Origin of the sequence: Pseudomonas nitroreducens (assembly GCF_014204515.1) — a bacterium.
In the GTDB taxonomy this organism is placed as follows: Bacteria; Pseudomonadota; Gammaproteobacteria; order Pseudomonadales; family Pseudomonadaceae; genus Pseudomonas; species Pseudomonas nitritireducens_A.
Genome location: NZ_JACHLI010000009.1, coordinates 1 through 221,146, shown reverse-complemented (window position 1 = coordinate 221,146; position 221,146 = coordinate 1). Strand labels below are relative to the sequence as shown.

Below are 221,146 nucleotides of genomic sequence, written 5' to 3'. Positions count from 1 at the left end.
CCGGCGCAAGCAGTCGGAGACTCAACTGCTGCCTGACGGCTTGAAACGCCTGCAGCAAGCCGCAAAACGCCATGGCGGCGAATGCCTATCACCGACGTATCAGGGCGCGGCAGCGAAGTACGCATTTCGCTGTGCCCAAGGACATGAATGGCAGGTGCGCGGCGCCTCTGTCCTGAACGCAAACCGGTGGTGTCCGCGCTGCAAGCATTGGCCTATCGACCGAGATGAGTGGCAAGCCGATGGACTCGCACGCCTACAGGAAGCGGCGGCCAATCACCGAGGAATTTGCCTGGCTGAGGCGTATACCGGTGCCAATGCGTATTATCGCTTTCGCTGCACGCTTGGGCATGAATGGAATGCCAAGGCCTCTCACATACTGGCAGGTACTTGGTGCAAGCGCTGCATGACGCTCTCTCAGCGACTGACCATTGAGGATGCGCATGCCATGGCAGCAGAGCGAGGCGGTCAGTGCCTGTCGACGCAGTACATCAACGTGAAGCAGAAGCTGCATTGGATTTGTCACCGTGGCCATAGCTGGCATAGCGCGTTCGCCAACATTCGCACAGGCCGCTGGTGTCCGACCTGTGGCCGCATGAATCGACTATCCAGTAGCAAATCGAAAGTTCGCCAGCGGTACGAAGCGTACGGTCGCTAGGTGACAGCAGTCGGCCTCAATACCCAACCCCAGGCCAGCACCTACCTGAAGCCCTTGGCAAACACTGAAAATGACTTCGCGAATCTGGTGAAATACGCCGATCCCGTAGCCCGAGCTTCCCGATGGCGCCAGCCTGCTGCTGGTGATGGGAGTCATCGACGGTAAGTTACCCCGAATGTAAACAGCAACGAATTTCTCGAAAGAATCGGCTTACGCAAGGCGGCTCTTTGTCGCCTTGACGAAAGACCCTCGGCACCGCAGCTTTCCTGAAACATTTCCCACAGGCGAGATCCGTTAGGATGCTCCTTTCCAAGTACTGCGCCATTACGCTGGTATTGATGCTGGCAAGTACCTCGGCGGCAGCCTTCATCAAGGTCCTTCCCGATTTCAAGAACGAGCCCATCATGGCGACGACCTTCTGGTCGGCGATGACCACCACCGGGCCTTTCATCTCCACCACGCTCTTCAGCCAGAAGATGAGCGGCGACCTACAAGACAAACTGCGAGCGGCGCAGGACGACGCAGCGGCCTTCATCGCATCCGACGGTGCGATACACGGGGTGTATCTGGAGTCAGCGCTGCACGCGCTTCACCAGGAGGACTCCTGGGCCTCCCACACCAATCCGGAGTTGGTACAGGCAATACTGGCGTGGTCGGGTGGCGCTACTCGAACTCCATCGGACTGAGATAGCCCAGCGTCGAGCGGAGGCGACGGTGATTGTAAAAACGGATGTAGTCGAACAGGTCGGTTTCGCCTCGTGGAAGCAGGCATAGCGCGTCAGGCACACCCGCTCAGCCTCCAGCGAGCGGAAGAAGCTCTCCAGCGCGGTACTGACTGGCCTGCTCCCCGCATCTGATCCAGTCGCTCTACTAATCCCGACTGTACCCACAGGCATGCTGGCCATTGCCATAGACCTTGCTTCTGGCCTTGCAGAGGTAGCTCATGCGGTAGAAGTATCCTGAGTAGCCCTCTGTCGTGATGCTGTAGCAGGCATTGGTCGGGATGTGTACCATCCCCATAGCCTGCCAGTCCTCTACGCCCAGAGCGCTCGCCCAGGCGCTCACTAAGCGGCTGTACAAGTTATCTCTCTCCAGATCAAACTTTCCCAAGGCGTTAAAGGCATCTCGGTTTAACAGCAGCAAGCAGTGGTAATGCGGATTAGCCCGGCTGCTATCATCGCCGTACTCCTTCACCCACATCCATCGTACAGTCGTCTTATGGGCCTTCTTGTTGTCCACAGCCGCTTTCTTTCGAGCATTCTGAATACGTTCTTCCAATGACTCGACAAAACGGCTGATGACTTCATTGGTCATCCAATGCCACGGTGTGAACTCCACCTCGGGGAATTGCAGGTCAAACCGTACTGCAAAGACTTCACGATGATCGGCTAGTGAGCGCTCTGTAATGCGCTGTAGTATTTGAAGATATTCCCGTATCAGTGGGGCGTGCTCTTGCATAACTGGCAGGCCGTTATATTTGGATTCGTAGTGAAGATGAAGGTTGGTGTTATCAGGGTGTCGTTTGAGCAAGCGAACTGATTGCATGTTGGATTCTCGCCATTGAATTGAGTGGTGATGCATGTGCAATCAGAGGTGCTGTGCGTGTGGAGTACGGAACAGCGCAATGCTTGCGTCCTATACGAATGCACTGATCAGTAATTGTTTACTGTTGGGGAGATTGCTTGGGTGGTTGTCTGAGATATGCAGATACGCATTAGGCGTATCTGGTTTTTTTGCAATGGGCGTGGCTTGTCGCCATCAAGTAATTGCTCATGCTGGGCATGGGCATTAGTGACTGGATGGTTGATGCCTATATCGGATCTCTTGTATTGCTGCGCTATCTAGATTTTGTGATCTAGATAGCTACTGATGTTGACTTGCAGGTGAGTGTTCTGTGTATGGACTATTTGGATGGTTGATATTGGTAGATTGAATGGAGAATGGATTTAATAGAGAGGACTGAGTAGGCTCTAATAGGTTTGGTGGAGAGTAGGTGGTAGAGAATAAATAATGAAAGGAATGGATATTAACAATGCTAATACCGAGGCCTGACCCATTGCGTTTGCTTGGCAATAAACAAGTGCAACCCATTAATATCTGGATGTTTATTTAATTGGCGCCAGGGAATTAGGTCCGGATAATCATCAATTTTTGCAGTATATATCAGTCCGCCACTAAGGCGGACTCTATGCCGGTATCTAGGCGGAACTGTTAGACCTTCTTCCCGACCACTCTCTCATCGCGCTCGCGAATACGTGAGGTAATCCACTCAAGTATCTCGGCCTCGACCCAGGCGACAGCGCGGCGGCCCAGTGCAACGGGACGAGGAAACAGTCCAAGAGCAATGTAGTTATACAGCGACGAGCGCTTGAGGCCGGTCATCTCAAGTACTTTCTTTTGGCGGAGCAGTTTCATGGTGGCGAGTCCTTTGGTTTGTCCAAAGGATGGGGAGGGGCGGTAGATTTTTACCGAGCGGGCAGGATCTCGCCCTAGTGACGAAGCCAGTCGGCATCCTTAGTCGCATGGGCGGATGGTAGGAAGCGTTCGAGCAGCAGGCGCCACTGCAGAGGGAGCGATGCAGCGGCTGAGGTGCAAACCTGGTTGAAGAATGCAAGAATTCAGGGGATGAAACAGCCTGTAAGCCCAGTTTTTTAGGGTTGTCATTACTAATTTAAACTCTGAAATAATTCTTCTATACCTCTAGAGTCATTCTCGGGTTGCTGCTTTTCTCTGCATGATGCATTCTAGATTCACCAAAACAGTCTTGCCCCAGGGTGTCTCATGGCCATCATTCGTAAGCAGCTCTCGTCCTCCTTCAAGGTGGATGATCAACTTTCAAAAATTCTTGGAGACAAGAACTACAGTCGCCGTAGAGACATATGGCTCTGGTGCTTCTTAGATGGCGACAAAATTTCTCGCTACGATAGAATGAAATTGAACTTTGCATATATGCGCGACGATATGGCGGATGCTATTTATGACGCTGGTGTGGAGCCCGGCTACATTCATGGCGCCCAGAATGATCTGATGCTTCCAGATGAGCAGCTTGCATGGATATCCTCGGAGCCTCGTCAACTTGCATGGTTAAAAGTGAGGATTAACTCTTACAGGGAATACTTGTTTAACTGCCCTCCCGCAGTAACTGGTCGAGATGAAGTGATCGCAATGGTTGACTGCTTAAGAGATCCAGATGTGAGCAAGGCAGGCTATGTACAGCAGCTCAAGAGAGCTTGGGATGAGCAGGTGCGCAAAGACAAAATCCTTGACTGGATAAAGAGTGAGAATGCAGAGGGTGAAGAGGAGGCTTGTGGGCAAGTATGGAGCCAGCTAAACAAGCATCACTCGATCCATCTGTTGATTGAGAGCAAGCCATCCGATCTGAATTCGCTATTGAGGGTCCTGGATGGCATTCCTGCGACCGATACTGAGAAGGCGTTCTATGTATCGGCAGCAAGAAAGGCGTGGGGGCAGGTCAAGCGCAGAAGAAAGAGCGACGGAAAAAGTCAATACAATTTCACTCTTACAGATCGAGCAAGGAAGCGTCTCGATGCTTTATGTGACAAATATGAAATTAAGCGCCCCCAGGTTATTGAGATACTTCTTCTGATGGAGGAGGAGAAAGGCCTTTATCTCGAAGAAAGGATGCGTATTCTACGGGGCATTGAGTCGTAAGGGTTTGATTCCGGAGTTGGTCGGTACCTCCGGAGTGTTAATTTTGGCTGTTTGCCAGAAAAGCAGTCCAATCTGCCATTAGTGTTCGGCGTTTCTCCAGGAAATTTGAGCGGGAATATGCGCTTTCAGTCTGTCCGCGCTCATCATGAGCCAAGGCAAGTTCACAGATTTCCCTGGGGTGGTCGGTGCACTCGCCAGCCCAGTCTCGAAAGCTGGAGCGGAATCCGTGGCAGGTTACGTCTGCATGTCCAAGTTCTATCTGTAGTAAATCTCTCATGGCGTTCCCATGCATAACGCCGGAGCGCCCCTGCCCTGGAAAGAGATATGGGCTGTCGTCAATATTTGGAATTTCTTGAAGTAGATGAATTACCGCGTCTGCCAACGGAATGACAAAGGCAGATCGAGCCTTCATACGCTCCGCTGACAGCGACCAGGTGCGTTGTTCGAAGTCAAACTCGCTCCATTGTGCAAATCTCACCATGTGTGTTCGAGCTCCTGTCATTATCAGTAGCTGCATGGCTTGAGCGTTGCGAGTGTTGAGCTGTTTTAATTGCTGCATCAGCTTCGGAGTGTTTTTCCAAGCTAGAGCAGCAAAGCTGGTTTGCTTTCTCGCCTTCTTTTTATCTGTACGGCTGAGTAAGTTGTCCAGGTGCCCACGCCAACGGGCCGGGTTCTCGCCAGAGCGTAACCCGCGAGCCTTGGCTGCATCCAGAATCTGCTCAATCTGAGAGCGCACCTCGTTGGCGGTGCGATTCTTTGTCGCCCAGATTGGCCGTAGGATCGCCAGCAGCTCATCGGTGGCCACCTTGGAAATGGCGAGCTTACCGATTCGATTGAAGACATAGATTTCCAGCTTGCGTATCCAGCCTTTGCGCCAGCTATCAGACCAGCCTGAGGAGTGGGCCTCAAAGTACTCCCGAGCGACATCCTCGAAGGTCAGTAGCTTTGCCTTACTGCTGCGTTGAGAGGCCTGTTGCGCTTCCCGCTCCGCATCACGTGCGGCCAGCGGGTCGATTCCATCAGCAAGCTGGCGGCGGCAATTGGCCGTCTTTACGCGCGCATCCTTGAGGCTGACTTGGGGGAAGCCGCCTAGCCCCATCTCCCTGCGTCGACCTGCTAGCTGGAAGCGCAGCACCCAGGATTTCCGTCCAGATGCCTGCACGACCAGGCGCAAGCCCTCGCCATCCTCGTAAGTGCCGGGGCTGTCGAGATTCTCGACCTGCTTGGCGTTCAACTTTCCCATGACTACTCAACTCCATCGGTGGGGGTAGGAGATCTATGCCCCCCCCCATTTATTCCCCCACTTTTTGCTGGATAGAGTCAAGTCGCTCTGAATAAATCTGGACGATACGTGGCTGGGAAAAAGACGGAGCGGCCAGTTTATTCGCGGATGCGAGATTAATGGCGATTTTCCTGGATAAAAACCAGTCCGACCAAGTGCCGGGCTTTTTCTTGGGCGGGATTTTCCCTATCCCCACTGACGACGGAGCCGACCTGTAGAAGCGCGCCATGCGCGCGATAGCGGGTAATGCCCATCTTTCTGCGCTCGGGCCAGCCCTCACCCTAACCCTCTCCCAGAGGGAGAGGGGACCGTACGGTGCAGAATGAAACCCTGGTATCAGCCGGCATAGACAGCTCTTTCCCCCTTCAGGAGCGGGGCGCGTAGCCAGGGCTTGAGTAACGGAAGCCGCAGTTGTAGCGCGCATAACGCCTCAAGCGTTATCCGCCAGCGCGGCGAATAACCCGGTGACGACCAAGTCGACCTGTAGGAGCGAGCTTGCTCGCGAATGGTGTTTGCCGGGCACTTCAAGGCTGGAACAGTTCGCGAGCAAGGACTGGGCGTCCCCCTCGGTCCTACGAAAGGCAGTTCGACCGTCGCGGACATGATCAATACGTAGGATGGGTGGAGAGCAGCGATACCCATCAGCGAGGGCGCCGGTGGCAGCGATGGGTATCGCTTCGCTCCACGCCATCCTACGAAGAGCCGTTCGGCAATCACTGGAACGATCAGGCGCTACGCGGCACCCGGTTAAGCTCGACGATGTTGTCCCGCCGCTGGGCAAGAAAGCGCGTGCAGCTCACTCGCAGGAAGGAGGCGAAGTTCACCACTTCGCCGCGGTAGTCCATCACCTCGTCGTAGAGCTTGGTGATCAGCTGGTTGGTGGTCATGCCGTCCACCTCGGCGATCTCGCGCAGGATGTCCCAGAACTGGTTCTCCAGGCGCAGCGTGGTGACCACGCCACGGATACGCAGCGAGCGGGAACGCGACTCGTAGAGAATCGGGTCGGCCTTTACATAGAGTTCGCACATGGACGGCTTCTCCAGCTTCGATGACGGGCCAGTCTACAGGCTGATCCTGGTGCCCAGCACCTCGAGGAACTTCGCCAGCCACGCCGGATGCGCCGGCCAGGCCGGGGCGGTGACCAGGTTGCCGTCGACATGGGCAGCGTCCACCGGGATGTCCACGTATTCACCGCCAGCCAGCGTCACTTCCGGGCCGCAGGCCGGGTAGGCGCTGCACGCGCGGCCCTTGAGCACGCCGGCCGCAGCCAGCAGCTGGGCGCCGTGGCAGACGGCGGCGATGGGCTTTTTCGCGGCGTCGAAGGCTTTCACCAGTTCGATCACCTTGGCGTTCAGGCGCAGGTATTCCGGGGCGCGGCCACCGGGGATCAGCAGCGCGTCGTAGTCTTCGGCGCGCACACCGGCGAAGTCGGCGTTGAGGGCGAAGTTATGCCCGGGCTTCTCGCTGTAGGTCTGATCGCCTTCGAAATCGTGGATGGCGGTGCGGATGCTCTGGCCGGCCTGCTTGTCCGGGCAGACGGCGTGGACGGTGTGACCGACCATCAGCAGTGCCTGGAACGGCACGATGGTTTCGTAGTCTTCGGCGTAGTCGCCGACCAGCATCAGGATCTTCTTCGCGGCCATCTGGGGCATCTCCCGGCAGGGCCCGGCCGTGGTGGCCGGGCATGCGGGAGAGCTTAGTCAGTGGCGCTGACGGCGGGGTAATACGCCGCTACTACACCGCCGCGCGCGAGGCAGGCTGGGCGGTCGGGCGCTGCTCGGCGACCTGGCGCGCGTCTTCTAGGATCAGGTCGGCGCCCTTCTCCGCCACCATCATCACCGCGGCGTTGGTGTTGCCGGAGGTGACGTTGGGGAAGATCGACGCATCGACCACGCGCAGGCCCTGCAGGCCATGCACGCGCAGGCGGTTGTCCACCACCGAGGTCTGCGGGTCGCTGCCCATGGCGCAGCTGCCGCACAGGTGGTAGATCGAGCCGCAGTTCTCGCGGAAGTACTGCAGCATCTGCTCGTCGGACTGGGTGGCCGGGCCCGGCAGGACTTCTTCCACGGTGATCTTCTTCAGCGCCGGGGCGTTCATGATCTTGCGGATCAGGTGGCTGCCCTGGATGGCCTCGTCGATGTCCTTCTGCGTGCTCAGGTAGTTCGGGTCGATCAGCGCGGCGTCGGCCGGGTTCTTCGAGGCGATGCGGATTTCGCCGCGGCTGGTCGGCCGGCACGGGTTGAAGCAGAGCAGGAAGCCCGAATACGGCTCAGGCTTGAGGCTGGCCTTGTTGCTCTTGGGAATCTGGTAGGACAGCGGGTTGAAGTACAGCTGCAGGTTCGGGTGCTCCAGCTCATCGTCGCTGCGGAAGAACCCGCCGCTCTGGTTCACGCTCATCGACAGCGGGCCCTTGCGGGTCAGCAGGTATTCCAGCCCCAGTTTCGCCTGGCCGAACAGCGAGCCGAAGTCGTCGTTCAGGGTGCGGATGTTGGCCTTGTAGTAGTAGCTGACGCACAGGTGGTCCTGCAGGTTCCTGCCCACCGCCGGCAGGTGATGCACCAGCGGGATCTGATGCTCGCTGAGCAGTTCGCGGCTGGCCACGCCGGACAGTTGCAGCAGCTTGGGCGAATCCACCGCACCGGCGGCGAGGATCACCTCGCGCTTGGCATAGAACTCCCGCTGCACGCCGCTCTGCATCACGCTGACGCCGATGGCGCGCTGGTTCTCGTCGAACAGCACGCGCTCCACCAGCGCGTTGCGCTCGATGCTCAGGTTGGCGCGGTTCTGCGCCGGGTGCAGGTAGGCGAAGCTGCTGGAGCAGCGCTGGCCGTTCTTGGTGTTGACGTCGTAGAGACCGGCGCCTTCGAAGTCCTTGCCGTTGAAGTCATCGCTCAGCGGGTAGCCCAGCTCCTGGCAGCCTTCGAGGAAGCTGTCGCAGATGGGGTGGGTGTGGCCTTTCATCGGCGTGATGCGGATCGGCCCGTTGCCGCCGTGGTACTCGGTGTTGCCCAGCGGGTGCGATTCCAGCTTGCGGAAGTACGGCAGTACGTCCTTGAACGACCAGCCGTCGTTGCCGTTGGCCGCCCAGTCATCGAAGTCGTGGGCCTGGCCGCGCACGTAGATCATCGCGTTGATCGAGCCCGAACCACCCTGGACCTTGCCGCGCGGCGCATACAGTTCGCGGTTGGCGAGCTGCTTCTGCGGCTGGCTGTAGTACATCCAGTTGAAGGTCGGGTTGTAGTAGAGCTTGGCGAAGCCCACCGGGATCCTGAACCAGTGCGAGCTGTCCTTGCCGCCGGCTTCCAGCAGCAGGACGCTGTGTTCACCCGATTCGCTCAGGCGGGCGGCGAGGATGCAGCCGGCGGAACCGGCGCCGACGATGATGTAGTCGTATTTCATGGAATGCGTACCGCGGTATTGGGTAAAACCCCGCGCGCCCTTTCCAGGGAGCGCGGGTCCGACATCAGCCTTTGGCCGGTGCGTTGTCTTTCACGTCGACGGGGTCCGGCCCCATCTGCAGGTGCAGGCGCTCGCCGGTGTACGGGCTGTGGGCGCGCACCACGTCCATGTTCAGCTCGACACCCAGGCCGGGCTCGCTGGACGGGATGATGTAACCGTCTTCCCACTGCAGCGGCTTTTTCAGGACTTCGGCGTGGAAGCCGTCCCAGGTGCCGATGCTTTCCTGGATCAGGAAGTTCGGCGTGCAGGCCGCCAGCTGGAAGCTCGCCGCTGCGCCGATCGGGCCGTTGTAGAGGTGCGGGGCGATCTGCGCGTAGAAGGCTTCGGCCATGGCGGCGATCTTCTTGCCTTCGAGCAGGCCGCCGCAGCGGCCGACGTTCATCTGCAGGATCGACGCGCCGCCGGCCTGCAGCAGCTTGAAGAATTCGTACTTGGTGGTCAGGCGCTCGCCGGTGGCGATCGGGATGCTGGTCTTGGCAGCGACCTGGCCCATGGCCTCTTCCTGGCCCGGCGGGATCGGCTCTTCGAACCACAGCGGGTCGTACTTCTCCAGACGCCTGGCCAGACGGATGGCGGAGGACGGCACCATCTGCCCGTGGGTGCCGAACAGCAGGTCGCACTTGTTGCCGACCGCTTCGCGGATCTTGCGGCAGAAGGTCTCGCAGCGATCGAGCACTTCCAGGGAAATCTGGTGGCCGGAGAAGGCGGTGTACGGGCCGGCCGGGTCGAACTTCAGCGCGGTGAAGCCCAGCTTCATGTTCTCGATGGCGCACTCGGCGGCCAGGTCCGGGTCGGAGTAGTCGTACTCGCCCTGGGCGTTCTTCGGATACAGGTAGGTGTAGGAGCGCAGGCGCTCGTGCACCTTGCCGCCGAGCAGCTCGTACACCGGCTTGTTCGCCGCCTTGCCGATGATGTCCCAGCAGGCCATTTCCAGGCCGCTGACGATGCCCATCATGGTCAGGTCCGGGCGCTGGGTGAAGCCGCTCGAATAGGCACGGCGGAAGAAGCGCTCGATGTGGTGCGGGTCCTGGTTTTCCAGGTAACGGCCGAACACGTCTTCGATGGCCGGCACCATCACCTTGGGATGGAAGGTGGCGGCGTAGATCTCGCCGACGCCTTCGATGCCGCAATCGGTCTTCAGTTTGACGAACAGCCAGTACATGCCGCCGACGTGGGGCGGCGGGACGGCCACCACATGGGTTTCGAGGGAGACGATCTTCATGCTTGTTTCGCTCTCTTCTGGATGCGCTTGTTCAGGATCAGGGTGGCGATCACGCCCAGCAGGCCCATCACCACGACGTAGGAGAAATAGATCTGGTAGCCGACGAAGCCGGGGAAGCGGTCGGTGATGTAGCCGTTGAGCAGCGGCAGGTAGGCGTCCGGCGCGTAGCCCAGCACCGAGATGATGCCGATGGCCAGACCGGTGACGCGCAGCGGGATGTGGCAGTCGTCGAGGATCGCCCAGTACAGGCCGCGGATGGCGTAGGTCATCAGGCCGATGAAGATCACCAGGAAGATCAGCACGCCGAGCACGTGCAGACTCGGCAGCACGATCAGGCCGATCATCCCCAGCGCTGCCAGGAGCATCGCCCAGGTCAGCACGCCGGTGCGGGTGAAGCGGTCGCCCAGCCAGCCGCCGCCGATGCCGCCCAGCGGGCGCATCCACAGCTTGATGGTGGTGATCAGCCCGGCCGCGGTGGCCGACAGGCCGAAGCCGCCTTCCTGCAGGTAGGCCGAGAAGCTGTAGGTGGCCCAGAAGAAGTGGTAGCCGCAGAACACGATGGCGGTTACCAGCCACAGCTCGGGAATGCGCAGCAGGGTCTTGAAGTCCTCCAGCAGGTTGCCCTTCTCGGCGCGGGCGTCCTGGCTGTTCTTCTGCGGATCACGTACCGCCATCAGCGCCACACCCAGCACGATGCAGAAGATCGCGTACATGTGGATGACCAGCTGCAGGCCCTGGGCGTTCTTCTCGCCACGGGTCTCGGTGACCCAGGCGAACAGCGCGATGGCGATGGTCGCCAGCAGCGCCTCGACCAGGCCACGGCCACCGTCGAGCACGCCGAAGAAGCGGCCCTGCTCGTCATCGCCGGCGAGCATCTTCACCCGCTTGATCAGCGCAGCCCAGAAGGTCAGGCCGGTGGTGATGCCGAAGCCGCAGAAGATCACCAGCAGCGTATCGAAGCCCGGCAGCATGGCGTACCACATGCCCAGCAGGCCGGTGCCGATCAGTGAGAAGCTGATCAGGAAGCGCGGCGACAGGCGATCGGCGAGCCAGCCGCTGGGCAGGTAGCTGAGCAGGAAGGCGGTGCCGAGGATCGAGTAGAGGTAGCCCAGCTCGCTGTTGCTGATCGCCAGCGCCTCGAGCATGGTGCTCTGGTAGACCTGGCGCAGGTACAGCATGGGATAGATCGCGCCAGCCGCGAGCACGAGCAGGGCCAGCTGGATGTAACGGGTGAGGTTCGCGTTGGCGGGCGCAGCCGTGGGCATTGCCTCTGCACTTATTGTTTTTTTCATCATGCATCTCGGCGCCGGCTCGGTCGCCGGCAACTGGTCGGAACAGCAGTGGGAAAACGGGGCCCTGGCAGCGGGCCCCCGGTGAAACGGAAAATCGGAGGATCAGAACTTGAGGACGACCAGGCGCGTCTGGGTGAACTCGAGCATGCCGTGCTTGCCGTCGTCGCCGCCCAGGCCGGAACGCTTCCAGCCGGCGTGGTAGCCCTGGTAGGGGTCGGCCGGGGTGCGGTTGATGTAGATCTCGCCGGCTTCGATGTGGTTGGCGACCTTCATGGCGTTGCGGTAATTCTCGGTGTAGAGCACCGAGGCCAGACCGAACTGGTGGTCGTTGGCCATGGCCAGCGCCTCGTCGAGGGTTTCGTAGGACAGTACCGGCAGCACCGGGCCGAAGATTTCCTCCTGGACGATCTCCATGTCCTGGCGACAGCCGCTGAGCAGGGTCGCCGGGTAGTAGTGGCCGGGACCTTCGGGCAGCACGCCGCCGCATTCCAGTACCGCGCCGTCGGCCAGCGCGCGCTGCACCTTGGCGTGTACATCCTGGCGAGCGCGGGCATGTTGCAACGGGCCCATCAGGCTCGCATCCTCGGCGCGGTTACCGATGCGCACGGCTGCCATCTTTTCACGCAGCAGGGCGAGGAAACGGTCATGCACGCTGGCTTGCACGTAGACGCGCTCCACGGCGGTGCAACGCTGTCCGCAGTGGGTAGTCTTGGCACCAACGATGGCTTCCGCCGCCTTCTCCAGGTCAGCATCGGCTTCGATGATCGCCGGAGTCTTGCCGCCCAGTTCCAGGGACGGCCTGGCGATGTTGGCCTTGCAGTAGTCGAGCACGATGCGCCCGGCGCCGACGCTGCCGGTCAGGGTGATCAGGCCGATCTGCGGCTGCTGGCAGAGCACGCCGGCGACGTCGTGGTTCATGGTCAGCACGTTCAGCACGCCGGCGGGCAGGCCGGCTTCCTCGGCGCAGCGGGCGATCTCGAAGGCCGAGGTCGGGGTGTTGTTGCTCGGCCGCACCACCACGGTGTTACCGGTGATCAGCGCCGGCGCGACCTTGCGCAGGAAGGTGTAGACCGGGTAGTTGAACGGGATCAGCGCGGCGACCACGCCGATCGGCTCGCGCTGCAGGAGGATGGTCTCGTCGGTGGAGTCGCTGGGGATCACTTCGCCTTCGATGCGGCGCGCCCATTCGGCGTGGTAGCGGGTGATCTGCCCGGCGTAGAAGGCCTCGCTGCTGGCGTCGGCCAGGCTCTTGCCGGACTCCGCGGCCAGGGCGGCGCCGATGCGTTCGGCGTTGCGCTCCAGGGCCTCGGCGAAGCGGCGCAGGTGCTCGCCACGCTCGATGGCCGGCAGGCGTGCCCAGCTGCGTTGCGCCACAGCGGCAGCTTCGACGGCGCGGCGTACATCGGCTTCGGTAGCGGCGGGAACCTGGGCGACCTGTTGCTCGGTCGCCGGGTCGAACACGGCGATGTGGGCCTGGGAAGCGTCGGCAAAGCGGCCGTCGATGAAGTTACGATCTGTACGCATGGTCATGTCCTGTCGTTCAAGCAAGGCTTCGGGCCGGTGGCGGCCCCACGGAACGACAAGGTCCAGGCTGGTGCATGCAGGTGTCGGGCAAGGCGGCACGGCGCAGGCAGGGGTGACTCTTGTCGTTATCGGTTGTCCGAAGTTTCGGTAGGCACCGGGAGAGCGACAAGCGATTAATAGAGCGCAGTAACCTGCGAAAAACGCAGGTTACTGCCGACAGGAAGGCTGTAGGAATGTCCCTCCCAGCCAGGGGAAATGAGCTCAGGTCGTTTTCAGGAAAGATTGATGACGGAACCCGATCCTGCCCGATTGCGCTCGGCGGTCCAGACTTCCTGCTGCAGCCACTCGTGGAAACGCTGCACATGGGGCGGCAGCTCCTGCTCCGGGCGGCTGACCCACCAGTAGGACTGGTGCCCCTGCACCTCGACGTCGAGCATCTGTACCAGCTGCCCCGCCGCCAGTTCGCGGGCGACCATCTGGCGGTCGGCGATGGTGATGCCCAGGCCGTCGATGGCCGCGCGGATGGCCATGTCCAGCAGGTCGAACTCGTAGCCGCCCTGCAGGTCGACGCCCTGGATTTTCGCGGCGTCCAGCCAGTGCCGCCAGGTCAGGAAGCGCTGGTCGTCGCGGGCCAGTACGTGCAGCAGGGTCATGCTGCGCAGGTCGATGTCCTGCTCCTCGCGCTGCGCCAGCAGGCTGGGCGAACACACGGCAATGTGCCGCTCGTGCATCAGCAGCGAACTGTCCAGGCCGTCCCACTCGCCGTTGCCGAAGCGGATCGCGCAGTCCAGAGTGCTGCTCTGCGCCAGAGTGTCCTGCAGATTCGTCGTCAGGCTCACTTCCAGGTCCGGGTGCGCCTCGCGCAGGCGGCCCAGGCGGGGCAGCAGCCAGCGCAGGGCGAAGGTCGGCGGCGCGTTGATCCGCAGGCGGTTGAGGTGATGGCGCTGCTGGATGCCGCGCACGGTCAGCTCGATGCGGTCGAACGACAGCTGTAGGGCGCGCAGCAGCACGCGCCCGGCCTCGGTCAGTTCCAGGTGGTGGTGACGGCGGATCAGCAGGTCCTCGCCGAGCTGTTCCTCCAGTTGGCGCACCTGGCGGCTGACCGCGCTCTGGGTCACGTTGAGCAGCTCGGCGGCACGGGTAAAGCTGCCCGTGCTGCCGGCCACCTCGAAGGCTTTGAGCGCATTGAGCGCCGGAATCTTGCGTTTCACCCACCCTTCCCTGCCCGCCGGCCGTCGCCGTGCGGGCTTCGTCTGCACGCTGCTCAGAAGTAATAGCCGATGTTGGCGTACAGCTGGTTTTCCCAGTGGTCGGTGCCACCTTCGGCCAGGCTCTGGGTGTAGTTGCTGCCGCCAATGTACGGATCGTTGCGACCGTTGAGCCATTCCACGGCGATGTACATCGACTTCACCGAGAAGGAGGTGCCAAGAATGAAGCGCTCGGAGGTCTTGAAGTCATCGGCGGACTTGTCGAAGGCGCTGTAGTTGCCATAGACCTTCACGCCGCTGACCCAGCCGTCGAGGAACGTTCCGGGAATGCTGTAGCTCAGGTCGCCGACATACAGGTTACCGCGACTGGCGACGTTGAATGTACCGTCGTAGCCACCGAAGGTGACGACCTCGTCGCTGCCCGGATTGCGGGGCGACATCTGCTGCCGCGCCGCCTGCAGCTGTACGCCCCACGGGCCGTTCTGCCCCAGGTAGTGCAACGCGTAGGCATTGCGTCGGCCGTCGGCGCCGCTGTCGCGGTTCTCCAGGCGCGAAGTCAGCGCCGAGACACCCACCTCGGACTTCCAGTCGCCCAGCTGCAGCGAGCGCGCCAGGCGGCCGACCAGGATCTGCCGCTCCTTGTTGCGGTTGCCGTCGGCGACATAGCCATCAGCGTCGGTGACCACCGTGGAGTAGCTGGCGCCCTTGCTGGTGCCGTTGCCAGCCAGGCCAGGCCGCGTGTACGCGCCCACCTGCAGGTTCCAGTCGCCCTGCTGCTGGATGTACTTCACACCCACATCGTTGACGTCTTCCAGGCCCACCACGTTGCCCAGGGTCTCGTAGAAGGTGCTGCCGAAGAACGGCTGCAGGCCGAAGGGAATCTGGTTCTGACCGACCTGGATCTGCCGGTCGGCATCGAAGCGGTAACCGATCCAGCCGTACTCGAGGAAGTTCACGTCACCGAAATGCTGGGCGTACTGGTAGGGATAGTCCTTGCCATACCAACGGTAACGCGCGGCGCCGATCCAGGTATCGGAGGTGTAGGTAACGCGCAGCATCGCGGTGTCGATGCCGAACTTCTCGATGTCGCGGTCCGGGTCATGATCCCAGCGCGCGCGCACGGCGCCGCCGATATCCAGGTTGTCCGTCACCGGGATGGCGAAGGCGGCGGAGCTGGCAACCAGCAGGGCGGGAAAGAGGAAATGGGCAGGACGAAAACGCAGGTGGGAAATGGCCACGTTGGAAAAGCCTCGGCAGGATTCTTGTCGTTATGAAAAGTCGCCGACGGTGGTGGGCACCCTTCCGTAGGCGCGGCCGAAGCTAGCCCTTGGGCGAGCCGCTCGACAAACGACTAAATCGCAGGCCGAACCCGAGAAAAACGCATATTCCGAAGGCAAAGCCACCGCTAGAATCGGCGAAAAAAACCCGCGCCCTGAGCGTACTGTCGGATGGCCCTGCCATGCGTAACCTGCCGCCCCTGAACATGCTCCGCGTCTTCGAAGAAGTGGCCCGCCATCGCAGCTTCAACCGCGCGGCCGATGCACTGAACGTCACCCAGGGGGCCGTCAGCCGGCAGATCAAGCAGCTGGAGGAATACCTTGGAATCAGCCTATTCCTACGCACGCCGCGCGGCCTGACGCTGACCGAAACCGGCAGCGCCCTCGCTCCGCACCTGAGCGATGCCTTCGACCAGATGGAGCGCGCCCTGCAGGCGGTGCGTGTGCCGAACCTGCGCCAACGCCTGCGCATCCTCGCACCGCCCACCTGGAGCGCACGCTGGCTGTCGCCGCGCCTGCGCACCTTCCTGCAGCGCTACCCGGACATCAGCCTGAGCGTCACCAATCACCTGGATGGCGACAACTCCGGCGAGCTGGATTGCCGCATCCGCTTCGGCCTGGAACAGGCCACGCACTGCTACAGCGAACTGCTGGTGATGGAACGGCACATTGCCGTGGCCAGCCCCGAGCTGTTCGACGGCGAGCGGGCGCCGGAGCTAGATGCCCATCCGCTGCTGCACATCCTCCACGAAGGCCGGCGCCTGAAGGTCTGGGAGAACTGGCTGGAGGCGATGGGGCGCACGGACGTCGATGCCAGCAGCGGCATCGAATTCAGCACCCTCGACCAGGTGATCCACACCGCCCTGGCTGGCGGCGGAGTCGCCGTGATCGACCGGCAGATGATCGAGCGCGAGCTGGCCGCCGGCAGCCTGCTGCCGATCACCCCGGTGGAGGTGATCGGCCCCTACGGCTACTGGCTGGACATCGCCAGCGACAAGTGCGGGTTGTCGAAGGTGCAGCGCTTCCAGGACTGGCTGGGCCTGGTGAGCAATCCCTGAGCGCCGGAGCGCCCAGGGAAGTGCGGATCAGGTCGCGGCGGCCACCTTGGCAGTTGCGCCGGCAGCCCCATCGTCCTGCTCCCCGCGCCCACAGTCGGTAAGGGTCAGGTACTTGGTCTCCGGCGCCCAGGCGATGGAGATGATCGCGCCCAGCAGCAGGATGCCGGCGAGGATCGCCATGGTCGGGTTGAGCCCGATGCCCGCCACGCTGACCGGCAGCAGGAAGGTACTCAGCGCCGAGCCCAGGCGGCTGGCAGCGGTGGCCAGGCCGATGCCGCCGGCGCGCACTTCGGTGGGGAAGCTCTCCGCCGGGTACACACCCACCAGGTTGCTCACCGCCGACAGCACCAGGGTGAACAGGCCGAAACACGCCACCATCAGCCAGGCCATGCTGCCGGGCAGCAGCACCAGCACGAACAGCGAGGCGGCGAGGATCAGGAAGGAGTTGATGAGGAAACCGCGGCGGCTGAACTTGATGGTGCACCAGATGCCCAGCAGCGCGCCGACGATCAGCAGTGCGTTGAGCATCATCTCGGTGCCGAAGCCTTCGGCCAGCCCCATCTTCTGCAGGATCGACGGCAGGAAGGTGTAGATGGCGAAGTACGGCATGACGATGCAGATGAAGAACAGGCAGTTGAACGCCGTGCGCTTGCGGTACTCGCGGCTGAACAGCGCCTTGTAGCCGCTGTGCTTGCGGTTGATGACTTCCTCGTCGATCTCCACGTTCGCACCCAGGTGTTTCTTCACGATGGCGCGCGCTTCTTCGATGCGTCCCTTGTACACCAGCCAGCGCGGCGACTCGGGCGTGCCGATACGGGCGATCAGGATCATCGCCGCGGGAATCGCCGAGGACGCCAGCATCCAGCGCCAGGCGTCGTCGCCCAGGGGCAGCATGGCCGTGCCGACGAAGGTTGCGGCCACATAGCCGAAGGTCCAGATCACGCTGAACGAGCCCAGCAGCACGCCGCGGTGCTTGCGCGGGGAAAACTCGGCGAGCATGGCGTGGCCGACGCTGAAGTCGCCGCCCAGGCCGATGCCGATCAGCACCCGGCAGAGGAACAGTTGCATCGCCGTCTCGACGTAGAACTGCAGGACCGAGGCGAGGGTGATCAGCACGAAGCTGATGAGGAAGATCTTCTGCCGGCCGAGGTGGTCGGAGATCCAGCCGAAGAACAGGCTGCCGAGGAACAGGCCGAGCAGCGCCGAGCTGCCGATCAGTCCCTGCCAGAACGGCGTCAGTGCCATCTGCGGGTTGATCAGGGTGAAGGCGATGCCGATCAGGCCGAGGATGTAGCCGTCGGTGAAGTGGGCGCCGAAGGTGAGGCCGGCGATCTTGATATGGAACCTGCCGATGGGCAGGTCATCGATTTTGACTGGTTGACCCGACATGATCGTCTCCGAGTTGTTGTTATAGGAAACACAGCGGTGCGGCCGCCGCGCCCTGGACGGCGCGGCGGCATGGGCAGAACTCCTTGGCCGGGCGTCAGGCGGACAGGCCGCCCATGAGCAGGTACTTGATCTCCACGTAGTCCTCGATGCCGTACTTCGAGCCTTCGCGGCCCAGGCCCGACTCCTTGATGCCGCCAAAAGGCGCCACCTCGGTGGAGATGATTCCTTCGTTGATGCCGACCATGCCGGCTTCCAGGCCCTCGGCCACGCGCCAGACGCGGCCGATGTCGCGGCTGTAGAAGTAGGCGGAGAGGCCGTAGGGCGTGTCGTTCGCCAGCTCCAGCACCTCGGCTTCGTCGCGGAAGCGGAAGCACGCGGCCACCGGGCCGAAGGTTTCCTCGCTGGCGATCAGCATCTGCGGGCTCGCCTCGGCCAGTACGGTGGGCTCGTAGAAGGTGCCGCCCAGGGCATGGCGACGGCCGCCGCACATCAGCTTCGCGCCCTTCTCCAGGGCATCGCCGACATGCTGCTCGACCTTGGCCAGCGCCGCCTCGTTGATCAGCGGGCCCTGTTCGGTCTCGCCTTCCAGGGCGTTGCCCACGCGCATTGCGCCGACCGCCTTGGTCAGGCGCGAGACGAACGCCTCGTAGACACGCTCCTGGATATAGAAGCGGTTGACGCACACGCAGGTCTGCCCGGTATTACGGAACTTCGAGGCCATGGCGCCACGCACGGCGGCGTCGATGTCGGCGTCGTCGAAGACAATGAACGGAGCGTTGCCGCCCAGCTCCAGCGAGACCTTCTTCAGCGTCTCCGCAGCCTGGCGCATCAGCAGCTTGCCGGTGCGGGTGGAGCCGGTGAAGGACAGCTTGCGGACCGCGTCGGACGCCTGGATCGCACCGCCGATGGCCGGCGCATCGCCGGAAACGATGTTGAACACGCCCGCCGGAATACCCGCCTGTTCTGCCAGCACCGCCAGGGCGAAGGCCGACAGCGGCGTCTCTTCCGAAGGCTTGAGGACCATGCTGCAGCCGGCGGCCAGCGCCGGGCCGACCTTGCGGGTGACCATCGCCAGGGGGAAGTTCCACGGCGTGATCGCCGCGACCACGCCGATGGCCTGCTTGATCACCACGATGCGCGCATCGCCCTTGTGCGAGGGGATCACGTCGCCGTAGACGCGCTTGGCTTCTTCGGCGAACCACTCGAGGAAGCTCGCCGCGTAGGCCACTTCACCCTTGGCCTCGGCCAGCGGCTTGCCCTGCTCGGTGCTCAGCAGCAGCGCCAGGTCGTCCTGGCGCTGCAGCATCAGCTCGCCCCAGCGGCGGATGCGCGCGGCACGCTCCTTGGCGGTCAACGCGCGCCAGGCTGGCAGCGCACGTTCGGCAGCGGCGATGGCGGCGTTGGTTTCCTCGGCGCCACCACGGGCAACCTCGGCAATCAGCGCGCCGGTGGCCGGGTTGCGTACCGGGTAGGTCGCTCCACCAGTCACCCATTGGCCGTCGATGTAGTGACCGGTCTTCAGCAGCTCGTTCATGCCACCGCCTCCGTCAGCGCGAAGGCTTCGCGCATGGGCCGGGCCACCCGCAGGATGCGCTTGCCGGCGGTGTAGTCGTTGATCACGTCGCAGGGCGTGTAGTTGCGCTCCAGCTCGTGGATCTCTTCGTCGTCCAGGCGGGTCTCCAGCGCAGCCAGGGCGCTGTCGAACTGCGCGGTGGTGTCGGCGCCGACCAGCATGCAGTCCACGCCGGAATGCTGCAGGACCCAGGCCTGGGCGATCTGCGCGTTGGACACGCCACGGCGCTGGGCCACGCGCTGCACGGAGCGGGCAATCTCGAAGGAGGCCTCGTCGGCGTACATCTGCTGGGTGAAGAAGTCGGTCTGGTTGCGCGTGGAGTTCACGTCACCGGTCAGCAGGCCGCGCGCCAGCGGGCTGAACACCGAGACGCCGAGACCCTGGTCGCGGCAGAACGGGATCATTTCGCGCTCTTCCTCGCGATAGGCGCAGTTGAGCTGCAGCTGCATGTTGATCGGCTTGACCCAGCCGTTGCGCTCGCAGGCCATGAGGATCTTCGCCAGCTGGCCGGTGAGCATGGTGGACACGCCGATATAGCGGGCCTTGCCGGCGCGGACGATGTCGTTCAGCGCGCCCATCACCTCTTCCACCGGGGTGTTCACGTCGTAGAAGTGCAGCATGTAGATATCGACGTAATCCATGCCCATGCGCTTCAGGGAGGCGTCGATGCCGTCCATGATGTGCTTGCGCGAATGGCCGCTGGCATTGATGCCGGGGCGGGTGCCGTAGCCGACCTTGGTGGTGATCACCACGTCCTCGCGGCGCACCAGGCGCTTGAGGATGCGGCAGACCACCTCCTCGCCGACGCCGGCGGAATAGAAGTCGGCGAGGTCGATGAAGTTCACCCCGGCGTCCAGCGCGTGCTTGACGATCGGCTCGCTTTTCGCCTCATCGAAGATCCACGGTTTCCAGTCCGGGGTGCCCATGTTCATGGTGCCCAGGCACAGCTTGGACACCTGCAGGCCGGAGTTGCCGAGACGGATGTATTGCATGCTGCGGACCTCAGGCCTTGGGGGTGTAGAAGGGGTTGGCGATGGCGTTGACCACGTCGGCCAGCTGCGCGCGCTCGGGCTTGCAGCTCAGCGCCGCGCGGATCGCGGTGCGGCAGGCGTTGTAGTTGTTGCGGTAGACGGCATCCAGGTCATCGCAGGACGGGTTGACCCAGTTGGCGGTGACGATGGCCCATTCGTCCTCGGCTTCCGGCGGCAGGGTGCCGTCCAGCAGCGCCTCGGTGACGGCCTTGGCGATGCCCGCCTGGGATGCGCCCCAGGTGGCGTTGGCGTGCAGGTCGCCGTTGATCTCGGCCTTGTTCACGTAGAGGGTCATGGGCTTGACCGGGATATTCGGCTGGGCGATCACCATGAACGGGCAATGGCCCTGGCTGGGCGAGGCGAGGCTGTTGGAGAAGGCCTGACCGGCCGGGCCGCTGCGCGGGCCGAGCAGGATATTGATGTGCGCGGCGTTGACGCCGGGGCCTTCGAAACCTTCACCGATGTACAGGTCGAGCTTTTTCATGGGGTACCTCATGGAACCGTGGGTGTAAGAAAGCCCGGGCCTGCTTGCGCGGCCCGAGGCAAAACCGGCGCAGGGACGCCGGGAGAAAGTCCTGGGAAGTCGGGAGGGATCAGGAATCGACGGGCGAGTCGGACGGCTGCGCGAAGGCAGCGGACAGGCCGGAACGAGGAGGACGGATCAGGGGCAGGCAGAACAGGATGGAGGTCATGTCGCGTCGCTCTTTGTTGTTGTCGATGAGCTGGGTGCGACGATTTTTAGCACCGGGCCCGAGCGGCCCGGTAACCACAAAAACTCAAGGAGTTATGACTTGCCCTCATACCTCCTGACGCCAGGAAAACTCACAGGCCGATGCGCTCGAAGAAGCCCGGACCCTCCACTTCCTTGCCACTGGCGGCAATGCTCACCGGTTCCTGCACCTGGCGTGTGGCGGGGATTTCCCGCGAACCCAGCTCCTTGCCCACCAGCTGCAGCGGACCGGCGCCCTGCCCGGCGGTGTGCTCGTACTTGGGCGGCGTGTGGGTCTCGTCGTAGCGCAGGTAGTAGACCTCGCCGGCGCGGGCCTCCAGGGTGAAGCCGGCGATCAGGGTGAAGTCCAGGGTGCCGCCGGCGAAGAAGGTCCAGAAGCTGCCCAGCAGCGGGCGGCGCATCTGCAGCGGATAGCTGCCGGGAGCGAAATGCAGGGCGAAGTAGCCGTTGCTCGGCAGGCTGCCGATCAGCGCGTTGTTGATGAACAGGCCGGGCGCTTCCAGCTCCTGGTCGGACCACTGGTTCTGCGGCCGGTAGATGTACACCGTGGCCTGCTGGGAATCCGCCGGCAGAGCGCCGAACGGCGGCCCGTCCACCGCACCGAAGAACGCGCCGGGTGTACTGCAGCCGGCCAGCATCAGGAGAAAGGCGCACAGGGCCAGTCGGAGCATGGAAAGTCCCTCTTATGGTTATCCCCGCAGGATAACCACCGCGCCCCGCCTTGCCACCCGTCGAAAGTCCGGGTCGATGGGTTCACAAGTTCGCGGACATGAAGCCCCACTCATCCCGGGCCGTTTGACACTGGGTGAGATCAGACGAAGTATTACCCAGTATTACCTATCAATACTGAGGTCTCGCCATGGCCACGTCCGTCAAGCTCGACGAGGAAATGCTCGCCCGAATCCGCGAGCTGGCCGAGCTGCGCCAGCGCTCGCCACACTGGATCATCCGTGAAGCCATTGGCCAATACGTCGTGCGCGAGGAGCAGCGCGAGAAGCTGAAAAAGGACACCGAGCAGGCCTGGGAGGAATTCCAGGCGACCGGCCAGCACGTTACGGCCGAAGCCGTGGAGAACTGGCTGAACAGCTGGGGCGCCGAGGATGAACAAGACGCGCCGAAATGCGAGTGATCTACGCGCCCGCCGCGCTGCGTGACCTCGAACGCCTGCGCCGCTTCCTGCGGGAAACCAATCCGACGGCTGCGCGCCGCGCCGGTCGGATCATCCTCGAAGCCACCCAGGCCCTGGGCGCCTACCCGCAGATGGGCCGGCTGATCGACGACCTGCCGGTGGAATTCCGCGAATGGCCCATCGACTTCGGCGACAGCGGCTACCTCGCCCGCTACCGCATCGAGGGTGAAAACGTGGTGATCCTCGCCGTCCGCCACCAGCGCGAAGCCGGCTACTGATCCAGCACCCGCAGCCGCCCCGGGGTGAACTGCTCCGGCCAGTCGCGACGGGTGAAGACCTGGCCTGCGCGGCGTACGCGGCGAACCTCGTCCAGGTCCAGGTCGTGCAGCAGCCACTGGCTTCTCGCCGGCATCAGCTCCTCGCTCAGCGCCAGCACACCATCGGCGGGCATACCGTAGTCCGGCGGGACGTAGAGCCCGGCTCGGCCAACGTTCTCGTCCAGCGCCGGTGACCAGGGCGCCAGGCCAACGGTGGGCGAATGCAGCACGGCGATCTGGTTTTCCAGCGCCCGGGCCTGGGCGCCGATGCGCACGCGGTGGTAGCCGGCTTCGGTATCGGTGCAGCTGGGCGCAAGAATCAGGTCCACCTCCTGCTCGGCCAGGATGCGGGCCAGCAGCGGGAACTCGTTGTCATAGCAGATCAGGATGCCCAGGCGGCCGAACTCGCTGTCGAACACCCGCAGCCCCTCGCCGCCGACGATGTTCCACTGCTCACGCTCGAAGCGCGTCATCAGCAGTTTGTCCTGGGTGCCGAGCAGACCTTGCGGGCCGAACAGCCAGGCGCGGTTGCGGTAGAAGCCATCCTCGTCCAGCACCGGCGCGGAGCCGGGCAGCAGGTAGAGATTCAGCCGGCGGGCAATGGATTCGCACAGCGCCAGCCAGTCCGGCAGCCAGGCCTGCAAGCCGGCGATGGAGCCGTGCAGATCGCTGCGCGCAGGCTCGGGCAGCAGGCCGCTGAGCACCAGCCCTGCGTATTCGGGCAGCACCAGCAGACGCGCGCCCTGCCCCGCCGCATCGGCGCAAAGGCTTTCCAGATGGCGGGCGTAGGCATCCCAGGTTTCGTGCAGTTCGATGGCGTACTGGCAGGCGGCGAGGCGCAGCATCAGCTCAGTTCCTTGATCCAGAAATTCATCGGCTTGGCGGTTTCCTCCTGCTCGCCCAGGTCACGCCAGCGGTATTGGGCCTGCAATTGCGGGCGCGGGGTGAAGCCGCGCTGCAGCCAGAAGCTGTCCAACGTGCGGTAGCTGGCGGGACGAGCGGGATGCTCCGGTGGCCGCTGCACCGCGCAGAAGGCGCACCAGTCGAAGCGCTCCAGGCTGCGGGCGTAGCGCTCGCGCTCCTCGAAGAAGCGCAGGCCCAGGCCGGCGTTGCGATAGGCCGGCAACACCACCGATTCACCGAAATAGAACACCCGCTCGGGGTTCCAGCCCTGTTCCAGGAAAGGCCGCTGAAATTCTTCGGTCTCGTCCTGCAATGGCAGGCCGGTGGAGGCGCCGATCACTTTCCCCTCGTCGAGCACCAGTACGCAGAGGCTCCAGGAGGAGCGCACATAGGTGCCCAGGTAGTTGGCCTCGTACTCGGGCGAGCCATCGTAGAGGTAGGGATACTCGCGGAACACGGTGATGCGCAGGCGCGCCAGGTCATCGATGAAGGGGCGGATGGCATCGCCGGTGAGCAGGCGGATTTCCGTGGGCATGGTCGTTTTCGTCCGCGAGATGCCGCAACCGGCAAAGTGGCGGCCGTGGCGACAACCTATCATGGGCGGCGAACAATCCCCGAGTCCCGTCCGCGACAGGAGCATACCCATGCACGCCAAGGCCCTGATCAGTGCCTACTACGCCGCGTTCAACGCCGGCGACATGCCCGCCTTCCTCGACCTGCTGCACGAGGAGGTGGTGCACGACATCAACCAGGGCGAGCGCCAGCAGGGCAAGGCAGCCTTCGCGGCATTCATGCAGCACATGAACCGCTGCTACCGCGAGCGTCTCGCGGACATCGTGGTGATGGCCAGCGACGATGGCCGGCGTGGCGCCGCCGAATTCGTCGTGCACGGGGAATACCTGAAGACCGACGAGGGCCTGCCAGCGGCCAATGGCCAGACCTATGTGCTGCCGGCCGGGGCGTTCTTCGAATTGCGCGAGGGCAAGGTGGCGCGGGTGACCAACTACTACAACCTCAACGACTGGCAGGCGCAGGTGGGTTGAGCCACTGTGCTGGCGCGGGACGATCGCGGACAAAGTCCGCTCCTACCTGAATACCGTGCCAGCGCGTTGCCTCTCCCCCCGCCTTGGCTGCGCGCCCCGCTCCGAAGGGAGAGGGAGCTGTCGGTGCCGGCTGACGCCAAGGTTTCAATCTGCACCGAACGGTCCCCTCTCCCTTCAGGGAGAGGGTTAGGGAGAGGGGAAATCCCAGGCACGGTCTGTCAGAGAAAGACAGTTGCTCCTACACGACCTGCCGTTTTCGTAGGAGCGGACTTCGTCCGCGATGATCCGCCGTGTCGAATACTGTCTCAGGACTCCGTCACCATCCGCCGTCTGGTCGGCGGTGAAGGCGGTGCCGGCAGCAGGTGGCGCACCAGCCACTTGCGCACCGGCACCACGCAGCGCTCCTGCACCAGCACGCAGCTGGTGACCATGAACAGCAGGAACAGCGGGTACAGCCATAGCGACAGTTGCTGATGGGTGGCGGATTCGACGCAGAAAGCCCAGTCGGCCAGGCAATCCCCCGGCGCGCGGATCAGCTTCTCGGTCCGCGAGAACAGCGTGAACAGCGGCACGTGCAGGGCGAACAGCGACAACGACGCAGCGCCCAGCCGTGGCGACCAGTGGCGGATGAAGCTGCTCCGCGGATCGCGTGGCAGCGCACTCATGAACACCAGCACCAGCTGCGCCGGCAGCAACAGGCCGTTGTGCAGCAGGAAGTACCAGTACTTCGCGCCGTGGGTGTAGAGGTAATCGGCGACCAGGAAACTGGCCAGCACGAAGGCGCCCATCGCCAGCAGCATGCCGCGGCCCGGCAGGCGCCCGGCATCCTTGTACTGGCGGAACAACCCGTAGGCGAGGATGCCGCTGAGGAATTCCGGCAGCCGCAGCAGCGGGTTGCGGTGCAGCAGCCCGGTCCAGGGCATGCCGTACTGCTCGCTGGCAACCACCAGGATCGGCGGGATCAGATAGAGCACCCACAACGCCAGCAGCCACTTCCACTTGTTCTGCAGGCGCGCCAGGCGCGGCGCGACGAAGGGGAAGCAGAGGTAGAAGAAGAACAGCGTCGACAACGACCAGAGCGGCGCGTTGAACGTCAGGTAATACGGGTTCCAGGCCTGCAGCATGGTGAGCTGCAGGATGCTGTTGAACAGCAGCTCGCGGTCGCTCATCCAGTGGCGGAACAGCTCGGGCTGCGTGCGTCCGATGGCCTCGTTGGTGTCGTAGACGACGAAACGTGGCGTTGCCTGATCGATGTCCGGGCCGATGCCCAGCTGGCTAACCAGCAGCAGTACGGCAATGGTCAGCAGGATCGAGAAGATGTGCAGCGGATAGAGGTTGGACAACCGCTTGGTGAAGAAGCTGCGCGGGCTCTCGCGCAGATGCCCATCGGTGACATAGACATGGCAGAGCAGGAAGCCGGACAGGACGAAGAAGGTGCTGGTGGCGAAGAAGCCCAGGCTGGTGAGGTCATCCAGCCCGGCGAACTTCTGCTCCGCGGGGTAACTGTGCAGGGTGTGATAGACCACCACGTACAGCCCCATCAGGAAGCGCAGCCACTCCAGGCCGATGAAACGCTCCTTGGTTTGCTTGTCCACGTCACTCTCCTTCTCGACGGACAACTACGACTTCAGCGGCGGCGGTCGAGGAAGTTCACCACCAGTCGGTCCAGCGATCCCCACAGACGCTCGCGCAGGCGTTTCCACCAGGGGCGCGCGCGCCAGAAACCCAGGTCGATCTCGCGGCTCTGGGCGAAGTCGGCGGCCAGGCAGTCGGCCACCGCCGCCGTGAATTGCGGATCGAACGCTTCTACATTGGCCTCCAGATTGAACCGAAGGTTCCAATGATCGAAGTTGCACGAACCGACACTGACCCAGTCGTCCACCAGCGCCATCTTCAGATGCAGGAAGCGCGGCTGGTACTCGAAGATCTTCACCCCGGCACGCAGCAGGCTCGGGTAATAGCGCTGACCAGCGTAGCGCACCGGCGCATGGTCGGTCAGCCGCCCGGTGAGCAGCAGGCGCACGTCGACACCGCGCTGGGCCGCCTTGCGCAACGCCCGGCGAACCTTCCAGGTCGGCAGGAAATACGGCGTCGCCAGCCATACCCGCTGATGCGCGCCGCGCAGCGAACGGACCAGCGCCTGGAGGATGTCGCGGTGCTGGCCGGCATCGGCATAGGCCACCCGCGCCAGCCCTTCGCCGTAGCTGGGGATCGGCGGCAGGCGGGTCAGCAGGACCTCCTCGCGCGGCTTCCAGGCGCGCACGCCGAGGCAGGCATTCCACTGCCGCTCGAACAGCCGCTGCCAGTCGGCGACGATGGCGCCGGTCATCTCCACCATGACTTCGTGCCAGTCGCTGCGGTTGTCCCGCGCGGACCAGAATTCGTCGGTGGCGCCAGTGCCGCCGACATAGGCGATGCGCTCATCCACCAGCAGCAGCTTGCGGTGATCGCGGTACAGGTTGCGGATGCCGGCCTTCCAGTTCAGCGGGTTGTAATGGCGCAGTTCACCGCCCGCCTCCAGCAACTGGCGCGTCCAGGCGCTGGAGAGTTTGAGGCTGCCGAAGGCGTCGAACAGGCAGCGCACCTTCACCCCGCGCGCACGGGCGGCCAGCAGGCGGTCCAGCAGCGCCTCGGCGCAGCTGCCGCTTTCCACCAGGTAGAGTTCCAGTTCGATCTGCCGCTCGGCGCTGTCGATGGCTGCGAACATGCGCGGGAAGAAGCGCTCGCCATCGCAGAGCAGGGCGAAACGGTTGCCCGTCCGCCAGGGGAAGATCGGGCCGCTCACCGCGAGGCGAAGATCAGCACGGCGCCCACCGGCACCGACAGGCCGATGCTCTTCAGCCCGGCCAGTTTGCGCAGCTGTGCCACGCCCGGCGCGAGGCCGAAGTCGGCGGCGTTGATCACCAGCGGCTGCAGGGTCACCACCTGGAAGCGGTGCTCGTCCAGGCGGGTGATCAGTACGTCGGTGCGGTAGTCCTTCGCCTGACCGTTCAGCTCCAGGCGCAGCGGCAGGCGCATTTCCAGCTGCACGCCGCTGGCCAGGTCGGTGATCGGACGCAGGTCGATGCGCGAGGTGACACGCGCTTCGGGGAATTTCTCGGTGTCGAACAACTTGTCGCGCAGACGCTCATCACGCAGCGGAATGCCGGTGTTCAGCGAGTCCATCTCGATACGCAGCTCCACCTGACCCTGTTCCTCGACCTTGCCGTGCATCACCAGGAAGCGGTTCACCTCGGCGATATCGGCATTCTTGGTGGTGACGAAGGTCAGCCGCGAGGACTCGTAATCGAGGTACCAGGCAGCCTGGGCGGAAGCGGCGAAGCAGGCCGCGAAGAGGAAGGCGAACAGCGAGCGCATGAAATCCCTTACATGGAAAACGGATCGATCAACGGCCAACGATAGCGGCCCGCCGTCGGCTTGCAAACCGGCCGTGCGGCGAGCCATTGGGCAGGCGCTGAGGCCAATGGTTCAGTCGGCCAGCAGTGCGGGAATCCCGGCCACCAGCGCATCGATGGCGCAACGGATCTTCGACGGCATGTAACGGGTCTTCGGCCACACCGCGTGGATGTCCAGCGGCGGCAGGTTGCAGCGGCCCTTCACCACCACCAGCTCACCCAGCTTCACGTGCCGCGCCAGCAGCCAGGACGGCAGGCGCGCCAGGCCGAAACCGGCCACGGCGGCGGCGGTGATGGCCTGCAGGTCGTCCATGCTCAGCTGCGGGTCGATATCGATGCGTTTCGCCTGGCCGTCATCGTCGCGCAGGTCCCAGGGCGAGGTGACGCCGGCCACCGAGTAACTGATGGCCGAGTGGCCGGCGAGATCGTCCAGTTCCTCGGGCATGCCATGCTCGGCGATGTACGAGGGTGCCGCGCCGATGCTGGTGTACTGCACACCCAACTTGCGTGCCGCGAGCGTGGCGCTGTCACTCAGCGGGCCGATGCGGATGGCGAGGTCGAAGCCCTCTTCCACCAGGTCGACGCGGCGGTCGGTGAAGGACAGGTCGATCTTCAGCGACGGGTACTGCCGCGCCAGCGCCAGCATCAGCGGCACCACGCAGAGGTGGCCGAAGGAGATCGGCACGCTGACCCGCAGGCGCCCGCGCGGCTCCAGGCGCCCGCCTTCCAGCGCGGTGTGCGCAGCATCCAGCTCGGCCAGCGCACGCACGCAGCTGTCGTAGAACACCTGGCCGTCGTCGGTGAGGTTCTGGCTGCGCGTGGTGCGCTGCAGCAGGCGTACGCCCAGGCGCGCCTCCAGCCGGGCGACGGCCTTGCCCACCGCCGAACGCGTAAGGTTCAGGCGCTCCGCCGCGAGGGCGAAACTGCCGGCATCCACCACCTGGACGAAGGTGGCGATGCCATCGAGTCGGTCATCCATCGGCCTGCCCATTTGAATCCTGGAAAGACCCAATGATGGGACCAAATTGAGCCAATGGGGAACCCTATTCTTTTCGACAATAGTGGCTCGCACTATGGAGCCGCCCCCATGACAGCCCTTCACAACCCCCGAAACCTCATCGCCCTGGCCGCGGTGTGCCTGTCCTCGATGATGTTCGGCCTGGAAATCTCCAGCGTCCCCGCCAGCCTGCCGGCCCTGGAGCGCGTGCTGCACGGCGACTTCCAGGACCTGCAATGGGTGATGAACGCCTACACCATCGCCGTCACCAGCGTGCTGATGGCCGCCGGCACCCTGGCCGACCGCTTCGGCCGCAAGCGCCTGTTCGTCATCAGCCTGGCGTTGTTCGGCCTGACCTCGCTGCTCTGCGGACTGGCGAGCGACATGCCGACCATGATCGCCGGCCGCTTCCTGCAGGGCGCCGCCGGCGGGGTCATGCTGATCTGCCAGGTGGCCGTGCTCACCAGCCAGTTCAGCGACCCGGCCGAGCGCGTGCGCGCCTTCGCCGCCTGGGGCGTGGTGTTCGGCGTCGGCCTGGGCTTCGGGCCGATCATCGGCAGCGCCATCGTCGCCCTGGCCAGCTGGCAGTGGGTGTTCCTGGTCCACGGGCCGCTCGCCCTGCTCACCCTGGCGCTGGCGCAGTACGGCGCGGTGGAGTCGCGCGATCCGGACGCCGAACGGCTGGACCTCGGCGGCATGCTGACGCTGTCGCTGGCGGTGCTCGGCACGGTGTTCTACATCACCCAGGGCGCGGACATGGGCTTCGCCAGCCCGGCAGCGCTGGCGATCCTGCTGCTCAGCGGCGCCAACCTGGCGGCCTTCGTGGTCATCGAGCGCCGCGTCGCCCATCCTCTGTTCGACTTCTCCGTGCTGCGCATCCGCGCCTTCTCCGGCGCGATGTTCGCCTCGGCGGGGATGAACGTGAGCTTCTGGCCGCTGATGATCTACCTGCCGGTCTACTACCACGGGGTGCTCGGCTACGACGACGTGAAGGCCGGCTGGTCGCTGCTCGCCTACACCCTGCCGACGCTGCTGGTACCGCCGATTGCCGAGCGCCTGGCGCATCGCTTCCAGCCGGGCTGGGTGATCCCCGGCGGGATGTTCGTGATCGGCGCGGGCTTCTTCCTGATGCTCTGGGGCAGCAGCGTCGACCACGCCAGCTGGCTGACCCTGCTGCCCGGCTGCGTACTGGCCGGCATCGGCCTGGGACTGACCAACACCACGGTGACCAACACCTCCACCGCCGCCGTGCCCACTACCCGCGCCGGCATGGCCTCGGGGATCGACATGAGTGCACGGATGATCTCCCTGGCGATCAATATCGCGGTGATGGGACTGATCCTGCTCTGGGGCGTGGCCGCTGCGCTGCACGGCGTAGAGGACAGCGAGAAACTGCAACTGGCCGCCCGCATCGCCAGCGGCCGCTTGGGCACGGACGATCCGGACACTGCCCGCGCAGCACTGGTGCAGGGTTTCGGCTGGGTGCTCGGCTATGGCGGAGTCAGCGCCTGGCTGTTTGCGGCGGGCAGCTTCCTGACCTTCGGCGCGCACCGGCGTGCGCGGCCTAGACTGGAGGCTGTCCGATCCTGAATGACAGGAGTACCGCCATGAAGATTCTCGTGCTGCTTACCTTCGTGCTTATCGGCGCATCCAGTTGCAGCGTTGGCTCGGGGTTTCGCTTCCAGCCTGACCTGCCGGCGCTCTCGACCCAGGCGTAGGACCGGACTCCGTCCGCGATTGACCCTGTGCCGTGCGGTTCGCGAGCAAGGGCTAGGCGCCCCCCTCGGTCCTACGAAGAGCCACACATCTCCGCATCGCTCTGGCTCTGGCTCTGGCTCTGGCTCTGGCTCTGGCTCTTGAAGACTTCCAGATGAACCTCAGCGCACTCCGAACGCCCCGTTCAGGAGGCCTCGTTGAAGTGGAGTTTCAGGGGTTGAGCGACATGGATGTCGCGAGAGCGGCGATGGGCCAGGGATGGCCCTTCGACGCGTGCCCCTGAAACTTCACTTCAACGAGGGAATTTTTCGCCTAAGCGAAAAACCGGATGTCCGGGGCAAGACCTTTGCCTACTTTGGGTCGTTTGCCAAAGTAGGTCGCCCGAGGGGGCGAAACAGAGAGTCCATGCGCACGCCGAAGCGGCGCAGGAAACCCAGCGCGAAGCGGGCACATCGCGGACGGAGTCCGCTCCTACGAAATCCAAGGCACCGGCGTTGCGCTGGATCGCGAGCAAGCTCGCTCCTACGAAAAGCCGGCGGAGACAGGCTCAGTCCTTCTTGCCCTTCTTCGCACTGGCATAGGCCGCCTCCAGCGCATCGTTGATGGTCTTGAGCACCTTCACCCGCGCGTAGCGCTTGTCATTGGCCTCCACCAGCGTCCAGGGCGCGATCTCGGTGCTGGTGCGGTCGACCATATCGCCCACCGCGTCGACATACGCGTCCCACTTGTCGCGGTTGCGCCAGTCTTCCTCGGTGATCTTGAAGCGCTTGAACGGGATCGACTCGCGCTCCTTGAAGCGCTCCAGCTGGGTCTGCGGATCGATGGACAACCAGAACTTCACCAGCACGATGCCGTAGTTCGCCAGCTGCTCCTCGAAGTCGTTGATCTCCCCATAGGCGCGCAGCCAGTCGGCGTCCGAGGCGAAACCCTCGACCCGCTCCACCAGCACGCGGCCATACCAGGAACGGTCGAAGATGGTGAACTGCCGGCGCGCCGGCAGGTGCCGCCAGAAGCGCCACAGGTAGGGCTGCGCGCGCTCCTCTTCGGTGGGGGCGGCAATCGGCACGATGCGGTACTGGCGCGGGTCCAGCGCATCGGTGACGCGGCGGATGGCGCCGCCCTTGCCGGCAGCGTCGTTGCCCTCGAACACGGCGATCAGCGAGTGGCTGCGGAAGCGCTTGTCGCGCATCAGCGTGGCCAGGCGCGCCTGCTCCCGGGCCAGTTGCTCCTTGTACTGGTCCTTGTCCAGTGACAGGCTCAGGTCCAGCGCATCCAGCAGCCCCTTGTTGTCCAGGCTGGCCACCAGCGGCGCCGCATGGGGCTGAGGAGTCGGGCGTTCCTTGCGCTTGAGGGCGGCCTGCAACCCTTCGAGCAGGGTGCGGCCGACCGTCAGGCTGCGGTAACGCTCATCGGAGCCTTCGACGATGTACCAGGGCGCATAGTCGCGGCTGGTGCGGCGCAGCACGCGCTCGCCATAGCGCACGAACTTGTCGTAGACCTCGCTCTGCTTCCAGTCGATCTCGCTCAACTGCCAGCTGCGGGTAGGGTCGTTCTCCAGCGCCTTGAGGCGCTCCTTGAGCTGCTTCTTGGAGAGGTGGAACCAGAACTTGAAGAGCAGCGCACCCTCGTCGGAATACATCCGCTCGAAGCGCTCGGCGTCGCTGATCAGGCTGTCCAGCTCACTGGTCTTCAGGTCACCGGAGACTCGCCCATAGAGCATCTGGCTGTACCAGTTGCCGAAGAAGATGCCGGTCGTGCCCTTGGGCGGCAGGCGGCGCCAGAAGCGCCACTGCGGCGGGCGCGAGAGTTCCTCGTCGGAGGGCAGCATGAAGCTCTCGACGCGGATCAGGCGCGGGTCCATCCACTCGTTGAGCAACTTCACCGTCTCGCCCTTGCCGGCGCCCTCGATGCCGTTGATCAGGATCAGCACCGGGAAGCGCGCCTGCTGCTTGAGCTCGTACTGCGCCTCCAGCAGGGCCTCACGCAGCACCGCGACTTCCTTCTCGTAGGTTTCCTTGTCGATGGAGTGACCGATTTCGGCGGATTCGAACATGCACCTCTCCTTGTCTCGAAGTGAGTAAAAGGTAGCGGATGTGACGCAGGCTGTCTGCGCGGCGGATCGGCTAAACTGCCGGCTTCGTTTCCGCCAGCGCCTCTTCTACATGCCCGACATCATCAGCGCCCAGATCGACTGGGACGAGAACGGCCAGCCCACCTCCCGCGTCTATGACGACGTGTATTTCTCCCGCGACTCGGGCATCGCCGAGACGCACCACGTGTTCATCGACGGCAACCGCCTGGGCGAACGCTTCGCCGCGCTGCCCGCCGGCGGGCGCCTGTGCATCGGCGAGACCGGCTTCGGCACCGGGTTGAACTTCCTCTGCGCCTGGCAGCTGTTCGAAGAGCGGGCGCCCGGCGATGCGCGGCTGCATTTCGTCACCACCGAAAAGTACCCGGTGACGCCGGACGACCTGCGCCGCGCCTTCGCCCTGTGGCCGGAGCTGGCGCATCTGTCGCAGCAGTTGCTGGAGCAGTACGTGGCGATCAATCCGGGCTTCCAGCGTTTCGTCTTCGCCGGCGGCCGCGTGGTGCTGACCCTGCTGGTGGGCGACGTGCTGGACACCCTGCCGGAACTGGACGCGCGTATCGACGCCTGGTTCCTCGACGGATTCTCCCCGGCGAAGAACCCGCAGATGTGGAACGACGAGCTGTACGCCCAGCTCGCCCGCCTCTCCGCGCCGGGCACCACGATCGCCACCTTCACCAGCGCCGGCTTCGTCCGTCGCGGGCTGGGCGCTGCGGGTTTCAAGATCCGTCGCACCCTGGGCTTCGGCAAGAAATGGGAAATGTCCCAGGGCGAATTCCTCGGCGTCGAACAACCGGCAGGCAAACCCTGGTACAGCCGACCAGCTCGACCGACTGGCCCGCGGGAAGCGCTGGTGATCGGCGGCGGCATGGCCGGTTGCGCCAGCGCCGCCAGCCTCGCCGCACGGGGCTGGCTGGTGACGCTGATCGAGCGCCATGCGGGACTTGCCGAAGAAGCCTCGGGCAATCCCCAGGGCGTGCTCTACCTCAAGCTCTCCGCCCACGGCACCGCGCTATCGCGCTTGATTGTCAGCGGCTTCGGCCACACGCGCCGGTTGATCCAGCGTCTGCAGAAAGGCGAGGAATGGTCCGATTGCGGCGTGCTGCAACTGGGCTTCGATGACGCCGAGGCGCAGCGCCAGGCCAAGCTGGCCGAGGCCTTCCCGGCGACCCTGCTGCGCCAGCTGGACCAGGCCGAGGCCGAGTCCATCGCCGGCATCGGCCTGCCCGCCGGCGGGCTGTTCTACCCCGAAGGCGGCTGGGTGCATCCGCCCGCGCTGTGCCGGCATCTGGCGCTGCATCCGAATATCCGCGTGGTCACCGGCGAGGAAGTCCGCCTGCAGCGCGAAGCCGATGGCTGGAGTGCCTGGAGCGCCGAAGAAAAGCTCGCCAGCGCGCCCGTCGCCATCCTCGCCACCGCCGCCGAAGTCCGCCGCTTCGCCGGCGCCGCAACGCTGCCGATGAAGCGCATCCGCGGGCAGATCACCCGCGTGCCGGCCACCGCCGAAAGCGCCGCGCTGAGCACCGTGGTCTGCGCCGAAGGCTACGTCGCCCCGCCGCGCCACGGCGAACACACCCTGGGCGCCAGCTTCGAGTTCAAGCGCGACGACACCGAACCCTCGCTGGAAGAACACCTGGGCAACCTCGACCTGCTGGCCGAGATATCCACAGACCTGAGCGAGCGGATGCACATCGCCCAGCTCGATCCGGCCACGCTGCAGGGTCGCGCCGCCTTCCGCTGTACTACTCCGGACTACCTGCCGCTGGTGGGCCCGCTGGCGGATCGCGAAGCCTTCGCCCAGGCTTACGCGGTGCTCGGCAAGGACGCGCGCCAGGTGCCGGAGACGCCCTGCCCCTGGCTCGACGGCCTGTACCTGAACAGCGCCCACGGCTCGCGCGGGCTGGTCACCGCGCCGCTGGCCGGCGAACTGCTGGCGGCGTGGATCGACGACGAAGCGCTGCCGGTGCCGCGCGCCGTGGCCGAAGCCTGCCACCCGAACCGTTTCTTCCTGCGCGACGTGGTGCGCGGAACGAAGAACGCCTGATCACCCTGCGGCCTGCCGAGCGGGCCGCACCAGCTTCCAGAGCGGACCACCGACATGGATGCACTGCTGCTTGAATCCTCCGCCATCGGCCTGATCCTCGGCCTGCTGCTGGGCCTGACCGGCGCCGGCGGCTCGCTGGTGGCGCTGCCGCTGCTGCTCAGCCTGCACCTGCCGCTGCACGATGCCATCGGCGTCAGCCTCGGCGCCGTGGCGCTGTCGGCGGCGATCGGTGCGGTGCCGCGCGCACGCCAGGGCCAGGTGGCGTGGAAGCCGCTGTTCTGGCTGGTGATCACCGGCTGGCCGGGCAACGCGGTGGGCCAGTGGCTGGGCAAGTTCATCCCCGATGGCTGGCTGATCGTCGGTTTCTGCGTGCTGGTGCTGTGGTCGGCGTGGCGCATGTGGAAGGGTTCGCAGCAGGAGCGCCTCACCGGGCAGGCGATGCGCAACGGCCCGCTGCTGGGCGTCGGACTGGCGGTGGGCCTGCTGTCCGGCCTGATGGGCGTGGGCGGCGGTTTCCTCATCGTGCCGGGTCTGTTGTGGTTCACGCCGTTGTCGATGATGGCGGCGACGGCGACCTCCATGGCGGTGATCGCGCTGGTGTCCGGCGGCGGCTTCCTGCTCTACCTCACCCATGCCCAGCCGCCGCTGCCGTTATTGGCCTGCCTGGCGGCAGGCGGTGCGCTCGGCGTGCTGCTGGGCAATCGCCTGGCGCTGCGCCTGGGCGGGGCGACGCTGCAGCGGCTGTTCGCGCTGATGCTGGTGGCGGTCAGCCTGTCGCTGGCCGCGCAGAAGCTGATGAGCTGAGGCCTAGAACTCCTCTTCTTCCTCTTCCTCGGCGCCAGCGCCCGGCGTCTCGAACAGCTCGGCGGCGCGCAGCAATCCGGCGAGGATCGCATGCTGCTCCCATTCCGGCAGGCCGGCGAAACGCTCCAGCGCATGCTCGGGCAACAGCGCCGGGCCGTGCTTGAGCGCCTTGCGCCCCTCGGCCTCCAGGCTCAGCCACTGCTTGCGGCGATCCTCGTCGTCGCGCCGACGCCCCAGCAGCCCCTTGCTTTCCAGGCGTGCCAGCGCGCTGGAGATGGACGACTGCGACAACGCCACCTGGCGCGCCAACTGACCAGCGGTAATCTCGCCCTCCAGCTCCACCACCTGCAGGATCAGCAGTTGCAGCGGCGTCAGCTCGCCATCGCGGCCCAGGCTCTTGGAGTGCACTTCCGCCGCCTGCTGCAGGCGCCTGAGGGCCTGCAGCATGGCGAGTGCGTGGGCGTTGCGCGTCGAAGTCTTGCTCTCGGCCATTTCAGTCCACCTGCTGCTCCGTCACTTTTCCTCAATGAAATCAAATAGAACTCTCGCCAGATCGACGGGTCATCCCCTAAGGCGTCCATGAGGCGCCACCCACTTCATCCCCAACGGAGTACCGGTAAGGACATGTGCGGACTAGCTGGAGAGTTACGTTTCGACAATCAGGCTGCGGACCTTGCCGCAGTCGAACGCATCACCCATCACCTCGCCCCGCGAGGCCCCGATGCCTGGGGCTTCCACAGCGAAGGGCCAGTGGCCCTGGGGCACCGGCGGCTGAAGATCATGGACCTGGCCGAAGCCTCCGGCCAGCCGATGATCGACACCTCGCTGGGCCTGTCGCTGGTGTTCAACGGTGCCATCTACAACTACCCGGAGTTGCGCCAGGAGCTCGAAGCCCTGGGTTACCGCTTCTTCTCGGGCGGCGACACCGAAGTGCTGCTCAAGGGATACCACGCCTGGGGCGAACAACTATTGCCCCGCCTCAATGGCATGTTCGCTTTCGCCATCTGGGAACGCGACAAGCGGCGCCTGTTCATCGCCCGCGACCGCCTCGGCATCAAGCCGCTGTACCTGTCGCAGACCGGCAAGCGCCTGCGCTTCGCCTCCAGCCTGCCGGCGCTGCTCAAGGGCGGCGACATCGACCCGGCGCTGGACCCGGTGGCGCTCAACCACTACCTGAACTTCCACGCCGTGGTCCCCGCGCCGCGCACCCTGCTGGCCGAGGTGCAGAAGCTGCCGCCGGCCACCTGGATGACCATCGACGCCGATGGCCACACCGAGCGCCAGCGCTGGTGGACCCTGGACTACGGCCCGCTGCCGGACGAGCGCGAGCTGACCCTGGACGACTGGGAAGACCGTCTGCTGAGCAGTCTGCGCGACGCGGTGAGCGTGCGTCAGCGCGCCGCCCGCGAAGTCGGCGTGCTGCTCTCCGGCGGGGTGGACTCCAGCCTGCTGGTCGGCCTGCTGCACGAGGCCGGCGTCGAGGACCTGCTGACCTTCTCCATCGGCTTCGAGGATGCCGGCGGCGAGCGTGGCGACGAGTTCCAGTACTCCGACCTGATCGCCAAGCGCTACGGCACCCGCCATCACCAGCTGCGCATCGACGAGAACGAAGTGATCTCGCAGCTGCCGGCGGCCTTCCGCGCCATGAGCGAGCCGATGGTCAGCCACGACTGCATCGCCTTCTACCTGCTCTCGCGGGAAGTCTCCAAGCACTGCAAGGTGGTGCAGAGCGGCCAGGGCGCCGACGAGCTGTTCGCCGGCTACCACTGGTACCCGAAAGTGGCCGGCGCCAGGGACCCGCTGCAGGCGTACCGCGCGGCCTTCTTCGACCGCAGCCACGGCGAATACCTGGACACCGTGCGCGAAGCCCTGCGGGTGGAGGACGTGGCCAGCGAGTTCGTCCGCGAGCACTTCGCCCAGCCCGGTGCCGAGGACCCGGTGGACAAGGCGCTGCGCCTGGACAGCACCATCATGCTGGTCGACGACCCGGTCAAGCGCGTGGACAACATGACCATGGCCTGGGGCCTGGAGGCCCGCGTGCCTTTCCTCGACTACCGCGTGGCGGAGCTGTCGGCGCGCATCCCATCGCGCTTCAAGCTCGGCGATGGCGGCAAGCAGGTGCTCAAGGCCGCCGCGCGCAAGGTCATCCCCAGCGAGGTGATCGACCGGCCCAAGGGCTACTTCCCGGTACCGGGCCTGAAACACCTGCAAGGCAATACCCGCGCCTGGGTCAGCGAGCTGCTGCTGGACCCGAGCCAGGACCGCGGCCTGTTCGAGACGGCGATGTTCGACCGCCTGCTCAGCGACCCGGCAAGCGACCTCACTCCGCTGCGCGGTTCCAAGTTGTGGCAGTTGGCGGCCCTCAATCTCTGGCTGACGGAACAAGGCCTGTAGAGCCGGCTGGCGTCGTTCGCGCGAGCGGCGCCGCCCCTTCCCGAAAGCCCAGGACAGAAGCCTTATCAGGGAGCGCAAGATGAAACCCCATTCCAACCTGCCCCACCCGCACAACCAGCGGTTGTTGCGAGGCCAGACGCCGACCTACGAACGCCTGCAGGCACGCTTCGCCGGTGATCATGCACAAAGCCACGGCCCGCTGATCCTGCAGTGCGGTTGGGGCCGGCTGCTGATCGGCCACACCTTTTCCAGCCCGGAGAAGCTCGCCACCGAGCTGCTCAACGAGCGTCCCGGCGAACGCGATATCGCCCTCTACGTGGCGGCGCCGCAGCAGGTCCTGGCCCAGGCCCCGCAGCAACTCTTCCTCGATCCTTCCGATGCGCTGCGTGTCTGGTTCACCGACTACCGCCCGGCGCGCCGGCCCTTCCGGGGCTTCCGCATCCGCCGTGTGCACAGCGACGAGGACTGGACGGCGATCAATCGCCTGTACCTGTCGCGCGGCATGCTGCCGGTCGATCCGGCCAACGTCACCCCGCGCCACCAGGGCGGCCCGGCCTACTGGCTGGCCGAGGACGCCGAGACCGGCACGGTGATCGGCACCGTCATGGGCATCAACCACGCCAAGGCCTTCCGCGACCCCGAAGGCGGCTCCAGCCTCTGGTGCCTGGCGGTGGACCCGCAGTCCAGCCGCCCCGGCGTCGGCGAGGCGCTGGTGCGCCACCTGATCGAACACTTCATGAGCCGTGGCCTGGCCTACCTGGACCTGTCGGTGCTGCATGGCAACCAGCAGGCCAAGTCGCTGTACCGCAAGCTGCGCTTCCGCGAGCTGCCGACCTTCGCGGTGAAGTGCAAGAACGGCATCAACCAGTCGCTGTTCCTCGGCCCCGGCCCGGAGGAAGGCCTCAATCCCTACGCGCGGATCATCGTCGACGAAGCCCATCGTCGCGGCATCGAAGTGCAGGTGCAGGACGCCGACGCTGGCCTGTTCACCCTGACCCAGGGCGGCCGGCGCATCCGCTGCCGCGAATCGCTGTGCGACCTCACCAGTGCGGTGAGCATGAGCCTGTGCCAGGACAAGACCCTCACCCACCGCGCCCTCGACCGCGCCGGCCTGCGCCAGCCGCAGCAACGCCTGGCCGGCAGCGCTGAAGAAAACGCCGCGTTCCTCGCCGAACACGGCGCACTGGTGGTCAAGCCGGTGGACGGCGAACAGGGCCAGGGCGTGGCCGTGGACCTGCGTACACCGGAAGAAGTCGAGAATGCCATCGCCCACGCGAAGCAGTTCGATACCCGCGTCATCCTGGAGAGCTACCACCCCGGCAACGATCTGCGCATCGTGGTGATCGGCTACGAAGTGGTGGCCGCCGCCATCCGCCGTCCCGCCGAGGTGATCGGCGATGGCCGGCACAGCATCCGCAAGCTGATCGAGGCGCAGAGCCGTCGGCGCCAGGCCGCCACCGGCGGCGAGAGCCGCATCCCGCTGGACGGCGAGACCGAGCGCACCCTGACGGCCGCCGGCTTCAGCTACGACGATGTACTGCCCAGCGGCCAGCGCCTGGCCGTGCGGCGCACCGCCAACCTGCACACCGGCGGCACCCTGGAAGACGTCACCGAGCGCCTGCACCCGGCCCTGGCCGACGCCGCCATCCGCGCCGCGCGGGCGCTGGAAATCGCGGTCACCGGCCTCGACCTGCTGGTCAGCGACGCCGACCAGGCGGACTACGTGATCATCGAGGCCAACGAGCGGCCGGGCCTGGCCAACCACGAGCCGCAGCCCACCGCCGAACGCTTCGTCGACCTGCTCTTCCCGCTCAGTCGCGAACTGCTGCACCGCGACAGCCGTGACCAGCCCCACCCCAACGAGGAGGCCCCGGCATGACCCCATTGCCCCAACCGGATCTGAACTACCTGCAGCGCGTGCTGCTGGAAATGCTCGCCATCCCCAGCCCCACCGGCTTCACCGACACCATCGTGCGCTACGTCGCCGAGCGCCTGGAAGAGATCGGCGTACCCTTCGAGATGACCCGCCGCGGGACCATCCGCGCGACCCTGCTGGGCCGGCGCAAGAGCCCGGACCGCGCGGTCTCGGCGCACCTGGACACGATTGGCGCGATCGTCCGCGAGATCAAGCCCAACGGCCGCCTGGCGCTGGCGCCGGTGGGCTGCTGGTCGAGCCGCTTCGCCGAGGGCAGCCGGGTCACGGTGTTCTGCGAGAACGGCGTATTCCGCGGCAGCGTGCTGCCACTGCTGGCCTCCGGGCACGCGTTCAACACCGCGGTGGATACCCTGCCGATCAGCTGGGACCACGTCGAACTGCGCCTGGACACCTACACAGCCAGCCGCGCCGACAGCGAATCCCTGGGCGTGGCCATCGGCGATTTCGTCGCCTTCGACCCGCTGCCGGAATTCACCGAGAGCGGCCACATCAGCGCCCGCCACCTCGACGACAAGGCCGGTGTTGCGGCCTTGCTGGCCTCGCTCAAGGCCATCGTGGAAAGCGGCCAGGTGCCGCCCATCGACTGCCACCCGCTGTTCACCATCACCGAGGAGATCGGCTCGGGCGCAGCCGGCGCGCTGCCCTGGGACGTCAGCGAATTCGTCGGCATCGACATCGCGCCGGTGGCCGAGGGGCAGAACTCCAGCGAGCACGCGGTGAGCGTGGCCCTGCAGGACTCCGGTGGGCCCTACGACTTCCACCTTTCCCGGCACCTGCTGCGCCTGGGCGAACGCCATGAAGTCGCCGTGCGGCGGGACCTGTTCCGCTATTACCACAGCGATGCGCAGTCGGCGATCACCGCCGGCCACGACATCCGCACCGCCCTGCTGGCCTTCGGCTGCGACGCCACCCACGGCTACGAGCGCACCCACATCGACAGCCTCGCCGCCCTGGCGAAACTGCTCACGGCCTACATGCTCAGCCCGCCGGTGTTCGACAGCGACGCGGAGCCCAGCGAAGGCGCCCTGGAGCGCTTCAGCAAGCAGCTGGAACATCCGGTACACATGGAGAGCACCACCCATGTGCCGCCGGTGGACCACCTGATCGACAGCGGCGACACCTCCGACAGGAGCAGCGACAAGGGCAAGTCGCCCGCCAAGGGCAAGTCCCGCAGCAAAGGCAAGCACTGAAGCTGCACTCGCCGCCGCGCGGGACTACAATCCCGCGCTGCGATTCACGAGTACGATTCACGAGTAGCCCGCCATGCTGATCCCCTTCGAGCTGATCGAAGCCGACACCCTGAACAATCTGCTGGAAGACTTCGTCACCCGCGAAGGCACCGACAATGGCGACGACACCCCGCTGGATGTGCGTGTGGAGCGCGCGCGCCATGCGCTCAAACGCGGCGAGGCGGTGATCGTCTTCGATCCGGAAAGCCAGCAGTGCCAGCTGATGCTCAAGGCCGAAGTGCCCAGGGAATGGCTGGAGGACTGACGCCCTCTTCAGGAACCCGCTTCCCCGTTTCGCCGGTTGAATGCCGCGTAGGATGGCGTGGAGCGCAGCGATACCCATCGATTGTGCGCGCCCACTGCATGGGTATCGCAAGCTCCCCCCATCCGACGACGCAGCTCAGCGGCTGGATCGAAGCTGTTTTTCGTAGGAGCGAGCTTGCTCGCGAACCCGGCGCTCGCCGGCCATGCCTGTGCAGCCGGTTACTCTGTTCGCGAGCAAGCTCGCTCCTACAGGTTTGGCGTGTGCTTCGGCGCCGCAGCAGGTAGGGCGGATAACGCCAACGGCGTTATCCGCCGGATGCTGGAGGCTCAGGGCGCGAAGCGCGGCCCGAGCAGCACCACGCTGGCGCCGATCACGCAAAGCGCCACGCCGACCCAGTCGCTCCAAAGCGGGCGGCTCTTCTCGACGAAGCCCAGCCAGAACAGCGAGGCGGCGACATAGATGCCGCCGTACGCGGCATAGGCACGCCCGGCGTAGCTGGCTTCGACGCGGGTGAGCAGCAGGGCGAAGACCGTCAGGCTGAGCAGGCCGGGAATTATCCAAAGGGCGCTTTTGTCCAGGCGCAGCCAGAGGTAGAAGGCGTAGCAGCCGGCGATCTCGCAGAACGCGGCGAGGATGAACCAGAGGTAGTTGATCATGGGGCTCTTTCCGTGACGGGAAGTACGCCGGTCAGCCGCGCAGGCCGCCCTCGCGCTCCCAGGCGCAGCGCACTTTCAGCTCGCCTTCGCGGGGGCTGTGGAAGCCGTTCTCGGACTCCCAGCGGAAGGTGTGGCTGCCGTTGACTTCGGTTTCCAGGTGGACCACCGCGCTGGCCCAGTAGAGGCGGCGCAGCAGGGCTTCGAACTGTTCGACCCAGAGCTTCCACTCGTACTCGATGGTCTGGTAGCTGGCGCCGAAGTGGATCACCTGGGACTGGTACAGGCCCGCGCCCTCGGTCTCGCAGCGGCTGAACATCTCGCGGCCGAGGAACGGCCAGGCCTCGCCCGTGGGCAGGCTGTCGAGCACCTTGCGGTTGGCGGCGCGGCGCAGGCGGCGCTCCATCGAGTCGCCGGGCCAGTCGCGGATGCAGCCATAGACGATGGATTCAGAGTGCAAGCGGGTTCTTCCTTCAATGACACCGGAGCCTTCTAACACAGGCCTGGCGAAGCGCAAAGCACGAATCCCGAGCGTTGGGCGATAGCCCGAAAAAGCAAAAGCCCCGCGAAATGAGCGGGGCTTTCACCGGGGTCCAACGTACATCAGCCAGGCAGGCCGGTGACTAAAACTAACCCTTTGCACCGGCCTGGGCAAGCCCCGTCTTTCACTGCACCGAAAGGGGGCGAAATCAGGAAAGACTGCGACGCTTGGCCTGCATCTTCTCGGCCATCTTCGCCATCTCGTCGTAGAGCGCCTGGGGGTTCTGCTGCTTGATCTGCCAGGCCATGCGGCCCTGTTCGTGGGGCAGGATCATGAACACGTCGCGGGCCACTTCCTGGTGGATGTAGTCGGCGATGTCGGCGGCGCTGATCGGCGAGCTTTCCAGCAGCTTGCCGACCTGGGTCTTCATCTCCGGGCTGGGGCCGCGGAAGGAGTCCAGCAGGTTGGTCTGGAAGAACGACGGGCAGACCACGTGGACCTTCACGTCCACCAGGCTGAGGTCGGCCAGCAGGCTTTCCGAGAGCGCCACCACGCCGGCCTTGGCCACGTTGTAGTTGCTCATTGCCGGGCCCTGCATCAGCGCGGCCATGGAGGCGATGTTGATGATGCGCCCCTTGCTCTTCTCCAGCAGCGGCAGGAAGGCCTTGCAGCCCTTGACCACGCCCATCAGGTTTATCGAGATCTGCCAGTCCCAGTCTTCCAGCGACAGCTCGCTGAAGAAGCCGCCGGAGGCGACACCGGCGTTGTTGACGATGATGTCGATGCCGCCGAATTTCTCTTCGCAGGACTGCGCCAGCTGGGTCAGCTGGCTGTAGTCGCGCACGTCGCAGCGCTGGGTGAAGCCGTCACCGCCGGCCGCGCGCACGAGTTTGAGGGTTTCCACAAGGCCCGCCTCGTTGACGTCGGCCAGTGCCAGCTGCCAGCCCTCGCGGGCCCAGCGCAGGGCGATTTCGCGTCCGAGGCCGGAACCGGCGCCGGTGATCATGATGCGATTTTGCATGGGGAGGTTTGCCTTTCTTGTTAGGACCTGGGCCGAAGTGTAACCAAGGCCCTGCCCTCCCAGCGGCGAAATCAGGGCGCTGAATGCCCCCGGCAAACCGCCGCCACAGCCCGCGGAAAATCGGCCCTCAGGCCTGGACGAGCACGCACAGCTTGCCCAGCACCAGGGCAATGCCGGCGCACACCAGCAGATGGGCGGCGCAGTTGATGCGCTCACGCTTGAAATGGGCGAATCCGTGGATGCGGTAACGCAGCAGGAAGATGCCCAGGGCCACCGGCAGGGCCGGGCCGAGGAAGGCGAACTGCCAATAGCGATCGGGATCGGCCACCGGGTCCAGGGTCATGGCTTCGGCCAGCGGCGGCAGGCCCAGCCCGCATTGGACCAACAGCCACATGACGCCCAGGACGACCAGTACAACACCCAGCATCCGCGCAACTCCCTGAAGGCAAAGGCTTAATGGTAGTACAGGGTGGGGCGGTGGGCTGTGCGACGAATCACCCTGCGGCGTATCGGCGCTGTGACGTGGGGGCAGGAGCGAGGGTGGAGCGATCGCGGACGGAGTCCGCTCCTACGTACCGGGATGCCGCGGTGCATGCGCGCGGTACATGCGTAGGAGCGGATTTATCCGCGATGCGTCGGACGCAACGCCTCCCCCTCACCCAACCCTCTCCTTCAGGGAAAGGGTTGGGCGACGGGGTTCGACGGATTGCGCAGAGGCGTCCGGTCAGATCCGCCCGAGCAACAGCAATATCAGCAGCACGACCAGCACCACGCCGATGATGCCCGACGGGCCATAGCCCCAGTTGCGCGAGTGGGGGAAGACCGGCAGGCCGCCAATCAGCATCAGGATCAGAATGATCAACAGGATGGTCCCGAGTCCCATATCGTCTCTCCTCTTTCAGTCGACGAGGGGCGGTGGCTCGCGGGGTGCGAGTGGCCAGCGCTTGTAGATTCCGACTGGCGATGCGCGCGGAAGATTCAAACAATCTGCGCGCGCTGCGAATCAGCTCAGGTCGCGCGGCAGCGAACCCTTGCGCAGGCGCAGGAACATCAGCGCGGCGGTGCGTGCATCGCCGATGGCGGTGTGGCGGCCTTCGATGGGGATTTCCAGGTTGCGCGCCAGGGTGTCGAAGCGCAGGTCCAGGTGCAGGTCGGGGAAGCGTCGGCTCATCTTGCGGTGGTAGATCTCGGAGACTTCCACGCGGGGGTTGTCCAGCCGCGCGTTGAATTGCTCGCGCAGATGCCGGCGCAGCACGGCAACATCGAAGGACAGGTAATAGCCCAGCAGCGGCCGCTCACCAATGAACGCCTGCACCCGGCGCAACGCTTCCACCAGCGGCAACTGGCCTTCGAGATCGGCGCGGCGCAGCTTGTGGATGCGGATCGACTCGCCGTCCAGCGACGGCGGCGGCTCCACCAGCAGTTCCAGGCGCTCGCCGAGGATCAGTTTGCCGTGGCGGATCACCACCGCGCCGATGCTGAGGATGTCGGCCTTGCGCGGGTCGAGGCTGGTGGTTTCCAGGTCCAGCGAGACCAGCTCTTCGGCCTCCGCCGGATCGTGCCGCCACCAGTAGAGACGGCGGCGCCAGGCGGACCATTGCGGATCGGGCGCAGTGACACAGGCGTTCATCGGGTCTCCAGGTGGAATTGACGGGACAGGCTCTGCTTGAACTTCTTCACGGTGTGCAAGCCGAAGCGCAGCAGGTCGCGCTCGTGGCGGCTGAGACGGGACACGTCGAGCCCCTGCTCGCGGCCATCGCGCTGGCCGTCCAGTTGCTGGCGCAGACGCAGTTGGAGGAACAATTCGAAGGCTTCCATCAGGTTGTCCGCCAGCGTTTCATCCAGCACGCCGAGCGCCTTCAGTGCAGCGAGGCGAGCGAGCGTGCCGCGCTCCTCCAGCCCTTCGCGCACGGCCAGCACGCGGGCGCCATGGACGATGGGGAAGAGGCCGCCACGCTTCACATCCAGTTGCGCGTCCTGGGTCTTGAGCTGGCCGAGGAAGGTCAGCGGCGTATCGAACTGCAGCGCCGGCAGAGCCAGGTCGCTCATCCAGCGGCTGCTGTCGCCGGCCAACTGGTACAGGCATTCGCGCAGGCTGTCGAACAGCCTTCGGCTGCCCGCCACCGGCCAGGCATCGGCGAGGATCGACAGGCGCATCAGCTGTTCCGGGCGGCCTTGCAGCGGCAGCTCGCGCAACTCGCGTTGCCACTCCGACAACGGCTTGCACCACTCCGGCCGGCTGGCCATCACGCCGCCTGGGCACGGCGGATAACCGAACTCCAGCAGCGCGGCGGAGAAGCGCTGCATCAGCAGCAGGCCCTGCTCCACCGGCAGGCCGTCGTCGAGGATCAGCGCATTGTCCTGGTCGGTCTTGAGCAATTGCTCCGCACGCCCTTCGCTGCCCATCACCAGCAGACAGCAGCGGCCGCGCAGCACCGGCGGCACCTGCAGTTCGAACAGGCGCTCGAGCAGCTGTTCGTTGAGCGCGCTGACCAGCTGCATGATGAAACGCAGGCGGATGCCATTGCCCGCCAGCGTGGCGATCAGCGTGTGCAGGGTCTCGGCGGCGGCGCGCAGCTCGGCCTCGCTCTCGGCACGGGCAATGCGCAGCGCCAGCACGTGGGAATGGGTGGAGAACAGGCTGAGCACCTGGGTCAGGTGCAGCAGGCCGACCACCCTGCCCCCCTCGCACACCGCCACGCGCTCGATGCGCTGGCGGGTCATGAGGATCATCGCGTCGAAGAGAAAATCGCCCAGCTCGACATGGCTCAGCGGCCGGTGCGCCAGCGGACCGATGGGTTGTGTCTCGCTGAAGCCATCGCGGAAGTGCGCAGTCATCAGGTCGGTGCGGGTGACGATGCCCAGCGCGCCGTCCTCGCGCACCAGTAACGCGTCCGCGCCGCGACTCAGTTGCAGACGTGCCGCGTCGCCGAGCGCTAGGGAAGGTTCGACTTCGATGGCCGGCAACAGGTGTTCGGGGGCGATACGGGTGAGGATGAATTCGGCCAGGTTCTGCCCGTCGCGGCGCTCCAGCTGGCGCTTGCTGGCCAGGTCCGCGCGGAAGAAGCGGGCGAACTGCGGGTTGTCCGTGCACAGCTGGTGGAACGTGCTCGCCGGCAGTTCGTAGACGATGCTCTCTTCCACCGCCTGGTAGCGGTGCTTGCTGCTGCCGGAGAACAGCCCGCGCACGTCGAACAGGTCTTCGGCGCCGTACTGGGCGAACAGCTTGCCGTCCTCGCCGCGCTCCTCGATCACGCCCTTCAGCAGCACGAACAGGCAGGGCACCGGCGCACCGGCTTCCAGCAGCACTTCGTCGACCGTGTAGTAACCCACGCTCAGCGCATCGCGCAGCTGCTCGCGTTCCAGCGGGCGGAGCTGGTCGAAGGGTGGTGAGGCGAAGTTGAAATCGTCGGACATCCCTTATTCATCCCAGTCAAAAAAGCGGGGCCGGAGGTGTTTCCACCTCCGGCCCCGGCAGGTTAGCTCAGGCGATCAGTGGGCGGCTGCGCCACTGGCCCCCAGGCCGGTCTGCGAACGGATGAACTGCGGGAAGAAGCGCGCGCGCTCTTCGTCGGCAGCAGTCGACTTGTCGGTGATGGAGAAGAACCAGATACCGATGAAGGCCACGGCCATGGAGAACAGCGCCGGGTATTCGTACGGGTAGATGGCTTTCTCGTGGCCGAGGATCTGCACCCAGATGGTCGGGCCGAGGATCATCAGGGTCACCGCGGTGATCAGGCCGAGCCAGCCGCCGATCTTCGCGCCACGGGTGGTCAGCTTCTTCCAGTACATGGAGAGCAGCAGCACCGGGAAGTTGCAGCTGGCGGCGATGGAGAAGGCCAGGCCGACCATGAAGGCGATGTTCTGCTTCTCGAACAGGATGCCGAGCACGATCGCGACCACACCCAGGCACACGGTGGTGATCTTCGAGACGCGCAGTTCATCCTTCTCGTTGGCCTTGCCGCCCTTGATCACGCTGGCGTACAGGTCGTGGGACACCGCCGAGGCACCGGCCAGGGTCAGGCCGGCAACCACCGCGAGGATGGTGGCGAAGGCCACGGCGGAGATGAAGCCGAGGAACAGGCTGCCGCCCACGGCATCGGCCAGGTGCACCGCGGCCATGTTGTTGCCGCCCAGCAGCGCGCCGGTGGCGTCCTTGAAGTCAGGATTGGTGCTGACCAGCAGGATCGCGCCGAAGCCGATGATGAAGGTCAGGATGTAGAAGTAGCCGATGAAGCCCGTGGCGAAGAACACCGACTTGCGGGCTTCCTTGGCGTCACTGACGGTGAAGAAGCGCATCAGGATGTGCGGCAGGCCAGCGGTGCCGAACATCAGCGCAAAGCCCAGGGAGAACGCCGAGATCGGGTCCTTCACCAGGCCGCCGGGGCTCATGATGGCCTCGCCCTTGGGGTGGACCTTGATGGCTTCGGAGAACAGCGTGCTGATGTCGAAGTTGACGTGCTTGAGCACCATGATCGCCATGAAGGTGGCGCCCGAGAGCAGCAGCACGGCCTTGATGATCTGTACCCAGGTGGTGGCAAGCATGCCGCCGAACAGCACGTAGAGCACCATCAGGATGCCGACCAGCACCACCGCGACGTGGTAGTTCAGGCCGAACAGCAGCTCGATCAGCTTGCCGGCGCCGACCATCTGCGCGATCAGGTAGAAGGCCACCACCACCAGCGAACCGCAGGCCGACAGGGTGCGGATGTCCTTCTGCTTGAGGCGGTAGGACGCCACGTCAGCGAAGGTGTACTTGCCCAGGTTGCGCAGGCGTTCGGCGATCAGGAAGAGGATGATCGGCCAGCCGACGAGGAAGCCGATGGAGTAGATCAGGCCGTCGTAGCCAGAGGTGAACACCAGCGCGGAAATGCCGAGGAAGGACGCGGCGGACATGTAGTCGCCAGCGATCGCCAGGCCGTTCTGGAAACCGGTGATGCTGCCGCCGGCGGTGTAGAAGTCAGCGGCGGACTTGCTGCGCTTGGAGGCCCAGTAGGTGATGCACAGGGTCAGGCCGACGAAGGCGACGAACATGACGATGGCGGAGACGTTCAGCGGCTGGCGCTGTACCTCGCCGGTGAGGGCGTCAGCCCAGAGTGATGGGGCCCAGAGCACTGGTAAAATGCCGGCCAGAGCGAGGGCAGAAATTCGGCCTTTCATTGCTGGGCCTCCTTGAGGATTTCCTGGTTGAGGCGGTCGAATTCACCGTTCGCCCGGCGCACGTAGATGCCGGTCAGCACGAAGGCCGAGAGGATCAGCCCGACGCCCATGGGGATGCCCCAGGTGACGGACGAGTCGGCGCTGATCTTCGCGCCCAGCAGCTGCGGCTGGAAGGCGATGAGCAGGATGAAGACCACGTACAGGCCCAACATGATCAGGGAGAGCAGCCAGGCGAATCGCTCGCGCTTGGCCACCAGCTCTTTGAAGCGCGGATTGGTATCAATCCGCTGGTAGATGCTGTCGTTCATTTTGTTCTTGTCCTCACAGCGGGGATGACGCGGATGTCGTCGATCCCTAATTTATTGGAGCGCTGCAAGCTCTCCAGACGACTTTAGTCGTAGCGATTGGCCTGCTGTTGCGAACAAGCCCGGAATAGACGCTTGCGCATAAAAAAATCCCCCGCGAACCGAAGGGTTCGCGGGGGATTTTTCTGTGTCGCGTGGGCGAGCGATCTAGCCGCTTACAGCCATTCCTTCACGCGATCCGGATGCGCCTCGACCCACTTCTTCGCGGCCACTTCCGGCTTCTCGCCGTTCTGCACGGCGAGCATGACTTCGCCGATTTCCTGGCCGTCCTTCCACTGGAATTTCTTCAGGAAGGCCCAGACTTCCGGGGCCTTCTTCTCCAGCGCCGGGTTGGCCACGCTGTCGACGTGCTCTTCTTCGCCGTAGACCTTTTTCGGGTCCTCGAGGAACTTCAGTTTCCACTTGGCGAACATCCAGTGCGGAATCCAGCCGGTCACCGCCACGGCCTTCTTGTCGTTCTCCGCGCGGGTCAGCTCGGAGATCATGCCGCTGCCGGAACTGGCCACCAGCTTGTAGTCCAGGCCGTAGTCCTTGATCGCCTGGTCGGTCTTGAGCATCACCCCGGCGCCGGCGTCGATGCCGACGATGCGGCCGCCGAAATCGTCCTTCTGTGCGTTGAGGTCCGCGATGCTGTTGGCTTTCACGTACTCGGGCACGATCAGGCCGATCTTCGCGCCCGGGTAGTTCACGCCCAGGTTGACCACCTTGTCCTTCATCTTCTCGTAGTAGGCGCCGTGGGTCACCGGCAGCCAGGCCGAGAGCATGGCATCGAGCTTGCCGCGCGCCACGCCCTGCCACATGATCCCGGCGGCGACCGGCATCAGCTTGACCTGGTAGCCGAGCTTCTCGCGCATGATCTCGGCGGCAACGTGGGTGGTCGCCACGCTGTCCGACCAGCCGTCCACGTAACCGATGGTGATTTCCGGCTTGGCCGCCGCACCGGCCAGCCCGGCAGCCGCCGACAGCACCAGCCCTGCGCCCAGGCCCAACAGGCGTCGCATCATTCGCATGGTTTTCTCCCCGTGATGTTATCGGCGCGCCTGGGCGAACCCGGCGCATTTCGCGGTCTTGGCCGCCCCTTCATGATCGGCGCCCGCTGCTGGCGAACTGCTCTGAGAGCGACGCCAAACGGTCCGATCCACGACAGAAACCGTCCATCCACGACCGCGCCATTCCATTCACGACGGCACTGGCGGCCTATCGCCTCCATACAGAGGCTCGATTACCCGCGGGGGTTCCCGCGCAGTAGTCTTTCAGCAACGGAGAATCATTCTCGATTGAGGATCGCCACCATGCTCAAGACCGTCACCTTCACCCTGATGCACTTCGTCATCGCCTTCAGCGTCGCCTATGCGCTGACCGGCAGCATCGCCGTGGGCGGCCTGGTGGCGGTGGTCGAGCCGCTGTGCAACGCGGTGGGCTTCCACTTCCACGAGAAGTTCTGGAAACGCATCGAGGGCAGCACGGCGAGCGAATCCGCACCGGCGCAGCCCTGGATTCATCGCCACGCCTGAGTGCTCGGCGAAGGCACTGACGGCGGCCGGCGGCGTTGCTAAGATGCGCGCCTCGCCCCGGCTTGCGTGCCACCATGCCCCAGTCCTCGCGCTTTCCGTTCCTGCCCTATTGCCTTGCCCTGATGCTTGCCCTGATCGCCCTCTGCGGGCTCTGGTACGGCCTGGGCAAGGCGGTGATCCTGCCTGACGCCGCCACCGCCACGCACAAGTTGCAGTGCGCGTCCTATAGCCCGTTCGCCAAGGACCAGTCGCCCTTCGACCAGCCCTTCGTGTTGCGCCCGCAGCAGATGGACGCCGACCTGGCCCTGCTGGCGACGCGTTTCGACTGTGTGCGCACCTATTCCATGACCGGCCTGGAAGGCATCCCGGAACTGGCCCGCAAGCACGGCCTGAAGCTGATGCTCGGCGCCTGGGTCAATGCCAACCCGGTGGATACCGAGCGCGAGGTCCAGGCTCTGATCAAGGCCGCCAACCAGTACCCCGACGTGGTGCAATCGGTGATCGTCGGCAACGAGACCCTGCTGCGCAAGGAAGTCACCGGACGCTACCTGGCCGGACTTATCCACAAGGTGAAGGCCCAGGTGCGCCAGCCGGTGACCTACGCCGATGTCTGGGAGTTCTGGCACCAGCACCCGGAAATCGCCCCGGCGGTGGACTTCGTCACCATCCACCTGCTGCCCTACTGGGAGGACCAGCCGCGCGACATCGACGCGGCGCTGGCCCATGTGGCCCAGGTGCGCGAGGACTTCGGCCGCGAATTCGCGCCCAAGGACGTCTTCATCGGCGAGACCGGCTGGCCCAGCGAAGGCCGCCAGCGCGAGACCGCGGTGCCCAGCCGGGTCAACGAGGCGCGTTTCCTCCGCGGCTTCGTCCACCTGGCCGAGGAAAAGGGCTGGCACTACAACCTGATCGAGGCCTTCGACCAGCCGTGGAAGCGCGAGAGCGAAGGTGCGGTGGGTGGTTACTGGGGGCTGTTCAGTGCCGACCGCGAGGAGAAGAACGTGCTCGCCGGGCCGGTCAGCAACCTGCCGGACTGGCCGCTGTGGCTGGGGCTTGGCGGCGTGATCCTGCTTGGCGGCCTGCTGCTGGGCGGTCGTCCCGGTTCCTCGCGCGCGGCCGTGCTGCTGCCGCTGGCCAGCGCGCTGGGTGCCGGCTGCATCGGCCTGTGGCTGGAGCTGTCGGTGATCACCAGCCGCTTCTGGGGCGAATGGCTGTGGGCAGCGGCGCTGGTGGGGCTCAACCTGCTGGTGCTGGCCCATGCCAGCCTGGCGTTGTCCGCCCGCTCGGGCTGGCGGGCGAAGGCCTTCGCCGCCCTGGAGCGGCATGCCGGCCTGTGGCTGGCGGCGGCGGGTTTCGCCGGCGCGGTGCTGATGCTCGGCCTGGTGTTCGATGCGCGCTACCGCAGCTTCCCCAGTGCGGCCCTGTTGTTCCCGGCGCTGGTCTATCTGTGCCGGCCGGTTGCCGCGCCACGCCGGGAAACCCTGCTGCTGGCCCTGATCATCGCCGGCGGGATTCCCGTCCAGCTGGCGCTCGAAGGTCTGAGCAACCTGCAGGCGCTGGGCTGGGCCGCGGTGAGCCTGCTGATGCTGGGTGCGCTGCTGCGCGGCGTGCGCTCGGTGGTCAGTCCGAGCCCTTCAGTGCGGCGAGCAGATAATCCCGCCGTTGCTGGTTGAGCCGCAGCAGGCAGCGGTAGAACACCTGCCCCGCCCCCGAAGCGGCGGCGCCGGAATAGCCCACTTCGAAATCGCACTGGCGCTCGCTGAACTTCGCGTAGCGCCGGGCGGCATCGCGCAACGAGGAAGCAGCCTGCTCATGGTGAGTGCGGGTGATCCGATCCTCCCGCAGGCGCTGCGCCGACTGCGCCACGAGGCGATCCTCCAGGCGACGCAGTTCGTGGTTGCTCTGGTCATACAGCTGCGTCAGGCATTGCACCGACTCCGCCCCGGAATTGGCCACGATGCATTCCTCACCCTCGGCGGGAAAGTCCCGCGCCGCGGCCAGCGCCGGCAGCGCTAGCAGCAGGAGCAGCAGGCGACGCACCGTCACCCAGCCTTCGGCGTGCGGACCAGGCGCAGCGCCGCCAGGACCACGGCGAATACCGCGAAGCCGGCGTTGTAAAGCGCCAGCGCCGGCAGCGTTACCAGCATCGCCAGCACCGCCAGCCACCAGCCCGCCTGGCGGGGTACGCAGAAAGCCAGCAGCGACAGCCCCAGCGCCAGCTTGCCGAACACACCGAAGTGGATCGCCCAACCCAGCTGCGAGCGCAGGCCGCACTCCCAGCGCGTGGCGTCGTCGGCGCAGAGGCCGACCCAGCGGCCATCCTCCATCAGCCCGAAGCGCACACCGTAGCTGGCGGCCAGCCACAGTCCCAGGGCGAGCAGAAGGACCATCAGGAGCAAACGACGGGGCATGGCGCCACCACCTCGCAGGGGAAATTCGGCGCCCAGCATAACCAGCGCAAAGGCCGATGCAAGGGGCGCCGCTTCCTGCGTAGAATTCGCTCATCCACGGAGCCTGCGATGAAGCGATCGACCCTGTTCCTGCTGGTCTGCACGGCGACCAGCTTCTGGTGGCTGTGGCCGACCGAGCGCCCGCACTCCCCCGCACAGCAGAGCCAGGCACTGCCTGATGGCGGCTTTCGCGTCGAGCGCTATGCCATCTACCCGCTGCAGGACTTCAGCATCGAGGCGCGGGTGCTGGGCCGCGAGGATTACCACCTGGGCCGCGAGGCCGAGCTGTCGCCCACCGATCTCGCCCTGGGCTGGGGGCCGATGGACGATCCGCGGGTGCTGGCCGGCATCCGGATCACCCAGGGCAACCGCTGGTACCACTGGAACGCCGACCCGATGCCGATCCCGCGCCGCGAGATCGAGACCCACAGCGCCAACATGCACATGATCCCGGCCAACGACAGCGTGGCGCGCACCCTGGCCCAGGTCAGCGCCGGCGAGCACGTCCGCCTGTCCGGCAAGCTGGTGCGCGTGCAGGCCGACGACGGCTGGCACTGGGTCAGCTCGCTGACCCGCGAGGACACCGGTGCCGGCGCCTGCGAACTGATCTGGGTGGAAAGCCTGGAGCATTACTGAGCGGCAAGGTTGCCAGCGACTCCGGCCTTTGGGCATGCTCGACGGGTTTCGCGCCACGAGGAACTGCCATGCCCCGCGTCACCCTGCGCCCCGCCGCCCCCGATGACATCCCGCTGATCCTCGAACTGATCCGCGAGCTGGCCGACTATGAAAAGCTGGTGCATGAGGTGCAGGCCGACGCCCAGCGCCTGCACGACCATCTGTTCGGCCCGCGCCCCTATGCAGAGGTGCTGATCGGCGAAGTCGACGGCCAGCCCCAGGGCTTCGCGCTGTTCTTCCACAACTATTCCACCTGGTTGAGCCAGCCGGGCATCTACCTCGAAGACCTCTACGTACGCCCCGCCGCCCGCGGCGCCGGCCTGGGCAAGGCGCTGCTCAGCGAACTGGCGCGGCTGGCGGTGGCGCGTGGTTGCGGTCGCCTGGAATGGTCGGTGCTGGACTGGAACGAGCCGGCGATCGGCTTCTACCGCCGCCTGGGCGCGCGCCCGCAGGACGAATGGAGCGTCTATCGTCTAACCGGCGACGCGCTGCGTGACCTCGCACGCAAGGATTGAACGCCGATCGCACTTGTCGGCAATGCGCTGGTCTTAATCGGCGGCCAGTCTAGAGTTGGCCTCCTCTTGAAAGGACTCCGAACCATGACATTTCTACGCCGCGTGGCCGTCCTGATCGGCGGCCTCGCCCTGGGGCTCGCCGGGCCCGCGTTCGCCCGCGATGTGGATCAGGCCAGCTATGGCTATCCGCTGCTCAACCCGTTCGAGGCGACCATCGCCACCACCCCGCCGGACCTGCGCCCGGAGTTGCCGTCCGATGACGACATCCGCCAGTCCGACTATGCACTCAAGCTGCGCCCGGAGCGCGAGTACGAGCTGCCGAGCAACTTCTGGCCGGTGAAGAAGCTGCACTACCGCCTCGCCTGGCAGAAGCACGCGGCGCCGCTGGTGTTCATCATCGCCGGCACCGGCGCGAACTACGCCAGCACCACGCCGGAATACCTGAAACGCCTGTTCTACGGGGCCGGCTACCACGTGGTGCAGATTTCCTCGCCCACCAGCTGGGACTTCATGGTCGGCGCCTCGCGCATCGCCACGCCGGGCTATACGCCGGACGACGCCGACGAGCTGTACCGGGTCATGCAGGCCATCCGCGCGCAGCATCCGGACCTGCCGGTGACCGACTACTACCTCACCGGCTACAGCCTGGGCGCGCTGCACGCCGCCTTCGTCAGCAAACTCGACGAGACCCGCCGCAGCTTCAACTTCAAGCGCGTGCTGCTGCTCAACCCGCCGGTGAACCTCTACACCTCGGTGAGCAACCTGGACAAGCTGGTGCAGACCGAGGTCAAGGGCATCACCGATTCCAAGACCTTCTACCAGGTGGTGCTGGCCAAGCTGACCCGCTACTTCAACCAGAAGGGCTACGTCGACATCAACGACGCCTTCCTCTTCGACCTGCAGCAGTCCAAGCAGCACCTGTCCAACGAAGAGATGGCCATGCTGATCGGCGCGGTGTTCCGCTTCTCCTCCGCCGACATCGCCTTCACCTCGGACCTGATCAACCGCCGCGGCCTGATCACCCCGCCCAAGTACCCGATCACCGAGGGCACCAGCCTCACGCCCTTCTTCAAACGCTCCATGCAGTGCGATTTCGAGTGCTACATGACCGACCAGCTGATGCCGCTGTGGCGCGCCAAGTACGACGGCGGCAGCCTGCCGCAGCTGATCGAGCAGGTCAGCCTCTACGCGCTCAAGGACTACCTGCACGACAGCCCGAAGATCGCCGTGATGCACAACGCCGACGACGTCATCCTCGGCCCGGGCGACATCGGCTTCCTGCGCAAGACCTTCGGCGACCGCCTGACGCTCTACCCGCGTGGCGGCCACTGCGGCAACCTCAACTACCGCGTGAACGCCCAGGACATGCTGGGCTTCTTCAAGGGACAGGGGGTCGCGGCCGACGGCCTGGCCACCGTGCAGACAGGGAACTGATTCCATGCCACTTCGCCATTCCTGGACCCTCGCCCTGCTGCTGGCCTGTGGCTTCGCCCAGGCCGCCGATCCGCAACCGGTGCGCACGCCGACCTCCACCGCCTTCGACATGGCCCCGGACGACGACGGCTTCAAGCACCCGCTGGACGCGCTGAAATTCAACCCCGGCCTCGACCAGCGCGAGTTCGAGCGCGCCACCCTCGATGCCCTCAACGTCTACGACCCCTGGGAGTCGTGGAACCGCCGGGTCTACCACTTCAACTACCGCTTCGACGAATGGGTGTTCCTGCCCGTGGTGCACGGCTACGAGTACGTCACCCCCAGCTTCGTGCGCACCGGCGTGAGCAACTTCTTCAGCAACCTGGGCGAGGTGCCGACCCTGCTCAACAGCGTCGCCCAGCTCAAGGGCGAACGTGCCGCCAACAGCACCGCGCGGCTGCTGTTCAACACCATCTTCGGCATCGCCGGCCTGTGGGACCCGGCCAGCGCCATGGGGCTGCCCAAGCTGCGCGAGGACTTCGGCCAGACGCTGGGCTACTGGGGCGTTCCGGACGGCCCCTACGTCATGCTGCCGATCCTCGGCCCCTCCAACCTGCGCGACACCGGCGGGCTGGTCACCGACTTCATCGCCGTGCGCGAGATCGACTTCCTCAACGTCGCCACCCTGGGCAACTCCTACTGGGAGCTGCCGGCCCTGGAAGTGGTCGACCGCCGCTACAGCAACAGCTTCCGCTACGGGCAGATGAACACGCCCTTCGAGTACGAGAAGCTGCGCTACTTCTACACCGAAGCCCGGCGCCTGCAGATTCAGGAGTGAATCCCAACCGCCGCCTTCGGGCGGCGGTTTTCTTTCCCGCCAACCATCGAATCCATCGATAGTTAACCTGAAAAAGTCGCAACCATTTATCCATCCATTGGGACTAGGATGATCGCCATCCACAGATCCAGGAGGTCCCCATGACCCGCTTGCGTACCGTGATCGACCAGCACATCGGCCACCCGGCCTCCGACGGCGCCGGCGTGCGCCTGACCCGCGTGATCGGCGGCGCCGGCATCGAGCGCTTCGATCCGTTCCTGATGCTCGACCAGTTCGACACGCAGTACCCCGACGACTACATCGCCGGCTTCCCGGCCCACCCGCATCGCGGTTTCGAGACCGTCACCTACATGCTCGAAGGGCGCATGCGCCACGAGGACCACCTGGGCAACACCGGCCTGCTCAAGCCCGGCGGTGTGCAATGGATGACCGCCGCCCACGGCATCATCCACAGCGAGATGCCCGAGCAGGTCGAAGGCGCCATGCGCGGCTTCCAGCTCTGGCTCAACCTTCCGGCGAAGGACAAGCTGGCTCCGGCCGGCTACCGCGACATCGAACCCGAGGACGTGCCGAAGCTGACCACCGCTCAGGGTGTAGGCGTGACCGTGATCGCCGGGCGCTTCGACGACGGTGAAACGGCCACCGATGGCGCCGTACAGCGCCCCGGCACCGAGCCGCACTACTACGACCTGGTTCTGCCGGCAGGCACTTCCGTGGCTCCGCGGATTCCGGCGGGGCACCGGGTGATGCTGTATGTCTACGAAGGCTCGCTGCAGGTGCCGGGCGAACGGGGTGACGAAACCGTCGCCACCAACCGCCTGGTACGCCTGGGCCAGGGCGACGAGATTCAGCTGTCCAGCGCCCAGGGCGCACGCGTCCTGCTGCTGGCCGGCAAGCCGCTGGGTGAACCGATCGTGCAGTACGGCCCGTTCGTGATGAACAGCCGCGAGGAAATCGAGCAGGCCCTGCGCGATTACCGCGATGGTGTGTTTGCCGTCTGAGCCGCGCGTACGTAGGCTGGCCGTGGGTAGGAGCGGACTCCGTCCGCGATTGGCCACCGACGCTGCGGGGATTCATCGCGGACAAAGTCCGCTCCTACGCCGGCGGGGGAATCCGTCGCTGGCCTGCCATGGCGCAGGGCGCATGACCCGGAACGGGTTATCCGCCACTGCGCCGTACGTACAAAGGCAGGCTTTGGGTAGGAGCGGACTCCGTCCGCGATTGGCCACCGACGCTGCGGGGATTCATCGCGGACGGAGTCCGCTCCTACGCCGGCGGGGGAATCCGTCGCTGGGCCTGCCATGGCGTAGGGCGCATAACCCGGAACGGGTTATCCGCCACCCAGGCGGATAACGCCTGAGGCGTTATTCGCCCTACGCCATTCCCGAGGTTCTTCGCATCGGAAAAGCGCTCGGTCAGAGCGACCAATCCTCCATCCCCAGAAAGCGCGCGATTTCCGCGCGCTTTTCCATGGCATCGCGGTACCCCAGGTCGATCAGCGCATTGCAGTAGCCCGGCTCGAACAGCAGGTAGCTGAGCACCCCCGCCCCGCTCGCCCTGGTCGCCCCCGGCCCGCGCAGGAACAGGCGCAACGCCCTGGGCAGCTCATGTCGGTATTGCGCGGCAATCTCGTCCAGCGGCCTGCTCGGTGAAATCAGCAGCACGTCCACCGGCGCCAGCCCCAGGGTCGCCCGGCGCGACTCCTCGGGCACCAGCGAGCTGAGGAAGTTGATCCGGTGCAGCAACTCGATATCGCCTTCCAGGCTGTCGATGAAGGTGCTGTTGAGCAGATGGATGCCCACCTGCGCCAGGCTTGGCGGCTGGCCCGTGCGCTCATTGGCGGGCGCCTCGCTGGCGCTGCCCGGCGCAGGATTGCCGCTGACCCCGATCACCAGCACGCGGTTGGCGCCCAGGTGCAGCGCCGGGCTGATCGGCGCCTGCTGGCGCACCGCGCCATCACCGAAGTACTCGCGCAGGATCTTCACCGGGCGGAACAGCAGCGGAATCGCCGAACTGGCCAGCAGGTGCTCGATCTGCAGGCGCGTCGGCACGCCGATACGGCGATGGCGCAGCCAGGGATCGATGGTGGCGCGGCCCTGGTAGAAGGTCACTGCCTGGCCGGATTCGTAGCCGAACGCAGTGACCGCCACCGCACGCAGGTTGCGCCGGCGCACGGCGGCGGCAATGCCGGAGAGGTCCAGTTCGCGCTCCAGCAGGTATTGCAGCGGCGAGCTGTCCAGCAGCGCCACCGGCTCGCGCTTGCCCAGCCCGAGCAGACTGTGGCCGAGGAACTTGAGGGCCTGGCTGAACACGCCCGGCCAGTCCGCGCGGTACACCTGGCCGGTGCGAAAACCCTTCCAGACCTGGGTCAGGCGCTCCACCGCGCCGGTAAAGGACAGCGCGCCGCAGGCCAGCCCGACGGCATTGATGGCGCCCGCCGAGGTGCCGACGATCACCGGAAACGGATTCTCCGCGCCCTCGGGCAGCAGCTCGGCGATGGCCGCCAGCACGCCGACCTGGTAGGCCGCCCGCGCACCGCCGCCGGAAAGGATCAGGCCGGTGACGGCCGGGCATTGCTGGGAGTTGGCGGAGTCGGTCACGGCAGAAGTCCTTGTCTCGTCGGTTCCAGCGTAGTCCGCGGCAGCGCTACTTCTTGTCGTAGAGCTTCGGCTCGCCTGCGGGGCGGCTCTTGAAGCGGCGGTGGGCCCACAGATACTGCTCGGGCTGGCGGCGGATCTCGCTCTCCACCCACTGGTTGATGCGGATGCAGTCGGCCTCTTCGCTCTCGCCGGGGAAATCCTCCAGCGGCGGATGGATGGTCAGGCGGTAGCCCGAACCATCGGCCAGACGCGACTGGGTAAACGGCAGCACCAGCGCGCGGCCCAGGCGGGCGAACTTGGTGGTGGCGGTGACGGTGGCCGCCTGGATGCCGAACAGCGGCACGAACAGGCTCTGCTTGGCGCCGTAGTCCTGGTCCGGGGCGTACCAGATGGCGCGGCCGGCGCGCAGCACCTTGAGCATCGCGCGCACGTCCTCGCGCTCGATGGCAGTGGCGTCGGCGTTATGCCGCTCGCGGCCGGTGCGCTGGACGAAATCGAACACCGGGTTGTCGTGCTCGCGGTACATGCCATCAATCGTCTGCACCTGGCCCAGCAGCGCCGCGCCGATCTCCAGGGTGGTGAAGTGCATGGCCATGAGGATCACGCCCTTGCCTTCGGCCTCGGCCTGCTTCAGGTGCTCGATGCCTTCGATATGGGCCAGCTTGGCCAGGCGCGCCTTGGGCCACCACCAGCTCATGGCCATCTCGAAGAAGGCGATGCCGGTGGAGGCGAAGTTCTCCTTGAGCAGGCGCTTGCGCTCGGCGGCCGAGAACTCCGGGAAGCACAGCTCCAGGTTGCGTGCGGCGATGGCGCGGCGGCTGCCGACCACGCGGTACATCAGCGCCCCCAGGGCACGGCCCAGGCCCAGCAGTGCCGGGTACGGCAACTGCACCACCAGCCACAGCACGCCAAGGCCGAGCCAGAGCGGCCAGTGGCGGGGATGGAGGAATTCTTGGCGAAAGCTGGGGCGGTCCATGGAACTTTCCGGTCACGATCAAAGCCCGACATTCTACCTTGCCGACACGTCCTGCGCCTCCCGCATGCCTAGCCATCCGCCACGCTTGCGGCTGCCGGGGCGGTCCGCTATAAGTCCAACCATTTTGACGACGCAGTCCGACCATGAGCCAAGCTGACCTTCTCGACCAAGATCCCGTATTCCAGCTCAAGGGCAGCATGCTGGCCGTCACCGTCCTGGAACTGGCCCACAACGACCTGCCGCGCCTGGATCGCCAGCTCGCCGACAAGGTCGCCCAGGCGCCCAACTTCTTCCGCGACACACCGCTGGTGCTGGCGCTGGACAAGTTGCCCGACGGCGAAGGCCAGCTCGACCTGCAGGGCGTGCTGGACATCTGCCGCCGCCACGGCCTGCGCACCCTGGCCATCCGCGCCAGCCGCGAGGAAGACATCCGCCTGGCCACCATGTTCGACATCCCCGTGCTGCCGCCGTCGGGCTCCTCCCGCGAGCGACCGGTGGAGCCCAGGGACGCCGTGCCGCAGGTGACCGGCGCCGCACCGGTACGCCGCCCACGGGGCGAGAAGCTCTCCGAGAAGGTGGTCGAGCAGGCCGCCGGCGCCGGCGCACCGGCCGAAAAACCGGCGGAGCAAGCCGCGCAGGCCCAGCCGGAGAAACCGGCGGACACAGCGGCCGAGGCCACTGCCGAAACGCCGCAGCCGGCCCCCGAGGCCACCCCGGAAAAACCCGCCGAACCGCCGGCACCGGTGGTCCGTCCGACCAAGCTGGTCACCTCCCCGGTCCGCGGCGGCGTGCAGATCTACGCCGCCGGTGGCGACCTGATCGTCCTCGCCCCCGTCAGCCCGGGTGCGGAACTTCTCGCCGACGGCAATATCCATGTGTACGGTCCGATGCGCGGACGTGCCCTGGCTGGCGTCAAGGGCGACACCAGCGCACGTATTTTCTGCCAGCAGCTGGCCGCCGAACTGGTGTCCATCGCCGGCAATTACAAGGTCGCCGAAGACCTTCGACGCAGTCCGCAATGGGGGCAGGCGGTGCACGTCAGCCTGTCGGGTGACGTGTTGAACATCACCCGCCTTTAACGGATACTGCCGCGACTTTCAGGGACCAGAATTCTTCGTTTTTTCTTTGGGGTGAATCACCTTGGCCAAGATCCTCGTAGTCACTTCCGGTAAGGGTGGCGTCGGTAAAACCACCACCAGCGCAGCCATCGGCACCGGCCTGGCCCTGCGCGGCCACAAGACCGTCATCGTCGACTTCGACGTGGGCCTGCGTAACCTCGACCTGATCATGGGCTGCGAACGCCGCGTGGTGTACGACTTCGTCAACGTCATCAACGGCGAAGCGACCCTGACCCAGGCCCTGATCAAGGACAAGCGCCTCGAAAACCTGTTCGTGCTGGCCGCCAGCCAGACCCGCGACAAGGACGCCCTCACCCAGGAAGGCGTCGGCAAGGTCATCGAAGAGCTCAAGCAGACCTTCGACTACGTGATCTGCGACTCCCCGGCCGGCATCGAGAAAGGTGCCCACCTGGCCATGTACTACGCCGACGAGGCGATCGTCGTGACCAACCCGGAAGTCTCCTCGGTCCGCGACTCCGACCGCATGCTCGGCCTGCTGGCGAGCAAGTCCGCCCGCGCCGAGAAAGGCGAGGACGCGATCAAGGAACACCTGCTGCTGACCCGCTACAACCCCGAGCGCGTCACCAAGGGCGAAATGCTCGGCGTCGAGGACGTCGAGGAAATCCTGGCCATCCGCCTGCTCGGCGTGATCCCCGAATCCCAGGCGGTGCTCAAGGCATCCAACCAGGGCGTGCCGGTGATCCTCGATGAAGAGAGCGACGCCGGCCAGGCGTACAGCGATGCCGTCGAGCGCCTGCTGGGCAAGGAAATGCCCCACCGGTTCCTCGATGTGCAGAAGAAAGGATTCCTGCAGAGACTGTTCGGAGGACGTGAATGAGCCTTTTAGATTTCTTCCGCAGCCGGAAGTCGCAAAACAGCGCCTCCATCGCGAAAGAAAGACTCCAGATCATCGTCGCCCATGAGCGCGGCAACCGTTCGCAACCGGACTACCTCCCGCAGCTGCAGAAAGACCTGCTGGAAGTGATCCGCAAATACGTGCCCATCGACCAGGAACAGGTTCAGGTCGAGCTGGCCAACCAAGGCAGCTGTTCGATCCTAGAACTCAACATCACCCTGCCGGAGCGTTGATCCGGCCTGGGTGAATCTGCGGCGGCCTCGGCCGCCGCAGTCGTTTCTGTCTCATTCATTATTCCCGTACGAGTTTCCATGCCGCTTTCCCAGATCGAATTCGTCCATGAGGACGCCGCCCTGCTGGTGGTGAACAAGCCCACCCTGCTGCTCTCCGTGCCTGGTCGCGCGGACGACAACAAGGATTGCCTGATCACCCGCCTGCAGGAGAACGGCTACCCGGAAGCGCGCATCGTCCATCGCCTGGACTGGGAAACCTCCGGCCTGATCGTGCTGGCCCGCGACGCCGACAGCCACCGCGAGTTGTCCCGCCAGTTCCACGACCGCGAGACCGAGAAGGCCTACACCGCGCTGTGCTGGGGCGAACCCGAACTGGACAGCGGCCGCATCGAAGCGCCGCTGCGCTACGACCCGCCGACCAAGCCGCGCCATGTGGTGGACTTCGAACAGGGTCGGCATGCGCTGACTTTCTGGCGCGTCCAGGAACGCCACGGCAACTGGAGCCGCGTCGAGCTCACGCCGATCACCGGCCGCTCGCACCAGCTGCGCGTGCACATGCTGAGCATCGGCCACCCGTTGCTGGGCGACCGGCTGTACGCCGAAGGCGAAGCCCTGGAACTGCGCGACCGCCTGTGCCTGCACGCCAGCATGCTGGCCCTGACCCACCCGCAGACCGGCGAGCGCCTGCGCTTCGAGTCGCCCGCGCCGTTCTGATGCTTCGAGCTTCTTATTAACGTAGGAGCGGACTCCGTCCGCGATCTGCCCCCGGCCTGCTCGCAGCAGCCGGAAATCGATCGCGGACGGAGTCCGCTCCTACGCGCGTCCTGGCTGAGGGCGCGCGGCCCCAGCCGCAGATTCGCGCATTTACGTTAAACTTCCGGCCATTCGCTGTCCGGAGTTACCCATGCGTGCAGAACTCAACCAGGGCCTGATCGATTTCCTCGCGGCCTCCCCTACCCCCTTCCATGCCACCCAGGCCCTCGCCCTTCGTCTCGAAGAAGCCGGTTACCAGCGCCTGGATGAGCGCGACGCCTGGCGCACCGAAGCCGGTGGTCGCTACTACGTCACCCGCAACGATTCCTCGCTGATCGCCTTCAAGCTGGGCACCGCGCCGCTGCTGGAGAACGGCCTGCGCCTGGTCGGCGCGCACACCGACAGCCCCTGCCTGCGCGTCAAACCCAACCCCGAACTGGTGCGCAACGGTTACTGGCAGCTGGGCGTCGAAGTCTACGGCGGCGCGCTGTTCGCCCCCTGGTTCGACCGCGACCTGTCTCTGGCCGGCCGCGTCACCTTCCGCCTGGCCGGCAAGGTCGAGAGCAAGCTGATCGATTTCCGGGCGCCCATCGCGGTGATCCCCAACCTGGCGATCCACCTCAACCGCGAAGCCAACCTCGGCTGGTCGATCAACGCGCAGACCGAACTGCCGCCGATCCTCGCCCAGGTTGCCGCTGGCGAGACCCGCGACTTCCGCGACCTGCTCGGCGAACAACTGCAGCTGGAGCACGGCATCACCGCCGACGCCATCCTCGACTACGAGCTGAGCTTCTACGACACCCAGCGCGCCGCCGTGATCGGCCTCGACCAGGCCTTCATCGCCGGCGCCCGGCTGGACAACCTGCTGTCCTGCTTCGCCGGCCTGCAGGCCCTGCTGGGCAGCAGCGACGAGCAGAGCGGCGTGCTGGTCTGCACCGACCACGAGGAAGTCGGCTCCTGCTCCGCCTGCGGCGCCGACGGCCCGTTCCTGGAACAGGTGCTGCGCCGCCTGCTGCCCGAAGGCGACGCCTTCACCCGTACCGTGCAGCGTTCGCTGCTGGTCTCCGCCGACAACGCCCACGGCGTGCACCCCAACTACGCCGACAAGCATGACGGCAACCACGGCCCGAAACTCAACGGCGGCCCGGTGATCAAGATCAACAGCAACCAGCGCTACGCCACCAACAGCGAGACCGCCGGTTTCTTCCGCCACCTGTGCCTGGAAAACGAAGTGCCGGTGCAGAGCTTCGTGACCCGCAGCGACATGGGCTGCGGCTCCACCATCGGCCCGATCACCGCCAGCCAGATCGGCGTGCGCACCGTCGACATCGGCCTGCCGACCTTCGCCATGCACTCCATCCGCGAGCTGGCCGGCAGCCAGGACCTGCACTACCTGGCCAAGGTGCTCAGAGCCTTCTACGACAGCGCCGACCTGCCCTGACCCGAACGCCCGGCGCCCGCCGGGCGTTTTTCTTTTTGTGAGGAGAACCCGCCATGTCCTTCAACGGAAGCTGCCTGTGCGGCGACATCGCCTATGAGATCGATGGCCTGGACATGCCCATCGGCCATTGCCACTGCCTGACCTGCCAGAAGGCCCACTCGGCGGCCTTCGCCAGCACCGCCGGGGTAATGCGCGAGCACTTCCGCTGGACCCGCGGCGAAGACCAGGTGGCGGCGTATGAATCCTCGCCCGGCAAGCTGCGCAAGTTCTGCCCACGCTGTGGAACGCAACTGATCGCCGAGCATGCCGGCCAACCCCACGTGATTGTCCGCGTGGCCAGCCTGGACGACGATCCCGGCACGCGGCCGGCACGGCATATCTGGGTGTCCCACGATCGCCCGTGGCTGGCGCAGGACGGGATTCCGGCTTATCCGGAGTGGAACCCGGATCGCTGAGTTTCCCTGCAGGGCAACTGTCTTTTCGGGCGTGCTTGTACCAGCGATTCCCCTCACCCCAACCCTCTCCCTGAGGGAGAGGGAGCTGTCCGTGCCGGCTGACGCGATGGTTTCATCCTGCACCGAACGTCCCCTTTCCCTCTGGCAGAGGACTGCCCCGCTGTAGGAGCGAGCTTGCTCGCGAACCCGCCCAGCGCCAGCGTCACCGGGAAATCCGTTCGCGAGCAAGCTCGCTCCTACAGGCCCACTCTCAGTCCGGCACTTCCACGCTCACATGGATGGCATCGTGCCGCCAGAACTCCAGGTCGCAGTCGATGATGCGCCCGTGCTGGTCGCGATTGATCCGGGTGATGCGCAGCGCCGGGCTGCCTTCGGCGACGCGCAGGACGCTGGCCGCCTCGCCGTGCAACGCCGTGGGCACCATGTCGAAACGCACGCGGCCATAACGGATGTCATAGCGGCTGGCGTACAGCTCGGTGAGCGAGCAGGTCAGGTCGCTGTCGAGGATGCCGGGGAAGTACGCCGGATTCAGGTAGTGCTCGACGTAGAGCACCAGCCGACCGTCCACCCGCCGCAGCCGACGGATCTGGTAGACGCTCGATAACGCCGGCAGCTCCAGCAGCTCGCAGATCGCCGCGCTGGCCGGCACCTGCCGCGCCGACAGCACCTCGGTCGCCGCGACCCGCCCCTGGCCTTCGACCATCGCGTGGTAGTGGCTGCGCACCAGCGGGTTGTACAGTAGACGCGGCGGCGAGACGAACCAGCCGCGGCGCTCCTCGCGGTAGATCAGGCCCTGCGCCTCCAGTTGCCCCAGCGCCTCGCGCAGGGTGATGCGCGTGGTGTCGAACAACTCGCTCAGCTTGCGTTCGGCCGGCAGCTTGCCGCCGGCGCTGAGCAGGCCGCTGTCGATCTGCTCGATCAGCGCGCGGCAGATCGCAGTCACCGTGGGTAGCGCCGTATCGCGCATTCCTTTCCCTCTTTTGGACTAGTCCAGCCCCAGAACAGGGCATTTCTTTCCCCTCACGGGGTGCGGTCATCCTAGGAAAGGCCGATGACCGTCCCGTGACAGCGGCTTGGCAAGCAGCGCCCATGCCAGATAACGACACCAGCGTAGCCCAGGCGGATCAGGGTATCTGCCATGGTCTACGCTTTTTCCCGACGACGCTGTGGACGCCAGAGGCAGACCCGGCGCGCTCGGGGGTTACATCAAACTGTCATCCGTCCCGCTTAGATTGGCCTGCGTCTTGCTGATCTAGACCACGTTGCTACATACCGAACCGAAGGAGCACCGAATGAAACGCTTGCTTGCTTCACTGCTGGGATCGGCCATTGCCATTGGCAGCGGCCTCGCCATGGCGGCCGACGCCGATCTGCAATCGCTGGAAGCCGCCGCCCGCAAGGAAGGCCAGGTCAACAGCGTGGGCATGCCCGACAGCTGGGCGAACTGGAAGGACACCTGGAAGGACCTGGAAAGCAAGTACGGCCTGAAGCACATGGACACCGACATGAGCTCGGCCCAGGAGCTGGCCAAGTTCAAGGCCGAGAAGGAAAACGCCAGCGCCGATATCGGTGACGTCGGCGCTGCCTTCGGCCCCATTGCCGTGCAGCAGGACGTCAGCCAGCCCTACAAGCCCAGCACCTGGGACCAGGTGCCGGACTGGGCCAAGGACAAGGACGGCCACTGGGCGCTCGCCTACACCGGCACCATCGCCTTCATCGTCAACAAGCAGCTGGTGAAGGACGTTCCGCACAGCTGGGCCGACCTGCTCAAGGGCAAGTATAAGGTCACCGTGGGTGACGTGAGCACCGCCGCCCAGGCAGTCAACGGCGTGCTGGCCGCTTCCATCGCCAATGGCGGCGACGAGAAGAACATCAAGCCGGGCCTGGAGTTCTTCGCCCAGTTGGCCAAGCAGGGTCGCCTGTCGCTGACCAACCCGGTGATCAACACCCTGGAGAAGGGTGAAGTGGAAGTCGGCATCGTCTGGGACTTCAACGGCCTGAGCTACCGCGACCAGATCGACCCGTCGCGCTTCGAAGTGCTGATCCCCTCCGACGGCTCGGTGATCTCCGGCTACACCACCATCATCAACAAGTACGCGAAGAACCCCAACGCCGCGAAGCTCGCCCGCGAGTACATCTTCAGCGACGCCGGGCAGATCAACCTGGCCAAGGGCAACGCGCGGCCGATCCGTGCCGAGCACCTGACCCTGCCGGCCGAGGTGAAGGCCAAGCTGCTGCCCAACGAGCAGTACGCCAAGGCCCAGCCGATCAAGGACGCCAAGGCCTGGGAAGAGACCTCCAAGCGTCTGCCGCGGATGTGGCAGGAAAGCGTCATCATCAACATGCAATGACCCCCGGCCGCCCCGGCCCGCGCCGGGGCGGCAGCGTTCGACAAAGGCCCCGTCCCATGCGCCACGACGTCATCCTGGTCGTCCTCGACGGCCTCAACTACAGCGTCGCCCACGACTGCATGGGCCACCTGCAGGCCCTGTGCAGTGCCGGCCGCGGCCAGCTCTACCGGCTCGAATGCGAGCTGCCCTCGCTGTCGCGCCCGCTCTACGAATGCATCCTCACCGGCGTGCGCCCGATCGACAGCGGCATCCTGCACAACGACGTGTCGCGCCTGTCCAACCAGCGCAGCCTGTTCCATTACGCCCGCGAGGCCGGTCTGACCACCGCCGCCGCGGCCTATCACTGGGTCAGCGAGCTGTACAACCGCACGCCCTTCGATCCGGCCCGCGACCGTCACACCGACGATGAATCCCTGGCGATCCAGCACGGCCACTTCTACTGGAGCGACCACTACCCCGACTCGCACCTGTTCACCGACGCCGAATCGCTGCGCCGCCGGCATGCGCCCAATTGCCTGCTGGTGCATCCGATGAACATCGACGACGCCGGGCACAAGCACGGCCTGGGCACGCCGCAGTACCGCAACAGCGCGCGGCACGCCGACATCATCCTCTCCGAATACCTGCACCAGTGGCTGACCGCCGGCTACCAGGTGATGGTCACCGCCGACCACGGCATGAACGACGACCGCAGCCACGGCGGCATCCTCCCCGAGGAGCGCGAAGTGCCACTGTTCGTCTTCGGCGAGGCGTTCAGCCTCGATGACCAGGCGCGTCCACGTCAGGTCGAACTGTGCGGCACGCTGTGCGAGATTCTCGGCGCGCCCCACGACAAACCGCTCTGCCGGGAGTTGCTCAAGGCATGAGATCGAATACCGGAAAGCTCTTCGCCCTGCTCTGCCTGCTGCCCTTCGCGCTGTTCTTCTTCGCCTTCCAGCTGGCACCGCTGCTGTGGGTGATGATCAACAGCGTGCGCACCGGCGACGGCTGGGGCCTGGGCAACTTCAGCGAGATCTTCGACTCGCCGTTCTACCTGCAGGCGATCCGCTACAGCCTGGAAATCTCGGTGTGGTCGAGCCTGATCGGGCTGCTCATCGCCGTGCTCGGCAGCTACTCGCTGCGCCAGGTGAACACCAGGCTGCGCGACTTCGTGATGGCCTTCGCCAACATGACCAGCAACTTCGCCGGGGTGCCGTTGGCCTTCGCCTTCATCATCATCCTGGGCTTCAACGGCGCCATCACGCTGCTGCTGAAACAGGCGGGTTGGATCGAGGATTTCAACCTCTATTCCAAGACCGGCCTGATCATCCTCTACACCTACTTCCAGATTCCCCTGGGGGTGATGCTGCTCTACCCGGCCTTCGACGCCCTGCGCGAGGACTGGCGCGAATCCGCCGCGCTGCTGGGCGCCAGCCACTGGGCGTTCTGGCGGCACATCGGCATCCCGGTGCTGACGCCGGCGCTGCTGGGCACCTTCGTCATCCTCCTGGCCAACGCGCTGGGCGCCTACGCCACGGTCTACTCGCTGACTACCGGCAACTTCAACGTGGTGCCGATCCGCATCGCCGGGCTGGTCTCGGGCGACGTGTTTCTCGACCCGAACATGGCCAGCGCCCTGGCCATGGTGCTGGTCGGCCTGATGACCATCATCACCCTGGCCCACCAGTGGCTGCTGCGCCGGAGCTACCATGTCCAGAAACGCTGACGCGCTGTACCACCGCGTGGTGGTCTACGCGCTGTTCCTGATCCTGCTGGTGCCGCTGGCCGCCACCCTGCTGTACTCGCTGGCCACCTCGTGGAGCGCCAGCGTGCTGCCCGACGGGCTGACCCTGAAGTGGTTCCTCACCCTGTGGAGCGACCCGCGCTTCCTCATCGCCTTCGGCCAGTCGCTGCTGGTGTGCTTCGGCGCGCTGGTGCTGAGCGTGGTGCTGGTGCTGCCGCTGATGTTCGTCATCCACTACTACTTCCCGCGCCTGGATGCGCTGATGAACGTGCTGATCCTGCTGCCCTTCGCGGTGCCGCCGGTGGTGTCCTCGGTGGGCCTGCTGCAGCTCTACGCCTCCGGCCCGCTGCCCATCGTCGGTACACCGTGGATCCTGATCGGCTGCTACTTCACCATCGCCCTGCCCTTCATGTACCGCGCGATCAGCAACAACCTGCAGGCGATCAACCTGCACGACCTGATGGACGCCGCCCACCTGCTCGGTGCCAGCACCTGGCAGGCCGCCCTGCTGGTGGTGCTGCCGAACCTGCGCAAGGGCCTGATGGTGGCGCTGTTCCTGTCGTTCTCCTTCCTCATCGGCGAGTTCGTCTTCGCCAACCTGCTGGTAGGTACGCGCTACGAGACGCTGCAGGTGTTCCTCAACAACATGCGCAACAGCAGCGGCCACTACACCAGCGCGGTGGTGGTCTCCTACTTCCTCTTCGTCCTGCTGCTCACCTGGGCGGCCAACCGTTTAAGCAAGGACAAGGCATGAGCTTCCTCAGCGTCGAGACACTGAACAAGAGCTACGGCAGCACCACGGTGTTCCAGGACATCGACTTCGCCGCCGAGCGCGGCGAGTTCGTCACCCTGCTCGGCCCCAGCGGCTGCGGCAAATCCACCCTGCTGCGCTGCATCGCCGGGCTGACACCGGTGGACAGCGGCAGGATCCACCTCGACGGCGAAGACATCGTGCCCAGGAGCCCGCAGAAGCGCGGCATCGCCATGGTGTTCCAGAGCTACGCGCTGTTCCCCAACATGACCGTGGAGCAGAACGTCGCCTTCGGCCTGCGCATGCAGAAGGTGCCAGCCGCGGAGTCCACCCAGCGGGTGAAGGAAGCGCTGGAGATGGTCGAACTAGGCCCGCTCGCGGCGCGCTATCCGCACCAGCTGTCCGGCGGCCAGTGCCAGCGCGTCGCCCTGGCCCGCTCACTGGTCACCCGCCCACGCCTGCTGCTGCTCGACGAACCGCTGTCGGCGCTCGACGCGCGCATCCGCAAGCACCTGCGCGAGCAGATCCGCCGCATCCAGCAGGAGCTGAAACTGACCACGGTCTTCGTCACCCACGACCAGGAGGAAGCGCTGACGCTGTCCGACCGTATCGTCCTGATGAACGCCGGACGCATCGTCCAGAGCGGCGATGCCGAGACCCTCTACACCGCGCCGGAAAACGCCTTCGCCGCCGGCTTCATCGGCAACTACAACCTGCTCGACGCGGCCCAGGCGACGAAGCTGCTGGACCGCCCGTTCCGCCAGCAGGTGGCGATCCGCCCCGAGTCCCTGCGCCTGAGCGTGGAGCCGGGCGAAGGCATCCCGGTTCGGGTACTCTCCCACAGCCTGCTGGGCAACGTGATCCGCTACCGGGTCGACGCCGCCGGCGTCGAGCTGACCGTGGACGTCCTCAACCGCAGCGCCGAGCGCCTGTACCCGGCGGGCACCCAGCTCGGCCTGCAAGTAGACATTGAAAGCATTCGGGAGGTGGCCTGATGGCCCTGGTGATATTCGACCTCGACGACACCCTGATCGACGGCGACTGCGCGAGCCTGTGGGCCCGGCGCATGGCCGATCTGGGCTGGGTGGACGCGGAGTCGTTCCTCAAGCGCGACGCCGAACTGATGGCGCAGTACGCGCAGGGCAAGCTGCCCATGGAGGACTACATGGCCTTCGCCCTTGAGCCGATGGCCGGGCGCAGCGTGGATGAAGTCGAGCGGGAAGTGGAAACCTTCGTCGAGGACGTGATCGAGCCGCTGATCCACAGCGACGCCTGCACCACCCTCGCCCGCCACCGCGAGGCCGGCGACCGCCCGCTGGTGATTTCCGCTTCCGGCGTGCACCTGGTGCAGCCCATCGCCGAACGCATCGGTATCGATGAAGTGCTGGCCATCGACCTGGAAGTGCTCAACGGCCACTACACCGGCCGCACCGTCGGCACCCTCACCTACCGCGAAGGCAAGGTGCTGCGCCTGCTCGACCTGCTCGAAGGCGACGACAGCCCACTGGCCGACGCGCACTTCTACTCCGACTCGCGCAACGACCTGCCGCTGCTCAAGCTCGTGGGCCATCCGCACGTGGTGAATGCCGACCCGGTGCTGCTGGAGCATGCGCAGAAGATGGGCTGGGATGTCCTCACCTGGAAATGAGTAGTCTGCCGAGAACGCAAAAGGGCCGCTGATGCGGCCCTTGTGCTTTTGCCTTGGCAGGAGCGAGCTTGCTCGCGAACCCTCGTCAGACCAGGCTTTCGTCGATCACCACCACCACCTTGCCCTGCACCTGGTTGCTCGCCAGCGCGTCGAACGCACTCTGCGCGTCGCTGATCGGGAAGGTGCGCTCCAGCTGAGGACTCAGTTTGGCGGTTTCGAACAACGGCCAGACTTTCTGCCCCAGCTCGGCGATCAGCTGTGCCTTGAAGTCGGCGTCGCGCGAGCGCAGGGTCGAGCCGATCAGCTGGATGCGCTTGCCCAGCAGCAAGGCGAGGTCCAGCTCGGCCTTGCGCCCGCCCATCAGGCCGATGACCACCCAGCGACCGTCGCGGCCGAGGATTTCCAGGTCGAGCCTGGCGTAGTTCGCCCCCACCGGATCGAGGATCACGTCGAACGGTGCGAAATCCCGCAGCGATTCGAGGTTCTCACCACGCAAGGCGCCGCCCTCGGCACCCAGCGCCTCGCAATAGGCCAGGCGCTCGGCGGAACCGACGCTGACCCAGCACGGGCTGTTGAAGGCCTTGCACAGCTGGATACCGGCCGAGCCGACACCGCTGGCACCGGCATGCAGCAGGACCTTTTCGCCCGGCTGCAGCGCGCCGAGCATGAACAGGTTGAGCCAGGCGGTGGCGTACACCTCCGGCAGTGCCGCGGCCTCGGCCAGACTCAGGCCGGCAGGTACGGGCAACGCGTGGCGCTGGTCCACCACCACTTCCTCGGCCATGCCGCCACCGGCCAGCAGCGCGCAGACCCGGTCACCCACCTGCCAGGTGCTGCCGGCGCCGACCTCGGTCACCACCCCGGAACATTCCAGGCCGATGATGTCGCTGGCCCCCGGCGGCGGCGGATAGAGACCCGCCACCTGCAACAGGTCGGCACGGTTGAGTCCCGCGGCGGCGACCTGGATGCGGATCTGTCCCTGTGCGCAAGTCGGGTTCGGCCGCTCGGCCCACTCCACTCGCCCTTCGATGCCTTGCAATGCGTTCACGCTGCCTCCATAGTGACTTCGCAGGGCCCGATCCGTAAGGTCGGGCCCTTTCTTCGCGCCGAATTCACCTGCGATTGAACCCGGCGCCGCCAATTAAGGCCTAATATGCGTCATAACTCCGCGATCAGTCGAATCAGCATGAAGCGATTTTTGCCCCGTACCGCCCTGTTGTTCATCCTCGGCGCAACCGCCTTTTCCTCGTTCGCGGCTACCACCAGCCCGAATGTCTGGGACGGCCTGCAGCCCGACCGGGATCAGGTGATCGCCAGCCTCAACATCGTTGAGCTGCTCAAGCGCCATCACTACAACAAGCCGCCGCTGAACGACGAGCGCTCGGCGAAAATCTACGACAGCTACCTGAAGACCCTCGATCCGGCGCGGATGTATTTCACCCAGGCCGACATCGACCAGTTCGCGCCCTGGCGCACCCAGTTCGACGACTTCCTCAAGAGTGGCGAGCTGGAACCCGGCTTCACCATCTACAAGCGTCACCTGGACCGCCTGAAAGAGCGCCTGGACTTCGCCCTGGCGACCCTGAACAAGGGCGTCGACAAGATGGACTTCACCAAGGACGAGTCGCTGGAAATCGACCGCGAGAAGTCGCCCTGGGCCAAGGACAGCGCCGCGCTGGACGACCTGTGGCGCAAGAAGGTGAAGGACGAGGTCCTGCGCCTGAAGATCGCCGGCAAGGACAACAAGGCCATCCAGGAACAGCTGACCAAGCGCTACAAGAATCAGCTGATGCGCCTGGAGCAGACCCGCAGCGAAGACATCTTCCAGGCCTACATCAACGCCTTCGCCCAGACCTACGATCCGCACACCCAGTACCTGTCGCCGGACAGCGCGGAAAACTTCGACATCAACATGAGCCTCTCGCTGGAAGGCATCGGCGCGGTGCTGCAGAGCGACAACGACTACGTCAAGGTCGTGCGCCTCGTTCCCGCCGGCCCCGCCGAGAAGAGCAAGCAGATCGCTACCTCCGACAAGATCATCGGCGTTGCCCAGGGCAAGGGCGAGATGGTCGACGTGGTCGGCTGGCGCCTGGATGAAGTGGTCAAGCTGATCCGCGGTCCGAAAGGCTCGCAGGTCCGCCTGGAAGTGATTCCGTCGACCAACGCGCCGAACGACCAGACCAGCAAGATCGTCACCATCACCCGCGAGGCGGTGAAGCTGGAAGACCAGGCGGCGAAGAAGTCGGAAATCACCATTGACCACGAAGGCAAGAACTACAAGCTGGGCATCATCGACGTGCCGGCGTTCTACCTCGACTTCAAGGCCTACCGCGCTGGCGATCCGGACTACAAGTCCACCACCCGCGACGTCAAGAAGCTGATCGGCGAGCTGCAGAAGGACAAGGTCGACGGCATCGTCATCGACCTGCGCAACAACGGCGGCGGCTCCCTGCAGGAAGCCACCGAGCTGACCGGCCTGTTCATCGACCAGGGTCCGACCGTGCTGGTGCGCAACAGCGACGGCCGCGTCGACGTGCTCAATGACGACGAGGGCAAGGCCTTCTACACCGGCCCGATGACCGTGCTGGTCAACCGCCTGTCCGCCTCGGCTTCGGAGATCTTCGCCGGCGCCATGCAGGACTACCACCGCGCACTGATCGTCGGCGGCCAGACCTTTGGCAAGGGCACCGTGCAGACCATCCAGCCGCTCAACCATGGCGAGCTGAAGCTGACCCTGGCCAAGTTCTACCGCGTCTCCGGCCAGAGCACCCAGCACCAGGGCGTGATCCCGGACATCGGCTATCCGTCCATCGTCGACGACAAGGAAATCGGCGAGAGCGCCCTGCCCGACTCCATGCCGTGGGACACCATCAAGCCGGTGCTCAAGGCCCAGGCCGATCCGTTCAAGCCGTTCCTCGACCAGCTGCGCAGCCGTCACGATGCACGCACCGAGCACAACGCCGACTTCGTCTACGCCCGCGAGCGCCTGGCGCTGGCCCAGGAGCTGATGAAGGAGAAGACCGTCAGCCTCAACGAAGCCAAGCGTCGTGCCCAGCAGACCAGCATCGAGAACCGCCAGCTGGCCATGGAGAATGCCCTGCGCAAATCCAAGGGCCAGGAGCCGCTCAAGGAGCTGAAGAAGGAAGACGAGAACGCCCTGCCGGAAGAGGACAAGACCAAGCCGGAGGACGACGCCTACCTGACCGAGTCCGGGCACATCCTGATCGATTTCCTGAATCTGGACTCCCAGGTCGCCAAACACTGAGCAGCTGTAATGAAACAGTCATGACGCTGTCGTGAAATGCAAAGGGCCGGTATACCGGCCTTTTGCTATTCCAGCCACCGAGAACCGTCATGACCGTCACCGAGCAGTTGAGCGCACTGGATCAGATCCTCGCTCACGGCGACCTGCACTGCCTGTTCCAGCCCATCCTGTCGCTCTCCGAAAGGCGCCTGGTGGGCTACGAAGCCCTCACCCGCGGCCCGTCCAACGGCCCCCTGCATTCTCCCCTGCCGCTGTTCAGCATCGCCCGCAGCAGCGGCCGCCTGAGCCAGCTGGAACTGCTCTGTCGACGCAAGGCCTGCGCGCGCTTTCGCGACCTGCGGCTGGCCGGCAAGCTGTTCCTCAACGTCTCGCCCGAGTCGCTGCTGGAGCCGACCCACCAGCCCGGCCGCACCCTGCAGCTGTTGCAGACCTTCGGCATCTCGCCCAGCGACGTGGTGATCGAGCTGACCGAGCAGACCCCCATCGAAGACTACAACCTGCTCGACACCGCGCTGCACCACTACCGCGCCATGGGCTTCTCTATCGCCCTGGACGACCTGGGCGCCGGCTACTCCAGCCTGCGCCTGTGGTCCGAACTGCGCCCGGACTACGTGAAGATCGACCGTCACTTCATCGAAGGCATCCACCTGGATGCGGTGAAGCGCGAGTTCGTCGGCTCGATCCTGAAGATGGCCCACGCCTCCCGCGCCCAGGTGATCGCCGAAGGCATCGAGATTCCCGAGGAACTGGCGGTGCTGTCGGAAATGGGCGTGGACCTGGTGCAGGGCTACCTGCTCGGCCGTCCCGCCGAGACTCCGCCGCGCGATGCGCGCAGCCTGCTGCCGGAAGTCGACAATGCCGGCTCGCTGCTTGCCGAAGATCAATCCGACCTCCAGCCGCTGCTCATGGAGCAGCCGGCGGTCCCTGACAGCACACCCATCGGCGATGTGCTGGAGGCCTTCCGCGCCCAGGCCAACCTGAACTCCCTGGCGGTGCTCGACCGCCACGACCAGCCGGTCGGCATCGTCCATCGCCATGCGCTGTCCGACGCCCTGCTCAAGCCGTTTGCGCCGGAGCTGTATGCGCGCAAACCGATCAGCCGACTGATGAGCAGCGACTTCCTCGCGGTGGAGCGCAGCCAGTCCCTGCAACAGGTCAGCCGCCTGCTCACCAGCCGCGCGCGGCAGCGTATCGAGGAAGATTTCATCATCACCCTGAACGGCCGCTACCTGGGCCTGGGACGGGTCATCGACGTGCTCAAGCTGATCACCGAGCTGAAGATCCGCCAGGCCCGCCATGCCAACCCGCTGACCCTGCTGCCGGGCAACGTGCCGATCCAGCAGTGCCTGACACGCGTACTGCAACAAGGGCGCGAAGCAGTGGTGTGCTACGTCGACATCGACAGCTTCAAGCCCTTCAACGACCTCTACGGCTACGCACGCGGCGACGAAGTGCTGCTGTGCCTGGCGCAGTGCCTGGGCGAGCGCGTCGACCCGACGCGGGACTTCGTCGGCCACATCGGCGGCGACGACTTCATGCTGGTGTTGGGGACGCCGGACTGGCGCGAGCGGCTCGATCACCTGCTGGAGGATTTCCAGGGCCAGTGCCGGCGCTTCTACAGCCGCGAACACCTGGAAGCAGGCTGCTTCGTCTCCCACAACCGCCAGGGGCGACGCGAGGAGTATCCGCTGCTGTCACTGTCGATCGGCGTGGTGCACGTGAAGAGTGGCGCCGGCCAGCGCCTGGATGCCAGCCAGCTGGCCGGCATGGCCTCGGAAGCCAAGCGGCACGCCAAGGAAATGCCCGGCTACAGCCTGCACGTGCTTACCGCGGAGTGATTCAGAGCCCGAGCTGGCGGGCGCGCGCCTCGTAGCGCTCGGCCTGGGCGCCATCCGGCTCAAGTCCGGGTCCGCCACTGCGGTACAGCTCGCCGAGCCTGCGTGCCGCCAGCGGGTGACCCGCTTCGGCGGCCTGACTCCAGAAGCGAGCAGCCTCCTGCGCATCACCGGCATGGCGGGTATCGCCCTTGAGCGATTGCACGCCGACCTGATAGGCCGCCTTGTGATCGCCCGCCGCGGCGGCCAGGCGGAGCAACCGCAGACCTTCCTCGCGGGCACCCAGGCCCTGGCCACGGAACAGCAGCAGGTGCCCGTAGAAACTCTGGGCGCCGACATCGCCCAGGGCGGCCATGCGCGAGAACTGCCCCTGCATCCAGGCCCAAGAGCGCGGCTGGCGCACCATCCACGGCCAGCCCATCAGGCGACGCGCCACGGCGTAACTCAAGCGCGCACGCAAACGCCAGAACAGCTCGCGGGGTGTCGCCACGTCAGAGCTCCTCGGGGTACTCGAACTCGAACACCCGCACCACTTCCGCCGCATGCCAGCCAGCCGCCGCCGGGCCATCCGGCGCGCCGGAAAAACGCCCCAGACGTTCGACGCACTCGAAGAATCCGGTGCGCGGCAGGCGACTGGCGCCCTGGCTGATCACCAGCGAACTGCGCAGCGGTCGGCCGGCGCGGGCATCCAGCGCCGCTAGGTGCTCCAGCGCGGCGGTCAGTACGGTCATCGCCGGAGTCGGCAATTGCAGGCGCTCGATCAGCGCCCGGTAGGTCAACAGATGGCGCTGGCGGCGGGCATCTTCCAGCTCGCCGAGCAGGCCTTCCCAATGCTTGCGACTGATCTGCACGCTCAAGAAGCCGACTCCCCAGTGCCCAGGGCACGACGCAGGCCATGCTGGATGGCGTCGCTGGCTTCGCGCTCGCCGCTCTCGATCATCTCCAGATAGGACGGGCTGACGCCCACCGAACGCGCCAGCGCCTCGAGGGACAGGCCGCGGGCTTCACGCAGTTTTTTCCAGTCCGGCTTCTCGTCAAACACTGGCGCGGCAGCCGGTTTGACCAATTGGGCGGAGCCTCGTCCGGCGGCGGCCAGCAATGCCTGATACTCGGCCCAGGGAACTACGGCGTACTCCGCTTCGCCGTCACGCATTATCACTTGCACGTTCATGACAACACTCCTTGCAGGCGGCCATCTTAACAGCCTGGCGGGCGCCTGTGCCGGCTATACTGCTGCGGCCGTCACACCCACCGACGCGGGGACCGACTTGCAGCGCATCCTTCCGATCTGCCTTTGCCTGGCCAGCGCCCTGTGCGGCGCCGAAGAACTGCGCTGGGGCTATTCGCCCAGCAACGGCATGCCCTACGCGGAAAGTATCGACCATGAATTGGCCCCTGGCTTCATCCGCGACCTGGGCGAGCGCGTCGGCCAGCGCCTGGGACTGGCGGTGCGCTTCGTCGAGACGCCGGACAAGCGGGTCGAGCCGGCCCTCGCACAGGGCTCCATCGACCTGCAGTGCATCAACAATCCGCAGTGGATGAAGGCCCCGCAGAAGCTGCACTGGTCGCCCAGCCTGTTCGAGGAAGAGGACGCCCTGGCGCAGCGCGCCGACCGCCCGCCGCTGCAGGACCTGCCGCAGATCAGCGGGGTCCGCGTCGGCACCAGCCTGGGCTATGTCTACCCCGCCGCGCTGATGCAGGCCTTCGCCGAAGGCCGGGCCAAGCGCGACGACGTGCGCGACCTCGACACCCGCCTGCACATGCTCGAAGCCGGGCGCCTGGACGCGCTGATCGACATGCGCCGGCCGCTGGAATTCCTCCTGGCAGAGCATGCCGCGCTACCGGTGGCGATCAACCGCAGCAGCCTGCAGCGCTACTCGATCCACTGCTCCTACGGGCCGTCCTTGCCGGTCCCTGCCGAGCGCCTGGACGCCCTGCTGCAGGCCATGGTGGATGACGGCTCGATCCAGCGCCTGCTCGGCGAGCAGAGTGCGCGACTGCGTCAGAGGCGCTGAAGCGTTTCGGGCGACGGCAGCCGCTTGAGCGCTTCGCGGGTTTCCACGCCCTGGCCGTCGCGCCAGACCTTGAACGCATCGATCTCCGACTGCCAGCGGCGCACTACCCAAGCCAGCACGGCGAGGTCGTCGAGGAAGCCGACACCGAACAGCCAGTCCGGCACCAGATCCACCGGCGAAAGGAAGTACAGCAAGGCCGCCACCACCGACAGCAGGGCCTGGGAACTGAGGCCGCGATAATCACCGCGCACCCAGGCCACCAGCAGTTCCTGGAGCAGCTTCAGATCGCTCCCCGCCAGTTTCATCCGGCCACTCTTGCGCGCCACCGCGAACAGCAGCGCAGGCACCCGGCCACCGGCGATAAAGCGGCTGGCCAGCTTCAGGAAGCGGTCGAATCCCGGAGGCTTTTTCATGGGTTCACCTCAAAAGGAAAATTCTTACAGGGCAGGTTCAGGTTATCCACCTTTCCTGTGGATAACTCTGTTGAAAGCCACCCTCGATATCGCCCAAACGCCCGCCCCATGAGGGCTGCAGACAGATCGGCGATTTTTTGTTCAGCCTTACAAATGCGTTAAAAATCATGCAGTTGCGGCTAAGCGATGGGCTCGTCAATGTCAAGGGGAGGACATTGTTTCAACTGCGTCATATATGTGCATAAGGGTAACACCAGGGCCCAGGTTACTCCCTTTCAGACCCGACGGTCAGCGCGCCGTTCCAGAGCCCTTCCTGCAAAAATGAAAACGCCCCGTGGGTAACGGGGCGTTTTCTCTGGTACGAAGGTACTCAGTTACTGCTTGGGCGCTTCCGCGGCCGGAGCAGGAGCTTCGGCTTCAGGCTGGTTCGGGTCCTTGATCGCCAGCAGCTCCAGGTCGAACACCAGGACCGAATTGGCCGGGATGGTCGGGCTCGGGCTCTGCGCGCCGTAGGCCAGCTCGCTGGGGATGAACAGCTTGATCTTCTCGCCGACGTGCATCAGTTGCAGGGCTTCGACCCAACCCGGGATCACGCCGCCGACCGGCAGGTCGATCGGGCTGCCACGCTGGATGGAGCTGTCGAACACGGTGCCATCGACCAGCTTGCCTTCATAGTGAACGGTGACCACGTCGGTGGCCTTGGGCTGCGCGCCGTCGGCTTTCTTCACGACTTCATACTGCAGGCCGGACTTGGTGGTGACCACGCCGTCACGCTTGCCGTTCTCGGCGAGGAATTTCTTGCCGGCTTCCAGCGCCTCGGAATTCTTCTTGGCGACCTGCTCTTCAGCGCGCTTCTGCAGGGCGGTGAAGGCCTCGGTCAGCTCTTCGTCGGTCAGCTTCTGCTTCTGCTTGCCGACGGCGTCTTCGATACCCAGGGCGACGGCTTTCGAATCCAGGTCATTCATGCCTTCCTGGGCGAGGCTCTTGCCCATGTTCAGGCCGATGCCGTAGGAGGCTTTCTGCGCAGGAGTCTTGAGTTCCACTTCGGCGGCCTGTTTGTCGCAGCCCGCGAGAACCAGGCCGACCAGCGCGATCGCTGCCGCCAACCGATGTTGTTTCATGCTGAATCCTTGTCTTTGCGCCGTCATGGCTGAAGTAATGAAGCCGCGAGCTTATCAGGCGCTCGTGGCCAGTGGCTATGGGCAATAGGAACCACTACCGCGGGAGAAGTTCCCACAGCAAACTTATAGGAAAATTAACAGGATAAGTCAGACGGCCAGCACGCAATCGCAGTGATCGAAGCGGGCAACTTTCGATGGGGGCTTTCGTAGGAAGGTATAAAAGGCAGGCAAAGAAAAAGCCCTCAGGTATTGCTACCTGAGGGCTTTTCGAATTGTGGCGCAGCGGACGGGACTCGAACCCGCGACCCCCGGCGTGACAGGCCGGTATTCTAACCGACTGAACTACCGCTGCGTCGGACCTCGAGTGGTGGGTGATGACGGGATCGAACCGCCGACCCTCTGCTTGTAAGGCAGATGCTCTCCCGGCTGAGCTAATCACCCTTCGTCTCGAAGTGGGGCGCATTCTACGGAGGACATTGAACCCTGGCAAGCCCCCGGATGAAAAAAATTTTCAGATGTTCCAAAGGCTTAGATGAACAGGGCGAATGACGAAACGGGGTTGGCCTGGACCGCGCCGAACGGAATAATGGGTCCTTTGTGTCCAGGAGTTAGCCCCTCATGTGGTTCCGCAACCTGCTCGTATACCGACTCACCCAGGATCTGCAGATCGACGCCGATGCCCTGGAGAAGGCCCTGGCCAGCAAGCCGGCGCGCCCCTGCGCCAGCCAGGAACTGACTACCTATGGTTTCTCCGCGCCGTTCGGCAAGGGCCCGGATGCACCGCTGGTGCACGCCAGCGAAGGCTTCTTCCTGGTCAGCGCGCGCAAGGAAGAGCGAATTCTCCCCGGCAGCGTCGTGCGTGACGCACTGAAGGAGAAGGTCGACGAGATCGAAGGCGCGCAGATGCGCAAGGTCTACAAGAAGGAACGCGACCAGCTGAAGGACGAGATCGTCCAGACCCTGCTGCCGCGCGCCTTCATCCGTCGTTCGGCAACCTTCGCCGCCATCGCCCCGAGCCTGGGCCTGATCCTGGTCGACACCTCCAGCGCGAAGAAGGCCGAAGACCTGCTCTCCACCCTGCGCGAAGCCCTGGGCTCGCTGCCGGTGCGCCCGCTGACCGTGAAGACCGCGCCGACCGCCACCCTGACCGACTGGGTGAAGACCCAGGAAGCCGCCGGCGACTTCTTCGTGCTGGATGAGTGCGAGCTGCGCGACACCCACGAAGACGGTGGGGTGGTGCGTTGCAAGCGCCAGGACCTGACCAGCGAGGAAATCCAGCTGCACCTGACCTCCGGCAAGCTGGTCACCCAGCTATCCCTGGCCTGGTCGGACAAGCTGTCCTTCGTCCTCGACGACAAGGTGGCGATCAAGCGCCTGCGCTTCGAGGACATGCTGCAGGAGAAGGCCGAGCAGGACGGCGGCGAAGACGCCCTCGGCCAGCTCGACGCCAGCTTCACCCTGATGATGCTGACCTTCGCCGAGTTCATCCCGGCGCTGATCGAAGCACTCGGTGGCGAGGCAATGCCCGAAGGCATCTGATGCCCCGGCAGGCGCCGCGTCCGCGCGGCGCCTCTGATTGGAAAAGGCCCCCATAAAAAGAAGGAAGGCCCATGCGTGCTCTCACCCTGCTCAGCCGCTTCATGGGCAACACCTTCGCCCTCTGGGTGCTGCTGTTCGCCATCCTGGCGTTCTTCGTTCCCTCTCTCTTCACGCCGCTCACGGCTGCCATCGTGCCGATGCTCGGCGTGGTGATGTTTGGCATGGGCCTGACGCTCAAGGTCGAGGATTTCGCCGAAGTCGCCCGGCATCCCTGGCGCGTCACCCTCGGCGTGATCGCCCACTTCGTCATCATGCCCGGCATGGCCTGGCTGCTCTGCCAGCTCATGCACCTGCCGCCGGAGATCGCCGTGGGCGTCATCCTGGTCGGCTGTTGCCCCAGCGGCACCGCGTCCAACGTGATGACCTGGCTGTCGCGCGGCGACCTGGCTTTGTCGGTGGCCATCGCCGGCGTCACCACCCTCCTCGCCCCGCTGCTCACTCCCGCGCTGATCTGGCTGCTGGCCTCGGCCTGGCTGCCGGTGTCCTTCGGTGCGCTGTTCTGGTCGATCCTGCAGGTGGTCGTGGTACCCATCGTCCTCGGCATCGTCGCCCAGCGCCTGCTCGGGGCGCGGGTCCGTCACGTGGTCGACGTGCTGCCGCTGATCTCGGTGGTGTCCATCGTGATCATCGTCGCCGCGGTGGTCGCCGCCAGCCAGGCGAAGATCGCCGAATCCGGCCTGCTGATCATGGCCGTGGTGATCCTGCACAACGGCTTCGGCTTCCTGCTCGGCTACTTCACCGCCAAAGTCTTCGGCCTGCCGCTGGCGCAGCGCAAGTCGCTGGCGCTGGAAGTCGGCATGCAGAACTCCGGCCTTGGCGCCGCCCTGGCCAGTGCGCACTTCTCGCCGCTGGCGGCGGTGCCCAGTGCGCTGTTCAGCGTGTGGCACAACATCTCCGGCGCTACGCTTTCCACCTGGTTCCGCCGCATGACCGACGAACCAGCGGTCCGCGAAAAGGCCCCGCAATAGGGCAGAAACCCGGCGCCGGGTTGCCCGGCGCCCGGATATTGTGCAAAATAATGCACATTGTGAGGACGACCTCACCACCTTCCGGTGCTCCAGCGGGGACGGCCCTTCGTATCCATCCACCGTCTGGAGAGCTCCATGTCCTGGATCATTCTGTTCGTCGCCGGCCTGTTCGAAGTCGGCTGGGCCGTTGGCCTGAAGTACACCGAAGGTTTCACCCGCCCGATACCCACCGCGCTGACCATCCTGGCGATCATCACCAGCATGGGCCTGCTCGGCCTGGCCATGCGCAACCTGCCGCTGGGCACCGCCTACGCCATCTGGACCGGCGTCGGCGCAGTGGGCACCGTGATCGTCGGTATCGTGCTGTTCGGCGAGTCCATGGCGCCGATGCGCATTATCAGTGTGTTGCTGATCCTGTGCGGACTGGTCGGCCTGAAATTGAGCCACTGACGCTGTATCGGTTCCCGATACCGGCGGGCTGTCGCTTTCCCGAAAATTTGTCGGTATGCTGCGGGCCACTGTGTTTGCTAGGGTCACTGTGGCTCGTGACCTGGTGGGGCCATACCCCGCCAACCGGCTTCGATTGCACCTTGCAACTCAGGACGAGCGCGGACCTTTTCCGCAAAACAATCTTCAATTGTTCAAGGTGTATCTCCATGTCCAATCGTCAGACCGGCACCGTCAAGTGGTTCAATGACGCTAAAGGCTTCGGCTTCATCACCCCGGAAAGCGGCAACGACGTATTCGTTCACTTCCGCTCCATCCAGGGCAATGGCTTCAAGTCGCTGCAGGAAGGCCAGAAGGTCTCCTTCATCGTTGTTGAAGGCCAGAAAGGCCTGCAGGCTGACGAAGTTCAGGTTATCTGATCCTCGTCCTGCGCCACGAAAAAGCCCCGGCATTGCCGGGGCTTTTTCTTTGCCGCTCTTTCCGTAATGGAAAATGTCAGCGCGCCGCGCCGCGCAGGACCGCGACCTGTTCCTGCAGCAGCAGGCGCTTGGCCTCTTCAGGGGCCACCGGCTGGCCGGCCACCAGGCAGACCCGCGACCACAGCCGGCGCAGGAAGCCCTTCTGCGGATCGCGACTGAAGAAGCTGCCCCACAGTCCCTGCAGCGCCATCGGAATCACCGGTACCGGAGTCTCCTCGATGATGCGCTCCACGCCACCGCGGAACTCGTTCATCTCGCCGTCCAGGGTCAGCATGCCCTCGGGGAAGATGCACACCAGCTCCCCTTCACGCAGGTATTCGGCAACCTTGGCGAAAGCCTTCTCGTAGGTCGCCGCGTCCTCGTTGCGCCCGGCGATGGGCACGGCGCCCGCGGTGCGGAAGATGAAGTTGAGCACCGGGATGCGGAAGATCTTGTAGTACATGACGAAGCGCACCGGGCGCCGCACGGAGCCGGCGATCAGCAGCGCATCGACGAAGGACACGTGGTTGCACACCAGTACTGCCGGGCCTTCATCGGGGATAACGTCCAGGTTACGGTGATCGACCCGGTACATCGAGTGGGTCAGCAGCCACACCAGGAAGCGCATGGTGAACTCGGGCACGATCTTGAAGATGTACACGTTCACCGCGACGTTCATCAGCGAGAGCACGAGGAACAGCTCGGGGATCGACAGCTTCGCCACCGACAGCAGCAGGATCGAGACGATCGCCGCAACCACCATGAACAGCGCGTTGAGGATGTTGTTCGCAGCGATCACCCGCGCGCGCTTGTCCTCCTCGGTGCGCGCCTGGATCAGCGCGTACAGCGGCACGATATAGAAGCCGCCGAAGACGCCGATGCCGAGGATGTCCGCCAGCACCGCCCAGGACTGCGAATGTTCCAGCACCGCCAGCCAGTTGTACGGCTGCTCGCCCTGCGGGAAGCCGCCCGAATGCCACCACAGCAGGATGCCGAACAGGCTCAGGCCGATGGAGCCGAAGGGCACCAGGCCGATCTCCACTTTCTTGCCGGAGAGCTTTTCGCAAAGCATCGAGCCCAGCGCGATCCCCACCGAGAACACCGTGAGGATCAGCGTCACCACGCTCTCGTCACCGTGCAGCAGTTCCTTGGCGTAGGTCGGGATCTGCGTCAGGTAGACCGCGCCGAGGAACCAGAACCACGAGTTGCCCACCAGCGAGCGCGACACCGCCGGGCGCTGGCGCAGGCCGAGCAGGAGGATGCTCCAGGACTGGCGGAAGATGTTCCAGTCGACCTTCAGCTCCGGCAGCGCGGCGGCGGCGCGGGGAATCCTGCGGCTGGCAAGGAAGCCGCAGACGGCCACCAGCACCACGGCGGCGCCGACGCCTGCCGCATAGTCCTGCCGCGACATCAGCACGCCTGCACCGATGGTGCCGCAGAGGATGGCGAGGAAGGTGCCCATTTCCACCAGGGCGTTGCCGCCCACCAGTTCGTCCTCGCGCAGGTGCTGCGGCAGGATCGAGTACTTCACCGGTCCGAACAGCGCCGAGTGGGTGCCCATGGCGAACAGCGCCAGGAACAGCAACGGCAGGCTGCCGAACACGAAGCCCGCAGCGCCCACCGCCATGATGACGATCTCGGCCAGCTTCAGCGCACGCATCAGCGCGTCCTTGTTGTACTTCTCGCCGAACTGTCCACCCAGGGCGGAGAACAGGAAGAACGGCAGGATGAACAACAGCGCGCAGAGGTTGACCAGCAGGTTGCGGTCACCGCCGACGGTGAGGTGGTAGAGGATCGCCAGGATCAGCGACTGCTTGAAGATGTTGTCGTTGAAGGCACCCAGCAGCTGGGTGATGAAGAAGGGCAGGAATCGCTTGGTGCCCAGCAGGGCGAATTGCGAATGTTGAGACATCGTCCTTGTTTACCTGCGTAGCGGCCTCGGGCCGGGATGACAGCACGGATATGACGGCAACGGCGTGGAGCGAAGCCACATTATTCACACAAATCCGGGAAAACGCGCGCTTCCCCTGGGCGCCGATCAGGCCAGACGCTGCGACCTTGCGCAAGCCTGGCGGTACTCGCCGGGGCCGACGCCGTAGGCCTGCTTGAACTGCCGGCTGAGGTGGCTCTGGTCGGCGAAGCCCAGCTGCATGGCCACATTCACCGGCATGCAGCCCTGCTTGAGCAGCGCCCGCGCCTGTTCCAGCCGGCGCTGCTTGAGCCAGGCATGGGGCGGCAGGCCGGTAGCCTTGCGGAACACCCGGGCGAAGTGGAAGGGCGACAGGCCGACGGCGACGGCCAGTTCCTCCAGCGACGGCGGCTCCATCAGCCGCGAGCCGAGCAGCTCGCGGGCGCGCGCCACGGCCAGGGGTTCGTTGCCCGCAGGCGGTGCCTCGGGAATCCGCGCGTGACGCTGGAACAGCAACAGCAGCGCCTCGCGCCAGCAGGTCTGGCGCTGCAGCACGCTGGCGTCGGAGTCCAGCAGGCGGTGGGCGGCAAACAGCGCCTGCACCAGTTGCGGATCGAACACCACGCTGGCATCGAAGGACGGCGTACCGCTTCCGCCCAGCTCCAGTTCCTGCAGCACGCCGGCGACCTGCGCCAGCTCCGGGTAGAAACCACGGTAGCGCCAGCCGGCCTCATCGGCCTTGGAGCCGGTATGCACCTCATCGGGGTTGATCAGCACCACGCTGCCGGCCGGGGCGAAATGCTCGGCGCCGCGATGGTGGAAGCGCTGCGCGCCCTGCTCGATCATGACGAAGGCGAAGCCTTCATGGACGTGGGGCGAGAACACCTGCTCGATGTAGCGCGCATGCAGCAGCTCGACGCCGCCCAGCTCCTGGGCGCGCCAGAAGCGGGTGCGTTCGCCGCTTGCGTCGTGTTCTGCCATGCGCTACTCCGCCCTGGAATGATCTAAACGCCGAGCCATTACCTGCACTCTGTGCCTGTGCTTGCCCTCACCCCAGCCCTCTCCCAAGGGGAGAGGGGGCAATCCGTGCCGGCTGACATAACGGCTTCATCCTGCGCCAATCGGTCCCCTCTCCCATGGGGAGAGGGTTAGGGTGAGGGGTTTTGAAGCCGCGAACAGAGTACCACTCAGCCGTTGAAACCGGCTTCCAGCGCGGCCTTCACCTGCGGCCATTCCTGATCGGTGATGCTGTAGAGGATGGTGTCGTCCAGCCGCCCGCCGGCCAGGCGCCGGTGGTTGCGCAGCACGCCTTCGCGCACCGCGCCGAGCTTCTCGATGGCGCGCTGGGAGCGTTCGTTGCTGGCGGCGGTCTTGAACTGCACGCGCACCATCTTCCAGCTGTCGAAGGCGTGGCGCAGCATCAGGTACTTCATGGTGGCGTTGAGGCCGCTGCCGTGCTGGCCCTGGTCCAGCCAGGTGGCGCCGATCTCGCAGGCCGGCAGCGCCGGGAGAAAGTCCATGAAGCGCGTGGTGCCGACGATCTGGTTGCCCAGGCGTACCACCAGCGGCAGCGCACGGCCCTCGCGCTGGTCGGCCAGGCCCTGGCGGTACCAGTCAGGGCGTCCCGGCGCGCTCATGAACTGCAGGACGTCGCGGTTCTGCTCCGCCAGCGTCACCAGGTCCGGCACGTCGGCCTCCACCATCGGCTCCAGGCGCAGGGCCCCGCGCTGCAAGGTGATGGGTAACGGTCTGAACATGGCGCCCTCCTCGACACACGACGCGAAATCATCGCTCCTATCAGAGCGTAGCGGCCCGTTGAAGTGCCGCGCGCCGGAGCGCTGACGACGGACGGACCGCGAAAAGGCCGGCAAGCTACCAGTCCGGCGCCCCGCCCTCAAGTGTGAGGCGCGACACGGCGCCACTGAGACATTGGTAGCAGGTGTCTGACAGTTCCGGACTTTGGTGCGAAACTGCTGCCAGTGCTCCTGCGGGGGAGCCCGTTCACTTCCGGAGTCAGCATGTCGTTGTCCAGTGGGCTGATCGCAACGGTCGCCCTGCTCTACATGGCGGTCCTGTTCGCCATCGCGTTCTATGGCGACCGCCGGCGCGCCCCTCTTTCGCCACGTGTCCGCGCCTGGGTCTACAGCCTGTCCCTGGCAGTCTACTGCACCAGCTGGACCTTCTTCGGCGCCGTCGGCCAGGCCGCCGACCAGCTCTGGTCGTTCCTGCCGATCTATGTCGGCCCCGTGTTGCTGATGCTCTTCGCGCCCTGGGTGCTGCAGAAGATGATCATGATCAGCAAGCAGGAGAACATCACCTCCATCGCCGACTTCATCGCCGCACGCTACGGCAAGTCCCAGGCGCTGGCAGTTGTGGTGGCGCTGATCTGCGTGGTCTGCGTGCTGCCCTACATCGCCCTGCAGCTCAAAGGCATCGTCCTCGGGGTGAACCTGCTGATCGGCGCCGGCCCCGACTCCACCGGTATCCGTGCCCAGGACACGGCGCTGATCGTGTCGCTGATCCTCGCCCTGTTCACCATCGTCTTCGGCACCCGCAACCTGGACGTCACCGAGCACCACCGCGGCATGGTGCTGGCGATTGCCTTCGAGTCGCTGGTCAAGCTCACGGCCTTCCTCGCCGTGGGCATCTTCGTCACCTACGGCCTCTATGACGGCTTCGGCGATCTGGTGGACAAGGCCCGCGTCGCCCCGCAACTCACCGAGTACTGGAAGGAGACCGTGCACTGGCCGGCCATGCTGCTGCAGACCGGCGTGGCGATGACCGCGATCATGTGCCTGCCGCGGCAGTTCCACGTGCTGGTGGTGGAGAACATCGAGCCGCGTGACCTCAATCTCGCGCGCTGGGTGTTCCCGATCTACCTGGTGCTGGCCGCGCTGTTCGTGGTGCCCATCGCCCTCGCCGGGCAGATGCACCTGCCGTCCGGGGTGATGCCCGACTCCTTCGTCATCAGCCTGCCGCTGGCCGAGGCGCATCCGGCGCTGGCCCTGCTGGCCTTCATCGGTGGCGCTTCGGCGGCCACCGGCATGGTGATCGTGGCCAGCGTGGCGCTGTCCACCATGGTTTCCAACGACATGCTGCTGCCCTGGCTGCTGCGCCGCAAAGGCGAGGCCGAGCAGCCCTTCGAGGTGTTCCGCCACTGGCTGCTGACCGTGCGCCGGGTGAGCATCGCGCTGATCCTCCTGCTGGCCTACGTCAGCTACCGCCTGCTGGGCTCCACCGCGAGCCTCGCCACCATCGGCCAGATCGCCTTCGCCGCCATCGCCCAGCTCGGCCCGGCGATGATCGGCGCGCTGTACTGGAAGCAGGCCAACCGCCGCGGCGTGTTCGCCGGCCTCGCCGCCGGTTCCTTCCTCTGGGCCTATACCCTGGTGTTGCCGGTGGTCGCCAAGGGCCTGGGTTGGCCACTGGAAACCTTCCCCGGGCTGGCCTGGCTCGCCGGCCGTCCGTTCGGCCTGTCCATCGAGCCGCTGACCCTCGGCGTGCTGCTCTCGCTGATCGGCAACTTCGCGCTGTTCGGGCTGGTCTCGGTGTTCTCCCGCACCCGCGTCTCCGAGCACTGGCAGGCCAGCCGCTTCATCGGCCAGGAAATCTCGCAGAAGCTCAGCTCGCGCTCGATGCTTGCGGTGCAGCTGGAAGACCTGCTGATGCTTGCCGCCCGCTTCGTCGGCGAGGAGCGCGCACGGCAGAGCTTCATTCGCTTCGCCTACCGCCAGGGCAAGGGCTTCACCCCCAGCCAGAATGCCAACGACGAGTGGATCGCCCACACCGAACGCCTGCTCGCCGGCGTGCTCGGCGCCTCCTCCGCTCGCGCTGTGGTGAAGGCCGCCATCGAAGGCCGCGAGATGCAGGTGGAGGACGTGGTGAAGATCGCCGACGAAGCCTCCGAGGTGCTGCAGTTCAACCGCGCGCTGCTGCAGGGCGCCATCGAGAACATCACCCAGGGCATCAGCGTGGTCGACCAGTCGCTGCGCCTGGTGGCCTGGAACCATCGCTACATCGAGCTGTTCGAGTATCCGGATGGCCTGATCTACGTCGGCCGGCCGATTGCCGACATCATCCGCTACAACGCCGAGCGCAATCTCTGCGGGCCGGGCGACCCCGACCTGCACGTCGCCAAGCGCCTGTACTGGATGCGCCAGGGCACGCCACACACCTCCGAGCGGCTGTTCCCCAACGGCCGGGTGATCGAGCTGATCGGCAACCCGATGCCCGGCGGCGGCTTCGTCATGAGCTTCACCGACATCACCAACTACCGCGACGCCGAGCAGGGCCTGAAGGACGCCAACGAAGGCCTGGAGCAGCGCGTGCAGGAGCGCACCTTCGAGCTGTCCCAGCTCAACCAGGCGCTCACCGAAGCCAAGGGCACGGCCGAGGCGGCGAACCAGTCGAAATCGCGCTTCCTCGCCGCCGTCAGCCACGACCTGATGCAGCCGCTGAACGCCGCACGGCTGTTCTCCGCCGCCCTCGCCCACCAGGAAAAACTGCCCGAGGAAGCCACCGAACTGGTGCGCCACCTGGACTCGTCTCTGCGCTCTGCCGAAGACCTGATCACCGACCTGCTGGACATCTCGCGCCTTGAGGGCGGCCGCGTCAGCGCCGATGTGGCGGCCTTCCCGCTGAGCAACCTGTACGACACCCTCGGCGTGGAGTTCCGCGTGCTGGCCCAGGAGCACGGCATCGACTTCCATGTGCGCGGCAGCAAGCTGCGCGTGGAAAGCGACATCAAGCTGCTGCGCCGCGTGCTGCAGAACTTCCTCACCAACGCCTTCCGCTACGCCAAGGGCCACGTGCTGCTGGGCGTGCGCCGCGAGGCCGGACACCTGCGCCTGGAAGTCTGGGACCACGGCCCAGGCATCCCGCCGGACAAGCTGCAGGTGATCTTCGAGGAATTCAAACGCCTGGACAGCCACCAGACCCGCGCGGAAAAGGGCCTGGGCCTGGGCCTGGCGATCGCCGATCGGCTGTGCAAGGTGCTCGGCCATCGCCTGGAAGTCCGCTCCTGGCCGGGCAAGGGCAGCGTGTTCAGCGTCAGCGTGCCGCTGGCGCGCCAGCCGGCCCCGGCGCCGCTGAACGGGCACAAGGTGGAAACTCCGGAACAGCTCAATGGCGCCCAGGTGCTCTGCGTCGACAACGAGGACAGCATCCTCACCGGCATGAACAGCCTGCTGACCCGCTGGGGCTGCCGCGTGCTCACCGCCCGCAGCCGCGAGGAATGCCAGGCGCTGCTGGAAGGCGATGCGCGGCCGCAGCTGGCATTGATCGACTACCACCTGGACGACGGCGAACTGGGCACCGACCTGATGGCCTGGCTGCGCACCCGCCTGGGCGAACCGGTACCCGGCGTGGTGATCAGCGCGGACGCCCGCCCCGAACTGGTGGCACAGATCCACGCGGCGGGGCTGGAGTTCCTGCCCAAGCCGGTGAAGCCGGCGGCGTTGCGGGCGTTGTTGAGTCGGCATTTGAGTTTGCGGTGATGGTCCTCAGTGGTGGCTCGGCACCCTCTCCCTAACCCTGGCTGCGCGCCCCGCTCCGAAGGGAGAGGGCTGGGGAGAGGGTCTCCCAGACCTGCTCCGCGCCCACCTCAAACCACCCTCCCCCGCCACTGCAGCAACACCACCCCGGCAATGATCAACCCGACCGCCAACAGCCCCTCCACAGACAATCTCCGCACCGGAAAACCAGCCCAACCGAACTGGTCGCAAAGCGCCGACATCAGCATCTGCCCCGCCACCACGCAGGCCAGGAAGGTCGCCGCGCCCAGCTGCGGCGCCAGCATCACCGCCACCGTCAGGTAGGCCGCGCCGAACAACCCGCCGAGCCAGCCCCACCAGGGCGTGGTGGCGATGCCGGCCGCGGCGGGAAGCGGCACGCGAAAGGCCAGCAGCGCGATGATCACCGCCGCCAGGCTCACCCCCAGGGACGTCAGGCTGGCACTCAGCGGATGGCCCAGCTGGCGGCCGAGCAAGGAGTTGCTGCCGGCCTGCAAAGCAACCAGCGCACCCACGCCAATGGCGGGCAACAGCAGAAGCAGTTTCGACATTGAAAAGTCTCCATGGCTTGTCGATAGGCCTCAGCTTCTGCTATCCACCCCACTCATGGAAATGAAAGATCGGTACACCCTGAATGCATCCAGTTCATGACCTTCGCCGCATCGACCTCAATCTGCTGGTGATCCTCGATGCACTACTGGACGAGCGCCACGTCTCCCGCGCCGCCGAGCGGCTGGCCATGACCCAACCAGCAGTGAGCCATGCGCTCAACCGCCTGCGCGACCTGCTCGACGACCCGCTGCTGATCCGTGCCGGCAACCAGATGCAGCTAACCCGCCGCGCCTTCGAACTGGCCGGTCCGCTGCGCGAAATCCTCGGCGGCGTACGCCGGCTGGTGCTGGGCGATGACTTCGATCCGGCCAGCGCCGAGCTGGAGCTGCGCCTGGGCATGTCCGACTACGGCAGCTGGGTGGTGCTGCCGGCGCTGCTGCCGATCCTGCGTCGCGAGGCGCCGGGCATTCACCTGGACGTGCGCCAGGCTTCGCGGGTGGGCATGGCCGAACAGGTAGCGAGCGGCGAGCTGGATGGCGCCGTGGGCGTCTTCCCGATGCTGCCCGAGGGGCTGCGCGTGCAGCGGCTGTTCGAGGAACGCTTCGCCTGCCTGTGTTCCCGCGAAACCCTCGGCGACAGAAAGCGCCTGGACCTGGACGACTACCTCGCCGCTCCGCACCTGCGCGTGGCCCTGCAGCAGAGCCCCGCGGAAGAAATCGACAGCCACCTGGAGAAACTCGGCCGGCGCCGCCAGGTGGCCGCCACCGTGCCGCATTTCAGCGTGGCGCCAAGCCTGCTGGCGGGCACCGATCTGGTGCTGACCATTGCCGCGCGCATGCTGCCGGACGATCTCGACGCCCAGGGTCTGGCCAGCTTCGAGCCGCCGCTGAAACTGGCACCCTTCGACTTCGTGCAGATCTGGTCGGAGAGCAGCGAGGACGATCCGGCGCGACGCTGGCTGCGCGGCAAGCTGGCTCAGGCAGCCAGCTGATCCCCTATTCCGGGGTCTCCAGGCGCCGGAGGATTTCCCCGACGCGCTCGCCGAGCATCTCGTTGGCCGAACGCTTCAGACCGCGCGCCAGTTCCACCAGCACCACCTGCTCGGCCACCGGGCGCAGGCGCTGGAAGACTTCGGCGAGGCGCTCGAGGTCCGCCGCGCCAGGCAGCAGGTCGGCACCGGGCTTGTCCACCAGATGGGTCACCACCAGGCGCACGATGCCAGCGGCGAGGTGTTCGGTGTCGCTGCGCAGCACCGCCAGGTGATCCAGCAGCGATGCCAGCGGGATACCGGCGCAGTACAGCTCGACGCCAGCATTGAACAGGCGCGGACTGGGAATGCTGATGCGCTCGCCGTCGAAGGCCAGCAGGCCCTGCGCCAGCGCCTGGTCGATCACCGCGTCATTGAGCTCATCGCCGAACAGCGCCTGCAGGTCACTGAACTCGATGTTGCCGGGAGACTCCAGGTTCCACGGGCCGACGATGGCTTCGTCGAGGCCGAGCACGTGGTCCAGGTCGTGGCCGCTCTCCCAGCTCTCCAGCAGCTCCTTGATGTTGGCGATGTTGTAGCCGCGCTCCAGCAGGCGATTGATCAGCCGCAGACGACGCAGATGGCTGGCGAAATACACCCCGGCGCGGCCACGGCGCTCGGGCGGCGGCAGCAGGCCGCGATCCTGATAGGCGCGCAGGTTGCGCACCGTGGTGCCACCCTCGCGGGCCAGCTCATCCACCGTGTACTCGCGCTCTTCCTCCGCCGTGGAGGGCGCGTCGTCCGGGCGTTGCAGCAGGCGCTGCAGGAGGTTCAGGGGTGTGCTCATGGGGGCGGATGATAATCACCGTTGCGCCTTCAGAACAATCCAAAGCAACCGCTCCAGGGTGATCCACAACACAGCCGCCAAGCCCAACCAAAGACGGGAACTGCGCCCCGCGAATTTCCCATCCCCTCCCACAACCCGCGCCGCCAGAGGCTCCGGGCGCCGGTAACACTCCAGGCCCGGCACGCACGGCATGGCGCAACGCTTGCTGATGGGTCAGCATCGATCGTGACATCAACCGATGTCACGATCGATGCAACGATAACAACAATCAGCCTGGAGAAAGTCATGTCCCAAGGCGCCTGGGTGCCCACCCCCGAAGACCTGCGGCAGTTCCGCGCGACACAGCAACTGGCCTACCGCTGCTGCGAAACCATTGCCGGCGAACTGCGCCCGGGCATCAGCGAGCGCGAGACCGCCGCCCTGATGAAGACCTGGCTGCTCGATCACGGCGTGCGCGACTGGTTCCACCAACCCTTCGCCTGGTTCGGTCCGCGCACCTCGTTCAATGGCTTCGACGGCCTGCGCCACCTGGGCGGCTTCAACCTGGCCTTCTACCCCGGCAAGCAGCGCCTGGAGGAAGGCATGCCCTTCATCCTCGACTGCGCGCCGACCCTGGGCGCCTACACCGCCGACGTCGGCTACTCCGGCGCGCTGGGCCACAACCTGCTGGTGGAACGGCTGATGGACGACCTGCTGGCGCACCGCAACCTGATCGTCGAACAGGTGCGCCAGCGCCTGCCGCTGGCCCAGGTCAGCCAGTCGGTGGACCGCCTCTGCCAGCGCCAGGGCACCCTGCCGCGGCACAAGGCCTACCCCTTCGAAGTGCTGGCGCATCGCGTGGAAAAACTCGGCGCGCGGGACAGCGGCCCCTCACTGGCGCGCTTCGGCGTGCGCAACATCGCCACGCTGATGAAGAACGCCCTGATCACCGGCAAGCGCGAAGGCTGGTCGCCGCTGTGGTCGAGCAACGAGCGCTCGCAGCACGCGCCGACTCCCGGCCTCTGGGCGGTCGAACCGCACCTGGGCCTACGCGGCGTGGGCGCCAAGTTCGAGGAGCTGCTGGTGGTCACCGAGGACGATGCCTACTGGCTGGACGACGACCTGCCCCACGTGCGCCGCTGGATTTCCCGTGGCCTGATCAGCGCCCCGGCGCGGCGGGAGGTGGCATGAACGCGATGCTGGAGAAGAGCCTGCCGACGCCGGAACGCCTCGACGTGCAATCGGGCAACGTGCGCCTGGCCGTCTGGCGTTGGGGTGAATCGCACCTGCCGATGGTGCTGTTCGTCCACGGCTATCCGGACAACCATGAAGTCTGGCTGCCGCTGATCCGCCAGCTGTCCGGACGTTATCAACTGGTGGCCTACGACGTGCGCGGCGCCGGCGAATCGGACAAGCCGCGCAAGACCCGCGACTACCGCCTGGAGCTGCTCAGCCAGGATCTGAAGGCCGTGCTCGATGCCGTCAGCCCGCAGCGCGCGGTGCATCTGGTGGCCCACGACTGGGGCTCGATCCAGACCTGGGAAAGCGTCACCGATCCGCAACTGCGCGCGCGCATCGCCTCCTACACCAGCGTCTCCGGCCCGTGCCTGGACCACGTCGGCTTCTGGATGCGTGACCGCCTGCGCCGCAAGACGCCGCGCGCGCTGCTGCAGATGGCCAGCCAGCTGGTGAGCTCCTGGTACATCTACTACTTCCACCTGCCGCTGCTGCCGTCGCTGTCCTGGCGCTTCGGCGCGGCCAGGGCCTGGCCGCAGTACCTGCGCAAGGTCGAGGGCATCCGCAATCCGTCGCGCAACCCGCACCAGGCCAGCGACGGCGAACACGGCGTGAAGCTCTACCGCGCCAACTTCATCACCTCGATCTTCAAGCCGCGCAAGCGCCACACCGAGGTGCCGGTGCAACTCATCGTGCCGACCCGCGACCGCTACGTCGGCCAACAATTGTTCCAGCAACTCTCTCTGTGGGCGCCGCGCCTGTGGCGCCGCGACGTCACCGCCGGGCACTGGCAGTTGCTGGCTGATCCCGCGCAACTGGGCCGCTGGATAGACGAGTTCGTCAGCCACATCGAAGGCGGCGAAGCCACCCCGGAACTGCAGCGCGCCGCGCTGAAACCCGGCGCCGGCCCCTTCGCCGGCAAACTGGTGGTGGTCACCGGAGCCGGCGGCGGCATCGGCCGTTCGACCCTGCTCAGCTTCGCCGAACGCGGCGCCAGCGTGCTGGCCGCGGACATCGACCCGGCCGCCGCCGAACGCAGCGCCGAACTGGCCCGCGCGGTGGGTGCCAGCGCCCACAGCTACTGCGTGGACGTGGGTGACAGCGCGGCCATGGAACGCTTCGCCCAGTGGGTGAAGAGCAGCCTCGGCGTACCCGACATCGTGGTCAGCAATGCCGGCATCGGCATGGCCGGGCCGATGCTCAAGACCACCCCGCAGGAATGGGAGCGCCTGCTGCGCATCAACCTGTGGAGCGTGATCGACGGCTGTCGGCTGTTCGGCAAACAGATGGTCGACAGCGGCAAACGCGGGCACCTGGTCAACGTCGCTTCCGGCGTGGCTTTCGCGCCGTCGCGCAACTACCCGGCCTACGCCACCAGCAAGGCGGCGGTGCTGATGCTCAGCGAATGCCTGCGCGCCGAGCTGGCGGGCAATGGCATCGGCGTCAGCGCGGCGTGCCCCGGCTTCGTCGACACCGGCATCGTCCAGGCCACGCGCTTCGCCGGCCTGGACGACGAACAACAGACGAAACACCGCGCCAGGGTGCAGCGCTTCTACCGTCGGCGCCGGCTCAGCCCGGACACCGTCGGCGAACGCATCACCCGCGCCGTGGAACGCAACCAGCCGGTGGTCAAGGTCGGCAGCGAAGTGCACCTGGGCGCCCTGCAATGGCGCTTCATGCCCTGGCTGTCGCGCCTGTTCGCCCGCCTCAACCTGACCGCCTGAGACCGACCATGAACGATCATCATCACAAGCTGGTACAGCGCAAGGTGCAGTTCGACTACAGCGACTCGCCGCTGCACTGGATTCCCGGCGAGCCCGAGGCTTCGCACGTGGTCAACGTCATCCACATGATGCTGCCGGCCGGAGAGCTGTGGTTCTGCCGCCTGTACAACAAGGCCCTGCCCTTCGTGAAGGAAGGCCGCCTGCGCGACGACGTGCAGGGTTTCATCCGCCAGGAGGCGATGCACGCCCGCGCCCACAACGGCGCGCTGGAACGCTACCTGAGCCACCACGGCATCGACTCGACGCGCTACCTGAAGGTCATGGACTACCTGTTCGAACAGTTGCTCAGCGATACACCACTGGGGCTCACGCTGTTCAACCGCACCGCCTGGCTCAAGCGCTGGTGGATCGGCCAGCGCTGCGCCATCGTCGCGGCGGTGGAACACTTCACCTGCGTGCTGGGCAAGTGGATCCTGGAGGCTGACGCGCTGGACCGCGCCCAGGCCGACCCGGTGCTGCTCGACCTGTTCCGCTGGCACGGCGCCGAAGAGGTGGAGCACCGCAACGTCGCCCACGACCTGCACGTGCACCTGGGCGGCACCTTCATCAGCCGTCAGCTGTGGATGTTCGTGGTCTGGCCGCTGATCATCTACCTGTTCGCCTTCGGCACCCGCACCCTGTCGCGGCAGGACCCGAGCCTGGCCAGGCCACGCTCTTTCGCCGCCATCTGGCGCGATGGCTCGCGCAGCGGCGTGCTGCCGAAGATCAGCTCGGTGGCCACCAGCTTCCTGCGCTACTTCAAGCCCTGGTACCACCCCGACCACGAGGCCAACACCCAGGAAGCGCTGGATTACCTGGCCCGCTCGCCGGCCGCCAGCCGGGCCGCGCGCGCCTCCTAGAGCCTCTCGGCGCGCCCGCGCAGTGGATGCGCGAGGCACGCCGAACGCATACTGCGGCATCCGTTTATCGATTCTGGGATGCCGCTTTATGCCGATGGGAACCTACCCGCTTCACCCCGCCCTTTCCGCTCGCGTGGATCGCCTGCCGGAGCAGGTGGACGTGGTCATTGCCGGCAGCGGCATCATGGGCTGCGCCACCGCGTGGCAGCTCGCGGGTCTGGGCCTGAGCGTGCTGGTGCTGGACAAGGCCGGCCTCGCCAGCCAGCAATCCACCCGCGCCTGGGGCTTCGTCCGCCAGCAGGCGCGCGACCCGGCGGAAGTGCCGCTGATGATGGCCGCCATCCCGCTGTGGGAACGTCTGGAAAAGGAATTGCAACTGCCGCTGGAATGGCGCCAGGGCGGCTGCCTGTACCTGGCCGAAACGCCGGAGCAGCAACACAAGTACGAGGACTGGCTGAAGGTTGCCGGCAACTTCGGACTCGGCACTCGGCTGCTCGGCCGCGCGGAAGTCGCGCAGCTGATGCCGGCGCTGAGCGATCCGGCACTGGGCGCGCTGTACACCGCCAACGATGGCCAGGCCGAGCCGCGCCGGGTCGCTCCGGGTTACGCCCTGCGCGCCATCGAACGCGGCGCCGTGTTCGTCGAAGGCTGCGGCGTCACCGGCATCGACCGCGCTGCCGGCGCCATCTGCGGCGTGCAGACCGAACGCGGCTACGTGAAGACGCGGCAACTGCTGGTCTGCGCCGGCGCCAGCAGTTGGCTTCTGCTGCAGAGCCTCGGGCTGGACCTGCCGCAGCAGGCCGTGCGCTGCACCGTCTCGCGCACCAGCCCCGGCCCGGACGTCGGTGCGCAGAGCTTCATCGGTCATGGCATCGGCTTCCGCCAGCGCGCCGACGGCAGCATCAACCTGGCCGACGAAACCCAGGCCGATATCGACCTCAACCTCGATTACCTGCGTGGCGCGAAACATTACCTGCCGCACCTGCCGGAGCACCGTGCGGGCTTCTCCTTCAAGCTCAACGGCGCGCTGTTCCACGACCTGCGCCAGCGCCTGCCCGGCTCGGAACGCCGCATGAACGGCCCGGTACTCGGCGAGCGCGATCCGCAGGTAAAGGCAAATACCTCACGCGTCTTCCAGGCGCAGACCAACCTCGCACGGGCCTTCCCGGCGCTGCGTGATGTGAGGGTGGTGGAAAGCTGGGCCGGCCTGATCGACGTGCTGCCCGACGGCATCCCGGTGCTCGACGCGCCGCCTGAAGTGCCCGGCCTGCTGATTGCCACCGGCTTCTGCGGGCATGGCTTCGCCATGGGGCCGATCGTCGGGCAACTGATGAGTCAGTGGATTGTCGATGGACAGCCGGGGATGGACTTGCACGCCTTCCGCCTCCGGCGCTTCGCCGATGGGACAGCGGGCAAGCCTTACTCGCTGTTCTGACCAAGGTCGTCCATCTCGCGAAACGCTCTTCGTAGGATGGCGTGAAGCGCAGCGATACCCATCAGTTGCAGCACGGGTATCGCAAGCTCCACCCATCCTACGCACCTCAGGCTACGGCGCCTTGCCGATGGCACGGCGGGCAAGCCGTATCCGCTGTTCTGACTCTTCGTAGGAGCGAGCTTGCTCGCGAAGAGAACTAACCGGCTATCTGGGCAATTCCGGGAAACACTGGTTCGCGAGCAAGCTCGCTCCTACAAGGGGATTCCCCGGACTTGCGCTACTCACCTTCTTCCACCAAAGGCGAATCATCGCTCAGCGCCCGCTCCAGCCATTCGGTCGGCAGGTTCTTGCTGGCCCGCGCGCCCAGGAGCTTGACCTGCTCGGCGCGGCTGATCAGGTTGCCGCGTCCTTCGCAGAGCTTGTTGCGTGCGGCCGCGTAGGTCTTGTCCAGCTGTTGCAGGCGCGTGCCCATCTCATCCAGGTCCTGCACGAACAGCACGAACTTGTCGTACAGCGCCCCGGCGCGTTCGGCGATCTCGCGGGCGTTCTGGTTCTGCCGCTCCTGCCGCCAGAGGCTGTCGATCACCCGCAAAGTCGCCAGCAGGGTGGTCGGGCTGACGATCACGATGTTGCGCTCGAAGGCCTCCTGGAACAGGTTCGGCTCGGCCTGCAGCGCCGCCGAAAAGGCCGCTTCGATCGGCATGAACAACAGCACGAAATCGAGGCTGTGCAGCCCCTCAAGGCGTCGGTAGTCCTTGTCGGAAAGCCCCTTCACGTGACTGCGCAGGGATAGCACGTGAGCCTTGAGCGCCTGCTGGCGGATCACCTCGTCGTCGGCGGCGATGAACTGCTGGTAGGCGGTCAGGCTGACCTTGGCGTCCACCACCACCTGCTTGTCGCCGGGCAGGCGGATCAGCACGTCGGGCTGGAAGCGCTCGCCGTCCGGCGCGCGCAGGCTGACCTGGGTTTCGTATTCGCGGCCCTTCTCCAGGCCGGCGTGCTCCAGCACCCGCTCCAGCACCAGTTCGCCCCAGTTGCCCTGGGTCTTCTGGCCCTTCAGGGCGCGGGTCAGGTTGGTGGCCTCCTCGCCCAGGCGCAGGTTCAACTGCTGCAGGCGCTCCAGTTCCCTGGTCAGGGAGAAACGCTCGCGGGCCTCGGCCTGGTAGCTCTCCTCCACCCGCTTCTCGAAGGACTGGATGCGTTCCTTCAACGGATCGAGCAATTGCCCCAGGCGCTGCTGACTCGACTCGGCAAAGCGCTGCTCGCGCTCGTCGAAGATTTTCCCGGCCAGCTCGGCGAACTGCGCGCGCAGGTCGTCCTTCGCCGCTTGCAGATCACCCAGGCGCTGCTGGTGATTGTCCTGCTGCTCGCGCAGCTCGGCGGACAACGCCGCGTGCTCGGCAGAAAGCCGGCGCAACTCGACTTCCTTGTCGGCGCGTTCGGCCTGCCAGTCCTGCTCGGCGTTGCCCAGGCGCGCGCGCTCCTGCTTGCCCAGTTCGACTTCGCGGCGCAGGGCGGCTGCTTCGGCGGAAAGCTCGCCGTGCCGCCCGCTCAGGTGCTGGAAGGCTTCGCGATCGGCCTCGGCGCGAGCGGACAAGCCGTCCTGCGCCAATTGCGCGGTGGCCAGACGTTCGCGCAGCAAGGTCGCCTCCTGCTCCACCTGCACCCGCCGCGCCTGCAGATGCCAGGCGAGCGCCGCCATGGGCAGCAATCCGGCGAGCGCGCCCAGCAACAGGGCGGAAACATCAAGGGGCATGCGGGACTCCGAGCTCTGCAAGTGAATCGCGACATACTACCAGCGGCTCACGTTGAGACGCTTTGTCACTTGCAAAGGCCCTGGATCAAGGCTGCAGAGCAAGCGCTCGGGACAATCCACAGAAGCTGTGGATAACTCAGTGGAGAACTTGCTGAAAACACTCCCTACCCCCAGTGATCTGGGGCCGCATGACAGATTGGTGATTTTTTCACCAATGAAAATTTCCCTTATTTTTCAATAAGTTAAAAAACGCAAGGAATTTTGGAGGGTGGCTAAATGCAATGTTGCAGGGACTTGACAGGTCGCGTCAGCATTGTGCACAACTGCGCGCCGGGTAGCAGCCGACCGCCCCGTTTCAGGGCAGTGGATAAGAAGAGTTCTCAGCAGTGAGGGTCGCGAGCGCGGCTCAGGCGATCTGAACCCGCCGCCGCTCGATGCGCAGCGGCCGAACGATTCGCGGAGGACTGTGCAGGGCTGCAGCTTCCTGCTCGGCAGCACAGACCCGCGCATAAACGCGTTCGGCAGCGCTGCGGCTGCTGCAGTCGTAGAAGAACTGGTTGAGGTACACGCGCCAGCGACGATCGTCGCTGGGATGGACGGCTATCCGTATCTCCATGGTCTGGCGCTCCCTGCTTGGCCATCACGCAACATACACCGCCCACCGTGGCAGGTTGATGACGAAACGATGAACGGTCAGGCCGGATAAGGCAGCCTGCCCTCCTGCAGGTACTGCTCGCGGCGGTACAGACGCGGACTGTCGGGCACCTGGGCATGCTTGAAGGCGACATAGTCCGAGGTGGTCTCGCATAACCAGGGCATCAGGTTGCGCGGACGCTTCTCGGTAAAGGCCGAAGGCGCCAACAGCGCGACATTGATACCACCCTGTGGGCACCGCGCCGAGCGGTACTCGAAGGCCTCGATGCCAGCCTCGCGCATGGCGCTGCCCAGCCCCTGGCAGACGCTGTAGTCCGCAGGATCGCAGAGCTCCTGCTCATGCTCGCGGAACGGCGGCAACTGCAGGCGCACCCCCTTCTGCACCTGGAAGCGCGCCTCGAACGAGGCGTGCTCGGAGAGGATTCTCCCGCTGGGCGGCGGCTCACTCATGCCCTCCCACAGCACGAAGCGGTAGAAGGCCGACTCGGCCATGGCGGTTTCCAGCTTCAGTGCGCCGTAGAACAGGCTCGGCTCATGGCGCCGGCCAAAGCGCGAACCCCAGCGCAGCGGCGGATAGCGGAACGGCGTCTTCAACAGGTAGTGCAGCGCCTCGGCCGGCGGCGGCATGCGCGGCTTGCTGGTTTCCAGCAATTCCTCCAGCAGCGCCTGCTCCTCCAGGGTATCCACCAGTTGCAGCGTCGCCACCTGGCCCTGGCTTTCCACCAGTCGTACCAGGCGCCCACGGATCGGGGCGATGACGACATCCTGGTACTTCGCCCACAGTCGGGCGCCGGCCGCGAAGGACATTCAGACCTTGCCCCGGATGGCGTCGAGATACTCGACCACCGCGACCAGCCCCTGCACCTGCTCCATCATCTGCAGCGGCACGCCGCCCAGGTGACGGTTCTCGGTGCGCAGGAAATGCCGCATGTCCTCCAGGTTGCCGCCGAACAGCGCGAACAGTGCCCGGTAGACGCGCACCAGCAGCAGGGCGAGCTCGCCCGTCTTGCTGTCCACACGCAGGCCGTTCTGCTTCCAGCGGCTCACGGCACTGCGGTCCACGCCGACGATGGCGGCCAGTTCCTGCTGGGTCATCGCCAGGTGTTCACGGGCATTCAGCACGGCCTTGGCGAGTACTGCGTCGGCCGCGGGATTTTCCTTCAGCAGCGCGCTCATGGCGAAACTCCTGTCAGTGCATTTTCTGCAAACATAGCATCAAATGCTGCAAGCGCACAAAGGCTTGCAGTCTCTCGACGCCGCCGGAAGGCGATGTATCGGGATGCTGACAAAACAGAAAAACTCTTTACCAGACCTTTACTTAGCCTTGGCACTGATTGACGCGCGGTTGCGGTCTCATGCAGTACCCGGATCGCCCGGGAGATGAAAGCAGGAAATCCGCACCGGCGAGGCCGGATGCGCAGGAGAACACCATGAAGAAGTCCGTCGCTCTGCTCTGTGCCGCCCTGATGCTTGGCAGCCCCCTGGCCAGTTTCGCCCAGCCCGGCCCCGGTCCGGACAACGGCCCGAACCGCCAGGACAACCGCGGCCCGCAACAACAGCAGCAACGGCAACAGCCACAGCAGTACCAGCAACGTGGCCCCCAGAGCGGCCATCAGGAAAGGGGCCACCCGGGGCATGCCGACCCGCGCTACTACCGCGACCCGCACTTCCGCCCACAGGCGGGCATGCCGGTACCTCATCGCGACTGGCGTCGTGGCGTGATGGTGGAGCCGGCCTACCGTGGCGACCGCTACTGGGTCACCGACTGGCAGGCACGCCATCTCTACGCGCCGCCCCGTGATCATCGCTGGCTGTACGTCAACGGCGACTACATCCTGGTCGCCATTGCCAGCGGCCTGATCGTCAATATCCTCGCCGGCTACTGACCGGTTCAGGCAGTGGCGCTGACCATGGAGCCGCTGCCACTGCCACCGGCCTTGCGGATCGCCGCGGCCAACGCCGCGGCGGTCTGCTGCATCGCTGCACTGGTCGTGCCGATGCGGCTCTGGATGGCCATCAGGGTCGCAGTCCTCTCGGTGTCCGAGGAATAGCGGCGCTGCTGCGCCTCGGCCAGCTCGCGCTGCTCCTCCTGCAACTGCTTCTGCAGCTCCTGCAGACGCTTCTGCAATTGATCCACCGTCGTGTTGCCGGAGCCGCCCGAGCTCTTGGTCTTGCCACTGGACGCGGTATCACCGGCCTGCAGACGAGGGCTGCCGGTGCTGCTGGCGCTTTCATCGGCGCCTTCGGACTGGGTGCTGGAAGTGCTGCCGGCGTCGCTGGCGACACGCAACTGGCTGGCGAACGCCTGGTTCGCCGAGGTAATGGAAAGGCTCATGCCCGAGGTCCTTGTTCCGGGAATTCAGCCTTTCTATCGGCCGCCTGAGGAAAATCTTGAAAGCCCTTCGCAGTCCCAGGCAAAGGCCCTAGGATAGGCGCCTTTCCTACCAGCCCTGTCGCCATGGACAAGCAACGCGCCCACCAGTTGATCCTCAGCCGCCTCGCCGAAGACCTCGAGGTCGCCGTGCGAGCCGCCAGGACGGCCCACGAAACCGCAACCCACGAAGAGAACGTCGCCGAGAACAAGTACGACACTCTCGGCCTGGAAGCGGCGTACCTTGCCGCCGGCCAATCGCGCCGCGTGGAGGAGATCCGTCAGGCACTGACGCTGTTCGAGAACCTGCAACTGCGCGACTTCGACGAGGAGCAAGGCATCCAGACCAGCGCCCTGGTGCAACTGGTCAACGACCAGGGGCTGCAGCGCTGGGTCTTCCTCGGCCCGGACGGCGCCGGCCTCAAGGTGCGCTACGACGACATCGAAATCCTCGTGATCACCCGTCGCGCCCCACTGGGCGGCGCGCTTCTTCAGCGCCAGCCCGGCGACGAAGTGGAAGTCGGTAACGGCAGCGCCCGTCAGCGCTACGAAATCCTCGCCGTTTACTGAACCCCCGTGACGCCGAGGTCGAGCGCATCGATGAAAAACCTGAGCGGAACAGACAATACCCGACACGCCGACTGACGCAGACTAAGCTCCAAGGCCACACACCACCCAACCCGGCCTCAAGGAGAAACATCATGCTGTTCAACTGGTCTGAATACGTTCCCGCCGTGAAGAAAGCCTTCGGTGCCCTGGGCAAGAAGCACCCGAAGATGATCGCCGCCTACCAGGCCCTGGAAGCCGCCGCCGCTGACGGCGACGCCCTGGACGCGAAGACCCGCGAGCTGATCGCCATCGCCGTGGCCATCACCACCCGCTGCGACGGCTGCATCGGCGTCCACGCCGAAGCCGCACGCAAGGCCGGCGCCAGCGAAGCCGAGATCGCCCAGACCCTGGCCACCGCCATCTCCCTCAATGCCGGCGCCGCCTACATCTATTCCCTGCGCGCCCTGGAAGCCTACGAGTCCGCCGCTGCGCCGAAGTGAGCCGTTGCCCGCGGCGCCCAGGCGCCGCGGGCCTGCCTCTTTCCATCGAGGGCTTCGATGGGGTATCAGTGGCACTCAATCCGCCAAAGCCTGCGCCCATGTCCCAGCCCCTGAACTTCTGGAAACTCACCTTCGCCATCGCCGCCGGCATCTGGCTCGGCAGCCTGGCTGTCGCAGTTACTGCCTGGCTGGTATGGCCTGATATGCCCACCGCCTTAACCACGCGTCACTCTTCAATGCCGGCGACAACCCCTGCCCCGCCACCTGGCAGCAACGAAGAGATGTTCCAGCAATACCTCCAGCGCCGGCAGGCCACGCAGGAACAGCAGAACCGCCAGATCGAAAAGTCGGAGCAGGAAAAACGCTTCAACAGCGCGCCGTGCCAGTTCTGGCGACAGCAGTACCAGGCCAATCCCACGCAGGGGAATCAGCAGAAGATGGATGGGTACTGCGGGTGATGCCTGCGCTTCAGACTTGCGCTCCAGAAGCGAACGCCATTCGGTTCATCCAGCCAACTAAGCGGCGCGGGAGGGCTTCTGACCTGTTTTGCGCCTACACCAGTACCTGCCGCGTACTGGCGATCAGTTGATGGACCTGGCTGACCACCCGCTCATCAGTGGGCGTCTCAGGTCCCCTGCCCTCTGGGCAGGGCATACGAGGCGTGGTCCCAAATAGCCTGCAGATAAGTGGGCGTTGTTCATACGCCTCGCATCCATTCGGGCCCAGGTGGACACAGTTCCACTCCGCCAAAGCTGCCTCGTGCTCAGCCGCACTCCTGACGGGCAGTCGAGACAGTTCTTCCGATGTCGCCGTGACCGGTCCGCAGCAATCGTGGCAACCAGGCTTGCAATCGAAACTCCGGATCTTCCGACGCAGCTGATCAACCTTTCGACTAACACGGTCCATTTGCTACCTCCGCTTTTAGGGGCGCGGATTGTACAGCTCGCAATCAGCCCGCGCTCAACCCCATCAGCAGCACGGACGAAACCACGATCGCGGCTGAGAGCAATGACAGCGCGCCAAGCGCAACAACTGCATCACCCCTGTTGATCAGACCGATGAGTACTGACAGCGCTTTCATCTTCAAGCCCTCCAGTCAGAGCTGATTGAACCTGATTCGATTCTGCTCCGCCCTGTTCGGGCACCGGCTGATTGACATCAACGTCCCGTCCGTCCGCACCCAATTCAAATAGGACATCCAACCGTCGGCGCCACACGGGCACAACGATGGTGCGAAAGCCCTATGGGCGATGGATTCCGGTCGATACCAAAAGCATGGCGGCGATCGTGTCGCAGATGATGGGATTCAGAGAGCAGGCCTAGGAGGGTGCGGAAGGGCCTGCAAGTGCGGGAATCTGTCTTAAATCTGTCCTAAATGGCAGACCCAGAAAAGACAAAGCCCCTGAAACTCTAAGAATTTCAGGGGCTTCGGCCATTTGTAATGGCGGAGAGATAGGGATTTGAACCCTAGGAGCCATCGCTGACTCAACGGATTTCGAATCCGTCCCGTTCGGCCACTCCGGCATCTCTCCGTGCGGCGCGCATGATACCAGCTTGTGTTCCGAACGCGAAGCTTTGTTTTCGGATTTTTTTGCGTGGTATCAGGCGCTTGCGTGCACTCGTCGGATCAGAGCGGCACGCCGAGACGGTGGGCCACTTCTTCGTAGGCTTCGATGACGTCGCCCAGACCCTGGCGGAAGCGGTCCTTGTCCATCTTCTTGCGAGTCTCTTTATCCCACAGGCGGCAGCCGTCCGGGCTGAATTCGTCGCCCAGGACAATCTTGCCGTGGAACAGGCCGAACTCGAGCTTGAAGTCCACCAGCAGCAGGCCGGCGTCGTCGAACAGTTTGTTCAGCACTTCGTTGACCTTGAAGGAATAGGCCTTCATTTCGGCCAGTTGCTCCAGGGTCGCCCAGCCGAAGGCCTGGACGTGGGATTCGTTGATGAACGGGTCGCCCAGGGCGTCGTTCTTCAGGAACAGCTCGAAAGTCGGCGGAGTGAGCTGCAGGCCCTCTTCCACGCCCAGGCGGCGCACCAGGCTGCCGGCGGCGTAGTTACGCACGACGCACTCGACCGGAATCATGGCGAGCTTCTTGACCAGCACTTCGTTGTCCGACAGCAGGGCGTCGAACTGGGTCGGGATACCGGCGGCTTCGAGCTTCTGCATGATGAAGGCGTTGAACTTGTTGTTCACCATGCCCTTGCGATCGAGCTGCTCAATGCGCTTGCCGTCGAACGCCGAGGTGTCGTTGCGGAACAGCAGGACGAGGCGGTCGGCGTCGTCGGTGGTGTAAACCGACTTGGCCTTGCCGCGATAGAGTTCTTCGCGTTTTTCCATGATGGGCTCCGCTTGCTTAGGGGGTGGGCTCAGGCGATGGTGCGCCAGTCGAGTCCAGAATGCTGATCGGCTACCTGCAGCCAGTCCGGGTCGCACCCGAGGGTGTCGACGAAGCTTTGCCGGGCCAGCTGCGGCGAGTTGTTCTTTTCGCTGAGATGCGCCAGCACCAGGTGCTGCAGGCTTTCCCAGCCCAGCTGGGCCACGATCTCGGCGGCCTGCCGGTTGTTCAAATGTCCCCACTGGCCGCCTACGCGAACCTTGAGTGGGTAGGGATACGGACCGCGGGCCAGCATGTCGGTATCGTGATTCGCCTCGATGATCAGGGCATCGAGGCCACGATAGCATTCCAGCACCTGCGCCGTGGCGGCCCCCAGATCGGTGAGCTGGCCAAAGCGCTTCCGGCCATCGGAAAACACGTACTGCAGGGGCTCCCGCGCATCGTGGGAGACGCTCACCGCAGTGACTTCCAGGTCTTTCAGTTCCAGGCGGTCGCCGCATTTGAGCAGCCCCGCCGGATTCACCGGCTTGCGCATTCCCTGCAGGGTGCCGGCGCTGAGGTACACGGGTATCCGATGGTGCCGGGCCAGCAGTTCGACGCCGTTGATGTGATCGGAGTGCTCGTGCGTGACCAGCACCGCGTCCAGCTGCCCGGGCTCTACGCCCAGGCGCGCCAGACGGCGGATGGTTTCACGCAGCGGGAAGCCGCAATCGATCAGTATCCGGGTGTCAGAACTGCTCACCAAGGCCGAATTGCCCCGGCTTCCGCTCCCCAGGACCGCGAAGTGCATTCCGCATACTCTCCTGGAGTTTCTCCAACACGGTCTGCGCCACGTCAGCCGGTGCGGAGGTGTTGATGTCTTTGTCGACGGTGATCTGGACGGTGTTGCTCACGCTGGTCAGGCGAACCTGGTAGCGCTGGGCCTTGGCGTCCTCTTCTTCCTTGGTCTTCTCGCCACCGCCGAACAGGCGGCTGAAGAAGCCAGGCTTGTCTTCGTCCTTCTTCTTCGCGCCTTCGGCGATGTTGACGTAATACACGCCCAGGCTGCGGTTGAGGTCGTCGACGCGGATGTCGGCACGGTCCAGGGCGCGGCCGACGCTGACCCAGGCACGGTCGAAGTCGGAATCCACGGTGAGTACCGGGTTGCCGCTGCCGTCCTTGTTCAACTGCACGGCACCGGGGGTGTCGTAGTCCGAGTGCGCAGCAAGCAGGGAGACGGAGCCGCCCTTCTCGGCGCTGGTCGCCATGTTCGCGAGCATCTCGTCGAGCAGCGCGGCGTCCAGGCTCGGCACGACCGGCTTGGTCGGCCAGTCGCTGCTGGCAGTGCTGCCCGCCGGGCGGGTTTCGCTGAGCACGTAGACTTCACTGGTGTTGGTCTGCACGCCCGGCTCGATGCGCACGCGAACGCGCGCTTCGCTGTCCGGCTCGACGCCCGACACGCGGCTGCTCAGGCGGCGCGCGAGCGGCGCGGAAAGCTGCGACAACGGCTGCCAGTTGGTGCTGAATTCGCCAGTCTGCGGACGCTGGTCGGCGATGGAGAAGCCGTTGTCCTGGAAGAACTGGTGGGCGACCGGCCAGACTTCCGCCGGCGGGCGCTGGGCCACCAGCCAGCGGCTGTCGCCGCTCTTCTGCAGGCTGAAGTCGCTGACTTCGCCGGCGCCGGTCAGGGGTTGTGGACGCGGTACCTCGAACTCGCCTTCCTTTTCGGTGCTGGTGGCGACGTTCATCGGGATCGGCAGCAGCGGATCGAGCGGCTTGCTCTGCAGACCTTCGGGCACCTTCATCGGTGCGGTTTCGCGGGCGTTCAGGTAATCGTCGCCACGGTCACGGAAATAGCCTTCCGGGCCCCACAGCCAGCCGCAGCCGGAGGTGTTGCCGATAACCAGGGCGAGCGCAGTCAGTCCTGCCAGTCGCTTCATGCGAGGGGTTCCTTAAGCCAGGACGCCGGTCTGGCGCATGGCCTGACGCAGCGGTTCGTGGCAACGCGGGCTGAGCCAGGTCAGGGGCAGGCGGATGCCTTCGGGAATCAGCCCCATTTCGTGCAGGGCGAACTTGACCGGGATGGGATTGGATTCGATGAACAGGGTCTTGTGCAGCGGCATCAGGCGATCGTTGATCGCGCGGGCGGCAGCGGCATCGCCACGCATGGCGGCGGCGCAGAGGTCGCTCATGGCGCGCGGAGCGACGTTGGCGGTCACCGAGATGTTGCCCTTGCCACCCATCAGCATCAGCTCGACGGCGGTGGCGTCGTCACCGGAGTAGACGAGGAAGTCCTTGCCGACGCGGTCGAGGACTTCCTTGCCGCGCTGCAGGTCGCCGGTGGCTTCCTTGATACCGATGATGTTCGGCACCTTGGACAGGCGCTCGACGGTCTCCGGCAGCATGTCGCAGGCGGTGCGGCCCGGCACGTTGTAGAGGATCTGCGGGATGGCCACAGCTTCGGCGATGTGGCGGAAGTGCTGGTACAGGCCTTCCTGGGTCGGCTTGTTGTAGTACGGGGTCACCAGCAGGCAGGCGTCGGCGCCGCCGGACTTGGCGGCCTCGGTCAGCTCGACCGCTTCGCGGGTGGAGTTGGCGCCGGTGCCGGCGATGACCGGGATGCGGCCGTTGACCTGGTCGACTACGCGACGGATCACGTCCAGGTGTTCGCTGACATCCAGAGTGGCCGATTCACCTGTGGTGCCGACCGCTACGATGGCGTTGGTGCCTTCCTGCAGGTGGAAGTCCACCAGCTTCGCGAGGCTGTCCCAATCCAGTCGACCCTGAGCATCGAAGGGGGTGACCAGCGCCACCATACTGCCCGCAATCATGCAACCGCTCCTGCCGGAAAAAGAAAGCCGTAATGGTACTGTCGCCACCGGCCACGCACAAGGTGACGCAACGACCCGCGAGCGGTCAGACATTCCCCTCATCGGCGCTTTTCGCTACCCTTTCCCCTTTGTCGAGCGGCCCGCTTGGCCGCCCCTCCCAGGAAAGCTGCATGTCCACCTCTCACCCTCGCGAACAATTCCTCCTGATCAGTGCTCTGGGCCCGAACCCGATGGAGTTGACCAGCGTGCTGTGCCGCACCTGCATCGACAACCGTTGCTCGGTGGTCAGCAGCCGCCTGACCCGCCACGGCGAGTTCAGCGCACTGATCCTGCAGGTCTCCGGCAGCTGGGATGCCCTGGCGCGCCTCGAAGGGGGCCTGTCGCCGCTGGCCAAGCGCCACGGCTTCACCCTCAGCGTCACCCGCAGCAATGTCCACGTCACCCGCGCCCAGGCCCTGCCCTACGTCGCCTACGTCAGTGCCGTCTATCGGCCGGACATCCTCAATGAGCTGTGCCAGTTCTTCATCGACCACAACATCGAGCTGGAGAACCTCACCTGCGACACCTACCAGGCGCCGCACACCAACACCAGCATGCTCAACGCCACCCTCACCGTGACCCTGCCGGCCGGCACCCAGATCAGCTGGCTGCGCGATCAGTTCCTCGACTTCGCCGACGCACTGAACCTGGACGCGCTGATCGAACCCTGGCGCCCGCAGCACCCTTAAGGAGAAAGCCCCGTGGCAGTCGAACTGAACAAGCCCGTCGCCGATTTCCAGGCCCCGGCCACCAGCGGCGTCGAATTCCGCCTGTCCCAGCTCAAGGGCAAGCAGGTCGTCCTGTACTTCTACCCCAAGGACAGCACCCCCGGCTGCACCACCGAAGGCCAGGGCTTCCGCGACAGGATCGAGGACTTCGCCCAGGCCAACACCCTGGTGTTCGGCGTGTCCCGCGATGGCATCAAGTCCCACGAGAACTTCAAGGCCAAGCAGTGCTTCCCCTTCGAGCTGATCAGCGACAAGGACGAGGCCGTCTGCCAGCTGTTCGACGTGATCAAGCTGAAGAAGCTCTACGGCAAGGAGTACCTGGGCGTGGACCGCAGCACCTTCCTGATCGACGCCAAGGGCGTGCTGCGCCAGGAATGGCGCGGGGTGAAAGTGCCCGGCCACGTGGACGCCGTGCTGGCTGCCGCCCAGGAACTGAACCGCTGAGCCGCACTGCGTTCATGAAAAAGGCCGCTGATCAGCGGCCTTTTTCTTTTCCCGGCATCACATCATCGGACTGACTTGCGGGACTGACGGCGGCTGGCGCGGCCAGGCATCCAGCACCGCCTTCACCAGCGTTGCCAGCGGGATGGCGAAGAACACGCCCCAGAAGCCCCACAGCCCGCCGAACAGCAGCACCGCGCAGATGATCGCCACCGGGTGCAGGTTCACTGCCTCGGAGAACAGCAGCGGCACCAGCACGTTGCCATCCAGCGCCTGGATGATCGCGTGGGCGCACATCAGGTAGATGAACTGGTCGCTCCAGCCCCACTGGAACAGCGCGATCATCGCCACCGGCACGGTGACCACCACGGCGCCGATGTAGGGCACCACTACCGACAGGCCGACCAGCAGCGCGAGCAGCGCCGCATAGTTCAGACCGAGCACCGCGAAGGCGATGTAAGTCGCCACGCCGGTAATGAATATCTCGATGACCTTGCCGCGAATGTAGTTGGCGATCTGCTGGTTCATCTCGTTCCACACCTGCTTCATCAGCCCGCGCTCGCGCGGCAGGTAGCGGCGGAACCAGTGGTAGAAGCGACGGCGGTCCTTGAGGAAGAAGAACACCAGGATCGGCACCAGCACCAGGTAGATCATGATGTTGACCACCACCGGTAGCCCCGACAGGGAGAAGGTCAGTGCCCACTGGCCGAGCTGGCCCAGCTCGCTGCGCGCGGCCTCGACGGTGTGCAGCACCTGTTCCTCGGTGACCATGTCCGGGTAGCGCTCGGGCAGCATCAGCAGCGTCGCCTGCCACTCGCCGAGCATGCCGGGCAGCTCGTTGAACAGGGTGAACAGCTGCTTCCACAACAGCGGCACCAGCACCAGCAGGAACACCGCGAGCAGGCCGAGGAACAGCGAATACACCAGCCACACGGCGAACAGGTGCGGCATGCGCAGGCGCTCCAGCACCCCGACCATGCCCTGGATCAGGAAGGCGATGACCATCGCCGCCAGCACCGGCGCGAGCATCCCGCCGAAGGCCAGGATGACGGTGAATCCCAGCCCGAGAATGACCGCCAGCACTATCGCCTCCTCATCGGAGAAATAGCGCTGCATCCAGTCCTGCAAAACCTTGAGCATCAATGAACCTGCGAAACGAAAGGGGCGACGTCGCGGTCACCCGGAATCAGGGGCTACTTCTTGCGCAGCCAGTAGCGATAGACGCCGCCTTCGACCTCTTCATGCAGCAGCGAGTGCCCGGCGAGATCGGCGAAGGCGCGGAAGTCGCGCTGCGAGCCGGCGTCGGTGGCGATCACCTTGAGCACCGCGCCGCTGGGCAGGCGATTGAGCTCCAGCTTGGCCTTGAGCAGCGGCAGCGGACAATTGAGACCGCTGGCGTCCACCTCCGCGTCACAGGCGGGGACGGACGGCATGGAATCGGACATCGAAACGAACTCCGGGAAGGGCGCCCAAGAATACCGAAAGCGCCGGAAAAGTAACCAGGCCCGCGGCAGACCGGGTTCATTAATCCAGCCTTCAGCCGGCGGGGATAGAAAAGCCCTCGACCGCGCTGATACCCGATTCGAATTGCGCCGCACTTCTTGCCCGCAAACTAGGCATAGGCAATTACGTGCGGCTAAAGTAGAGCCTTTCTCGGAACGAGCCTCCTGTACATGAAAGTACTCCGCCCCGCCCTGCTGTCGCTCGCTGTCGCCCTCGCCGCTCCGGCCCTGGCGGACGACTTGCCGTCCCTGGGCGATGCCAGCTCGTCCATCGTCTCCCCGGAGCAGGAGTTCCAGCTGGGCCGCGCCTGGCTGAGCATGCTGCGCAACCAGGTCGACACGCTCAACGATCCGCAGCTCAAGGACTACGTCGAGTCCAGCGTCTACCGCCTGGCCGAGTCCAGCGAACTGCAGGACCACCGCCTGGCCTTCATCCTGATTCGCGACAAGCAAATCAACGCCTTCGCCGCCCCCGGCGGCGTGGTCGGCGTCAACGGCGGCCTGTTCATCTACGCGCAGACCGAAGGCGAATACATCGCCGTACTGGCCCACGAACTGGGTCACCTGAGCCAACGCCACTTCGCCCGCGGCATCGAGGCACAGCAACGCATGCAATTGCCGGTGATGGCCGCCATGCTCGCCGGCATCGTCGCCGCCGCAGCGGGTGCCGGCGATGCCGGTATCGCCGCGATCGCCGGCACCCAGGCCGCGGCGATCCAGAACCAGCTGCGTTTCTCCCGGCAGAACGAGCAGGAAGCCGACCGCGTCGGCGTCGCCACCATGGTCCGCGCCGGCTACGACCCGCGCTCCATGCCCAACATGTTCGAGCGCCTGGCCCGCCAGTACCGCTACGAGGGCAAGCCGCCGGAATTCCTGCTGACCCACCCGGTCACCGAATCGCGTATCGCCGACACCCGCAACCGCGCCGAGCAGTATCCCCAGGGTGGCAAGGAAGATTCGCTGCGCTACGAACTGATGCGCGCGCGCGTCCAACAGATGTTCGAAGACACCCCGGGCATGGCCAGCAAGCAGTTCCGCGCGCAACTCGACGAAGACCCGAAGAACGACGCTGCACGCTACGGGTTGGTCCTGTCGCAGACCAAGATCGGCCAGCTCAACGACGCCCGCAGCAACCTCCAGCAGTTGCTCGCCAAGGCGCCCAACGACATCAGCTACAACCTGGCGATGGTCGATCTGGACATCACCGCCAACAAGCTGCCCGACGCCCAGGCGCGGGTGCAGAAGATGCTTGGCCAGTACCCCGACAGCTATCCGCTGATCCAGGCCCAGGCCGACCTGATGATGAAGACCAACCACGCCGCCGACGCCGAGAAGACCCTGTTCAAGCTGTCCCAGCGCCGCCCGCTGGACCCGGACGTGTGGAACCGCCTGGCCGACGCCTGCACCCTGAGCGGCAACGCCATCGGTGTGTACCAGGCTCGCGCCGAGTACGACGCCCTCACCGGCGACTACAAGCACGCCATCGAGCAGCTGGACTTCGCCAAGCGCCGCGCCGGTGGCAACTTCACCCTGGCTGCACGCCTGGACGCCCGCCAGCAGGAGTTCCGCGACCAGGAACGCATCCTCAAGGAAATGATGGGCCGCTGAGCCAGCGCCCTAGCCAACCTGTAGGAGCGAGCCCCAAAAGAAAAGGCCCGGTGCGATACCGGGCCTTTTTCGTTTCAACGCACGCTGTCAGGCATTGCCTGCCAGCTTGAGCTTCGCCGCCTGGGTGAAGTCGAGCATGCGCTTGAGCGGCTTGATCGCCTTGGGAATCAGTGCCGGGTCGACGAAGATTTCCCCCGAACCTTCCTTCAGGCACGCCAGGGTGCGCTCCAGGGTATTCATGGCCATCCACGGGCAATGCGCGCAACTACGGCAGGCCGCGCCGTTACCGGCGGTGGGCGCCTCGATGAACTCCTTGTCCGGGCACAGCTGCTGCATCTTGTAGAAGATGCCGCGATCGGTGGCGACGATGAAGCGCTGGTTCGGCAGCGTCTGCGCGGCCTTGATCAGCTGGCTGGTGGAACCCACGGCATCGGCCAGTTCGACCACGGCCTCCGGCGACTCCGGGTGCACCAGGATCGCGGCATCCGGGTAGACCGCCTTGAGGTCCTCCAGCTGCTTGGCCTTGAACTCCTCGTGGACGATGCAGGCGCCGTCCCAGAGCAGCATGTCGGCACCGGTCTCGCGCTGGATGTAGCGGCCCAGGTGCTGGTCCGGCGCCCAGAGGATCGGCTCGCCGTTGTCCATCAGGTGCTCGACGATCTCCACCGCGCAGCTGGAGGTCACCACCCAGTCGGCGCGCGCCTTCACGGCCGCCGAGGTATTCGCGTAGACCACCACGGTGCGCTCGGGATGCTGGTCGCAGAAGGCGGAGAATTCCTCCACCGGGCAGCCCAGGTCCAGCGAGCAGGTCGCTTCCAGGGTCGGCATCAGCACGCGCTTTTCCGGATTGAGGATCTTCGCCGTCTCGCCCATGAAGCGCACCCCGGCCACCACCACGGTCTGCGCCGCATGCTGGTTGCCGAAGCGGGCCATTTCCAGCGAGTCGGACACGCAGCCGCCGGTTTCCTCGGCCAGCGCCTGGATCACCGGGTCGCAGTAATAGTGCGCGACGAGCACGGCGTTCTGCGCCTTCAGCTCGGCGGCGATGGCCGCACGGTAGTCGGCCTCTTCCTGCGCGCTCAGCACCCGCGGCTGCTTCGCCGCCAGATGGGCCTGGACCAGCAGGCGTTCGGAAATCTGGGACATCGTGTGGAAACCTCAACAGGCACGGTCTGATTATGCCGGCGATCTTATCACCACCGTCCCTCAGCCGACGCAGCGTCGAGCGCCGTACGGCGGACTTTTTTCGGCACATGGCAAAAGCCCCGTGACCTTTCGATCACGGGGCTTTTGTCTTACATGTTGGTGGGTCGTGTGGGATTCGAACCTACGACCAATTGGTTAAAAGCCAACTGCTCTACCGACTGAGCTAACGACCCAACGTGGGGCGTATAATACTGATTTCTAACGCAAAAACAACACCCCGCGAAAACTTTTTTCAGAAATATCGCGTCGGGTCAGGAATTCCGGCGGCGGAAAAGCCCTCGGAACGCAGTCGGCAGCTGTCGCATTTACCGCACGCGCGCCCGTCATCATCGGCCTGATAGCAGGAAACGGTGAGGCTGTAATCCACGCCTTGGGCGATGCCGGCCTCGATGATCTGCGCCTTGGAAAGGAACTGCAGCGGCGCCTGGATACGGAAGCCCTCGCCCTCCACGCCAGCCTTGGTCGCCAGGTTGGCCATGCGCTCGAATGCCTCGACGAACTCGGGGCGGCAATCCGGGTAGCCGGAGTAATCCACCGCGTTGACGCCAATGAAGATGTCCCGCGCCCCCAGCACCTCTGCCCAGCCCAGGGCGAGGGACAGGAACACGGTGTTGCGCGCAGGCACGTAGGTCACCGGGATGCCTTCACTGGGCGTCTCCGGCACGTCGATGCTGCTATCGGTCAGGGCCGAGCCGCCGATACCGTTCAGGTTCAGGCCAATCACCTTGTGCTCGATCACGCCCTGCTGGCGTGCCACGCGCTCGGCAGCCTGCAACTCGGCACGGTGGCGCTGGCCATAGTCGAAGCTCATGGTGTAGCAGTCATAGCCCTCGGCCTTGGCCATGGCGACCACGGTCGCGGAGTCGAGGCCGCCGGAGAGCAGGATCACGGCTTTCTTGCCGTTCATGGATGGTTTGGTGGACATGAGAAGGTCTCCTCCGCGCTCAGTGGCCCGGCTCGTCGTTCCAGAGAATCTTGTGCAACTGCAATTGCAGGCGCACCGGCAGGTTGTCGCTGACGATCCAGTCGGCCAGCGTACGTGCGCTCACCTCGCGATGGCTGGGCGAGAACAGCACCTCGCCAGCTCGCTGCTCCAGGCGGTACTCGATCAGCTTGGAGACTGCCCAGTCATAGTCTTCGCGGGAGCAGATGACGAACTTCACCTGATCATTGGCCGTCAGCTCGCCGATGTTCTCGTAGCGATTGCGCGCAACCTCTCCGGAGCCCGGCGTCTTCAGATCGAGGATGCGGCTGACGCGGCGGTCGCTGGTGGCAATGTCCAGTGCACCACTGGTTTCCAGCGAGACTTCGTAGCCGGCATCGCAAAGGCGCTGCAGCAACGGGATGCAGTTGGGCTGGGCCAGCGGTTCGCCGCCGGTCACGCAGACGTAGCGCGGGCGATAGCGGGCAACCTGGTCGAGGATCGCGTCGAGGGTGTGGATCTCGCCGCCACTGAAGGCATAGGCGGTATCGCAATAGTTGCAGCGCAGGGGACAGCCGGTCAGGCGAACGAACACAGTCGGCAAGCCGGCGGTGCGCGTTTCCCCCTGCAACGAGTAGAAAATCTCGGTAATGCGCAGGGTCTGTTGCATATCAGCCACGGGCGTGACGGCTATACAGGCCATCCGCCTCCGTTGCGTTGGAGTCGTGGGCAGGCTCGAAGCGCGCCCGGAATGCCTCGGAGCACAGCAGACATCAGCCGAGCTGAAACCACTGGCGCCTTCCGAGGGGCGGCAATTCTAACGAAAAAACCCGCGCCAGGCGCGGGTTTTCGGAGTGCTGCGGGCGGGCCTTACTTGAGGTTCTTCAGGTCGCGCTGGGACAGCTGGGCAGCGGAAGTGCCGGGATACTGGGCCACGACCTGCTGCAGGATGCCGCGGGCCTTGTCGTTGTTGCCCAGGCGACGCTCGACGTCGGCGAGCTTGTACAGCGAGTCCGGCACCTTGGCGCTGCTCGGATAGGCCTGGCTGACGCGGGCGAACGCCTGGCCGGCGCCCTGCAGGTCGCCCTTGGCGAGATTCACCTCACCCAGCCAGTACTGCGCATTGCCAGCGTATTGGCTGTTCGGGTATTTGCGCAGGAAAGCGCCGAAGGCCTGGCTGGCCTTGTCGAAATCCTTGGCCTTGACCAGGTCGAAGGAGGCGTCGTAGTACAGCTTCTCTTTCGCCGGGTCACCCGGTTCGTTGCTGGCGGCGGGCTGCTGTTGCTGGGCGGCGGCGGCGCCTGCTCCTGCGGCAGCTCCGGCACTGGTGCCGGCAGCGGGGGAATTGGGTTGAACAGCAGCACCGGCCGCCCCCGCACCTGCACCGCTGGAAAGGCGGCTGTCGATGTCCTGGAAGCGTTCCTGGTTCTCCTGCTTCATCTGCTGGAGCTGGTTCTGCTGCTCTTCGAGCATACCGCGCAGACGGGACATCTCGTCCTGCATCTGCTGCAGCTGCATGAACAGCTGAGCCTGACCGGAGACGGGAGTTGTCATCCCGCCTCCGGCGTAGGCGCCATCAGCGCCTGCGGTGCCATAACCCGAGGGCGGTGTGCTGGCATAGCCACCATTACCGTCCTGTACCGGAACCGCGGCTGCCGCCATGAGGGGCAGTCCGCATGCGATCAAGGTCAGAAAACGCAGGCGCATCGGCATCAGGTCTTACTTCTTCAGCTCAACGCGACGGTTCTGGGCCCAGGACTGCTCGTCGTGGCCAGTGGCAACCGGACGCTCTTTGCCGTAGGAAACCAGTTCCAGCTGAGCCGGGGAAACGCCCTGCAGTACCAGGTAGCGCTGAACGGCCTTGGCACGACGCTCGCCCAGAGCCATGTTGTACTCGCGGGTGCCGCGCTCGTCAGTGTGACCTTCCAGGACTACGCGCTGGCCGGAACCTTTCAGGTCCTTGGCGTGTACGTCCAGGGCACGCATGGCTTCCGGCTTCAGGTCGGAGCTGTCGTACTCGAAGTAGAAGGTGGTGATAGCGCGCAGAGCGGCTTCGTCGCTCAGGGAGCCGTCAACGGCACCGCTGTTGGCGCCGTAGCCAGCGTTCGGATCAACGCCGCCATTGGCGCCTTCACCGGCAGCATCGCCTTTCTTGGACGAACAGCCAACGGCAACGGCCATGGCGAGGGCGATAACGGCAAATTTGCCGAATTTCAGCATTTCCATCATGTAACTCCTAATGAACCCCAGTGTATAAGTTTGGAACAGTTGGCAACCGTCAGTTCAGGTAAGGGGACCAGGAAGGCTCTCGCACGTCGCCTTGAGCGGTGGGTAGCGGTAACCGAACACGTCCGTTGATGCTCACGAGCATCAACACGCCCCGGTCCTGCTGGCGGGTGGCGTATATTAGCATCGTGCCATTTGGCGCAACAGTGGGCGAATCATCCAGGTTGGTGTTGGAAAGTACCCGGAGATTACCGCGCTGAAGGTCCTGCGCCGCGATCTGGAAGTTGGTGAAACCGTCCTGACGGTGAACCATGACCAGGGTCTTCTCATCCGCGGAAAGTTTCGGGTTGGCGTTGTAGTTGCCGATGAAGGTCACGCGGTCGGTAGCGCCCGAGTTCACGTTCATCTTGTAGATCTGCGGTTTGCCGCCACGGTCCGAGGTGAAGTACAGGGTCGAGCCATCCGCGCCCCAGAAGGGCTCGGTGTCGATCGCCGAGTTGTTGGTCAGGCGACGCAGCTGGCGGCTGCCCAGGTCCATCACGTAGATCTCCGGGTTGCCATCGCGCGACAGCACGAAGGCCAGGCGGTTGCCGTCCGGCGAGAACGCCGGGGCGCCGTTGAGGCCTTCGAAGTTGGAGATCTGCTCGCGGCGACCGGTGTCGACGTACTGCATGAAGATGCGCGGACGCTTCTGCTCGAAGGACACGTAGGCAATGCGACGGCCATCGGGCGAGAAGCGCGGCGAGAGGATCGGCTCGCGCGACTGCAGCAGGGTCACCGGGCGGGCGCCGTCATAGTCGGAGCGCTGCAGGGTGTAGCGGGTGTTGTCCACCGAGAAGCGCTCCGCGGTCACGTAGAGCAGCTTGGTGGAGAACGCGCCCTTGATGCCGGTGAGCTTCTCGAACGACTGATCGGCGATGTAGTGCGACATGTCGCGCAGCTGGTCGGTGGTGCCGCCCACGCTGCCGGTCAGGACCTGCTCCTGGGTCGCCACGTTGAGCAGGGCGTACTGGATCTGCAGACGGCCGCCACTGGGCACGATGCTGCCGACCAGCACGTACTGCGCGCCGAGGGCCTGCCAGTCGCGGTAGATCACTTCGCTGGCCTGGGCCGGCTGGCTGATCATGTTCTGGCGCGGGATCGGCTCGAAGTAACCGGAGTTGCGCAGGTCGCTGCCGATGATGTTCGACATGTCTTCAGGCAGGACGTTGCCGCCCTGCCAGCCGAACGGAACCACGGCAATCGGGACGGCCGAGTCGCGACCGCTGGAGATCACCAGCGGGTCGGCGGCCTGCGCGGCGCCGGCCACCAGGGCCAGGGCGAAGAGCGCAAAGCGAATCAGGGTACTCACAGATCTAAATCCTCCGGTTTGAAGACCATTCGGCGCTGACGATACAGGCTATCGAAAGTGGCGCGATCCAGTTTTTGCAGTTCGGGAACACGGCCCACGTTTTTGACCGCTGCCACCGCCGAATCGTCGAACGGCTTGTCACCACTGGAGCGAGTCACGCTTACACCGGTGATGGCTCCGCTCGGCAGCATCTGAATCAGCACTTCTACGCTCATTCCGTTACGAGCTGAAGGAGGACGGCTCCACTGCTGGCTCACCAGGCTGACGATCAGATCGTCGAAGTTGCCCGCCACCTCATCACCCTGCTCGTCGGCCAGGGCCTGTTGCCGTTGCGTGTCGTTGGACAGCAGATCGGCCAGCGCCTGGGCCTTCTTGTCTTCCGTTGCCTTGCGGGCTGCTGCGGCGGCTGCAGCGGCAGCCTTCTTCTTCGCAGCCTCGACCGCGGCCGCCTTCTTCTTGGCATCGTCCGCGGCGGCTTTTTTCTTCGCGTCCTCGGCGGCCTTCTTCTTGGCCTCCTCGGCAGCTTTCTTCTTCGCCTCTTCAGCAGCCTCTTTCTTGGCCTCTTCCTCGGCTTTCTTCTTGGCTATATCCGCCTGCTGTTTCTGCTCGGCAGCCTTGGCCTCGGCAGCCTTCTTGGCCGCCGCGGCGGCATCGGCCGCTTTCTTGGCGTCATCCGCCTTCTTCGCTTCGTCAGCCTTCTTGGCTTCCGCGGCTTTCTCAGCGGCATCAGCAGCCTTTTGAGCGGCGTCGGCCTTCTTTTGTTCCTCGGCTTTCGCAGCAGCCAATGCCTGCTGCTCAGCCTTCTTCTGCTCGAGCTGCTCCTGCTCGTATTGCTTGGCCGCAGTCTTCTTGGCCTCGCCGGCTATCTTCTGGTTGGTCTGCTGGGTCGCCTGGCTCTTGGACTTCAGCTGATACAGCGTGGCCTGGACGATCGGCCGCGAAGGCGGCAGTTCAGGCGTGCTGGCCCAGCTGACGAACAGCATGGCGAAAATCAGGACATGCAGGGCCACGGCCAGGACCGTTGGCCAGAAGTAGCCTTCCGATTGAGAGCGTTCGAGCTGGTGCATCAACTACCTGGTGCCTCGGTAATCAGACCGACGTTGCCGACCCCGGCTTTCTGCAGGCCGCCCATGACGGCCATGACCGAACCGTAGTCGACTGCCTTGTCTCCGCGGACGAAGACCTGGACTTTCTTACCCTGGCTGCTGTTCTGCGCCATGATGGCGGTGGCCGCGGTCACCAGCTGATCGAGGTCCACGGCAGTCTGGCTGGCCTTGCCCTGATCCGGGTCGACTTCCGAGCCCATGTTCCAGTAGTAGGTCTTGTCGGCCTTGATGGAGATGGTGAGCACGCGGGAATCGTTATCCTGCGGCAGCGCTTCGCTGGAAACCTTCGGCAGGTCGACCTTGACCCCCTGGTTGAGCATGGGCGCGGTCACCATGAAAATGACCAGCAGCACCAACATCACGTCGATGTAGGGCACCACGTTCATTTCCGCGACCGGCTTGCGCTTGTGACGAACTCTTGCCATGACGGCTTACCTCTTGGTCGTCTTCAATCAATCGTCGCTGGTGTGCACTTTGCGGTGCAGGATCGCCTGGAACTCGTCGGCGAAGGTGTAGTAACGGCCGATGAGCATTTCCGAGCGGGCGGCGAAACGGTTGTAGGCGATGACCGCGGGAATGGCCGCGAACAGGCCGATGGCGGTGGCGATCAGCGCTTCGGCGATGCCCGGCGCCACGGTGGCGAGGGTAGCCTGCTGCACGGTGGCCAGGCCACGGAAGGAGTTCATGATGCCCCACACGGTGCCGAACAGGCCGATGTACGGGCTGGTCGAGCCGACGGTGGCGAGGAACGGCAGGCTGGTTTCCAGCTTCTCTTCCTCGCGGGAAATGGCGACGCGCATGGCGCGGGAAACGCCTTCCATCACCGCATCCGGGTCAACGCCGGCCTGCTGGCGCAGACGGGAGAATTCCTTGAAGCCGGCACGGAAGATCTGCTCGACCCCCGAATCCGGATCGGGGTTGCTGCCCGCCTGACGATAGAGCTTGGACAGGTCGATACCCGACCAGAAGCGCTCCTCGAAGGTTTCCAGGGCCTTCTTCGCCGAGCGCATCATGTTGCTGCGCTGGAAAATCATGATCCAGGAAGTGACCGATGCGGCCACCAGGGTCAGCATTACCAGCTGTACCACGACGCTGGCGTTACTGATCAAGCTCCACATGGAAGTATGGTCGACGACGTTCGGTTCCACGTTAATCTCCTGCTGAAAGGGTGTCCGGACTGCCGGCAAATGCCGCACGCAACACATCTGGGATAGCGCGGGGTTTCAGGTTGTCCGCCCGCACGCACGCCACCAGGAATCGCCCCTCGCAGAGCAAGGTCGAATCCGACGCCCGTCGAACCTGTTGACGAAACTTCAGGCTCGCACGGTTCAACTCCTCCACCTCGGCGCTGACGAGCAGCTCGTCGTCCAGTCGGGCTGGTGCGTGGTAACGCGCCTCGGCCGAGTGAACGACAAAAAGCAGGTTCTCTTCCGCCAGCTGCGACTGGGCGAAGCCCAGATCACGCAGCCGCTCGGTACGAGCCCGCTCCATGAACTTGAGGTAGTTGACGTAGTAGACGATGCCGCCGGCGTCGGTGTCCTCGAAATAGACCCGATACCGTTGCTGGAACGGCTGACCCCCGTGTTGCGCGCGCATACTCTAAAACCAAGTCCTGGCTTTGCCAATCGGCAATCGCCTACAAATGCAATTAATTACCATCTTCAGGGGCGAACAGATCCGGTGTCGCCGCCTCCCCCATCCGCTTCGGCACATTCAGGCCGAAATGCAGGTACGCGTGCCGGGTCACGACACGGCCGCGCGGTGTGCGCATGATATAGCCTTGCTGGATCAGATAGGGCTCCAGCACATCCTCAATCGTGTGTCTTTCTTCGCTGATGGCCGCCGCCAGGTTGTCGATGCCCACCGGGCCACCGTCGAACTTGTCGATCATGGTCAGCAGCAGGCGGCGATCCTGGTGATCGAAGCCCCTTTCATCCACGTCCAGCAGGTTCAGCGCCTTATCGGCGATGTCGCTGCTGATGTGCCCGGTGCCACGCACCTCGGCGAAATCCCGCACCCGGCGCAGCAGGCGGTTGGCGATCCGCGGCGTACCGCGGGCGCGCCGGGCGATCTCGTAGGCGCCCGCCTGCTCGATCTCCAGCCCGAGAATGCCCGCCGAACGGGCGACGATGGTGGACAGGTCGTCCACCCCGTAGAACTCCAGACGCTGGACGATCCCGAAGCGGTCGCGCAGCGGGTTGGTCAGCATGCCGGCGCGGGTGGTTGCCCCCACCAGCGTAAAGGGCGGCAGGTCGAGCTTGATCGAGCGCGCGGCCGGGCCTTCGCCGATCATGATGTCCAGCTGGAAGTCTTCCATGGCCGGATACAGCACTTCCTCGACGATGGGCGACAGGCGATGGATCTCATCGATGAACAGCACATCGTTGGGTTCGAGGTTGGTCAGTAGCGCCGCCAGATCGCCAGGCCGCTCCAGCACGGGGCCGGAGGTACTCTTGAGCGATACGCCCATCTCCTGGGCGATGATGTTCGCCAGGGTGGTCTTGCCCAGCCCGGGCGGACCGAAGATCAGCGTGTGATCCAGCGCCTCCTGACGTCCGCGGGCCGCCTGGATGAACAGCTCCATCTGCTCGCGCACGATCGGCTGGCCGATGTACTCGGCCAGCTTCAACGGCCGGATGGCGCGGTCGAACTGCTCTTCGCGGTCGCGACTGGTCGCAGAGGAAATCAGGCGATCGGCTTCGATCATCTATGGCTACCTAGACCATGCCCTTGAGGGAACGGCGGATGAGTTCTTCGCTGGACAAGCCTTCCTCCTGCACGGCGGCCACGGCGCGGCTCGCCTCCTGGGGTTTGAAGCCCAGGGCGATCAGCGCGCTGACCGCATCGGACTCGGCGCTTGAGACTGCGGCAACCAGCTTGGGTTCCACCACCAACGGCGCGATGGAAGGAATATTCTCCCATGCCTTAAAGCGATCCTTGAGCTCCACCAGCAGGCGCTCGGCGGTCTTCTTGCCGACGCCGGGAATCTTCACCAAGGTGGAAGTATCCTGCGCCTGCACGCAACGCACCAGCTCATCCACTTCCAGCCCCGACATCAGCGCCAATGCCAGCTTCGGACCCACGCCATTGAGGCGGATCAGCTCGCGGAACAGCTCGCGCTCGCGCTTCTCGGCAAAGCCGTAGAGCAGGTGGGCATCCTCGCGCACCACCAGGTGGGTGTGCAGGGTCACCGGCTCGCCCAGACTCGGCAGGCGGTACAGGGTGGTCATCGGCACTTCCAGCTCGTAGCCCACGCCATTGACGTCGACGATCAGGTGCGGCGGCTGTTTTTCCGCCAGGGTGCCACGCAGGCGTCCAATCACGGGTATTTATCCTTGCTCAAACTATGTCCGGATATCACAGGCGCAGACGTCCGCCACGCCGGCGCGCACCCACCAGCCCGTGTGGCACCAGGCTTTGCCGGGTGTGCGCGTGGCACAGGGCGATGGCCAGGGCGTCGGAGGCGTCGATCTGCGGCTTCTGTACCAGCTTGAGCAGATGCATGACCATCATCTGCACCTGCTGCTTGTCCGCACCGCCGGTGCCGGCAATCGCCTGCTTCACCTGGCTGGCGGTGTACTCGGCGATCTGCAGCCCCTCTTCCGCCGCCGCCACGATGGCCGCGCCGCGCGCCTGCCCCAGCTTCAGCGCCGAATCGGCGTTGCGCGCCATGAACACCTGCTCGATGCCCATCATGGTCGGCTGATACGTCTGTATGACCTCACGCACACCGCGAAAGACGATCTGCAGGCGCTCGAACAGCTCGCCATTGCCGGTGCGGATACAGCCCGAGGCGACGTATTCGCAACCACGGCCGGTATCGCGTACCACGCCGAAGCCGGTAATCCGCGAACCTGGGTCGATGCCGAGAATCAGGGTCATGTCCGTCCGATCAAACCTTGTCCGTAAACCTGCACATCAGATAACAAAAGCCGGAAGCCGGAGGCGCCGCTGACGACCACTCCCGCTTCCGGCTTCGCCCATCGCCGGCGGTGGGATCAGCCCAGCTGGGCCATCACCTCGTCCGGGATGTCCGCATTGGAGTAGACGTTCTGCACGTCGTCCAGGTCTTCGAGCATGTCGATCAGCTTGAGGACCTTCTGCGCGGTGTCCAGGTCCAAGGTCGCCACGGTCGACGGGATCATGGTGATCTCCGCGTCCTCGCCCTTGAATCCGGCTTCGGTCAGCGCTTCGTTGACCGAGATGAAGTCGGCGAAGGTGGTGAAGACGTCGATGGAGCCGTCATCGTTCACCACCACGTCATCGGCGCCGGCTTCCAGCGCGGCATCCATCAGGGCTTCTTCGTTCACGCCCGGCGCGTAGCTGATCTGGCCCTTGCGCTCGAACATGTAGGCCACCGAACCATCGGTACCCAGGTTGCCGCCGCACTTGCTGAAGGCGTGACGCACTTCGGCCGCGGTGCGGTTGCGGTTGTCGGTCATGGCCTCGACGATGATCGCCACGCCGCTGGGCGCGTAACCTTCGTAGGTCAGCTCGGCCATGTTGTCGGCTTCGCTGGAGCCCACGCCGCGCTGGATGGCGCGGTCGATGGTGTCGCGGGTCATGTTGGCGGTCAGCGCCTTGTCCACGGCCAGGCGCAGACGCGGGTTGTCCGCCGGGATCCCCCCGCCCTGCTTGGCAGCGACGGTCAGCTCACGGATGAGCTTGGTGAAGATCTTGCCCTTCTTGGCGTCCTGACGTTCCTTGCGGTGCTTGATGTTGGCCCATTTGGAATGACCAGCCATAACTCACTCCGTATCGCTTGTTTGCTTCGCAGGCGGCGCCCGCTGTGCGGACGCCACTGCAATCTGGATCGACTTACTCGGCGGCCTTCTGCTGCTCGCGCAGGCGGATGTTCAGCTCGCGCAGAGCCTTGGCATCCACGGTGCCCGGCGCCTGGGTCATGACGTCGCCAGCGCTCTGGGTTTTCGGGAAGGCGATGACTTCGCGGATCGAGGCCGCGCCGGTCATCAGCATCACCAGACGGTCCAGGCCGAAGGCCAGGCCACCGTGCGGCGGCGCACCGTACTTGAGGGCGTCCAGCAGGAAGCCGAACTTCTCTTCCTGCTCCGCATCATCGATGCCCAGCACGCGGAATACCGCCTGCTGCATGGCCTTGTCGTGGATACGGATGGAACCACCGCCCAGCTCGGTGCCGTTGAGCACCATGTCGTACGCGCGGGACAGCTTGCCGGCCGGGTTGGCCTCCAGCTCTTCCGGGGTGCACTTGGGTGCAGTGAACGGGTGGTGCAGGGAAGTCAGGCTGCCGTCGTCGTTCTCTTCGAACATCGGGAAGTCGACGACCCACATCGGCGCCCACTCCTTGGTGAGCAGGTTCAGGTCATGGCCGACCTTGATACGCAGCGCGCCCAGGGCGTCGCAGACGACCTTGGCCTTGTCCGCGCCGAAGAACACGATGTCGCCATCGACTGCGCCCACGCGATCGAGGATCTCGTTCAGGTTCGGCTCGGCGATGTTCTTCACGATCGGCGACTGCAGGCCTTCCACGCCCTTGGCACGCTCGTTGACCTTGATGTAGGCCAGGCCCTTGGCGCCGTAGATGCCGACGAACTTGGTGTAGTCGTCGATCTGCTTGCGCGGCATGCTCGCCCCGCCCGGAACGCGCAGGGCAGCAACGCGGCCCTTCGGATCGTTGGCCGGACCGGAGAACACCTTGAACTCGACGTCCTTCAGCTGATCGGCCACGTCGACCAGTTCCAGCGGAATGCGCAGGTCAGGCTTGTCCGAACCGTAGCGGCGCATGGCCTCTTCGAACGGCATGTGCGGGAATTCGTCGAACTCGACGTCCAGCACTTCCTTGAACAGCTGGCGCACCATCTTCTCGGTGATCTCGATGATGTCGCTTTCTTCCAGGAAGCTGGTCTCGATGTCGATCTGGGTGAATTCCGGCTGGCGGTCGGCACGCAGGTCTTCGTCACGGAAGCACTTGGCGATCTGGTAGTAACGGTCGAAGCCGGCCACCATCAGCAGCTGCTTGAACAGCTGGGGCGACTGCGGCAGGGCGAAGAAGTGACCCGGGTAGGTGCGGCTCGGCACCAGGTAGTCACGCGCGCCTTCCGGAGTCGGGCGACCGAGGATCGGGGTTTCCACGTCGAGGAAGCCGTTGTCGTCCAGGTAGCGGCGGATGCTGCTGGTGATGCGCGCGCGCAGCTTCAGCTTGGCGGCCATCTCCGGGCGACGCAGGTCGATGAAGCGATAGCGCAGGCGGGTTTCCTCGCCCACGTCGGAGTATTCGTCCAGCGGGAACGGCGGAGTCTCGGCCTGGTTCAGCACTTCCAGCTCGTGGCCCAGCACTTCGATGGCGCCGGAAGCCATGTTCGAGTTGCGCGCGCCTTCGGGGCGCAGGCGCACCTTGCCGGTGATCTTCACCACGTATTCGCTGCGCACGCGGTCGGCCTTGGCGAAGGTCTCGACGCGATCCGGGTCGAACACCACCTGGGCCAGGCCCTCGCGATCACGCACGTCGAGGAAGATCACCCCGCCGTGGTCGCGGCGACGGTGTACCCAACCGCAAAGAGTGACTACCTGGCCGTCCAGGCTCTCGTTCAACTGGCCGCAATAGTGGCTGCGCATCATGGTGTGTTTCGCTTCTCGAAAGTCTTGAATTCTAGGGAACCGCTCATTCGCTGGCGGAGCAGCCGCCACCGCTGACGGTGGACGAAGAGGCTGCAGAGGCATCGCCGGAGGCCAGGTTCTTCTTCGCCCCGGTCTTGAAGTCGGTCTCGTACCAACCGCTGCCGCCCAGGCGGAAACCCGGAGCCGACAACATCTTCTTCAATTCGGGAGCCTTGCAGGCCGGACAATCGACCAACGGCGCATCGCTGACCTTCTGCAGCGATTCCAGCTGATGCGCGCAGGACTGACACTGGTACTCGTAAATCGGCATGGAACACCTTGGCTGAATCGACGCCACGGGTCCGCATCCCGCGGCAAAGAGACCGATTATAGCCTGAAAAATCCGCAGGTTGCAGCCACGCCGCGGGAGACGTCAGGACCGCTCGAATGCATCGCCTCCTGATAGAAAGGCTCAATCGATTACCTTGACATAGACCAAGAGCTTCGCACCTGGCCCGGTGATAGCCTCGACTCCAATCCTTTCCAAATCGCCCTGCCCACATCGAGGAGATCGCCATGGACATCAACATCGGAATCGCCAAAGAAGATCGCGCCGCCATCGCCGAAGGCCTGTCCCGACTGCTGGCCGACACCTACACGCTGTACCTGAAGACCCACAACTTCCACTGGAACGTCACCGGGCCGATGTTCAACACCCTGCACCTGATGTTCGAAGGGCAGTACACCGAACTGGCGCTGGCGGTGGACAGCATCGCCGAGCGCATCCGCGCCCTGGGCTTCCCGGCGCCGGGCACTTACGCCGCCTACGCCCGTCTGTCCTCCATCGATGAAGAGGAAGGCGTACCGGATGCCCAGCAGATGATCCGCCTGCTGATCCAGGGCCAGGAGGCCGTGGTGCGCACCGCCCGCAGCATCTTCCCGCTGGCGGACAAGGTTGCCGACGAACCCACCGCCGACCTGTTGACCCAGCGCATGCAGGTCCACGAGAAGACCGCGTGGATGCTGCGCAGCCTGCTCGCCGAGTAACGCCCTCCCTGAACAGTCCCTTCCTTATATAGGCAGCCCTTCCGCGAGGGGCTGCCTCCCCCTACGAATGGCCTAAGCGGTTGATTTGAGAAGGCAAGTGGTTTGCGGTTAAATAACCGCCGTGCGTTTCGCGCATAGGCCGTCCGGTACGCTTTCATTTTCTTATCCGGCGTCGCACTCAAGGACGGCTGCTTCTTTTCTCGTTACCCGCTCAAGGTGAATCCGTAGCCATGCTGAAGATCGTCCATCTCGTGACGGGCGTCGCCGCACTCGTTCTATCCCTGATCCCGAGCCTGCGTAGTGATGCCCTGCCTTACCTGCAACAGAGCGATGCCATCTACCTGGCACTGCTCGGTCTGACCAGCCTCCTGCTCGCCCCGAGCAGCAACCTGAAACACGCCTCCGCCCTGCAGGGGCTCGCCACCGCCCTGGTGGTGCTTGCCGTCGTCCTGCAAATCCTCGTGCTGCTGGCACCGCTGCCCTTTATTGGCGACCAGCCGGCCATCGTCCTGCCGCTGCTGAGCCTGGCCGGCGCCGTGGTCCTGCAATGGATCGCCAGCCTGGGCAATGCCAGCCCCGCCTACGCCCCCTCCGGCGAAAGCTTCGGCGGCGAGAACCGTGAAACCGGCACCGTGAAGTGGTTCAACACCTCCAAGGGCTTCGGCTTCATCTCCCGCGATTCGGGCGAGGACATCTTCGTCCACTTCCGCGCCATCCGCGGCGAAGGCCACCGCATCCTCATCGAAGGTCAGCGCGTGGAGTTCTCCGTCGTCCAGCGCGACAAGGGCCTGCAAGCGGAAGACGTGATCGCCGCCCTGCCCAACCGTCGTTAAGCGTTACCCCATCAAAAAGCCCGCCGATTGGCGGGCTTTTTCATTCTGCGGCTATTAATAGTGCGGTGGCGGCGCTTCGTCGTCGGCGATGCCGACCTGCCCCTGCACCTCCTCCAGGCGCTTGAGCAAAGCCTGCATCTGCAGGCGCAGGCGCTCGATCACTCGCTCCTGCTCATAGACCACGTCGCTCAGCGTCTGCAGAGCGTCATCCTGGAAGGCCAGGCGGCTTTCCAGGTCCATCACCCGATTTTCCAGGTCCATCGTTCACTCCTGAATGAAGCGGAAGCCGTCGCCCAGCGCCATTCGCAGCTTCTCCCGCACCCGCGCAAGCTTCTCGGCGCTATAAGGCACCGCCGGATGCCGCCCCCAGACCGGGCCCGGCCAGGCCACGTCATCCGTCTTGCGGACGATGACATGCACATGCAGCTGGCTGACCACGTTGCCCAGGTTGGCCACATTCATCTTGTCGGCGTCGAAGGTGTCCTTGAGCACCTCGGCCAACTGGGTCGCTTCGCGCCACAGCTGCTGCTGGTCGGCGGAGTCCAGCTGGAAGATTTCGCTGACATCCTCGCGACGCGGCACGAGGATGAACCAGGGATACTGCGAGTCGTTCATCAGCAGCAGGGTGCTCAACGGGAAATCACCCACTGCCACGGTGTCCTGCTTCAGACGGGAATCCAGGGCGAACATCAGACCTCTCCTGTTCGAACAAACGCCTTTTCAAGCCTAGCTCCACGGCGGAGCCCAAGGGCGCGAAGAATACTGGAACGCCCCATCGACGAACACGCCCGATCGACGCCCCGCGGTGGTGCGACCCCTTTCCACCACCGCACCAGCATCGCGCATGGCGCGTATTGGCATATCCCGACAACAGGCGCGTGCAGGAATCTGCACGACAACCCCGGCCATCGGCGGAGAAAAATCGTTTAAACAGCCGCAACTACGGGATGCCAGAAAACGACATGCGTGCGCTTTCATGTTGCAAATCCCCAACAGAAGCCGTGAAATGCGTCAACACGTCGCAAGGCGGACACTGTGAATGGCGATTCCGAGCTTTTGTGCACGGATGTTGCTAGTAGCATGGACATCGCACCGACGCCCACCCTGCAGCAGAAGAAGTGGGCGAGGAGCGGGAGAATAAAGAAGTGGTCGATGGAAGTGAGAACCACGGGGACTGAAGCATCTATGAAGCAATCAGGGGGCAATCTCTTTTTGCAACATGAGAACTGCTTGAATGCGACATGCGTCATGCAGCTTTGCGACAGTCCCGTAACGTTTTTGTGTGTTTATTGGGGCAACTATCGCCAACTGAACACGCGTGCTATAAGTTAGCGCCGACAAAAAGAAAGAGCCGTCACGCGGCACTGTGATGGCAGATAATTTCAAAACCAAAGGAGCAATCACAATGAAAGTGATGAAGTGGAGCGCCATCGCCCTGGCGGTTTCTGCAGGCAGCACACAACTGGCAATGGCCGAACCCTTCGTAGGTAATCAGGCTGACGCTAAAGGCTTTGTCGAAGACAGCAGCCTGAACTTCCTGGTTCGCAACTACTACTTCAATCGCAACAAGAAAGACGGTGCTACTGACGCCCGTGACTGGACCCAGGGCTTCTGGGCCAATTACAGCTCCGGTTTCACCCAAGGCACTGTAGGCTTTGGCGTTGACGCCTTCGGCTACCTGGGCCTGAAACTCGATGGCGGCCGTGGCTACGGCGGCACCGGCAACCTGCCGGTCCATGACGATGGCCGCAAAGCCGACGACTTCGGCAAAGCCGGCGCAGCCGTCAAGATCCGCGTCTCCAAGACCGAGCTGAAATTCGGTGACATGCAGCCGACCGCTCCGGTATTCGCCGTCGGCGGTACCCGCCTGCTGCCGCAAACTGCCAGCGGCTTCAGCCTGATGAGCAGTGAAATCGCAGGTCTGGATCTGGAAGGCGGTCACTTCTATTCCGGTACCGGCCAGGACACCACCAACCGCGATGGTGAGATCTGGTCCCAGTACGGCGGCGTCACCGCCAATACTGCCGACTTCCTGGGTGGCAAATACGCCATCAACGATCAGTTCTCCGCTTCGCTGTACGGCGCCAAGGTCGAAGACCTGTGGAACCAGTACTACGTGAACCTGAACTACACCCTGCCGATCGCTGACAATCAGTCCCTCGGCCTGGACTTCAACTACTACCGCACCACCGACGAAGGTTCCGCCAAACTCGGCGACATCAGCAACAACACCTTCTCGCTGGCCGCCGCTTACACCCTGAGCGCGCACACCTTCACCCTGGCCTTCCAGAAAGTGAACGGCAACACTCCGTTCGACTACATCGGTATCGGCGACAACAACGCCGGCGGCGACTCGATCTTCCTCGCCAACTCCGTTCAGTACTCCGACTTCAACGGCCCGGGTGAAAAATCCTGGCAGGCTCGTTACGACCTGAACATGGCCGAGTACGGCGTACCGGGTCTGACCTTCATGACCCGTTACATCCACGGTGACAACATCGACGGCGGCAAGATCGATCCGACCAGCCCGTACGCCAACTACGGCTACGGCGACGATGGCAAGCATCGCGAGACCAACGTCGAGGCCAAGTACGTGATCCAGAGCGGCCCGGCCAAAGACCTGTCCTTCCGCGCTCGTCAGGCCTGGCACCGCGCCAACGCCGACCAGGCCGAAGGCAACGTCGACGAGTTCCGCCTGATCGTCGACTATCCGCTGTCCGTTCTGTAATACCAGAGCGAACTAACGGTAATAAAAAGCCCGGCATCCGCCGGGCTTTTTTATTGCAACTTACCTACAACTTCGAACGTATGTGTTACATCGGCAATACATAAGTACCCGTGACATGGGCAACCAACTCCTGCGGATTGCTGACCGAGTAGACAGCCACTTCGCAAACCACTTGCCGGCGCCCCAGCTTCAATATCTTCGCCTCCGCGAGCAGGTCTTCCGGCTTGGGCTTGCTCAAGAAATTGATATTGAGATTGGAAGTAACGGCCATCTCGACGTTGTCCAGTTGCGCCAGGATCACCGCATACATCGCCGCATCCGCCAGCGCCATGATGGTCGGCCCGGACACGGTGCCGCCCGGCCGCACCAGCTTGCCGTGGAACGGCACACGGGCGAAGGCGCTGCGCCCTTCCAGTGCATCGATACGGAAATCCATGTCGTCCGCCATGGGCAATCCCGCGCGGATGAACGCCTGTACCTGGGCTGCATTCAAACGACTCACGCCACTCCTCCCTCTCCGCCCGCCGCGCCCTGTACGCAGCCAGACCTGCACCGTACAATGCCCAGCCTATATTCCCCTTCGCAACCGACAAAACGGCCAAAGATGCGTACCAGTCAGTACCTGCTGTCCACCCTGAAAGAAACCCCTTCCGATGCGGTCGTCATCAGCCATCAGTTGATGCTGCGCGCCGGCATGATCCGCAAGCTGGCGTCCGGTCTCTACACCTGGCTGCCAATGGGTCTGCGGGTACTGCGCAAGGTGGAGACCATCGTTCGCGAAGAGATGAACGCCGCCGGCGCCCTGGAAGTGCTGATGCCCGCCATCCAACCCGCCGAGCTGTGGCAGGAATCCGGTCGCTGGCAGCAGTACGGCCCCGAGCTGCTGCGCCTGAAGGATCGCCATGACCGCGACTTCTGCGTTGGCCCGACCCACGAGGAAGTGATCACCGATCTGGCGCGCAACGAGCTGAACAGCTACAAGCAGCTGCCGATCAACATGTACCAGATCCAGACCAAGTTCCGTGACGAGATCCGTCCGCGCTTCGGCCTGATGCGTGGCCGCGAGTTCATCATGAAGGATGCCTACTCCTTCCACGCCAGCCAGGATTCGCTGCAGGCCACCTACGACGTCATGTACGGCGCCTACAGCAAGATATTCACCCGCCTGGGCCTGGATTTCCGCGCCGTGCAGGCGGACAACGGCTCCATCGGCGGCAGCGGCTCCCACGAGTTCCACGTGCTGGCCGGCTCCGGTGAGGACGACATCGTCTTCGGCGAATCCACCGACTACGCCGCCAACATCGAGAAGGCCGAGGCCCTGCCCCGCGAAACCGCTCGCGGCGCCGCCAGCGAAGAGCTGCGCCTGGTCGATACTCCCGAGACCAAGACCATCGCCGCATTGGTCGAGAAGTTCGGCCTGCCGATCGAGAAGACCATCAAGACCCTGGTGGTGCACGCCGCCGAGGAAGGCAAGCTGATCGCCCTGATCGTCCGTGGCGACCACGAGCTCAACGAGATCAAGGCCGGCAACCACCCGCTGGTGGCCAGCCCCCTGCAGATGGCCAGCGAAGCGGACATCAAGGCCGCCATCGGCGCCGCCCCCGGCTCCCTCGGCCCGCTGAACCTGCCGCTGCCGTGCATCATCGACCGTTCCGTCGCGCTGATGAGCGACTTCGCCGCCGGCGCCAATGTCGACGACAAGCACTACTTCGGCGTGAACTGGGAACGCGACCTGGCGGTGCCGGAAATCGCCGACCTGCGCAACGTCGTCGAAGGCGACCCGAGCCCGGACGGCAAGGGCACCCTGATCATCCGTCGCGGCATCGAAGTCGGCCACATCTTCCAGCTCGGCACCAAGTACAGCGAAGCCATGAAGCTTTCCGTACTGGGCGAGAGCGGCAAGCCGGTCACCCTGATCATGGGCTGCTACGGCATCGGCGTTTCCCGCGTGGTTGCCGCTGCCATCGAGCAGAACTACGACGACCGCGGCATCCTCTGGCCGGCCGCCCTCGCGCCGTTCCAGATCGCCATCGTGCCGATGAAGTACGAGAACGAAGCCGTGCGCGCCGCTACCGACAAGCTGTACGCGGACCTCACCGCCGCCGGCTTCGAAGTGCTGCTGGATGACCGCGACAAGAAGACCAGCCCCGGCGTGAAGTTCGCCGACATGGAACTGATCGGCATCCCGCACCGCATCGTGGTCAGCGAGCGTGGCCTGGACGAAGGCAGCCTGGAGTACAAGGGCCGCCGTGACGCCGAGTCGCAGCCTGTCGCCCTGTCCGACCTGCAAGCCTTCATCACGGCCAAGATCCGCAACTGAGCAGAGCGATGTCCACCCGAAGTACCACCAGCCTCGCGGCTGCCGCCCTGTGCGGCAGCCTTCTGCTGAGCGGCTGCGCCAACCAGTTGCCGCAACGCAGCGAGCATGAAGAGCGGGTCGAGCGCAAACTGCTCGACCACAGCCTGCAGATCGACGTCGGCACTCCGAGCGTGCTCGAACTGCCGCAGCGGCGCATCCGCGTGCAGGAACAGAAGACCTTCGAAGTCACCGAGTTCGAGGTCACCCGCCGCTACGACCGCTACACGCCGTACCAAGGCTGGCGCAAGGTGTACGAGATGCCGCTGGGCGTCGTCGCCTTCGTCGGCGGCATCGGCGCCAACGTGGTCAACGTGTTCGCCCTCGGCAACCTGCCCGAGAGCGTCACCCGCGGCTGGATCCGCTACGGCATCGATGGCATGAATCCGTTCATGAACGTCGAGTCCAACGGCCGTGCCGAGCAGAACCTGGCATCGATCGACGAGAAGCAGCGCGACAAGCGCACCGAATACTCCAGCCTGCCCTGGTCGGAGCGCCCGGTGACCGTCACCGCCGGCAAGAACTCCCAGGAGCTGCTCACCGATCGCCACGGCGTGCTGCGCCTGAACCTGCTGGAAGGCCCTTTCAGCGACGACGAAGTCAGCCGCATCGGCCGCCTGCAGTTCAGCGTCCAGGACCCTTCCGACGACACCCGCGCCGACGCCAGCCTGATGGTCAGCCGCTCGCTGCGTGGCAAGCTGCAGGAAGCCCACGCGCTGATCTACGACGACCTGGAAGGTGACGACGTGCACCACTGGGTACACCGGGTAAAGCGACTCTCCGACCTGGGCCTGGAAGAAGAAGCCAGCGAACTGGAACAGAGCCTGATCGAGCTGACCCGCAATGATCCGGAGCTGCAGAAGGAATTCCTCCACAGCCTGATGACCGACGCCGGCCGCCTGGCCGCGGACCCCGGCGCCAGCGACTGAGCGCTAGCGGCGCACGATGAAGCCGGTGATGCCCTGGGGTGTCATCGGCTGCAGCTCCACCGCTGTCACCCTGGCCTTCACCGGCCCGCGGGCCAGCCACTTCTCCAGCTCGCGCACCGCTTCCTCCTCGCCCTCGATCAGCAGCTCGACGCGACCGTCATCGAGGTTGCGTACCCAGCCATCGATCTCCAGGCTGTCGGCCTGCTCCTGGGTACTCTGCCGGTAGTAGACGCCCTGCACCTTGCCGCTGATGTAGCCGTGCAGACAGATCCTGGCCATCTATCGTTTCTCCTCGCGCAATGCGCTCAGGCGCGCCTGCAGGCCGGCGGCGGTCTGCTCGCCGAGCAGTTGCTCGCGCATCTTGCCCGCAGGATCGATGATGTAGGTGACAGGCAAGGCTTCGCTGCGCGGCAACTGGTAGCGCGGCGCAGGGTCGTCCGCCAGCACGGTGTACTGCACGCCCAGCGCCTGGGACGCCTTGGCCAGCTCGGTGTCGCGCAGTCCATCGAAGTTCACCCCCAGCACGCGGAAGCCCTGGGACTTGCCCTGTTCGGCCAGCCCGTTCAGCTCGGGGATTTCCTTGCGGCAGGGCGCGCACCACTCCGCCCAGTAATTAATGACTAGCCACTGGCCATCCACGCTGGCAGCGGGTACTTTCTGTCCATGCTGATCGGTGCCATAGTCCGCCGAGCAGCCGGCCAGGATCAGGCCGGCGATCAAGCCCATCACAATACGGAGCCGCACTCCCATGCCTTCAGTCCTCGTGTATGCGGGGTGGTCATGATGCTCGATGCCTTGCGCCTGGAGGTGCCGGACATCCTCGAAGAGGACGCGCAGGCCATGAGCAACCTGGCGGCCGGGCTCCTGGAATCGCGTCAGCAGCCGCTGCAGGAAGCCTTGCAGAAGGCCCTCGGTACGCTGTTCCGCCTCAACCGCTGCGCGCTGACCTTACTGGAAAGGCAGCGCGCCCTGCAAAGCCTGAGCGAAGAATACCGGCATTACGAGCGCCTGGTGCGCCTGGAAAGGACACCACCGGCGATCTTCGTGCACTTCTGCGCCGAACTGGCCGCCGGCTTCAAGCGCCTGCTGCTGCAGATACTGCATGGACACAAGCCCTCGCGCCCGCACATGGCCTGGTGCCTGTACATGGCCCAGCACTTTCTCGCCCAGGCCCTGCTGCGCCACTACCAGCAATACCATCAGCCGCCGGGCAGCCTGTGGCGCGACAGCCACCTGCTGTACTGGATCGGTGAACACCAGGAGTGCCTGGACGAACCCGTGGCCGCGGCCTTCGACCCGGTACCGGCCGGCACGCTGCGTGGCCTCTACCAGCAGGTCCTGCTGCTGGCCCTGAGCAACCCGTTCCACCTCACCGAGGGCGAGGCGCCACACCTGTTCAGCGCCCTCGCGCCGCTGGCCGCCCTCGGCCGGCTGTTGCCTTGGGACGAGGAGGAGCAGGACGGCTTCGTCGTCGACCTGGGCTCTGACCAACCCTGCCTGGCCGTCGACCAGTCCGCCGAGGCGCCTGCCGATCAGCTGCGGCGCCTGGAGCTGGGCGCACTGCTGATCGCCCTGCACGACCCAGCGCCATTGCGCCGACTGGAGCAGGGCGCGCTGCTGGAGCGCGTCCGCCACCACTGGCTGGGCCACCAGCCGCGCCGCCACGAACGCTCCGAGCAGAACGGCACGTGCCGCGTGGTGGTCGGGCTGGCCGCGATCCAGCGCCACCTGCTCGACAGCAACAGTGGTCCCTGCCTGGAGGCTTCGCTGATGGATGCCAGCGCCGGTGGCGCGCGCATTCTCTGCGCCGGCCAGCAGGGCGGGAGCTTCCCTGTGGGCCAGTTGCTGCTGATCCCCGGCAACGGCACCACCGCCACCCTGGCGGTGGTGCGCTGGCGTCACCTCAACGCCGACGGCCTGCACCTGGGCCTGCGCTACCTCAAGGGACTGCCGCGGCCGGTCTGGCTGCGCCGCGCCCCTGACGCCCAGCGTCACCCCGGCGTCCTGCAGAGCACGCCGGAGCCCGGCAATGGCTGGTACCACGGCCTCTGGGTGCCCCAGGGGCAGTTCGTCGAGGGCGAGAATCTCTGGCTGCAACTGGCCAGCTTCGACAACCAGACCATCCTGCCGTTACCCGCCGCCAACCTGGGGACTCCCCTGGTCGCTCGTCATCCGCTTCGCCTGGCCTGATTAGCGGAATTGGGAGAGGGTTCACAGGCAAGATCGGCAGTAAGCACGGAATCGTCCTACTTCATCTTTCTATAATTCGAACGTTCGTTCTGACTTTCCGGACGACTTCCGCTCGCCTCTACCCAGCGACCTTCAGAACGCGGCCGGCGCCACGTACGCCGCCCTTCATCGACAGGACATCCCGATGCAGCCTACAGACCAGCTTGTCAGCAAGGTTCCCAGCCATATTGTCGCCAGCGCACGGCCGGCCAATGCAGCGGGCGGTGGGCGCCTGGCGGATTTCAACGTGGCGGCCTGGCTGCACCTGCCCGGCGTGGCGGAGCTGCCGGTGACGCTATTGGTCAGCTATCGCGATGGCGAGCGCCTGCGCGAGGTGGTCATCGACCATGGCACGGTGAACAAGCAGAACCGCATCCTGCTGTCAGGCGTCGTACGGCTGCCCTTTTCGCAGCGGATCGAGGATGCGCAGGTCAAGCTGCGCGCGGCGGTCGCGCTGTCGCGCGTGATCGCCGAGGAAGTCTTCATGCAGGCGGTGGAACAGCAGGCAGGCGCCCGCCCGGTGGCTACCAGCCTCTGAAACGTCAGCCCAGCTGGCGCACCGGAGCGATATCGATCTGAGCGACAGCAGCCGCTTCGGCGACCTCTGGTGCGACCGAAGGCAGCAGCGATTCGGGCCAGCTGCTGAATTGCAGACCAGTGATTCTATTCAGCCGCTCCAGGGCGCTCGTCAGATCGCGCTGATGCAGGTGTACTACGTTGTTCTGGTCGTTTTTCATGGAATCTACTGGCCTTGAGGGGAACTTCCGAAGGACATCTATGTCCTGTTTCCCCTATAGCCAGAAGCATGCCAATTCTGAAATAGCGGAGAATGACGCATCCGCGCACTCCGCCAGCCTTTCGCTGGCATCAGAAACGCCGAAAACTGACGTTTTACGTCACTCGGAATGTGACGGCTTCAACCATTTCGCCAGGCTGTCGCCAAACAGCGCTTGCCGATCGGATTGATAGCGCTCCAGCGTGCTCCGCAATTCCGCGTACCAGGGTTCGTCCAGATGCTCCGGCAGCGCGTCCAGGCAGGGCAGCGGCCAGGGACTGCGGTTGAGCAGGTGATGCAGGCTATAGCTGCCCAGGTCGCGGCACAGCACCCAGGACGCCGTGGTCGAGCCGGCGCGGCAGACCAGTTGCTCGCCTTCCAGGAAGTCCAGCACCTCCTCCCACTCATCCTCCGGCAGCAGCCATCCCGCGCGGTGCAGATGCACCAGGCGCGTCGGCAAGCCGTGGCGCTGGCGGTCGAAGAACACCCGCAGCACGCCGAGGATCACCAGCAGGCGCGGCATCGCCCGGCGCCGCCAGAGGCGCGTCGAGGACAGGTTGCAGACCAGCTCGGCGCCGAACAGCACGATCAGCCAGGACAGGTAGATCCACAGCAGGAACAGCGGCACGGTGGCGAAGGCGCCGTAGATCAGCTTGTAGCCGGGGAAGAAGCTGACATAGAAGCCGAACAGCTCCTTCGCCGCCTCGAACAGGATCGCAGTAAAGGCACCGCCGGCCAGGGCGTGGAGGAATGGCACGCGGGCGTTGGGCACCGCGGCATAGATCAGAGTGAAAGCGGCGACGCTGGCCAGCAGCGGCATGAACTTCAGCAGCATCGCAGCACCCGGCAAGGCATGGGGACCGGAAAGCATCGACAGCGAAGTGATGTAGGTGGACACGGCAAAGCCGGTACCCAGCAACAGCGGTCCCAGGCTGAGGATTGCCCAGTACAGCAGGAAGCGGGTCACCCCACGGCGCGGCTGGCGCACCCGCCAGATGGCGTTGAAGGCCTTCTCGATGGTCACCAGCATGGTGAACGCGGTGACCGCCAGGAAAGCCACGCCCAGCCACGTCAGGTGCCGCGCCTGCACGGTGAAGTTGCGCAGGTAGGCCTCCACCGCCTCGCCGGTGGACGGCACGAAGTTGCGGAACACGAACAGCTGGATGCGCTCGCCCATGCCTTCGAAGGCCGGCACCGCCGAGAGCATGGCGAAGGTCACGGTCATCATCGGCACGACCGCGAACAGCGTGGTGTAAGTCAGGGCCGCGGCGCTGTTGGGCGCCTTGTCGGCCAGGAAGCGCTGGACCAGATAGCGGCCGAACTCGACCAGGCCCCGCAAGCGTTCGTGCATGAAATGTCCTTTGGCTGCACTGAAAAAACCGTCCTCATGGATCACGGCGAACGACAGCGGTTCAGTCCGGTCCGAGGAGGCGGTTAGAATAGCCGCCACTTCATCGGCCTTGCGAGTCCCGGCACATGAGCCAGATTTCACTTTTCCACAATCCGCGCTGCTCGAAATCCCGCGGCGCGCTCGAACTGCTCGAAACGCGCGGCATCCAGCCCGAGATCATCCGCTACCTGGAAACCCCGCCCAGCGCCGCCGAACTGAAGGTGTTGCTCGGCAAGCTGGGCATCGGCGCGCGCCAGCTGCTGCGCACCGGCGAGGATGAGTACAAGGAACTGGGCCTGGCTGACCCGGCGCTGGGCGATGAGCAGATCATCGCCGCCATGGCCAGCCATCCCAAGCTGATCGAACGACCGATCCTGGTGGTCGGCGACAAGGCGGTGGTTGGCCGGCCGCCGGAGAAGGTGCTGGAGATCCTGCCTTGAGCGCGCCCTACGTCCTGGTCCTGTACTACAGCCGCCACGGTGCCACCACCGAAATGGCCCGGCAGATCGCCCGCGGCGTCGAGCAGGGTGGCCTGGAAGCTCGCGTACGCACGGTGCCCCCGGTTTCTACCGAGTGCGAAGCCGTCGCTCCGGATATCCCGGCCGAAGGCGCGCTCTACGCGACCCTGGATGATCTGAAGGACTGCTCCGGCCTCGTCCTCGGCAGCCCGACGCGCTTCGGCAACATGGCTGCGCCGCTCAAGTACTTCCTCGACGGCACCAGCAGCCTGTGGCTGACCGGTGGCCTGGTGGGCAAGCCGGCGGCGGTGTTCACCTCCACCGCCAGCCTGCACGGCGGCCAGGAGACCACCCAACTGTCGATGATGCTGCCGCTGCTGCACCACGGCATGCTCATCACCGGCATCCCCTACAGCGAGCCGGCCCTGCTGGAAACCCGCGGCGGCGGCACGCCCTATGGCGCCAGCCACTTCGCCACCGCTGACGGCAAGCGCAGCCTGGACGAACACGAAATCACCCTGTGCCGCGCGCTCGGCAAGCGCCTGGCCGAAGTCGCCCGCAAACTGGAGAGCTGAATGGCCCGCAAGAACAAACCGCTGCCGTCCATGGAATGGCTCAAACCCCGGCTGGGCGCCAGCCGCGCGGTCGCCCTCGGCAGCTTCATCGGGCTGATCCTGCTCATCCTCATCTGGGACCTGCTGTTCGCTGATGCCCACGGCGGTGCGCGCTGGGTGCCCTGGGTGTTCCTCGGCTTCAAGCTGCTGCCGCTGCTGGTGGTGGCGCCGGGCATCCTGATCGGCAGCGCCCGCGGCCATGCCTGGGCGTGCTACGTGATCAACCTGTACTTCATCCTCGGCGTGCTCAACGCCTTCGATCCCAACCACGCCATCTTCGGCTGGGCGGAGATCATCCTCAGCGTGTCGCTGTTCTGCTCGGCGCTGATGTACACGCGCTGGCGCTTCCAGTACGACCGCAAGCTCGCGGGCGAGAGCTGATCGGTGCGGTTGCTGCTCCTGCCAGGCCTGAACGGCAGCAACCGACTCTTCGCTCCACTGCTGGCCTGCCTTCCCAGCGACCTGCCAGTGGAGTGTCTGGAACTGCCCGGACACGGCGCGCAGGACTATCCCAGCCTGGCAAACGCGCTCCAGTCCAGGCTCGGAACCGAACCTTTCGTGCTGCTGGGCGAGTCGTTTTCCGGCCCACTGGCACGGGAGCTGGCGCAACGCTCCCCGGCGGGGCTGAAGGGCGTTGTCTTCGCCGCCACCTTCGCCAGCCGGCCCAACCCGCTGCTCGCACTGCTCAGGCTGACCCCATTGCCGCCGCCGGCGCTCCTTGCTCGCTCTGCGTTGATCCGCCAATTCTGTGTGGACGCAGAGGCATCGCCGGAGCTGGTGGCATTGATCGCCGATGAAATCAGGCGCATGCCCGCTGCACTGGTGCGTGCTCGCCTGAAGGTGCTGTCCGAGTTAAGTGAGTCGGGCGCCGCACTGTCGAGCCCCTGCCTGAGCCTGATCCCGACAAAGGATCGCCTGGTGAGCAGAAGCGCACGCACTGGCATCGCTCACGGCTGCACAAACATCAGGACAAGAGACATTGCCGGCCCGCACTTCCTCCTGCAAAGCCGCGCAGAACCATGCGCCAGGGCCATCGTGGCGTTTCTGAACGAAGTGCGCTGAAACCGGGACTGGCTTACCAGCCCATGGTTTCCTTGAGGAAGGGAATGGTCAGCTTGCGCTGGGCCTGCAGCGAGGCCTTGTCCAGTTCGTCCAGCAGGTCGAAGAGGAACTGCATGCTGCGTGCGCCGCGGGTGAGGATGAAGCGTCCCACTTCGTCGGTCAGGTGCAGGCCACGGCGCGAAGCGCGCAGCTGAAGGGCGCGCAGCTTCTCGTCGTCGGTCAGCGGGTGCAGCTGGAAGATCAGCGAGAGGGTCAGGCGGGACTTCAGGTCCGGCAGCTTCACCCCCAGCTCGCGCGGCGATACCGACGCCGACAGCAGCAGCTTGCGGCCGGAATCACGCAGGCGGTTGAACAGGTGGAACAGCGCCTCTTCCCACTCGCGCTTGCCGGCCAGGGCGTCGAGGTCGTCCAGGCAGACCAGCTCGCGCTGCTCGAGGTTGTCGAAGATTTCCGGACCGTAGGCCACCAGGTCCGCCATCGGCAGGTAGACCGACGGCTCGCCCAGCTGTTCGGAACGAATGCAGGCGGCCTGCAGCAGGTGACTGCGGCCCACGCCTTCGGCGCCCCAGAGATAGATCAGGCTTTCCGTCCACCCCGCCTCGGGCTCGCACAGACGCTCGACATAGCCGAGCGCCGCCGCGTTGGCGCCGGGGTAGTAGTTGGCGAACGTTGCGTCATCGCGCAGACGTACGCTGAGTGGGAGCTGCATAGGAGTCATGCCGGGCCGGGCGTTTCTTCAATCGCTTGGGGTGGGCCTTGGTGACTGAAAGTTTATCCAAATCAGAAGGATAACGCAGCTACCACGTGCGACTCAGAGCCGCCGGGGCCTGGAAGCGGGCGTCTGCCCGCAACCCGGCCGGTCGGGAGCCGCTGATTACCAGTGGAAGCGCAGGGTGTTCTGCTTCGGCACGGCAGCGTTGGGCACCGGCTGGCCGTTGGCATCCACCGCCGGCTGGGCGGGCTCGGCCGGCGCTTCCTGCAGGCGTGCCAGGGCCAATTGCGCACGCAGCTGCTCGGGGCTGGCAGTCACGCGGTAGAGCAGGTTGCTGCCCTGTACCTCGACCAGCTTGGCGCCCATCGGCTCCAGCAGGCGCGACACTTCGGCGTAGCGAGCCAGGTCGGCGCCCTCGATCTGCAGGACCTGGGCCGAAGCCGAGCTGGCCGAACCGACGAAGCGCTGCGACAGGCGCTGGGACACGCCCAGCATCACCGCATCGGCCAGCGCGTCGGGGGTGTCGCCCTGGGCCTGGCCCTGTTCGCGGTTGTCGCCCATCCACACGCGCCAGGTGGCGGTCCACTTGCCGTCGGCTTCCTTGGCGTCCACCGCCAGCAGGGCGTCGGCGCCATAGCGCTCGGAGGCGGATTTCAGGGCGTCGGGCTGGGCGGCGTTGAGGTTCTCGGGAGTGCCGACCTGCTGTTCGCTCAGATCAGCGATCGGCAGGCGCAGCGGCAGGCCGCGGCGCTGGGCGGCGCGGTTCAGCGGAGCAGAGGCTTCCTGGCTGTCGCCCACCAGGCTGCTGCCGTTGGCGCTTTCATTGAGCCACCAGGCCAGCACGCTCGGGCGGCTGGCGCCCCAGACCGGCAGGCCGGCCTGGCGCAGGGCGTTGTCGGTGGCGGTGGGGTCGAAGTCCACCACCAGCGCCATGGGCGGGCCATTCTCGTAGCCGTACTGGCTGATCAGCTGTTGCGGGTCCTTGAAGTAACCGGCCAGGGCCGGGTTCTGCGCAGCGCCGGCGTTGCCGGTCAGGCGCAGCACCAGGGTCTGCAGGGCACGGGTCAGGCCTGCGTTGCGCTCGTCCGGCTGCTGGGAGGCGACCGGTTCGTGCACCTGGTACAGGTTGCCCAGCGTTTCAGCGAAGGTCGGCAGGCTGAGCAGCGACAGGCAGAGGATCAACAGGCGGGCGGTCAGGCGCATGGCGGGCTCTCGCGGAGAAAACGAAGATGCCGGCAAGCAGGGCGAGCCGACAGGAAGGCCTATACCTTAAACAGCCGTCCGGCCAGCGGCAACAGCGCGAGATGGCCGCTGCCGGGCAAGCCTGATAAAATCCCGCGCCTCCCGCGCAGGCCGGGAAGCGCGAACGGCGCGCCCGGCGGCAAGACGAATCATCCCTTCTATAGGCCTGGATTTATGAGCAACAAGCAACCCTCGTTGAGCTACAAGGACGCCGGTGTGGACATCGACGCCGGCGAAGCCCTGGTCGAACGCATCAAAGGCGTCGCCAAGCGCACCGCGCGTCCGGAAGTCATGGGCGGCCTGGGTGGCTTTGGCGCTCTGTGCGAAATCCCGGCCGGTTACAAGCAGCCCGTACTGGTCTCCGGTACCGACGGCGTCGGCACCAAGCTGCGCCTGGCGCTGAACCTGAACAAGCACGACAGCATCGGCCAGGACCTGGTCGCCATGTGCGTCAACGACCTGGTCGTGTGCGGCGCCGAGCCGCTGTTCTTCCTCGACTACTACGCCACCGGCAAGCTCAACGTCGACGTGGCTGCCACCGTAGTCACCGGCATCGGCGCCGGTTGCGAGCTGGCGGGTTGCTCCCTGGTCGGTGGTGAAACCGCCGAGATGCCGGGCATGTACGAAGGCGAAGACTACGACCTGGCCGGCTTCTGCGTCGGCGTGGTGGAGAAGGCCGAGATCATCGACGGCTCGAAAGTGGTCGCCGGCGACGCCCTGATCGCCCTGCCCTCCTCCGGCCCGCACTCCAACGGCTACTCGCTGATCCGCAAGATCATCGAAGTCTCCGGCGCCGACATCGAGTCCACCCAGCTGAACGGCCAACCCCTGGCCGACCTGCTGATGGCGCCGACGCGCATCTACGTCAAGCCGCTGCTGCAGCTGATCAAACAGACCGGCGCGGTCAAGGCCATGGCCCACATCACCGGTGGCGGCCTGCTGGACAACATCCCACGCGTCCTGCCGGACAACGCCCAGGCCGTGGTCGACGTGGCCAGCTGGCAGCGCCCGGCGGTCTTCGACTGGCTGCAGGAAAAAGGCAACGTCGACGAGACCGAGATGCACCGCGTGCTGAACTGCGGCGTGGGCATGGTCATCTGCGTCGCCCAGGATCAGATCGAGGCTTCCCTGAAAGCCCTGCGTGACGCCGGCGAGCAGCCGTGGGTCATAGGCCGCATCGACGCTTGCGCCGCCGACGCCGAGCGCGTGGTCCTGAACAACCTGAAAGGCCACTGATGTCCACACCTTGCAATGTCGTGGTGCTGATTTCCGGCTCCGGCAGCAACCTGCAAGCCCTGATCGACAGTCTCGCCGGCGCTGACACGCCGGCGGTGATCCGCGCGGTGATTTCCAACCGCGCGGACGCCTACGGCCTGGAGCGTGCGCGCCAGGCCGGCATCGAGACCCGCTTCCTCGACCACAAGTCCTACGCCGACCGCGAGAGCTTCGACGCCGCGCTGGTCCAGGCCATCGACGGCTTCGACGCCGATCTGGTGCTGCTCGCCGGCTTCATGCGCATCCTCAGCGCCGACTTCGTGCGCCACTACCAGGGCCGTCTGCTGAACATCCATCCGTCCCTGCTGCCCAAGTACAAGGGCCTGCATACCCACCAGCGCGCGCTGGAGGCTGGCGACGCCGAGCACGGCTGCAGCGTGCACTTCGTCACCGAGGAACTTGATGGAGGTCCTCTGGTCGTACAGGCGGCAATCCCGGTAGAGTCTGACGACACGCCGGAAACGCTGGCCCAACGCGTTCACGTGCAGGAACATGTGATCTATCCGCTGGCCATGCGCTGGTTCGCCGAAGGCCGAGTGAGGCTGGGCGAACAAGGCGCCATGCTGGATGACGAGCTTCTGCCCGCCTCCGGCCATTCGTACCGAACCTAGGAGATTCGTGATGCGTAGAGCCCTGCTGTTCCTGATGGCTGTACTGACCCTGCCGGCCCAGGCTTTCGACCTGAAGCCGTTCGAGGCCAGCTACACCGCCGACTGGAAACAGATGCCGATCAGCGGGACCGCCTCCCGCAGCCTCAAGCAAGGCGACGGCGGCCGCTGGGAACTGGATTTCAAGGCGTCCATGCTGCTTGCCAGCCTGTCCGAAAGCAGCACCTTCAAGGTCGAGAACGACACCTACCTGCCGCTGACCTACCGCTGGGCCCGCGAAGGCCTGGGCAAGAACAAGCAGACCGAACTCGACTTCGACTGGGCCGAGAAGCAGGTGCTGGGCAGCGACCGCGGCGACCAGGTACGCCAGCCGCTGAACAAGGGCCAGCTGGACAAGTCCACCTACCAGCTCGCGCTGCAGCATGACGTGGCCGTCGGCAAGAAGGCCATGAGCTACCAGGTGATCGAGGGTACCGATACCGATACCTACGATTTCCGCGTGCTCGGCGAAGAGAAGGTGCGCACTCAGGCCGGCCTGATCACCGCCATCAAGGTGGAGCGCGTGCGCGACCCCACCAAGAGCAACCGCAAGACCATCCTCTGGTTCGCCAAGGATTGGGACTTCCTCCTCGTGCGCCTGTATCAGCAGGAGTCCGACGGCAAGGAGTACCAGATCATGCTCAAGGACGGCACCGTGGGCGGCAAGGCCGTTCAGGGCGAGAAAGGCTGACCTTCAGCAGCACCAGAAAAAGCCGGGCCATTGCCCGGCTTTTTCATGCCCGCCCCAATGCAATGCCAGGGCACGACTTCCGTAGGAGCGGACCTTGTCCGCGAAGTCCCCCCGCCACTGGGTGGTGAGGGAATAATGCCCAGGTAAGCGCGCGCGATACAGCAGTTTGCGCCGGTGAACAGGAAGTCCGCCGCTGCGGATTTCGCGGACAAGGTCCGCTCCTACGAAGATCCAGAGCGCAGAGCAAAAAGCCAGGCATTGCCCGGCTTTTTCATGCCTGCCCCAATGCAACGCCAGGGCGCAACTTCCGTAGGAGCGGACCTTGTCCGCGATGTCCCACCGCCACTGGGTGGTGAAGGAATAATGCCCAGGTGAGCGCGCGCGATACAGCAGTTTGCGCCGGTGAACAGGAAGTCCGCCGCAGCGGATTTCGCGGACAAGGGTCCGCTCCTACGAAGATCCAGAGCGCAGAGCAAAAGCCGGGTAATTGCCCGGCTTTTTCATGCCTGCCCCGATGCAACGCCAGGGCGCAACTTCCGCAGGAGCGGACCTTGTCCGCGAAGTCCCACCGCCACTGGGTGGTGAAGGGTGAATGACCAGGTGAACGAGCGCGATACAGCAGTTTGCGCCGGTTAACAGGAAGTCCGCCGCTGCGGATTTCGCGGACAAGGTCCGCTCCTACGAAGATCCAGAGCGCAGAGCAAAAAGCCGGGCATTGCCCGGCCTTTCTTTTCCGGCGGTGAGCGAATCAGGCTTTGCGCTTGAAGCGGCGGGCGATCCAGCCGAAGGCCAGGGCCGGCACGATCCACAGCTTCTTCAGCAGGATCAGCAGGGTGGCGAACAGACCCGCCTTGGCCGCAACCTTGCCGGCGATCAACGCGCCCAGGCCATAGGCGGCGACCTTGTCCATGCTCGGGTTGAAGTCGACGTAGCGGCTGCCCGGATTGAACTCGGTCATCGCCAGTACCTTGCCGACGTTCTGCTCGATCTCCGGCAGCTGCTCCATGCCGGCGACGAAGTTCAGCACCAGCACGCCTTTGCGCCCCAGCACGCGGATGTTGTAGTTCAGCGTGTATTCCTTGGCATCACCGAACTGCAGCTCCTTGGCCCAGTAGAGCTTCTTCTCCGCAGCATCGTAATGCGGCGGCGCGGCCCAGCCGATCAGCTGGATCTTCTCGAAGCCCTGCTGCTCGCGCTGCGGGTTAGCCTCCTTCAGGTCGTCCTGCATGTCCTTGAGCATCTCGGCGTAGTCGATCTTCGCCGCGTCCTCGTCGGACACGTAACCGCTCTCCTCGTACTGCACGGTGACTGCCCAGGAGGCCGCCTCGAAGGGCGAGACGCCCGCCGGCATCAGCATGCCCAGCGGCGGCTCGGAGCTGGGCGGGTTGCCCCAGGCTTCCAGCACGCGCTCGGCATCCTGGCCATCGAGGAAGACGAAGTTGCTCGGCAGGTCGAAGGTGGCGAGGTTGTCGCCGACCACCACCTTGCCCTTCTGGAAGTGCAGGCTGGCGACGAAGGCTTCGGGCGACATTTCCTCGTCCGACTCGGCGGCGGGAGCGGTGGCAGCAGCCGCAGGGGCTTCGCTGGAATTGGAAGTAGCGGGCGCGGCAAATGCCGGGGCGACGGCGGCCTGCGCAAGCAGCGCGGCGAGGAAGAGGGCTTTGCCATCCATAGGGTCGATCTCCTGAAATCGGGTCCATGATTTCGGCGGCCATCTGCTGAGCCGCCGGGCGCGAATTGTCGCACTCCGTCAGCGAACCTGTAACAGGAAATTTCACTTCCGACCGGTAAAAGGAAAAACCTGCAGGAGCGAGCCTGCTCGCGAATCCCATGGCACTGACACGGCCCGAAGCTCCCTCCTACGAAGAGCACCCGGCTCAGGGCTGGCTGGCGATGGCCTTCTCGATCGCCGCCTTCAACTCGGGATCATCCGGCTTGGTCAGGCTGGAGAACTGCGCGACCACCTTGCCCTGGCGGTCCACCACGTACTTGAAGAAATTCCAGCGCGGCGCCTGGTCGGCCTGTTGCGCCAGGTCCTTGAACAACGGAATGGCGTCGTCGCCCCGCACGGGCTGCACCGAGGTCATGTTGAAGGTCACGCCGTAGTTGCCGTAGCAGATCTTCGCCGTCTCGGCGGCGTCGGCGTCCTCCTGCTTGAAGTCGTCCGAAGGTACGCCCAACACCTCCAGGCCCTGTCCCTTGTACTGCTGGTAGATCGCTTCGAGCCCCTTGAACTGCGGAGTGAAGCCGCAGTGGCTGGCGGTGTTCACCACCACCAGCGGCTTGCCGGCGTAGAGCGCGCAGAGGTCGAGCATGTCCTTGGAGCGCAGCTTGGGCAGTTCGCCCTGGGTCTTGAGCAGCGCAGGGCAATCGGCGGCCTGGACGGCGAAGGGCAACAGCAGGGTCAGGGCGAACAGGGAAAGGCGCATGGCAGTGATCCTCGGATTATTCCGCCACGCTACCCCGCGCGCCGGACCTCAGCAACTGCCCATTCCCAGTTGCATCAACGCCAGGCCGCCACGCTGCCAGCCCCACCAGGCGAGGCCGGCCAGCACCAGGCCGAGGCCCAGCACCAGCGCGATCACCACGGGACGCTTCACGCCGCCCCCAGCGCCGGGCGCTCGACCGGGCGTTCGCGCACCGGCCAGTTGAGCAGGCCGGCCAACAGGCTGAGGAGGATGGCGAGCTGCCAGACCAGGTCGTAGTTGCCGGTGTGGTCATACACGTAGCCGCCCAGCCAGCCGCCGAGGAAAGCGCCGATCTGGTGGAACAGGAAGGTGATGCCGCCGAGCATCGACAGGTTGCGCACGCCGAACAGCGTGGCGACGGTGCCGTTGGTGAGCGGCACCGTGGACAGCCACAGCAGGCCCATGGCGATGCCGAAGGCGTAGGCGCTCCACACGCTCAGCGGCGCCCAGATGAAGGCGACGATCACCACCGCGCGCAGCAGGTAGAGGCCGGTCAGCAACCGCGGCTTGCTCATCCGCCCGCCGAGCCAGCCGGCGAAGTAGGTGCCGAACACGTTGAACAGCCCCACCAGCGCCAGCACCGTGGTGCCAACGGTGGCCGGCAGGTGGCGATCGACCAGATAGGCCGGCAGGTGCACGCCGATGAACACCACCTGGAAGCCGCAGACGAAGAAGCCCAGCGACAGCAGCCAGAAGCCGGAATGCCCGGCGGCCTCGCGCAGCGCCTCACCCAGGGTCTGCTCATGGCCTTGGACCGGCAGCGGCTTGTCGCGCATCAGCACCGCCAGCGGCACGATCAGCGCGACCAGCAGACCCAGCGCCAGCAGCGCGGCGGACCAGCCCAACCAGCCGATCAGCCCGAGGGTGCCCGGCAGCATGGCGAACTGGCCGAAGGAGCCGGCGGCAGCGGAGATGCCCATGGCCATGCTGCGCCGCTCCAGCGGCACCGCGCGGCCGACCGCGCCGAGGATCACCGAGAAGGAGGTGCCGGACAGGCCGATCCCGATCAGCAGGCCCGCACTCATCGACAGGCTGAAGGCCGAGTCGGAATAGCCCATCAGCACCAGGCCGACGGCATAGAGAATGCCGCCCACCAACACGGTGCGCATGGCGCCGAAGCGGTCGGCGATGACCCCGGTGAACGGCTGGGCGATGCCCCAGATGAGGTTCTGCAGGGCGATGGCGAAGGCGAAGGTCTCACGCCCCCACCCGAACTCCGCGCTCATCGGCGCGAGGAACAGGCCGAAGCCATGGCGGATGCCCAGGGACAGGGCGAGGATCAGGGCGCCGGATAGCAGTATCCAGAACCCTGTGCGCGACAGCTTCGACATCGGTTGCTCCTGCGCGGGTATATACCCGCTTTTATTCGTTATTCCACAAGGCACGCAGGCCGCCGCTAGCTCTCCAGCGCGGCCAGTTCATCCAGCAAGGCTTCCAGCTGACGACGCTTGTCATCGCCCAGATGCGCCGCCACATCACTCTGCGCCGCATCCCAGGCATCGCGTCCGCGGACGATTCGCTCCAGCCCGGCCGGTGTCAGCGCGACGATGCGATTGCGCAGGTCGTCGCCCTCCTCCAGCTTCACCAACCCATCGGCTTCCAATGGCTTGAGATTGCGCCCCAGCGTACTGCGGTCCAGGCCCATGGCCTCGGCCAGCTCGGAGATGCTCGGCTGCTCCAGCCGCGACAGGTGCCGCAGCAGGGAGAATTGCGCAGTGGTCAGCCCGACGCCCTTCAGGGCATCGTCATAGACGCGGGTCACGGCACGGGCCGAGCGGCGCAGTTTGGTGCAGAGGCATTGGGTCGTCAGCATGGATACGTGTATATACCCGTAACTTCAGATCGGTCAATGGCCGGCGCGACCGACTGTTCCATCAGGCCGATTGCGCCATCTGACCGATTGTCCCAACTGACCGATTGTCCCAACTGCCAGTGCCTGCCGTTGGCGCAGCCAAGGGCACCAGCGAGCGCCGGCCGTATAACTGCGGCCATCCAGCCCCACGCTTTCGACGGGGCGCATCACGCTCCGAGGTCCCCGATGCCCGTCTACAAAGCTCCGCTGCGCGACACCCGCTTCCTGCTCAACGAAGTCTTCGACTTCCCCAGCCACTACCAGAATCTGGTCAACGGCGGCGAAGCCACCCCGGACATGGTCGACGCCATCCTCGGCGAATGCGCGAAGCTCTGCGAGGAAGTCATCGCCCCGCTCTACCACAGCGGCGACGAGGAAGGCTGCCACCTGGAAAACGGCGAAGTGCGCACGCCCAAGGGCTTCAAGGAGGCCTACGACGCCTACGTGGCCGGCGGCTGGCAGGGCCTGTCGCACCCGGTGGAGTACGGCGGCCAGGGCCTGCCGATGAGCCTGGGCGCGCTCAAGCAGGAGATGCTCGGCACCGCCAACTGGCCGTTCTCCATGTATCCGGGGCTGTCGCTGGGCGCGATGAACACGGTGATGCAGCACGGCAACGAGGAACAGAAGCAGACCTACCTCACGCCGCTCACCGAAGGCCGCTGGGGCGGCACCATGTGCCTCACCGAGCCGCAGTGCGGCACCGACCTGGGCCAGGTGAAGACCCGCGCGGAAACCAACGCCGATGGCAGCTACGCAATCACCGGCACGAAGATCTTCATCTCCTCCGGCGAGCACGACCTCACCGAGAACATCGTGCACATCGTCCTCGCCCGCCTGCCGGATGCACCCAAGGGCACGCGCGGTATCTCGCTGTTCATCGTGCCGAAATTCCTCGCAGGGGAAGCCGGTGCCCTCGGCCCACGCAACGGCGTGACCTGTGGCGCGCTGGAAAAGAAGATGGGCATCAAGGCCTCGGCCACCTGCGTGATGAACTTCGACGGCGCCACCGGCTACCTGATCGGCGAGCCGAACAAGGGCCTGGAGTGCATGTTCACCTTCATGAACAGCGCGCGCATCGGCACCGCCATCCAGGGCGTGGCCACCGCCGAACTGGCATACCAGGGCGCCCTCGCCTACGCCCGTGAGCGCCGCTCGATGCGCGCCCTCTCAGGCACCAAGGAGCCGGGCGAGATCGCCGACAGCCTGATGCACCACGGTGACGTGCGCCGCATGCTGCTGACCCAGAAAGCCGTGGCCGAGGGCGGCCGCGCGCTGATCTACCTGGCCACCCAGTACGCGGACAAGATGATCCAGGGCCTGCTGACCAACGACAACGCCGAGTACGACCGCTGGGACGACAAGCTCGGCTTCCTCACCCCGATCCTCAAGGGCTGCCTGACCGAACTGGGCCTGGAGAGCGCCAACCTAGGCATGCAGGTGTTCGGTGGCCACGGCTACATCAAGGAACATGGCATGGAGCAGATCGTCCGCGACGCGCGGATCGCCACGCTCTACGAAGGCACCACCGGCATCCAGGCGCTGGACCTGCTCGGCCGCAAGGTGCTGCTGATGACCCAGGGCAAGGCCGTGCGCGACTTCACCCGGCAGGTGGCGAAGTTCGCCGTCGACCTGCTCAAGCAGGAACCGGCCATGCGTGGCCGCGCGCTCACCCTGCTCAAGCTCTGCGCACAGTGGAACCTGCTGACGCTGCGCATCGCCCTCACCGCCCGCAAGCAGCGCGACCTGGTCAGCACCGCCAGCCACGACTACCTGATGTTCTCCGGCTACGCCGCGCTGGCCTACTCCTGGGCGCTGCAGGAAGCCGCCGCGCGCAAGCGCCTGCGCCAGGGCGGCAGCGAGTCGAGTGACTTCTACAAGGCCAAGATCGCCACCAGCGACTTCTACTTCGCCCGTTTGCTACCGCGTGCCAAAGGGCATGCGGCGGCGATGGCGAAGCCGGTGCGGTCGATCATGGGGTTGAAGACGGAGCATTTCGCCTTCGATTGACAGTTCCGCGCCAAGGGAAGCCCCCTCTCCCCCGCCCTCTCCCTGAAGGGAGAGGGAGCCGTCCGTACCGGCTGATACCACCGTTTCAACCTGCACCGAACGGTCCCCTCTCCCTTCAGGGAGAGGGTTAGGGAGAGGCGCCTCTACAGAGAAATACCTACGATCGATCAGAGCGCCAACGCCACCAGCACGGCGCACTCGATGATTTCCAGCATCGCCCCGGCGGTGTCGCCGGTGGTGCCGCCCAGGCGGGCGATGAAGCGGCTGCGCAGCCAGACGAAGACCACCAGCGCGACCACCAGCGCCAGCATGCCGGTCAGCCCCACCAGCACCATCAGCGCAGCGTTGGCCGCCAGCATCCACGGCATCGCCGTGCGTGGCAGGTGGTCGGCCAGGGCCTGGCCCAGGCCGCCCTGGCGGGCATAGTCGGTGGTGAAGAACAGCAGTGGCAGCGCGCAGCGCCCCAGCCACGGCGCCAGCAGCAGACCCCAGTGCTGGTGGTTGCCGAGGATCGCCGTGATCGCCGCGAACTTCAGCAGCAGCAACAGCACCAGCGCGACCACGGCTGCCGGGCCACAGCGCGGGTCCTTCATGATCGCCAGGGTGCGTTCGCGGTCACCCAGCCCGCCGATCCAGGCGTCCGCCGTATCAGCCAGTCCGTCGAGGTGCAGGGCTCCAGTGAAAGCCACCCACACCAGCAGGATCAGCGCCGCCTGCAACAGCATGTGCACGCCACTGAGCAGCTCGCCCATGGCGAACAGCACGGCGCCGATCAGCAGGCCTACCAGCGGGTAGAACAGCGTGGCGCGACCGAACTGCTGTGGTGTCGGCATATGCCTCAGCCGCACCGGCAGGCGGGTGAGGAACTGCAGCGCCACCAGCGGCAGCAGCCAGTTGCTCAGGTGGGCGACGCGCGCGTCCGCGCCGGCCTCTTCGGCAGGCTGCTCGGGTGCTGGCGGTTCGCGTTCCGGGTTGCTCATCAACGGTTCGACTCAGAATTGCGCCTTGTGGATGCGCCAGCCGCCACCCTCGCGGGTCACGTCCAGCGCCATGCATTCGCCGTGGGCCACCACCACTTCCAGCAGGCGTCGGGCCGGCAGCCCGTTGGCCAGGGCGCCGAACAGGCGCATCACGCCGCCATGGGTGACGACCAGCACGGACGATCCGGCATGTGCCTGGTAGAGGCGCTCCAGCGCGGCGAAAACGCGCGCCTCGAAGTCGCCCATGGCCTCGCCGCCGGGCGGCGGAAAGGCGTAGGGATCGTTCCAGAAGCGCTCCAGCGCCGCGGGTTCGCTTTCAAACAGCGTAGCTGGCGAAAGGCCTTCCCACTGGCCGAAATCCAGCTCCTGCAGACCCGGCTCGAAGCCCAGCGGCAGGCCGTGGCGCGCCGCCAGTTCTTCGGCGAAAGCCGCGCAACGCCGCAGGGGCGAACTGACCAGCGCCGACCAGCGGCACTCGTCGCCCAGTGCGCCGCGCATCTGTGCCCAACCGGTATCGGTCAGCGCATCGTCCAGGCGTCCGCGAAAGCCGCCGCCAAGCTCGGTCTCACCATGGCGCAGCAGCTCCAGGCGCAGCGTCATGCCGGGCGGTCCGATACCGCGGCTTCGGCGAAGGTCGCCATACCACTGTGCAACCGGCAGGCCTGACGCAGCAACGGCACCGCCAGCGCCGCGCCGCTGCCCTCGCCCAGGCGCAGCCCCAGGTCCAGCAGCGGCTGCGCATCGAGTGCGGCGAGCACCCGGTTGTGCCCCGGCTCCGCGCCGGCATGGGCGAACAGCAACCAGTCACGGCAGCCAGGATTCAGATGCGTCGCGCACAGCGCAGCGGTGGTGCAGATGAAGCCGTCCACCAGCGCCGGGATGCCCTTCTGCGCGCAGGCGAGATAGGCGCCCACCAGCGCGGCGATCTCGAAGCCGCCGAGGCGGCACAGCGCTTCGAAAGGCTCGTCGCAATGGGCGCGGTGCAGCGCCAGTGCACGGTCGATCACTTCAACTTTGCGCGCCACGCCCTGGGCATCCAGCCCGGTGCCGGGGCCGACCAGCGCCTGCGCCGGCTCGTCCAGCAGCGCGCAGGCCAGGGCCGCCGCCGAGCTGGTGTTGCCGATGCCCATCTCGCCGCCGATGAACAGTTCGCTGCCGGCCTGCAGCGCGCGGCGCACGGCTTCGCGGCCGGCCTCCAGGGCGATCAGGCACTGGGCGGCGGTCATCGCCGGCTCTTTCGCAAAGTTCGCGGTGCCAGCGCCAACCATCACATGCAGCACACCGGGCAGTGGTTCCAGCGGCGTGGCGGTGCCCAGGTCGATCACCTCCAGGCGCGCATCAAGGTCGCGGGCCAGAACACTGATCGCTGCACCGCCACGCACGAAGTTGCGCAGCATCTCCACGGTCACCGCCTGCGGATAGGCCGACACGCCTTCGGTCACCACGCCGTGGTCACCGGCGAACAGGGCGATCCAGATGTGCTCCAGCCCCGGCCGCTCGCGGCCCTGCAGGCCGGCCAGGCGGATGGTCTCCTCTTCCAGCCGGCCCAGCGCGCCGCGCGGCTTGGTCAGCTGGTCCTGGCGCGCAGCGGCTTTGCCCTGCGCCACGCGGTCGATCGGCTGGGTGCCTTGCAGCCACCATTGCAGACTCATAATGCTTCCCCCTTCAACACCATGGGCAGGCCGGCGACGGTGAACACCACGCGTTCGCTGACCTCGGCCAGGGACTGGTGCAACCAGCCGGCCTCGTCGACATATCGGCGGCTGAGCTCGCCCATCGGCACCACGCCCAGCCCGGTTTCATTGCTGACCAGAAGGATGCGCCCGGGCAGTTGCGGCAGCGTTTCCAGCAGCGCGTCGATCTCGCCGCGCAGGCGCCAGCCGTCTTCGTGGAGCAGCAGGTTGGTGACCCACAGGGTCAGGCAGTCCACCAGCACGCAGTGCTGTGGCGCGGCCAGGCGCTCCAGCGCGTCGGCCAGGGCCAGCGGTTCCTCCACCAGGCCCCAGTGCTCGGGGCGGCGCTCGCGGTGCTGCAGGATACGCGTGGACATCTCGCCGTCGCCGGCCTGGGCCGTGGCGACGTAGGTGACCGGCAGGCCGCTTTCCAGCGCCAGCCGCTCGGCCAGGCGGCTCTTGCCCGAACGGGCGCCGCCGAGGATCAGTTCAAGCATGGTCTCTCCGTGCCGACGGGCAATTTGTAGGATGGGTGGAGCCTGCGATACCCATCACGACACAACGCCGAATTGATGGGTATCGCTTCGCTCCACCCATCCTACGTATAGGCTCAGTGCCGAGCGGTTTCGTAGGGCGCATAACGCCCCAGACGTTATCCGCCGAAATCACGCCGCAACAAAACGGCGGATAACCGCGAACGGTTATCCGCCCTACAGTCCGCACAGCGCTCTCAGTTTGTCGGTATCCAGATGCGCCTCGACCTGATCGGCCAGGCGCTCGATATCGCGTTCGCGCAAGGCGTGGTAATCGATGCTCTGCACTTCGCGCAGCCCGGCCCAGCGCAGCAACGCGGAGCTGGACGCGGCGGACTCGAACAGCCCGTGCAGGTAGGTGCCCATCACCTGCCCGTCGGCGCTGATCGCGCCATCGTTGCGTCCGTCGTTCAGGCGCACGGCGGGGTTTTCCAGCGCCGGCCCTTCGGTGACGCCGGCATGAATCTCGTAACCGCTCACCGTCGCCTCTTCCAGCGCCAACTGGCCGCTGACATTGCGCAACTGCTTCTCCGGCTCCAGCACGGTGCGGAAATCCAGCAGGCCGAGGCCCTCGCTCTCCCCCGCGGCGCCTTCCAGGCCGTGCGGGTCGGCGAGGGTGCGGCCGAGCATCTGCAAGCCGCCACAGATGCCCAGCAGCTTGCCGCCGTAGCGCAGGTGACGGCGGATCGCCTCCTCCCAGCCCTGGGCGCGGAGGAAGGCCAGGTCCGGCCGCACGCTCTTGGAGCCGGGCAGGATGATCAGGTCCGCCGGCGGGATCGGCTGGCCGGGGCCGACGAAGGTCAGCTCCACCTGCGGGTGCAGGCGCAGCGGATCGAAGTCGGTGTGGTTGCTGATGCGCGGCAGCACCGGCACCACCACGCGCAGGCGCTCGCCGGTCTTGGCGGCCTGGCGGGTGTCGATGGCGTCCTCGGCTTCCAGGTGGAAGTCCATCAGGTACGGCAGCACGCCGAGCACCGGCACGCCGGTACGCTCTTCCAGCCAGTCGAGGCCGTTCTGCAGCAATGCGATGTCGCCGCGGAAGCGGTTGATGACAAAGCCTTTCACCCGCGCCCGCTCGCTTTCGCTGAGCAGCTCCAGGGTGCCGACCAGATGGGCGAACACACCGCCGCGGTCGATGTCGGCGATCAGGATCACCGGACAGTCCACCGCCTCGGCAAAACCCATGTTGGCGATGTCGTTGGCGCGCAGGTTGATCTCCGCCGGCGAGCCCGCGCCCTCCACCACCACCACCGGGTACTGCGCGCTGAGGCGCTGGTGGGATTCGAGCACCGCCTGCAGCGCCACGCGTTTGTAGTCGTGGTAGGCCACGGCGTTCATGCTGGTCACCGCGCGACCGTGGATGATCACCTGGGCGCCGGTGTCGCTGTTGGGCTTGAGCAGCACCGGGTTCATGTCGGTGTGCGGCGCCAGGTGGCAGGCCTGGGCCTGCACTGCCTGGGCGCGACCGATCTCGCCGCCGTCGGCGGTCACCGCGCTGTTCAGCGCCATGTTCTGCGGCTTGAACGGCACCACGGCCACACCTTGCCGGCGCAACCAGCGGCACAGCGCCGTCACCAAGGTGCTCTTGCCGGCATCCGAAGTGGTGCCCTGCACCATCAGCGTTGCGCCTCGCGCCATCGGGGTGGTCACCGCAGGCTCTCCATCTGGTTGAAGGTGCGCAGGCCGTGCTCCAGGCGCTCCCAGCCCCGCTCGTCCGCCGGCAGGCCGAAGCGCAGGCTGGCGGGCGTTTCGAACAGGCGCACGAGGATGCCCTGGCGCGCCAGATGATCGCGCAGCGCATGGGCGCGCATCGATACCGCCCACTGGAACAGCGCTGTGCCGCCCTGGGGCGCGAAGCCGTGCTCACCGAGCAGCCCGGCCAGGCGCCGGCTGGCGTCATGCAGATCACGGCGGCGCTGGATCTGCTCCTGGAACTCGCCCAGCACGGTCTGCGCGACCCAGCGCGTGGGGCCATTCACCGCCCAGGGGCCGAGCAGTTTCGCCAGGCTTTCCAGCAGCCGCGGCTCGGCGAAGGCGAAGCCCAGGCGCGCGCCGGCCAGGCCGAAGAACTTGCCGAAGGAGCGCAGCACGATCAGCCCCGGACGGCTCGCGCAACTGGGCGCCAGGCTGTGTTCGGGCGTGCAGTCCATGAAGGCTTCGTCCACCACCAACCAGCCGCCGCGCTCCTGCAGGCGCGCATGCCATTCCAGCAGCACGCCGGCCTCGATGCGTCGGCCGGTGGGGTTGTTCGGGTTGACCACCACCAATACGTCGAAACGCTCGAGGTGATGGGGCACTTCCTGGTCGCTGACCTCGCGCAGGATATGCCCGGCGGCGCGCCAGGACTCGGCGTGCTCGGCGTAACAGGGCGAGACCACGCCGACCTTGCCCGGCCGGCGCAGCCGCGGCAGCAGCTGGATCGCCGCCTGGCTGCCGGGCAGCGGCAGCAGCTTCTCGGCGCCGTAGTAGCGGCGCGCGGCGGCTTCCAGGCCGTCGCTGTCTTCGGGCAGGCGCATCCAGGCCGCCGCCGGCACATTGGGCAGCGCCCAGGGCCAGGGCGAAATGCCGGTGGACAGGTCGAGCCACTCGGAAAGCGGAATGCCGTACTGCTGCGCCGCTTTGCGCAACCGGCCGCCATGTTCGAGCATCAGAGCACTCCCAGGATGAGGATGACCGCCAGCCACAGCAGCACGCCCTGGCGCACCAGGGCCAGCGCGCGCCAGATGTCCGTGGCGGTCGGTGCCGGGCCTTCGCCCAGCTGCGGGCGTTCGTGGAGTTCGCCGTGGTAGCGGGCGGAGCCGCCGAGCGAAACGCCCAGCGCTCCCGCGCCGGTGGCCATCACCGGACCGGCGTTGGGACTGTCCCACTGCGGCGCTTGCGTGCGCCAGCAACGCAGGGCAAGTCGGGTGTGGCCGAGCAGCGCGTAGGTGAAAGCCACCAGGCGCGCCGGGATGTAGTTGAGCACATCGTCGATCTTCGCCGCGGCCCAGCCGAAGCGTTCGAAGCGCGCGTTGCGATAGCCCCACATGGCGTCGAGGGTGTTGCTCAGGCGATAGAGCACCACGCCCGGCGCACCGGCGATGGCGAACCAGAACAGCGCGGCGTACACCGCATCGCTGCCATTCTCCAGCACCGATTCGGTGGTGGCGCGGGCCACGGCAGTGGCGTCCAGTTCGGCGGTTTCGCGGCTGACCATATAGCCCACGCGCAGCCGGGCTTCGTTCAGGTCACCGGCGCGCAAGGCCAGCGCCACCGGTTCAGCATGTTCGCCCAGGCTGCGCAGGCCCAGCGCGGCGTAAAGCGCCAGCACCTGTACGACCCAACCGACGTAGGGCAGCAGGCTGAGCAGCAGCGCGAGCAGCGTCAGCGGGATGACGGCGATGATCCAGGCGGTGACGCCATGGCTGCGCCAGCCGAGGCCGGGGGTGTCGTTCCCCGAGGATGCGGTGCTGGCTGATACACCCTCTCCCCCGCCCTCTCCCTGAAGGGAGAGGGGGTTGTCCGTGCCGGCTGACACCGTTGCTTCCCCCGGCACCGTACGGTCCCCTCTCCCTTCAGGGAGAGGGTTAGGGAGAGGGAGCTCTTCAGCGCGATCTGCGACTCGCGAGCGATTGAACCGCCGCTCCAACCGATCCGCCAGCTTCCCGAAAGCCACCAGCGGATGCCAGCTTTTCGGCTCGCCGAACAGGGCATCCAGCGCCACGCCGAGGACACTCAGCAGGGCCAGGATCATGGCTGTTCTCCCCAGTGGTTCTCGTACAGCAGTTCGCTGAGCGCGCGCGGTTGGCGCCAGCCTTCCAGGACCAGCATCGGCGCCGGGTAGAACTCGCTGACCGGGCCGAGGCAGATCACCGCCACCGCCTCGGCGCCTTCCGGCAGGCCGAGCAGCTCACCCAGCGCGGCCGGATCGAACAGCGAGACCCAGCCCATCCCCAGCCCTTCGGCGCGCGAGGCCAGCCAGAGGTTCTGGATGGCGCAGGATAACGAGGCCAGGTCCATGTTTGGCAGTGTACGGCGGCCGAAGACGTGCGCCTCGCGGCCCTCCATCAGCGCCGCCACCAGCACCTCGGCACAGTCGAGCACGCCCTCGACCTTGAGCCGCATGAACTCGTCGGAACGCTCGCCCAGCGCTTCGGCGGTGCGCACGCGCTCCTCTTCCACCAGACCATGAATCGACTGGCGCAGCTCGGTCGAGGTAACGCGGATGAACCGCCACGGCTGCATCAACCCGACGCTGGGCGCCTGGTGCGCCGCTTCCAGCAGGCGCGCGAGCAGCTCGGGCGCCACCTCGCCACCGCTGAAGTGGCGCATGTCGCGGCGTTCGGCGATGGCGCGGTAGAGCGCGGCGCGTTCTTCGGGGCTGTAGGCGTGTTCGGTCATGGTCTCAGCAGGGATGCGGCGGCGTCCGGGTCGGACGGCAGGTAGAAGTGGATATAGGACGCGGTGAGCCGGCCGCGGCGGAACACCGCTTCGGCCACCGGCTTGTCGTTGGGGCAGATGCCACGTGCCAGCGGCTCCTCGCTGCTGTCCAGCAACGAGTGGTGGAAGGTGTGCCCTCGCAAGGTGCCTTCGGGCAGCGTCACGGCCTGCAGCGCCAGCGCGGCGAGGCGCTTCTGCATGCGCGCTTCGCCTGGCAGCAGGCCGAGCAGTTCCGCGCGCTCGCCGGCCACATCGGTCAGCGCATCGAGCAGATAGAGCATGCCGCCGCACTCGGCGAGGATCGGTTTGCACATCTCGTGGTGCGCGTGGATGGCCTTGGCCATGGCGCGATTGCCACCCAGCGCCTGCAGGTGCAGCTCCGGGTAGCCGCCGGGCAGATAGAGGCTGTCCACCTCGGGCAGCGCTTCGTCACGTAGGGGCGAGAAGAACACCAGCTCGGCGCCCAGCTCGCGCAGAAGGTCGAGGTTGGCCTGGTAGAGGAAGGCGAAGGCATTGTCCCGCGCCACGCCGATGCGCACGCCATCCAGGCGCGAAGACGTGCGGCGCGACTCGGGCGCGGCGAAGCTTACCGGCAGCGGCAAGTCGGTGCTGGCGCTAGCCGCCAGGGCATCGGCGGCAGCGTCCAGGCGGGCATCGAGATCAGCCAGTTCGTCGGCCTGCACCAGCCCCAGGTGGCGGCTGGGCAGTTCCACTTCGGTATCGCGCGGCAGCGCGCCATACCAGCGAATCCACTCCGGCAGGCTGTCGCGCACCAGGTCGCGGTGGCGCTGGCTGCCGATACGGTTGGCGAGTACGCCGGAGAATGGCAGGTCCGGCTGATAGGTGGCCATGCCGACCGCCATGGCGCCGAAGGTCTGCGCCATGGACTGGCCGTTGATCACCGCCATCACCGGCACGTTGAAGCGGCGCGCCAGGTCGGCCGCTGACGGCGAGCCGTCGAACAGGCCCATGACGCCCTCGATGAGGATCAGGTCGGCCTCGCCAGCCGCCTCCCAGAGCAGGCGGCGGCTTTCTTCCTCGCCGACCATCCACAGGTCCAGCTGGTAGACCGGCGCAGCACTGGCGCGGGCGAGGATCATCGGGTCGAGGAAATCCGGGCCACACTTGAACACCCGCACCTTGCGCCCGAGGCGCGTGTGCAGGCGCGCCAGGGCGGCGGTCACGGTGGTCTTGCCCTGGCCGGAGGCGGGGGCGGCGATCAGCAAGGCGGGGCATTGGCGCGAGGTCATCGGGCGCACTCCCAATATTGGCAAGAAAGCACCCTCACCCCAGCCCTCTCCCGGAGGGACAGGGAGCAGTCAGATGCTCCATGCAGCGCAGGCATGGATCGATCGGCCCTCGCGCGACCAGGTCGTCCGCTGAGAGTGCCGGCCGGCGAGCGCTGGTCTCCAGGTACACGCCGAACGGCCCCCTCTCCCCTTGGGAGAGGGCTGGGGTGAGGGCAAGCCACGAGCATCAGAACTCGACCCCTTTCTGCGCCTTGATGCCGGCCTTGAAGGCGTGCTTCACCAGGCCCATCTCGGTGACGGTGTCGGCGGCTTCGAGCATCGCCGGCTGCGCACCGCGGCCAGTGGCGACCACGTGCTGCATCGGCGGGCGCGCGGCGATGTCGGCCAGCACGGTGTCCAGCTCCAGATAGCCGTGCTTGAGGGCGATGTTCACCTCGTCCAGCACCACCAGGCCGACTTCGGGGTCGGCCAGCAGTTGACGGGCCATGTCCCAGGCGAACTGCGCCTTGGCGATGTCGCGCTGGCGGTCCTGGGTTTCCCAGGTGAAGCCCTCGCCCATCACGTGGAAGCTGACCTCCTCGGGGAAGCGGCGGAAGAAGGCTTCCTCGCCGGTGGTCGCGGCGCCCTTGATGAACTGCACCACACCCACCTTCATGCCGTGGCCCAGCGCGCGGGCGACCATGCCGAAGGCCGAGCTGCTCTTGCCCTTGCCGTTGCCGCTGTTGACCAGGAACACACCGCGCTCACCCTGAGCCTGGGCGATCTTCTCGTCGATCACCGCCTTCTTGCGCTGCATGCGCGAGCGATGGCGCTCGTCCTTTTCTGGGGATTCAGTCATGGCGTATTCCTCCTGAAAGGCAATGCACAGGCGTCAGGCTGCCGACCGTGCGGCAGCAGGCGAGCAATGGGATGGGCAGGGGCGATCCGCCGGCACGCAGAAGCGCCAGGCGGTAAAGGCCGTCCAGCGCGGAGGCTGTCGACCTGGGGAATTGGGGATGTCACCTGAAGGATTCTCCGCCGCTCTCACCCGCGCGGCACTGACCAGTCGGGGCAGGCGGAGGACGGCGAACGCGCGGCGCGTGCGGCCGGCGTCGGCAGCGCCTCCCGCGATGCCATGCGATGCAGCAGGCCGGTCTCCGGGCTTGCGAGGGGAAACGCCTGGCGTCTCCGATGAACCGCGCCTTCCCATGCCGGTGGCACAGTGGCGGTTGCGGTTCTGAACTCGCTTACCGTTGCGGGGGCAGCGCCGGAATGCTCGATTGCATATCGATTTCACCGGCTTCCCTGTTTCACCCTGGGCTTGCGCCGCGGGCACCTGAAGCAGGCGCGCAGCTTAGTGGCTGGCGGGCTGGGGCGTCAATTGAAGAGGATGTCGCCGGGCAGGCCCCGGCACCTTGCAACCGCTCTGAAAAGCGACACACCCGTTCAATCATGGCACTGTGTAACTCCGCTAGAATGCGAACCATGACGATGACCGCCCAGCCCGGCCAGCTTCAGCTCGACACCTCTACCAGCCCACCGCTGATGCACGTCAGCGGCGACTGGACCCTCGCGCATTTCTCCGCGCTGGAAGCCCAGGTGGCGGCCCAGCGCCATGCCCAATCCCCGGCGGCACTGGACTTCGCCGGCCTCGGCGCACTGGATACCGCCGGCGCCGCGCTGCTCGCCGAGATCATCGGCGGCGCCCGCATGAGCCAACTGGGCCAGATCGCCCACAACCTGCCCGCTGAACGCCAGGCCCTGCTACGCACCGTCGGCAGTGCCATCACCCAGTGCCGGATGGATGAAAAGCCGCCGGCGCCGGGCAACGCGCTGGTCGATGTGCTGGAACGCATCGGCATCGCCACCCTGACCTTCCGCGAACACCTGGTCGGCCTGCTCGGTTTCATCGGCCTGACCCTGCAGACGCTGGTGCGCAACCTGCTGCGGCCACGCCGCTGGCGCCTCACCTCGCTGGCCGCGCACATGGAGGAAACCGGGCTCGACGCGGTGCCCATCGTCGCCCTGCTGACCTTCATGGTCGGCGCGGTGGTGGCCTTCCTCGGCGCCACGGTGCTGCAGAAGTTCGGCGCGCAGATCTACACCGTCGATCTGGTCGGCTTCTCCTTCCTGCGTGAATTCGGCGTGCTGCTCACCGCCATCCTGCTTGCCGGCCGCACCGCCAGCGCCTTCACCGCGCAGATCGGCTCGATGAAGGCCAACCAGGAGATCGACGCGATCCAGGCCCTGGGCCTGGACCCGGTGGAACTGCTGGTGCTGCCGCGGGTGCTGGCGCTGCTGCTGACCCTGCCGATGCTGACCTTCCTGGCGATGCTCTCGGGCATCTTCGGCGGCGGCGTGGTCTGCGCCCTGAGCCTGGACATCTCGCCACGCATGTTCCTCTACATGCTGCAGAACGATATCGCCGTGCAGCACTTCCTGGTGGGCATCGTCAAAGCCCCGGTGTTCGCCTTCATCATCGCCGTGATCGGCTGCCTGGAAGGCTTCCGCGTCAGCGGCAGCGCGCAGTCGGTGGGCGAGCACACCACCTCCAGCGTGGTCCAGTCGATCTTCGTGGTGATCCTGCTGGATGCCATGTTCGCGCTGTTCTTCATGGAGATGGGCTGGTGAGCGAACCGATCATCGTCGTCCGCGACCTGGCCAACCGCTTCGGCACCCACGCCGTGCACGAGCACCTGGACCTCGACGTGATGAAGGGCGAGATCCTCGGCGTGGTCGGCGGCTCGGGCACCGGCAAGTCGGTGCTGCTGCGCAGCATCATCGGCCTGCGCCAGCCCAGCGAAGGCAGCGTCCACGTGTTCGGGCAGAACCTGCCGGCGCTGCCGCCGCTGGAACGCTCGAAGCTGGAACGACGCTTCGGCGTGCTGTTCCAGAACGGCGCGCTGTTCTCCTCGCTGACCGTCAGCGAGAACATCTGCCTGCCGCTGATCGAGCACGCCAGGCTGTCACGCAGCGATGCCGAGTTCATCGCCAAGGTGAAGATATCCCTCGCCGGCCTGCCACCGGACGCCGGCGCCAAGTACCCGGCCGAGCTGTCCGGCGGCATGGTCAAGCGCGCCGCGCTGGCCCGCGCCTTGGCGCTGGACCCGGACATCCTGTTCCTCGACGAACCCACCGCCGGCCTCGACCCCATCGGCGCGGCGGCCTTCGACCAACTCATCCTGACCCTGCGCGACGCCTTCGGCCTCACGGTGTTCCTGGTCACCCACGACCTGGACACCCTCTACACCATCTGCGACCGCGTCGCCGTGCTCTCGCAGAAGCGCGTGCTGGTGGTCGGGCCGCTGGACCAGGTCGCCCAGACCGACGACGCCTGGGTGCAGGACTATTTCCACGGCCCGCGCGGCCGTGCCGCGCTGCAGGCCACCGAACACCTGCGGGAGGAAAACTGAATGGAAACCCGTGCCCATCACGTGCTGATCGGCCTGTTCACTTTGGTCGTGTCGATCGGCGCGCTGCTCTTCGCCCTGTGGCTGGCGCAGTCGAGTAACGACCAGAAGTACAAGGTCTACGACGTGATCTTCAACGAGGCGGTGACCGGCCTGTCCGAAGGCGGCACCGTGCAGTACAGCGGCATCCGCGTGGGCGACGTGGTGTCCCTGCGCCTGGACCCGAACGACCCGCGCAAGGTCCGCGCGCGCATCCGCGTCTACGACAGCACGCCGATCCGTGAAGACACACGCGCCAAGCTGGCGCTGACCGGCGTCACCGGCCAGGCCATCATCCAGCTCTCCAGCGCCGCCCAGGACAGCCCGCCGCTGACCAGCAAGGACGGCGAGGTGCCGGTGATCAAGACCATCCCCTCGCCCTTCGCCAAGCTGCTGGCCAACGGCGAGGACATCGCCACCAACATCAACAACCTGATCAACAACGTGAACCGCATGTTCTCCCAGGAGAACGTCGACCGCATCAGCCGCACCCTGGACCACATTGACCAGGCCACCGGAGTGGTCGCCGAACAGCGCGACGACATCCGCAAGACCGTGCAGGAACTGGCCGCCGCCAGCGAGCAGGCGCGGCTGACCTTCGCCAATGCCAGCACCATGCTCGAACAGGCCAACCGCACCCTGGGCAGCCGCGGGCCAGCGCTGCTGGACGACACGCAGAAAACCCTCACCGCCCTGCGCAACAGCAGCGAACGCGTGGAAAAGCTGCTCGACAGCAACTACGACTCGGTAAACGGCGGCCTCAATGGCCTGGGCGAGATCGGCCCGGCGATCCGCGAACTGCGCTCCACCCTGGAAGACCTGCGCGGCGTCACCCGCCGCCTGCAGGAAAACCCCACCGGCTACCTGCTCGGCCGCGAACGCAACAAGGAGTTCCAGCCATGACCGCCCTTCCCCGCCTGCTCGGTGTCGCCGCCCTGGTCAGTCTGCTGGGCGCCTGCTCGATCCTCCCGGAAGCGGAGAGCCCGGACTTCTACCTGCTGCCGGCCGCGCAGCAACCCGCGCGCAGCAATACAGCGGTGAACTGGTCGCTGCGAGTCAGCGCGCCCACAGCCAGCCTGGCGCTGGACAGCAACCGCATCGCCGTGGTCCCGCAAGGCAACCAGCTGAGCAGCTACCAGGGCGCGCGCTGGAGCAACCGGGCACCGGGTCTGCTACGTGACCGCCTGCTCGACGCCTTCACCGCCAACGGCAGCATCCGCGCCCTGAGCAGCGACGAAGCCAGCCTGCAGGCCGACCTCGACCTGACCGGCGAACTGCGTGCCTTCCAGAGCGAATACCAGAACGGCAAGCCGGTGATCCACCTGCGCTACGACGCGCGCCTGGTGCGCACCCTCGGCCAGCGCATCGTCGCCTCGCGCACCTTCGAAGTCCGCCAGCCGGTGGACGGCAAACAGGTGCCCGAAGTGGTCAGTGCCTTCGGCAAGGCGGCCGATCAGCTTTCCGCGCAGGTGGTGGAGTGGACGTTGCAGCAGGGGCAGGCACAGAAACTCCCCTCCAGCACCGGCAACTGATCGGCTGCAGACCGTGGGCCGAGGCGGCCCGCGGAGTCCGCTTTCGCACACTCTCTACACAATTTGAACAAATTTCATACAACGCCAGTCGGAAGATTCGCGGGCTGTTGATGGCAATCGTGTATCGGTGACGATACATTGCGCCGCCCCATTCGGGGCAACTCCCGTTTCTCGTGTGGCACCGCCCTGTTGCGCGGGTGCCCATTCTGTAGTCCGAGGATCGACTCTTGCGCAGTTCTGGCGATTTCCGCCGCGACATCAATGGCCTGCGGGCCTGGGCCGTGGTCGCGGTGGTGCTGTATCACTTCGGTATCAGCGGCTTTACCGGTGGCTTCGTCGGCGTGGACGTGTTCTTCGTCATCTCCGGCTACCTGATGACCGGCATCGTCCTGGGGGCCCTGGCCGCACCATCCGGCTTCTCCTTCCTGACCTTCTACCTGGCCCGCGCCCGTCGCATCCTGCCGGCCTTGCTGGTGTTGTGCGCCGTGCTGCTGGCGCTGGGCTGGTTCTTCCTGCTGCCGTCGGACTACCAGCGGCTGGGCAAGCATGTCTGGGGCAGCGTGCTGTTCACCTCCAACCGCATGTTCATGAAGGAAGCCGGCTATTTCGATGTGGCTTCCCATGACAAGTGGCTGCTGCATACCTGGTCGTTGTCGGTGGAATGGCAGTTCTACCTGCTGTTCCCACTGGTGCTGGTTGCCGCCTGGCGCTGGCTCGGCGGCCGCCGCTGGCTGCTGCCGCTGCTGGGCCTGCTGGCTCTCGGGTCGCTGGGCTACTGCGTGGCGCTGGCGGCGAAGGAGCCTTCGACGGCCTTCTACTTCTTCCCGGCGCGCGCCTGGGAACTGCTGGCCGGCGGCGTGATCCACCTGGCGCAGAGCCGTTGGCAACCCGGCGAGCGCCTGGGCGTCTGGATCGAACGCGCGGGCATGGCGCTGATCGTCGCATCGCTGCTGTTCATCACACCCGAGATGCACTGGCCGGGGCTGCTCGGCCTGATTCCGGTCGGTGGCGCCGCGCTGGTCCTGCTGGCGCGCCGCAATGACTCGCACTTCACCGCCAACGCCGTGGCGCAATGGCTCGGGACCCGCTCCTACTCGATCTATCTATGGCATTGGCCAGTGGTGGTGGCACTGGCTTACCTGGAGCTTTCCAGCCTGCCGCAGGCCATCATGGCGGGGCTGCTGCTGACGCTGGTCCTCGGCCACCTTTCCTACCACCTGGTGGAGCAGCCCAGCGGCCGCCGGATGGGCCGCCTGAGGCCGCTGGCGCAGGGCGCTGTGGTGCTGGCGGCGGTGGTCCTGGTGATCGGCCCGGCCAAGGTGGTGCGCAAGGCGGACTTCGAACAGCGCTTGCCCGAGGCGGTGCAGCGCGTGGACGAGGAGCGCGACAATCGCAATCCACGCCTGGACGAGTGCGACGAGAAGACCCAGTGCCAGTATGGCGGCCCGAATACCCGCGCCATCGTGCTCGGCGACAGCCATGCCCAGGCCACGGTCAACGCCATCGTCGCCAGCCTGCCGCACCGCGAGGACGGCGTGCTGTTCATCGGCACCAGCGGCTGCCCGACCATCTTCGGAGCGCAACTCGACGGTCCGAAACAGGAGGTCTGCCAGAAGATTCTCAGTCGCCTGGAACAGCGCCAGGCGCAGCTGCTGCCGGGCACCCCGGTGATCGTGATCAACCGCGCGTCGTACTACCTGTTCGGCGGCCTCGCCGGGGAGCCGGACGAAACCCCGAATCGACCCGAACTGTATTTCACCGAGCCTCAACAGTCGCCGAATGCGGCGCTGCTCGCACAGTACCGAACACACTACGTGGCTACCGCCTGTGCGCTGGCGGCCAACCATCCGCTGTACCTGGTGCGACCGACGCCGGAGATGGGGGTGCGCGTCCCCGAAGCGATGGGCCGCGCCATGCTGCTCAAACGCGAGCGCAAGCTATCGATGAGCCGCAGCGCCTACCGCCAGCGCAATGCCTTCGTCAGCCAGATGCAGGATCTGGCCGGCCAGCAGTGCGGTGCCCGGGTGCTCGATCCGTTGCCCTACCTGTGCGATGAGCAGAAGTGCGCCGCCAGCCGCCACGGCCGGCCGATGTACTACGACGACGATCACTTGAGCGAATTCGGCAACCGCCTGCTGGTGCCGCTGTTCCAGCCGATCTTCGCCGAACGCGTGGCTGGCGAGGACCACGTCAGCGCGCAGCACCGCAGCAAAGAGCAGGCGCCCCTCTGAAGCGTCGCGGTCAGCCTGTCACCTCGCGGCGCCGGCAACCGGCGCCGCTACGCAATCAGCGGCACTGATAAGGGCTTTCGCCCTCCAGTTCCTGCTCCGACTCCACGTCCTTGATGGTGACGATGGCCTTCGGATACACCGAGCAGAGCGAGTTGCGCACCGTGTAAATGCCGCTGCCATGGGCGAGGAACTTGCCCTTGCTCAACTCCTTGCCCGACTCGTCATGGGCCGTGACCTCGTAGTTGCCGGTCATGGTGATGCAGCCGGCGAGTGCCAGCAGGGAAAGGAAGGGGACGAGGACTTTCATGAATTCTCCTTTAGACGCGAGGCGCTCGCCTGGGAGCGCGGCTGTCGATCCTTGACGTGTTCGCGAGAGCGGGAAGTTGCCAGCCGACCTGGCCCGGCAGATGCGCATACGACCCAGGCGGGTCGTCGCAGTTCAGCCAGCGCCCCCGCAAGGACGCCGGCTGACGGGGTTTCGGACGAGAGGTCGCCTCAGCGCTTGCCCATGGAGCGACGCGAACCACGCGGGTGCGGCGGGCGGTACTCGGCCTTGTCGTGGGTCTTGCGGTGCTGGTAGGCGCCGGCGGCCTGCTTCTGCGCAGCAAGCGCGGCCTTGGCGAGTTCCGTCAGGGACAGCGTGGGCTGCTCCTGGGAAGACTGCTCCTGGGAGGATTGTTCCTGGGAGTTTTCCGCGCTGTCGTCACGCGGCGGCTGGGAGGACGTCATGGGTGAACCGGATAAGTAGGAGTTTGACCGGCGCCCATGATAGCCGAAGAGGTACCTTCCCCGCTGCTGTCCGCTCGGAGGAATCTCACGAGCGGTGTGGTGTCAGCCTTCGCAGCAATCCGTCAGGTCGGCGGGAAAATGGTGTCGGGACGGGTAACGTATTCGGTGGCTTCCTTCTCGGTCAGCACCCAGATCTGGCTGATGCGGCTGTCCAGGCCGACCTTGATGCCGACGAACTTGCCGGTGATCTGCGGCAGCAGGCCGTAGACCAGGAAACGGTTGTTCTCGTCGCGGATACGCACCGACACCGACAGCGGGTAACTCACCGTCTTGTTGTAGAGCCCCAGGGTCATCACCTGACGCAGCAGGCTCGGCCTGGGGCGCTTGAGGGTGATCACCGGGTACAGCGCGCTGTCGACGAAACCGACCATCATCCCCGAGGGAATCACCCGGTCGGCCAGCGCCGGTGAGCTCAACCCCAGCAGCAGGGCAAGGGCGCCCACCAATTGAAGCGTCCAGCGATGCAGCGAAGTGCGTGAAGGTACTGCTGAAGTCATCGGATTTCCCCGCCCTGGTTTTCCTGTTTTCGTCATCTGCCCGGTTATCTTTCCGGATCTGGGCCTGGAGCGTAGCGGTTCGCCGCGCCGCTGTCCGCACATTGATTCACAGCCTCTGGAGTTTCCCGCCGCGAGCGGGCGCATCGTCGCGCGACATTCCCGTGCGGAGCCGCGTCACGCGTCCGCCGGCCACATTGCAGCGGACCTTCGCGCGCTCTATGGTGACGCATCCCGCCGCCACCCCGAGTATCCGCCATGAGCCCCCTGCGCGCAGCCCTCGCCCGCTTCCCCCGCCTCGACCTCGCCGGCGGCCCGACGCCGCTGGAGAAGCTGGAACGGCTCGGTGCACAACTGGGTCGGGAGCTGTGGGTGAAGCGTGACGACACCACGCCCTTCGCCCTGGGTGGCAACAAGGTGCGCAAGCTGGAATTCCTCGCCGCCGACGCCCTCAAGGCAGGCGCCGACACCCTGGTCACCGCCGGCGCCATCCAGTCCAACCACGTACGCCAGACCGCCGCTGTTGCGGCGAAGCTCGGCCTGCGCTGCGTGGCGCTGCTGGAAAACCCCATCGGCACCGCTGACCGCAATTACCTGAGCAACGGTAACCGCCTGCTGCTGGACCTGTTCGGCACTGAGGTCGAACTCGTGCCCAACCTCGACACCGCGGACGAACTGCTGGCGCAGACCGGAGAACGTCTGCGTCGGCAAGGCCGCAAGCCCTATATCGTCCCCATCGGCGGTTCCAACGCCCTGGGCGCCCTGGGCTATGTGCGCGCCGGACTGGAACTGGCGGAGCAGATCCACAGCAGCGGCCAGGACTTTTCCGCCGTGGTCCTCGCCTCCGGCAGCGCCGGTACCCATGCGGGCTTGGCGGTTGCCTTGGCCGATGTACTGCCGGAACTGGACGTCATCGGCGTGACCGTTTCGCGCACCGACGCGGCGCAGCGACCGAAAGTGGAGAGCCTGATCGAGCGCACGCTGGAACTGCTCGGCCAAGCCGCTCCCGCGCTTCCGAAGGTCCAGCTGTGGGATGAATATTTCGGCCCGCGCTACGGCGAAGCCAATGCCGGCACGCTGGAAGCGGTTCGTCTGCTGGCGAGCCAGGAAGGCCTGCTGCTGGACCCGGTGTATACCGGCAAGGCCATGGCCGGATTGCTCGATGGCATCCGTCGTGAACGCTTCGTGAAAACCGGGCCTATCCTGTTCCTGCACACCGGTGGTTCGCCGGCCTTGTTCGCCTATCAGCCGGCGACTTGATGGATCGAATCACGAACTAAGCATGTAATTTTTTATTATTTTATTGCATAACGATTCTGACCATATAGTCGCCACGCGTTGACTAACCTGCTTAAAACACCAAAAACGGTGACCACCATGACCTTCTCCGCACTGCGACGTCATTTCCTGCTTGCCAGCCTGACCCTCTCCCTCGGCGCCAGCCTCTTCGGCCAGGCCCAGGCCGCCGACGACCTGCTCGCCCAGATCAAGTCCAAGGGCGAAGTCCGCGTCGGCCTGGAGGGTACCTACCCGCCCTTCAGCTTCCAGGACGAAAACGGCAAGCTGGCCGGTTTCGAAGTGGACTTCTCCGAGCTGATCGCCAAGGAGCTGGGCGTCACCGCCAAGCTGCAGCCGACCAAGTGGGACGGCATCCTCGCCGCGCTGGAATCCAAGCGCCTGGACCTGGTGATCAACCAGGTGACCATCTCCGAGGAGCGCAAGAAAAAGTACGACTTCTCTGACGCCTACACCGTGTCCGGTATCCAGGCACTGGTGCGCAAGGGCGACGAAGGCAAGTACGACACCCCGGAAAAACTCGCCGGCGTGAAGGTCGGCGTGGGTCTGGGCACCAACTACGAGCAATGGCTGCGCGAACATGTTCCGCAAGCCGACGTGCGTACCTACGAAGACGACCCCACCAAGTTCCAGGACCTGCGCAGCGGTCGCATCGACGTGATCCTGGTGGACCGCCTGGCCGCCTTCGACATGGTCAACAAGACCAAGGGCGCCATGGCCCTGACCGGCGCGCCGTTCGCCCGCCAGGAAGCCGGCATCGCCGTGCGCAAGGGCAACCCCGAACTGCTCGCGGCGCTGAACAAGGCCATCGAGAAATTCAGGGCCGATGGCACGTTGAAGAAACTCTCGGAGAAATGGTTCCAGGCTGACGTCACCCAATGATCGACGAAAGCCTGCAGCTTGCGCTGGATTCCGCGCCCTTCCTGCTCAAGGGTGCGGTCTTCACGGTAGTCCTCAGCGTAGGCGGCATGTTCTTCGGACTGCTGCTGGGATTCGTACTGGCGCTGATGCGCCTGTACGGATTCACCCCCGTGCGCTGGATTGCGCGCATCTACGTGTCGTTCTTCCGGGGCACGCCGTTGCTGGTCCAGCTGTTCATGATCTATTACGGCCTGCCCCAGGCCGGTATCGAACTGGATCCCTTGCCCGCCGCGCTGATCGGCTTCTCGCTGAACATGGCCGCCTACGTCTGCGAAATCCTCCGCGCCGCCATCGGCTCCATCGACAAGGGCCAATGGGAAGCCGCCGCCAGCATCGGCATGACCCGCGCCGAGACCCTGCGCCGGGTGATCCTGCCGCAGGCCGCGCGCACCGCGCTGCCGCCGCTGGGCAACAGCTTCATCTCGCTGGTCAAGGACACCGCCCTGGCCGCTACCATCCAGGTGCCGGAACTGTTCCGTCAGGCCCAGCTGATCACCGCGCGCACCTTCGAGGTCTTCACCATGTACCTCGCCGCGGCGCTGATCTACTGGATCCTCGCCAGCATCCTGTCGCACCTGCAGAACCGCCTGGAAGACCGGGTCAACCTCCATGACCGGGAGCAAGACGCATGATCGAAGTCCGCCAGCTGACCAAGCAGTTCCGCGGCCAGGAGGTGCTCAAGGGCATCGACCTGACCGTCCAGCCCGGCGAAGTGGTCGCGATCATCGGCCCCAGCGGCTCAGGCAAGACCACTCTGCTGCGCTGCCTGAACCTGCTGGAAGTCCCCAACAGCGGCACCATCCAGGTCGGCGACATCCGCATCGACGCCTCGCGGCCGCTGAGCAGCCAGCAGGGCCTGATCCGCAAGCTGCGCCAGCACGTGGGCTTCGTCTTCCAGAACTTCAACCTGTTCCCCCACCGCACCGCGCTGGAGAACGTGGTGGAAGGCCCGATCATCGTGAAGAAGGAGCCGCGCGCCCAGGCCACCGAGCGTGCCCGCCAGTTGCTGGCGAAGGTCGGGCTGGCTGGCAAGGAGGACTCCTATCCCAAGCGCCTCTCCGGCGGCCAGCAGCAACGCGTTGCCATTGCCCGCGCATTGGCCATGCAGCCGGACGTGATCCTGTTCGACGAGCCGACCTCGGCGCTGGACCCGGAACTGGTCGGCGAGGTCCTGGCGACCATCCGCGGCCTGGCCCAGGAAAAGCGCACCATGGTCATCGTCACCCATGAGATGAGCTTCGCCCGTGATGTCGCCAACCGGGCGATCTTCATCGACAAGGGCGTGATCGTTGAACAGGGCGATGCCAAGGCGTTGTTCGCCCATCCCAGGGAAGAGCGTACACGGCAGTTCCTCAGCAAATTCCTCGATCAAGGCGAAAAGCGCACGACAGAATAGAATCGATTTTATCGATTAATATCTGCCGATATTTGCGCTTTTTTATCGATCATCTGCGCGAGAAGATAGTCCCATGAACCGCGCGGACTGGCCCACCGGCCAGCCGCGCCCCACGAGGACTTAGTCATGATCGAACGCAGACCCTTCCAGCAACTCGGCGGCGCCAACCACGGCTGGCTCAACGCCAAGCACCACTTCTCCTTCGCCGAGTACTACGACGCCGAGCGTATGGACTGGGGCAACCTCCGCGTCTGGAACGATGACGAAATCGCCGCCGGCACCGGCTTCCCGCCGCACCCGCACCGCGAGATGGAAATCATCACCTACGTGCGCCAAGGGGCGATCACCCACCAGGACAGCCTGGGCAACAAGGGCCGTACCGAAGCGGGCGACGTGCAGGTGATGAGCGCAGGCTCGGGCATCGTGCACTCCGAGTACAACCTGGAGAAGGATGTCACCAAGATCTTCCAGATCTGGATCATCCCCTCGGTACGCGGCGGTACGCCGTCCTGGGGCGCCAAACCCTTCCCGAAGGGCGACCGCGCCGGACGCTTCGTGACCCTGGCCAGCGGCTATGAGAACGACGCCGACGCCCTGCGCATCCGTGCCGAAGGCCGCATGGTCGCCGCCACCCTGAAGGCCGGCCAGACTGCCGAGTACGAACTGGGCAGCAACCGCCACGCCTACCTGGTGCCAGCCACCGGCAAGGTCGAGGTCAACGGCGTGGAGCTGCTGGCCCGCGACGGCGCCGCCATTGCCGACGAAGCGGTGGTGCGGGTCACGGCGCTGGAGGACAGCGAGGTGATTCTGGTGGATGTCGCTTAACACCGCTGCTAAAAGACAAAGGGCGCATCTTCCGATGCGCCCTTTCGTTTCATCTAAATAAAATGTTACGCCTCATCATTTGTCGACTCATCCATTCAAGTTACTCAATTGGCATTTGAAGGCGGCATGACTTCAATACCGTATAGAGCGACGCCAAGCAGTCGAGTATCTTTGGAGTTTCCGACGCTTGACGGCGATATCGGGTGATCAATTTGCAGCGTGATCTGCATGGGAGCACCATCCGGGCCTTTCGGCTTTATTGCGACCGTTGCCTTTGCAGCCGTCGCGCTGAACTTGGTCACTCCCTGCTCGATACCGTCAGCGAAAACCGTCACTTGCTGCAGGGAATCCGGTTGTGGCAGAAAAGCTCCCAGCTCAAGCAACACTTGGCTTCCGGCCGGTATTGGCGGCAACTGAATCACTGCTCGCGCCCCTAGCGACCAAGTAAACATCTCATCCGGCACGGTCCAACCACTCCCCAGCAGGTAGTCGGTGAACAAGTCCCTGTCATTCTTGATCGTGAGGACACCGGAAACCAAGGAGGCCGGGGGTGAATATTCAAAGAAGGATATTCCTCCGAGGTCAATATTCGGAGCTCTTGCACCGCCATCGAAAGACCTACGGACCACGAAGCGCTTGTTACTCGCAACCTCCTCGCTGGTGCATTTCAACTTCTTGCTGAACGAAATGTACCAGTTCGTGTTTACACAAAAGACATCTTCGGATTGGCGCTTGGCATAGGCGCCAGTTCCCACGATCACCATCCACACGTGCGGCCAATCTCTCGAGTCGTCAAGGTTCAGGACAAGGCGACCGCCATTTCCCTTTTCCTTGAGCAAGGCCTGTTCAAGTTCAACGATCTGCAACCCCTGATACTGATCAAGATAAAAGGGCGGCTTGCTGGCCATGAAAAAGCTCAAGCCCAGTGCAGCAGCTGACATTACTACGCTGACGGGAAGTGCATATCGTGTACTCTTGAAGAGCTGCGCTGCATAGGTCACCAGCGCGACGGCGAAAATGGAGGGGACTGAAAAATAGAACAATCCGATATAGGTCTGCTCCAGATAGTCAACTCCGTAGCGCGCGTAAAACAACATCGCAAGCGTCGCCGCCAGCAGCACCACCAACAGTGAACGGGTCACCCGTGTAGTGCGATCGGCTGTTCTAGCCCGCCAGAGCAAGGCGGATACAACAATTGCAGCCAGAAATACGCTCTTACCTCCCCAATATAGGCTCACGAAACCAATGGCATTTTTCAGTTTGTTGGGCTTATGTCCCCCGCCGAAGGCTAGATAATCGCCCAGAGGGCCGGGAAACTCTTTGACAGTGAGAATAATCAAGGGAACGAAGAACAGTACCAACAGCACGACTGCCACAAACAATGGAAGTGCGTTTTTCTTCAAGAATTCCGGCCGGAGAACACCCCCGCGCTGAGCGCCGAAAAAGAAGCTGTAGATAAGGACTATAACAAGCATTAATCCCAGGATGGCGATAAAAGATGCATGACCATTGATAAGGAAGCCTGCACTAATTGCCAGCATCCACAGAGAGTCCGCCTTTTCCTGAATCAATCGCGCCAGCGACAACAGCAAAACAGCGAATGGGAAGAAGTAAAGATGTGGAAACCAGATACCATTGAAGAAACTGTGATCCTCAATTGCAGTTGCCAGGCAAAAAGCTGAAACAGCGGCCAACACCACGTGCCGCGCCAACCCCATTCGATGAAGCAAAACAGCAATCAGCGTCAGCCAGAATGCATTATAGAGAACTACCGAAATCAACTGGCCGGCGAAAGCATAATTCACCCAGCCTAATTTATCGAAAAACACATATTCCCCAGCCGCCAACACATAGAGGATTGCCGGCCCCGGATGATTGAATCCGACTCGTGAGTAATTACCCACCAACAGACTGAACGACTTGGCATCCTGGATCAGTAAAGAGTTTGCAGCAAAATCTCCCATTTCATTGGTAGCCACTTTCATGGCATCCCATCCTGAAATCATGAGAACTATTGCAATTGCAAAATAGATTAACAGCCAGAAAATCAGTGATCTTGAATCCAGTTTCTTTAACACCGCGATACCTAATCTACAGTCCATGTTGGGAGCTTAAAATCGGCGTCCAGCATGCCAGAATGCCTGTACCAGAAACAACCGTGTGGACAATCACAAATACAGCTAGCGCTTGCGACAAAGGCTCATCCCATCACCAATCGGCACCAGCGAATAATCCACCCGCTCGTCTGCCTTCAATGCCTGGTTGAGTCGCTGAATAGCGCGGGTGTCCGCGCTGTCCGGGTTGGCCTCGAGCACCCGGCCGCTCCACAGCACATTGTCGAACACCGCCAGGCCGCCTTCGCGCAGCAAGGTCAAAGAGCGCTCCAGGTAAGTGGGATAGTTGGCCTTGTCGGCATCGATGAACACCAGATCGAAACTGCCCTGCTGGTCGCCGGCCACCAGGGCATCGAGCGTGGCCAGCGCCGGCCCCAGGCGCAGTTCGATGCGTGAGTCGACACCCGCGTCTCGCCAGTAGCTGCGGGCGATGTCGTTCTACTCGCCGGGCAGGTCGCAACAGAGGATGTGGCCGCCTTCGGGCAGGGCTTCTGCCATACACAGCGCACTGTAGCCGGTGAAGGTGCCGATCTCGAGAATGCGTTTCGCGCCCATCAGCCTGACCAGCAAGGCGAGGAACTGCCCCTGTTCCGGAGCGACCTGCCAGCGCGCCGTGGGCAGACTCGCCGTCTCGGCGCGCAGGCGAGCCTTGACCGGAGAATCACGCAGGGAGACGTCGAGCAGGTACTGGTAGAGCGAATCGTCGAGGTTCAGCGTGCGGGTGGTCATGGGCCCTCCTGAGGATCAGGGGTGGAGGGCGAGACTCTGCACGGCGAGGACGCGCTTGGCTTCCAGGAAGGCTTTCTGCCAATAGGCGCTGTCGAGGCTGTCCAGGCGAACTGTCCCACCCGTTCTGGGCGCATGAACGAAGCGCCCCTCCCCGACATAGATACCCGCATGGCTGACACCGCGTCCACCGCTGGTGGCGAAGAACACCAGATCGCCGCTCTGCAGGGATTCGCGGCCGACCGTGGGCGCGCGCATGGAGATCATCTCGCGGGTCGAGCGCGGCAGCGCAAGGCCGGTGGCATCGCGGTAGACGTAGCCGATCAGGCCACTGCAGTCGAAGCCGCCATCTGGAGTGTTGCCACCCCAACGATAGGGCGTGCCAACCAAGCCAATGGCACGGATCAGGACATCGTCAGCAGCTTGGGTGTTATAGACGGGAGCGGGGGCCGAACGCACTACGGGAGGCGGAGACGGCGGAGTGCGACTGGCACAGGCAGCCAGCGAGGCGAGAACAGCGAGGAAGATGAAGCGCTGAGGAACGAGCATGTGATGGCATCCCGTCAAGGAATGCCATCACTTTGTACCAACAGTGAGTTAAGCGCAATACTTAAAGTAAAACTTTAAGTTCAGCGGCTCACCGTCTTCGGCTCGTAGCCCGGTTCGAGTACGCGCTTGGCTTCCATGAAGCTCAGGCGCCAGTAGCTCTCGTCCAGGCGATCCACCCGCACACCACCGCCGCGGCGGCTGGCGGAATGGATGAACTGGCCATCGCCGATATAAATGCCGGCGTGGCTGACCCGACCGCGACCACGGTTATTGAAGAAGATCAGGTCGCCCGGCTGCAGGTCTTCTTTGGAGACCAGCGGGACGTCCATGTTGATCATCTCACGCGTGGAGCGCGGCAGGCTGATGCCCGCTTCTTCGCGGAACAGATAGCCCACGAAGCCGCTGCAATCGAAGCCGGTCCGCTCGGATTTTCCGCCAAAGCGGTACGGCGTACCGATCAGCGAGAAAGCGCGGTCCAGAATGTCGGATACATGGGCAGTCGAACTGCCGTTATCGTTTTTGGCCCCCTCGTCCTGCGACTCATTCACCAGCGCTATGTTGTGCTGGTTGACCTGGAGTGCGGCTCGAGTGGCAGGCGCTGAAGCGACCTGGTTCGGCTGCGATTCCGGCGAATGGCTGGCGCAAGCTGCCAGCAGCAGAACGAAACTCATGGGCACGAGGGGTGCTAAGCGTTTAAGCATGGGCACGACCGTGTCTCATTAGTTCCATTTAGTAGCGGGCTAATTTGCCCTCTCAATGGAGGCAATGCAAGTTTTTTATCGCGGAATGTGACTCAGCAGGCGCGGCATAATGTCTAAGGCTCGACCCACCATTCTTTCTTCGACCACTGAACTGAGGTCGGTCAGCCCCGGATTCACCTCGGCGGTGAAGCCTCCGGCATCGCGAGTACGCAGTACCGGCTCGATGATGTAGGGGAAGCTCGCGGTGGTCCCCACCAGCAGTACAGCATCGAATCCTTTGCGCAATTGCGCGTAGAGCGAGTCGATAGCCTCTTCGGGCAGCCTCTCCTCGAACAGCACCACCGGCGGACGCAGTACGCCGGCGCAGCGTGCGCATTTGGGCGGTAGCGGCGGAAGCAGGTGCCCAGCCAGTTCAGTACTTTCCAGCCCGCACGACTGGCAGTACAGCGGCGCCAGCTCGCCATGGATCTCGATCAGGCGTTCTGCAGGCGAGCCGGCCCGGCGATGGAAACCGTCGATGTTCTGCGTCAGCACCCAGCACTCAGGTTTGCGTCGCTGCAACTCGGCGATAGCCGCATGACCTGCATTGGGCTGAGCATTCAGGCAGGCCTTGCCCAACTCGGCCAGGTACTTCCAGCACAGCGCCGGGTCCTTCCGCAGCATCGGGCCGGAAATCGCCACTTCGATGGGGATGCCTTCCGCTGTCTGGCCGTTGTAGAGCCCACCGAGGCCGCGATAGGTGGGCATGCCGGAGTCGGCAGACAGGCCTGCGCCGGTGATGACCAAGATTCGTTCGGCGCGGGCCAGTGCCGCTCCGGTACGTTCAATGGCCGAGTCCATGCGCCCTCCTCCGCTCAGGTCAATGGTTGACGGTCAACGCCAGCATCATCGAAATATGGCACAGCGGACGGCCGCTTTGTTCCTGCCATTGATTGAACGCCGCCTGCACCTGGGCCAAGTCTTTCTGGCTGGTGGGCGCTTTGTCGACGATCTCCTGGGCCTTGAGTGCCGCGACCACGTCATCGCCAAGAACGAACGTGTCCTTGCCTGCCATGCGCAGGAAACGCGGCGCGGACATCCCGCCCATCTGGTTGCCACGCTTGGCCAGCAGCTTCCACAGGCCGACGATATCGCTGGACGGCCAGCCCGCCAGCAGCTTGCCGAAGCTGCCGTATTCACGGGCGATGTCCAGGACCATCTGCGCGTTGCGCGGCACACTCTTGAGCTTGCCCAGGTGACGGATCAGTCGGGCATCCTGCATCAGGTTTTCCAGGCGCTCGCCGCCCATCAGCACGACCTTCTCCGGATCGAAACCGAAGAAGACTTCCTCGAAGGCCGGCCATTTGGCGTCCACCAGGCTGTGTTTCAAACCCGCGCGAAAGACTCGCAGGCTGAGCAAAGACAGGTAGCGATCGTCGCCAACCGCCATCAGCTCAGCCGCCGACCTGGCCTGCGGCAGGCGAGCCTCCAGCGCTTGGACCGAGCCGAAACGGTTCAGGCAGTATTCGTACAGCCACTGGTAATCGCGCATCGGGCGTCCTTGCGAGGTCTTACAGATTCATCACGTCGAGGAAGCGCGGAGTCGCGGTCTCATCGATGCGCAGGCTGTTGAAGTCGAACAGGTTGCGGTCCGCCAGTTGCGATGGCACCACGTTCTGCAGCGCGCGGAACATGATCTCGGTACGGCCGGGCGACTTGCGTTCCCAGTCCAGCAGCATCTCCTTGACCACCTGGCGCTGCAGGTTCTCCTGCGAGCCGCATAGGTTGCACGGGATGATCGGGAATTCCTTGAGCACCGAATAGGCCTCGATGTCCTTCTCGTTGCAGTACGCCAGCGGGCGGATCACCACGTTGCGGCCGTCGTCCGACAGCAGCTTGGGCGGCATGGCCTTGAGCGTGCCGCCGTAGAACATATTAAGGAAGAAGGTTTCCAGGATGTCATCACGGTGGTGTCCCAGCGCCATCTTGGTTGCACCGATCTCGTCGGCGTAGGTATAGAGGGTGCCACGGCGCAGGCGCGAACACAGCGAGCAAGTGGTCTTGCCCTCCGGGATCTTCTCCTTCACCACCGAGTAGGTGTCCTTCTCGATGATGTGGTACTGCACGCCAATGGACTCCAGGTACGCCGGCAGCACGTGCTCGGGGAAGCCCGGCTGCTTCTGGTCCATGTTCACAGCGACGATCTCGAACTGGATCGGCGCCACCTTCTGCAGGTACAGCAGGATGTCCAGCAGGGTGTAGCTGTCCTTGCCGCCGGACAGGCAGACCATCACCTTGTCGCCGTCCTCGATCATGTTGAAGTCGGTGACCGCTTCGCCAACCTGGCGGCGCAGGCGTTTCTGCAGTTTGTTCTGGTTGACCGAAAGGGTGCTGGCCATGGTGCTCTGGAATCCGAAGGGCAAGACGAAAAGCCGGTCATTTTACGCGCAAAGCGACGCATACCCCAGCCCCTCTATCGGCCTACTGCTAATCTGACAGCATGACGCCCGACCTCGATCCTTCCCTCGACCTTGCCGGCCAGCTCCTGCAGCTGCTGCAGGAAGCATCTGAAGGAATCTCTGAATTCCAGCTGATCCAGCAGCTCAAGGCGCGGCATTCCACCCACGTGCCCAACCTGCCGCTGACTGACAAGCTGGTGCTGTTTCGCACCCATTTTCTGGTCTTCAACGCACTGTACCGCCTGCGGGACAGGCTCTGGGAGGAGAACTCGGCGCACCTGGAGATCGGCCCGCTGCAGATCCGGCTCTCTCCTTATATGAGCGGCGTGCAGGCACTCGGCGAACAGGATGCCCTGCGCAGCTACTATCTGGACGAGAAGAACCTGAAGGAAACCACCGAGCGCGACGTGGAGAAGCTGCTGGAAAGCTTCTGGACGCGTATGCAGGGCAACGAGGAAAAGGCCGCGGCGCTGGCCCTGTTCGAGCTGGAGGATGGCCCGGTGGACTACGCGCTGATCAAGCTGCGCTACCGCCAGCTGGTGAGCCAGCACCATCCGGATCGGGGCGGCAGCACCACGCGGCTGCAGTCGATCAACAAGGCCATGGAAATTCTGGAGCGCTATTACAGCCGCCCGTGAAACTTCCATTTGCTCTAAACCCACGGACGACGTGGCATGCAGCCATTCCTATACTGCGACTTAAGGTCGCATTAGTCGGCCAGGCACCGGATGACGCTGGCTACGCGTATTCGGCGCCTTGCTGGGGGGCGACCTTCTATAAGAAGAGGAGAATGCTGACATGATCCATCATGTGTGGGGGCTCTTCACCCATCCCGATCAGGAATGGCAGGACATCCGTGGCGAGGAAGAATCCATCAGCCACATGTACCTGACCCACGTCCTGATCCTCGCTGCCATCCCGGTCATTTCCGCCTACATCGGCACTACGCAGGTCGGCTGGGTATTGGGCAATGCGGGACCGGTCAAGCTGACGGCCGCCAGTGCGATCCAGCTGACCATCATGACCTACATCGCCATGCTCGCCGGCGTCGCCGTGATGGGCGCCTTCATCCACTGGATGGCCCGCACCTACGACGCGTCGCCATCGCTGACCCAATGCATCGTGTTCGCCGCATATACCGCCACCCCGCTGTTCATCGGCGGCCTGGCGGCGCTCTACCCGCACCTGTGGCTGGGCATGATCATCGGCACCGCCGCGATCTGCTACACGGTCTACCTGCTCTACGTCGGCATCCCGACCTTCATGAACATTCCCAGGGATGAAGGCTTCCTGTTCTCCAGCTCGGTGCTGGCGGTAGGACTGGTGGTGCTGGTGGCGATGATGGCCCTGTCGGTCATCCTCTGGGGCAGCGGCGTCGGCCCGGAATACACCTGATAGCGCTAGATGAACGAAAAACCGGGCCCCAGCGGCCCGGTTTTCTTTTGCGCGCTTGCCTGAAACTCGCCCGGCTTGCCTGAAGCTGCGCCCCGGACGAGCGGCCGCGAGAAATCCTCCACCCGCGCTTCGACTGCGGCATAATCTGCCCCCGTCGGAGAACCACTGTATGCCTGAACAGCTCAACGCTCGCGTCGAAGCCTGCTACCAGCAGGCCGAAGCCTTCTTCCAGCGGCACTTTCCCCGCCCGGAAGTGAGCTTCCGGCTACGCGGCCAGAAGGCCGGCGTCGCCCACCTGGATGAAAACCTGCTGCGCTTCAACCCGCAGCTGTACCGGGAAAACCACGAACACTTCCTGCAGCAGACCGTGGCACACGAAGTGGCCCACCTGATTGCCCACCAGATGTTTGGCCCACGCATCCGCCCCCACGGCGAGGAGTGGCAGCTGATCATGCGCGGCATCTACGGCCTGCCGCCGGATCGCTGCCACACCTATGAGATCAAGCGCCGCCGCGCCACCCGCTACCTGTATCGCTGCCACTGCGGCGAGGGCAATGAATTCCCCTTCTCCGCCCAGCGCCACAACCTGGTCGCCCAGGGCCGCCGCTACTACTGCCGGCGTTGCCGCGCGACGCTGATCTTCACCGGCGAAACCCGCCGCGAGTGATGCCGCTCAGGCAATGACCTTCGCCGCTTTCAGCGCTGCGACCTGCTCATCGGAATAACCCAGTTCTGCCATTACTTCCGCCGTGTGCGCACCCAGCGCAGCGCCGATATGGCGCGGCTCGGGCAGGCCGGCGGAGAAGCGGATCGGGCAGGCCATCTGCCGCTGCTCGCCGCCCTTGCCGTTAGGTACCTGGGTGACGACGCCACGCTCGCGCAATTGCGGATGCTCGACGGCCTCGGCCAGCGACAGCATCGGCTCGACGCAGGCATCGAGCGCGGCGAAACGCTCCTGCCACTCGCTGAAATCGTGCCTCTCGAACTCGATGGCGATCTCGCGCTTGAGCGCCTGCTGATCTTCCGGCCTGGGTGAAAGCCCACGCGCGGCCAGTTCGGGCCGGCCGATGGCGGCGCAGAACTGCTGCATGAACTGCGGTTCCAGGCTGCCCACCGAGAACCAGCGACCATCGCGGGTGCGGTAATAGTCGTAGAAGCTGCCGCCATTGAGCGCGAGACCTTCCATCTCCGGCTCGACACCCGCAGCGAGATAGCCCGCGCCGGCCATGCCGTGCAGGCTGAAGGCGCAGTCGGTCATGCTCACGTCGACCTGCTGCCCCTCCCCCGTCTGCTGCCGATGGATGACCGCGGCCAGCAGGCCCATCACGCCATGCAGCGAGCCGCCGCCGATATCCGCCAGTTGCACGCCCAACGGCAGCGGACCGCTCTCACGGCGACCGGTGTAGCTGGCAACGCCGGCCAGGGCCAGGTAGTTGATGTCATGCCCGGCGCGGTCGCGCAGCGGCCCGGTCTGGCCGTAGCCGGTGATCGACACATAGATCAGCTTCGGGTTGATCGCCTTGAGCTCCTCGTAGCCCACGCCCAGCTTGTCCATCACGCCTGGGCGGAACTGCTCCAGGACGATGTCGTATTCCTGCACCAGTTGCTTCACCACCTCCACTGCCTCGGCCTGCTTCAGGTCCAGCGCGATGCAGCGTTTGTTGCGGTTGAGGTAGGCGTGGCTGGCGGAGGTGCCGTCCACGTGCGGCGGCAGTACGCGCACCAGGTCCATGCGCGTGGGCGATTCCACGCGCAGCACCTGGGCGCCCATGTCGGCCAATAACAGCGAGGCGAACGGCCCCGGCAGCAGGGTGGAGAAATCGAGGATCTTCAGGGAGGCGAGCGGGCCGTTCATGGGCACTCCTGTTTCGCTCAATCGATACGTGGGCGCCGCGCCTTCAGAGTTTCATGCCGCGGCTGATGATCTCTTTCATGATCTCCGAGGTCCCGGCGAAGATGCGCTGGATGCGCGCGTTCGCGTACATCTTGCAGATCGGATACTCCCACATGTAACCCCAGCCGCCGTGCAGTTGCACGCCTTCATCGACCACCTTGCAGAGCAGCTCGGTGGTGAACAGCTTGGCTTCGGCAGCCACCTCCGGGGTGAGTTTCTTCTGGTTGTGGTCCATCACGCAGTGGTCGGTGAAGACCTGGGCCACGTCGATCTGCGTACGCATCTCGGCGAGCTTGAAGCGTGTGTTCTGGAAGTGCGCCACCGGACGGTCGAAGGCCTTGCGTTCCTTCACGTAGTCGATGGTCGCGTTCAGCGCGGCCTCGGCGCCGGCCACCGCGCCGCAGGCGTTGGTCAGACGTTCCTGGGCGAGCATGTTCATCAGGTAGAAGAAGCCGCCCTTGGCGTCGCCCAGCAGGTTTTCCTTCGGCACTTTGACGTTGTTGAAGAACAGCTCGGCGGTGTCCTGGCTTTTCATGCCCAGCTTCTTCAGGTTGCGTCCGCGCTCGAAGCCCTCCATGCCGCGCTCGACCACGAACAGGCCCATGGCATGCTTGTTGTTCGGATCGGTCTTGGCCGCGACTATCACCAGGTCCGCCAGCAGGCCGTTGGAAATGAATACCTTGGAGCCGTTGAGGACGAAGTGGTCGCCCTTGTCCACCGCCGTGGTGCGCATGCCGGCGAGGTCGGAGCCGGCAGAAGGCTCGGTCATCGCCACCGCCAGGATGCTCTCGCCACGGATGATCCCCGGCAGCCAGCGGGCCTTCTGCTCGGCGTTGCCGTATTCGGCGATGTAGGGGCCGCACAGCGCCGAGTGCAGCGGGATCATGAAGCCCGGCTCGTTGATGGCGGCCAGTTCCTCGCACATGATCTGTTCGTAGCGGAAATCCTTCAGCGCGGTTCCGCCGTACTCCTCTTCCGCCCAGGGCAACAGGAAGCCCATCTCCCCGGCCTTGCGCCAGACACTGCGGTCCACCACGCCGGCTTCTTCCCATTCTTCCTGGTGAGGCACCACTTCCCGGTCGAGGAAGGTTCGGAACGCATCGCGGAACAGGTTGTGCTCGGTCTCGAAGTGATTGCGCAGCATGGTCGACTCCCGGTGGGTTGAGTGCCCGCAGGGTAGGTGCTGGCGGCGCGCGGCCTCAATGACGCGAGCGCTCAGGGTCGATTGACGCAATCGCCCAGCAGATGCGAGTGTGAAACTTCCCAAAGCTCCATCGGAGAGCGCCCGCATGCAGATTCGACCTTTCCAGGTAGAAGACTTCCTGCCGTACCAAAGCTGGTTTGCCGATCCGCTGCTCGACGCTCATCTGGGGCCGATCGACCGTGACGGTGTGGAGCAGGTGCTCAATGACTCCGACAGGGCTCTGTACAGCGTGCTGCGGGGCGACCTGCTGGTCGCGGTGGTGGGTATCCGCTTGCCGGACGAGGCCCATCCCTTCTACTTCGTCACCGATCTGGCGGTACGTCCGCAACTGCGCGGCTCCGGCGTAGGACGCCGGGTGATGGCGCTGATGATGAACCGCCCGGAGCTGCAGCGCAGCCCTCTCTGGCGGGCCAGCGTGCGGCCGGACAATCCGGGGGCACTGGCCTTTCTCCTCAAGCTGGGCTGGACACGCCTGGCCATGGGCAACCCGTTCGACGAGTTGCTGGAATTCGAATTCCAGCGGCGGCCGGCGGGGCCCTTGCTGCGTTGATCCAGCACGATGCGTAGGAGCGGACTCCGTCCGCGATGATCCGCCCCCGGCGCCAGATCCAGCCGATCGCGGATGAATCCGCTCCTACAGGAGCTGGCTACACCACGGGCCAGCAAAAAGCTCCTTCCGACTCCCATAAAAAAACCCCCGCCGAGGCGGGGGTTCACACAAAGGAGTCAAACGGTATCGCTGTCTTTCTTAGAACACGTACTGCAGACGGGTGACGATGCCGTTGCCGTCGTCGTCGCCGTTGGCATTGCGGATGCCATCGGTCTTGACGTGGACGTAGTCCAGGGAGACCTTCACGGCTTCGTTGGCGTACCAGTTCACACCGATGGTGTTGGTGCTGGCCTTGGTGTCGCCCACGTCGCGGGTGGCGGTAGCCACGACCACGTTCGGGTCGTCGACCTTGATGTGGTCGTAGCGGTAGAAGACTTCCCAGGCACCGATTTCCTTGTTGGACGGCTTGATGGTGTCGAACTTGGCGCCATCGAGCTTGTACACACGGGATTCACCGGTGATGGTGTAGGCCAGCTGGCCGTAGTAGCCGTCAGCCTTGATGTCTTCGTACGCGTCGGCGTCAGCCTTCAGCTTGCGCTTCAGGTATTCGGCCTGAGCGGAGAACGGGCCGATGGCGTAGGCGAATTCAGCACCCCAGGTGGAGTCGTCCTTGTAGGAACCGGCCGGGCTCAGGGTGGCGCCGCCGAAGGTGGCGCGGTTGCCGTTGTCGCCAGCATCGTTACCGCCGTTGGTGGCGATACCACGCATGCCCAGACGCGGACGGATGCGGGAGTCGAAGGCGGTGTCGTCCAGGTCACGGTAGGCGTAGTCCACGCCAACATGCAGGACGTTGCCGTCGGTGTTCAGCGGAGCGAACACACCACGGAAGTTGAACTGCTTGACGCTGTCGCCGTCGGTGTCGTCGGCATCCTTGGAGAACACGCCGGCGTCGACGTAGGCCATGTTGGCGATGACGCCGCCAACCTGGGCGCCCAGGCCGTCCTGGTGGGTGTTGATCCAGTCAGCCAGTTCGTAGGCAGCGGTACGCTCGGTAGCGGTCACCCACTTGGAGCTGGTGGCTTTTTCCAGGCCGAAGTCCGGGTCGAAGCGGCCGAATTTCAGGGTGACCGGGCTGAAGCCGGTGTAGCTGAAGGAAGCCTCGTCGAAGTAGCCGTTATCAGCGTTACCCGAGTTGTGGGACATGTCGTAGTTGATCTGGTATTTCCAGTCTTTGTAGACAGTGCCGCCCAGCTCGATGTAGGCGCGGCGGAAGTAGGCGCCGTCACCGTCGTTGCCGTTCTTGGTGTAGAAACCATCGAAGCGGCTGTAATCCGCTTGCAGACGGCCACCCAGCTTGAAGCTGAATTCCTTGTCGGTTGTGCCGACTTCAAGACCGCCTTTGGTCTTGATCACGATATCGGCGCCATCGGTGGTGACTGTGCCTGCGAAAGCCTGGGCGGAAACGGCCAGTGCCAGGGCAGTGGCGGCGTAACCGGCGAAGTGCTTACGGATCATCGAAGATTCCCCTTAATGGTATTTGCGTTGAACACGCCGAGTGCCTGGCTGCTGCGCGCCCCCCAAGGACTCGCACAGGCCGTTCTGGCGGCCCCCGTTTGTGTTGCTGGGAATCTTGGCGAGGGGTTATTTCAGATCAGTTGCTCCTAGATAAAACTTTTATTACAGCGGAACTTTTGATTTCTTTGAGTCATAAAGGACCCAAGCCAGATCCCGCCTGGCCTGGAGCCCTTTTTCGCAAGCGCTTTGGCGGTATGCTTGCCGCCTTCTTCTGAAAGACCTTTCCTCAGGCTTTTCCATGAATGAACTGCAACCCCTGATCCAGCAGCACGGCCTCAGCCTGCTGTTCCTCAACGTCCTGCTGGAGCAACTGGGACTGCCGATCCCGGCTTATCCGGCGCTGATCGTCGCCGGCGCGCTCGCCCTGCAGGGCAGCGGCGTGCCGCTGGGCCAGGCGCTGGCAGTCGCGGTATTCGCCTGCCTGATCGCCGACCTGATCTGGTTCTTCGCCGGCAGGCGCTATGGCGGCTTCATGCTGCGCAGCGTGTGCAAGGTCTCGCTGTCGCCGGACAGCTGCATCCGCCAGAGCCAGAGCCTGTACCTGCGTGTCGGCCCGCGCGCGCTGCTGATCTCGCGCTTCCTGCCCGGCGCCAGCGCGCTGACCACCACCATGGCCGGCATGACGCGCACGCCGCTGCCGCGCTTCCTCGCCTACGACTGCGCCGGGGCTGCGCTCTGGGCCGGTTCTGCGCTGCTGCTGGGGAGCATTTTCAGCAACGCGGTGGACCGCATTCTCGCCTTGCTCACCGAGTACGCCAGCGTGGGTGTCGGCGTGCTGCTGGGCAGCTTCGCGCTGTTCATCGCCTGGAAGCTCTGGCAGCGCTTCAGCCTGCTCAAGCGCACCGCGCGCATTCCACGCATCAGCGTCGACGAACTGCGGGCACGCCTGGACGCGGGCGAGCCGCCGCTGATCCTCGACGTGCGTGCGCAGTTCGATGACGAGGCGATCCCCGGTTCCATCGCCTTCAGCCTGGACGGTGCGCTGGACGAGCTGCGCGGCAGCCTCGAAGACAAGGACGTGGTGATCTACTGCGCCTGCCCCCACGAGCTTTCCGCGGCGATGCTGGCGGAGCGCCTGCAAGCGTTCGGACACCCACGGACGTGGGCGCTGTCAGGTGGGCTGGATGCGTGGCGGGCGCAAGCACCTGCGCCGGTCTTGCATGCGACGTAGGAGCGGACTTTGTCCGCGATGGGCATCCACCGTGAAGATATCGCGGATGAATCCGCCCTGGCTCTGCTGCGATCTGACATTCAGGGAGCCCCGCTGGGTCTTCGCGGACAGAGTCCGCTCCTACGCAGAGCCTCGGCGCTCCTAGCGCCGAGCGTTGTCCCGGCGCAGTTCGGCGAGGTGGTCGGCCAGGCGTTCCGCATCGGCACCTGGCGGCTCGGGCAACAGGCGCAGGGTCGCCTGGGTCAGGCGCATCTGCCGCAGGTAGCGCCGGCAGTTGCGGCACAGCAGCAGGTGCCGACGCAGGGCAAGCTTCTCGCGCCAGCCCAATTGTTCGTCCAGCAGGTCGCTGGAGCGGGCTACCAGTTCCTTGCAGGTCAGCATTCCCCGGTCTCCTCGAAGTGCTCCACGGTGGCGAACACCTTCAGCCGCGCACGGTGCAGCAGCACCCTGACATTGGAGAGCGAAACCTCCAGGAGATTACAGATCTCTTCCAACTCCAGCCCCTGGCGCTCGCGCAACAGCAGCACGCTGCGCTGCAGTTCGGAGAGGCTCAGCAAGGTCTTTTCCAGGCACTGGCGCAGCTCGTCCTCGGCCAGCAGGGCTTCGGGCGAGTCCTCATGCCAGGCCAGCGGCGCCGTGCTCCAGTGGCCGTCGGCGGCAAAGCGGGAGTCGTCGAGGCTGCCATGGGGCGCGGGCAGGTCGTCCAGCGATACGTCGCGGCGAACCTTGCGCAGGCGGGTCTTGGCGGTATTGGCGGTGATGGTCAGCAGCCAGGTCTTGAGGCTGGAGCGGCCCTGGAAGCCGTCGAGGTTACGCACCGCAGCGAGCCAGGCGTCCTGCACCACTTCATCGGCATGGGCGGCGCCGACGATGGCGATGGCCACGGCGCGCATCGCGCCCTGGTAGGTGGCTACCAGGGTGCGGAAGGCCTGCTGGTCACCGGCCAGCAGGCGCGACAACAGCTCGCTGTCGTCGGCGGGCACGATCAGCGCTTGCGCAGGATCACGCTGCCGATGGAGTAGCCGGCGCCGAAGGAGCTCAGCACGCCGATGGAGCCGGCGGGCAGGTCATCCTGGTACTTGTGGAAGGCGATCACCGAACCGGCCGAACTGGTGTTGGCGTAGGTATCGAGGATCACCGGCGCCTCGTGGGCCTCGGCATCGCGGCCGATCAGCTTGCGGGTGATCAGCAGGTTCATGTTCAGGTTGGCCTGGTGCAGCCAGTAGCGCTTCACGTCGCTGACCGGGATGTCGTTCTGCGCCAGGTGCTCGCCGATCAGCTCGGCCACCATCGGGCAGACGTCCTTGAACACCTTGCGGCCTTCCTGCACGAACAGCTTGTCGCGGCTGCCAATGCCTTCTTCCGCGGCGCGGTTGAGGAAGCCGAAGTTGTTGCGGATGTTGTTGGAGAACTGGGTCAGCAGCTTGGTGCTGACCACGTCGAACTGGTGCTGGCTGGTGGCCTGGTCGGCGCGCTCGATGACCACGGCAGTGGCGGCGTCGCCGAAGATGAAGTGGCTGTCGCGGTCGCGGAAGTTCAGGTGGCCGGTGCAGATTTCCGGGTTGACCATGAGGATCGCGCGGGCCTGGCCCAGTTGCACGCTGTTCACTGCGGCCTGGATGCCGAAGGTGGCCGAGGAGCAGGCGACGTTCATGTCATAGCCGAAACCCTGGATGCCGAGAGCGGCCTGGACTTCGATGGCGACGGCCGGGTAGGCGCGCTGCAGGTTGGAGCAGGCGACGATCACCCCGTCGATGTCTTCGGGCTTGCGGCCGGCGCGCTCCAGGGCCTGCCTGGCGGCAGCGGTGGCCATTTCGCAGAGGATGCCCCAGTCTTCGTTGGAACGCTCTGGAATGCGCGGCGCCATGCGCTGCGGATCGAGGATACCTTCCTTGTTCACCACGAAGCGGCTCTTGATGCCGGAAGCCTTTTCGATGAAGGCCGAGCTGGACTCGGACAGCGCCTCGACTTCGCCCTTGGCGATGGCTTCGGCATTCTGCTCGTTGTGACTGCGGACGTAGCTGTTGAAGGATTCCACCAGTTCATCGTTGGAGATGCTGAACGGCGGGGTATACAGGCCGGTTCCGCTGATCACGACTTTATGCACGGTCAATCCTCTTCTCAATCTGCGCCGCCGGGCCGGGCGGCAAGGTTAGGCATCAAGGTGCCCGCTCGCTGGCCGGCACTGGATATTCGTCGCTCCGCGTCCTGGCGCGAAGGCTTCGGGATGGCGATCCCCGCAACCGGGCAGTGTGCCACTCCCACCGGCGGTGGGCACCTTTGCCCGCCCGGCGGTTCGCGGTTTCACCTGGGTGCAACCGCTGGTCGCCGATTATGCGGCAATTTTCGCCGAAATGCCGCCGTGCAGGGGCGGCATTTGCGCAAGATGATGGACGTCAATCACGCCCGGCCTGTCCTGGAGCAACGGATTGAAATTTTCCACCGGCACCATAGGCACAGTGTTGGCGCGCCAGAGCGCGCCAGTCCTTATCCTTCAGTGCATTCCCGACCTTGCCAAGGAGACTTCAGGATGAGTGCCGAAACCCGCCCGGACATGGATGAACAGACCCTCGAATTCGCCAACCAGGTGATCGACCTGGCCCGCCAGGGCGACACCCCGCGCCTGACCGAACTGCTGCACCAGGGCCTGCCGGCCAACCTGCGCAACCACAAGGGCGACAGCCTGCTGATGCTGGCCAGCTACTACGGCCACCACGACACCGTCGGCATGCTGCTCGACCACGGCGCCGACCCGGACCTGCGCAACAACGCCGGGCAGACGCCCCTGGCCGGTGCCGCCTTCAAGGGCGACCTGGAGATGGTGCGCCTGCTGCTCGGTCGTGGCGCCCAGGTGGAAGGCGCATCCCCCGATGGCAAGACCGCGCTGATGATGGCGGCGATGTTCAATCGCCCGGACATCGTCCGCTGCCTGCTGGAACACGGCGCCGACCGCGAGGCCCGCGATGCCAGCGGGCTGACGGCGCTGGCCGCGGCGAAGATGATGGGCGCCGGCGACACCCTGGCGCTGCTCGAAGCCGCCTGAGTCAGTCGATGCGCACGTGCTCGGCGAGGAAGTCGAGCAGCGCACGCACCCGCGCCGGCAGGTGCCCCGGCTTGCCCAGATAGAGCGCGTGCATGGGCTTGCGGTCGCCGGGGTTGAAGTCTTCCAGCAGCGCCACCAGCCGCCCCGCGGCGATATCCTCGCGCACCTGGAATTCCGCCAGCCGCGCCACTCCCAAACCCGCCAGCGCCAGGTGGCGCACGCTGTCGCCATCACTGGCCTGCAGGTTGCCGCTGGGTTCCGGATCGCCCGCCTGCCTGCCGAGGAAGGGCCAGTCGGGCTCGCTGCGTCGGTAGCTGAAGCCCAGGCAATTGTGCGTGGGCAACTCGCGCGGATGCCGCGGCGTACCGCAGCGCGCCAGGTAGTCCGGCGCGGCGACGATGCGATGTCCCGACTCGCCCAGCGAACGCGCCACCAGGCGCGAGTCCCGCAGCGGACCACTGCGCACGGCGACATCGGCGCGCACCTCCAGCAGGTCCACCACCTCATCGGTGAGCTGCAGATCGAGGCTGACGCCCGGATAGCGCGCGAAGAACAGTGGCAACGCCGGGATCAGGAACTGCCGGCCCAGCGGCAGGTTGCAGCTGATTCGCACCCGCCCCTGCGGCTCGGCGCTGGCCGAGGCCTCACGCTCGGCTTCGTCCAGGTCGGCGAGGATACGCAAGCTGCGTTCGTGGAAGGCCACCCCTTCAGCCGTGAGCTGCTGGCGCCGGGTGGAGCGGTTGAACAAGCGCGCGCCGAGGCGATCCTCCAGGCGCGCCACCAGCTTGCTGACGGCCGAGGGCGTCATCCCGCACTGCTGGGCGGCGGCGGTGAAACCACCGGTTTCCACCACGCGGATGAACACTTCCATTTCGCCGAAGCGGTTGACGTCAGGGCGGGCCATATTGAATTCAATTCACAGGTGATTTGCTCGAAGGCAGTCTATATCAGCAATCCGCTCAGCGATAACGTGGCGACCATTCTTCAAATCCATTTGGGAGAGCCCACGTGCCCATCGCCTTGTACGCCTTGACCGCCGGTGCCTTTGGCATCGGTGTAACCGAATTCGTGATCATGGGATTGCTGCTGGAGGTCGGCCAGGACTTCGGCGTGTCGATCTCTGCCGCCGGCCTGCTGATCTCCGGCTACGCCCTGGGCGTGGTGCTCGGCGCGCCGCTGCTCACCGCCCTCACCGCGCGCTGGCCGCAGCGCCGCACCCTGCTGGGGCTGATGGTGATCTTCACCCTCGGCAACCTGGCCTGCGCCCTGGCGCCGGACTACACCACGCTGATGGCGGCGCGGGTGCTGACGTCCTTTGCCCACGGCACCTTCTTCGGCGTCGGCTCGGTGGTCGCCACCAGCCTGGTGCCGGCCGAACGCCGCGCCTCGGCCATCGCCCTGATGTTCACCGGCCTCACCGTCGCCACCATCCTCGGTGTACCGCTGGGCACCTGGCTCGGCCAGTTGTACGGCTGGCGCGCGGCCTTCTGGGTGGTGACCGGCATCGGCGTGCTGGCACTGGCGATCCTCGCGCTCTACCTGCCGCGCAACAGCGCCCCGCCGGCCGCCGGCAACCTGCGCGACGACTTCCGCGTGCTCAAGCGCCCGGCCGTGCTGCTCGGCCTGCTGACCACCGTGCTCGGCTTCGGCGGCGTGTTCACCGTGTTCAGCTATGTGTCGCCGCTGCTGACCCGACTGGCCGGATTTTCCGAGAGCGCCGTGTCACCGGTGCTGCTGGTGTTCGGCGGCGGCCTGGTGCTGGGCAACCTGCTGGGCGGCAAGCTGGCCGACCGCCGGCTGGTGCCTGCCCTGCTCGGCAGCCTGGTGGCGCTGGCGGTGGTGATGGGCCTGATGAGCTTCGCCCTGCACGACCAGGTCGCGGTGGTCATCTTCATCGCCCTGCTTGGCGCCGCCGGTTTCGCCACGGTGCCGCCACTGCAGATGTGGGTGCTGGAAAAGGCCCACGGCGCCGGCCAGAGCGTGGCGGCCAGCTTCAACATCGCCGCGTTCAACCTGGGCAACGCCCTGGGCGCCTGGCTCGGCGGCATGACCATCGACCACGGCCCCGGCCTCGCCGCGCTGCCGTGGGTCGGCGCCCTGCTGCCGGTCGCGGCCATCGTCACGGCGCTGCTCTGCCTGCGCCTGGAGCGCGAACCGCAGCCGCTGACAGGAACCGTCCAGCAGGCCCGGTGAACGATCGGCGAATCGGCACTGTCGAGGAAAGGGGCGCGCACTGTCGCGCCTTTTTCTTTTCACGCACAGACGGAGGGCTCGCCCACCCATGCTGGTTTCGCTTCAGGCACTGCGGGCACTGGCCGCCTGGCTGGTGGTGTTCCATCACTTCATGCAGGTGTTCTTCGATTTCCGCGCCGACAGCCTCGGCGGCAAGCTTCTCTCCACCCGCGGCCAGGTCGGGGTGGACATCTTCTTCGTCCTCAGCGGCTTCGTGATCCACCTGTCCAGCGCCGGCCGGCCGATGTCGCCGCTGACCTTCCTGGTCCAGCGCCTGGCCCGCGTCGCCCCGGCCTATTGGCTGTACACGGCGATCACCGCGCTGATCATCTATGCCTTCGCCGACGTGATGCCGGTCTACGGCGTCGGCGGCAAATCCCTGCTGCTGTCGCTGTTGTTCATCCCCAGCGAAAACCCCGGCGGCTTCGGCCTCTATCCGGTGCTGCCGGTGGGCTGGACGCTGAACTTCGAGATGCTCTTCTACGGCCTGTTCGCCCTGTCCTTCCTGGTCGCCGAGCGCTGGCGCCCGTGGCTGGTGACGGCGTTGGTGCTGCTGGTGGCCCAGGTGCTGGCGCGCGAGCCGTGGCTGAGCAATTTCTACCGCAACCCGATCATCTTCGAGTTCCTTCTCGGCCTGGGCCTGGCGGCACTGTACCGGCGCGGCTGGCTCAACTGGCCGCGCCCGCTGGCGCTGGCCATGGCGACTGCGGCGGTGACCACCATCGCGCTGTTCCCCGCCGACCATCCCTGGCGCCTGCTGACCTGGGGCCTGCCCGCCGCCGCGTTGCTGGCGGCGTGCGTGGCGCTGGAGCCGCTGTTCGAGCGCAACAAGGTGCTGCATGCGCTGGGCGACTGGTCCTACTCGGTGTACCTGCTGCACGTCATCGTGCTGTGGCTGGCGGCCTACTGGCTGCACGAACGGCTGGGCCTGACGCCCTACCAGACGCTGGGCCTCAGCGTGCCGGCGATCCTGCTGCTGTCCTGGCTGAGCTACGAGTGGGTGGAACGGAAGATGGCGCGCCAGGTACGCAGCGCCTATGCGCGGATTGCCGAGCCGCTGGCAGCCAGGCGCGCTCAGGCCGGGTCGCTGTAGACCAGGCGGTTGCGCCCCTCGGCCTTGCCACGGTACAGGCGGCGGTCGGTGCAGCGGTAGAGCTCGTCCGCGTCCAGGCCGTCGCCCGGCCATTCGGCGAGGCCGAAGGTGGCGGAGATGCGGATGCGCTGGCCGTGGTACATCAGCGACGCTTCGTCAATTTCGCGGCGCAGGGATTCCACCAGCGGCTTGGCGTCGAAGCGGTCGGTGAACGGCAGCAGCAGGCCGAACTCCTCGCCGCCCAGCCGGCCGATCAGGTCGGTGGCGCGCAGCCGGTGGCGCAGGCGGGCGCACAGGTGCTGCAGGGCCTTGTCGCCGGCGTCATGGCCGTACTGGTCGTTGATGCCCTTGAAGTGGTCGACGTCCAGCACCACCAGCACCAGGCGCGTCTCGAAGTGCGCCGCCTCCTGGATGCAGCGACGCAGCGCGCGCTGGAAGCTCTCGCGACTGGCCACGCCGGTCAGCGCGTCGGTCAGCGCCAGCTGCCGCAACTGTTTATAAGCGGCGGCACGGCGCTCCTCGTAGACATGCATGAAGGCGATCACCAGCACGCCGCAGAAGATGCCGTTGCCGATGTCGATCAGCCCCGGTGCGTCCAGGCGCAGGTGATTGGCGTGCAGGTACATGACCGTGGCGACCAGCATGAACGGCACGGCGAGCAGAAAGCCACGCCACTTTCCCAGCAGCAGGTAGGCCATCACCGGCATCAGGTAGACCCAGACGAAGGCCGAGGCCGAGGCCTGGGGCATGACGATGATGTAGAGGATGAAGCAGAAGGTCGGTAGCAGGTAGGCAATGATCCACGGCACCAGGCGCCTGACCCGCTTGAGCCGGTGCGCGGCCCACAGCAGCAGTCCGCAGGTGACCAGTTCGGCGGCGGACAGCCAGAGATTGCCGGCGAGGAACTGCAGGATCGAGAACAGCCCCAGGGTCGCCCCGGTGCAACCGAAGATCAGCCGCATCAGCAGGCGATGGTCCGCCTCTTCCAGGCCGGTGGGTCCGGCACTGGAATCGAACAGGTGGTCGGGGTCGCTGTTGCGGTGCATCGCCCTGCTCCTTGGCTCGACCGCCCGGCGGTTCGGCCGAATTGGCGGCATCCGGGCACTCCAGCCCGATTCAGGTCTTCTGAAGACTACTCCAATTTCCTACGCCGCGTAGCCAACCCGACGGAATCCGATCCGATGCGCTAGCCTAGGCTGCATTGTCCATGGAGGAAGTCTATGCGTTCGATCCTTGCCGTCCTGTCCGTGCTCGCCGTGTCCACCGGGGTGTTGTCCGGCTGCGCCTCGTACCAGAGCGATGAAGTCCACCCCGTCCCCGCCGACCGCCTGCTGGGCTACCAGCAACCGGGCAAGGACAGCGTCAAGGTCGACGTCACCCGCGACGTCGGCTACATCGGCGGCGGCTGCTACGTCGCTCTCACCATCGACCACGAGATCGCCGCGCGCATCGGCAAGGGCGAAGTGGCCAGCTTCCACGTACCGGCCGGCAAGCACGTGGTCGGCATCATCGGCGACAAGGACGGCGACGGCCTGTGCAGCAAGGCCATGCTGCGCCGCGAACTGCTGGTGCCGCTGGAGCCGGGCGGCAACAACGCCTTCCGCATCGTCAGCGACAACCGCACCGGTTTCGACATCAAGCCGGCAGTCGAGTAACCGCCGCAGCGGGCGCGCCTCAGCCGTTCAGGCGGGCAACCAGGCGCGCCTGCAGCTTCTCCAGCTCCCCCGCATCGGCCTTGTTCGCCGCATGGATGCCCAGGCCTTCGCCGGCATAGCGCGGGACAATGTGCACGTGGAGGTGGAACACCGTCTGCCCGGCCGGCGCGCCGTTGAACTGGGCGACCTGCACGCCATCGGGGTTGAGCTCCTCGACGATTACCCCGGTCAGACGCTGCACCACGCGCATCACCTTGGCCAGGGCATCAGGGTCGACTTCAAGGATATTGCGCGCCGGGGAGTTCTTCGGGATCACCAGCGCGTGGCCGTAGGACTGCGGGAACAGGTCGAGGAAGGCGAGCACGTCGTCGTCCTCGTACAGCTTGTAGCAGGGGGCTTCGCCACGAATGATCTGGGCGAAGATGTTCTGCGGATCGTAGGTGCCTTGCAGGCTCATGCCGGGTTCCTTGTCTGTTGACCGTGTGGGGGTCCAATGGCTTGGCTATGGGCCCGCACCATACCGGTTTGTCGCACGCGGGTCATGACCATCGGCACGCGTAGGACTATCCTGAGGGCCGACTCACGATCCCGCTCACCTGACCGGAGTATGCATGTCAGACCTTTCCGCGTTCCCCATCACCCGCAAATGGCCCGCCGAACACCCTGACTGCCTGCAGCTGTACTCGCTGCCCACGCCCAACGGCGTCAAGGTATCGATCATGCTCGAAGAGCTCGGCCTGCCCTACGAGCCGCACCTGGTCAGCTTCGAACGCAACGACCAGCTGTCCCCCGAATTCCTCTCGCTGAACCCGAACAACAAGATCCCGGCGATCCTCGATCCCAACGGCCCGGACGGCCAGCCGCTGGCGCTGTTCGAGTCCGGCGCGATCCTGGTCTACCTCGCCGACAAGACCGACTCGCTGATCGCTCCCGGCGCCAGCGGCCGCTACGAAACCCTGCAGTGGCTGATGTTCCAGATGGGCGGGATCGGCCCGATGTTCGGCCAGATCGGCTTCTTCAACAAATTCGCCGGCAAGGACTACGAGGACAAGCGCCCGCTGCAGCGCTACGTCGACGAGTCCAAACGCCTGCTGAGCGTGCTCGACCGTCATCTGGAAGGCCGCGACTGGATCCTGGGCGAGCGCTACACCATCGCCGATATCGCCACCTTCCCGTGGATCCGCAGCCTGGTCGGCTTCTATGAGGCGGGCGACCTGGTGGGCTTCGACAACTTCCACAACGTCAAGCGCGTGCTGGAGCGCTTCCTGGCGCGGCCGGCGGTGCAACGCGGGCTGAACATCCCCAAGCGCGACTAAGGCTGCCAGTCCAGCGCGCGGAGCACCTGCTCCGTGCGCTGCTCCAGCGTCCCGTTCAGCACCTGGTAGTCGATCCCGCGCCGTTGCAGCTCGGCGACATACCAGGCCTGCTGCCAGCGGCGGAAGTCTTCTTCGCGACGGGTGCCGTCCTGCACGAAGGGGAAATCGTCGGCGCAGAGGAAGACATGCGCGTAGGGCCGCTCGGCCAACTGCTGCAATTCATCCTCGGCGCGGCCGAACATCGACTGGCAGTAGAGCAGCGTGGTCAGCGGCGAGGTATCGCAGAACAGGTAGCGCTCCGCTTTTGCGCACGCCTGCGTTTCACGCGCAACCTGGGTCCGCGCGATGTGCAGCAGGTCGTCGAAGACCAGCGCCCCGCCCTTCTCTTCCCACAATTCACGACCGTATTCGGCCGCGTAGCGCGTGCCGCAAAGTTGCGCCAGATGTCGGCTAAGGGTGGACTTGCCGGTGGACTCGCCGCCAAGGAACACCACGCGCTCGACGAAATCCGCGTAGACCGAGGGCGCAAGAAAATCGCGCAGGGCGTGCACGTCGCCGCGTAGCGCCGTACCCGAGACCGGCACCGTGGTACGCAACCGGTCCACGCTGACATGCCGTACCGGATGGCCGAAGCTCGCTGCCAGATGGGCCGCGAAGCCATCGCCGTAGTCCTCGCTGGTGAACACCGCCTGCACGGTCTCGCCGATTACCTCGCGACAGAAGTCGGCGACGAACTGCCGGTGCAGGCCTTCCGCCGCCTCGTTCGCCGGCAGCTCGGGCAGCGCCTTGCCCGCCGAACGCCAGGCCGCCACTCGTTCGGGGGTAACGACCCAGCTGGGCAGCTCGGCAAAACGCTCATGCAGCCACCTCTCCCGCAGCGACGCCGGGCAGCCGGGCATTTCCGGCAGCGAATAGCACAGCAGGTAGAGGCGCCGGCAGTGCTGCTGCGCCTGGCGGATCAAGTGTTCATGGCCCAGGTGCAGGGGCGAGAACTTGCCGACGATCAGCCCGGCCTCGACCATCAGGCCGGCACTCCCGCCGGCGCCACGGGCTGGCCCTGCAGGCGCAGCTCGGAGCGCCAGCGGTACAGGCCGTACCAGGCGTTGAACCAGAACAGCAGATAGAGCGCCGCCGTCAGGTACAGGCCGCGCGAGGCATAGAGCGGCACCGCCAGGGTGTTCACCAGCAGCCAGATCAACCAATTCTCCAGGCGCCGGCGCATCAGCAGGAACTGCGCCAGCACGCTGAAGGCCAGCACCAGCGAATCGACCCACGGAGCATAGGCATTGGTGAAATGGTGCAGCAGCAACGCATAACCCGAGGCCACCAGAATTGCCAGCGCCGCCATCGCCAGCAGGTCGCGGGTGGCGGTGCGGCTGATCGGCAGTGCCGCGCCGGCATCACCACGCAACCAGGCCCAGCAGCCCATCAGGCTGGTGACGATGAAGAAGCCCTGCAGCAGTACATCGGCGTACAACTGCACGGTGTAGAACATCCAGCCGAACAGCAGGCAACCGACCACGCCCAGCGTCCAGGTGTGGACGCTGTTGCGCGCCGCCAGCAGCACCGCCAGCAGGTTGAGCAGGTTCGCGGCTATCTCCAGATTCGACGGCATGGCTTCATCCTTGTGCCAGGGCGACGGGCCTCAGGCCTCGACCTGGCTCCATTGTTTCGTCAGGCGCTTGTCCGACACCGGCAGCTTGGTCCCCAGTTGCTGGGCGAACAACGAAACGCGGTACTCCTCCAGCATCCAGCGATACAGCGCCAGCTCCGGGTCGCGCTTGCCTTCCTGGGCGTGCTTGGCCAGGCGCGCCGAATACTGTTCCCAGTAGCCGGCCATCTCGCCGCTCCACACGCGGTCGCGCTGGACCTGCCCGGCGACTTTGTCCAGGCGCTGCTCGACCGCCTTCAGGTAGCGCGGGTACTCCTTCAGCCATTCCAGCGGCGTGTCGCGAACGAAACCGGGGTAGACCAGCTTGGCCAACTGCCCCTTTACGTCGTTGAGCGGCACCGTCATGGCCAGGTCGACCTTGCCCTTGAAGCGCTTCTGCAGGCCGTGCCAGAGCTTGAGGATTTCCAGGGTCAGGCGGGCGATACGCTCGGCGTGTTCGGTCCAGGCGCCGCGCTTCTTCTCCGCCAGTGAGGCGAGCCCGGCGCCATCGCGCGGCAGGTTGCTTTCGCCGTCGAGAATGGCGCTGTCCAGGCTGGCCAGCAGGATGTCTTCCACCAGTGATTCGACGCGGCCCAGCTCGCGGTAGAGCAGGCCCATGTCGGTCTGCCCCGGCAGCTTGCTGCGCAGGAACTTGGCCGGCTCCGCCAGCTGTTGCAGCAGCAGGCGCTGCAGGGCGCGGCGGTGCTGGTAGTCGGCCTCGGCCTGGGTCGGGAAGCGGTTTTCCTTGACCACCCCGGCCTCTTCCACCAGCGCCGGGTAGACCGTCATCGACAGCCCGGCGACCTTCTGCTGGACCTTCTCGGCGACGCCGGCGAAGCCCTTGGCTTCCACCGGTTTCTGCGGCTTGTCGGCCTGCGGGATGGCCAGTGCAGTCTGGCTGGCCTCGGCAAAGCGTGCGGTGAGTTCGGCCAGGTCACGGCCTTCGCCGAGGAACTTGCCGCGGGCGTCGACCACTTCGATGTTCATCCGCAGGTGACTTTCCACCTGGGTTTCGGCTTCCGCCCAGGCCTCTTGCGGCACACGGCTGCCGGTCATGCGCTGCAGCTCGCGGCCGAGGGACTCGGACAGCGACCCCTCGGCGAAGACCATCTTGCCCAGCGCGGCGCGAACGAAGTCCGGCACCGGCACGAAGTTCTTGCGGATCGCCTTGGGCAGGCTGCGCACCAGCTCGATGCACTTGGCTTCCAGCAGGCCCGGCACCAGCCACTCCAAACGTTCGGCGGGCAGTTGCGGCAGCAGCGGCGCCGGTACACGCACGGTCACGCCGTCACGCACATGGCCCGGCTCGAAGTGATAGGTCAGCGGCAGCTGCAGGTCGCCCAGGCGCAGGCGGTCAGGGTAGAGGCCGGCAGTGACTTCGCTGGCATCGCGGGCGAGGACATCTTCCTCGCGCATGATCAGCAGGTCCGGCTGGTTCTTGTGCTCGCGCTCGTACCACTTCTCGAAGCTGGCCGACTGATAGATGTCCGCCGGCAGGCGTTCGTCGTAGTAGGCGAACAGGGTTTCCTCGTCGGCGAGGATGTCGCGTCGGCGCGCCTTGGCTTCCAGCTCGTCGAGCTTTTCCAGCAGCTGGCGGTTGGCGGCCAGGCACTTGGCGCGGCTGTTGATCTCGCCGCGCACCAGCGCCTCGCGGATGAACATCTCGCGGGACACCGGCGCATCGATCGGGCCGTAGTGCACCGGACGGCGGCCGATGATGATCAGGCCGTAGAGGGTGACCTGCTCGTAGGCCACCACCTGGCCGCGGCGTTTTTCCCAGTGCGGCTCCAGGTAGTTCTTCTTCACCAGGTGCCCGGCCAGCGGCTCCAGCCAGTCCGGCTCGATCTTGGCGACCATGCGGGCGAACAGCTTGGTGGTTTCCACCAGCTCGGCGGCCATGATCCATTGCGGCTTCTTGCGGCCGATCACGCTGGAGGGGTGAATCCAGAAACGCCGCTGGCGCGCGCCGAGGTAGTCGCCCTCCTCCGCCTTCTGGCCGATCTGGCTGAGCAGGCCGGAGAGGATCGCCTTGTGCACGGCGGCGTAGTCGATGTCGCGCTGCCTGGCCTCGGGCTCACCGCTCTTGTAGGAGCGAGCTTGCTCGCGAACCGGCTTGGCGCCGTTGTCGACACTGGGCTGACGGCCTTTGCTGTCCTGGGGCTTCGCAGCGTTGGGCTGTTCGCGAGCAATAGCGGTGGCGCCCCCCTCGCTCCTACCGGCGCCCCGTTCCGGCTTGGCGAAGGGCAACTGCAATTCCTTGCAGATCAGCGTCAGCTGGCGGTGCGCATCGCGCCATTCGCGCAAGCGCAGGTAGTTCAGGAAGTTCTTCCGGCACCAGGTGCGCAGCGGGTTGGAGCCCAGCGCCTGGCGCTGCTCCTCGAAACCGCGCCAGAGGTTGATCAGGGCGGCGAAGTCCGAGTCCGGGTCCTTCCACTGCGCGTGGGCCTGGTCGGCGGCCTGCTGGCGATCCATCGGCCGCTCGCGCGGGTCCTGCACCGACAGCGCACTGGCCACGGTGAGCACTTCCGGCAGGCTGCCCAGCTGCGCCGCTTCCAGCAGCATGCGGCCCAGGCGCGGGTCGATGGGCAGGCGCGCCAGCTGGCGGCCCAGCGGGGTCAGCTGGCCCTCGCGGTTCACCGCCGAGAGTTCCTGCAGCAGGGTGAAGCCGTCGTTGATCGCCTTGCCGTCCGGCGGCTCGATGAAGGGGAAGGCCTCGATGTCGCCCAGGCGCAGATGGAGCATCTGCAGGATCACCGCCGCCAGGTTGGTGCGCAGGATTTCCGGATCGGTGAAGGCCGGGCGGCCGTTGAAATCTTCCTCGCTGTACAGGCGCACGCAGATGCCCGGCTCGACCCGCCCGCAACGGCCCTTGCGCTGATTGGCGCTGGCCTGCGAGACGGCTTCGATGGGCAGGCGCTGGACCTTGGCGCGGTAGCTGTAGCGGCTGATGCGCGCGGTGCCGCTGTCGATCACGTAGCGGATGCCCGGTACGGTCAGCGAGGTTTCGGCGACGTTGGTGGCCAGGACGATCTTGCGCCCCGGCATGGGTGCGAAAATCTTCTGCTGCTCGGCCGGCGTCAGCCGCGCATACAGCGGCAACACTTCGGTGTGGCGCAGGTTGGCCTTGCGCAGCATGTCAGCGGCGTCGCGGATTTCCCGCTCGCCGGGGAGGAACACCAGCACGTCGCCAGGGCGCTTGCCGATCTCGCGCTCGTGGGCGGCGATCTCGTCCAGCGCACGGAGAATGCCCTGGTCCACGGAGAGATCGTCGAACAGCGCTTCGCCGTCCTCGTCCACCTCCGCGGCCAGCGGGCGATACCAGGTTTCCACCGGGTAGGTACGTCCGGAGACCTCGACGATGGGCGCATCGCCGAAGTGCTTGGAGAAGCGCTCCAGGTCGATGGTCGCCGAGGTGATGATCAGTTTCAGGTCCGGCCGGCGGTGCAGCAGGGTCTTCAGGAAGCCGAGCAGGAAGTCGATGTTCAGGCTGCGTTCGTGGGCTTCGTCGACGATGATCGTGTCGTAGCGTTCCAGGTAGCGGTCGTGCTGGGTCTCGGCCAGCAGGATGCCGTCGGTCATCAGCTTGATCAGCGTGCTGTCGTCGCTCTGGTCCTCGAAGCGCACCTGGTAGCCGACCAACGAACCCAGCGGCGTGCCGATCTCCTCGGCAACACGAGTGGCGACGCTGCGCGCGGCCAGCCGGCGCGGCTGGGTGTGGCCAATCAGGCCATGGGTGCCGCGGCCCAGCTCCAGGCAGATCTTCGGCAGCTGGGTGGTCTTGCCCGAGCCGGTCTCGCCGGCGATCACCACCACCTGGCTCTTTTCCAGGGCGGCCTTGATCTCGTCGCGCTTGGCGGCGATCGGCAGGCTGTCGTCGTAGCGAATCTGCGGGATGCTCGCGCGGCGCGCCTCGGCCTTGGCACAGGAGGCCTGGAAGCGCTCGGCCCACTGGGCCAGCTTGGCTTCGTCAGGGTGCTTGCGCAGTTCGTGGAGCTGCCGGCGCAGGCGATGGCGGTCGCGGATCATCGCGTGATCCATGCGCTGCAGGAGCTGTTCGGGGGTCGGCGTACTGTCTGTGGTCATCGGCTTCGCGTGCATCAGGCGGGAGCGGCGCGAGCAGGTGCGGGGCCGGTCCCGGGAATGGGCTGTCAGGGCGACAATGGGTGAATTGTCGCAAAAGACCGGCACGGGCCGCCATGCCGATCGTTTGGCGGCCCGGATTGGCGGGGCATTGCGCCCCGCCGGATCAGATGCGGAACTGGCCTACCAGACTGCGCAGGCGCTCGCCCAGGCCGTTCAGTTCGGTCGCGGTGCGCGCGCCCTTGGCAGCGTCATCAGCCACGCTGTCCACGCCGCCGGCGATCTGGTGCACGCTGCGGTTGATCTCCTCGGCCACCGCGGTCTGCTCCTCGGCGGCGCTGGCGATCTGCGCGTTCATCGAGTTGATGGTGCCGATCAGCTGGGCGATGGCATCCAGCGACTGGCCGGCCTGGTTGGCCTGGCCGCGGGTGCGTTCGGCCATGTCGCTGGCGCGCTGCATGGCGCTCACCGAGCCTTCGGTGGTGCCGCGCAGGCGGTCGATCATCTGCTGGATCTCGCCGGTGCTCTGCTGGGTACGGCTGGCCAGAGCGCGGACCTCGTCGGCGACCACGGCGAAACCACGCCCGGCCTCGCCGGCGCGGGCCGCTTCGATGGCGGCGTTGAGCGCCAGCAGGTTGGTCTGCTCGGCGATGGAGCGGATCACCTCCAGCACGCCGACGATGCCCTGCACGTCCTGACGCAGGGTGTCGAGGGAATCGCTGCTGCTGCGCACCTCGCCCGCCAGGTCGTTGATCTGCGCGACGCACAGGTCCACTTCACGCTTGGCCGCCTGGCCTTCGCGGTCGGTCTGCTGCGCGGCGTCGGCGGCCTGCTGGGCGCTGCGCGCCACTTCCTGGGCGGCGGCGGTCATCTCGTTGATGGCGGTGGCGACCTGGTCGGTCTCGTGACGCTGGCCGTCCATCGCGCGCTCGGAGCGCTGCGCCTGCTGGGCCACGTCGCCCACCAGCCCGGACAGCTGGTTGGTAGTGCCGGCCACCTGCTGCACCAGCACGTGGATCTTCTCGACGAAGCGGTTGAACGAGCCGGCCAGTTCGCCCAGCTCATCGTGGCGACCGAGGTTCAGGCGATGGGTCAGGTTGCCGTCACCGGCAGCCATGTCATCGAGGTTGTCGCGCACCTGCACGATGGGCTGGACGATGGTGCGGCTGAACAGCCCGGCGAGCAGGCCGATCACCACCAGCAGCGCCAGCGCCGCGCCGCCCATGAGCAGCAGCAGGTTGTCGATCTTGGCGTCGAAGGCGGCGCCGGCTTCCTTCACTTCGCGTTCGACGTCGTCGAGGTTGAGCGAGGTGCCGAACACAAGGTTCCACTTGGGCAGGAAGTGCGCGTAGCCGATCTTCGGCACGACAGTGTTGCCGCCCGGCAGGGTAAAGCTGTAGCGCACGTAGTGCTTGCCATTCTGCCCCGCCTCGACCAGCTCGCGGATGGCGTAGACGCCGTTGGGGTCGCGGTAGGTGCTGAAGTCTTCGCCCAGGCGCTCGTCGCTCAGGCCCTGGAAGACCCGCACGGAGCGGGTGTCGTAGCCCCAGAAGTAGCCGCCCTTGCCGTACTCCAGGCGCTTGAGGATAGCCACGCCCTGCTCGCGCGCCTGGGCATCGCCCTGGGCGGCGGCCTGGTAGACCGGGCCGACGGCGGCCAGGGCCACGTCGACGAAATTCTTCAGCTGGGCTTCACGGTCCTGGGTGAGGTTCTCGCGGATCTGCGCTTCCTGCTGGGTCGCCAGCTGCTTCAAGGCGACGGTGGAAATGGCGCACAACAACAGGGTGAGCAGCAGGATCGGCACGATGGCCAGGAGCAGGACCTTGGCGCGCAAACGGAGGGCAGTGTTCAAGGCATTCACCTCAGGCGGATAGGGGACTGGCTTCCTTGCCCCATCAAAAAACCCGCCTGGCGGCGGGTTTCCTGTTTATCGGCTCAAGCCTTGAGTTTCTTGAGTTCCTCGTCGCGCAATTCGCGCCGCAGGATCTTGCCGACGTTGGTGGTCGGCAGGCTGTCGCGGAACTCCACCGACTTGGGACGCTTGTAGCCGGTGAGGTTGTCGTGCATGTGCTGCATGACCTGCTCCTTGGTCAGGGTGACGCCCGGCTTGGACACCACGAAGACCTTGATCGCCTCGCCGGACTTGTCGTCCGGGATGCCGATGGCGGCGCACTGCAGCACGCCCGGCAGGGTGGCGAGCACGTCTTCCAGCTCGTTGGGGTACACGTTGAAGCCCGACACCAGGATCATGTCCTTCTTGCGGTCGACGATCCGCATGTAACCGTCTTCCTGGATGATCGCGATGTCGCCGGTACGCAGCCAGCCGTCCTTGTCGAGGATCTCGTCGGTGGCTTCCTGGCGCTGCCAGTAGCCCTTCATCACCTGCGGGCCCTTGACGCACAGCTCGCCACGCTCGCCCAGCGGCAGGTCCTGGCCGTCATCGCTGATGACCTTGCACAGGGTCGACGGCACCGGGATGCCGATGGTGCCGATCTGGATGTTCTGGAACGGGTTCACCGATACCACCGGGCTGGTCTCGGTCATGCCGTAACCTTCGCAGATGGCGCAACCGGTGACGTCCTTCCAGCGTTCGGCGCTGGCCTGTTGCAGGGCCATGCCGCCGGAGAGGGTCAGCTTCAGTGCGGAGAAGTCCAGCTTGCGGAAGCCTTCGTTGTTGCACAGGCCGACGAACAGGGTGTTCAGGCCGACGAAGCCGGTGAACTTCCACTGCGAGAGTTCCTTGACCATGCTGGCCAGGTCGCGCGGGTTGGTCACCAGGATGTTGTGGTTGCCGGTGAGCATCATCGCCATGCAATGGAAGGTGAAGGCGTAGATGTGGTACAGCGGCAGCGGGGTGATGAGGATCTCGCAACCTTCGTTGAGGTTCGCGCCCATCAGTGCCTTGCACTGCAGCATGTTGGCGACCAGGTTGCGGTGGGTCAGCATCGCGCCCTTGGCCACGCCGGTGGTGCCACCGGTGTACTGCAGCACGGCGACGTCGTCGTTGTGCGGCGAAACTTCCTGCACCGCCTTGCCACGGCCCTTGGCCAGGACGTCGGTGAGCTTCTGCGCGTTGGGGATGTTGTAGGCCGGCACCATCTTCTTGATGTTGCGGACCACGAAATTGACGATGAAGCGCTTGAGCGGCGGCAGCATGTCACCCACTTCGGTGACGATGACGTTGCGGATGCCGGTGCGCGGCAGCACTTCCTCGGCCAGGTGCGCCATGTTCGCCAGGCACACCAGCGCCTTGGCGCCGGAATCGTTGAACTGGTGCTCCATTTCCCGCGCGGTGTACAGCGGGTTGGTGTTGACCACGATGAGGCCGGCGCGCATGGCGCCGAAGACCACGACCGGGTACTGGAGCACGTTGGGCAGTTGCACGGCGATGCGGTCGCCGGGCTTGAGATCGGTGTGTTGCTGCAGGTAGGCGGCGAAGTCCCCGGAGAGCTTGTACATCTCGCCGTAGGTCAGGGTCTTGCCCAGGTTGCTGAAGGCAGGCTTGTCTGCAAAACGTTGGCAGGATTCTTTGAGTACCGCGAGGATGTTCGGGTACTGGTCAGCGTTGATCTCGGCAGCGATCCCCACTGGGTATTTGTCCTTCCAGAAATTGTCGGTCATGGAAGCCCACTCCTAAGCAACAGCTCATCTTTTACCGCGTTCGCGGTTCTTTGTTGTGTTTATGTCGCTTTCCCCAGGCTCGGGGAGCGAAAAGCGGGCCGAGATTATCAGCTTTGAGAAACACCGACCAGCACCAAACACAGGCTCGCTCGTTAGAAAAATGACCGGAAGCAGGCTTTTCGGTCACCAGCATTCCACTCGTCGGAAAAGCCCGTCCCAGAAGGCTCGCAGCCTTGTTGGATTGTCCGACAAGGTGGATTTCAGGGAAATGAAAGCGGAAAAAAAGAATGGCAACGGCAGCTTTCGCGCGCACCTTTGCGGTCGTGACCCGGCTCTCATTCGACGCCCGTCGAGCTGCCTTCAATGATCTACCTCAACATCGGGCGACAGGGGTTCGCGCAGAGTGGGTCGGCACTCTCCTGGAGAACCCTCATGTTTCCCGAATATCGCGAAAAGATTTCCCGCCTGAAGATCGAAGACCCGCACTTTGCCAAGCTCTTCCATAGCCACAACGATCTCGACCAGGAGATCAAGAACATGGAAGCCGGCATCACCCCCGCCACCCACGAAGCCATCGAGGCGCTGAAGAAACAGAAGCTGCAGCTCAAGGACGATATGTACGAGATCCTGCGCAAGAAGAAAGAAGGCTGCTGCGGCGGCTGTGGCGGCTGACCGGCCCTGGCCTTCAATCCGTCATGAACCCGCCATGAAAAAAGGGGGCTGATCCTGGATCAGCCCCCTTCTTGTTCGCGCTCGCCTCAGGCGGTTTCGCGCAGCTCCCGACGCAGGATCTTGCCCACCGGGGTCATCGGCAGGGCGTCCTTGAGCACGATGTGCTTGGGCACCTTGTAGCCGGTGAAGTTTTCCTTGCAGTAGGCCTTGAGCTCTTCCACGGTCACGCCGCCTTCACGGGCCACCACGAACAGCTTCACCGCTTCGCCGGATTTCTCGTCCGGTACGCCGACGGCCGCGCAGTTGGCGACTTTCGGGTGGGCCATGACCACGTCTTCGATCTCGTTGGGGTAGACGTTGAAGCCGGAGACGATGATCAGGTCCTTCTTGCGGTCGACGATGCGGGTGAAGCCATCCGGGTCGATCACCGCGATGTCGCCGGTCTTCAGCCAGCCTTCGGCGTCCAGCACCTCGGCGGTGGCTTCCGGGCGCTGCCAGTAGCCTTTCATCACCTGCGGGCCCTTCACGCACAGCTCGCCGCGCTCGCCCAGGCCGACGTCATTGCCGTCGTCGTCGATGACTTTCAGTGCGGTGCCCGGCACCGGCAGGCCGACCGTGCCCAGGCGCGCGGCATCGCCGTAGGGGTTGGTGCTGACGACCGGGGAGGTTTCGGTGAGGCCGTAGCCTTCCACCACGGTGCAACCGGTCATGGTCTTCCAGCGCTCGGCAGTGGCGGTGACCAGCGCGGTGCCGCCGGAGTTGGTGACCTTCAGGTTGGAGAAGTCGATTTCCTTGAATTCCGGGCGATCCATCAGGGCGACGAACAGGGTGTTCAGGCCCAGCAGCGCGGAGAAGCGCCACTGCTTGAGCTCCTTGATGAAGCCGGGAATATCGCGCGGGTTGGTGATCAGCACGTTGTGGTTGCCGTTGACCATCATGCACATGCAGTTCGCGGTGAAGGCATAGATGTGGTACAGCGGCAGCGGCGCGATCATCACCTCGTTGCCGACCTGCATCAGCGGCTTGCCGTCCGGGCCGTGCTGCTGCAGGCACGCGTGCACCTGCTGCATGTTCGCCACCAGGTTACCGTGGGTGAGCATGGCGCCCTTGGCCACGCCGGTGGTGCCGCCGGTGTACTGCAGCACGGCGATGTCTTCCAGGCCGACCTTGACCGGCTGCAGCCCATGGCCGCGGCCCTGGCGCAGCGCGGACTTGAAGGAGACGGCCTGGGGCAGGTTGTACTCCGGCACCATCTTCTTCACGTGCTTGACCACGGTGTTGACCAGCAGGCCCTTGAGGGTCGGCTGCAGGTCGCCCATCTGCGCCTCGATCAGGTACTCGATGCCGGTGTCGGGCAGCACTTCCTGTACCAGCTTGCCGAACAGGTTCACGTAGACCAGCGCGCGGGCGCCGGAATCCTTGAACTGGTGGCGCATTTCGCGGGCAGTGTAGAGCGGGTTGGTGTTGACCACGATGAGGCCGGCGCGCAGGGCGCCGAACACGGCGATGGGGTACTGCAGGATGTTCGGCATCTGCACGGCGATGCGGTCGCCGGGCTTCAGGTCAGTGTGCTTCTGCAGGTAGGCGCCGAAGGCGGCGGACAGGCGGTCCAGCTCGGCGTAGGTCAGGGTCACGCCCATGTTGCTGAATGCGGGACGGTCGGCGAATTTCTTGCAGGAGCGCTCGAAGACTTCCACCACCGATTTGTAGGCGGTCAGGTCAATGTCGCTGGGCACGCCGGCCGGGCGTTTGTCGTTCCAGAAATCAGGTTGCATTTATTCTTGTCCTCGTACCTGAGCGAAACCGAACCGCCATTGCGGTCATTCGACGGAAGCTAGCAGGTCCTTTGGTCATCGCAAAGACTCTGGCAAGCGTCATAGACTGCGTGAATCTTGCGCCACCATCCCGGCATGGCGCGGGATAGAGCTGACGGCCGCCTAGGACGAGCCCTACGCGGAGGCGCCCAGGCGCTGACGGCAATCCATACAGAAGATGTCCTGGCGTGGCAGAATCGCCGCGTCCGCTCAGCATTCCAATAAGAACCCGCGAACAAGAACCAGGATGGACCCCATGCCCTACGCCGCCTACTGGCTCGCCGCCAGCGACGAGACACCGCTCTACACCCGCCACTGGGCTCCGGAAGGCCCGTCGCGCGGGGCCCTGATGCTGTCCCACGGCATGGCCGAGCATGCCGGCCGCTACGAGCGCCTGGGCCTGGCGCTGAACGCCGCCGGCTATCACCTCTACGCCATCGACCAGCGCGGCCACGGCCGCACCGCCGAGAACGGCGAGCTGGGCCACTACGCCGATCAGAACGGCTGGGGCAAGGTGATCGGCGACCTGCACACGCTCAACCAGCATGTGCGCGAGGAACACCCGGACCTGCCGATCGTCCTGCTCGGTCACAGCATGGGCAGCTACATCGGCAGCGCCTACCTGATGCAGCACAGCGCCAGCGTGCAGGCGGCGGTGCTGTCCGGCTCCAACTACCAGCCGGTGGCGCTGTTCAGGAGCGCCCGCGCCATCGCCCGTTTCGAACGCTGGCGCCAGGGCCCGCTGGGGCACAGCGCGCTGATCGACTTCCTGTCCTTCGGCTCGTTCAACAAGGCCTTCAAGCCCAACCGCACCGCCTTCGACTGGCTCAGCCGCGACCCGCTGGAAGTGGACAAGTACGTCGCCGACCCGCTCTGCGGCTTCCGCTGCAGCAACCAGTTGTGGATCGACCTGCTCGGCGGCCTGGCGGACATCACCCCGGTGGAACACCTGTCACGCATCCGCAGCGACCTGCCGCTGCTGGTGATCGGCGGCGAGCGCGACCCGGTCAGCCAGGGCAAGCGCCTGCGCGATCTCGCCCAGGCGATGACTCGCGGCGGGGTTCGTGACGTCCAACTGAACATCTATCCCGACGCTCGCCACGAGTTGTTCAATGAGAGCAACCGCGACGAGGTCACCGCCAACCTGATCGACTGGCTGGGCGTGCACTGCCCCGTCCCGCAGGTCGAGAAATCCGAGGAGCCGCTATGACCGCCGTACAAAACACTCCCTATGAAGAACTCGAAGTGGGCCAGAAGGCCAACTTCCAGCGCAGCGTCACCGAGCGCGACATCCAGCTGTTCGCCGAAGTCTCCGGCGACCGCAACCCGGTGCACCTGGATGCCGACTACGCCGCCACCACCCAGTTCAAGGAACGCATCGCCCACGGCATGCTCACCGGCGCGCTGATCAGCGCGGCCATCGCCACCACCCTGCCCGGCCCGGGCACCATCTACCTCGGCCAGAACCTGGCCTTCACCCGCCCGGTGAAGCTCGGCGACCAGCTGACCGTGGAACTGGAAGTGCTGGAAAAACTGCCGAAGAACCGCGTGCGCATCGGCACCGTGGTGCTCAACCAGGACGGCAAGGCCGTGGTGAAGGGCGAAGCCGAGGTGATGGCGCCCACCGAGAAGCTCAATATCGAGCTGCCCGCCCTGCCGCCGATCACCATCGGCTGAGGCATATTCCGAGATAGCCACCCGGGGCCGCCTGGCCCCGGCAACTTGTATACAGTTCCCCCCTCGACTACCCTGCCCCGTCACTTCACATCCATCCGGGATAACCGAAGGCTTCGTGCCCGAAACCCCTCACCGGGAATCGGAGCCGCCATGGACCTTCGACTGCTGTTGCTGTCCCTTTGCACCTTCGCCGCGGGCCTCGCCGAGGCCATCCTCACCGGCATCCTGCCCTCACTGGCCGCTGACCTGCACGTCTCCCTCAGCCTCGCCGGGCAGCTCACCAGCCTGTTCTCCCTGAGCTTCGCCATCGCCGCCCCCTTGCTCGGCTGGCTCACCCGTGGCGCCGATTGCCGTCGGCTGCTGGTCGTCACCCTGCTGGTGTTCGCCGCGTTCAACGCGGGCGCTGCGCTGAGTCCCGGCTACGTTTCGCTGCTGCTGATGCGCATCGGCATGGCCGCCTGCTGCGGGCTGCTGATCATGCAGGCCAGCCTGCTGGCGGTGGAGCTGGCACCGCCGGCTCAGCGCGGGCGCGCCATCGGCCTGATCTTCATGGGCATCAGCGGCTCGCTGGTGTTCGGCGTGCCGGCCGGGGTGCTGGTCAACGACTGGTTTGGCTGGCGCTGGATCTTCGCCGCCATCGCCCTCTACTCGCTGCCGTTGGCCGCCCTGCTACGCATCGCCCTGCCCCGTCGCACGCTGGACAGCCCGGCCAATGGCGCGGCGTACCGGCGCCAGCTGCGCAACCCGGCGCTGAACCTGGCGCAACTGGTGTCGATCCTGCTGCTGGGCGGGCACTTCACCCTGTTCGCCTACATCACCCCGTGGTTCCAGCAAGTCGCCGGGATCACCGACAGCCAGAGCATCGCCTTCACCCTGCTGCTGATCGGCCTGGCAGCCATCGGCGGCGGATACCTGGGCGGCTGGCTGAGCGACCGCCTCGGCCATCGCCGCGCGCTGCTGGTGGTGCCGGTACTGTTCGGCCTGGCGATGCTGGCGATCCCGCTGAGCCTCGGCCACCCCTGGCTGCTGCTCGGCGCGCTGATGGTCTGGAGCACCATCAGCTGGATGATCTCGCCGGCGGTGCAGAGCTACCTGCTGGCCAGCGACCCGGTCAGCGGCAGCGCCGGGGTGGCGCTGAACACCTCGGCGATACACCTGGGCGTCGCGCTGGGCGCGGCACTGGGCGGCGCGGTGATCAGCCTGGCGGGCATCGCCTGGACGCCCTGGGTCGGCATCGCCCTGGTGGCCGGGTCGATCCTCTGCGCGGCGCTGTCCTGCTGGTTCCAGCGCGAGCGCACGGCCGCCGCGTTTACGGCTGCACGGTGACGCTGGCGGTCATCCCGGCGCTCAGGTGCACGCCTTCGGGCACCTTGTCCAGACGAATGCGCACCGGGATGCGCTGGGCCAGGCGCACCCAGTTGAAGGTCGGCTCGACGTTGGCCAGCAACTGGCTGTCGGGGATGGCGTTGCGGTCGGTGATGCCGCTGCTGATGCTTTCCACGGTGCCGTCGATCGGTGTGTCGCCGCTCATCAGCACCACCCGCGCGGGCTGGCCGATACGGATGCCGGGCAGCTTGGTTTCCTCGAAGTAGGCGGTAACGTAGAACGACTTCTGGTCCACCAGCGCCATCACCGGTTGGCCGGCCTGGGCGTAGTTGCCCTGGGCCAGGCGCAGGTTGGTGACCTGGCCATCACGCGGCGCGCGCATCTCGCTGCGAGTCAGGTTGAGCTGCGCCAGGCGCACCTGGGCCTGGGCTTCGTCGAACTCGCTCTTGGCGATGGCGGCGTTGATCTGCGCGGTCTCCTTGTCCTCGGCACTGATCGCGGCGATGCCCAGCTTGTTGCGCCGCGAGGCTTCGCTCAGGCGCAGGCGGTACTGCTGCTGGCGCGTCTCGGCCACCGCCTTGGCCTGTTCCAGGTTGGCGGCGTAGCGCTCATGGTCGATACGCATGATCAGGTCGCCGGCCTTGACCTGCTGGTTGTCCTGCACGGCCAGGTCGGTGACCCAGCCGGAAACGTCCGGAGCGATCACCACCACGTCGGCGCGGATCCGCGCGTCGCGGGTCCAGGGTGACAACATGTAGTAGCGCCACAGCCAGGTGCCGGCCAGCACGGCGGCGATGACCAGGGCGATGGTGACGGCTACGCGCAACATACCGCGCATACGGTTTCTCCTCTCAGGGTGGTGCGCCTCGTTACTTTCAACTCAGCGCCCAGGTCAGGCCACAGAGAATCAGCACGAACAGCGAGCAATCGAACAGGGCTTCATGCCAGATCCAGCGGCCGAAGGGGGTTGCCTGCAGCAGCAGGCGCAGGACCACGGTAAGGCCCAGGGCCAGCAGCGCGTAGATGAACAGCGGGCTGATGTACACCCCGCCCCAGCCGAACTCATGCAGCCCCATGGGGTTCCTCCAGCCGGCACCACTGCCGCCAGGTGCGGCGCAACTGCGCCAGCGCCGCGCGGGCCAGGCGGTTGGGCTCATTGTCGCCCTGCAGGTCATGGGCGAGGGCTTCTTCCAGCGGCGGGCAAAGGCTTTCCAGGCGCTGTTCGCGGCCCTGCGCCGGCCCTTTTTCCAGCACGCCGGCAAGGGAGCCGAGGAACTGGTCGCGACGCTTGCGCAACTGGCCCTGGGCGCCGCTTAAGCAGGCGCGCAGGTGGATCAGCTCGTTGCCCAGGTCCAGCGCCAGCAGGCCGTCCTGCCAGCGCCGCTGGTCCTCCTTCGGCAGCAGGGTGTAATGCCGCGCCAGGCGGATCAAGCGATCGGCCATGCGCCCGCCGAACCAGTTCTCGGCCTCGGCCAGCGAGCGCCGTGTCAGGCGCCCGAGGTCGTCGCAGGTGGCCTGGATCAAGCGGCGGTTGAGCCAGTCCGCCGGCAGCGTCAGCAGGCGGAACACCAGCACCGCAAAGCCCACGCCGATGATGATGCCCTGGGCGGAGTTGAGCAGGTTGGCAAGGTCGTACTGCATCACGTTGCTCGGCGCCACCAGGGTGATGAAGTGGATCGAGAAGGAAGTCGCCGTGCCCGCCAGCGCCGGTGTGGCCATCGCCAGTAGGGCGAAGAACAGCGGTACGCCCAGCGCCAGGCACAGCAGCGGGAAGCCGTTCCACTGCGGCAGCAGCCATTGGCTGACCACGGCCGCCGCCGGCACCGCATAGAGAATGCCGCGCAGGAAACCCAGGCCAATGGCGACGGCGTTGTCGCGGTTGGCGAACAGGCTGCAGATCACCGCCGCCAGCAGCATGCCGCCGGTGGCCGCCGGCCACGCCGTGGCCATCCAGAAGGCTGACATGCCCAGCAGCGCCAGCGCGCTGCGCAGTCCGTAGAACAGCGCCATCAGCCCATCGCGGTGCCAGGACAGGGTGCCGGTGGCCACGTCGTCCACCCGCCCGTCCGCCACCGCACGCATGGTGCCCTCGGACTCCACCGCCTTGCGCAGCAGCAGCGCGCAGCGGGTCAGGCAGTAGCGCAGATCGTTGGAGAAGCGCTCTTCCAGCCCAGCCAGTTGCAGGCGCTCCTGCAGTGCGCGCAGGGCCTCCACCTGCGGATCGTCCAGCACGGCGCGCAGTTCCTCGAACCACGGCTGCAGACGTGCGCGATCTTCCGTATCCAGCACGCTGCGCTGCCGGGCCACGCCGCGCGCGGTACGCAGCAGGCTGAGCAGGTCGCGAGAGAGAATCCGCAGCGCCCGCGAGCGCATGCGCCCGCGATAGCCCTCGAACCAGGCGTGGTCGCGCTGCACATCGACCTCGACGATCTTGCCCAGGGCCTGCAGCAGGCCCTTGATCTCCCGCGTGTCGGCATCGATCTCGCTGCGCGCGGCCTGCATGCCGGTCAGCCAGGTGGCCTGCGCCTGCTTGTCCAGGTTGGCCTCGACCCGGCGCGGCCAGAGGATGGCGCTGATCGCCGAGGCGCAGAGGATGCCCAGGCAGATTTCCGTGCTGCGCGCCACGGCCTGGTCGAACACCTCCAGTGGATGACTGATGGCCGGCAGGCAGATGATCGCGACGGTGTAGCCCGACAGCACGAAGGCATAGGAAACATGGTTGCGCAGTGACGTCGAGGCGGCCGTGCACAGGCCCAGCCAGAGGGAGATCGCCAAGAGGAACAGCCAGGGCGTCTGGGCGAACAGGGCCATCATCACCACCGACATGGCGGTGCCGACCAGGGTGCCGATCAGGCGGAACAGGCCCTTGGCCACCACCATGCCCGACAGCGGCTGGGACACGATGAACACCGTCATCAGCGCCCATTGCGGCTGCTCCAGGTCGAACCGGAAGGCGCACCAGAGCGCCAGGCCACCGGCCAGGAGGGTCTTGATCGCGAATTTCAGCGCCAGCGTATCCGGCGCCAGGAATGCCTGTAGCGTAGGTCGCACGCGGTCTCTCAAAAGGGGCCGGCGAAAGGATCCGGGTCTATCGCTTAAAGATAGCCGCCCCAGGGGATGAGTGAATTGTTGCCAATCATATTATTAGCAAGCTAACAATGTGTCATCCCGACTTTCGTCGAGGCAAAAAAAACGGGCGACCTAAGTCGCCCGAAGTGCCTTGCGTGCTCTGTGTATCCGTAAGGATCAGCCCTTCTTGTGGCTGTCCTTCCAGATGAAAATTCCGACCCCACCGAAGAACAGAACCATGAGGCCAACGGTAAGGACGCCTGCTAGAACCACTTCGTCGATGAACATGATGCTGGCCTCCTGTTGCCTACATCGTCTGGGGATGTGTGCAGATTACCGGCGGCCGGGCGGCGCCCATTGACCTGGATCAATGGTCGACAAAGCGCTTTCCGGGGAGGGCCGGAGCACTGACGCAGGTCAAGTTTCAGGAGGGCTTGGGTGCGGCGGGAAGCCGCGCAGGACGGGCCCTGGCGGCGTAAAGCGGGCTATTGCGGGAGAGAACTCAGCGTTTCTTCGGCTTGTTCTTCGGCTTCTTGCGCGGCTTGCCCATCGGCAGCGCCTGCTCGAAGGCCTTGCGCACGTCCTGCAGGCGCTTTTCATGCACGTCGTGGATGCGCTTGTCGCGCTCGGCGGTGAAGTCGATCAGCTTGTCGTCGTTGCTCATGGCAGGGCGTGCACCAGGCGGAAGGTCAGATTCAGGCGTGGCGCAACCGGACGGCGCGTCTTGGCGACCTGATGCTGCCAATAATGCTGTGTCGCGCCGGACATGACCAGCAGCGAACCGCCGGACAGCTCGATGGAATGTTCGATTGTGTTTCGCCCCTTGCGCCGCAGGTCGAAGCGCCGCGTGCCGCCCAGGTTCAGCGAAGCCACCACTGGATTGCGCCCCAGTTCGGGTTCGTCGTCGCTGTGCCAGCCCATGGAGTCCTGGCCGTCGCGGTAGTAGTTGAGCAGCACGCCGTTGAAGCGCTGGCCGGCGGCCTCCTCCACCGCCGCGCGGATTTCCGTCAACAGCGGCGTCCACGGCAGCGGCGCGTGGGTCTGGCCGGAATAGGTATAGAAGGCCTCGGGATCGCCGTACCAGTTGACCAGGCGCGGCACCGGGTAATCGCGCCCGTGCAGGTGCACGACGGTCTGTTCCCAGGGCGTCTGTTCGAGCAGTTGCTCCAGCCACTGGGCCGCGCGCGACGGCGGGCACCAGTCGGGTGTCAGGCGCAGCTCGGCATCGGGAAGCAGGATCGGGGCGTCGTCGAACAGCATGGAAAGCTCGGGTACTCAGCGATGGGGCCAGTCTACTCCCCCGCCAGGTCAGACCTCGACATCGATCCACAACCCCTTGCGCTGCGCGGCCTGCACGTCTTCGCCCAGCTCCTCGACTTCCTCCAGCTCTTCCAGCGCCTCGCCCTCTGGCGTGCCGTCGGCAAGCTGGCGACGTTTGCGCCGGCGCTGGTATTCCTCGCGCAGCGCCTGTTCGTCGGGACGACGCTCCAGCTCAACGCCGGCATTGCCCGCGCTGGGTGCAGGTGGCGTCACCGGGGCGACATCCGGTCGCGGCTTGAGCACGTCCTGCTGGGCAGTGACGGGTGCCAGACTATGGGGAATGGGCGGCAGCATCGAGTGTTCCTGGGGCGAGCCCTGTGGAGAAGTGCGCTGACAAGTCCTCTGGTCAGGCTATCGGCCGGAGCGCTACAGACTTGAGAGCGCCTCGCTACACTTTCCTCGATTTGCGATGAGCGCGACCGACCGGCCAGGTCCGCCACAGGACTTGCCGACATTTCGGACGACCGGAGGCGCCGACGGCCATCGCTGAACGCTGCGCGTTCCGGTACCATAGCCGGCTTTTTTTGGGAGGTGTCCATGGCGCAGTATCAACCCGGTCAACGCTGGATCAGCGACAGTGAAGCGGAACTTGGGCTGGGAACCATCCTCGCGCTCGACGGACGCCTGCTCACGGTGCTCTATCCGGCCACCGGTGATACCCGCCAGTACGCCGAGCGCAATGCGCCGCTGACCCGCGTGCGCTTCGCCCCGGGTGACGAGATCACCCATTTCGAAGGCTGGAAGATGACCGTCCGCGAAGTGGACGAGGTCGACGGCCTGCTGATCTACCACGGCCTCACCGCGCAGAACGACCAGCGCACCGTGCCGGAAACCCAGCTGTCGAACTTCATCCAGTTCCGCCTGGCCAGCGACCGCCTGTTCGCCGGGCAGATCGACCCGATGTCCTGGTTCGGCCTGCGCTACCACACCCTGGAACACCGCACCCGCCTGCTGCAGTCCTCGCTCTGGGGCCTGGGCGGCGCCCGCGCGCAACCTATCGCGCACCAGCTGCACATCGCCCGCGAAGTCGCCGACCGCATGGCGCCGCGCGTCCTGCTGGCCGACGAAGTGGGCCTGGGCAAGACCATCGAGGCGGGCCTGGTGATCCACCGCCAGCTGCTCACCGGCCGCGCCAGCCGCGTGCTGATCCTGGTGCCGGAGAACCTGCAGCACCAGTGGCTGGTGGAAATGCGCCGACGCTTCAACCTGCAGGTGGCGCTGTTCGACCGCGAGCGCTTCGTCGAGAGCGATGCCAGCAACCCCTTCGAGGACACCCAGCTGGCCCTGGTGGCCCTGGAGTGGCTGCGCGAAGACGAGAAGGCCCAGGACGCGCTGTTCGCCGCCGAATGGGACCTGCTGGTGGTCGACGAAGCCCACCACCTGGTCTGGCACCCGGAACAGGCCAGCCCCGAATACCAGCTGGTCGAGCAGCTTTCCCAGGTCATCCCCGGCGTGCTGCTGCTCACCGCGACCCCGGAACAGCTCGGCCTGGACAGCCACTTCGCGCGCCTGCGCCTGCTCGACCCGGATCGCTTCCACGACCTGGAGGCCTTCCGCAGTGAGAGCACCCAGTACCGTCCGGTCGCCGAAGCGGTGCAGGAACTGATCGATCAGGGCAGCCTCTCCCCCGCCGCCCGTCAAGCCATCCACGGCTTCCTCGGCGCCGAGGGCGACAGCCTGCTGGCCAGCATCGAGGGCGGCAATGAAGAGGCCCGCGCACGCCTGGTACGCGAGCTGCTCGACCGCCACGGCACCGGCCGCGTGCTGTTCCGCAACACCCGCGCCGCCGTGCAGGGCTTCCCCGAGCGTCAGCTGCATCCCTACGTGCTGCCCAACCCGATCGAGTACATGGAGCTGCCGCTGGGCGAGCACCCGGACCTGTACCCGGAAGTCAGCTTCCAGGCCCAGGCCGACGACGGTGACGAGAACAATCGCTGGTGGCGCTTCGACCCGCGCGTCGACTGGCTGATCGACACCCTGAAGATGCTCAAGCAGTACAAGGTGCTGGTGATCTGCGCCCACGCCGAGACCGCCCTGGACCTGGGCGACGCGCTGCGCGTGAAGTCCGGCATCCCGGCCAGCGCCTTCCACGAGGGCATGAGCATCCTCGAGCGCGACCGCTCCGCGGCCTACTTCGCCGACGAAGAGTTCGGCGCCCAGGTGCTGATCTGCTCGGAAATCGGCAGCGAAGGCCGCAACTTCCAGTTCGCCCACCACCTGGTGCTGTTCGACCTGCCGGCCCACCCGGACCAGCTGGAGCAGCGCATCGGCCGCCTGGACCGGATCGGCCAGAAGCACACCATCCAGATCCACGTGCCGCACCTGGAGAACAGCCCGCAGGAACGCCTGTTCCAGTGGTACCACCAGGCGCTGAACGCCTTCCTCAACACCTGCCCCACCGGCAACGCCCTGCAGCACCGCTTCGGCCCGCGCCTGGTGGAACTGCTCGACGGCGGCGATGACGACGCCTTCGAAGCCCTGCTGGCCGAAGGTACCGCCGCCCGCGAAGCGCTGGAAGCCGAGATGCACAGCGGCCGCGACCGCCTGCTGGAGCTGAACTCCGGCGGCGCCGGCGAAGGCGAGAAGCTGGTGGAAGACATCGAGGAGCAGGACGACCAGTTCGCCCTGCCGATCTACATGGAGAAGCTGTTCGATACCTACGGCATCCACAGCGAAGACCACTCCGAGAACGCACTGATCCTGCGCCCCAGCGAGAAGATGCTCGACGCCAGCTTCCCGCTGGGCGACGACGAGGGCGTGACCATCACCTACGACCGCGGCCAGGCCCTGGCCCGCGAGGACATGCAGTTCCTCACCTGGGAACACCCCATGGTGCAGGGCGGCATGGACCTGGTGCTGTCCGGCTCGCTGGGCAACACCTCGGTGGCGCTGATCAAGAACAAGGCGCTCAAGCCCGGCACCGTGCTGCTGGAACTGCTGTTCGTCAGCGAGGCCGTGGCGCCGCGCAAGCTGCAGCTGGGCCGCTTCCTGCCGCCGGTGGCGCTGCGCTGCCTGATGGACGCCAACGGCAACGACCTGTCTGCGCGCGTGTCCTTCGACACCCTGAACGACCAGTTGGAAAGCGTGCCGCGCGCCAGCGCCAACAAGTTCGTCCAGGCCCAGCGTGATGTGCTGGCCAAGCAGTTCGCCCAGGCCGAGACCAAGATCACCCCGCGCCATGCCGAGCGCGTCGAAGCCGCCCGCCAGCAGCTGACCGCGACCCTGGACGAGGAGCTGGCGCGCCTGACCGCGCTCAAGGCCGTCAACCCCAGCGTGCGCGACAGCGAACTGGACGCCCTGCGCAAGCAGCGCGACGACAGCCTGGCGATGCTGGACAAGGCCTCGCTGCGCCTGGAGGCGATCCGCGTGCTGGTCGCTGGCTGATTCAGTCACGCGTTCCAGGAAAAGCCGCCAGCGGGCAACCGCTGGCGGCTTTTTTCATGGCGTGAATTTTTCGCGATGACCTCCGGCGCGATGCGGGCCTATCGCGGACAGAGTCCGCTCCTACCCGCCCCCAGGCACCGAAGTCGACCTGTAGGAGCGGACTCCGTCCGCGATGGTCAGCCGACCACCTCGGAGCTGCCGGCAAGCGATCGCGGACGAAGTCCGCTTGTGTCTGCCTTTCCCGATACGATCGGAGGTGAGAGCGGCGCAAGGCAAGCTGCAGGTCCGCAGTGTTCGAGCACGAGTAGGAGCCC

The 221,146-nt window shown here is 65.3% G+C and carries 226 protein-coding genes, 4 tRNA genes, 6 pseudogenes and 1 riboswitch (1 of these 237 cut by a window edge); of the genes and pseudogenes, 95 read left to right on the top strand and 141 right to left on the bottom strand.

Annotated features, from left to right (window positions below):
- Positions 1–655, top strand: partial view of a hypothetical protein gene (locus HNP46_RS14290; protein WP_184589936.1) — the 3' portion only. Its footprint begins 428 nt before the window's first position; the window shows 655 of its 1,083 coding nt (coding positions 429–1,083); its start codon lies beyond the left edge, outside the window; it ends in the stop codon at positions 653–655.
- Positions 656–954: 299 nt separating this feature from the next.
- The gene (locus HNP46_RS14285) at positions 955–1,341 is read left to right on the top strand and encodes a DUF2388 domain-containing protein (protein WP_260403167.1); all 387 of its coding nucleotides are present in this window, start codon (positions 955–957) and stop codon (positions 1,339–1,341) included.
- Here HNP46_RS14285 and HNP46_RS14280 read toward each other — a convergent pair.
- The 3 genes from HNP46_RS14280 to HNP46_RS14270 form a co-directional block, all read right to left on the bottom strand.
- Complete coding sequence (locus tag HNP46_RS14280) at positions 1,319–1,441, bottom strand: IS3 family transposase (RefSeq protein WP_184589934.1); 123 nt, start codon at positions 1,439–1,441, stop codon at positions 1,319–1,321. The two genes, HNP46_RS14285 and HNP46_RS14280, sit on opposite strands and share 23 nt — an antisense overlap.
- Positions 1,442–1,525: 84 nt before the next feature.
- A complete protein-coding gene (locus tag HNP46_RS14275; protein WP_184589932.1) occupies positions 1,526–2,200 on the bottom strand; it encodes an inovirus Gp2 family protein in 675 nt (224 codons plus the stop codon).
- Positions 2,201–2,866: 666 nt separating this feature from the next.
- A complete protein-coding gene (locus HNP46_RS14270; RefSeq protein ID WP_184589930.1) occupies positions 2,867–3,070 on the bottom strand; it encodes a helix-turn-helix transcriptional regulator in 204 nt (67 codons plus the stop codon).
- 366 nt (positions 3,071–3,436) lie between these two features.
- Here HNP46_RS14270 and HNP46_RS14265 point away from each other — a divergent pair, with 366 nt between their 5' ends.
- Positions 3,437–4,327, top strand: a complete 891-nt coding sequence (locus tag HNP46_RS14265) for a hypothetical protein (protein ID WP_184589928.1) — start codon at positions 3,437–3,439, stop codon at positions 4,325–4,327.
- Positions 4,328–4,364: 37 nt separating this feature from the next.
- Here the strand turns inward: HNP46_RS14265 and HNP46_RS14260 are convergent, their stop codons facing one another.
- The 9 genes from HNP46_RS14260 to HNP46_RS14220 all read right to left on the bottom strand — a co-directional run bounded on the left by HNP46_RS14260 (position 4,365) and on the right by HNP46_RS14220 (position 15,546).
- A complete protein-coding gene (locus HNP46_RS14260) occupies positions 4,365–5,570 on the bottom strand; it encodes a tyrosine-type recombinase/integrase (protein ID WP_184589926.1) in 1,206 nt (401 codons plus the stop codon).
- 764 nt (positions 5,571–6,334) lie between these two features.
- Complete coding sequence (locus HNP46_RS14255) at positions 6,335–6,637, bottom strand: ribbon-helix-helix domain-containing protein (RefSeq protein WP_184589924.1); 303 nt, start codon at positions 6,635–6,637, stop codon at positions 6,335–6,337.
- A 33-nt stretch (positions 6,638–6,670) separates the two neighbouring features.
- Positions 6,671–7,252 carry a DJ-1/PfpI family protein gene (locus tag HNP46_RS14250; protein WP_184589922.1) on the bottom strand — a complete coding sequence of 194 codons (582 nt, stop codon included), beginning with the start codon at positions 7,250–7,252 and terminating at the stop codon, positions 6,671–6,673.
- A gap of 91 nt (positions 7,253–7,343) precedes the next feature.
- The gene (locus tag HNP46_RS14245; RefSeq protein ID WP_184589920.1) at positions 7,344–9,008 is read right to left on the bottom strand and encodes a GMC family oxidoreductase; all 1,665 of its coding nucleotides are present in this window, start codon (positions 9,006–9,008) and stop codon (positions 7,344–7,346) included.
- Positions 9,009–9,072: 64 nt separating this feature from the next.
- On the bottom strand, positions 9,073–10,290 hold the full coding sequence (locus HNP46_RS14240) for a mandelate racemase/muconate lactonizing enzyme family protein (RefSeq protein ID WP_184589918.1): 1,218 nt from the start codon (positions 10,288–10,290) through the stop codon (positions 9,073–9,075).
- The gene (locus HNP46_RS14235; protein ID WP_409372436.1) at positions 10,287–11,582 is read right to left on the bottom strand and encodes an MFS transporter; all 1,296 of its coding nucleotides are present in this window, start codon (positions 11,580–11,582) and stop codon (positions 10,287–10,289) included. The genes HNP46_RS14240 and HNP46_RS14235 overlap by 4 nt, the downstream gene beginning before the upstream one ends.
- Before the next feature lie 102 nt (positions 11,583–11,684).
- Positions 11,685–13,106 carry an aldehyde dehydrogenase gene (gene aldA / locus HNP46_RS14230; RefSeq protein ID WP_184589914.1) on the bottom strand — a complete coding sequence of 474 codons (1,422 nt, stop codon included), beginning with the start codon at positions 13,104–13,106 and terminating at the stop codon, positions 11,685–11,687.
- 272 nt (positions 13,107–13,378) lie between these two features.
- Complete coding sequence (locus tag HNP46_RS14225; protein WP_184589912.1) at positions 13,379–14,317, bottom strand: LysR substrate-binding domain-containing protein; 939 nt, start codon at positions 14,315–14,317, stop codon at positions 13,379–13,381.
- Between the two features lie 53 nt (positions 14,318–14,370).
- Positions 14,371–15,546, bottom strand: coding sequence for a hypothetical protein (locus HNP46_RS14220; RefSeq protein WP_311771811.1), 1,176 nt, complete (start codon positions 15,544–15,546; stop codon positions 14,371–14,373).
- A 227-nt stretch (positions 15,547–15,773) separates the two neighbouring features.
- Between HNP46_RS14220 and HNP46_RS14215 the strand changes: the two genes are divergently transcribed.
- Positions 15,774–16,649: a LysR substrate-binding domain-containing protein gene (locus HNP46_RS14215; RefSeq protein WP_184589909.1), complete on the top strand. Its 876-nt coding sequence runs from the start codon at positions 15,774–15,776 to the stop codon at positions 16,647–16,649.
- 27 nt (positions 16,650–16,676) lie between these two features.
- On the opposite strand, the gene HNP46_RS14210 is transcribed toward HNP46_RS14215, so the two are convergent.
- The 5 genes from HNP46_RS14210 to HNP46_RS14190 form a co-directional block, all read right to left on the bottom strand.
- Positions 16,677–18,038 (bottom strand): MFS transporter, encoded by a 1,362-nt coding sequence (locus HNP46_RS14210; protein WP_184589907.1) that lies wholly within the window; start codon positions 18,036–18,038, stop codon positions 16,677–16,679.
- A gap of 94 nt (positions 18,039–18,132) precedes the next feature.
- Complete coding sequence (locus tag HNP46_RS14205; RefSeq protein WP_184589905.1) at positions 18,133–19,572, bottom strand: NAD-dependent succinate-semialdehyde dehydrogenase; 1,440 nt, start codon at positions 19,570–19,572, stop codon at positions 18,133–18,135.
- Positions 19,569–20,603, bottom strand: a complete 1,035-nt coding sequence (locus tag HNP46_RS14200) for an aldo/keto reductase (RefSeq protein ID WP_184589904.1) — start codon at positions 20,601–20,603, stop codon at positions 19,569–19,571. Before HNP46_RS14200 ends, HNP46_RS14205 begins: the two co-directional genes overlap by 4 nt.
- Before the next feature lie 10 nt (positions 20,604–20,613).
- On the bottom strand, positions 20,614–21,126 hold the full coding sequence (gene fae, locus HNP46_RS14195) for a formaldehyde-activating enzyme (RefSeq protein WP_184589902.1): 513 nt from the start codon (positions 21,124–21,126) through the stop codon (positions 20,614–20,616).
- Positions 21,127–21,464: 338 nt separating this feature from the next.
- Complete coding sequence (locus HNP46_RS14190; RefSeq protein ID WP_184589899.1) at positions 21,465–22,043, bottom strand: DUF2846 domain-containing protein; 579 nt, start codon at positions 22,041–22,043, stop codon at positions 21,465–21,467.
- A 188-nt stretch (positions 22,044–22,231) separates the two neighbouring features.
- Between HNP46_RS14190 and HNP46_RS14185 the strand changes: the two genes are divergently transcribed.
- Together HNP46_RS14185 and HNP46_RS14180 are read left to right on the top strand one after the other, a co-directional pair.
- Positions 22,232–22,501: a CopG family ribbon-helix-helix protein gene (locus HNP46_RS14185; protein ID WP_184589897.1), complete on the top strand. Its 270-nt coding sequence runs from the start codon at positions 22,232–22,234 to the stop codon at positions 22,499–22,501.
- Entirely contained in the window at positions 22,492–22,779 is a 288-nt protein-coding gene (locus tag HNP46_RS14180; RefSeq protein ID WP_184589895.1) for a type II toxin-antitoxin system RelE/ParE family toxin, read from the top strand. The genes HNP46_RS14185 and HNP46_RS14180 overlap by 10 nt, the downstream gene beginning before the upstream one ends.
- Here HNP46_RS14180 and HNP46_RS14175 read toward each other — a convergent pair.
- Positions 22,773–23,663, bottom strand: a complete 891-nt coding sequence (locus HNP46_RS14175; protein ID WP_184589893.1) for a carbon-nitrogen hydrolase family protein — start codon at positions 23,661–23,663, stop codon at positions 22,773–22,775. The genes HNP46_RS14180 and HNP46_RS14175 overlap by 7 nt on opposite strands.
- Positions 23,663–24,256 carry a GNAT family N-acetyltransferase gene (locus tag HNP46_RS14170; RefSeq protein WP_184589891.1) on the bottom strand — a complete coding sequence of 198 codons (594 nt, stop codon included), beginning with the start codon at positions 24,254–24,256 and terminating at the stop codon, positions 23,663–23,665. Before HNP46_RS14170 ends, HNP46_RS14175 begins: the two co-directional genes overlap by 1 nt.
- Positions 24,257–24,365: 109 nt before the next feature.
- On the opposite strand from HNP46_RS14170, the gene HNP46_RS14165 reads away from it, so the two are divergent.
- On the top strand, positions 24,366–24,764 hold the full coding sequence (locus tag HNP46_RS14165; protein ID WP_184589889.1) for a nuclear transport factor 2 family protein: 399 nt from the start codon (positions 24,366–24,368) through the stop codon (positions 24,762–24,764).
- Positions 24,765–25,069: 305 nt separating this feature from the next.
- Here HNP46_RS14165 and HNP46_RS14160 read toward each other — a convergent pair whose 3' ends face one another.
- The 4 genes from HNP46_RS14160 to HNP46_RS14145 all read right to left on the bottom strand — a co-directional run bounded on the left by HNP46_RS14160 (position 25,070) and on the right by HNP46_RS14145 (position 29,138).
- Positions 25,070–26,359: an acyltransferase family protein gene (locus HNP46_RS14160; RefSeq protein ID WP_184589887.1), complete on the bottom strand. Its 1,290-nt coding sequence runs from the start codon at positions 26,357–26,359 to the stop codon at positions 25,070–25,072.
- Between the two features lie 32 nt (positions 26,360–26,391).
- On the bottom strand, positions 26,392–27,549 hold the full coding sequence (locus HNP46_RS14155; RefSeq protein ID WP_184589884.1) for a phospholipase D-like domain-containing protein: 1,158 nt from the start codon (positions 27,547–27,549) through the stop codon (positions 26,392–26,394).
- Positions 27,546–28,121, bottom strand: coding sequence for a YceI family protein (locus tag HNP46_RS14150; protein WP_184589883.1), 576 nt, complete (start codon positions 28,119–28,121; stop codon positions 27,546–27,548). Before HNP46_RS14150 ends, HNP46_RS14155 begins: the two co-directional genes overlap by 4 nt.
- Positions 28,122–28,232: 111 nt before the next feature.
- Complete coding sequence (locus HNP46_RS14145; RefSeq protein WP_184589881.1) at positions 28,233–29,138, bottom strand: LysR family transcriptional regulator; 906 nt, start codon at positions 29,136–29,138, stop codon at positions 28,233–28,235.
- Positions 29,139–29,246: 108 nt separating this feature from the next.
- On the opposite strand from HNP46_RS14145, the gene HNP46_RS14140 reads away from it, so the two are divergent.
- On the top strand, positions 29,247–30,746 hold the full coding sequence (locus HNP46_RS14140) for an MFS transporter (protein ID WP_184589879.1): 1,500 nt from the start codon (positions 29,247–29,249) through the stop codon (positions 30,744–30,746).
- Positions 30,747–31,419: 673 nt separating this feature from the next.
- On the opposite strand, the gene pap is transcribed toward HNP46_RS14140, so the two are convergent.
- The gene (gene pap, locus HNP46_RS14135; RefSeq protein WP_184589876.1) at positions 31,420–32,925 is read right to left on the bottom strand and encodes a polyphosphate:AMP phosphotransferase; all 1,506 of its coding nucleotides are present in this window, start codon (positions 32,923–32,925) and stop codon (positions 31,420–31,422) included.
- Positions 32,926–33,034: 109 nt separating this feature from the next.
- Between pap and mnmC the strand changes: the two genes are divergently transcribed.
- Positions 33,035–35,002 (top strand): bifunctional tRNA (5-methylaminomethyl-2-thiouridine)(34)-methyltransferase MnmD/FAD-dependent 5-carboxymethylaminomethyl-2-thiouridine(34) oxidoreductase MnmC, encoded by a 1,968-nt coding sequence (mnmC, locus tag HNP46_RS14130; protein ID WP_184589873.1) that lies wholly within the window; start codon positions 33,035–33,037, stop codon positions 35,000–35,002.
- 54 nt (positions 35,003–35,056) lie between these two features.
- Positions 35,057–35,806 (top strand): sulfite exporter TauE/SafE family protein, encoded by a 750-nt coding sequence (locus tag HNP46_RS14125; protein WP_184589871.1) that lies wholly within the window; start codon positions 35,057–35,059, stop codon positions 35,804–35,806.
- 3 nt (positions 35,807–35,809) lie between these two features.
- On the opposite strand, the gene HNP46_RS14120 is transcribed toward HNP46_RS14125, so the two are convergent.
- Positions 35,810–36,298, bottom strand: a complete 489-nt coding sequence (locus HNP46_RS14120) for a MarR family winged helix-turn-helix transcriptional regulator (protein ID WP_184589869.1) — start codon at positions 36,296–36,298, stop codon at positions 35,810–35,812.
- A 132-nt stretch (positions 36,299–36,430) separates the two neighbouring features.
- Here HNP46_RS14120 and HNP46_RS14115 point away from each other — a divergent pair, with 132 nt between their 5' ends.
- From HNP46_RS14115 to HNP46_RS14100, 4 genes are all read left to right on the top strand, one after another.
- A complete protein-coding gene (locus HNP46_RS14115; RefSeq protein ID WP_184589867.1) occupies positions 36,431–38,200 on the top strand; it encodes an N-acetylglutaminylglutamine amidotransferase in 1,770 nt (589 codons plus the stop codon).
- Between the two features lie 79 nt (positions 38,201–38,279).
- Entirely contained in the window at positions 38,280–40,079 is a 1,800-nt protein-coding gene (ngg, locus tag HNP46_RS14110) for an N-acetylglutaminylglutamine synthetase (RefSeq protein WP_184589865.1), read from the top strand.
- Positions 40,076–41,326, top strand: coding sequence for an osmoprotectant NAGGN system M42 family peptidase (locus HNP46_RS14105; protein ID WP_184589863.1), 1,251 nt, complete (start codon positions 40,076–40,078; stop codon positions 41,324–41,326). The genes ngg and HNP46_RS14105 overlap by 4 nt, the downstream gene beginning before the upstream one ends.
- 73 nt (positions 41,327–41,399) lie before the next feature.
- A complete protein-coding gene (locus HNP46_RS14100) occupies positions 41,400–41,630 on the top strand; it encodes a YheU family protein (RefSeq protein ID WP_184589861.1) in 231 nt (76 codons plus the stop codon).
- A gap of 326 nt (positions 41,631–41,956) precedes the next feature.
- Here the strand turns inward: HNP46_RS14100 and HNP46_RS14095 are convergent, their stop codons facing one another.
- The 10 genes from HNP46_RS14095 to HNP46_RS14050 form a co-directional block, all read right to left on the bottom strand.
- The gene (locus HNP46_RS14095; protein ID WP_184589859.1) at positions 41,957–42,286 is read right to left on the bottom strand and encodes a YnfA family protein; all 330 of its coding nucleotides are present in this window, start codon (positions 42,284–42,286) and stop codon (positions 41,957–41,959) included.
- A gap of 31 nt (positions 42,287–42,317) precedes the next feature.
- The gene (locus HNP46_RS14090) at positions 42,318–42,743 is read right to left on the bottom strand and encodes a hypothetical protein (protein ID WP_184589857.1); all 426 of its coding nucleotides are present in this window, start codon (positions 42,741–42,743) and stop codon (positions 42,318–42,320) included.
- Positions 42,744–42,972: 229 nt separating this feature from the next.
- A complete protein-coding gene (locus HNP46_RS14085; RefSeq protein WP_184589855.1) occupies positions 42,973–43,785 on the bottom strand; it encodes an SDR family oxidoreductase in 813 nt (270 codons plus the stop codon).
- A 127-nt stretch (positions 43,786–43,912) separates the two neighbouring features.
- Positions 43,913–44,212: a hypothetical protein gene (locus HNP46_RS14080; RefSeq protein WP_184589853.1), complete on the bottom strand. Its 300-nt coding sequence runs from the start codon at positions 44,210–44,212 to the stop codon at positions 43,913–43,915.
- 297 nt (positions 44,213–44,509) lie between these two features.
- Positions 44,510–44,668, bottom strand: coding sequence for a DUF3309 family protein (locus HNP46_RS14075; RefSeq protein ID WP_184589851.1), 159 nt, complete (start codon positions 44,666–44,668; stop codon positions 44,510–44,512).
- 120 nt (positions 44,669–44,788) lie between these two features.
- Positions 44,789–45,415, bottom strand: coding sequence for a 3'-5' exonuclease (locus HNP46_RS14070; protein ID WP_184589849.1), 627 nt, complete (start codon positions 45,413–45,415; stop codon positions 44,789–44,791).
- On the bottom strand, positions 45,412–47,202 hold the full coding sequence (locus HNP46_RS14065; RefSeq protein WP_184589847.1) for a DUF294 nucleotidyltransferase-like domain-containing protein: 1,791 nt from the start codon (positions 47,200–47,202) through the stop codon (positions 45,412–45,414). The genes HNP46_RS14070 and HNP46_RS14065 overlap by 4 nt, the downstream gene beginning before the upstream one ends.
- Before the next feature lie 75 nt (positions 47,203–47,277).
- The gene (locus HNP46_RS14060; protein WP_184589845.1) at positions 47,278–48,945 is read right to left on the bottom strand and encodes a cation acetate symporter; all 1,668 of its coding nucleotides are present in this window, start codon (positions 48,943–48,945) and stop codon (positions 47,278–47,280) included.
- A complete protein-coding gene (locus HNP46_RS14055; protein WP_024763446.1) occupies positions 48,942–49,253 on the bottom strand; it encodes a DUF485 domain-containing protein in 312 nt (103 codons plus the stop codon). Before HNP46_RS14055 ends, HNP46_RS14060 begins: the two co-directional genes overlap by 4 nt.
- 212 nt (positions 49,254–49,465) lie before the next feature.
- On the bottom strand, positions 49,466–50,320 hold the full coding sequence (locus HNP46_RS14050) for a glycine betaine ABC transporter substrate-binding protein (RefSeq protein ID WP_184589843.1): 855 nt from the start codon (positions 50,318–50,320) through the stop codon (positions 49,466–49,468).
- A 282-nt stretch (positions 50,321–50,602) separates the two neighbouring features.
- Between HNP46_RS14050 and HNP46_RS14045 the strand changes: the two genes are divergently transcribed.
- Positions 50,603–50,824, top strand: a complete 222-nt coding sequence (locus HNP46_RS14045) for a DUF2061 domain-containing protein (protein WP_184589841.1) — start codon at positions 50,603–50,605, stop codon at positions 50,822–50,824.
- Positions 50,825–50,898: 74 nt separating this feature from the next.
- Positions 50,899–52,497, top strand: a complete 1,599-nt coding sequence (locus tag HNP46_RS14040; RefSeq protein WP_184589839.1) for a beta (1-6) glucans synthase — start codon at positions 50,899–50,901, stop codon at positions 52,495–52,497.
- Here the strand turns inward: HNP46_RS14040 and HNP46_RS14035 are convergent.
- Both HNP46_RS14035 and HNP46_RS14030 read right to left on the bottom strand, forming a co-directional pair.
- Positions 52,445–52,864, bottom strand: a complete 420-nt coding sequence (locus HNP46_RS14035) for a lysozyme inhibitor LprI family protein (RefSeq protein WP_184589837.1) — start codon at positions 52,862–52,864, stop codon at positions 52,445–52,447. The genes HNP46_RS14040 and HNP46_RS14035 overlap by 53 nt on opposite strands.
- 2 nt (positions 52,865–52,866) lie before the next feature.
- Entirely contained in the window at positions 52,867–53,235 is a 369-nt protein-coding gene (locus HNP46_RS14030; protein WP_184589835.1) for a hypothetical protein, read from the bottom strand.
- A 108-nt stretch (positions 53,236–53,343) separates the two neighbouring features.
- Here HNP46_RS14030 and HNP46_RS14025 point away from each other — a divergent pair, with 108 nt between their 5' ends.
- From HNP46_RS14025 to HNP46_RS14005, 5 genes are all read left to right on the top strand, one after another.
- On the top strand, positions 53,344–53,910 hold the full coding sequence (locus HNP46_RS14025; protein WP_184589833.1) for a hypothetical protein: 567 nt from the start codon (positions 53,344–53,346) through the stop codon (positions 53,908–53,910).
- Positions 53,911–53,978: 68 nt separating this feature from the next.
- On the top strand, positions 53,979–54,464 hold the full coding sequence (locus tag HNP46_RS14020; RefSeq protein WP_184589831.1) for a GNAT family N-acetyltransferase: 486 nt from the start codon (positions 53,979–53,981) through the stop codon (positions 54,462–54,464).
- A gap of 84 nt (positions 54,465–54,548) precedes the next feature.
- Positions 54,549–55,898, top strand: a complete 1,350-nt coding sequence (locus HNP46_RS14015) for a serine/threonine protein kinase (RefSeq protein ID WP_184589829.1) — start codon at positions 54,549–54,551, stop codon at positions 55,896–55,898.
- A 4-nt stretch (positions 55,899–55,902) separates the two neighbouring features.
- A complete protein-coding gene (locus HNP46_RS14010; protein ID WP_184589827.1) occupies positions 55,903–56,715 on the top strand; it encodes an MlaA family lipoprotein in 813 nt (270 codons plus the stop codon).
- A gap of 140 nt (positions 56,716–56,855) precedes the next feature.
- Positions 56,856–57,716 carry a pirin family protein gene (locus HNP46_RS14005; protein ID WP_184589825.1) on the top strand — a complete coding sequence of 287 codons (861 nt, stop codon included), beginning with the start codon at positions 56,856–56,858 and terminating at the stop codon, positions 57,714–57,716.
- Between the two features lie 414 nt (positions 57,717–58,130).
- Here HNP46_RS14005 and HNP46_RS14000 read toward each other — a convergent pair whose 3' ends face one another.
- Together HNP46_RS14000 and HNP46_RS13995 are read right to left on the bottom strand one after the other, a co-directional pair.
- Positions 58,131–59,315: a patatin-like phospholipase family protein gene (locus HNP46_RS14000; protein WP_184589823.1), complete on the bottom strand. Its 1,185-nt coding sequence runs from the start codon at positions 59,313–59,315 to the stop codon at positions 58,131–58,133.
- 46 nt (positions 59,316–59,361) lie between these two features.
- A complete protein-coding gene (locus tag HNP46_RS13995; protein WP_184589820.1) occupies positions 59,362–60,291 on the bottom strand; it encodes a lipid A biosynthesis lauroyl acyltransferase in 930 nt (309 codons plus the stop codon).
- Between the two features lie 143 nt (positions 60,292–60,434).
- Here HNP46_RS13995 and minC point away from each other — a divergent pair, with 143 nt between their 5' ends.
- The 6 genes from minC (at position 60,435) to HNP46_RS13965 (ending at position 65,147) form a co-directional block, all read left to right on the top strand.
- Entirely contained in the window at positions 60,435–61,370 is a 936-nt protein-coding gene (gene minC, locus HNP46_RS13990; protein WP_184589818.1) for a septum site-determining protein MinC, read from the top strand.
- Positions 61,371–61,431: 61 nt separating this feature from the next.
- Positions 61,432–62,247: a septum site-determining protein MinD gene (minD, locus tag HNP46_RS13985; protein ID WP_184589816.1), complete on the top strand. Its 816-nt coding sequence runs from the start codon at positions 61,432–61,434 to the stop codon at positions 62,245–62,247.
- Positions 62,244–62,498 (top strand): cell division topological specificity factor MinE, encoded by a 255-nt coding sequence (minE, locus tag HNP46_RS13980; protein WP_015478210.1) that lies wholly within the window; start codon positions 62,244–62,246, stop codon positions 62,496–62,498. The genes minD and minE overlap by 4 nt, the downstream gene beginning before the upstream one ends.
- Positions 62,499–62,576: 78 nt before the next feature.
- Positions 62,577–63,212, top strand: a complete 636-nt coding sequence (locus HNP46_RS13975) for an RluA family pseudouridine synthase (protein ID WP_184589814.1) — start codon at positions 62,577–62,579, stop codon at positions 63,210–63,212.
- Between the two features lie 190 nt (positions 63,213–63,402).
- A complete protein-coding gene (locus HNP46_RS13970) occupies positions 63,403–64,692 on the top strand; it encodes a M18 family aminopeptidase (protein WP_184589811.1) in 1,290 nt (429 codons plus the stop codon).
- A gap of 53 nt (positions 64,693–64,745) precedes the next feature.
- Positions 64,746–65,147 carry a GFA family protein gene (locus HNP46_RS13965; RefSeq protein WP_184589809.1) on the top strand — a complete coding sequence of 134 codons (402 nt, stop codon included), beginning with the start codon at positions 64,746–64,748 and terminating at the stop codon, positions 65,145–65,147.
- A gap of 250 nt (positions 65,148–65,397) precedes the next feature.
- Here the strand turns inward: HNP46_RS13965 and HNP46_RS13960 are convergent, their stop codons facing one another.
- Positions 65,398–66,114 (bottom strand): UTRA domain-containing protein, encoded by a 717-nt coding sequence (locus HNP46_RS13960; RefSeq protein ID WP_184589807.1) that lies wholly within the window; start codon positions 66,112–66,114, stop codon positions 65,398–65,400.
- Positions 66,115–66,439: 325 nt separating this feature from the next.
- Between HNP46_RS13960 and HNP46_RS13955 the strand changes: the two genes are divergently transcribed.
- Genes HNP46_RS13955 through HNP46_RS13930 form a run of 6 tightly spaced genes read left to right on the top strand, consistent with a single transcriptional unit; the run spans position 66,440 to position 71,620 of the window.
- A complete protein-coding gene (locus tag HNP46_RS13955; protein ID WP_184589805.1) occupies positions 66,440–67,498 on the top strand; it encodes an ABC transporter substrate-binding protein in 1,059 nt (352 codons plus the stop codon).
- A gap of 56 nt (positions 67,499–67,554) precedes the next feature.
- Positions 67,555–68,364 (top strand): alkaline phosphatase family protein, encoded by an 810-nt coding sequence (locus HNP46_RS13950; RefSeq protein WP_184589803.1) that lies wholly within the window; start codon positions 67,555–67,557, stop codon positions 68,362–68,364.
- The gene (locus HNP46_RS13945) at positions 68,361–69,203 is read left to right on the top strand and encodes an ABC transporter permease (protein WP_184589800.1); all 843 of its coding nucleotides are present in this window, start codon (positions 68,361–68,363) and stop codon (positions 69,201–69,203) included. The genes HNP46_RS13950 and HNP46_RS13945 overlap by 4 nt, the downstream gene beginning before the upstream one ends.
- Positions 69,187–69,975, top strand: a complete 789-nt coding sequence (locus HNP46_RS13940) for an ABC transporter permease (protein ID WP_184589798.1) — start codon at positions 69,187–69,189, stop codon at positions 69,973–69,975. The genes HNP46_RS13945 and HNP46_RS13940 overlap by 17 nt, the downstream gene beginning before the upstream one ends.
- A complete protein-coding gene (locus HNP46_RS13935; RefSeq protein ID WP_184589796.1) occupies positions 69,972–70,967 on the top strand; it encodes an ABC transporter ATP-binding protein in 996 nt (331 codons plus the stop codon). The genes HNP46_RS13940 and HNP46_RS13935 overlap by 4 nt, the downstream gene beginning before the upstream one ends.
- Positions 70,967–71,620, top strand: coding sequence for an HAD family hydrolase (locus tag HNP46_RS13930; RefSeq protein WP_184589794.1), 654 nt, complete (start codon positions 70,967–70,969; stop codon positions 71,618–71,620). Before HNP46_RS13935 ends, HNP46_RS13930 begins: the two co-directional genes overlap by 1 nt.
- 85 nt (positions 71,621–71,705) lie before the next feature.
- Here the strand turns inward: HNP46_RS13930 and HNP46_RS13925 are convergent, their stop codons facing one another.
- Complete coding sequence (locus tag HNP46_RS13925) at positions 71,706–72,668, bottom strand: NAD(P)H-quinone oxidoreductase (protein ID WP_184589792.1); 963 nt, start codon at positions 72,666–72,668, stop codon at positions 71,706–71,708.
- Between the two features lie 138 nt (positions 72,669–72,806).
- Between HNP46_RS13925 and HNP46_RS13920 the strand changes: the two genes are divergently transcribed.
- On the top strand, positions 72,807–74,885 hold the full coding sequence (locus tag HNP46_RS13920; protein ID WP_184589790.1) for a carboxy terminal-processing peptidase: 2,079 nt from the start codon (positions 72,807–72,809) through the stop codon (positions 74,883–74,885).
- A gap of 89 nt (positions 74,886–74,974) precedes the next feature.
- A complete protein-coding gene (locus HNP46_RS13915) occupies positions 74,975–76,723 on the top strand; it encodes a bifunctional diguanylate cyclase/phosphodiesterase (protein ID WP_184589788.1) in 1,749 nt (582 codons plus the stop codon).
- 1 nt (position 76,724) lies between these two features.
- Here the strand turns inward: HNP46_RS13915 and HNP46_RS13910 are convergent, their stop codons facing one another.
- From HNP46_RS13910 to HNP46_RS13900, 3 genes are all read right to left on the bottom strand, one after another.
- Complete coding sequence (locus tag HNP46_RS13910) at positions 76,725–77,141, bottom strand: sel1 repeat family protein (protein WP_260403169.1); 417 nt, start codon at positions 77,139–77,141, stop codon at positions 76,725–76,727.
- Between the two features lie 70 nt (positions 77,142–77,211).
- Positions 77,212–77,577: a hypothetical protein gene (locus tag HNP46_RS13905; RefSeq protein WP_184589784.1), complete on the bottom strand. Its 366-nt coding sequence runs from the start codon at positions 77,575–77,577 to the stop codon at positions 77,212–77,214.
- On the bottom strand, positions 77,574–77,891 hold the full coding sequence (locus HNP46_RS13900) for a helix-turn-helix domain-containing protein (protein WP_184589782.1): 318 nt from the start codon (positions 77,889–77,891) through the stop codon (positions 77,574–77,576). The genes HNP46_RS13905 and HNP46_RS13900 overlap by 4 nt, the downstream gene beginning before the upstream one ends.
- Before the next feature lie 97 nt (positions 77,892–77,988).
- On the opposite strand from HNP46_RS13900, the gene HNP46_RS13895 reads away from it, so the two are divergent.
- Positions 77,989–78,735 (top strand): substrate-binding periplasmic protein, encoded by a 747-nt coding sequence (locus HNP46_RS13895; RefSeq protein WP_260403165.1) that lies wholly within the window; start codon positions 77,989–77,991, stop codon positions 78,733–78,735.
- Here the strand turns inward: HNP46_RS13895 and HNP46_RS13890 are convergent.
- The 4 genes from HNP46_RS13890 to HNP46_RS13875 form a co-directional block, all read right to left on the bottom strand.
- Positions 78,723–79,148, bottom strand: a complete 426-nt coding sequence (locus HNP46_RS13890; RefSeq protein ID WP_184589778.1) for a YkvA family protein — start codon at positions 79,146–79,148, stop codon at positions 78,723–78,725. The two genes, HNP46_RS13895 and HNP46_RS13890, sit on opposite strands and share 13 nt — an antisense overlap.
- Positions 79,149–79,522: 374 nt before the next feature.
- On the bottom strand, positions 79,523–80,269 hold the full coding sequence (locus tag HNP46_RS13885) for an FKBP-type peptidyl-prolyl cis-trans isomerase (RefSeq protein WP_184589776.1): 747 nt from the start codon (positions 80,267–80,269) through the stop codon (positions 79,523–79,525).
- A gap of 275 nt (positions 80,270–80,544) precedes the next feature.
- Positions 80,545–80,621 (bottom strand) — tRNA-Asp (locus HNP46_RS13880).
- Between the two features lie 13 nt (positions 80,622–80,634).
- Positions 80,635–80,710: transfer RNA gene (locus HNP46_RS13875), tRNA-Val, on the bottom strand.
- A 177-nt stretch (positions 80,711–80,887) separates the two neighbouring features.
- Here HNP46_RS13875 and rdgC point away from each other — a divergent pair.
- From rdgC to HNP46_RS13855, 4 genes are all read left to right on the top strand, one after another.
- Positions 80,888–81,808, top strand: a complete 921-nt coding sequence (gene rdgC, locus HNP46_RS13870) for a recombination-associated protein RdgC (RefSeq protein ID WP_184589775.1) — start codon at positions 80,888–80,890, stop codon at positions 81,806–81,808.
- A gap of 71 nt (positions 81,809–81,879) precedes the next feature.
- Positions 81,880–82,836, top strand: a complete 957-nt coding sequence (locus HNP46_RS13865; protein ID WP_184589774.1) for a bile acid:sodium symporter family protein — start codon at positions 81,880–81,882, stop codon at positions 82,834–82,836.
- A gap of 135 nt (positions 82,837–82,971) precedes the next feature.
- Entirely contained in the window at positions 82,972–83,286 is a 315-nt protein-coding gene (sugE, locus tag HNP46_RS13860) for a quaternary ammonium compound efflux SMR transporter SugE (protein ID WP_184589773.1), read from the top strand.
- A gap of 206 nt (positions 83,287–83,492) precedes the next feature.
- Positions 83,493–83,702 carry a cold-shock protein gene (locus HNP46_RS13855; protein ID WP_015478234.1) on the top strand — a complete coding sequence of 70 codons (210 nt, stop codon included), beginning with the start codon at positions 83,493–83,495 and terminating at the stop codon, positions 83,700–83,702.
- 76 nt (positions 83,703–83,778) lie between these two features.
- On the opposite strand, the gene HNP46_RS13850 is transcribed toward HNP46_RS13855, so the two are convergent.
- From HNP46_RS13850 to HNP46_RS13840, 3 genes and pseudogenes are all read right to left on the bottom strand, one after another.
- Positions 83,779–85,653, bottom strand: a complete 1,875-nt coding sequence (locus HNP46_RS13850; protein ID WP_184589772.1) for an MFS transporter — start codon at positions 85,651–85,653, stop codon at positions 83,779–83,781.
- Positions 85,654–85,779: 126 nt separating this feature from the next.
- Entirely contained in the window at positions 85,780–86,631 is an 852-nt protein-coding gene (locus HNP46_RS13845; RefSeq protein ID WP_184589771.1) for an AraC family transcriptional regulator, read from the bottom strand.
- A 206-nt stretch (positions 86,632–86,837) separates the two neighbouring features.
- A pseudogene (locus HNP46_RS13840) lies at positions 86,838–87,424 on the bottom strand (GNAT family N-acetyltransferase).
- Between the two features lie 244 nt (positions 87,425–87,668).
- On the opposite strand from HNP46_RS13840, the gene HNP46_RS13835 reads away from it, so the two are divergent.
- Positions 87,669–91,145: a PAS domain-containing hybrid sensor histidine kinase/response regulator gene (locus HNP46_RS13835; RefSeq protein WP_184589768.1), complete on the top strand. Its 3,477-nt coding sequence runs from the start codon at positions 87,669–87,671 to the stop codon at positions 91,143–91,145.
- Positions 91,146–91,252: 107 nt separating this feature from the next.
- Here HNP46_RS13835 and HNP46_RS13830 read toward each other — a convergent pair whose 3' ends face one another.
- Positions 91,253–91,711, bottom strand: a complete 459-nt coding sequence (locus HNP46_RS13830; RefSeq protein WP_184589767.1) for a DMT family transporter — start codon at positions 91,709–91,711, stop codon at positions 91,253–91,255.
- Between the two features lie 83 nt (positions 91,712–91,794).
- Here HNP46_RS13830 and HNP46_RS13825 point away from each other — a divergent pair, with 83 nt between their 5' ends.
- Positions 91,795–92,703, top strand: coding sequence for a LysR family transcriptional regulator (locus tag HNP46_RS13825; protein ID WP_184589765.1), 909 nt, complete (start codon positions 91,795–91,797; stop codon positions 92,701–92,703).
- A gap of 4 nt (positions 92,704–92,707) precedes the next feature.
- Here HNP46_RS13825 and HNP46_RS13820 read toward each other — a convergent pair whose 3' ends face one another.
- Entirely contained in the window at positions 92,708–93,526 is an 819-nt protein-coding gene (locus HNP46_RS13820) for a MerR family transcriptional regulator (RefSeq protein WP_260403164.1), read from the bottom strand.
- Positions 93,527–93,811: 285 nt separating this feature from the next.
- Here HNP46_RS13820 and HNP46_RS13815 point away from each other — a divergent pair, with 285 nt between their 5' ends.
- From HNP46_RS13815 to HNP46_RS13800, 4 genes are all read left to right on the top strand, one after another.
- A complete protein-coding gene (locus tag HNP46_RS13815; protein WP_184589763.1) occupies positions 93,812–94,696 on the top strand; it encodes a M24 family metallopeptidase in 885 nt (294 codons plus the stop codon).
- Positions 94,693–96,465 (top strand): SDR family oxidoreductase, encoded by a 1,773-nt coding sequence (locus tag HNP46_RS13810; protein ID WP_184589761.1) that lies wholly within the window; start codon positions 94,693–94,695, stop codon positions 96,463–96,465. Before HNP46_RS13815 ends, HNP46_RS13810 begins: the two co-directional genes overlap by 4 nt.
- Before the next feature lie 8 nt (positions 96,466–96,473).
- Positions 96,474–97,364, top strand: a complete 891-nt coding sequence (locus HNP46_RS13805; protein WP_184589759.1) for a metal-dependent hydrolase — start codon at positions 96,474–96,476, stop codon at positions 97,362–97,364.
- Between the two features lie 88 nt (positions 97,365–97,452).
- Positions 97,453–98,799 (top strand): NAD(P)/FAD-dependent oxidoreductase, encoded by a 1,347-nt coding sequence (locus tag HNP46_RS13800; RefSeq protein ID WP_184589758.1) that lies wholly within the window; start codon positions 97,453–97,455, stop codon positions 98,797–98,799.
- 277 nt (positions 98,800–99,076) lie between these two features.
- Here the strand turns inward: HNP46_RS13800 and rmuC are convergent, their stop codons facing one another.
- The 4 genes from rmuC to HNP46_RS13780 form a co-directional block, all read right to left on the bottom strand.
- Complete coding sequence (gene rmuC, locus HNP46_RS13795; protein WP_184589958.1) at positions 99,077–100,441, bottom strand: DNA recombination protein RmuC; 1,365 nt, start codon at positions 100,439–100,441, stop codon at positions 99,077–99,079.
- A gap of 520 nt (positions 100,442–100,961) precedes the next feature.
- Positions 100,962–101,171 (bottom strand): hypothetical protein, encoded by a 210-nt coding sequence (locus tag HNP46_RS13790; RefSeq protein WP_184589757.1) that lies wholly within the window; start codon positions 101,169–101,171, stop codon positions 100,962–100,964.
- 77 nt (positions 101,172–101,248) lie between these two features.
- On the bottom strand, positions 101,249–102,016 hold the full coding sequence (locus HNP46_RS13785) for an RES family NAD+ phosphorylase (protein WP_184589756.1): 768 nt from the start codon (positions 102,014–102,016) through the stop codon (positions 101,249–101,251).
- A complete protein-coding gene (locus HNP46_RS13780) occupies positions 102,017–102,385 on the bottom strand; it encodes an antitoxin Xre/MbcA/ParS toxin-binding domain-containing protein (RefSeq protein ID WP_184589755.1) in 369 nt (122 codons plus the stop codon).
- Positions 102,386–102,639: 254 nt separating this feature from the next.
- Between HNP46_RS13780 and HNP46_RS13775 the strand changes: the two genes are divergently transcribed.
- Complete coding sequence (locus tag HNP46_RS13775; RefSeq protein WP_184589754.1) at positions 102,640–103,095, top strand: RcnB family protein; 456 nt, start codon at positions 102,640–102,642, stop codon at positions 103,093–103,095.
- Between the two features lie 5 nt (positions 103,096–103,100).
- On the opposite strand, the gene HNP46_RS13770 is transcribed toward HNP46_RS13775, so the two are convergent.
- Entirely contained in the window at positions 103,101–103,544 is a 444-nt protein-coding gene (locus HNP46_RS13770; protein WP_184589753.1) for a hypothetical protein, read from the bottom strand.
- 123 nt (positions 103,545–103,667) lie between these two features.
- On the opposite strand from HNP46_RS13770, the gene HNP46_RS13765 reads away from it, so the two are divergent.
- The 3 genes from HNP46_RS13765 (at position 103,668) to HNP46_RS13755 (ending at position 105,087) form a co-directional block, all read left to right on the top strand.
- Entirely contained in the window at positions 103,668–104,150 is a 483-nt protein-coding gene (locus tag HNP46_RS13765) for a GreA/GreB family elongation factor (protein WP_184589752.1), read from the top strand.
- A 131-nt stretch (positions 104,151–104,281) separates the two neighbouring features.
- Positions 104,282–104,629, top strand: coding sequence for a carboxymuconolactone decarboxylase family protein (locus HNP46_RS13760; protein WP_184589751.1), 348 nt, complete (start codon positions 104,282–104,284; stop codon positions 104,627–104,629).
- A gap of 98 nt (positions 104,630–104,727) precedes the next feature.
- The gene (locus HNP46_RS13755) at positions 104,728–105,087 is read left to right on the top strand and encodes a hypothetical protein (protein ID WP_184589750.1); all 360 of its coding nucleotides are present in this window, start codon (positions 104,728–104,730) and stop codon (positions 105,085–105,087) included.
- Positions 105,088–105,181: 94 nt separating this feature from the next.
- Here HNP46_RS13755 and HNP46_RS13750 read toward each other — a convergent pair whose 3' ends face one another.
- Together HNP46_RS13750 and HNP46_RS35860 are read right to left on the bottom strand one after the other, a co-directional pair.
- The gene (locus HNP46_RS13750) at positions 105,182–105,535 is read right to left on the bottom strand and encodes a YkgJ family cysteine cluster protein (RefSeq protein WP_184589749.1); all 354 of its coding nucleotides are present in this window, start codon (positions 105,533–105,535) and stop codon (positions 105,182–105,184) included.
- Between the two features lie 43 nt (positions 105,536–105,578).
- Positions 105,579–105,710, bottom strand: a complete 132-nt coding sequence (locus tag HNP46_RS35860) for a hypothetical protein (RefSeq protein WP_260403163.1) — start codon at positions 105,708–105,710, stop codon at positions 105,579–105,581.
- 131 nt (positions 105,711–105,841) lie between these two features.
- Here HNP46_RS35860 and HNP46_RS35855 point away from each other — a divergent pair.
- Positions 105,842–105,952, top strand: a pseudogene (locus tag HNP46_RS35855) (site-specific integrase); the annotation flags it as partial.
- A gap of 119 nt (positions 105,953–106,071) precedes the next feature.
- Here the strand turns inward: HNP46_RS35855 and HNP46_RS13745 are convergent.
- The 5 genes from HNP46_RS13745 to dapA form a co-directional block, all read right to left on the bottom strand.
- Positions 106,072–106,161: transfer RNA gene (locus HNP46_RS13745), tRNA-Ser, on the bottom strand.
- A 95-nt stretch (positions 106,162–106,256) separates the two neighbouring features.
- Complete coding sequence (gene purC / locus HNP46_RS13740; protein ID WP_045210340.1) at positions 106,257–106,967, bottom strand: phosphoribosylaminoimidazolesuccinocarboxamide synthase; 711 nt, start codon at positions 106,965–106,967, stop codon at positions 106,257–106,259.
- Between the two features lie 29 nt (positions 106,968–106,996).
- On the bottom strand, positions 106,997–107,755 hold the full coding sequence (locus HNP46_RS13735; protein ID WP_221454960.1) for an MBL fold metallo-hydrolase: 759 nt from the start codon (positions 107,753–107,755) through the stop codon (positions 106,997–106,999).
- The gene (gene bamC, locus HNP46_RS13730; protein WP_184589748.1) at positions 107,694–108,884 is read right to left on the bottom strand and encodes an outer membrane protein assembly factor BamC; all 1,191 of its coding nucleotides are present in this window, start codon (positions 108,882–108,884) and stop codon (positions 107,694–107,696) included. The genes HNP46_RS13735 and bamC overlap by 62 nt, the downstream gene beginning before the upstream one ends.
- 12 nt (positions 108,885–108,896) lie before the next feature.
- Positions 108,897–109,775 (bottom strand): 4-hydroxy-tetrahydrodipicolinate synthase, encoded by an 879-nt coding sequence (gene dapA / locus HNP46_RS13725; RefSeq protein ID WP_184589747.1) that lies wholly within the window; start codon positions 109,773–109,775, stop codon positions 108,897–108,899.
- Between the two features lie 170 nt (positions 109,776–109,945).
- Here dapA and HNP46_RS13720 point away from each other — a divergent pair, with 170 nt between their 5' ends.
- Together HNP46_RS13720 and HNP46_RS13715 are read left to right on the top strand one after the other, a co-directional pair.
- Positions 109,946–110,503 carry a glycine cleavage system protein R gene (locus HNP46_RS13720; protein ID WP_184589746.1) on the top strand — a complete coding sequence of 186 codons (558 nt, stop codon included), beginning with the start codon at positions 109,946–109,948 and terminating at the stop codon, positions 110,501–110,503.
- Positions 110,504–110,515: 12 nt separating this feature from the next.
- Positions 110,516–110,986 (top strand): peroxiredoxin, encoded by a 471-nt coding sequence (locus HNP46_RS13715; RefSeq protein WP_184589745.1) that lies wholly within the window; start codon positions 110,516–110,518, stop codon positions 110,984–110,986.
- 57 nt (positions 110,987–111,043) lie between these two features.
- Here the strand turns inward: HNP46_RS13715 and HNP46_RS13710 are convergent, their stop codons facing one another.
- Both HNP46_RS13710 and HNP46_RS13705 read right to left on the bottom strand, forming a co-directional pair.
- A complete protein-coding gene (locus HNP46_RS13710) occupies positions 111,044–112,123 on the bottom strand; it encodes an AI-2E family transporter (RefSeq protein WP_184589743.1) in 1,080 nt (359 codons plus the stop codon).
- Positions 112,124–112,176: 53 nt separating this feature from the next.
- Positions 112,177–112,428 carry a sulfurtransferase TusA family protein gene (locus tag HNP46_RS13705; RefSeq protein WP_184589741.1) on the bottom strand — a complete coding sequence of 84 codons (252 nt, stop codon included), beginning with the start codon at positions 112,426–112,428 and terminating at the stop codon, positions 112,177–112,179.
- A 228-nt stretch (positions 112,429–112,656) separates the two neighbouring features.
- Here HNP46_RS13705 and HNP46_RS13700 point away from each other — a divergent pair, with 228 nt between their 5' ends.
- The gene (locus HNP46_RS13700; protein WP_184589739.1) at positions 112,657–114,093 is read left to right on the top strand and encodes a M48 family metalloprotease; all 1,437 of its coding nucleotides are present in this window, start codon (positions 112,657–112,659) and stop codon (positions 114,091–114,093) included.
- A gap of 87 nt (positions 114,094–114,180) precedes the next feature.
- Here HNP46_RS13700 and nadA read toward each other — a convergent pair whose 3' ends face one another.
- The 17 genes from nadA to HNP46_RS13615 form a co-directional block, all read right to left on the bottom strand.
- Entirely contained in the window at positions 114,181–115,239 is a 1,059-nt protein-coding gene (nadA, locus tag HNP46_RS13695; RefSeq protein WP_184589737.1) for a quinolinate synthase NadA, read from the bottom strand.
- 157 nt (positions 115,240–115,396) lie between these two features.
- A tRNA-Lys gene (locus HNP46_RS13690) sits at positions 115,397–115,472 on the bottom strand.
- Between the two features lie 59 nt (positions 115,473–115,531).
- The gene (queC, locus tag HNP46_RS13685) at positions 115,532–116,206 is read right to left on the bottom strand and encodes a 7-cyano-7-deazaguanine synthase QueC (RefSeq protein ID WP_184589954.1); all 675 of its coding nucleotides are present in this window, start codon (positions 116,204–116,206) and stop codon (positions 115,532–115,534) included.
- Positions 116,207–116,243: 37 nt separating this feature from the next.
- The gene (gene queE / locus HNP46_RS13680; RefSeq protein ID WP_184589735.1) at positions 116,244–116,891 is read right to left on the bottom strand and encodes a 7-carboxy-7-deazaguanine synthase QueE; all 648 of its coding nucleotides are present in this window, start codon (positions 116,889–116,891) and stop codon (positions 116,244–116,246) included.
- 200 nt (positions 116,892–117,091) lie between these two features.
- Positions 117,092–117,934, bottom strand: coding sequence for a tol-pal system protein YbgF (gene ybgF / locus HNP46_RS13675; RefSeq protein WP_184589733.1), 843 nt, complete (start codon positions 117,932–117,934; stop codon positions 117,092–117,094).
- A 6-nt stretch (positions 117,935–117,940) separates the two neighbouring features.
- Positions 117,941–118,447 (bottom strand): peptidoglycan-associated lipoprotein Pal, encoded by a 507-nt coding sequence (pal, locus tag HNP46_RS13670; RefSeq protein ID WP_184589731.1) that lies wholly within the window; start codon positions 118,445–118,447, stop codon positions 117,941–117,943.
- 52 nt (positions 118,448–118,499) lie between these two features.
- A complete protein-coding gene (gene tolB / locus HNP46_RS13665) occupies positions 118,500–119,798 on the bottom strand; it encodes a Tol-Pal system beta propeller repeat protein TolB (protein ID WP_184589729.1) in 1,299 nt (432 codons plus the stop codon).
- Positions 119,795–120,868 (bottom strand): cell envelope integrity protein TolA, encoded by a 1,074-nt coding sequence (gene tolA / locus HNP46_RS13660; RefSeq protein WP_184589727.1) that lies wholly within the window; start codon positions 120,866–120,868, stop codon positions 119,795–119,797. The genes tolB and tolA overlap by 4 nt, the downstream gene beginning before the upstream one ends.
- Positions 120,865–121,329, bottom strand: coding sequence for a protein TolR (tolR, locus tag HNP46_RS13655; RefSeq protein ID WP_081520162.1), 465 nt, complete (start codon positions 121,327–121,329; stop codon positions 120,865–120,867). The genes tolA and tolR overlap by 4 nt, the downstream gene beginning before the upstream one ends.
- A 27-nt stretch (positions 121,330–121,356) precedes the next feature.
- Positions 121,357–122,052, bottom strand: coding sequence for a protein TolQ (gene tolQ, locus HNP46_RS13650; RefSeq protein ID WP_045210353.1), 696 nt, complete (start codon positions 122,050–122,052; stop codon positions 121,357–121,359).
- A 1-nt stretch (position 122,053) separates the two neighbouring features.
- A complete protein-coding gene (ybgC, locus tag HNP46_RS13645; RefSeq protein WP_184589725.1) occupies positions 122,054–122,500 on the bottom strand; it encodes a tol-pal system-associated acyl-CoA thioesterase in 447 nt (148 codons plus the stop codon).
- A gap of 52 nt (positions 122,501–122,552) precedes the next feature.
- Positions 122,553–123,611, bottom strand: coding sequence for a Holliday junction branch migration DNA helicase RuvB (ruvB, locus tag HNP46_RS13640; protein ID WP_184589723.1), 1,059 nt, complete (start codon positions 123,609–123,611; stop codon positions 122,553–122,555).
- 10 nt (positions 123,612–123,621) lie between these two features.
- Complete coding sequence (gene ruvA, locus HNP46_RS13635; RefSeq protein ID WP_184589721.1) at positions 123,622–124,227, bottom strand: Holliday junction branch migration protein RuvA; 606 nt, start codon at positions 124,225–124,227, stop codon at positions 123,622–123,624.
- A 34-nt stretch (positions 124,228–124,261) separates the two neighbouring features.
- On the bottom strand, positions 124,262–124,786 hold the full coding sequence (gene ruvC / locus HNP46_RS13630) for a crossover junction endodeoxyribonuclease RuvC (protein ID WP_081520158.1): 525 nt from the start codon (positions 124,784–124,786) through the stop codon (positions 124,262–124,264).
- Positions 124,787–124,902: 116 nt separating this feature from the next.
- The gene (locus HNP46_RS13625) at positions 124,903–125,649 is read right to left on the bottom strand and encodes a YebC/PmpR family DNA-binding transcriptional regulator (protein ID WP_045210354.1); all 747 of its coding nucleotides are present in this window, start codon (positions 125,647–125,649) and stop codon (positions 124,903–124,905) included.
- A 73-nt stretch (positions 125,650–125,722) separates the two neighbouring features.
- A complete protein-coding gene (aspS, locus tag HNP46_RS13620; protein WP_184589719.1) occupies positions 125,723–127,501 on the bottom strand; it encodes an aspartate--tRNA ligase in 1,779 nt (592 codons plus the stop codon).
- A 43-nt stretch (positions 127,502–127,544) separates the two neighbouring features.
- Entirely contained in the window at positions 127,545–127,811 is a 267-nt protein-coding gene (locus HNP46_RS13615; RefSeq protein WP_184589717.1) for an FmdB family zinc ribbon protein, read from the bottom strand.
- A 245-nt stretch (positions 127,812–128,056) separates the two neighbouring features.
- Between HNP46_RS13615 and HNP46_RS13610 the strand changes: the two genes are divergently transcribed.
- The 3 genes and pseudogenes from HNP46_RS13610 to HNP46_RS13605 all read left to right on the top strand — a co-directional run bounded on the left by HNP46_RS13610 (position 128,057) and on the right by HNP46_RS13605 (position 129,360).
- Positions 128,057–128,527 (top strand): Dps family protein, encoded by a 471-nt coding sequence (locus tag HNP46_RS13610; protein ID WP_184589715.1) that lies wholly within the window; start codon positions 128,057–128,059, stop codon positions 128,525–128,527.
- Positions 128,528–128,757: 230 nt separating this feature from the next.
- Positions 128,758–129,069, top strand: a pseudogene (locus tag HNP46_RS36065) (cold shock domain-containing protein membrane protein); the annotation flags it as partial.
- A gap of 90 nt (positions 129,070–129,159) precedes the next feature.
- Positions 129,160–129,360: a cold-shock protein gene (locus HNP46_RS13605; RefSeq protein WP_184589952.1), complete on the top strand. Its 201-nt coding sequence runs from the start codon at positions 129,160–129,162 to the stop codon at positions 129,358–129,360.
- A 54-nt stretch (positions 129,361–129,414) separates the two neighbouring features.
- Here the strand turns inward: HNP46_RS13605 and HNP46_RS13600 are convergent, their stop codons facing one another.
- On the bottom strand, positions 129,415–129,621 hold the full coding sequence (locus tag HNP46_RS13600; RefSeq protein ID WP_184589713.1) for a SlyX family protein: 207 nt from the start codon (positions 129,619–129,621) through the stop codon (positions 129,415–129,417).
- A gap of 3 nt (positions 129,622–129,624) precedes the next feature.
- A complete protein-coding gene (locus HNP46_RS13595) occupies positions 129,625–130,050 on the bottom strand; it encodes an HIT family protein (RefSeq protein ID WP_184589710.1) in 426 nt (141 codons plus the stop codon).
- 715 nt (positions 130,051–130,765) lie between these two features.
- On the opposite strand from HNP46_RS13595, the gene HNP46_RS13590 reads away from it, so the two are divergent.
- A complete protein-coding gene (locus tag HNP46_RS13590; RefSeq protein WP_184589708.1) occupies positions 130,766–132,088 on the top strand; it encodes an OprD family porin in 1,323 nt (440 codons plus the stop codon).
- Positions 132,089–132,173: 85 nt separating this feature from the next.
- Here HNP46_RS13590 and HNP46_RS13585 read toward each other — a convergent pair whose 3' ends face one another.
- Positions 132,174–132,581 carry a PaaI family thioesterase gene (locus tag HNP46_RS13585; RefSeq protein WP_184589950.1) on the bottom strand — a complete coding sequence of 136 codons (408 nt, stop codon included), beginning with the start codon at positions 132,579–132,581 and terminating at the stop codon, positions 132,174–132,176.
- A 111-nt stretch (positions 132,582–132,692) separates the two neighbouring features.
- On the opposite strand from HNP46_RS13585, the gene HNP46_RS13580 reads away from it, so the two are divergent.
- Together HNP46_RS13580 and HNP46_RS13575 are read left to right on the top strand one after the other, a co-directional pair.
- Positions 132,693–134,408 (top strand): proline--tRNA ligase, encoded by a 1,716-nt coding sequence (locus HNP46_RS13580; RefSeq protein WP_184589706.1) that lies wholly within the window; start codon positions 132,693–132,695, stop codon positions 134,406–134,408.
- Positions 134,409–134,416: 8 nt separating this feature from the next.
- Positions 134,417–135,373, top strand: coding sequence for a hypothetical protein (locus tag HNP46_RS13575; protein WP_184589704.1), 957 nt, complete (start codon positions 134,417–134,419; stop codon positions 135,371–135,373).
- Between the two features lie 3 nt (positions 135,374–135,376).
- Here HNP46_RS13575 and HNP46_RS13570 read toward each other — a convergent pair whose 3' ends face one another.
- Positions 135,377–135,652, bottom strand: a complete 276-nt coding sequence (locus HNP46_RS13570; protein ID WP_184589702.1) for an acylphosphatase — start codon at positions 135,650–135,652, stop codon at positions 135,377–135,379.
- Positions 135,653–136,123, bottom strand: a complete 471-nt coding sequence (locus tag HNP46_RS13565) for a TlpA disulfide reductase family protein (RefSeq protein WP_184589700.1) — start codon at positions 136,121–136,123, stop codon at positions 135,653–135,655.
- A gap of 30 nt (positions 136,124–136,153) precedes the next feature.
- Here HNP46_RS13565 and HNP46_RS13560 point away from each other — a divergent pair, with 30 nt between their 5' ends.
- Positions 136,154–137,563 (top strand): PilZ domain-containing protein, encoded by a 1,410-nt coding sequence (locus HNP46_RS13560; protein WP_184589698.1) that lies wholly within the window; start codon positions 136,154–136,156, stop codon positions 137,561–137,563.
- Between the two features lie 184 nt (positions 137,564–137,747).
- Positions 137,748–138,140: a hypothetical protein gene (locus HNP46_RS13555; protein WP_184589696.1), complete on the top strand. Its 393-nt coding sequence runs from the start codon at positions 137,748–137,750 to the stop codon at positions 138,138–138,140.
- A 4-nt stretch (positions 138,141–138,144) separates the two neighbouring features.
- Here the strand turns inward: HNP46_RS13555 and HNP46_RS13550 are convergent, their stop codons facing one another.
- Together HNP46_RS13550 and HNP46_RS13545 are read right to left on the bottom strand one after the other, a co-directional pair.
- Positions 138,145–138,339 (bottom strand): hypothetical protein, encoded by a 195-nt coding sequence (locus HNP46_RS13550; RefSeq protein ID WP_184589694.1) that lies wholly within the window; start codon positions 138,337–138,339, stop codon positions 138,145–138,147.
- Positions 138,340–138,498: 159 nt separating this feature from the next.
- Positions 138,499–139,728, bottom strand: a complete 1,230-nt coding sequence (locus HNP46_RS13545; RefSeq protein WP_184589692.1) for a YihY family inner membrane protein — start codon at positions 139,726–139,728, stop codon at positions 138,499–138,501.
- Between the two features lie 125 nt (positions 139,729–139,853).
- On the opposite strand from HNP46_RS13545, the gene arsC reads away from it, so the two are divergent.
- From arsC to HNP46_RS13525, 4 genes are read left to right on the top strand one after another with little or no spacing between them, the layout of a single operon-like run.
- A complete protein-coding gene (gene arsC / locus HNP46_RS13540) occupies positions 139,854–140,207 on the top strand; it encodes an arsenate reductase (glutaredoxin) (protein WP_184589690.1) in 354 nt (117 codons plus the stop codon).
- Positions 140,204–140,800 (top strand): NAD(P)H:quinone oxidoreductase, encoded by a 597-nt coding sequence (gene wrbA, locus HNP46_RS13535; protein ID WP_184589688.1) that lies wholly within the window; start codon positions 140,204–140,206, stop codon positions 140,798–140,800. Before arsC ends, wrbA begins: the two co-directional genes overlap by 4 nt.
- Positions 140,801–141,220, top strand: coding sequence for a DUF2069 domain-containing protein (locus tag HNP46_RS13530; protein WP_184589686.1), 420 nt, complete (start codon positions 140,801–140,803; stop codon positions 141,218–141,220).
- 3 nt (positions 141,221–141,223) lie between these two features.
- The gene (locus HNP46_RS13525; protein WP_184589684.1) at positions 141,224–141,901 is read left to right on the top strand and encodes an alpha/beta fold hydrolase; all 678 of its coding nucleotides are present in this window, start codon (positions 141,224–141,226) and stop codon (positions 141,899–141,901) included.
- Between the two features lie 13 nt (positions 141,902–141,914).
- Here HNP46_RS13525 and hda read toward each other — a convergent pair whose 3' ends face one another.
- Positions 141,915–142,619, bottom strand: coding sequence for a DnaA regulatory inactivator Hda (gene hda, locus HNP46_RS13520; RefSeq protein WP_024764559.1), 705 nt, complete (start codon positions 142,617–142,619; stop codon positions 141,915–141,917).
- Positions 142,620–142,775: 156 nt separating this feature from the next.
- Positions 142,776–143,816, bottom strand: coding sequence for a DUF2066 domain-containing protein (locus HNP46_RS13515; protein ID WP_184589682.1), 1,041 nt, complete (start codon positions 143,814–143,816; stop codon positions 142,776–142,778).
- A gap of 213 nt (positions 143,817–144,029) precedes the next feature.
- On the opposite strand from HNP46_RS13515, the gene purM reads away from it, so the two are divergent.
- From purM to HNP46_RS13500, 3 genes are read left to right on the top strand one after another with little or no spacing between them, the layout of a single operon-like run.
- On the top strand, positions 144,030–145,091 hold the full coding sequence (gene purM / locus HNP46_RS13510; RefSeq protein ID WP_184589680.1) for a phosphoribosylformylglycinamidine cyclo-ligase: 1,062 nt from the start codon (positions 144,030–144,032) through the stop codon (positions 145,089–145,091).
- Positions 145,091–145,741, top strand: a complete 651-nt coding sequence (gene purN / locus HNP46_RS13505; protein ID WP_184589678.1) for a phosphoribosylglycinamide formyltransferase — start codon at positions 145,091–145,093, stop codon at positions 145,739–145,741. The genes purM and purN overlap by 1 nt, the downstream gene beginning before the upstream one ends.
- A 10-nt stretch (positions 145,742–145,751) precedes the next feature.
- Positions 145,752–146,468, top strand: a complete 717-nt coding sequence (locus HNP46_RS13500; RefSeq protein WP_184589676.1) for a DUF3108 domain-containing protein — start codon at positions 145,752–145,754, stop codon at positions 146,466–146,468.
- 748 nt (positions 146,469–147,216) lie between these two features.
- Here HNP46_RS13500 and HNP46_RS13495 read toward each other — a convergent pair.
- From HNP46_RS13495 to HNP46_RS13480, 5 genes are all read right to left on the bottom strand, one after another.
- Complete coding sequence (locus tag HNP46_RS13495) at positions 147,217–148,140, bottom strand: DUF2167 domain-containing protein (RefSeq protein WP_184589674.1); 924 nt, start codon at positions 148,138–148,140, stop codon at positions 147,217–147,219.
- A 205-nt stretch (positions 148,141–148,345) separates the two neighbouring features.
- Positions 148,346–148,897 carry a glutathione peroxidase gene (locus HNP46_RS13490; RefSeq protein WP_184589672.1) on the bottom strand — a complete coding sequence of 184 codons (552 nt, stop codon included), beginning with the start codon at positions 148,895–148,897 and terminating at the stop codon, positions 148,346–148,348.
- A gap of 48 nt (positions 148,898–148,945) precedes the next feature.
- Entirely contained in the window at positions 148,946–149,068 is a 123-nt protein-coding gene (locus HNP46_RS35850) for a hypothetical protein (RefSeq protein ID WP_260403174.1), read from the bottom strand.
- Positions 149,065–150,258: an MFS transporter gene (locus HNP46_RS13485; protein ID WP_184589948.1), complete on the bottom strand. Its 1,194-nt coding sequence runs from the start codon at positions 150,256–150,258 to the stop codon at positions 149,065–149,067. The genes HNP46_RS35850 and HNP46_RS13485 overlap by 4 nt, the downstream gene beginning before the upstream one ends.
- Positions 150,259–150,332: 74 nt before the next feature.
- Positions 150,333–150,749 carry a MarR family winged helix-turn-helix transcriptional regulator gene (locus tag HNP46_RS13480; protein ID WP_184589670.1) on the bottom strand — a complete coding sequence of 139 codons (417 nt, stop codon included), beginning with the start codon at positions 150,747–150,749 and terminating at the stop codon, positions 150,333–150,335.
- Between the two features lie 225 nt (positions 150,750–150,974).
- Between HNP46_RS13480 and HNP46_RS13475 the strand changes: the two genes are divergently transcribed.
- Positions 150,975–152,795 (top strand): acyl-CoA dehydrogenase C-terminal domain-containing protein, encoded by a 1,821-nt coding sequence (locus tag HNP46_RS13475; RefSeq protein WP_184589668.1) that lies wholly within the window; start codon positions 150,975–150,977, stop codon positions 152,793–152,795.
- A 167-nt stretch (positions 152,796–152,962) separates the two neighbouring features.
- Here HNP46_RS13475 and HNP46_RS13470 read toward each other — a convergent pair whose 3' ends face one another.
- From HNP46_RS13470 to cobO, 10 genes are all read right to left on the bottom strand, one after another.
- Positions 152,963–153,685, bottom strand: coding sequence for an adenosylcobinamide-GDP ribazoletransferase (locus tag HNP46_RS13470; RefSeq protein WP_260403168.1), 723 nt, complete (start codon positions 153,683–153,685; stop codon positions 152,963–152,965).
- A 102-nt stretch (positions 153,686–153,787) separates the two neighbouring features.
- Positions 153,788–154,375, bottom strand: coding sequence for a histidine phosphatase family protein (locus HNP46_RS13465; RefSeq protein WP_184589664.1), 588 nt, complete (start codon positions 154,373–154,375; stop codon positions 153,788–153,790).
- Positions 154,372–155,427 carry a nicotinate-nucleotide--dimethylbenzimidazole phosphoribosyltransferase gene (gene cobT / locus HNP46_RS13460; RefSeq protein WP_184589662.1) on the bottom strand — a complete coding sequence of 352 codons (1,056 nt, stop codon included), beginning with the start codon at positions 155,425–155,427 and terminating at the stop codon, positions 154,372–154,374. The genes HNP46_RS13465 and cobT overlap by 4 nt, the downstream gene beginning before the upstream one ends.
- The gene (gene cobU / locus HNP46_RS13455; protein WP_184589660.1) at positions 155,424–155,945 is read right to left on the bottom strand and encodes a bifunctional adenosylcobinamide kinase/adenosylcobinamide-phosphate guanylyltransferase; all 522 of its coding nucleotides are present in this window, start codon (positions 155,943–155,945) and stop codon (positions 155,424–155,426) included. The genes cobT and cobU overlap by 4 nt, the downstream gene beginning before the upstream one ends.
- Positions 155,946–156,158: 213 nt before the next feature.
- On the bottom strand, positions 156,159–157,619 hold the full coding sequence (locus HNP46_RS13450) for a cobyric acid synthase (protein ID WP_184589946.1): 1,461 nt from the start codon (positions 157,617–157,619) through the stop codon (positions 156,159–156,161).
- Positions 157,620–157,627: 8 nt separating this feature from the next.
- On the bottom strand, positions 157,628–158,629 hold the full coding sequence (gene cobD, locus HNP46_RS13445; protein ID WP_184589658.1) for a threonine-phosphate decarboxylase CobD: 1,002 nt from the start codon (positions 158,627–158,629) through the stop codon (positions 157,628–157,630).
- Positions 158,629–159,711, bottom strand: coding sequence for an adenosylcobinamide-phosphate synthase CbiB (cbiB, locus tag HNP46_RS13440; RefSeq protein WP_311771809.1), 1,083 nt, complete (start codon positions 159,709–159,711; stop codon positions 158,629–158,631). Before cbiB ends, cobD begins: the two co-directional genes overlap by 1 nt.
- Positions 159,711–160,361: a 5,6-dimethylbenzimidazole synthase gene (gene bluB, locus HNP46_RS13435; RefSeq protein WP_184589654.1), complete on the bottom strand. Its 651-nt coding sequence runs from the start codon at positions 160,359–160,361 to the stop codon at positions 159,711–159,713. The genes cbiB and bluB overlap by 1 nt, the downstream gene beginning before the upstream one ends.
- Positions 160,358–161,650, bottom strand: coding sequence for a cobyrinate a,c-diamide synthase (locus HNP46_RS13430; RefSeq protein WP_184589652.1), 1,293 nt, complete (start codon positions 161,648–161,650; stop codon positions 160,358–160,360). Before HNP46_RS13430 ends, bluB begins: the two co-directional genes overlap by 4 nt.
- A 226-nt stretch (positions 161,651–161,876) precedes the next feature.
- The gene (cobO, locus tag HNP46_RS13425) at positions 161,877–162,488 is read right to left on the bottom strand and encodes a cob(I)yrinic acid a,c-diamide adenosyltransferase (protein ID WP_184589649.1); all 612 of its coding nucleotides are present in this window, start codon (positions 162,486–162,488) and stop codon (positions 161,877–161,879) included.
- 272 nt (positions 162,489–162,760) lie between these two features.
- A riboswitch (cobalamin riboswitch) is annotated at positions 162,761–162,984 on the bottom strand.
- Positions 162,985–163,114: 130 nt separating this feature from the next.
- Between cobO and HNP46_RS13420 the strand changes: the two genes are divergently transcribed.
- From HNP46_RS13420 to HNP46_RS13400, 5 genes are all read left to right on the top strand, one after another.
- Positions 163,115–164,260, top strand: a complete 1,146-nt coding sequence (locus HNP46_RS13420) for an ABC transporter permease (protein WP_184589647.1) — start codon at positions 163,115–163,117, stop codon at positions 164,258–164,260.
- The gene (locus HNP46_RS13415; protein ID WP_184589645.1) at positions 164,257–165,042 is read left to right on the top strand and encodes an ABC transporter ATP-binding protein; all 786 of its coding nucleotides are present in this window, start codon (positions 164,257–164,259) and stop codon (positions 165,040–165,042) included. Before HNP46_RS13420 ends, HNP46_RS13415 begins: the two co-directional genes overlap by 4 nt.
- Entirely contained in the window at positions 165,043–165,981 is a 939-nt protein-coding gene (locus tag HNP46_RS13410; protein ID WP_184589643.1) for an MlaD family protein, read from the top strand.
- Complete coding sequence (locus HNP46_RS13405) at positions 165,978–166,610, top strand: ABC-type transport auxiliary lipoprotein family protein (protein WP_184589641.1); 633 nt, start codon at positions 165,978–165,980, stop codon at positions 166,608–166,610. The genes HNP46_RS13410 and HNP46_RS13405 overlap by 4 nt, the downstream gene beginning before the upstream one ends.
- 227 nt (positions 166,611–166,837) lie before the next feature.
- On the top strand, positions 166,838–168,841 hold the full coding sequence (locus tag HNP46_RS13400; protein ID WP_184589639.1) for an acyltransferase family protein: 2,004 nt from the start codon (positions 166,838–166,840) through the stop codon (positions 168,839–168,841).
- 55 nt (positions 168,842–168,896) lie between these two features.
- Here HNP46_RS13400 and HNP46_RS13395 read toward each other — a convergent pair whose 3' ends face one another.
- From HNP46_RS13395 to HNP46_RS13385, 3 genes are all read right to left on the bottom strand, one after another.
- Positions 168,897–169,148, bottom strand: a complete 252-nt coding sequence (locus HNP46_RS13395) for a hypothetical protein (RefSeq protein WP_184589637.1) — start codon at positions 169,146–169,148, stop codon at positions 168,897–168,899.
- Positions 169,149–169,336: 188 nt separating this feature from the next.
- On the bottom strand, positions 169,337–169,570 hold the full coding sequence (locus HNP46_RS13390) for a hypothetical protein (protein ID WP_184589635.1): 234 nt from the start codon (positions 169,568–169,570) through the stop codon (positions 169,337–169,339).
- A 122-nt stretch (positions 169,571–169,692) separates the two neighbouring features.
- The gene (locus HNP46_RS13385; protein ID WP_260403162.1) at positions 169,693–170,127 is read right to left on the bottom strand and encodes a hypothetical protein; all 435 of its coding nucleotides are present in this window, start codon (positions 170,125–170,127) and stop codon (positions 169,693–169,695) included.
- 255 nt (positions 170,128–170,382) lie between these two features.
- On the opposite strand from HNP46_RS13385, the gene HNP46_RS13380 reads away from it, so the two are divergent.
- The 5 genes from HNP46_RS13380 (at position 170,383) to HNP46_RS13360 (ending at position 174,562) form a co-directional block, all read left to right on the top strand.
- Positions 170,383–171,384, top strand: coding sequence for a D-cysteine desulfhydrase (locus HNP46_RS13380; protein WP_184589633.1), 1,002 nt, complete (start codon positions 170,383–170,385; stop codon positions 171,382–171,384).
- A gap of 117 nt (positions 171,385–171,501) precedes the next feature.
- A complete protein-coding gene (gene tcyJ, locus HNP46_RS13375; protein ID WP_184589631.1) occupies positions 171,502–172,302 on the top strand; it encodes a cystine ABC transporter substrate-binding protein in 801 nt (266 codons plus the stop codon).
- Positions 172,302–172,973, top strand: coding sequence for a cystine ABC transporter permease (gene tcyL / locus HNP46_RS13370; RefSeq protein WP_184589942.1), 672 nt, complete (start codon positions 172,302–172,304; stop codon positions 172,971–172,973). The genes tcyJ and tcyL overlap by 1 nt, the downstream gene beginning before the upstream one ends.
- A complete protein-coding gene (gene tcyN / locus HNP46_RS13365) occupies positions 172,970–173,737 on the top strand; it encodes an L-cystine ABC transporter ATP-binding protein TcyN (RefSeq protein ID WP_184589629.1) in 768 nt (255 codons plus the stop codon). The genes tcyL and tcyN overlap by 4 nt, the downstream gene beginning before the upstream one ends.
- Positions 173,738–173,863: 126 nt before the next feature.
- Positions 173,864–174,562, top strand: a complete 699-nt coding sequence (locus HNP46_RS13360) for a pirin family protein (RefSeq protein ID WP_184589627.1) — start codon at positions 173,864–173,866, stop codon at positions 174,560–174,562.
- Between the two features lie 104 nt (positions 174,563–174,666).
- Here the strand turns inward: HNP46_RS13360 and HNP46_RS13355 are convergent, their stop codons facing one another.
- From HNP46_RS13355 to ttcA, 7 genes and pseudogenes are all read right to left on the bottom strand, one after another.
- On the bottom strand, positions 174,667–176,547 hold the full coding sequence (locus tag HNP46_RS13355; protein ID WP_184589625.1) for a hypothetical protein: 1,881 nt from the start codon (positions 176,545–176,547) through the stop codon (positions 174,667–174,669).
- Positions 176,548–176,742: 195 nt separating this feature from the next.
- Positions 176,743–177,405 (bottom strand): annotated as a pseudogene (locus HNP46_RS13350) (class I SAM-dependent methyltransferase).
- A 15-nt stretch (positions 177,406–177,420) separates the two neighbouring features.
- Positions 177,421–177,951: a C40 family peptidase gene (locus HNP46_RS13345; RefSeq protein ID WP_184589623.1), complete on the bottom strand. Its 531-nt coding sequence runs from the start codon at positions 177,949–177,951 to the stop codon at positions 177,421–177,423.
- 80 nt (positions 177,952–178,031) lie between these two features.
- A complete protein-coding gene (locus tag HNP46_RS13340; protein ID WP_221454963.1) occupies positions 178,032–178,652 on the bottom strand; it encodes a C40 family peptidase in 621 nt (206 codons plus the stop codon).
- A gap of 75 nt (positions 178,653–178,727) precedes the next feature.
- Positions 178,728–179,492 carry an NAD-dependent protein deacylase gene (locus HNP46_RS13335; protein WP_184589619.1) on the bottom strand — a complete coding sequence of 255 codons (765 nt, stop codon included), beginning with the start codon at positions 179,490–179,492 and terminating at the stop codon, positions 178,728–178,730.
- 19 nt (positions 179,493–179,511) lie between these two features.
- A complete protein-coding gene (locus tag HNP46_RS13330; protein ID WP_184589617.1) occupies positions 179,512–180,183 on the bottom strand; it encodes a DNA-3-methyladenine glycosylase I in 672 nt (223 codons plus the stop codon).
- Between the two features lie 19 nt (positions 180,184–180,202).
- Entirely contained in the window at positions 180,203–181,030 is an 828-nt protein-coding gene (gene ttcA, locus HNP46_RS13325) for a tRNA 2-thiocytidine(32) synthetase TtcA (protein ID WP_017522174.1), read from the bottom strand.
- Between the two features lie 101 nt (positions 181,031–181,131).
- On the opposite strand from ttcA, the gene HNP46_RS13320 reads away from it, so the two are divergent.
- From HNP46_RS13320 to HNP46_RS13310, 3 genes are all read left to right on the top strand, one after another.
- Positions 181,132–181,728, top strand: a complete 597-nt coding sequence (locus HNP46_RS13320) for a DNA-J related domain-containing protein (RefSeq protein ID WP_184589615.1) — start codon at positions 181,132–181,134, stop codon at positions 181,726–181,728.
- Positions 181,729–181,888: 160 nt separating this feature from the next.
- Positions 181,889–182,485 carry a Yip1 family protein gene (locus HNP46_RS13315; protein WP_184589613.1) on the top strand — a complete coding sequence of 199 codons (597 nt, stop codon included), beginning with the start codon at positions 181,889–181,891 and terminating at the stop codon, positions 182,483–182,485.
- A 169-nt stretch (positions 182,486–182,654) separates the two neighbouring features.
- Positions 182,655–183,152 carry a SprT family zinc-dependent metalloprotease gene (locus HNP46_RS13310; protein ID WP_184589611.1) on the top strand — a complete coding sequence of 166 codons (498 nt, stop codon included), beginning with the start codon at positions 182,655–182,657 and terminating at the stop codon, positions 183,150–183,152.
- Between the two features lie 6 nt (positions 183,153–183,158).
- On the opposite strand, the gene HNP46_RS13305 is transcribed toward HNP46_RS13310, so the two are convergent.
- Both HNP46_RS13305 and HNP46_RS13300 read right to left on the bottom strand, forming a co-directional pair.
- The gene (locus tag HNP46_RS13305; protein WP_184589609.1) at positions 183,159–184,340 is read right to left on the bottom strand and encodes a CaiB/BaiF CoA transferase family protein; all 1,182 of its coding nucleotides are present in this window, start codon (positions 184,338–184,340) and stop codon (positions 183,159–183,161) included.
- Positions 184,341–184,383: 43 nt separating this feature from the next.
- On the bottom strand, positions 184,384–185,523 hold the full coding sequence (locus HNP46_RS13300; RefSeq protein WP_184589607.1) for an acyl-CoA dehydrogenase family protein: 1,140 nt from the start codon (positions 185,521–185,523) through the stop codon (positions 184,384–184,386).
- Positions 185,524–185,668: 145 nt separating this feature from the next.
- Between HNP46_RS13300 and HNP46_RS13295 the strand changes: the two genes are divergently transcribed.
- Positions 185,669–186,133 (top strand): GNAT family N-acetyltransferase, encoded by a 465-nt coding sequence (locus HNP46_RS13295; protein WP_184589605.1) that lies wholly within the window; start codon positions 185,669–185,671, stop codon positions 186,131–186,133.
- Between the two features lie 198 nt (positions 186,134–186,331).
- Here HNP46_RS13295 and HNP46_RS13290 read toward each other — a convergent pair whose 3' ends face one another.
- A complete protein-coding gene (locus HNP46_RS13290) occupies positions 186,332–187,648 on the bottom strand; it encodes an OprO/OprP family phosphate-selective porin (RefSeq protein WP_184589603.1) in 1,317 nt (438 codons plus the stop codon).
- 298 nt (positions 187,649–187,946) lie between these two features.
- On the opposite strand from HNP46_RS13290, the gene HNP46_RS13285 reads away from it, so the two are divergent.
- Positions 187,947–188,879 carry a DedA family protein/thiosulfate sulfurtransferase GlpE gene (locus HNP46_RS13285; RefSeq protein WP_184589601.1) on the top strand — a complete coding sequence of 311 codons (933 nt, stop codon included), beginning with the start codon at positions 187,947–187,949 and terminating at the stop codon, positions 188,877–188,879.
- Positions 188,880–189,020: 141 nt separating this feature from the next.
- Here HNP46_RS13285 and HNP46_RS13280 read toward each other — a convergent pair whose 3' ends face one another.
- The 3 genes from HNP46_RS13280 to HNP46_RS13270 are packed head-to-tail and all read right to left on the bottom strand — an operon-like array spanning position 189,021 to position 190,986.
- Positions 189,021–189,260 carry a zf-HC2 domain-containing protein gene (locus HNP46_RS13280; protein WP_184589599.1) on the bottom strand — a complete coding sequence of 80 codons (240 nt, stop codon included), beginning with the start codon at positions 189,258–189,260 and terminating at the stop codon, positions 189,021–189,023.
- On the bottom strand, positions 189,254–189,862 hold the full coding sequence (locus tag HNP46_RS13275; protein WP_184589597.1) for an RNA polymerase sigma factor: 609 nt from the start codon (positions 189,860–189,862) through the stop codon (positions 189,254–189,256). Before HNP46_RS13275 ends, HNP46_RS13280 begins: the two co-directional genes overlap by 7 nt.
- Positions 189,863–189,864: 2 nt before the next feature.
- Entirely contained in the window at positions 189,865–190,986 is a 1,122-nt protein-coding gene (locus HNP46_RS13270) for a beta-ketoacyl-ACP synthase III (RefSeq protein WP_184589595.1), read from the bottom strand.
- A 423-nt stretch (positions 190,987–191,409) separates the two neighbouring features.
- Here HNP46_RS13270 and HNP46_RS13265 point away from each other — a divergent pair, with 423 nt between their 5' ends.
- Entirely contained in the window at positions 191,410–191,922 is a 513-nt protein-coding gene (locus tag HNP46_RS13265) for an ankyrin repeat domain-containing protein (RefSeq protein ID WP_184589594.1), read from the top strand.
- Between the two features lies 1 nt (position 191,923).
- Here HNP46_RS13265 and HNP46_RS13260 read toward each other — a convergent pair whose 3' ends face one another.
- Positions 191,924–192,826 carry a LysR family transcriptional regulator gene (locus HNP46_RS13260; RefSeq protein ID WP_184589592.1) on the bottom strand — a complete coding sequence of 301 codons (903 nt, stop codon included), beginning with the start codon at positions 192,824–192,826 and terminating at the stop codon, positions 191,924–191,926.
- A 104-nt stretch (positions 192,827–192,930) separates the two neighbouring features.
- Here HNP46_RS13260 and HNP46_RS13255 point away from each other — a divergent pair, with 104 nt between their 5' ends.
- Together HNP46_RS13255 and HNP46_RS13250 are read left to right on the top strand one after the other, a co-directional pair.
- Positions 192,931–194,115 (top strand): MFS transporter, encoded by a 1,185-nt coding sequence (locus HNP46_RS13255; RefSeq protein WP_184589590.1) that lies wholly within the window; start codon positions 192,931–192,933, stop codon positions 194,113–194,115.
- 88 nt (positions 194,116–194,203) lie between these two features.
- Entirely contained in the window at positions 194,204–195,247 is a 1,044-nt protein-coding gene (locus HNP46_RS13250; protein WP_184589588.1) for an acyltransferase family protein, read from the top strand.
- Here HNP46_RS13250 and HNP46_RS13245 read toward each other — a convergent pair.
- Positions 195,229–196,293, bottom strand: coding sequence for a GGDEF domain-containing protein (locus HNP46_RS13245; protein ID WP_184589586.1), 1,065 nt, complete (start codon positions 196,291–196,293; stop codon positions 195,229–195,231). The genes HNP46_RS13250 and HNP46_RS13245 overlap by 19 nt on opposite strands.
- A gap of 174 nt (positions 196,294–196,467) precedes the next feature.
- Between HNP46_RS13245 and HNP46_RS13240 the strand changes: the two genes are divergently transcribed.
- Positions 196,468–196,902, top strand: coding sequence for a 3-isopropylmalate dehydratase (locus HNP46_RS13240; protein WP_184589584.1), 435 nt, complete (start codon positions 196,468–196,470; stop codon positions 196,900–196,902).
- 19 nt (positions 196,903–196,921) lie between these two features.
- Here HNP46_RS13240 and HNP46_RS13235 read toward each other — a convergent pair whose 3' ends face one another.
- Positions 196,922–197,359, bottom strand: a complete 438-nt coding sequence (locus HNP46_RS13235) for an HIT family protein (RefSeq protein WP_184589582.1) — start codon at positions 197,357–197,359, stop codon at positions 196,922–196,924.
- A 154-nt stretch (positions 197,360–197,513) separates the two neighbouring features.
- Here HNP46_RS13235 and HNP46_RS13230 point away from each other — a divergent pair, with 154 nt between their 5' ends.
- Complete coding sequence (locus HNP46_RS13230; protein ID WP_184589580.1) at positions 197,514–198,218, top strand: glutathione binding-like protein; 705 nt, start codon at positions 197,514–197,516, stop codon at positions 198,216–198,218.
- Here HNP46_RS13230 and HNP46_RS13225 read toward each other — a convergent pair.
- From HNP46_RS13225 to fadD1, 6 genes and pseudogenes are all read right to left on the bottom strand, one after another.
- Positions 198,215–199,240, bottom strand: coding sequence for an AAA family ATPase (locus HNP46_RS13225; RefSeq protein WP_184589578.1), 1,026 nt, complete (start codon positions 199,238–199,240; stop codon positions 198,215–198,217). The genes HNP46_RS13230 and HNP46_RS13225 overlap by 4 nt on opposite strands.
- Complete coding sequence (pnuC, locus tag HNP46_RS13220; RefSeq protein WP_184589576.1) at positions 199,240–199,833, bottom strand: nicotinamide riboside transporter PnuC; 594 nt, start codon at positions 199,831–199,833, stop codon at positions 199,240–199,242. Before pnuC ends, HNP46_RS13225 begins: the two co-directional genes overlap by 1 nt.
- Before the next feature lie 30 nt (positions 199,834–199,863).
- Positions 199,864–203,952 carry an ATP-dependent RNA helicase HrpA gene (gene hrpA / locus HNP46_RS13215; protein ID WP_184589574.1) on the bottom strand — a complete coding sequence of 1,363 codons (4,089 nt, stop codon included), beginning with the start codon at positions 203,950–203,952 and terminating at the stop codon, positions 199,864–199,866.
- A 163-nt stretch (positions 203,953–204,115) separates the two neighbouring features.
- A pseudogene (locus HNP46_RS36195) lies at positions 204,116–204,715 on the bottom strand (methyl-accepting chemotaxis protein); the annotation flags it as partial.
- A 258-nt stretch (positions 204,716–204,973) separates the two neighbouring features.
- Positions 204,974–205,753: pseudogene (locus HNP46_RS36190) on the bottom strand (cache domain-containing protein); the annotation flags it as partial.
- Positions 205,754–205,884: 131 nt separating this feature from the next.
- Positions 205,885–207,570, bottom strand: a complete 1,686-nt coding sequence (gene fadD1, locus HNP46_RS13205; protein ID WP_184589570.1) for a long-chain-fatty-acid--CoA ligase FadD1 — start codon at positions 207,568–207,570, stop codon at positions 205,885–205,887.
- 432 nt (positions 207,571–208,002) lie between these two features.
- Between fadD1 and HNP46_RS13200 the strand changes: the two genes are divergently transcribed.
- Complete coding sequence (locus tag HNP46_RS13200; protein WP_184589568.1) at positions 208,003–208,242, top strand: YdcH family protein; 240 nt, start codon at positions 208,003–208,005, stop codon at positions 208,240–208,242.
- 86 nt (positions 208,243–208,328) lie between these two features.
- On the opposite strand, the gene fadD2 is transcribed toward HNP46_RS13200, so the two are convergent.
- A complete protein-coding gene (gene fadD2, locus HNP46_RS13195) occupies positions 208,329–210,017 on the bottom strand; it encodes a long-chain-fatty-acid--CoA ligase FadD2 (RefSeq protein ID WP_184589566.1) in 1,689 nt (562 codons plus the stop codon).
- A gap of 295 nt (positions 210,018–210,312) precedes the next feature.
- On the opposite strand from fadD2, the gene HNP46_RS13190 reads away from it, so the two are divergent.
- From HNP46_RS13190 to HNP46_RS13180, 3 genes are all read left to right on the top strand, one after another.
- On the top strand, positions 210,313–211,266 hold the full coding sequence (locus HNP46_RS13190; RefSeq protein ID WP_184589564.1) for an alpha/beta hydrolase: 954 nt from the start codon (positions 210,313–210,315) through the stop codon (positions 211,264–211,266).
- On the top strand, positions 211,263–211,733 hold the full coding sequence (locus tag HNP46_RS13185) for a MaoC family dehydratase (RefSeq protein ID WP_184589562.1): 471 nt from the start codon (positions 211,263–211,265) through the stop codon (positions 211,731–211,733). Before HNP46_RS13190 ends, HNP46_RS13185 begins: the two co-directional genes overlap by 4 nt.
- 150 nt (positions 211,734–211,883) lie before the next feature.
- Positions 211,884–213,059, top strand: a complete 1,176-nt coding sequence (locus HNP46_RS13180; protein WP_184589559.1) for an MFS transporter — start codon at positions 211,884–211,886, stop codon at positions 213,057–213,059.
- Here HNP46_RS13180 and HNP46_RS13175 read toward each other — a convergent pair.
- From HNP46_RS13175 to HNP46_RS13150, 7 genes are all read right to left on the bottom strand, one after another.
- The gene (locus tag HNP46_RS13175; RefSeq protein WP_184589557.1) at positions 213,043–213,897 is read right to left on the bottom strand and encodes an efflux RND transporter periplasmic adaptor subunit; all 855 of its coding nucleotides are present in this window, start codon (positions 213,895–213,897) and stop codon (positions 213,043–213,045) included. The two genes, HNP46_RS13180 and HNP46_RS13175, sit on opposite strands and share 17 nt — an antisense overlap.
- A gap of 37 nt (positions 213,898–213,934) precedes the next feature.
- Positions 213,935–214,135, bottom strand: a complete 201-nt coding sequence (locus tag HNP46_RS13170) for a DUF1656 domain-containing protein (RefSeq protein ID WP_184589555.1) — start codon at positions 214,133–214,135, stop codon at positions 213,935–213,937.
- Positions 214,122–216,110, bottom strand: a complete 1,989-nt coding sequence (locus HNP46_RS13165) for an FUSC family protein (RefSeq protein WP_184589553.1) — start codon at positions 216,108–216,110, stop codon at positions 214,122–214,124. Before HNP46_RS13165 ends, HNP46_RS13170 begins: the two co-directional genes overlap by 14 nt.
- 195 nt (positions 216,111–216,305) lie before the next feature.
- Positions 216,306–216,416 (bottom strand): cytochrome c oxidase subunit CcoM, encoded by a 111-nt coding sequence (gene ccoM / locus HNP46_RS36060; RefSeq protein WP_277873429.1) that lies wholly within the window; start codon positions 216,414–216,416, stop codon positions 216,306–216,308.
- A gap of 214 nt (positions 216,417–216,630) precedes the next feature.
- The gene (locus tag HNP46_RS13160; RefSeq protein ID WP_184589551.1) at positions 216,631–216,792 is read right to left on the bottom strand and encodes a hypothetical protein; all 162 of its coding nucleotides are present in this window, start codon (positions 216,790–216,792) and stop codon (positions 216,631–216,633) included.
- Entirely contained in the window at positions 216,789–217,388 is a 600-nt protein-coding gene (locus tag HNP46_RS13155) for an alpha-ketoglutarate-dependent dioxygenase AlkB family protein (protein WP_184589549.1), read from the bottom strand. Before HNP46_RS13155 ends, HNP46_RS13160 begins: the two co-directional genes overlap by 4 nt.
- Before the next feature lie 48 nt (positions 217,389–217,436).
- Positions 217,437–217,742, bottom strand: coding sequence for an aspartate-semialdehyde dehydrogenase (locus tag HNP46_RS13150; RefSeq protein WP_184589547.1), 306 nt, complete (start codon positions 217,740–217,742; stop codon positions 217,437–217,439).
- Positions 217,743–217,979: 237 nt separating this feature from the next.
- Here HNP46_RS13150 and rapA point away from each other — a divergent pair, with 237 nt between their 5' ends.
- Complete coding sequence (rapA, locus tag HNP46_RS13145) at positions 217,980–220,832, top strand: RNA polymerase-associated protein RapA (RefSeq protein WP_184589545.1); 2,853 nt, start codon at positions 217,980–217,982, stop codon at positions 220,830–220,832.
- Positions 220,833–221,146: the final 314 nt, after the last annotated feature.

Bases quoted from the DNA above. Each gene is read 5' to 3' on its own strand.
- HNP46_RS14285 (WP_260403167.1), top strand. From the start codon at position 955: ATGCTCCTTTCCAAGTACTGCGCCATTACGCTGGTATTGATGCTGGCA.
- HNP46_RS14275 (WP_184589932.1), bottom strand. From the start codon at position 2,200: ATGCAATCAGTTCGCTTGCTCAAACGACACCCTGATAACACCAACCTT.
- HNP46_RS14270 (WP_184589930.1), bottom strand. From the start codon at position 3,070: ATGAAACTGCTCCGCCAAAAGAAAGTACTTGAGATGACCGGCCTCAAG.
- HNP46_RS14265 (WP_184589928.1), top strand. From the start codon at position 3,437: ATGGCCATCATTCGTAAGCAGCTCTCGTCCTCCTTCAAGGTGGATGAT.
- HNP46_RS14260 (WP_184589926.1), bottom strand. From the start codon at position 5,570: ATGGGAAAGTTGAACGCCAAGCAGGTCGAGAATCTCGACAGCCCCGGC.
- HNP46_RS14255 (WP_184589924.1), bottom strand. From the start codon at position 6,637: ATGTGCGAACTCTATGTAAAGGCCGACCCGATTCTCTACGAGTCGCGT.
- HNP46_RS14250 (WP_184589922.1), bottom strand. From the start codon at position 7,252: ATGGCCGCGAAGAAGATCCTGATGCTGGTCGGCGACTACGCCGAAGAC.
- HNP46_RS14245 (WP_184589920.1), bottom strand. From the start codon at position 9,008: ATGAAATACGACTACATCATCGTCGGCGCCGGTTCCGCCGGCTGCATC.
- HNP46_RS14240 (WP_184589918.1), bottom strand. From the start codon at position 10,290: ATGAAGATCGTCTCCCTCGAAACCCATGTGGTGGCCGTCCCGCCGCCC.
- HNP46_RS14235 (WP_409372436.1), bottom strand. From the start codon at position 11,582: ATGAAAAAAACAATAAGTGCAGAGGCAATGCCCACGGCTGCGCCCGCC.
- aldA (WP_184589914.1), bottom strand. From the start codon at position 13,106: ATGCGTACAGATCGTAACTTCATCGACGGCCGCTTTGCCGACGCTTCC.
- HNP46_RS14215 (WP_184589909.1), top strand. From the start codon at position 15,774: ATGCGTAACCTGCCGCCCCTGAACATGCTCCGCGTCTTCGAAGAAGTG.
- HNP46_RS14210 (WP_184589907.1), bottom strand. From the start codon at position 18,038: ATGTCGGGTCAACCAGTCAAAATCGATGACCTGCCCATCGGCAGGTTC.
- HNP46_RS14205 (WP_184589905.1), bottom strand. From the start codon at position 19,572: ATGAACGAGCTGCTGAAGACCGGTCACTACATCGACGGCCAATGGGTG.
- HNP46_RS14200 (WP_184589904.1), bottom strand. From the start codon at position 20,603: ATGCAATACATCCGTCTCGGCAACTCCGGCCTGCAGGTGTCCAAGCTG.
- fae (WP_184589902.1), bottom strand. From the start codon at position 21,126: ATGAAAAAGCTCGACCTGTACATCGGTGAAGGTTTCGAAGGCCCCGGC.
- HNP46_RS14190 (WP_184589899.1), bottom strand. From the start codon at position 22,043: ATGCTCCGACTGGCCCTGTGCGCCTTTCTCCTGATGCTGGCCGGCTGC.
- HNP46_RS14185 (WP_184589897.1), top strand. From the start codon at position 22,232: ATGGCCACGTCCGTCAAGCTCGACGAGGAAATGCTCGCCCGAATCCGC.
- HNP46_RS14180 (WP_184589895.1), top strand. From the start codon at position 22,492: ATGCGAGTGATCTACGCGCCCGCCGCGCTGCGTGACCTCGAACGCCTG.
- HNP46_RS14175 (WP_184589893.1), bottom strand. From the start codon at position 23,663: ATGCTGCGCCTCGCCGCCTGCCAGTACGCCATCGAACTGCACGAAACC.
- HNP46_RS14170 (WP_184589891.1), bottom strand. From the start codon at position 24,256: ATGCCCACGGAAATCCGCCTGCTCACCGGCGATGCCATCCGCCCCTTC.
- HNP46_RS14165 (WP_184589889.1), top strand. From the start codon at position 24,366: ATGCACGCCAAGGCCCTGATCAGTGCCTACTACGCCGCGTTCAACGCC.
- HNP46_RS14150 (WP_184589883.1), bottom strand. From the start codon at position 28,121: ATGCGCTCGCTGTTCGCCTTCCTCTTCGCGGCCTGCTTCGCCGCTTCC.
- HNP46_RS14145 (WP_184589881.1), bottom strand. From the start codon at position 29,138: ATGGATGACCGACTCGATGGCATCGCCACCTTCGTCCAGGTGGTGGAT.
- HNP46_RS14140 (WP_184589879.1), top strand. From the start codon at position 29,247: ATGACAGCCCTTCACAACCCCCGAAACCTCATCGCCCTGGCCGCGGTG.
- pap (WP_184589876.1), bottom strand. From the start codon at position 32,925: ATGTTCGAATCCGCCGAAATCGGTCACTCCATCGACAAGGAAACCTAC.
- mnmC (WP_184589873.1), top strand. From the start codon at position 33,035: ATGCCCGACATCATCAGCGCCCAGATCGACTGGGACGAGAACGGCCAG.
- HNP46_RS14125 (WP_184589871.1), top strand. From the start codon at position 35,057: ATGGATGCACTGCTGCTTGAATCCTCCGCCATCGGCCTGATCCTCGGC.
- HNP46_RS14120 (WP_184589869.1), bottom strand. From the start codon at position 36,298: ATGGCCGAGAGCAAGACTTCGACGCGCAACGCCCACGCACTCGCCATG.
- HNP46_RS14115 (WP_184589867.1), top strand. From the start codon at position 36,431: ATGTGCGGACTAGCTGGAGAGTTACGTTTCGACAATCAGGCTGCGGAC.
- ngg (WP_184589865.1), top strand. From the start codon at position 38,280: ATGAAACCCCATTCCAACCTGCCCCACCCGCACAACCAGCGGTTGTTG.
- HNP46_RS14105 (WP_184589863.1), top strand. From the start codon at position 40,076: ATGACCCCATTGCCCCAACCGGATCTGAACTACCTGCAGCGCGTGCTG.
- HNP46_RS14100 (WP_184589861.1), top strand. From the start codon at position 41,400: ATGCTGATCCCCTTCGAGCTGATCGAAGCCGACACCCTGAACAATCTG.
- HNP46_RS14095 (WP_184589859.1), bottom strand. From the start codon at position 42,286: ATGATCAACTACCTCTGGTTCATCCTCGCCGCGTTCTGCGAGATCGCC.
- HNP46_RS14085 (WP_184589855.1), bottom strand. From the start codon at position 43,785: ATGCAAAATCGCATCATGATCACCGGCGCCGGTTCCGGCCTCGGACGC.
- HNP46_RS14080 (WP_184589853.1), bottom strand. From the start codon at position 44,212: ATGCTGGGTGTTGTACTGGTCGTCCTGGGCGTCATGTGGCTGTTGGTC.
- HNP46_RS14075 (WP_184589851.1), bottom strand. From the start codon at position 44,668: ATGGGACTCGGGACCATCCTGTTGATCATTCTGATCCTGATGCTGATT.
- HNP46_RS14070 (WP_184589849.1), bottom strand. From the start codon at position 45,415: ATGAACGCCTGTGTCACTGCGCCCGATCCGCAATGGTCCGCCTGGCGC.
- HNP46_RS14065 (WP_184589847.1), bottom strand. From the start codon at position 47,202: ATGTCCGACGATTTCAACTTCGCCTCACCACCCTTCGACCAGCTCCGC.
- HNP46_RS14060 (WP_184589845.1), bottom strand. From the start codon at position 48,945: ATGAAAGGCCGAATTTCTGCCCTCGCTCTGGCCGGCATTTTACCAGTG.
- HNP46_RS14055 (WP_024763446.1), bottom strand. From the start codon at position 49,253: ATGAACGACAGCATCTACCAGCGGATTGATACCAATCCGCGCTTCAAA.
- HNP46_RS14050 (WP_184589843.1), bottom strand. From the start codon at position 50,320: ATGCGAATGATGCGACGCCTGTTGGGCCTGGGCGCAGGGCTGGTGCTG.
- HNP46_RS14045 (WP_184589841.1), top strand. From the start codon at position 50,603: ATGCTCAAGACCGTCACCTTCACCCTGATGCACTTCGTCATCGCCTTC.
- HNP46_RS14040 (WP_184589839.1), top strand. From the start codon at position 50,899: ATGCCCCAGTCCTCGCGCTTTCCGTTCCTGCCCTATTGCCTTGCCCTG.
- HNP46_RS14030 (WP_184589835.1), bottom strand. From the start codon at position 53,235: ATGCCCCGTCGTTTGCTCCTGATGGTCCTTCTGCTCGCCCTGGGACTG.
- HNP46_RS14025 (WP_184589833.1), top strand. From the start codon at position 53,344: ATGAAGCGATCGACCCTGTTCCTGCTGGTCTGCACGGCGACCAGCTTC.
- HNP46_RS14020 (WP_184589831.1), top strand. From the start codon at position 53,979: ATGCCCCGCGTCACCCTGCGCCCCGCCGCCCCCGATGACATCCCGCTG.
- HNP46_RS14015 (WP_184589829.1), top strand. From the start codon at position 54,549: ATGACATTTCTACGCCGCGTGGCCGTCCTGATCGGCGGCCTCGCCCTG.
- HNP46_RS14010 (WP_184589827.1), top strand. From the start codon at position 55,903: ATGCCACTTCGCCATTCCTGGACCCTCGCCCTGCTGCTGGCCTGTGGC.
- HNP46_RS14005 (WP_184589825.1), top strand. From the start codon at position 56,856: ATGACCCGCTTGCGTACCGTGATCGACCAGCACATCGGCCACCCGGCC.
- HNP46_RS13995 (WP_184589820.1), bottom strand. From the start codon at position 60,291: ATGGACCGCCCCAGCTTTCGCCAAGAATTCCTCCATCCCCGCCACTGG.
- minC (WP_184589818.1), top strand. From the start codon at position 60,435: ATGAGCCAAGCTGACCTTCTCGACCAAGATCCCGTATTCCAGCTCAAG.
- minE (WP_015478210.1), top strand. From the start codon at position 62,244: ATGAGCCTTTTAGATTTCTTCCGCAGCCGGAAGTCGCAAAACAGCGCC.
- HNP46_RS13975 (WP_184589814.1), top strand. From the start codon at position 62,577: ATGCCGCTTTCCCAGATCGAATTCGTCCATGAGGACGCCGCCCTGCTG.
- HNP46_RS13970 (WP_184589811.1), top strand. From the start codon at position 63,403: ATGCGTGCAGAACTCAACCAGGGCCTGATCGATTTCCTCGCGGCCTCC.
- HNP46_RS13965 (WP_184589809.1), top strand. From the start codon at position 64,746: ATGTCCTTCAACGGAAGCTGCCTGTGCGGCGACATCGCCTATGAGATC.
- HNP46_RS13960 (WP_184589807.1), bottom strand. From the start codon at position 66,114: ATGCGCGATACGGCGCTACCCACGGTGACTGCGATCTGCCGCGCGCTG.
- HNP46_RS13955 (WP_184589805.1), top strand. From the start codon at position 66,440: ATGAAACGCTTGCTTGCTTCACTGCTGGGATCGGCCATTGCCATTGGC.
- HNP46_RS13950 (WP_184589803.1), top strand. From the start codon at position 67,555: ATGCGCCACGACGTCATCCTGGTCGTCCTCGACGGCCTCAACTACAGC.
- HNP46_RS13945 (WP_184589800.1), top strand. From the start codon at position 68,361: ATGAGATCGAATACCGGAAAGCTCTTCGCCCTGCTCTGCCTGCTGCCC.
- HNP46_RS13940 (WP_184589798.1), top strand. From the start codon at position 69,187: ATGTCCAGAAACGCTGACGCGCTGTACCACCGCGTGGTGGTCTACGCG.
- HNP46_RS13935 (WP_184589796.1), top strand. From the start codon at position 69,972: ATGAGCTTCCTCAGCGTCGAGACACTGAACAAGAGCTACGGCAGCACC.
- HNP46_RS13930 (WP_184589794.1), top strand. From the start codon at position 70,967: ATGGCCCTGGTGATATTCGACCTCGACGACACCCTGATCGACGGCGAC.
- HNP46_RS13920 (WP_184589790.1), top strand. From the start codon at position 72,807: ATGAAGCGATTTTTGCCCCGTACCGCCCTGTTGTTCATCCTCGGCGCA.
- HNP46_RS13915 (WP_184589788.1), top strand. From the start codon at position 74,975: ATGACCGTCACCGAGCAGTTGAGCGCACTGGATCAGATCCTCGCTCAC.
- HNP46_RS13910 (WP_260403169.1), bottom strand. From the start codon at position 77,141: ATGGGCTGGCCGTGGATGGTGCGCCAGCCGCGCTCTTGGGCCTGGATG.
- HNP46_RS13900 (WP_184589782.1), bottom strand. From the start codon at position 77,891: ATGAACGTGCAAGTGATAATGCGTGACGGCGAAGCGGAGTACGCCGTA.
- HNP46_RS13890 (WP_184589778.1), bottom strand. From the start codon at position 79,148: ATGAAAAAGCCTCCGGGATTCGACCGCTTCCTGAAGCTGGCCAGCCGC.
- HNP46_RS13885 (WP_184589776.1), bottom strand. From the start codon at position 80,269: ATGAAACAACATCGGTTGGCGGCAGCGATCGCGCTGGTCGGCCTGGTT.
- rdgC (WP_184589775.1), top strand. From the start codon at position 80,888: ATGTGGTTCCGCAACCTGCTCGTATACCGACTCACCCAGGATCTGCAG.
- HNP46_RS13865 (WP_184589774.1), top strand. From the start codon at position 81,880: ATGCGTGCTCTCACCCTGCTCAGCCGCTTCATGGGCAACACCTTCGCC.
- sugE (WP_184589773.1), top strand. From the start codon at position 82,972: ATGTCCTGGATCATTCTGTTCGTCGCCGGCCTGTTCGAAGTCGGCTGG.
- HNP46_RS13855 (WP_015478234.1), top strand. From the start codon at position 83,493: ATGTCCAATCGTCAGACCGGCACCGTCAAGTGGTTCAATGACGCTAAA.
- HNP46_RS13850 (WP_184589772.1), bottom strand. From the start codon at position 85,653: ATGTCTCAACATTCGCAATTCGCCCTGCTGGGCACCAAGCGATTCCTG.
- HNP46_RS13845 (WP_184589771.1), bottom strand. From the start codon at position 86,631: ATGGCAGAACACGACGCAAGCGGCGAACGCACCCGCTTCTGGCGCGCC.
- HNP46_RS13835 (WP_184589768.1), top strand. From the start codon at position 87,669: ATGTCGTTGTCCAGTGGGCTGATCGCAACGGTCGCCCTGCTCTACATG.
- HNP46_RS13830 (WP_184589767.1), bottom strand. From the start codon at position 91,711: ATGTCGAAACTGCTTCTGCTGTTGCCCGCCATTGGCGTGGGTGCGCTG.
- HNP46_RS13825 (WP_184589765.1), top strand. From the start codon at position 91,795: ATGCATCCAGTTCATGACCTTCGCCGCATCGACCTCAATCTGCTGGTG.
- HNP46_RS13820 (WP_260403164.1), bottom strand. From the start codon at position 93,526: ATGAGCACACCCCTGAACCTCCTGCAGCGCCTGCTGCAACGCCCGGAC.
- HNP46_RS13815 (WP_184589763.1), top strand. From the start codon at position 93,812: ATGTCCCAAGGCGCCTGGGTGCCCACCCCCGAAGACCTGCGGCAGTTC.
- HNP46_RS13810 (WP_184589761.1), top strand. From the start codon at position 94,693: ATGAACGCGATGCTGGAGAAGAGCCTGCCGACGCCGGAACGCCTCGAC.
- HNP46_RS13805 (WP_184589759.1), top strand. From the start codon at position 96,474: ATGAACGATCATCATCACAAGCTGGTACAGCGCAAGGTGCAGTTCGAC.
- HNP46_RS13800 (WP_184589758.1), top strand. From the start codon at position 97,453: ATGCCGATGGGAACCTACCCGCTTCACCCCGCCCTTTCCGCTCGCGTG.
- HNP46_RS13790 (WP_184589757.1), bottom strand. From the start codon at position 101,171: ATGGAGATACGGATAGCCGTCCATCCCAGCGACGATCGTCGCTGGCGC.
- HNP46_RS13785 (WP_184589756.1), bottom strand. From the start codon at position 102,016: ATGTCCTTCGCGGCCGGCGCCCGACTGTGGGCGAAGTACCAGGATGTC.
- HNP46_RS13780 (WP_184589755.1), bottom strand. From the start codon at position 102,385: ATGAGCGCGCTGCTGAAGGAAAATCCCGCGGCCGACGCAGTACTCGCC.
- HNP46_RS13775 (WP_184589754.1), top strand. From the start codon at position 102,640: ATGAAGAAGTCCGTCGCTCTGCTCTGTGCCGCCCTGATGCTTGGCAGC.
- HNP46_RS13770 (WP_184589753.1), bottom strand. From the start codon at position 103,544: ATGAGCCTTTCCATTACCTCGGCGAACCAGGCGTTCGCCAGCCAGTTG.
- HNP46_RS13765 (WP_184589752.1), top strand. From the start codon at position 103,668: ATGGACAAGCAACGCGCCCACCAGTTGATCCTCAGCCGCCTCGCCGAA.
- HNP46_RS13760 (WP_184589751.1), top strand. From the start codon at position 104,282: ATGCTGTTCAACTGGTCTGAATACGTTCCCGCCGTGAAGAAAGCCTTC.
- HNP46_RS13755 (WP_184589750.1), top strand. From the start codon at position 104,728: ATGTCCCAGCCCCTGAACTTCTGGAAACTCACCTTCGCCATCGCCGCC.
- HNP46_RS13750 (WP_184589749.1), bottom strand. From the start codon at position 105,535: ATGGACCGTGTTAGTCGAAAGGTTGATCAGCTGCGTCGGAAGATCCGG.
- HNP46_RS35860 (WP_260403163.1), bottom strand. From the start codon at position 105,710: ATGAAAGCGCTGTCAGTACTCATCGGTCTGATCAACAGGGGTGATGCA.
- purC (WP_045210340.1), bottom strand. From the start codon at position 106,967: ATGGAAAAACGCGAAGAACTCTATCGCGGCAAGGCCAAGTCGGTTTAC.
- HNP46_RS13735 (WP_221454960.1), bottom strand. From the start codon at position 107,755: ATGCACTTCGCGGTCCTGGGGAGCGGAAGCCGGGGCAATTCGGCCTTG.
- bamC (WP_184589748.1), bottom strand. From the start codon at position 108,884: ATGAAGCGACTGGCAGGACTGACTGCGCTCGCCCTGGTTATCGGCAAC.
- dapA (WP_184589747.1), bottom strand. From the start codon at position 109,775: ATGATTGCGGGCAGTATGGTGGCGCTGGTCACCCCCTTCGATGCTCAG.
- HNP46_RS13720 (WP_184589746.1), top strand. From the start codon at position 109,946: ATGTCCACCTCTCACCCTCGCGAACAATTCCTCCTGATCAGTGCTCTG.
- HNP46_RS13710 (WP_184589743.1), bottom strand. From the start codon at position 112,123: ATGCTCAAGGTTTTGCAGGACTGGATGCAGCGCTATTTCTCCGATGAG.
- HNP46_RS13705 (WP_184589741.1), bottom strand. From the start codon at position 112,428: ATGTCCGATTCCATGCCGTCCGTCCCCGCCTGTGACGCGGAGGTGGAC.
- HNP46_RS13700 (WP_184589739.1), top strand. From the start codon at position 112,657: ATGAAAGTACTCCGCCCCGCCCTGCTGTCGCTCGCTGTCGCCCTCGCC.
- nadA (WP_184589737.1), bottom strand. From the start codon at position 115,239: ATGTCCCAGATTTCCGAACGCCTGCTGGTCCAGGCCCATCTGGCGGCG.
- queC (WP_184589954.1), bottom strand. From the start codon at position 116,206: ATGAACGGCAAGAAAGCCGTGATCCTGCTCTCCGGCGGCCTCGACTCC.
- queE (WP_184589735.1), bottom strand. From the start codon at position 116,891: ATGCAACAGACCCTGCGCATTACCGAGATTTTCTACTCGTTGCAGGGG.
- ybgF (WP_184589733.1), bottom strand. From the start codon at position 117,934: ATGCCGATGCGCCTGCGTTTTCTGACCTTGATCGCATGCGGACTGCCC.
- pal (WP_184589731.1), bottom strand. From the start codon at position 118,447: ATGGAAATGCTGAAATTCGGCAAATTTGCCGTTATCGCCCTCGCCATG.
- tolR (WP_081520162.1), bottom strand. From the start codon at position 121,329: ATGGCAAGAGTTCGTCACAAGCGCAAGCCGGTCGCGGAAATGAACGTG.
- ybgC (WP_184589725.1), bottom strand. From the start codon at position 122,500: ATGCGCGCGCAACACGGGGGTCAGCCGTTCCAGCAACGGTATCGGGTC.
- ruvB (WP_184589723.1), bottom strand. From the start codon at position 123,611: ATGATCGAAGCCGATCGCCTGATTTCCTCTGCGACCAGTCGCGACCGC.
- ruvC (WP_081520158.1), bottom strand. From the start codon at position 124,786: ATGACCCTGATTCTCGGCATCGACCCAGGTTCGCGGATTACCGGCTTC.
- HNP46_RS13625 (WP_045210354.1), bottom strand. From the start codon at position 125,649: ATGGCTGGTCATTCCAAATGGGCCAACATCAAGCACCGCAAGGAACGT.
- aspS (WP_184589719.1), bottom strand. From the start codon at position 127,501: ATGATGCGCAGCCACTATTGCGGCCAGTTGAACGAGAGCCTGGACGGC.
- HNP46_RS13615 (WP_184589717.1), bottom strand. From the start codon at position 127,811: ATGCCGATTTACGAGTACCAGTGTCAGTCCTGCGCGCATCAGCTGGAA.
- HNP46_RS13610 (WP_184589715.1), top strand. From the start codon at position 128,057: ATGGACATCAACATCGGAATCGCCAAAGAAGATCGCGCCGCCATCGCC.
- HNP46_RS13600 (WP_184589713.1), bottom strand. From the start codon at position 129,621: ATGGACCTGGAAAATCGGGTGATGGACCTGGAAAGCCGCCTGGCCTTC.
- HNP46_RS13595 (WP_184589710.1), bottom strand. From the start codon at position 130,050: ATGTTCGCCCTGGATTCCCGTCTGAAGCAGGACACCGTGGCAGTGGGT.
- HNP46_RS13590 (WP_184589708.1), top strand. From the start codon at position 130,766: ATGAAAGTGATGAAGTGGAGCGCCATCGCCCTGGCGGTTTCTGCAGGC.
- HNP46_RS13580 (WP_184589706.1), top strand. From the start codon at position 132,693: ATGCGTACCAGTCAGTACCTGCTGTCCACCCTGAAAGAAACCCCTTCC.
- HNP46_RS13575 (WP_184589704.1), top strand. From the start codon at position 134,417: ATGTCCACCCGAAGTACCACCAGCCTCGCGGCTGCCGCCCTGTGCGGC.
- HNP46_RS13570 (WP_184589702.1), bottom strand. From the start codon at position 135,652: ATGGCCAGGATCTGTCTGCACGGCTACATCAGCGGCAAGGTGCAGGGC.
- HNP46_RS13565 (WP_184589700.1), bottom strand. From the start codon at position 136,123: ATGGGAGTGCGGCTCCGTATTGTGATGGGCTTGATCGCCGGCCTGATC.
- HNP46_RS13560 (WP_184589698.1), top strand. From the start codon at position 136,154: ATGATGCTCGATGCCTTGCGCCTGGAGGTGCCGGACATCCTCGAAGAG.
- HNP46_RS13555 (WP_184589696.1), top strand. From the start codon at position 137,748: ATGCAGCCTACAGACCAGCTTGTCAGCAAGGTTCCCAGCCATATTGTC.
- HNP46_RS13550 (WP_184589694.1), bottom strand. From the start codon at position 138,339: ATGAAAAACGACCAGAACAACGTAGTACACCTGCATCAGCGCGATCTG.
- HNP46_RS13545 (WP_184589692.1), bottom strand. From the start codon at position 139,728: ATGCACGAACGCTTGCGGGGCCTGGTCGAGTTCGGCCGCTATCTGGTC.
- arsC (WP_184589690.1), top strand. From the start codon at position 139,854: ATGAGCCAGATTTCACTTTTCCACAATCCGCGCTGCTCGAAATCCCGC.
- HNP46_RS13530 (WP_184589686.1), top strand. From the start codon at position 140,801: ATGGCCCGCAAGAACAAACCGCTGCCGTCCATGGAATGGCTCAAACCC.
- hda (WP_024764559.1), bottom strand. From the start codon at position 142,619: ATGACTCCTATGCAGCTCCCACTCAGCGTACGTCTGCGCGATGACGCA.
- HNP46_RS13515 (WP_184589682.1), bottom strand. From the start codon at position 143,816: ATGCGCCTGACCGCCCGCCTGTTGATCCTCTGCCTGTCGCTGCTCAGC.
- purM (WP_184589680.1), top strand. From the start codon at position 144,030: ATGAGCAACAAGCAACCCTCGTTGAGCTACAAGGACGCCGGTGTGGAC.
- purN (WP_184589678.1), top strand. From the start codon at position 145,091: ATGTCCACACCTTGCAATGTCGTGGTGCTGATTTCCGGCTCCGGCAGC.
- HNP46_RS13500 (WP_184589676.1), top strand. From the start codon at position 145,752: ATGCGTAGAGCCCTGCTGTTCCTGATGGCTGTACTGACCCTGCCGGCC.
- HNP46_RS13495 (WP_184589674.1), bottom strand. From the start codon at position 148,140: ATGGATGGCAAAGCCCTCTTCCTCGCCGCGCTGCTTGCGCAGGCCGCC.
- HNP46_RS13490 (WP_184589672.1), bottom strand. From the start codon at position 148,897: ATGCGCCTTTCCCTGTTCGCCCTGACCCTGCTGTTGCCCTTCGCCGTC.
- HNP46_RS13480 (WP_184589670.1), bottom strand. From the start codon at position 150,749: ATGCTGACGACCCAATGCCTCTGCACCAAACTGCGCCGCTCGGCCCGT.
- HNP46_RS13475 (WP_184589668.1), top strand. From the start codon at position 150,975: ATGCCCGTCTACAAAGCTCCGCTGCGCGACACCCGCTTCCTGCTCAAC.
- HNP46_RS13465 (WP_184589664.1), bottom strand. From the start codon at position 154,375: ATGACGCTGCGCCTGGAGCTGCTGCGCCATGGTGAGACCGAGCTTGGC.
- cobT (WP_184589662.1), bottom strand. From the start codon at position 155,427: ATGAGTCTGCAATGGTGGCTGCAAGGCACCCAGCCGATCGACCGCGTG.
- cobU (WP_184589660.1), bottom strand. From the start codon at position 155,945: ATGCTTGAACTGATCCTCGGCGGCGCCCGTTCGGGCAAGAGCCGCCTG.
- HNP46_RS13450 (WP_184589946.1), bottom strand. From the start codon at position 157,619: ATGGCGCGAGGCGCAACGCTGATGGTGCAGGGCACCACTTCGGATGCC.
- cobD (WP_184589658.1), bottom strand. From the start codon at position 158,629: ATGCTCGAACATGGCGGCCGGTTGCGCAAAGCGGCGCAGCAGTACGGC.
- bluB (WP_184589654.1), bottom strand. From the start codon at position 160,361: ATGACCGAACACGCCTACAGCCCCGAAGAACGCGCCGCGCTCTACCGC.
- HNP46_RS13430 (WP_184589652.1), bottom strand. From the start codon at position 161,650: ATGACCTCGCGCCAATGCCCCGCCTTGCTGATCGCCGCCCCCGCCTCC.
- cobO (WP_184589649.1), bottom strand. From the start codon at position 162,488: ATGACTGAATCCCCAGAAAAGGACGAGCGCCATCGCTCGCGCATGCAG.
- HNP46_RS13420 (WP_184589647.1), top strand. From the start codon at position 163,115: ATGACGATGACCGCCCAGCCCGGCCAGCTTCAGCTCGACACCTCTACC.
- HNP46_RS13410 (WP_184589643.1), top strand. From the start codon at position 165,043: ATGGAAACCCGTGCCCATCACGTGCTGATCGGCCTGTTCACTTTGGTC.
- HNP46_RS13405 (WP_184589641.1), top strand. From the start codon at position 165,978: ATGACCGCCCTTCCCCGCCTGCTCGGTGTCGCCGCCCTGGTCAGTCTG.
- HNP46_RS13395 (WP_184589637.1), bottom strand. From the start codon at position 169,148: ATGAAAGTCCTCGTCCCCTTCCTTTCCCTGCTGGCACTCGCCGGCTGC.
- HNP46_RS13390 (WP_184589635.1), bottom strand. From the start codon at position 169,570: ATGACGTCCTCCCAGCCGCCGCGTGACGACAGCGCGGAAAACTCCCAG.
- HNP46_RS13385 (WP_260403162.1), bottom strand. From the start codon at position 170,127: ATGACTTCAGCAGTACCTTCACGCACTTCGCTGCATCGCTGGACGCTT.
- HNP46_RS13380 (WP_184589633.1), top strand. From the start codon at position 170,383: ATGAGCCCCCTGCGCGCAGCCCTCGCCCGCTTCCCCCGCCTCGACCTC.
- tcyJ (WP_184589631.1), top strand. From the start codon at position 171,502: ATGACCTTCTCCGCACTGCGACGTCATTTCCTGCTTGCCAGCCTGACC.
- tcyN (WP_184589629.1), top strand. From the start codon at position 172,970: ATGATCGAAGTCCGCCAGCTGACCAAGCAGTTCCGCGGCCAGGAGGTG.
- HNP46_RS13360 (WP_184589627.1), top strand. From the start codon at position 173,864: ATGATCGAACGCAGACCCTTCCAGCAACTCGGCGGCGCCAACCACGGC.
- HNP46_RS13355 (WP_184589625.1), bottom strand. From the start codon at position 176,547: ATGAAAGTGGCTACCAATGAAATGGGAGATTTTGCTGCAAACTCTTTA.
- HNP46_RS13345 (WP_184589623.1), bottom strand. From the start codon at position 177,951: ATGCTCGTTCCTCAGCGCTTCATCTTCCTCGCTGTTCTCGCCTCGCTG.
- HNP46_RS13340 (WP_221454963.1), bottom strand. From the start codon at position 178,652: ATGCTTAAACGCTTAGCACCCCTCGTGCCCATGAGTTTCGTTCTGCTG.
- HNP46_RS13335 (WP_184589619.1), bottom strand. From the start codon at position 179,492: ATGGACTCGGCCATTGAACGTACCGGAGCGGCACTGGCCCGCGCCGAA.
- HNP46_RS13330 (WP_184589617.1), bottom strand. From the start codon at position 180,183: ATGCGCGATTACCAGTGGCTGTACGAATACTGCCTGAACCGTTTCGGC.
- ttcA (WP_017522174.1), bottom strand. From the start codon at position 181,030: ATGGCCAGCACCCTTTCGGTCAACCAGAACAAACTGCAGAAACGCCTG.
- HNP46_RS13320 (WP_184589615.1), top strand. From the start codon at position 181,132: ATGACGCCCGACCTCGATCCTTCCCTCGACCTTGCCGGCCAGCTCCTG.
- HNP46_RS13315 (WP_184589613.1), top strand. From the start codon at position 181,889: ATGATCCATCATGTGTGGGGGCTCTTCACCCATCCCGATCAGGAATGG.
- HNP46_RS13310 (WP_184589611.1), top strand. From the start codon at position 182,655: ATGCCTGAACAGCTCAACGCTCGCGTCGAAGCCTGCTACCAGCAGGCC.
- HNP46_RS13305 (WP_184589609.1), bottom strand. From the start codon at position 184,340: ATGAACGGCCCGCTCGCCTCCCTGAAGATCCTCGATTTCTCCACCCTG.
- HNP46_RS13300 (WP_184589607.1), bottom strand. From the start codon at position 185,523: ATGCTGCGCAATCACTTCGAGACCGAGCACAACCTGTTCCGCGATGCG.
- HNP46_RS13295 (WP_184589605.1), top strand. From the start codon at position 185,669: ATGCAGATTCGACCTTTCCAGGTAGAAGACTTCCTGCCGTACCAAAGC.
- HNP46_RS13290 (WP_184589603.1), bottom strand. From the start codon at position 187,648: ATGATCCGTAAGCACTTCGCCGGTTACGCCGCCACTGCCCTGGCACTG.
- HNP46_RS13285 (WP_184589601.1), top strand. From the start codon at position 187,947: ATGAATGAACTGCAACCCCTGATCCAGCAGCACGGCCTCAGCCTGCTG.
- HNP46_RS13280 (WP_184589599.1), bottom strand. From the start codon at position 189,260: ATGCTGACCTGCAAGGAACTGGTAGCCCGCTCCAGCGACCTGCTGGAC.
- HNP46_RS13265 (WP_184589594.1), top strand. From the start codon at position 191,410: ATGAGTGCCGAAACCCGCCCGGACATGGATGAACAGACCCTCGAATTC.
- HNP46_RS13260 (WP_184589592.1), bottom strand. From the start codon at position 192,826: ATGGCCCGCCCTGACGTCAACCGCTTCGGCGAAATGGAAGTGTTCATC.
- HNP46_RS13250 (WP_184589588.1), top strand. From the start codon at position 194,204: ATGCTGGTTTCGCTTCAGGCACTGCGGGCACTGGCCGCCTGGCTGGTG.
- HNP46_RS13245 (WP_184589586.1), bottom strand. From the start codon at position 196,293: ATGCACCGCAACAGCGACCCCGACCACCTGTTCGATTCCAGTGCCGGA.
- HNP46_RS13240 (WP_184589584.1), top strand. From the start codon at position 196,468: ATGCGTTCGATCCTTGCCGTCCTGTCCGTGCTCGCCGTGTCCACCGGG.
- HNP46_RS13235 (WP_184589582.1), bottom strand. From the start codon at position 197,359: ATGAGCCTGCAAGGCACCTACGATCCGCAGAACATCTTCGCCCAGATC.
- HNP46_RS13230 (WP_184589580.1), top strand. From the start codon at position 197,514: ATGTCAGACCTTTCCGCGTTCCCCATCACCCGCAAATGGCCCGCCGAA.
- HNP46_RS13225 (WP_184589578.1), bottom strand. From the start codon at position 199,240: ATGGTCGAGGCCGGGCTGATCGTCGGCAAGTTCTCGCCCCTGCACCTG.
- pnuC (WP_184589576.1), bottom strand. From the start codon at position 199,833: ATGCCGTCGAATCTGGAGATAGCCGCGAACCTGCTCAACCTGCTGGCG.
- hrpA (WP_184589574.1), bottom strand. From the start codon at position 203,952: ATGACCACAGACAGTACGCCGACCCCCGAACAGCTCCTGCAGCGCATG.
- fadD1 (WP_184589570.1), bottom strand. From the start codon at position 207,570: ATGACCGACAATTTCTGGAAGGACAAATACCCAGTGGGGATCGCTGCC.
- HNP46_RS13200 (WP_184589568.1), top strand. From the start codon at position 208,003: ATGTTTCCCGAATATCGCGAAAAGATTTCCCGCCTGAAGATCGAAGAC.
- fadD2 (WP_184589566.1), bottom strand. From the start codon at position 210,017: ATGCAACCTGATTTCTGGAACGACAAACGCCCGGCCGGCGTGCCCAGC.
- HNP46_RS13190 (WP_184589564.1), top strand. From the start codon at position 210,313: ATGCCCTACGCCGCCTACTGGCTCGCCGCCAGCGACGAGACACCGCTC.
- HNP46_RS13185 (WP_184589562.1), top strand. From the start codon at position 211,263: ATGACCGCCGTACAAAACACTCCCTATGAAGAACTCGAAGTGGGCCAG.
- HNP46_RS13180 (WP_184589559.1), top strand. From the start codon at position 211,884: ATGGACCTTCGACTGCTGTTGCTGTCCCTTTGCACCTTCGCCGCGGGC.
- HNP46_RS13175 (WP_184589557.1), bottom strand. From the start codon at position 213,897: ATGCGCGGTATGTTGCGCGTAGCCGTCACCATCGCCCTGGTCATCGCC.
- HNP46_RS13170 (WP_184589555.1), bottom strand. From the start codon at position 214,135: ATGGGGCTGCATGAGTTCGGCTGGGGCGGGGTGTACATCAGCCCGCTG.
- ccoM (WP_277873429.1), bottom strand. From the start codon at position 216,416: ATGTTCATCGACGAAGTGGTTCTAGCAGGCGTCCTTACCGTTGGCCTC.
- HNP46_RS13160 (WP_184589551.1), bottom strand. From the start codon at position 216,792: ATGAGCAACGACGACAAGCTGATCGACTTCACCGCCGAGCGCGACAAG.
- HNP46_RS13155 (WP_184589549.1), bottom strand. From the start codon at position 217,388: ATGCTGTTCGACGACGCCCCGATCCTGCTTCCCGATGCCGAGCTGCGC.
- HNP46_RS13150 (WP_184589547.1), bottom strand. From the start codon at position 217,742: ATGCTGCCGCCCATTCCCCATAGTCTGGCACCCGTCACTGCCCAGCAG.